General features: G+C 62.9%; 213 protein-coding genes, 1 tRNA gene and 4 pseudogenes (2 of these 218 cut by a window edge). 99 read left to right on the top strand and 119 right to left on the bottom strand.

Annotation, left to right across the window (positions count from 1 at the left end):
• A protein-coding gene (gene parC, locus NKJ75_RS04190; RefSeq protein WP_023834260.1) for a DNA topoisomerase IV subunit A crosses the window boundary here: on the bottom strand, positions 1-1,045 show its start. It extends 1,208 nt beyond the left edge of the window; only the first 1,045 of its 2,253 coding nucleotides appear in the window; it begins with the start codon at positions 1,043-1,045; the stop codon falls past the left edge of the window.
• 403 nt (positions 1,046-1,448) lie between these two features.
• Between parC and NKJ75_RS04185 the strand changes: the two genes are divergently transcribed.
• Positions 1,449-2,639 (top strand): aq_1923 C-terminal domain, encoded by a 1,191-nt coding sequence (locus tag NKJ75_RS04185; RefSeq protein WP_023734156.1) that lies wholly within the window; start codon positions 1,449-1,451, stop codon positions 2,637-2,639.
• Between the two features lie 230 nt (positions 2,640-2,869).
• On the opposite strand, the gene aspS is transcribed toward NKJ75_RS04185, so the two are convergent.
• The gene (gene aspS / locus NKJ75_RS04180) at positions 2,870-4,657 is read right to left on the bottom strand and encodes an aspartate--tRNA ligase (RefSeq protein ID WP_023682421.1); all 1,788 of its coding nucleotides are present in this window, start codon (positions 4,655-4,657) and stop codon (positions 2,870-2,872) included.
• Between the two features lie 223 nt (positions 4,658-4,880).
• Here aspS and NKJ75_RS04175 point away from each other — a divergent pair, with 223 nt between their 5' ends.
• Positions 4,881-5,300 carry a hypothetical protein gene (locus NKJ75_RS04175; protein ID WP_023734157.1) on the top strand — a complete coding sequence of 140 codons (420 nt, stop codon included), beginning with the start codon at positions 4,881-4,883 and terminating at the stop codon, positions 5,298-5,300.
• On the opposite strand, the gene NKJ75_RS04170 is transcribed toward NKJ75_RS04175, so the two are convergent.
• Complete coding sequence (locus tag NKJ75_RS04170; RefSeq protein WP_023734158.1) at positions 5,297-6,055, bottom strand: DeoR/GlpR family DNA-binding transcription regulator; 759 nt, start codon at positions 6,053-6,055, stop codon at positions 5,297-5,299. The genes NKJ75_RS04175 and NKJ75_RS04170 overlap by 4 nt on opposite strands.
• A 112-nt stretch (positions 6,056-6,167) precedes the next feature.
• Between NKJ75_RS04170 and NKJ75_RS04165 the strand changes: the two genes are divergently transcribed.
• The 3 genes from NKJ75_RS04165 (at position 6,168) to rnd (ending at position 9,949) form a co-directional block, all read left to right on the top strand.
• A complete protein-coding gene (locus NKJ75_RS04165; RefSeq protein ID WP_023734159.1) occupies positions 6,168-7,373 on the top strand; it encodes an MFS transporter in 1,206 nt (401 codons plus the stop codon).
• Between the two features lie 104 nt (positions 7,374-7,477).
• The gene (locus tag NKJ75_RS04160; protein WP_023750462.1) at positions 7,478-8,722 is read left to right on the top strand and encodes an MFS transporter; all 1,245 of its coding nucleotides are present in this window, start codon (positions 7,478-7,480) and stop codon (positions 8,720-8,722) included.
• A gap of 75 nt (positions 8,723-8,797) precedes the next feature.
• Positions 8,798-9,949, top strand: a complete 1,152-nt coding sequence (rnd, locus tag NKJ75_RS04155) for a ribonuclease D (RefSeq protein WP_023705815.1) — start codon at positions 8,798-8,800, stop codon at positions 9,947-9,949.
• A gap of 63 nt (positions 9,950-10,012) precedes the next feature.
• Here rnd and NKJ75_RS04150 read toward each other — a convergent pair whose 3' ends face one another.
• The 5 genes from NKJ75_RS04150 to NKJ75_RS04130 all read right to left on the bottom strand — a co-directional run bounded on the left by NKJ75_RS04150 (position 10,013) and on the right by NKJ75_RS04130 (position 13,386).
• Positions 10,013-10,432 carry an MAPEG family protein gene (locus tag NKJ75_RS04150; protein ID WP_023673032.1) on the bottom strand — a complete coding sequence of 140 codons (420 nt, stop codon included), beginning with the start codon at positions 10,430-10,432 and terminating at the stop codon, positions 10,013-10,015.
• Positions 10,433-10,454: 22 nt separating this feature from the next.
• Entirely contained in the window at positions 10,455-11,024 is a 570-nt protein-coding gene (locus tag NKJ75_RS04145; RefSeq protein ID WP_023749016.1) for a hypothetical protein, read from the bottom strand.
• A gap of 19 nt (positions 11,025-11,043) precedes the next feature.
• Complete coding sequence (gene guaB, locus NKJ75_RS04140) at positions 11,044-12,546, bottom strand: IMP dehydrogenase (protein WP_023834263.1); 1,503 nt, start codon at positions 12,544-12,546, stop codon at positions 11,044-11,046.
• A gap of 142 nt (positions 12,547-12,688) precedes the next feature.
• Complete coding sequence (locus tag NKJ75_RS04135; RefSeq protein WP_023673035.1) at positions 12,689-13,144, bottom strand: PIN domain-containing protein; 456 nt, start codon at positions 13,142-13,144, stop codon at positions 12,689-12,691.
• On the bottom strand, positions 13,141-13,386 hold the full coding sequence (locus NKJ75_RS04130) for a type II toxin-antitoxin system Phd/YefM family antitoxin (RefSeq protein ID WP_023673036.1): 246 nt from the start codon (positions 13,384-13,386) through the stop codon (positions 13,141-13,143). Before NKJ75_RS04130 ends, NKJ75_RS04135 begins: the two co-directional genes overlap by 4 nt.
• 243 nt (positions 13,387-13,629) lie before the next feature.
• Here NKJ75_RS04130 and NKJ75_RS04125 point away from each other — a divergent pair, with 243 nt between their 5' ends.
• A complete protein-coding gene (locus NKJ75_RS04125; RefSeq protein ID WP_023805084.1) occupies positions 13,630-15,051 on the top strand; it encodes an MFS transporter in 1,422 nt (473 codons plus the stop codon).
• A gap of 217 nt (positions 15,052-15,268) precedes the next feature.
• Here NKJ75_RS04125 and NKJ75_RS04120 read toward each other — a convergent pair whose 3' ends face one another.
• Complete coding sequence (locus NKJ75_RS04120; RefSeq protein WP_023694903.1) at positions 15,269-15,979, bottom strand: RlmE family RNA methyltransferase; 711 nt, start codon at positions 15,977-15,979, stop codon at positions 15,269-15,271.
• A gap of 247 nt (positions 15,980-16,226) precedes the next feature.
• Positions 16,227-17,570: a Ppx/GppA phosphatase family protein gene (locus NKJ75_RS04115; protein WP_023834264.1), complete on the bottom strand. Its 1,344-nt coding sequence runs from the start codon at positions 17,568-17,570 to the stop codon at positions 16,227-16,229.
• A gap of 350 nt (positions 17,571-17,920) precedes the next feature.
• Between NKJ75_RS04115 and NKJ75_RS04110 the strand changes: the two genes are divergently transcribed.
• The 8 genes and pseudogenes from NKJ75_RS04110 to NKJ75_RS04075 all read left to right on the top strand — a co-directional run bounded on the left by NKJ75_RS04110 (position 17,921) and on the right by NKJ75_RS04075 (position 27,819).
• Positions 17,921-18,868 (top strand): lysylphosphatidylglycerol synthase domain-containing protein, encoded by a 948-nt coding sequence (locus tag NKJ75_RS04110; protein WP_023834265.1) that lies wholly within the window; start codon positions 17,921-17,923, stop codon positions 18,866-18,868.
• Positions 18,869-19,015: 147 nt separating this feature from the next.
• A tRNA-Gln gene (locus NKJ75_RS04105) sits at positions 19,016-19,089 on the top strand.
• A gap of 9 nt (positions 19,090-19,098) precedes the next feature.
• Entirely contained in the window at positions 19,099-19,725 is a 627-nt protein-coding gene (locus tag NKJ75_RS04100; protein ID WP_031204235.1) for a hypothetical protein, read from the top strand.
• A 442-nt stretch (positions 19,726-20,167) separates the two neighbouring features.
• A complete protein-coding gene (locus tag NKJ75_RS04095; RefSeq protein WP_245274163.1) occupies positions 20,168-20,611 on the top strand; it encodes a hypothetical protein in 444 nt (147 codons plus the stop codon).
• A 291-nt stretch (positions 20,612-20,902) separates the two neighbouring features.
• Positions 20,903-24,243: pseudogene (locus NKJ75_RS04090) on the top strand (M10 family metallopeptidase C-terminal domain-containing protein).
• 74 nt (positions 24,244-24,317) lie between these two features.
• Positions 24,318-24,740 carry a hypothetical protein gene (locus NKJ75_RS04085; RefSeq protein ID WP_352499233.1) on the top strand — a complete coding sequence of 141 codons (423 nt, stop codon included), beginning with the start codon at positions 24,318-24,320 and terminating at the stop codon, positions 24,738-24,740.
• Between the two features lie 35 nt (positions 24,741-24,775).
• Entirely contained in the window at positions 24,776-26,512 is a 1,737-nt protein-coding gene (locus tag NKJ75_RS04080; protein WP_023698050.1) for a type I secretion system permease/ATPase, read from the top strand.
• On the top strand, positions 26,509-27,819 hold the full coding sequence (locus NKJ75_RS04075) for an HlyD family type I secretion periplasmic adaptor subunit (RefSeq protein WP_023700598.1): 1,311 nt from the start codon (positions 26,509-26,511) through the stop codon (positions 27,817-27,819). The genes NKJ75_RS04080 and NKJ75_RS04075 overlap by 4 nt, the downstream gene beginning before the upstream one ends.
• 63 nt (positions 27,820-27,882) lie before the next feature.
• Here the strand turns inward: NKJ75_RS04075 and NKJ75_RS04070 are convergent.
• From NKJ75_RS04070 to NKJ75_RS04060, 3 genes and pseudogenes are all read right to left on the bottom strand, one after another.
• A pseudogene (locus tag NKJ75_RS04070) lies at positions 27,883-29,317 on the bottom strand (aldehyde dehydrogenase family protein).
• A gap of 120 nt (positions 29,318-29,437) precedes the next feature.
• Positions 29,438-29,821, bottom strand: coding sequence for an ACT domain-containing protein (locus NKJ75_RS04065; RefSeq protein ID WP_023705798.1), 384 nt, complete (start codon positions 29,819-29,821; stop codon positions 29,438-29,440).
• Between the two features lie 13 nt (positions 29,822-29,834).
• A complete protein-coding gene (locus NKJ75_RS04060) occupies positions 29,835-30,305 on the bottom strand; it encodes a GNAT family N-acetyltransferase (RefSeq protein WP_023834269.1) in 471 nt (156 codons plus the stop codon).
• A gap of 394 nt (positions 30,306-30,699) precedes the next feature.
• Here NKJ75_RS04060 and NKJ75_RS04055 point away from each other — a divergent pair, with 394 nt between their 5' ends.
• Positions 30,700-31,734 (top strand): YeiH family protein, encoded by a 1,035-nt coding sequence (locus NKJ75_RS04055; protein WP_460221790.1) that lies wholly within the window; start codon positions 30,700-30,702, stop codon positions 31,732-31,734.
• Here the strand turns inward: NKJ75_RS04055 and msrC are convergent.
• Positions 31,731-32,228, bottom strand: coding sequence for a free L-methionine (R)-S-oxide reductase MsrC (gene msrC / locus NKJ75_RS04050; protein ID WP_023730524.1), 498 nt, complete (start codon positions 32,226-32,228; stop codon positions 31,731-31,733). The two genes, NKJ75_RS04055 and msrC, sit on opposite strands and share 4 nt — an antisense overlap.
• Before the next feature lie 183 nt (positions 32,229-32,411).
• On the opposite strand from msrC, the gene NKJ75_RS04045 reads away from it, so the two are divergent.
• The 5 genes from NKJ75_RS04045 (at position 32,412) to NKJ75_RS04025 (ending at position 39,012) form a co-directional block, all read left to right on the top strand.
• On the top strand, positions 32,412-33,308 hold the full coding sequence (locus NKJ75_RS04045; protein ID WP_352499267.1) for a GlxA family transcriptional regulator: 897 nt from the start codon (positions 32,412-32,414) through the stop codon (positions 33,306-33,308).
• Positions 33,309-33,633: 325 nt separating this feature from the next.
• A complete protein-coding gene (locus tag NKJ75_RS04040) occupies positions 33,634-34,938 on the top strand; it encodes a M24 family metallopeptidase (RefSeq protein WP_352499232.1) in 1,305 nt (434 codons plus the stop codon).
• Positions 34,939-35,275: 337 nt separating this feature from the next.
• Entirely contained in the window at positions 35,276-35,953 is a 678-nt protein-coding gene (locus tag NKJ75_RS04035) for an isochorismatase family protein (RefSeq protein WP_352499231.1), read from the top strand.
• A 3-nt stretch (positions 35,954-35,956) separates the two neighbouring features.
• A complete protein-coding gene (locus NKJ75_RS04030) occupies positions 35,957-36,943 on the top strand; it encodes an alpha/beta hydrolase (RefSeq protein ID WP_352499230.1) in 987 nt (328 codons plus the stop codon).
• Positions 36,944-37,371: 428 nt separating this feature from the next.
• A complete protein-coding gene (locus NKJ75_RS04025) occupies positions 37,372-39,012 on the top strand; it encodes an ABC transporter substrate-binding protein (RefSeq protein WP_352499229.1) in 1,641 nt (546 codons plus the stop codon).
• Positions 39,013-40,418: 1,406 nt separating this feature from the next.
• Here the strand turns inward: NKJ75_RS04025 and NKJ75_RS04020 are convergent.
• On the bottom strand, positions 40,419-40,871 hold the full coding sequence (locus NKJ75_RS04020; protein WP_352499228.1) for a macro domain-containing protein: 453 nt from the start codon (positions 40,869-40,871) through the stop codon (positions 40,419-40,421).
• Positions 40,872-41,080: 209 nt separating this feature from the next.
• Between NKJ75_RS04020 and NKJ75_RS04015 the strand changes: the two are divergent.
• Positions 41,081-41,841: pseudogene (locus NKJ75_RS04015) on the top strand (hypothetical protein); the annotation flags it as partial.
• A 196-nt stretch (positions 41,842-42,037) separates the two neighbouring features.
• Here NKJ75_RS04015 and NKJ75_RS04010 read toward each other — a convergent pair.
• From NKJ75_RS04010 to NKJ75_RS04000, 3 genes are all read right to left on the bottom strand, one after another.
• Positions 42,038-42,793, bottom strand: a complete 756-nt coding sequence (locus NKJ75_RS04010; RefSeq protein ID WP_023715256.1) for a hypothetical protein — start codon at positions 42,791-42,793, stop codon at positions 42,038-42,040.
• Between the two features lie 27 nt (positions 42,794-42,820).
• Positions 42,821-43,699, bottom strand: coding sequence for a hypothetical protein (locus NKJ75_RS04005; RefSeq protein WP_352499227.1), 879 nt, complete (start codon positions 43,697-43,699; stop codon positions 42,821-42,823).
• Positions 43,700-43,762: 63 nt separating this feature from the next.
• Positions 43,763-44,650 (bottom strand): hypothetical protein, encoded by an 888-nt coding sequence (locus NKJ75_RS04000; RefSeq protein ID WP_245261942.1) that lies wholly within the window; start codon positions 44,648-44,650, stop codon positions 43,763-43,765.
• Between the two features lie 45 nt (positions 44,651-44,695).
• On the opposite strand from NKJ75_RS04000, the gene NKJ75_RS03995 reads away from it, so the two are divergent.
• Genes NKJ75_RS03995 through NKJ75_RS03965 form a run of 7 tightly spaced genes read left to right on the top strand, consistent with a single transcriptional unit; the run spans position 44,696 to position 51,016 of the window.
• Positions 44,696-45,328, top strand: a complete 633-nt coding sequence (locus NKJ75_RS03995) for a DUF4129 domain-containing protein (protein ID WP_352499226.1) — start codon at positions 44,696-44,698, stop codon at positions 45,326-45,328.
• Positions 45,325-46,530: a DUF4350 domain-containing protein gene (locus NKJ75_RS03990; protein ID WP_352499225.1), complete on the top strand. Its 1,206-nt coding sequence runs from the start codon at positions 45,325-45,327 to the stop codon at positions 46,528-46,530. Before NKJ75_RS03995 ends, NKJ75_RS03990 begins: the two co-directional genes overlap by 4 nt.
• Positions 46,517-47,473, top strand: a complete 957-nt coding sequence (locus NKJ75_RS03985; protein ID WP_023739277.1) for an AAA family ATPase — start codon at positions 46,517-46,519, stop codon at positions 47,471-47,473. The genes NKJ75_RS03990 and NKJ75_RS03985 overlap by 14 nt, the downstream gene beginning before the upstream one ends.
• Entirely contained in the window at positions 47,470-48,780 is a 1,311-nt protein-coding gene (locus tag NKJ75_RS03980; protein ID WP_023739276.1) for a DUF58 domain-containing protein, read from the top strand. Before NKJ75_RS03985 ends, NKJ75_RS03980 begins: the two co-directional genes overlap by 4 nt.
• Entirely contained in the window at positions 48,777-49,796 is a 1,020-nt protein-coding gene (locus NKJ75_RS03975) for a stage II sporulation protein M (RefSeq protein WP_023739275.1), read from the top strand. Before NKJ75_RS03980 ends, NKJ75_RS03975 begins: the two co-directional genes overlap by 4 nt.
• On the top strand, positions 49,783-50,649 hold the full coding sequence (locus tag NKJ75_RS03970) for an RDD family protein (protein WP_023739274.1): 867 nt from the start codon (positions 49,783-49,785) through the stop codon (positions 50,647-50,649). The genes NKJ75_RS03975 and NKJ75_RS03970 overlap by 14 nt, the downstream gene beginning before the upstream one ends.
• A gap of 13 nt (positions 50,650-50,662) precedes the next feature.
• Positions 50,663-51,016 (top strand): hypothetical protein, encoded by a 354-nt coding sequence (locus NKJ75_RS03965; protein ID WP_023702292.1) that lies wholly within the window; start codon positions 50,663-50,665, stop codon positions 51,014-51,016.
• 7 nt (positions 51,017-51,023) lie between these two features.
• On the opposite strand, the gene NKJ75_RS03960 is transcribed toward NKJ75_RS03965, so the two are convergent.
• On the bottom strand, positions 51,024-51,710 hold the full coding sequence (locus NKJ75_RS03960) for a D-lyxose/D-mannose family sugar isomerase (RefSeq protein ID WP_023694398.1): 687 nt from the start codon (positions 51,708-51,710) through the stop codon (positions 51,024-51,026).
• Between the two features lie 150 nt (positions 51,711-51,860).
• Between NKJ75_RS03960 and NKJ75_RS03955 the strand changes: the two genes are divergently transcribed.
• The 3 genes from NKJ75_RS03955 (at position 51,861) to NKJ75_RS03945 (ending at position 53,582) form a co-directional block, all read left to right on the top strand.
• Positions 51,861-52,919 (top strand): D-TA family PLP-dependent enzyme, encoded by a 1,059-nt coding sequence (locus NKJ75_RS03955; RefSeq protein ID WP_352499224.1) that lies wholly within the window; start codon positions 51,861-51,863, stop codon positions 52,917-52,919.
• Between the two features lie 197 nt (positions 52,920-53,116).
• A complete protein-coding gene (locus NKJ75_RS32815; RefSeq protein WP_502903828.1) occupies positions 53,117-53,293 on the top strand; it encodes a type II toxin-antitoxin system RelE/ParE family toxin in 177 nt (58 codons plus the stop codon).
• Positions 53,286-53,582 (top strand): addiction module antidote protein, encoded by a 297-nt coding sequence (locus tag NKJ75_RS03945; protein WP_023672893.1) that lies wholly within the window; start codon positions 53,286-53,288, stop codon positions 53,580-53,582. The genes NKJ75_RS32815 and NKJ75_RS03945 overlap by 8 nt, the downstream gene beginning before the upstream one ends.
• Positions 53,583-53,629: 47 nt before the next feature.
• Here the strand turns inward: NKJ75_RS03945 and NKJ75_RS03940 are convergent, their stop codons facing one another.
• The 10 genes from NKJ75_RS03940 to hutI form a co-directional block, all read right to left on the bottom strand.
• Positions 53,630-55,261, bottom strand: a complete 1,632-nt coding sequence (locus NKJ75_RS03940; RefSeq protein WP_352499223.1) for a tetratricopeptide repeat-containing sulfotransferase family protein — start codon at positions 55,259-55,261, stop codon at positions 53,630-53,632.
• A gap of 35 nt (positions 55,262-55,296) precedes the next feature.
• Positions 55,297-55,968 carry an outer membrane protein gene (locus tag NKJ75_RS03935; protein WP_023689643.1) on the bottom strand — a complete coding sequence of 224 codons (672 nt, stop codon included), beginning with the start codon at positions 55,966-55,968 and terminating at the stop codon, positions 55,297-55,299.
• 192 nt (positions 55,969-56,160) lie between these two features.
• On the bottom strand, positions 56,161-56,922 hold the full coding sequence (locus NKJ75_RS03930; RefSeq protein WP_023715243.1) for a heme ABC transporter permease: 762 nt from the start codon (positions 56,920-56,922) through the stop codon (positions 56,161-56,163).
• Between the two features lie 173 nt (positions 56,923-57,095).
• Positions 57,096-58,868 carry a glucan ABC transporter ATP-binding protein/ permease gene (locus tag NKJ75_RS03925; RefSeq protein WP_023672897.1) on the bottom strand — a complete coding sequence of 591 codons (1,773 nt, stop codon included), beginning with the start codon at positions 58,866-58,868 and terminating at the stop codon, positions 57,096-57,098.
• 344 nt (positions 58,869-59,212) lie between these two features.
• Positions 59,213-67,792: a glycoside hydrolase family 94 protein gene (locus NKJ75_RS03920; RefSeq protein ID WP_352499222.1), complete on the bottom strand. Its 8,580-nt coding sequence runs from the start codon at positions 67,790-67,792 to the stop codon at positions 59,213-59,215.
• A 312-nt stretch (positions 67,793-68,104) separates the two neighbouring features.
• Positions 68,105-68,683: a HutD/Ves family protein gene (locus NKJ75_RS03915; RefSeq protein WP_023739269.1), complete on the bottom strand. Its 579-nt coding sequence runs from the start codon at positions 68,681-68,683 to the stop codon at positions 68,105-68,107.
• A gap of 12 nt (positions 68,684-68,695) precedes the next feature.
• Positions 68,696-70,366: a urocanate hydratase gene (gene hutU, locus NKJ75_RS03910; RefSeq protein WP_023739268.1), complete on the bottom strand. Its 1,671-nt coding sequence runs from the start codon at positions 70,364-70,366 to the stop codon at positions 68,696-68,698.
• A gap of 28 nt (positions 70,367-70,394) precedes the next feature.
• Positions 70,395-71,207 carry an N-formylglutamate deformylase gene (hutG, locus tag NKJ75_RS03905; RefSeq protein WP_023739267.1) on the bottom strand — a complete coding sequence of 271 codons (813 nt, stop codon included), beginning with the start codon at positions 71,205-71,207 and terminating at the stop codon, positions 70,395-70,397.
• A 1-nt stretch (position 71,208) separates the two neighbouring features.
• Entirely contained in the window at positions 71,209-72,747 is a 1,539-nt protein-coding gene (gene hutH / locus NKJ75_RS03900) for a histidine ammonia-lyase (protein WP_023739266.1), read from the bottom strand.
• Positions 72,744-73,979, bottom strand: coding sequence for an imidazolonepropionase (gene hutI / locus NKJ75_RS03895; protein WP_023834283.1), 1,236 nt, complete (start codon positions 73,977-73,979; stop codon positions 72,744-72,746). Before hutI ends, hutH begins: the two co-directional genes overlap by 4 nt.
• Positions 73,980-74,067: 88 nt before the next feature.
• On the opposite strand from hutI, the gene NKJ75_RS03890 reads away from it, so the two are divergent.
• Entirely contained in the window at positions 74,068-75,420 is a 1,353-nt protein-coding gene (locus NKJ75_RS03890; protein WP_023734214.1) for a formimidoylglutamate deiminase, read from the top strand.
• Positions 75,417-76,157 carry a histidine utilization transcriptional repressor HutC gene (gene hutC / locus NKJ75_RS03885; RefSeq protein ID WP_023743657.1) on the top strand — a complete coding sequence of 247 codons (741 nt, stop codon included), beginning with the start codon at positions 75,417-75,419 and terminating at the stop codon, positions 76,155-76,157. Before NKJ75_RS03890 ends, hutC begins: the two co-directional genes overlap by 4 nt.
• Before the next feature lie 122 nt (positions 76,158-76,279).
• On the opposite strand, the gene NKJ75_RS03880 is transcribed toward hutC, so the two are convergent.
• Positions 76,280-76,624 carry a RidA family protein gene (locus tag NKJ75_RS03880; protein WP_023672906.1) on the bottom strand — a complete coding sequence of 115 codons (345 nt, stop codon included), beginning with the start codon at positions 76,622-76,624 and terminating at the stop codon, positions 76,280-76,282.
• Between the two features lie 207 nt (positions 76,625-76,831).
• Here NKJ75_RS03880 and NKJ75_RS03875 point away from each other — a divergent pair, with 207 nt between their 5' ends.
• Positions 76,832-77,170, top strand: coding sequence for a protein tyrosine phosphatase family protein (locus tag NKJ75_RS03875; RefSeq protein WP_023672907.1), 339 nt, complete (start codon positions 76,832-76,834; stop codon positions 77,168-77,170).
• Positions 77,171-77,387: 217 nt separating this feature from the next.
• Here NKJ75_RS03875 and NKJ75_RS03870 read toward each other — a convergent pair whose 3' ends face one another.
• The gene (locus tag NKJ75_RS03870; RefSeq protein WP_023734215.1) at positions 77,388-77,855 is read right to left on the bottom strand and encodes an Lrp/AsnC family transcriptional regulator; all 468 of its coding nucleotides are present in this window, start codon (positions 77,853-77,855) and stop codon (positions 77,388-77,390) included.
• 139 nt (positions 77,856-77,994) lie between these two features.
• Between NKJ75_RS03870 and hppD the strand changes: the two genes are divergently transcribed.
• Complete coding sequence (hppD, locus tag NKJ75_RS03865) at positions 77,995-79,110, top strand: 4-hydroxyphenylpyruvate dioxygenase (RefSeq protein ID WP_023694412.1); 1,116 nt, start codon at positions 77,995-77,997, stop codon at positions 79,108-79,110.
• 3 nt (positions 79,111-79,113) lie between these two features.
• Positions 79,114-79,338, top strand: a complete 225-nt coding sequence (locus NKJ75_RS03860) for a type II toxin-antitoxin system Phd/YefM family antitoxin (protein ID WP_023743658.1) — start codon at positions 79,114-79,116, stop codon at positions 79,336-79,338.
• A 3-nt stretch (positions 79,339-79,341) separates the two neighbouring features.
• On the opposite strand, the gene NKJ75_RS03855 is transcribed toward NKJ75_RS03860, so the two are convergent.
• From NKJ75_RS03855 to hmgA, 6 genes are read right to left on the bottom strand one after another with little or no spacing between them, the layout of a single operon-like run.
• Positions 79,342-79,878, bottom strand: coding sequence for a DinB family protein (locus NKJ75_RS03855; RefSeq protein WP_023743659.1), 537 nt, complete (start codon positions 79,876-79,878; stop codon positions 79,342-79,344).
• A 1-nt stretch (position 79,879) separates the two neighbouring features.
• Positions 79,880-80,176 carry a hypothetical protein gene (locus NKJ75_RS03850; RefSeq protein ID WP_023743660.1) on the bottom strand — a complete coding sequence of 99 codons (297 nt, stop codon included), beginning with the start codon at positions 80,174-80,176 and terminating at the stop codon, positions 79,880-79,882.
• Between the two features lie 7 nt (positions 80,177-80,183).
• On the bottom strand, positions 80,184-80,480 hold the full coding sequence (locus tag NKJ75_RS03845) for a hypothetical protein (RefSeq protein WP_023743661.1): 297 nt from the start codon (positions 80,478-80,480) through the stop codon (positions 80,184-80,186).
• Positions 80,481-80,492: 12 nt separating this feature from the next.
• Complete coding sequence (locus NKJ75_RS03840; RefSeq protein ID WP_023743662.1) at positions 80,493-81,506, bottom strand: fumarylacetoacetate hydrolase family protein; 1,014 nt, start codon at positions 81,504-81,506, stop codon at positions 80,493-80,495.
• On the bottom strand, positions 81,503-82,390 hold the full coding sequence (locus NKJ75_RS03835) for an MBL fold metallo-hydrolase (protein ID WP_023743663.1): 888 nt from the start codon (positions 82,388-82,390) through the stop codon (positions 81,503-81,505). The genes NKJ75_RS03840 and NKJ75_RS03835 overlap by 4 nt, the downstream gene beginning before the upstream one ends.
• A gap of 10 nt (positions 82,391-82,400) precedes the next feature.
• Positions 82,401-83,714, bottom strand: a complete 1,314-nt coding sequence (gene hmgA, locus NKJ75_RS03830) for a homogentisate 1,2-dioxygenase (RefSeq protein WP_023730502.1) — start codon at positions 83,712-83,714, stop codon at positions 82,401-82,403.
• A gap of 124 nt (positions 83,715-83,838) precedes the next feature.
• Between hmgA and NKJ75_RS03825 the strand changes: the two genes are divergently transcribed.
• Positions 83,839-84,273: a MarR family winged helix-turn-helix transcriptional regulator gene (locus NKJ75_RS03825; protein WP_023834284.1), complete on the top strand. Its 435-nt coding sequence runs from the start codon at positions 83,839-83,841 to the stop codon at positions 84,271-84,273.
• 225 nt (positions 84,274-84,498) lie between these two features.
• On the opposite strand, the gene tdh is transcribed toward NKJ75_RS03825, so the two are convergent.
• Together tdh and NKJ75_RS03815 are read right to left on the bottom strand one after the other, a co-directional pair.
• Complete coding sequence (gene tdh / locus NKJ75_RS03820; RefSeq protein WP_023745500.1) at positions 84,499-85,533, bottom strand: L-threonine 3-dehydrogenase; 1,035 nt, start codon at positions 85,531-85,533, stop codon at positions 84,499-84,501.
• A gap of 45 nt (positions 85,534-85,578) precedes the next feature.
• The gene (locus NKJ75_RS03815; RefSeq protein ID WP_023835129.1) at positions 85,579-86,766 is read right to left on the bottom strand and encodes a glycine C-acetyltransferase; all 1,188 of its coding nucleotides are present in this window, start codon (positions 86,764-86,766) and stop codon (positions 85,579-85,581) included.
• A gap of 310 nt (positions 86,767-87,076) precedes the next feature.
• Here NKJ75_RS03815 and NKJ75_RS03810 point away from each other — a divergent pair, with 310 nt between their 5' ends.
• Positions 87,077-89,143, top strand: a complete 2,067-nt coding sequence (locus NKJ75_RS03810) for a putative bifunctional diguanylate cyclase/phosphodiesterase (RefSeq protein WP_023745498.1) — start codon at positions 87,077-87,079, stop codon at positions 89,141-89,143.
• Positions 89,144-89,164: 21 nt separating this feature from the next.
• On the opposite strand, the gene NKJ75_RS03805 is transcribed toward NKJ75_RS03810, so the two are convergent.
• Positions 89,165-89,569 (bottom strand): MarR family winged helix-turn-helix transcriptional regulator, encoded by a 405-nt coding sequence (locus NKJ75_RS03805; protein ID WP_023672921.1) that lies wholly within the window; start codon positions 89,567-89,569, stop codon positions 89,165-89,167.
• A gap of 192 nt (positions 89,570-89,761) precedes the next feature.
• Between NKJ75_RS03805 and NKJ75_RS03800 the strand changes: the two genes are divergently transcribed.
• Entirely contained in the window at positions 89,762-90,169 is a 408-nt protein-coding gene (locus NKJ75_RS03800) for a hypothetical protein (RefSeq protein WP_023745497.1), read from the top strand.
• A 220-nt stretch (positions 90,170-90,389) separates the two neighbouring features.
• Here the strand turns inward: NKJ75_RS03800 and NKJ75_RS03795 are convergent, their stop codons facing one another.
• The gene (locus tag NKJ75_RS03795; RefSeq protein WP_023835128.1) at positions 90,390-92,435 is read right to left on the bottom strand and encodes an oxidoreductase; all 2,046 of its coding nucleotides are present in this window, start codon (positions 92,433-92,435) and stop codon (positions 90,390-90,392) included.
• 140 nt (positions 92,436-92,575) lie between these two features.
• Here NKJ75_RS03795 and queF point away from each other — a divergent pair, with 140 nt between their 5' ends.
• Complete coding sequence (queF, locus tag NKJ75_RS03790) at positions 92,576-93,037, top strand: preQ(1) synthase (RefSeq protein ID WP_023682931.1); 462 nt, start codon at positions 92,576-92,578, stop codon at positions 93,035-93,037.
• Between the two features lie 219 nt (positions 93,038-93,256).
• Here queF and NKJ75_RS03785 read toward each other — a convergent pair whose 3' ends face one another.
• The 4 genes from NKJ75_RS03785 to NKJ75_RS03770 all read right to left on the bottom strand — a co-directional run bounded on the left by NKJ75_RS03785 (position 93,257) and on the right by NKJ75_RS03770 (position 97,707).
• Complete coding sequence (locus tag NKJ75_RS03785; protein ID WP_031204700.1) at positions 93,257-93,868, bottom strand: hypothetical protein; 612 nt, start codon at positions 93,866-93,868, stop codon at positions 93,257-93,259.
• A gap of 4 nt (positions 93,869-93,872) precedes the next feature.
• Entirely contained in the window at positions 93,873-94,352 is a 480-nt protein-coding gene (locus tag NKJ75_RS03780) for a DUF3828 domain-containing protein (RefSeq protein ID WP_023835126.1), read from the bottom strand.
• Between the two features lie 93 nt (positions 94,353-94,445).
• Positions 94,446-96,095 (bottom strand): ABC transporter substrate-binding protein, encoded by a 1,650-nt coding sequence (locus tag NKJ75_RS03775; RefSeq protein WP_023698003.1) that lies wholly within the window; start codon positions 96,093-96,095, stop codon positions 94,446-94,448.
• 61 nt (positions 96,096-96,156) lie between these two features.
• On the bottom strand, positions 96,157-97,707 hold the full coding sequence (locus NKJ75_RS03770; RefSeq protein WP_023694427.1) for a trimethylamine methyltransferase family protein: 1,551 nt from the start codon (positions 97,705-97,707) through the stop codon (positions 96,157-96,159).
• Positions 97,708-97,796: 89 nt separating this feature from the next.
• Here NKJ75_RS03770 and NKJ75_RS03765 point away from each other — a divergent pair, with 89 nt between their 5' ends.
• Together NKJ75_RS03765 and mutL are read left to right on the top strand one after the other, a co-directional pair.
• Positions 97,797-98,699: a LysR substrate-binding domain-containing protein gene (locus NKJ75_RS03765; RefSeq protein ID WP_023671586.1), complete on the top strand. Its 903-nt coding sequence runs from the start codon at positions 97,797-97,799 to the stop codon at positions 98,697-98,699.
• A gap of 274 nt (positions 98,700-98,973) precedes the next feature.
• A complete protein-coding gene (gene mutL / locus NKJ75_RS03760; protein ID WP_023745493.1) occupies positions 98,974-100,827 on the top strand; it encodes a DNA mismatch repair endonuclease MutL in 1,854 nt (617 codons plus the stop codon).
• Between the two features lie 25 nt (positions 100,828-100,852).
• On the opposite strand, the gene NKJ75_RS03755 is transcribed toward mutL, so the two are convergent.
• Positions 100,853-101,614, bottom strand: a complete 762-nt coding sequence (locus NKJ75_RS03755) for a hypothetical protein (protein WP_155923615.1) — start codon at positions 101,612-101,614, stop codon at positions 100,853-100,855.
• 109 nt (positions 101,615-101,723) lie between these two features.
• Positions 101,724-102,617, bottom strand: a complete 894-nt coding sequence (locus NKJ75_RS03750; RefSeq protein ID WP_352499221.1) for a DMT family transporter — start codon at positions 102,615-102,617, stop codon at positions 101,724-101,726.
• Positions 102,618-102,709: 92 nt separating this feature from the next.
• On the opposite strand from NKJ75_RS03750, the gene NKJ75_RS03745 reads away from it, so the two are divergent.
• Positions 102,710-103,636, top strand: a complete 927-nt coding sequence (locus tag NKJ75_RS03745; protein ID WP_023826123.1) for a LysR substrate-binding domain-containing protein — start codon at positions 102,710-102,712, stop codon at positions 103,634-103,636.
• Between the two features lie 17 nt (positions 103,637-103,653).
• Here NKJ75_RS03745 and NKJ75_RS03740 read toward each other — a convergent pair whose 3' ends face one another.
• Positions 103,654-104,259 carry a hypothetical protein gene (locus NKJ75_RS03740; protein WP_352499220.1) on the bottom strand — a complete coding sequence of 202 codons (606 nt, stop codon included), beginning with the start codon at positions 104,257-104,259 and terminating at the stop codon, positions 103,654-103,656.
• A 113-nt stretch (positions 104,260-104,372) separates the two neighbouring features.
• On the opposite strand from NKJ75_RS03740, the gene NKJ75_RS03735 reads away from it, so the two are divergent.
• Entirely contained in the window at positions 104,373-104,606 is a 234-nt protein-coding gene (locus NKJ75_RS03735; protein WP_023671580.1) for a DUF2093 domain-containing protein, read from the top strand.
• A gap of 60 nt (positions 104,607-104,666) precedes the next feature.
• Here NKJ75_RS03735 and NKJ75_RS03730 read toward each other — a convergent pair whose 3' ends face one another.
• From NKJ75_RS03730 to epmA, 8 genes are all read right to left on the bottom strand, one after another.
• Positions 104,667-105,149 (bottom strand): PM0630 family protein, encoded by a 483-nt coding sequence (locus NKJ75_RS03730; protein WP_155922435.1) that lies wholly within the window; start codon positions 105,147-105,149, stop codon positions 104,667-104,669.
• 89 nt (positions 105,150-105,238) lie between these two features.
• Positions 105,239-106,267, bottom strand: coding sequence for a tetraacyldisaccharide 4'-kinase (gene lpxK / locus NKJ75_RS03725; RefSeq protein ID WP_352499219.1), 1,029 nt, complete (start codon positions 106,265-106,267; stop codon positions 105,239-105,241).
• Complete coding sequence (gene waaA / locus NKJ75_RS03720; protein WP_352497297.1) at positions 106,268-107,584, bottom strand: lipid IV(A) 3-deoxy-D-manno-octulosonic acid transferase; 1,317 nt, start codon at positions 107,582-107,584, stop codon at positions 106,268-106,270. It lies immediately after the preceding gene.
• Positions 107,581-108,369: a lysophospholipid acyltransferase family protein gene (locus tag NKJ75_RS03715; protein WP_023682942.1), complete on the bottom strand. Its 789-nt coding sequence runs from the start codon at positions 108,367-108,369 to the stop codon at positions 107,581-107,583. The genes waaA and NKJ75_RS03715 overlap by 4 nt, the downstream gene beginning before the upstream one ends.
• Before the next feature lie 5 nt (positions 108,370-108,374).
• Positions 108,375-108,620: a DUF4170 domain-containing protein gene (locus NKJ75_RS03710; protein WP_023682943.1), complete on the bottom strand. Its 246-nt coding sequence runs from the start codon at positions 108,618-108,620 to the stop codon at positions 108,375-108,377.
• Positions 108,621-108,688: 68 nt separating this feature from the next.
• Complete coding sequence (locus NKJ75_RS03705; protein WP_023682944.1) at positions 108,689-109,495, bottom strand: 3'(2'),5'-bisphosphate nucleotidase CysQ; 807 nt, start codon at positions 109,493-109,495, stop codon at positions 108,689-108,691.
• A complete protein-coding gene (locus NKJ75_RS03700; protein WP_031194038.1) occupies positions 109,482-110,825 on the bottom strand; it encodes a TldD/PmbA family protein in 1,344 nt (447 codons plus the stop codon). Before NKJ75_RS03700 ends, NKJ75_RS03705 begins: the two co-directional genes overlap by 14 nt.
• Before the next feature lie 196 nt (positions 110,826-111,021).
• The gene (gene epmA, locus NKJ75_RS03695) at positions 111,022-112,068 is read right to left on the bottom strand and encodes an EF-P lysine aminoacylase EpmA (RefSeq protein ID WP_352499218.1); all 1,047 of its coding nucleotides are present in this window, start codon (positions 112,066-112,068) and stop codon (positions 111,022-111,024) included.
• A gap of 129 nt (positions 112,069-112,197) precedes the next feature.
• Here epmA and efp point away from each other — a divergent pair, with 129 nt between their 5' ends.
• From efp to NKJ75_RS03680, 3 genes are all read left to right on the top strand, one after another.
• The gene (gene efp / locus NKJ75_RS03690; RefSeq protein WP_023682947.1) at positions 112,198-112,767 is read left to right on the top strand and encodes an elongation factor P; all 570 of its coding nucleotides are present in this window, start codon (positions 112,198-112,200) and stop codon (positions 112,765-112,767) included.
• A gap of 71 nt (positions 112,768-112,838) precedes the next feature.
• Complete coding sequence (locus NKJ75_RS03685) at positions 112,839-114,299, top strand: phospholipase D-like domain-containing protein (protein WP_023752060.1); 1,461 nt, start codon at positions 112,839-112,841, stop codon at positions 114,297-114,299.
• Between the two features lie 81 nt (positions 114,300-114,380).
• Positions 114,381-115,181, top strand: a complete 801-nt coding sequence (locus NKJ75_RS03680) for an endonuclease/exonuclease/phosphatase family protein (RefSeq protein WP_023671569.1) — start codon at positions 114,381-114,383, stop codon at positions 115,179-115,181.
• A gap of 1 nt (position 115,182) precedes the next feature.
• On the opposite strand, the gene NKJ75_RS03675 is transcribed toward NKJ75_RS03680, so the two are convergent.
• The 5 genes from NKJ75_RS03675 to NKJ75_RS03655 form a co-directional block, all read right to left on the bottom strand.
• Positions 115,183-117,150 (bottom strand): glycoside hydrolase family 127 protein, encoded by a 1,968-nt coding sequence (locus NKJ75_RS03675; protein WP_352499217.1) that lies wholly within the window; start codon positions 117,148-117,150, stop codon positions 115,183-115,185.
• A gap of 38 nt (positions 117,151-117,188) precedes the next feature.
• Positions 117,189-118,046 (bottom strand): carbohydrate ABC transporter permease, encoded by an 858-nt coding sequence (locus tag NKJ75_RS03670; RefSeq protein WP_023734238.1) that lies wholly within the window; start codon positions 118,044-118,046, stop codon positions 117,189-117,191.
• A complete protein-coding gene (locus NKJ75_RS03665; RefSeq protein WP_352499216.1) occupies positions 118,046-118,963 on the bottom strand; it encodes a carbohydrate ABC transporter permease in 918 nt (305 codons plus the stop codon). The genes NKJ75_RS03670 and NKJ75_RS03665 overlap by 1 nt, the downstream gene beginning before the upstream one ends.
• 178 nt (positions 118,964-119,141) lie before the next feature.
• The gene (locus NKJ75_RS03660; RefSeq protein ID WP_023752063.1) at positions 119,142-120,383 is read right to left on the bottom strand and encodes an ABC transporter substrate-binding protein; all 1,242 of its coding nucleotides are present in this window, start codon (positions 120,381-120,383) and stop codon (positions 119,142-119,144) included.
• A gap of 69 nt (positions 120,384-120,452) precedes the next feature.
• Positions 120,453-121,511, bottom strand: a complete 1,059-nt coding sequence (locus tag NKJ75_RS03655) for a LacI family DNA-binding transcriptional regulator (RefSeq protein ID WP_352499215.1) — start codon at positions 121,509-121,511, stop codon at positions 120,453-120,455.
• A 240-nt stretch (positions 121,512-121,751) separates the two neighbouring features.
• Between NKJ75_RS03655 and NKJ75_RS03650 the strand changes: the two genes are divergently transcribed.
• A complete protein-coding gene (locus tag NKJ75_RS03650) occupies positions 121,752-125,990 on the top strand; it encodes a sacsin N-terminal ATP-binding-like domain-containing protein (RefSeq protein ID WP_352499214.1) in 4,239 nt (1,412 codons plus the stop codon).
• A 205-nt stretch (positions 125,991-126,195) separates the two neighbouring features.
• Positions 126,196-127,404 carry a phospholipase D family protein gene (locus NKJ75_RS03645; protein WP_352499213.1) on the top strand — a complete coding sequence of 403 codons (1,209 nt, stop codon included), beginning with the start codon at positions 126,196-126,198 and terminating at the stop codon, positions 127,402-127,404.
• A gap of 427 nt (positions 127,405-127,831) precedes the next feature.
• Here the strand turns inward: NKJ75_RS03645 and NKJ75_RS03640 are convergent, their stop codons facing one another.
• A complete protein-coding gene (locus NKJ75_RS03640) occupies positions 127,832-128,725 on the bottom strand; it encodes a LysR family transcriptional regulator (RefSeq protein ID WP_352499212.1) in 894 nt (297 codons plus the stop codon).
• A 148-nt stretch (positions 128,726-128,873) separates the two neighbouring features.
• Between NKJ75_RS03640 and NKJ75_RS03635 the strand changes: the two genes are divergently transcribed.
• From NKJ75_RS03635 to NKJ75_RS03590, 10 genes are all read left to right on the top strand, one after another.
• Positions 128,874-130,064, top strand: a complete 1,191-nt coding sequence (locus tag NKJ75_RS03635; protein WP_352499211.1) for an MFS transporter — start codon at positions 128,874-128,876, stop codon at positions 130,062-130,064.
• Between the two features lie 53 nt (positions 130,065-130,117).
• Positions 130,118-130,528 (top strand): cyclophilin-like fold protein, encoded by a 411-nt coding sequence (locus NKJ75_RS03630; protein WP_352499266.1) that lies wholly within the window; start codon positions 130,118-130,120, stop codon positions 130,526-130,528.
• A gap of 19 nt (positions 130,529-130,547) precedes the next feature.
• Positions 130,548-130,943 (top strand): (R)-mandelonitrile lyase, encoded by a 396-nt coding sequence (locus tag NKJ75_RS03625; protein WP_352499210.1) that lies wholly within the window; start codon positions 130,548-130,550, stop codon positions 130,941-130,943.
• Positions 130,944-130,968: 25 nt separating this feature from the next.
• Positions 130,969-131,985, top strand: a complete 1,017-nt coding sequence (locus tag NKJ75_RS03620; protein ID WP_352499209.1) for a zinc-dependent alcohol dehydrogenase family protein — start codon at positions 130,969-130,971, stop codon at positions 131,983-131,985.
• 55 nt (positions 131,986-132,040) lie between these two features.
• Positions 132,041-132,475, top strand: a complete 435-nt coding sequence (locus tag NKJ75_RS03615; protein ID WP_023805027.1) for a lipocalin-like domain-containing protein — start codon at positions 132,041-132,043, stop codon at positions 132,473-132,475.
• A gap of 29 nt (positions 132,476-132,504) precedes the next feature.
• On the top strand, positions 132,505-133,686 hold the full coding sequence (locus NKJ75_RS03610) for an arabinose transporter (protein ID WP_352499208.1): 1,182 nt from the start codon (positions 132,505-132,507) through the stop codon (positions 133,684-133,686).
• A 300-nt stretch (positions 133,687-133,986) separates the two neighbouring features.
• Entirely contained in the window at positions 133,987-138,069 is a 4,083-nt protein-coding gene (locus tag NKJ75_RS03605) for a Pls/PosA family non-ribosomal peptide synthetase (protein WP_352499207.1), read from the top strand.
• Entirely contained in the window at positions 138,069-138,527 is a 459-nt protein-coding gene (locus NKJ75_RS03600; protein ID WP_352499206.1) for a GNAT family N-acetyltransferase, read from the top strand. Before NKJ75_RS03605 ends, NKJ75_RS03600 begins: the two co-directional genes overlap by 1 nt.
• Positions 138,524-139,288 carry a 4'-phosphopantetheinyl transferase family protein gene (locus tag NKJ75_RS03595; RefSeq protein WP_023745470.1) on the top strand — a complete coding sequence of 255 codons (765 nt, stop codon included), beginning with the start codon at positions 138,524-138,526 and terminating at the stop codon, positions 139,286-139,288. Before NKJ75_RS03600 ends, NKJ75_RS03595 begins: the two co-directional genes overlap by 4 nt.
• A gap of 18 nt (positions 139,289-139,306) precedes the next feature.
• The gene (locus tag NKJ75_RS03590; protein ID WP_023697685.1) at positions 139,307-139,843 is read left to right on the top strand and encodes a dihydrofolate reductase family protein; all 537 of its coding nucleotides are present in this window, start codon (positions 139,307-139,309) and stop codon (positions 139,841-139,843) included.
• Positions 139,844-140,010: 167 nt separating this feature from the next.
• Here NKJ75_RS03590 and NKJ75_RS03585 read toward each other — a convergent pair whose 3' ends face one another.
• The 5 genes from NKJ75_RS03585 to NKJ75_RS03565 form a co-directional block, all read right to left on the bottom strand.
• Positions 140,011-140,871, bottom strand: a complete 861-nt coding sequence (locus tag NKJ75_RS03585; RefSeq protein ID WP_023694766.1) for a patatin-like phospholipase family protein — start codon at positions 140,869-140,871, stop codon at positions 140,011-140,013.
• Positions 140,868-142,244 carry a M16 family metallopeptidase gene (locus NKJ75_RS03580; RefSeq protein ID WP_031247162.1) on the bottom strand — a complete coding sequence of 459 codons (1,377 nt, stop codon included), beginning with the start codon at positions 142,242-142,244 and terminating at the stop codon, positions 140,868-140,870. The genes NKJ75_RS03585 and NKJ75_RS03580 overlap by 4 nt, the downstream gene beginning before the upstream one ends.
• A gap of 188 nt (positions 142,245-142,432) precedes the next feature.
• Positions 142,433-143,788, bottom strand: coding sequence for a M16 family metallopeptidase (locus NKJ75_RS03575; RefSeq protein ID WP_023824515.1), 1,356 nt, complete (start codon positions 143,786-143,788; stop codon positions 142,433-142,435).
• Between the two features lie 96 nt (positions 143,789-143,884).
• Positions 143,885-144,439, bottom strand: a complete 555-nt coding sequence (gene rsmD / locus NKJ75_RS03570; protein WP_023671544.1) for a 16S rRNA (guanine(966)-N(2))-methyltransferase RsmD — start codon at positions 144,437-144,439, stop codon at positions 143,885-143,887.
• 47 nt (positions 144,440-144,486) lie between these two features.
• On the bottom strand, positions 144,487-146,670 hold the full coding sequence (locus NKJ75_RS03565; protein WP_352499205.1) for a pseudouridine synthase: 2,184 nt from the start codon (positions 146,668-146,670) through the stop codon (positions 144,487-144,489).
• Positions 146,671-146,850: 180 nt separating this feature from the next.
• On the opposite strand from NKJ75_RS03565, the gene NKJ75_RS03560 reads away from it, so the two are divergent.
• A complete protein-coding gene (locus tag NKJ75_RS03560) occupies positions 146,851-147,303 on the top strand; it encodes a nucleoside deaminase (protein WP_023694762.1) in 453 nt (150 codons plus the stop codon).
• A 27-nt stretch (positions 147,304-147,330) separates the two neighbouring features.
• Here NKJ75_RS03560 and NKJ75_RS03555 read toward each other — a convergent pair whose 3' ends face one another.
• The 3 genes from NKJ75_RS03555 to NKJ75_RS03545 form a co-directional block, all read right to left on the bottom strand.
• Positions 147,331-148,014 (bottom strand): hypothetical protein, encoded by a 684-nt coding sequence (locus NKJ75_RS03555; protein ID WP_023682973.1) that lies wholly within the window; start codon positions 148,012-148,014, stop codon positions 147,331-147,333.
• 201 nt (positions 148,015-148,215) lie between these two features.
• Positions 148,216-151,197, bottom strand: coding sequence for an isoleucine--tRNA ligase (gene ileS, locus NKJ75_RS03550; RefSeq protein WP_352499204.1), 2,982 nt, complete (start codon positions 151,195-151,197; stop codon positions 148,216-148,218).
• 232 nt (positions 151,198-151,429) lie between these two features.
• Complete coding sequence (locus tag NKJ75_RS03545; RefSeq protein WP_352499265.1) at positions 151,430-152,233, bottom strand: MipA/OmpV family protein; 804 nt, start codon at positions 152,231-152,233, stop codon at positions 151,430-151,432.
• A gap of 211 nt (positions 152,234-152,444) precedes the next feature.
• Between NKJ75_RS03545 and NKJ75_RS03540 the strand changes: the two genes are divergently transcribed.
• The 4 genes from NKJ75_RS03540 (at position 152,445) to NKJ75_RS03525 (ending at position 154,341) form a co-directional block, all read left to right on the top strand.
• A complete protein-coding gene (locus NKJ75_RS03540) occupies positions 152,445-152,750 on the top strand; it encodes an ArsR/SmtB family transcription factor (RefSeq protein ID WP_023689559.1) in 306 nt (101 codons plus the stop codon).
• Positions 152,747-153,229 carry an SRPBCC family protein gene (locus NKJ75_RS03535; protein WP_352499203.1) on the top strand — a complete coding sequence of 161 codons (483 nt, stop codon included), beginning with the start codon at positions 152,747-152,749 and terminating at the stop codon, positions 153,227-153,229. Before NKJ75_RS03540 ends, NKJ75_RS03535 begins: the two co-directional genes overlap by 4 nt.
• 12 nt (positions 153,230-153,241) lie before the next feature.
• A complete protein-coding gene (locus NKJ75_RS03530) occupies positions 153,242-153,655 on the top strand; it encodes an MAPEG family protein (RefSeq protein ID WP_027049670.1) in 414 nt (137 codons plus the stop codon).
• A 128-nt stretch (positions 153,656-153,783) separates the two neighbouring features.
• Positions 153,784-154,341: an HdeD family acid-resistance protein gene (locus NKJ75_RS03525; protein ID WP_033000955.1), complete on the top strand. Its 558-nt coding sequence runs from the start codon at positions 153,784-153,786 to the stop codon at positions 154,339-154,341.
• A 29-nt stretch (positions 154,342-154,370) separates the two neighbouring features.
• Here the strand turns inward: NKJ75_RS03525 and NKJ75_RS03520 are convergent, their stop codons facing one another.
• Positions 154,371-155,354, bottom strand: a complete 984-nt coding sequence (locus NKJ75_RS03520) for a bifunctional riboflavin kinase/FAD synthetase (RefSeq protein ID WP_352499202.1) — start codon at positions 155,352-155,354, stop codon at positions 154,371-154,373.
• A 9-nt stretch (positions 155,355-155,363) separates the two neighbouring features.
• A complete protein-coding gene (locus NKJ75_RS03515) occupies positions 155,364-156,224 on the bottom strand; it encodes a TIGR01459 family HAD-type hydrolase (protein WP_023700634.1) in 861 nt (286 codons plus the stop codon).
• Positions 156,225-156,560: 336 nt separating this feature from the next.
• Here NKJ75_RS03515 and NKJ75_RS03510 point away from each other — a divergent pair, with 336 nt between their 5' ends.
• From NKJ75_RS03510 to NKJ75_RS03495, 4 genes are all read left to right on the top strand, one after another.
• Positions 156,561-158,450, top strand: a complete 1,890-nt coding sequence (locus tag NKJ75_RS03510) for a pilus assembly protein TadG-related protein (RefSeq protein WP_352499201.1) — start codon at positions 156,561-156,563, stop codon at positions 158,448-158,450.
• Positions 158,451-158,637: 187 nt separating this feature from the next.
• On the top strand, positions 158,638-160,611 hold the full coding sequence (locus NKJ75_RS03505) for a pilus assembly protein TadG-related protein (protein ID WP_352499200.1): 1,974 nt from the start codon (positions 158,638-158,640) through the stop codon (positions 160,609-160,611).
• Between the two features lie 156 nt (positions 160,612-160,767).
• Complete coding sequence (locus tag NKJ75_RS03500; RefSeq protein WP_023715207.1) at positions 160,768-161,400, top strand: LysE family translocator; 633 nt, start codon at positions 160,768-160,770, stop codon at positions 161,398-161,400.
• A 242-nt stretch (positions 161,401-161,642) separates the two neighbouring features.
• A complete protein-coding gene (locus NKJ75_RS03495; RefSeq protein ID WP_245265806.1) occupies positions 161,643-162,077 on the top strand; it encodes a CAP domain-containing protein in 435 nt (144 codons plus the stop codon).
• A gap of 29 nt (positions 162,078-162,106) precedes the next feature.
• Here NKJ75_RS03495 and NKJ75_RS03490 read toward each other — a convergent pair whose 3' ends face one another.
• From NKJ75_RS03490 to NKJ75_RS03470, 5 genes and pseudogenes are all read right to left on the bottom strand, one after another.
• The gene (locus NKJ75_RS03490; protein WP_031247157.1) at positions 162,107-164,785 is read right to left on the bottom strand and encodes an EAL domain-containing protein; all 2,679 of its coding nucleotides are present in this window, start codon (positions 164,783-164,785) and stop codon (positions 162,107-162,109) included.
• Between the two features lie 293 nt (positions 164,786-165,078).
• On the bottom strand, positions 165,079-166,614 hold the full coding sequence (locus NKJ75_RS03485; protein WP_023745453.1) for a DHA2 family efflux MFS transporter permease subunit: 1,536 nt from the start codon (positions 166,612-166,614) through the stop codon (positions 165,079-165,081).
• Positions 166,615-166,963: 349 nt separating this feature from the next.
• Positions 166,964-168,157, bottom strand: coding sequence for an HlyD family secretion protein (locus tag NKJ75_RS03480; protein ID WP_352499199.1), 1,194 nt, complete (start codon positions 168,155-168,157; stop codon positions 166,964-166,966).
• Positions 168,154-168,624 (bottom strand): MarR family winged helix-turn-helix transcriptional regulator, encoded by a 471-nt coding sequence (locus tag NKJ75_RS03475; RefSeq protein ID WP_023705728.1) that lies wholly within the window; start codon positions 168,622-168,624, stop codon positions 168,154-168,156. The genes NKJ75_RS03480 and NKJ75_RS03475 overlap by 4 nt, the downstream gene beginning before the upstream one ends.
• A 126-nt stretch (positions 168,625-168,750) precedes the next feature.
• A pseudogene (locus NKJ75_RS03470) lies at positions 168,751-168,959 on the bottom strand (iron chelate uptake ABC transporter family permease subunit); the annotation flags it as partial.
• A 129-nt stretch (positions 168,960-169,088) separates the two neighbouring features.
• Between NKJ75_RS03470 and NKJ75_RS03465 the strand changes: the two are divergent.
• The gene (locus tag NKJ75_RS03465) at positions 169,089-169,919 is read left to right on the top strand and encodes an AraC family transcriptional regulator (protein WP_352445829.1); all 831 of its coding nucleotides are present in this window, start codon (positions 169,089-169,091) and stop codon (positions 169,917-169,919) included.
• Between the two features lie 6 nt (positions 169,920-169,925).
• Here the strand turns inward: NKJ75_RS03465 and NKJ75_RS03460 are convergent, their stop codons facing one another.
• Both NKJ75_RS03460 and NKJ75_RS03455 read right to left on the bottom strand, forming a co-directional pair.
• Entirely contained in the window at positions 169,926-170,861 is a 936-nt protein-coding gene (locus NKJ75_RS03460; protein ID WP_352499198.1) for a bifunctional helix-turn-helix transcriptional regulator/GNAT family N-acetyltransferase, read from the bottom strand.
• A 79-nt stretch (positions 170,862-170,940) separates the two neighbouring features.
• The gene (locus tag NKJ75_RS03455) at positions 170,941-172,128 is read right to left on the bottom strand and encodes an MFS transporter (RefSeq protein WP_352499197.1); all 1,188 of its coding nucleotides are present in this window, start codon (positions 172,126-172,128) and stop codon (positions 170,941-170,943) included.
• Positions 172,129-172,298: 170 nt separating this feature from the next.
• Here NKJ75_RS03455 and NKJ75_RS03450 point away from each other — a divergent pair, with 170 nt between their 5' ends.
• Positions 172,299-172,925: a TetR/AcrR family transcriptional regulator gene (locus NKJ75_RS03450; RefSeq protein WP_023734263.1), complete on the top strand. Its 627-nt coding sequence runs from the start codon at positions 172,299-172,301 to the stop codon at positions 172,923-172,925.
• Here NKJ75_RS03450 and NKJ75_RS03445 read toward each other — a convergent pair.
• Positions 172,922-173,791, bottom strand: a complete 870-nt coding sequence (locus NKJ75_RS03445; RefSeq protein ID WP_023715203.1) for a hypothetical protein — start codon at positions 173,789-173,791, stop codon at positions 172,922-172,924. The two genes, NKJ75_RS03450 and NKJ75_RS03445, sit on opposite strands and share 4 nt — an antisense overlap.
• Positions 173,792-173,873: 82 nt before the next feature.
• Between NKJ75_RS03445 and NKJ75_RS03440 the strand changes: the two genes are divergently transcribed.
• From NKJ75_RS03440 to groL, 3 genes are all read left to right on the top strand, one after another.
• Positions 173,874-174,671, top strand: a complete 798-nt coding sequence (locus NKJ75_RS03440) for a class I SAM-dependent methyltransferase (RefSeq protein ID WP_352499196.1) — start codon at positions 173,874-173,876, stop codon at positions 174,669-174,671.
• Between the two features lie 184 nt (positions 174,672-174,855).
• Positions 174,856-175,152 (top strand): co-chaperone GroES, encoded by a 297-nt coding sequence (gene groES / locus NKJ75_RS03435; RefSeq protein ID WP_006203049.1) that lies wholly within the window; start codon positions 174,856-174,858, stop codon positions 175,150-175,152.
• 63 nt (positions 175,153-175,215) lie between these two features.
• Positions 175,216-176,871: a chaperonin GroEL gene (gene groL / locus NKJ75_RS03430; protein ID WP_023709705.1), complete on the top strand. Its 1,656-nt coding sequence runs from the start codon at positions 175,216-175,218 to the stop codon at positions 176,869-176,871.
• A 71-nt stretch (positions 176,872-176,942) separates the two neighbouring features.
• On the opposite strand, the gene NKJ75_RS03425 is transcribed toward groL, so the two are convergent.
• Positions 176,943-177,551 carry a TetR/AcrR family transcriptional regulator gene (locus NKJ75_RS03425; RefSeq protein WP_023697706.1) on the bottom strand — a complete coding sequence of 203 codons (609 nt, stop codon included), beginning with the start codon at positions 177,549-177,551 and terminating at the stop codon, positions 176,943-176,945.
• Between the two features lie 102 nt (positions 177,552-177,653).
• Here NKJ75_RS03425 and NKJ75_RS03420 point away from each other — a divergent pair, with 102 nt between their 5' ends.
• From NKJ75_RS03420 to NKJ75_RS03410, 3 genes are read left to right on the top strand one after another with little or no spacing between them, the layout of a single operon-like run.
• A complete protein-coding gene (locus NKJ75_RS03420) occupies positions 177,654-178,664 on the top strand; it encodes a zinc-dependent alcohol dehydrogenase family protein (protein WP_352499195.1) in 1,011 nt (336 codons plus the stop codon).
• 41 nt (positions 178,665-178,705) lie between these two features.
• Positions 178,706-179,152 carry an OsmC family peroxiredoxin gene (locus NKJ75_RS03415; protein ID WP_023689922.1) on the top strand — a complete coding sequence of 149 codons (447 nt, stop codon included), beginning with the start codon at positions 178,706-178,708 and terminating at the stop codon, positions 179,150-179,152.
• Positions 179,153-179,167: 15 nt separating this feature from the next.
• A complete protein-coding gene (locus NKJ75_RS03410) occupies positions 179,168-179,554 on the top strand; it encodes a nuclear transport factor 2 family protein (RefSeq protein WP_023828901.1) in 387 nt (128 codons plus the stop codon).
• A 71-nt stretch (positions 179,555-179,625) separates the two neighbouring features.
• Here NKJ75_RS03410 and NKJ75_RS03405 read toward each other — a convergent pair whose 3' ends face one another.
• Together NKJ75_RS03405 and NKJ75_RS03400 are read right to left on the bottom strand one after the other, a co-directional pair.
• Positions 179,626-180,141: an OsmC family protein gene (locus NKJ75_RS03405; RefSeq protein WP_023684308.1), complete on the bottom strand. Its 516-nt coding sequence runs from the start codon at positions 180,139-180,141 to the stop codon at positions 179,626-179,628.
• 57 nt (positions 180,142-180,198) lie between these two features.
• Positions 180,199-180,624, bottom strand: a complete 426-nt coding sequence (locus NKJ75_RS03400) for a GFA family protein (RefSeq protein ID WP_023715197.1) — start codon at positions 180,622-180,624, stop codon at positions 180,199-180,201.
• 182 nt (positions 180,625-180,806) lie between these two features.
• Between NKJ75_RS03400 and NKJ75_RS03395 the strand changes: the two genes are divergently transcribed.
• A complete protein-coding gene (locus tag NKJ75_RS03395; protein ID WP_023697711.1) occupies positions 180,807-181,799 on the top strand; it encodes an AraC family transcriptional regulator in 993 nt (330 codons plus the stop codon).
• A gap of 23 nt (positions 181,800-181,822) precedes the next feature.
• On the opposite strand, the gene NKJ75_RS03390 is transcribed toward NKJ75_RS03395, so the two are convergent.
• The 8 genes from NKJ75_RS03390 to NKJ75_RS03355 form a co-directional block, all read right to left on the bottom strand.
• Positions 181,823-182,434: a LysE family translocator gene (locus NKJ75_RS03390; RefSeq protein WP_023689918.1), complete on the bottom strand. Its 612-nt coding sequence runs from the start codon at positions 182,432-182,434 to the stop codon at positions 181,823-181,825.
• Between the two features lie 69 nt (positions 182,435-182,503).
• Entirely contained in the window at positions 182,504-182,836 is a 333-nt protein-coding gene (locus NKJ75_RS03385; protein ID WP_023671506.1) for a YkgJ family cysteine cluster protein, read from the bottom strand.
• 52 nt (positions 182,837-182,888) lie between these two features.
• Positions 182,889-183,053 (bottom strand): hypothetical protein, encoded by a 165-nt coding sequence (locus tag NKJ75_RS03380; protein ID WP_023671505.1) that lies wholly within the window; start codon positions 183,051-183,053, stop codon positions 182,889-182,891.
• 1 nt (position 183,054) lies between these two features.
• Positions 183,055-183,462 carry a hypothetical protein gene (locus NKJ75_RS03375; protein WP_023814785.1) on the bottom strand — a complete coding sequence of 136 codons (408 nt, stop codon included), beginning with the start codon at positions 183,460-183,462 and terminating at the stop codon, positions 183,055-183,057.
• Entirely contained in the window at positions 183,462-183,686 is a 225-nt protein-coding gene (locus tag NKJ75_RS03370; protein WP_023689917.1) for a hypothetical protein, read from the bottom strand. Before NKJ75_RS03370 ends, NKJ75_RS03375 begins: the two co-directional genes overlap by 1 nt.
• Positions 183,687-183,977: 291 nt before the next feature.
• Positions 183,978-184,187, bottom strand: coding sequence for a cold-shock protein (locus NKJ75_RS03365; RefSeq protein WP_023671502.1), 210 nt, complete (start codon positions 184,185-184,187; stop codon positions 183,978-183,980).
• A 467-nt stretch (positions 184,188-184,654) separates the two neighbouring features.
• Complete coding sequence (locus NKJ75_RS03360) at positions 184,655-184,984, bottom strand: YciI family protein (protein WP_023705709.1); 330 nt, start codon at positions 184,982-184,984, stop codon at positions 184,655-184,657.
• A gap of 29 nt (positions 184,985-185,013) precedes the next feature.
• Positions 185,014-185,667 (bottom strand): glutathione S-transferase family protein, encoded by a 654-nt coding sequence (locus NKJ75_RS03355; protein ID WP_023735852.1) that lies wholly within the window; start codon positions 185,665-185,667, stop codon positions 185,014-185,016.
• Between the two features lie 170 nt (positions 185,668-185,837).
• Here NKJ75_RS03355 and NKJ75_RS03350 point away from each other — a divergent pair, with 170 nt between their 5' ends.
• Positions 185,838-186,017 carry a CsbD family protein gene (locus NKJ75_RS03350; protein ID WP_023835135.1) on the top strand — a complete coding sequence of 60 codons (180 nt, stop codon included), beginning with the start codon at positions 185,838-185,840 and terminating at the stop codon, positions 186,015-186,017.
• Positions 186,018-186,067: 50 nt separating this feature from the next.
• On the opposite strand, the gene NKJ75_RS03345 is transcribed toward NKJ75_RS03350, so the two are convergent.
• Positions 186,068-187,192: a metallophosphoesterase gene (locus tag NKJ75_RS03345; protein WP_023835134.1), complete on the bottom strand. Its 1,125-nt coding sequence runs from the start codon at positions 187,190-187,192 to the stop codon at positions 186,068-186,070.
• Positions 187,193-187,323: 131 nt separating this feature from the next.
• Here NKJ75_RS03345 and NKJ75_RS03340 point away from each other — a divergent pair, with 131 nt between their 5' ends.
• Complete coding sequence (locus tag NKJ75_RS03340) at positions 187,324-187,917, top strand: hypothetical protein (protein ID WP_023671496.1); 594 nt, start codon at positions 187,324-187,326, stop codon at positions 187,915-187,917.
• An 18-nt stretch (positions 187,918-187,935) separates the two neighbouring features.
• On the opposite strand, the gene NKJ75_RS03335 is transcribed toward NKJ75_RS03340, so the two are convergent.
• Positions 187,936-188,622 carry a TetR/AcrR family transcriptional regulator gene (locus NKJ75_RS03335; RefSeq protein ID WP_023671495.1) on the bottom strand — a complete coding sequence of 229 codons (687 nt, stop codon included), beginning with the start codon at positions 188,620-188,622 and terminating at the stop codon, positions 187,936-187,938.
• Positions 188,623-188,707: 85 nt separating this feature from the next.
• On the opposite strand from NKJ75_RS03335, the gene NKJ75_RS03330 reads away from it, so the two are divergent.
• The 6 genes from NKJ75_RS03330 (at position 188,708) to NKJ75_RS03305 (ending at position 194,633) form a co-directional block, all read left to right on the top strand.
• Positions 188,708-189,469, top strand: coding sequence for an NIPSNAP family protein (locus tag NKJ75_RS03330; protein ID WP_023835132.1), 762 nt, complete (start codon positions 188,708-188,710; stop codon positions 189,467-189,469).
• Positions 189,470-189,597: 128 nt separating this feature from the next.
• Complete coding sequence (locus NKJ75_RS03325) at positions 189,598-190,359, top strand: SDR family NAD(P)-dependent oxidoreductase (RefSeq protein WP_023835131.1); 762 nt, start codon at positions 189,598-189,600, stop codon at positions 190,357-190,359.
• A 103-nt stretch (positions 190,360-190,462) separates the two neighbouring features.
• Positions 190,463-191,449: a glycosyltransferase family 10 domain-containing protein gene (locus tag NKJ75_RS03320; RefSeq protein ID WP_352499194.1), complete on the top strand. Its 987-nt coding sequence runs from the start codon at positions 190,463-190,465 to the stop codon at positions 191,447-191,449.
• A gap of 562 nt (positions 191,450-192,011) precedes the next feature.
• Positions 192,012-193,409 carry a class II fumarate hydratase gene (gene fumC / locus NKJ75_RS03315; protein WP_023697720.1) on the top strand — a complete coding sequence of 466 codons (1,398 nt, stop codon included), beginning with the start codon at positions 192,012-192,014 and terminating at the stop codon, positions 193,407-193,409.
• Positions 193,410-193,664: 255 nt separating this feature from the next.
• A complete protein-coding gene (locus tag NKJ75_RS03310; RefSeq protein ID WP_023697721.1) occupies positions 193,665-194,087 on the top strand; it encodes a DoxX family protein in 423 nt (140 codons plus the stop codon).
• Between the two features lie 138 nt (positions 194,088-194,225).
• On the top strand, positions 194,226-194,633 hold the full coding sequence (locus tag NKJ75_RS03305) for a DoxX family protein (protein ID WP_352499193.1): 408 nt from the start codon (positions 194,226-194,228) through the stop codon (positions 194,631-194,633).
• Between the two features lie 256 nt (positions 194,634-194,889).
• On the opposite strand, the gene ppx is transcribed toward NKJ75_RS03305, so the two are convergent.
• Both ppx and NKJ75_RS03295 read right to left on the bottom strand, forming a co-directional pair.
• Positions 194,890-196,422, bottom strand: coding sequence for an exopolyphosphatase (gene ppx / locus NKJ75_RS03300; protein ID WP_023697723.1), 1,533 nt, complete (start codon positions 196,420-196,422; stop codon positions 194,890-194,892).
• On the bottom strand, positions 196,422-198,614 hold the full coding sequence (locus tag NKJ75_RS03295) for an RNA degradosome polyphosphate kinase (RefSeq protein ID WP_023689905.1): 2,193 nt from the start codon (positions 198,612-198,614) through the stop codon (positions 196,422-196,424). The genes ppx and NKJ75_RS03295 overlap by 1 nt, the downstream gene beginning before the upstream one ends.
• Before the next feature lie 234 nt (positions 198,615-198,848).
• Here NKJ75_RS03295 and NKJ75_RS03290 point away from each other — a divergent pair, with 234 nt between their 5' ends.
• Both NKJ75_RS03290 and NKJ75_RS03285 read left to right on the top strand, forming a co-directional pair.
• On the top strand, positions 198,849-199,094 hold the full coding sequence (locus tag NKJ75_RS03290) for a zinc-finger domain-containing protein (RefSeq protein WP_023705697.1): 246 nt from the start codon (positions 198,849-198,851) through the stop codon (positions 199,092-199,094).
• A gap of 19 nt (positions 199,095-199,113) precedes the next feature.
• Positions 199,114-200,352 carry an FAD-dependent monooxygenase gene (locus NKJ75_RS03285; RefSeq protein ID WP_023743968.1) on the top strand — a complete coding sequence of 413 codons (1,239 nt, stop codon included), beginning with the start codon at positions 199,114-199,116 and terminating at the stop codon, positions 200,350-200,352.
• 224 nt (positions 200,353-200,576) lie between these two features.
• Here NKJ75_RS03285 and NKJ75_RS03280 read toward each other — a convergent pair whose 3' ends face one another.
• From NKJ75_RS03280 to NKJ75_RS03260, 5 genes are all read right to left on the bottom strand, one after another.
• Positions 200,577-201,242, bottom strand: coding sequence for a TIGR02117 family protein (locus tag NKJ75_RS03280; protein WP_023743967.1), 666 nt, complete (start codon positions 201,240-201,242; stop codon positions 200,577-200,579).
• A gap of 105 nt (positions 201,243-201,347) precedes the next feature.
• Positions 201,348-202,151, bottom strand: a complete 804-nt coding sequence (locus NKJ75_RS03275; RefSeq protein ID WP_023671483.1) for an amino acid ABC transporter ATP-binding protein — start codon at positions 202,149-202,151, stop codon at positions 201,348-201,350.
• An 84-nt stretch (positions 202,152-202,235) separates the two neighbouring features.
• Positions 202,236-203,393, bottom strand: coding sequence for an amino acid ABC transporter permease (locus NKJ75_RS03270; protein WP_023743966.1), 1,158 nt, complete (start codon positions 203,391-203,393; stop codon positions 202,236-202,238).
• A 4-nt stretch (positions 203,394-203,397) separates the two neighbouring features.
• The gene (locus NKJ75_RS03265) at positions 203,398-204,585 is read right to left on the bottom strand and encodes an amino acid ABC transporter permease (protein ID WP_023671481.1); all 1,188 of its coding nucleotides are present in this window, start codon (positions 204,583-204,585) and stop codon (positions 203,398-203,400) included.
• Positions 204,586-204,648: 63 nt separating this feature from the next.
• The gene (locus NKJ75_RS03260; protein ID WP_023671480.1) at positions 204,649-205,677 is read right to left on the bottom strand and encodes an amino acid ABC transporter substrate-binding protein; all 1,029 of its coding nucleotides are present in this window, start codon (positions 205,675-205,677) and stop codon (positions 204,649-204,651) included.
• Between the two features lie 458 nt (positions 205,678-206,135).
• On the opposite strand from NKJ75_RS03260, the gene NKJ75_RS03255 reads away from it, so the two are divergent.
• From NKJ75_RS03255 to NKJ75_RS03235, 5 genes are all read left to right on the top strand, one after another.
• Positions 206,136-207,305 (top strand): cystathionine beta-lyase, encoded by a 1,170-nt coding sequence (locus NKJ75_RS03255; RefSeq protein ID WP_023700668.1) that lies wholly within the window; start codon positions 206,136-206,138, stop codon positions 207,303-207,305.
• A 224-nt stretch (positions 207,306-207,529) separates the two neighbouring features.
• Positions 207,530-208,618, top strand: coding sequence for an HPP family protein (locus tag NKJ75_RS03250; protein WP_023700669.1), 1,089 nt, complete (start codon positions 207,530-207,532; stop codon positions 208,616-208,618).
• 101 nt (positions 208,619-208,719) lie between these two features.
• Positions 208,720-209,388 (top strand): RNA polymerase sigma factor, encoded by a 669-nt coding sequence (locus NKJ75_RS03245; protein WP_023743964.1) that lies wholly within the window; start codon positions 208,720-208,722, stop codon positions 209,386-209,388.
• 115 nt (positions 209,389-209,503) lie between these two features.
• A complete protein-coding gene (locus NKJ75_RS03240; protein ID WP_023743963.1) occupies positions 209,504-210,028 on the top strand; it encodes a DUF4142 domain-containing protein in 525 nt (174 codons plus the stop codon).
• Positions 210,029-210,038: 10 nt separating this feature from the next.
• Entirely contained in the window at positions 210,039-210,350 is a 312-nt protein-coding gene (locus NKJ75_RS03235) for a cupredoxin domain-containing protein (RefSeq protein WP_023689894.1), read from the top strand.
• On the opposite strand, the gene NKJ75_RS03230 is transcribed toward NKJ75_RS03235, so the two are convergent.
• Complete coding sequence (locus tag NKJ75_RS03230; protein ID WP_352499192.1) at positions 210,326-211,210, bottom strand: crotonase/enoyl-CoA hydratase family protein; 885 nt, start codon at positions 211,208-211,210, stop codon at positions 210,326-210,328. The genes NKJ75_RS03235 and NKJ75_RS03230 overlap by 25 nt on opposite strands.
• 81 nt (positions 211,211-211,291) lie before the next feature.
• Between NKJ75_RS03230 and NKJ75_RS03225 the strand changes: the two genes are divergently transcribed.
• The gene (locus tag NKJ75_RS03225; protein WP_352499191.1) at positions 211,292-211,882 is read left to right on the top strand and encodes a TetR/AcrR family transcriptional regulator; all 591 of its coding nucleotides are present in this window, start codon (positions 211,292-211,294) and stop codon (positions 211,880-211,882) included.
• Positions 211,883-211,975: 93 nt separating this feature from the next.
• Here NKJ75_RS03225 and NKJ75_RS03220 read toward each other — a convergent pair whose 3' ends face one another.
• Both NKJ75_RS03220 and NKJ75_RS03215 read right to left on the bottom strand, forming a co-directional pair.
• Positions 211,976-213,202, bottom strand: a complete 1,227-nt coding sequence (locus NKJ75_RS03220) for an anion transporter (protein WP_031204800.1) — start codon at positions 213,200-213,202, stop codon at positions 211,976-211,978.
• Positions 213,203-213,968: 766 nt separating this feature from the next.
• On the bottom strand, positions 213,969-214,205 hold the full coding sequence (locus NKJ75_RS03215) for a hypothetical protein (protein ID WP_023671471.1): 237 nt from the start codon (positions 214,203-214,205) through the stop codon (positions 213,969-213,971).
• Between the two features lie 273 nt (positions 214,206-214,478).
• On the opposite strand from NKJ75_RS03215, the gene NKJ75_RS03210 reads away from it, so the two are divergent.
• From NKJ75_RS03210 to NKJ75_RS03190, 5 genes are all read left to right on the top strand, one after another.
• On the top strand, positions 214,479-214,805 hold the full coding sequence (locus NKJ75_RS03210; protein WP_023727873.1) for a hypothetical protein: 327 nt from the start codon (positions 214,479-214,481) through the stop codon (positions 214,803-214,805).
• 772 nt (positions 214,806-215,577) lie between these two features.
• Entirely contained in the window at positions 215,578-215,745 is a 168-nt protein-coding gene (locus NKJ75_RS03205) for a Thivi_2564 family membrane protein (protein WP_023671469.1), read from the top strand.
• A 13-nt stretch (positions 215,746-215,758) separates the two neighbouring features.
• On the top strand, positions 215,759-216,052 hold the full coding sequence (locus NKJ75_RS03200; RefSeq protein WP_023835340.1) for a hypothetical protein: 294 nt from the start codon (positions 215,759-215,761) through the stop codon (positions 216,050-216,052).
• 161 nt (positions 216,053-216,213) lie between these two features.
• The gene (locus tag NKJ75_RS03195; RefSeq protein ID WP_023715175.1) at positions 216,214-216,684 is read left to right on the top strand and encodes a GFA family protein; all 471 of its coding nucleotides are present in this window, start codon (positions 216,214-216,216) and stop codon (positions 216,682-216,684) included.
• A 569-nt stretch (positions 216,685-217,253) separates the two neighbouring features.
• On the top strand, positions 217,254-217,448 hold the full coding sequence (locus NKJ75_RS03190) for a hypothetical protein (RefSeq protein WP_023835341.1): 195 nt from the start codon (positions 217,254-217,256) through the stop codon (positions 217,446-217,448).
• An 84-nt stretch (positions 217,449-217,532) separates the two neighbouring features.
• On the opposite strand, the gene waaF is transcribed toward NKJ75_RS03190, so the two are convergent.
• On the bottom strand, positions 217,533-218,555 hold the full coding sequence (waaF, locus tag NKJ75_RS03185) for a lipopolysaccharide heptosyltransferase II (RefSeq protein ID WP_023671465.1): 1,023 nt from the start codon (positions 218,553-218,555) through the stop codon (positions 217,533-217,535).
• Positions 218,552-219,493 (bottom strand): glycosyltransferase, encoded by a 942-nt coding sequence (locus tag NKJ75_RS03180; protein WP_023808296.1) that lies wholly within the window; start codon positions 219,491-219,493, stop codon positions 218,552-218,554. Before NKJ75_RS03180 ends, waaF begins: the two co-directional genes overlap by 4 nt.
• A gap of 483 nt (positions 219,494-219,976) precedes the next feature.
• Between NKJ75_RS03180 and NKJ75_RS03175 the strand changes: the two genes are divergently transcribed.
• A complete protein-coding gene (locus NKJ75_RS03175; protein WP_023835342.1) occupies positions 219,977-220,822 on the top strand; it encodes a glycosyltransferase family 25 protein in 846 nt (281 codons plus the stop codon).
• A 19-nt stretch (positions 220,823-220,841) separates the two neighbouring features.
• Here the strand turns inward: NKJ75_RS03175 and msrA are convergent, their stop codons facing one another.
• From msrA to NKJ75_RS03105, 14 genes are all read right to left on the bottom strand, one after another.
• Positions 220,842-221,360: a peptide-methionine (S)-S-oxide reductase MsrA gene (msrA, locus tag NKJ75_RS03170; protein ID WP_023835343.1), complete on the bottom strand. Its 519-nt coding sequence runs from the start codon at positions 221,358-221,360 to the stop codon at positions 220,842-220,844.
• 68 nt (positions 221,361-221,428) lie between these two features.
• Positions 221,429-221,752: a hypothetical protein gene (locus tag NKJ75_RS03165; RefSeq protein WP_023689880.1), complete on the bottom strand. Its 324-nt coding sequence runs from the start codon at positions 221,750-221,752 to the stop codon at positions 221,429-221,431.
• A 3-nt stretch (positions 221,753-221,755) separates the two neighbouring features.
• Positions 221,756-221,947 carry a hypothetical protein gene (locus tag NKJ75_RS03160; RefSeq protein WP_023804972.1) on the bottom strand — a complete coding sequence of 64 codons (192 nt, stop codon included), beginning with the start codon at positions 221,945-221,947 and terminating at the stop codon, positions 221,756-221,758.
• Positions 221,932-222,171: a hypothetical protein gene (locus NKJ75_RS03155; protein ID WP_023705680.1), complete on the bottom strand. Its 240-nt coding sequence runs from the start codon at positions 222,169-222,171 to the stop codon at positions 221,932-221,934. The genes NKJ75_RS03160 and NKJ75_RS03155 overlap by 16 nt, the downstream gene beginning before the upstream one ends.
• Before the next feature lie 96 nt (positions 222,172-222,267).
• Entirely contained in the window at positions 222,268-222,471 is a 204-nt protein-coding gene (locus tag NKJ75_RS03150) for a Pam3-gp28 family putative phage holin (protein WP_023705678.1), read from the bottom strand.
• On the bottom strand, positions 222,468-223,160 hold the full coding sequence (locus NKJ75_RS03145; protein ID WP_352499264.1) for a glycoside hydrolase family 108 protein: 693 nt from the start codon (positions 223,158-223,160) through the stop codon (positions 222,468-222,470). Before NKJ75_RS03145 ends, NKJ75_RS03150 begins: the two co-directional genes overlap by 4 nt.
• A 255-nt stretch (positions 223,161-223,415) precedes the next feature.
• Complete coding sequence (locus NKJ75_RS03140; RefSeq protein ID WP_352499190.1) at positions 223,416-223,724, bottom strand: hypothetical protein; 309 nt, start codon at positions 223,722-223,724, stop codon at positions 223,416-223,418.
• An 87-nt stretch (positions 223,725-223,811) separates the two neighbouring features.
• Positions 223,812-225,671: a pyocin knob domain-containing protein gene (locus NKJ75_RS03135; RefSeq protein ID WP_352499189.1), complete on the bottom strand. Its 1,860-nt coding sequence runs from the start codon at positions 225,669-225,671 to the stop codon at positions 223,812-223,814.
• Between the two features lie 245 nt (positions 225,672-225,916).
• A complete protein-coding gene (locus tag NKJ75_RS03130; protein ID WP_023694660.1) occupies positions 225,917-226,069 on the bottom strand; it encodes a hypothetical protein in 153 nt (50 codons plus the stop codon).
• Positions 226,060-226,350 carry a hypothetical protein gene (locus NKJ75_RS03125; protein WP_023694659.1) on the bottom strand — a complete coding sequence of 97 codons (291 nt, stop codon included), beginning with the start codon at positions 226,348-226,350 and terminating at the stop codon, positions 226,060-226,062. Before NKJ75_RS03125 ends, NKJ75_RS03130 begins: the two co-directional genes overlap by 10 nt.
• Before the next feature lie 383 nt (positions 226,351-226,733).
• A complete protein-coding gene (locus NKJ75_RS03120; RefSeq protein ID WP_156936355.1) occupies positions 226,734-226,991 on the bottom strand; it encodes a hypothetical protein in 258 nt (85 codons plus the stop codon).
• A 57-nt stretch (positions 226,992-227,048) separates the two neighbouring features.
• Positions 227,049-227,309, bottom strand: coding sequence for a hypothetical protein (locus NKJ75_RS03115; protein ID WP_023694658.1), 261 nt, complete (start codon positions 227,307-227,309; stop codon positions 227,049-227,051).
• 134 nt (positions 227,310-227,443) lie between these two features.
• Complete coding sequence (locus tag NKJ75_RS03110; RefSeq protein ID WP_023734799.1) at positions 227,444-227,650, bottom strand: hypothetical protein; 207 nt, start codon at positions 227,648-227,650, stop codon at positions 227,444-227,446.
• On the bottom strand, positions 227,647-227,772 hold the 3' portion of the coding sequence (locus tag NKJ75_RS03105; RefSeq protein ID WP_023743957.1) for an SMI1/KNR4 family protein. It continues 270 nt past the right edge of the window; only the last 126 of its 396 coding nucleotides appear in the window; its start codon lies off the right edge, out of view — the gene reads right to left on this strand; it ends in the stop codon at positions 227,647-227,649. The genes NKJ75_RS03110 and NKJ75_RS03105 overlap by 4 nt, the downstream gene beginning before the upstream one ends.

Here is a 227,772-nt window from a genome sequence, read left to right as displayed (position 1 = left end):
TGCCGCGCGACAAAACGTTCATGTTGAGGGGAAATCGGCTTTCGAGCTCGGTCAGCTTGAACAGCGATTCCATCAGAATGCCGGGATCGACCGAACGGCTCTTCGGTACGAGCACAATGCGGACGTCCTCGGCGCTTTCATCCCTGACATCCTCAAGCAGCGGCAATTTGCGCGCGATCAAAAGCTCGGCGATCTTCTCGATCAGCCTGGCCTTCTGGATGCCGTAGGGGATTTCGGTGACGACGATGCTCCAGGTGCCCCTGCCCTGATCCTCCTGGCCCCATTTGGCGCGCACGCGAAAACCGCCGCGGCCGGTCTCATAGGCCTCCAGGATGGATGCGCGGCTGTCGACGATGATGCCGCCGGTCGGGAAATCCGGCCCCTGGACGAACTCCATCAGCTTTGTCACCGGCGCGTCCGGCTGCTCGATCAACTGCAGCGCTGCGTTGCAAAGCTCGGCGGCATTGTGCGGCGGGATGGACGTGGCCATGCCGACCGCAATGCCGGAGGAACCGTTGGCGAGCAGATTCGGGAAGGCGCCGGGAAGCACTACGGGCTCCTCGTCCTCCTCATTGTAGGTTGGCCGGAAATCGACGGCGTCCTCGGTGATGCCGGCAATCAAATCGCTCGCCACCTCGGTCATGCGCGCCTCGGTATAGCGCATGGCGGCGGCGTTATCGCCGTCGATATTGCCGAAATTGCCCTGCCCGTCGACGAGGGGATAGCGCATGGAGAAATCCTGCGCCAGGCGCACCAGCGCGTCGTAGATCGACTGGTCGCCGTGCGGATGGAACTTGCCCATCACGTCGCCGACAATGCGGGCGCATTTGGCAAAGCCCTGGTCGGGGTTGAGCCTGAGCAGTCGCATGGCATGCATGATGCGACGATGCACAGGCTTCAGCCCGTCGCGCACGTCAGGCAGCGCCCGGTGCATGATGGTCGACAGCGCATAGGCGAGATAGCGCTCTTCCAGCGCCTTCTTCAGATCCACCGGTTCGATGTGGTCACCGCCGCCATTTTCAGGCGGCAAAATCCTTTTTCCCATGCGGCTGGACTAGCCGAGCGGGTGATTCGCGGCAAGGCGGGGCTGCGGAAATCCGCACTTTGCAGCCTTTGGCTTACGAGGGCGGCTCAAGGTCCGACGATGGATGTGACGAACTTCATGTTCCAGCTTGCCGTCCCTGTGCAACAGCACCGGTAGCAGCGCTGTTGCCAACCAACATCAATCTGTTACACGCCCTCTCTAAGGCAGGAGACGGTACGCAGGGGAGCCCGACCTTCATGACATATTCACCGCATCGAGCGAAGGCTCCCGCTCCGATTTGCCTTTCGCCGTGATTTTCGACAACTCTGCGGGAAAGCGCCTTTTTCCCGTCCAGTTCGTCACGGAATAGTGATGGCGTAGAATTGAGAAAACACTTTTTCAGGACTCTCTCAGGGAACTCGCGATGACAATCCAACGTTCGACACTCAAGAAACTTGCTTTTTCGACCTTTTTGCTGACGCTGCCGCTGAATGCCGCCTTTGCGCAAGACACGGCGGTTGCCGACCGACTGAAGGCCGCACTTGCCGTCCAGGGCGTCGATATCACCTGGACCGGCGTTACCGGCGACAATTCCAGCATGGTGCTGCAGGGCGTGTCGGTCAAACCGGCGGCCGAAAAGGAGGCGCTGCCGATCGGCGACGTCAAGCTCGAGGGCGTGACCGAAGCCAATGGCGGCTTCGATGTCGCCACCATCACGACTTCGGCCTTCGAGCACAGCAAGGACGGCGTCACGCTCAACCTCACCCCCTTCGTCATCCACGACGCCAACATCCCGGCCGAGGGCGCTACAGGCCCGCTCGGCTCGATGATGATCTACAAGTCGGCCGAACTCGAAAACCTGACGGTCAAGGTTGCCGACAAGACCGCCTTCTCGGTGGATGGGCTTGCTGTCCAGATCACGCCGCCGGCCGACGGCAAGGCGATGGAGTTTTCCGCCACCACGGAAAAGTTCAACGCCGACCTGACCCTGGTCGACGATGCGAAGTCCAAGGAAGCCATCGAGGCCCTCGGCTACCAGAACATAACGGGCAATATCGAGATCGGCGGCACCTGGCAGCCGAGCGACGGCAAGATGGACCTGTCGAAATACGATATCTCGGTCGAGAATGCCGGCACGCTCGGCATGACCTTCGGCCTCGGCGGCTACACGGTCGACTTCGTCAAGTCGCTGCAGGAGATGCAGAAAAAGATGGCGGCGCAGCCCGAAGGCGCCGACAATTCGGCGCAAGGCATGGCCCTGCTCGGCCTTTTGCAGCAGCTTTCCTTCAACAGCGCCTCGATCCGCTTCGACGACGATTCGCTGACCGGCAAGGTGCTTGAATATGTCGGCAAGCAGCAGGGCATGTCGGGCAAGGACATCGCCAACCAGGCCAAGGCGATCGTGCCGTTCGGCATGGCGCAGCTCAACAATCCCGAACTGACCGCCGAAGTGACGGCCGCGGTGAGCAAGTACCTCGACGATCCGAAGAGCCTCGAGATTTCGGCCGAGCCGCCGGCAGCGGTGCCGTTCGCGCTGATCATGGCCGGCGCCATGTCCAACCCGGCCGACCTGACCAAGACGCTGGGCGTCCACGTCAAGGCCAACGAAGACTGATCGAAGTTCGCTCCCTTCTCCCCGTCACTATACGGGGAGAAGGTGCCGGCAGGCAGATGAGGGGCGGCGCCAACGCGTGCAAATTGTAGTTCGATGCTGAACCGATTGTCAGAAGGCGCCAACTGCTAAGGCCGTTCGCCAATCGCCTGCATGCGTGCTGCCCCTCATTGTCCTGCCGGACATTTCTCCCCGTATAGAGACGGGGAGAAATGGCAGCTGCAACGCTGCCGTCAGTCCTTCTTCACTGCCGCGACACGCAGCGACAGATCACGCAACTGCTGCGGCGAGGCTTCCGAAGGCGCGTTCATCAACAAATCGTAGGCCTGCTGGTTCATCGGGAACATGGTGATCTCTCGCAGGTTCTTGGCGCCGACCAGCAGCATGACGACACGGTCGACGCCGGCCGCCATGCCGCCATGCGGCGGGGCGCCATACTGGAAGGCGCGGTAGAGGCCACCAAAGCGTTCTTCCACCGTGGCGCGGTCGAGGCCAACCGTCTCGAACGCCTTGACCATGGTTTCCGGCAAATGGTTGCGGATACCGCCAGAGGCGATCTCGAAGCCGTTGCAGACCATGTCGTACTGGAAGGCCTTGATGCCGAGCAGGTCGTCGCCGTTGAGCGCGTCGATACCGCCTTGCGGCATCGAGAACGGGTTGTGGGCGAAGTCGATCTTCTTCTCCTCCTCGCTCCATTCGAAGAACGGGAAGTCGACGATCCAGCACAATTCGAAGCGCTCGCGGTCGACAAGGTTCAGTTCTTCGCCGGCACGCGTACGCGCGGCACCGGCGAAGGTAACGAACTTCTTCGGATCGCCGGCGACGAAGAAGGCGGCGTCGCCATCGGCAAGGCCGAGCTGCTGGCGGATCGCCTCGGTGCGCTCCTCGCCGATGTTCTTGGCCAGCGGACCGGCGCCTTCAAGCTTGTCGCCTTCCTTGCGCCAGAAGATGTAACCCAGTCCCGGCTGGCCCTCGCCCTGCGCCCACGAGTTCATGCGGTCGCAGAAGGCGCGGCTGCCGCCGGTCTTGGCCGGAATGCCCCACACTTCGGCCTTCGGATCGTTGGCCAGGATGTTGGCGAAGACCTTGAAGCCGGAATCGCGAAAATGGTCGGAGACGGCCTGCATCTCGATCGGGTTGCGCAGGTCCGGCTTGTCGGAGCCATATTTGCGCATGGCGACATCGTAAGGAATGCGCTGGAATGTCTGCGTCACCGGCTTGCCGTTGGCGAAGGTCTCGAAGACGCCGCGCATCACCGGTTCCATGGTCGACAGCACGTCGTCCTGCTCGACGAAGCTCATTTCGAGGTCGAGCTGGTAGAATTCGCCGGGCAGACGGTCGGCGCGCGGGTCCTCGTCGCGGAAGCAGGGCGCGATCTGGAAATAGCGGTCGAAGCCCGAAACCATGATCAGTTGCTTGTACTGCTGCGGCGCCTGCGGCAGCGCGTAAAAGGTGCCGGGATGGATGCGCGACGGCACCAGGAAGTCGCGCGCGCCTTCCGGCGACGAGGCCGTCAGGATCGGCGTCGAGAATTCGGTGAAGCCGACATCGGTCATACGCTTGCGCATCTCGGCGATGATTTTCGTGCGCGCCACGATGTTCCTGTGCAGCGTCTCGCGGCGCAGGTCGAGAAAACGGTACTTCAGGCGGATGTCTTCGGGATAGTCGGGCTCGCCGAACACCGGCAGCGGCAATTCCTTGGCTGCCGACAGCACCTCGATCTCGCGGGCAAAGATCTCGATCTCGCCGGTCGGCAGGTTGGCGTTGGTGGTGTCCGGCAGGCGCGCCTTGACCTCGCCGTCGACGCGGATCACCCATTCGCCACGCAGCGTCTCGGCCACCTTGAAGGCGGGCGAATCCGGATCGGCGACGATCTGGGTCAGGCCGTAATGGTCGCGCAGATCGATGAACAGCAGGCCGCCATGGTCGCGCACGCGATGCACCCAGCCCGACAGGCGAACCGAAGAGCCGACATCGCTCTTTCTCAACTGGGCACAGGTGTGGCTGCGGTAACGATGCATTGTCATGTCAAAATTCCGGGGTGCTGGGTTGTGGGTCGAGCATCAAAGCCCGGTCCAAAATTTGCGCGAAAAGCGCATGGGAGGCCCGATTTGTCAAGGCAAGCCGGGTTTGGGTCGTCTCTCTATCCGCTAGTCAGTGTTGAAGTCTTTGCCAGGCTTGGCGCATTGCCGCCAGAAGTGTTTCTCGCGACAGTGCAGTCATCGAATGATCTGGAGATACTTCATGCCAGAACCCACAGTCCCGCCGGGTGTCGGGCCACATAATGGCCGCGAATTGGAGCTGATGCTTCAGGGCGACAAATCAATGGCCTTGTTCGCGGCGGAACCGGGTATGGACGCCGACGATATTGGCGATGCAGGTTTTGCACCGTTTGTCGACGAAGGTCGCATCCTGAAGTTCACCCAGATTGTTCCTAAAACCTCAGTGGAAGAGCGCTGCTACTGCCTGCCGACAGAAGAATGGCGCTGCAAACTGAGCTTGTTGATCTCCAGAATGTGCCGCAGCGGAGAGGCCTTTGACATCTTCACATCGAATGATCTGGCGAGGCTTGAAGGAGCCCTTCTCGGCTATTCAAAGGAAGATGTCGAAGTGTTCGTCGCCCATGCTGCGTCCCGGACTGCCCGCGCGCCGAGCTCCGTTTAAGCCAAATGGATTTCGGCGCCCTGGCGTTCGAAGTCGGCGAGGATTGCGGCCGGCGCGGTCTTTTCGACCACGAGGTGGCGGATCGCCTCTGGCCTGGCAACCCGGTAGGGTGCGGCTGTGGCCAGCTTGTCGTTGGTTACAGCGATGACGATGCCTGCGCTGTTCTTGGCCATGGCCCGCTTTACCTCGGCCTCAGCCGAATCGAAGGCCGTGACGCCGCGCGACGCATCGAGACCGCAGGAGCCGAGAACAAACAGGTCCGCGCCAAGTTGCGCGACAGCGGCAAGCGTGTCGGCGCCGACGCAGGCGCCGAGATGGCGGTCGAACCGCCCGCCCAGCACAATCAGTTCGACCAAAGCGTGGTCTGACAGGACGGAGGCAATTTCGAGCGAATTGGTGGCGACGGTCAGATCGATGTCGCGCGGGATGGCCCTGGCGATCGCGGCATTGGTCGAGCCGCTGTCGATGAACAGGGTCTGTCCGCGCGAAAGCAGTGCCACGGTCGCGCGGGCCAGCCGCGTCTTTTCTTCGACCGCATGGCCGGCGCGCAGGCCGACCGGCGTGGCCGCGAAGGGTGCGGCCGCGACCGCGCCGCCATAGACGCGGCGGCACTGCCCGGCCTTGGCCAACTCCCTGAGGTCGCGCCGAACCGTGTCTTCCGAAACGCCGAAGCGGCCTGCCAGCTCGCCGGCCAGCACCCTTCCCTCGACGGCCAGGCGATCGCGAATAATTTGATGCCGCTCATCGGTCAGCATTGCATGATCCTGTTTTTTTCCATGCACGTTCTTGCACGATTTGCATGTTTGTGCAAGATGTAGGCATATCAAACAGTGACAACCGTCGACTCTCTTCCCCGAAAGCATCGTCATGACCTTTGGCCTCCGCCTCGCTCCGCAACACCGGGTCTACGCCGGCTTTGCGATCTATTCGTTCGCCATGGGCCAAATCTTCCCGCGGCTGCCCGACATCAAGCACGCCATGGGCATCGGGGACGGCACGCTCGGGCTAAGCCTGATCGGGACGCCGATCGGCACCTTGACCGCGCTGACGCTGGCGGCGCCGATCCTGGAGCGCATCGGCTTCCGCCGCGCGCTGCTCGGGCTGGTGCCGCTTTTGTCGGTTGTCTTTGCCATTGCCGTGCATGCGCCTGGGCCGCTTGCGCTGTTCCTGATGCTGTTTCCGGTCGGCCTGATGATCGGCAGCGTCGAGATCATTCTCAATGTCGAGGCCGATAGAACCGAATTCCTGCTCAAGCGCCGGATCATGAACCGGGCGCATTCGTTCTGGAGCATCGGCTTTTTCGGCGCCGGCCTGTTCGGCGCCGCGCTTGCGCATCTCGGCATTTCGCCGCAACTGCACCTGGCGATTGTCGTACCGATGGTGGCGACAGGAATCGCGCTGTTTCTCGGCGGTTACGAACCGGCGCCGAGCCGCTTCGCCGGCAATGACGAGACGGCGCCAAGGCTGGCGCGGCCGACGCTGCCGATCCTCGTCCTCGTCGCGGTGACACTGTCGGCGATGCTGATGGAAGGCGCCAGCATCGACTGGTCGGCAATCTACATGCGCACCGTGTTCGATGCGGGCCCTTTCGTCGCCGGCTTCACCGTGGCGCTGTTTGCATTCTCGCAAGCGAGCACGCGCTTCTTTGCCGACTCCTTTGTCGACCGCCACTCGCCGAGCGTCGTGGCGCGGGTGCTGCTGGCGACGATGGCGGTGGGCGTGCTGCTCGTCTTCTTCTCGCCTGCCCCGCTCGTATCGATGCTGGGCTTTGCGCTACTTGGCATTGGCAGCAGCGTGCTCTTTCCGCTGGCGATCTCGGCGGCAGCCCAGCGGACGGACCGCTCCGCGACGATCAATGTCGCGGCGCTGTCGCAGATTTCCTTCGTCGCCTTCCTGCTCGGCCCGCCGCTGCTCGGTTTCGTCTCCGACCATTGGGGCATCCGCTCGGCCTTCGGTATCGGCATCCCGTTCATCATGCTCAGCCTGCTGACCGCCGGCTCGCTTGGCCGAAGGGCTGCCCGGGGCAAGCCTGCGCCGGCGAGCGAAGCTTTGGCGAGGGCCGACGGAGCTTGAACGGCCGCACTTGAAGCCACACACCTGTTGGCGGCGGGACAAGCCACTGGCATTGGCCACACCGATGGTTCAGAACTGTGGAGCCACCTAAGCAACGGTTCCGTATGTCCTCCATCCGCCCGCTGATCCCGCTCCTCATCGCCGCCGGCATCCTGCTTGGCGGCAACGGGCTGCAGGGCACGCTGATCGCGCTGCGCGGCGCGCAGGAAGGATTTTCGGCCTCCGACATCGGCCTGATGGGCACGTTCTATTTCGCCGGCTTCCTGTTGGGGTGCCTGGCCGTCACCCGTATCCTCAAGGCAGTCGGCCATGTCCGGACGTTTTCAGCACTGGCCGCCATCGCCGCGGCCAGTACGCTGCTCCTGGTGCTGGTGATCGATCCGGTGATGTGGTGCGCGGTGCGCTTTGCCGGCGGTTTCTGCTTTGCCGGCCTGTTCACCGTCATGGAAGCCTGGCTGAACTCCGGCGTCGAAAACAAGGATCGTGCGCGCGTGCTGGCCATCTACCGCATGGTCGATATCGGCTCGGTGACCGGCGCACAGTTCCTGATCCCGATCTTCGGCCCCGGCGGCTTTGCCATCTTCGCCATCATGTCGATGATGATCACGCTGTCGCTGGTTCCGGTGTCGCTCGGCGACCGCTCCAACCCGACGCCGCCGGAAGACGTCAAGCTCGATCTCGCCCGCGTCTGGCGGATTTCGCCGCTCGGCTGCTTCGGCTGCATCTGCGTCGGCGTCACCAACAGCGCGTTCCGCACGCTGTCGCCAGTCTATGCCGAACAGATCGGCATGTCGGTGGCCGATGTCGTCACCTTCGTCAGCGTCGGCATCTTCGGCGGCGCCCTCATCCAGTATCCGCTGGGCTACCTCTCCGACCGCTGGGATCGGCGCGCGGTGCTTTTGGCCACGACATGCGGCGCCATGTTCGCCGCGCTGGCGCTGGTCTTCGTCGCCGGCGCCGATCCGACCCTCAATTTGATCATCGTCTTCATCTTCGGCAGCTTCGCCATGCCGCTCTATTCGCTGTCGGCGGCGCATTCCAACGACCGCGCCGACAAGGGCGAGTTCGTGCTGATCAACGCCGCCTTGATGCTGTTCTATTCCTTCGGCGCCATTGGTGGCCCCTTCGCGGCGTCCGCAGTGATGCAACATTTCGGACCGGGCGCCCTGTTTGTCTTCAGCGCAGTCGTCTACGCCACCCTCATCGCCGTCATTCTCTACCGCATGCAGGTGCGCGGCAGCGTGCCGGCGGGCAAGCGCAGCCGCTTCACGGCGCTGCTGCGCACATCAACCGTCTTCGCGCGGCTGGCGCGCAGGAATGGCGATTCCGACGGATCGGCTGATACTTGACCGAAGGGCGGCTTGACGAAAGCGCCCATGGCTGAAATTGAAAGAGAACCTTACCCGTTACTAAAAAGCGATTTGATGCACGTCATCACCACCCAAAATGAGCTCGAGTCCGTTCTCGCCGCTTTTGAAAAGTCGGATTTCGTCACCGTCGACACCGAATTCATCCGCGAAACGACATTCTGGCCGATTCTGTGCCTGATCCAGATGGCGGCGCCAGGCGTCACCGCGCTGGTCGACCCGCTGGCGCCCGACATCAACCTCGCCCCATTCTTCCGGCTGATGGCCAATGAAGCGGTGGTCAAGGTTTTCCATGCCGCGCGCCAGGACATTGAAATCATCGTCCATCTCGGCGATCTGGTGCCGCATCCGGTGTTCGACACCCAGGTCGCGGCCATGGTCTGCGGCTTCGGCGACAGCGTCTCCTACGATCAGCTGGTGCAGCGCATCACCGGCGCACGGCTCGACAAATCCTCGCGTTTCACCGACTGGCGCCACCGGCCGCTGTCGGACAAGCAGCTCGACTATGCCTTGGCCGACGTCACCCATCTGATCGACGTCTACAAGCATCTCAGCGCCGAACTGGAGCGGGAAAACCGCGCCCATTGGCTAAACGAGGAAATGGAGGTGCTGACTTCGCGCGAGACCTACGATCCGCACCCCGAAGACGCCTGGAAGCGGCTGAAGATGCGGCTGCGCAAGCCGCAGGAGCTGGCGATCGTGCAGACGGTGGCGGCATGGCGCGAACGCGAGGCGCGCGAGCGTGACGTGCCGCGCGGCCGGGTGCTCAAGGACGACGCCATATACGAGGTCGCCCAGCAGGCGCCGCGCGATGCGGCAGCCCTTGGCAAGCTGCGCACCACGCCGAAAGGCTGGGAACGGTCATCGACGGCAACGGCGCTGCTCGGCGCGGTCAACACGGCGCTCGCTTTGCCCCGCGAAGAAATGCCGAAGCTGCCCAAGAGCTTTCAGCCGCCCGAGGGCTCCAATGCCGCCTCCGAGCTGTTGAAAGTGCTGTTGCGGATCGTCGCCGAGAAGGAAGGCGTCGCCTCGAAAGTGCTGGCGTCCAGCGACGACATCGACCGCATCGCCGCCGAGGGCGAGGATGCCGACGTGCCGGCCCTGCAGGGCTGGCGACGCGCCGTGTTCGGCGAAGCCGCACTGAAGCTGGTGCGCGGCGAAATCGGCATCAAGTTCGACAAGCGCAAGATCGCGGTGTTCGATTTGTAGACCCCCACCCCGCTCCGCTGCGCGGAGCGACCCTCCCCACAAGGGGGAGGGTAAACGACTGCCCTACACCGCTCCGAGCAGGTGTAGCGCGAACCAGATCCATGCCAACAAGAGAATGATCGCGCCGACGTAGAAGGCGCGGCTGCGAAACCGCAGATTGTTGCTGGTGAGGTGGACCCAGGCGTGGCCATAGCGGGAAATCACGAAAATCCACATCAACGCCAGGGTCAGATAATTGACGCCATTGGTCGCGTGCAGCGCCAGGCACAGCACATAGAACAGCACCGGCAGTTCGAACTGGTTGATGAGATTGTTGGCAACCGTGACGCTCGACCCGGGCTCGGTCGTGCGCACCTTGTATTGACCGACCTTGGCCTCGCCCGATTTGACCGCGCCGTAGCGGCGCCGGCCCATCACGACATAGACGATATAGACGAGCAACACCTGCGCCAGCATCGGCCAGAAAATCGCGGTCTGGCTCATGGCGTTGCCCCTGCTCTGTCGTTCATGCCTGTGGACGCCGCTGGGCGGCAAGGATCAAAAACGCGATGACGATGACGGGGATCGCCAGCAGCGCGAATTTGGTGACGATCAGCGACGAGGCGAAAGACAGAGAATCCGGGTTGGCCGACAGCGCATCGGACAGAAGCCGCGCCACCGCAATGTTCTGGGCGTAGTCGGCGCACGTGTAGGGCAGCACGATGACCAGCGCGAACAGCGCCTGAAGCTGCACCGGCATGGCACGAAAATTCTTCAGCCGCCGCCCGGTTGCCAGGATCAGGCTGACCATGGTCAGCGACAGCAGCGCCGGGAAGAGAAGGTCGAAAGTCAAATAGTGCCAGACCAGGATGATCTCGCTGCCGCGTCGGCCGAGTGCCGTCAGCCAGGCCATGCCCTCGTCGGGCGTGAACCCGCCAAGGCGCACGTCGAGCGACGGCAGGCCACCGCTCAGCCGGCGGAAATAGAAGAATTCCAGCAGCGTCATGATGATGAAAACCGCCGCGGCGGCAAAGCACAGCGCGCCGGCATGGCGCGCCAGCCGCAGCACGATCGTCGCCTGGTGGCGCCAGAGCATGTACCGCTCTGGCTGCCGGTCAGGCTCCGCCAGGATAGTTCGGGCTTTCGCGGGTAATCGTGACGTCATGGGCGTGGCTTTCACGAAGTCCGGCGTTGGATATGCGCACAAAGGTGGCGCGTTCGCGAAAATCGGCAAGGTCGCGGCCACCGACATAACCCATAGCGGCTTTTAGCCCGCCCGCAAGCTGGTGCAGCACGCCAGACACAGGTCCCTTGTAGGGCACCTGCCCTTCAATGCCTTCCGGGACCAGTTTCAGCGTGTCGCGAACCTCGGCCTGGAAGTAGCGATCGGCCGAGCCGCGCGCCATGGCGCCGACAGAGCCCATGCCGCGATAGGCCTTGAAGGAGCGGCCCTGATGCAGATAGACCTCGCCCGGGCTTTCGTCGGTGCCGGCCAGCAGCGAACCGATCATGGCCGCACTGGCGCCGGCGGCAAGCGCCTTGGCCAGATCGCCCGAATATTTGATGCCGCCGTCGGCGATGACCGACACGCCTGATCTATGCGCCGTCTCCACCGCCGACATGATCGCCGAAAGCTGCGGCACGCCGACACCGGCGACGATGCGCGTGGTGCAGATCGAGCCCGGGCCGATGCCGACCTTGACGGCATCGGCGCCGGCGTCGATCAGCGCCTGCGTGCCTTCGGCGGTGGCGACGTTGCCGGCCAGGATGCGGACGGAATTGGAAAGCTTCTTGGCCCGCGTCACCGCATCGAGCACGCGCTGCGAATGGCCATGCGCGGTGTCGATGACCAGGAGGTCGACACCGGCATCGATCAACCGCTCGGCGCGCTCGAAGCCGTCATCGCCGACGCTGGTGGCTGCCGCCGCCCGCAGGCGCCCCTGCGCATCCTTGGTGGCGTGCGGGTTGAGTTGCGACTTCTCGATGTCCTTGACGGTGATCAGGCCGACGCAATTGCCTTGCTTGTCCACGACGACGAGCTTTTCGATGCGGTGCTGGTGCAGCAGCCGCTTGGCCTCGTCCTGGTCGACATTCTCGTTGACCGTGATCAGGTTCTCACGGGTCATCAATTCGTAGACTTTCTGCCCCGGATCGGAGGCGAAGCGCACGTCGCGGTTGGTCAGGATACCAACCAGGCGGCCGATCTTCTGGCCGCCGGTGCCGCCATTCTCGACAACCGGAATGCCCGAGATGGAATAGGTGCGCATCAGCGCCAGCGCGTCGGCGAGCGTGGCGTCGGGGCCGATGGTGACCGGATTGATGACCATGCCCGATTCGAACTTCTTGACCTGGCGAACCTGCTCGGCCTGTTCGGCCGGCGAGAAATTGCGGTGGATGACGCCGATGCCGCCGGCCTGCGCCATGGCGATGGCGAGCCGCGCCTCGGTGACGGTGTCCATGGCGGCCGACAGGATCGGCACGTTGAGGTCGATGTCGGTGGCGATGCGGGTGCGGATGTCGGTCTCACCGGGCATGACCTCGGAATGACCGGGCTGCAACAGCACGTCGTCAAAGGTCAGCGCCAGCGCGCCGGTGGACGTTTCGATGATTTTTGCCATGGCCAGTCCTCGGATACGAAAAGCGCTGGGAGAATACAAAAAAGCGCTGGACCGAAATGGACAGCGCCGACTCGTTTCTTCCCTTTCAGGATTGGCGCTGGCTGGTAACACGTCGCGGCGCCGATGAAAAGCCGGTCGTGGCCTATTCGGCGGACTTGCCCAACAGGGCATCGAGCAAGACATGGCGCGGTGACGCGAAAGGATTGACGACCGTTACGCCGCCCCAGGTGAAGCCGTCCTGCAGATCTTCCGACAGCAGCAGCCGGCAACCGGTTTGCGAGGCAACAGACAGGATGGTCGCATCCCAGATGCCGAAATGGTGATCGGTCGCAAGATCAGCCGCGACCGTCATCACCTCCGGCGTCGTGCCGACAACCGGAAACGCGTCGCGCCAGCTCAACAGGGCGTCGCGCGCTTGTGCACGTGATCGTCCGGCCTTGCGTGTGAGAACGGTGAACAATTCGCCGAGCACTTGGACTGGAATGACGGCTGCCTCTTGCGCAATGTCGTGCAGCAGGCCGAAAACGATGTCGCGCTTCTCGGCTCCGTTGATCCCCTCGGCATAAACAAGGATGTTGGTATCGAGCGCGACCTTCACCGCTCGTCCTCGTAAAGCTCGTCGCGGCTCCAGCGCCCGGCTTCTACAACAGGCTGGCGTTCGAGGCGCGACAGCAGCGCTGTGCGCGAACGAGACGCCGCAGGGTCGGGCTGCCCTGCAGGCACGATCCGCGCCACGGGGCGCCCATGGCTGGTCACGACATAGCTCTGTCCTTCGCGGACACCGCGCAGGAGGAGCGAGAATTTGCGGTTGGCGTCGGCTGCGGAAACGGCTTCTTCCATGACATTGTCCAGATAGTAGTTATATTCACTACAGCATAGTGAACCCGGTCAATTTTCGCAAGTTCATTCAATGTGGCGAAACGCAGCGATGCCTCTTGTCCGCCCACGGTCGCACAAAAATGACAGCAAATTAATGCGACATCGCGCCTGAGGCGTGATAACCGCCCGTTTGTATCGGCTTGCCCGCCTTTTCATTGCCTGGATTGGCCGGCAGGCACATTTAGACCAGTTCGGACGCGTTCGTTGAACCGCATCATTCCGCTCATTCTGGCGGTCGCCTTGTTCATGGAAAACATGGATTCGACCGTCATTGCGACATCGCTGCCGGCGATCGCCGTCGACATCCACACCAGCCCGATCGCGCTCAAGCTGGCGCTGACCGCCTATCTGGTGTCGCTGGCCATCTTCATTCCGATCAGCGGCTGGATGGCCGACCGGTTCGGCGCCAAGACCATTTTTCGCGCCGCGATCGGCGTGTTCATCGTCGGCTCGGTCTGCTGCGCCGTCTCCAACTCGCTGCCGGCCTTTGTCGTCTCGCGCTTCCTGCAAGGCATAGGCGGCGCCATGATGACGCCGGTCGGCCGGCTGGTCCTGGTGCGCGCGACGCCGAAGAGCGAGCTGGTTGCCGCCATGTCGTGGCTGACGGTGCCGGCGCTGGTCGGACCGCTCGTCGGACCACCGATCGGCGGCTTCATCACCACTTATTTCACCTGGCACTGGATCTTTCTGATTAACGTGCCGATCGGCCTGATCGGCATCTGGCTGGCGACGCGCTTCCTGCCGCAAACCGACTCGATGGAGACGCCGCCGCTCGATTTCGTCGGTTTCGTGCTGAGCGGGCTGGCGGCCTCCGGCGTCGTCTTTGGCCTGTCGGTGGTCAGCCTGCCCTATCTGCCGCCGGCGACCGGCCTCATCACCGTGGCGGTCGGGCTGATTTCCGGCGTGCTCTATCTGCTGCATGCGCGGCGCGCCAAGAATCCCCTACTGGCGCTGGAACTGTTCCGCAACCAGGTGTTCCGCTCCTCGGTGCTCGGCGGCTCGCTGTTTCGCATCGGCATCGGCGCGGTGCCGTTCCTGTTGCCCCTGATGTTCCAGATCGGCTTCGGGCTGACGCCGTTCCAGTCGGGCATGATCACCTTCGTCTCGGCCATCGGCGCCATTGGCATGAAGTTCGTCACCGCGCTGATCTTCCGGCTCGCCGGCTTCCGCCGGGTGCTGATCTGGGGCTCGCTGATCGCCGCCGCATCGATCGCCATCTACGGCCTGTTCACGCCGGAGACGCCTTACGCGCTGATGCTGGCGATATTGCTGGTCGGCGGGTTTATCCGCTCGATGTTCTTCACCGGCGTCAACGCGCTCTCCTATGCCGAGGTGACGGCTGAAGACACCAGCAAGGCAACGCCGATCACGGCGGTGTTCCAGCAGTTGTCGATCGCGCTCGCCGTGGCGCTGGCCGGCGGCATCCTGGAAGTCTCGACCTCGATCCGTGGCGGACCGCTGGCGCTCGGCGATTTCCACATCGCCTTCTTCATCGTGGCGGCGGTGTCGGCGGCAGCGTCCGTGTCATTCATGCGGCTGGCGCCGGATGCCGGCAATGCCGTATCGGGACATGGCCGGCTGACGACGCCGAAGACGCTGGAGCCGGTGAGCACGGCTGGGAAGTAAGGGGCGGCGCGACGAAAATCGTCGACGTCGGCGATCCTTCACACCCCCCCTCTGGCCTGCCGGCCATCTCCCCCGCAAGGGGGGAGATCGGATATCACGCGGCTTTCGCCAATCTTGCAACTTTGAAGGAATGGCGAGGCGGTCGCAGCTGCCAATCTCCCCCCTTGCGGGCGAGATGTCCGGCAGGACAGAGGGACGGAGCGCTACGAAGCGTCTTTCACGCCGTGCCGTCTCTGCCCTTAAAATCCTTCGCCAGCAAATACAACTCCACCGACTCATCCCGCGACGCCGGCGGCTTCACGTGGTGCACCGAGCGGAAGTTCTTCTTGAGCATCGACAGCAGCTCGTTTTCGGCGCCGCCTTGAAACGTCTTGGCCAAAAAGTGCCCGCCCGGCTTCAGCACCGACAGCGCGAAATCGGCGGCCACCTCGCACAGATGCATGGTGCGGATGTGGTCGGTTCGCTTGTGGCCGGTGGTCGGCGCGGCCATGTCGGACAACACGATATCGGGGTCGCCGCCCAGCGCCTCGGCGAGCTTTTGCGGCGCTTCCGGGTCGAGGAAATCCATCAGCAGCACCGGCGCACCCGGCACCGCATCCATTTCGAGATAGTCGATGCCGATGACATGTGGATTATCAGCCGTCGATTTCGTCCTCGCGGCCGCCACCTGGCACCAGCCGCCGGGGGCCGCACCGAGATCGATGACCTTCATGCCGGGTTTCAGCAGATGATGCTTGTCATCGATCTCGATCAGCTTGTAGGCAGCGCGCGAGCGATAGCCGTCGGCCTTGGAGCGCTGGACATAGGGATCATTGATGTGGCGCTGCAGCCAGCGGCGCGACGATTCCTTCAGGCCGCTCTTCTTCTTGATCCGCGTTTTGAGGACACGAATGCTGGCGGAGCCCGGCTTTTCCGGCTTCTTGGTCATGACTTTTTTTCTTGTTTGAGTTTTTGCACTCGCCGAGTTGCCGCCGTTTTTCGGCGGCTTCGCGTTTCGCGAAGGGCTTCCCCCACTCCGTCGCCGCTTCGCGGCGCCACCTCTCCCCCCTCCGGAGGGAGAGGAAAGGCGCTGGTCTGCATAAGTTCGCGCCCTTCCTCTACCCCGTCGATCGGGGGAGAGGTGTAGAGCGAAGCACGACGGAGGGGGGGTGGTCCGTTCACCAAAGCAATGCGGATCATGCTCGGCCCCGCCCACTGTTGCGCCAGACGCCGTCATCGGCCATCAGCTCGCTCAAAATGCCTTCGCGTAAGCCCCGGTCGGCGACGCGCAGCCGCTCCGACGGCCACACCGCACGGATGGCTTCCAGGATAGCACAGCCGGCCAGCACAAGATCGGCACGGTCGGCGCCGATGCAAGGGTTGGCGCAGCGCTGCTGGAAGTCCCAGCCGACCAGTTTTTCGACCATGCGGTCGACGCTGTCGCGGTCCATCCACAGCCCATCGACGCGGCGGCGGTCGTAGCGTTCGAGATCGAGATGGACGCCGGCCAGCGTCGTCACCGTGCCGGATGTGCCCAGCAGATGGAATTTCGGACTGGCCAGCACATGGCTCAGCCGGTCGCGGCCGTCGAAGGCTTTCAGCCGCACCGCGACGTCGTCGACCATGGCGGCAAAGATCTCGCGCGTCACCGTGCGGCCGCCAAAGCGTTCGGCCAGAGAGACGACGCCGACCGGCAGCGAGGTCCACGACACGATGTGGTTGGCCAGCCGCGGCGAGCGCTGGCCGGTGAGGTCGATCAGCGCGATTTCGGACGAGCCACCGCCAATGTCGAACAGCACCACGCCTTGCGTGTCGCGCTCGATCAGCGAGCCGCAGCCGGATACAGCCAGACGCGCCTCGGTCTGGCGATCGATGATTTCCAGCTTCAACCCCGCCTCTCGTTCGACGCGCTGCAAAAATTCCACGCCATTGTCGGCGGTGCGGCAGGCCTCGGTGGCGATCAGCCGTGCCTTGCGGATCTTGCGGTTGCGCAATTTGTCGCCGCAGATCTTCAGCGCCTCGACGGCGCGGTCCATCGCCGCCTGGCTCAGGTGCCCATTCGCCGTCAGCCCCTCGCCCAGCCTGACGATGCGCGAGAAGGCGTCGATGACGCGGAACTGGCCATGGCGCTGCGGCACCGCGACCAAGAGCCGGCAATTGTTGGTGCCGAGATCGAGCGCGGCAAACACCGGCAGTTCCTGCATCGGCGGACGATGCATTGGCTGTTCCGGTCGGGATTGTGGCGCCGAGGGCAAAGGCACCGGCGCTGGAGCGGCCGGGCCGACGGAGGCCGGCGCACCAACCGCTGCGGCCGTTGCGAGAGGGCTGTCGTCGCGCGCAAAAACCTTGCGCCCACGCCGGCGCTTGCGCCGCTTTCTCGCCTTGCCTCGCTGATGCTGGGCTTCGCCGGCCTGTCCGTTGCCGGACTGAGGCCCCGCCTGGCGGGGCCACCCGGCGGATGGGCTTGGCCCGCCTGACGGCGGCGAAGCCCTGGACACGCCCACTTCCGGCGCGCCAGCGCCGGTGTCGTGGTCTTCCACTTCAGTTCCTTCCGGCGCCGCGCGAACCGGAAAACCGGACGCAGCAGGCGCTTAAAAATTTTAAGTTGCCGCCAGAGTAGCAGCGCCGGACCGGATCACCAAGAGCAAGGGGCCAAATTTTGCCGGCTGCGTCCTGCCACGTCCCCGCTGCTTTGCAGCGTCCCGGCGTTCGCTAGCCTTTTCATCTTGCCACTGGCACGACGAATTCGCCGTTGGCGAACCGGCTGCTCACCCTTGCCGGTTGAATAGCCGGCTTCAATGAGGCATTTCTGAAATGAGGGGGAATTGGTGAATCGCGGACGTTTTAACGCCCGCCTGGGCGATGGGCAGCAACACATGACGACAACTCCATGAATTGGGGGGGCACGAATTGGAAGCGCTATCTGTGGCCGGTCATCGGTGTCGCGGCGGTCATCGGGTCGCTGTTGTTGCTGTGGCATGAGTTGCGCGGCATCTCGATCGACGATGTCTGGGACGGCATATCAGCCATCCCGACGCGCGGCTGGGTGCTGGCGGCGCTGAGCTCGGTGGTCGCCTACGCCTCGCTTGCCGGCTACGACCACATTGCCCTTCTACATATCGGCAAGAAGGTGTCGTGGCTGTTCGTCACCTTCTGCTCCTTCACCACCTATGCGCTGTCGCACAACATTGGCGGCTCGGTGCTTTCGGGCGCGGTGATCCGCTACCGCGCTTATGGCACCAGGGGGCTCACCGGCCAGGATGTCGGCATATTGGTGGCGATCTGCTGGATCACTTTCGTGCTCTCCAGCCTGCTGGTCGGCGGCCTGGTGCTGGTGTTCGAGCCGCAGATCATCGGCCGCTTCTCCGGCGCGCCCCACCATGGGCTGGCGATCGCCGCCGGCATCGCTTTGCTCATTCTGGTCGGCGCCTATATCTTCGGCAGCTGGCTGCATCTGAAGCCGCTCAAGATCGCCGGTTTCCAGTTGCATTACCCGGCGCTGCCGATCGTGGCACGGCAATTGCTGATCGGCCCGATCGAGCTGCTGGCGGCAGCCGCGATCATCTTCTTTGCCCTGCCCGTGGCCGGCAATCCCGGCTATTTCGTTATCCTCGGCGTGTTCCTGGTGTCGTTCTCGGTTGCGCAGATCTCGCATGCGCCCGGCGGGCTTGGCGTGTTCGAGGTCGTGTTCCTCGCCGGCCTGTCGCAGATGGACCCGGTCGGCGTGCTGGCGGCACTTTTGGTGTTTCGCCTGTTCTACCTGATCATCCCGCTGCTGATCGCGCTCGGCGTGGTGCTGTTCTTCGAGCATTCGCAATACAGCCGGACGGAGAGCTGAGGATGATTGGGTGCGGCGCGCCACCCGGGCGTAATTGCCCCTATGAAACGCTGTGATTGAAACGCAGCTTAGGCTTGACTATTTTCCGGCGGCGGCTACAAGGCACGCGCGGCTGCTTCGGCGGCCCACCAGCGCGACAGCGCCTGCTGGGGAATAGGTTAACGGTAGACCCACGGACTCTGACTCCGTTAGTCCTGGTTCGAATCCAGGTTCCCCAGCCAAGGCACGTCATGCCCACTGACAGCCAGTACATCCTCGAACGCATCCGCCAGGGATGCGTGGAGTTGTCCGACGACGAGTTCGCCATCGACAGGCTGGCAAAATATGTCGGCAACGGGAGAATCCGCTGGCATGTCGAGTTCCGTGGGCATCGCATCGAGCTGACAACCGGCCAGATCAAGAAGCAGCCTACCTTTCGCAGGAAAATCCTCGAACAGGCTGGCGTTCTGCCGCCGCAGCGTGCCGGGGCCGATTACCGGCGATGGGCACTCGATCTCAGGCGGAATGCCATCGAGCTTCCCTGGCGCGACAGGCCGGTCGATGCCGGTTTTGCCATCGACAGGCTGACCAGCCACGGCGATGGGCGCTGGACGGTGGAATATCAGGGCAAGGCGATAAAATTCACGACGACGAAACTGCGCCGGCAACTCAGTTTCCGCAAACGCATGCTGGCCAAGGCCAAGGTGCTTCCGCCGGAATTGGCCCCGCCTGCCTATCGCAAGTGGATGGACTGGCTCATTCAAAACGCGACTGAGGCTGTGCCGCAGGCCGGCGAAGCCTCGATCACAGAGAAAAGCTGGCTTGACGACCTGCCGGAGCTGGCCGGCTGGGAAGATGAAGCGCCACCCGAGAATTGATTGGGTTCCAATGATCATGAAATCGAGCGATGCTTCTCCGGAACTGCGATTGGGCAGCGGACGTTCTGGGGATACAGACCGAGATCGGAAGCCTGCCAAAACTGCCCTGCAATAACCGCGTGCCAAGCCTGATATCCTCCGGCAGGAGTTTGCCGCCGAAGCCAGCGGCCGGCGCCGCTCATCAAGAGATTGCCTGAGGAGGCGCCGGCCAGGCGGGCATTGGGGTACCCGCCGACGCTACATTAGCATTCACGCATAGATTTGGTATGGCGCGAACGCGGAAGGCCGGCTGCCTTCACAGCAGCATTACCGCAATTTTTCCCAAGACCAGGAACCCGCAACGGTGCAAGGGTTGGAACGCCCAGCGTTTCGGCGCGGCTTGCCTGGAGACAATCATGGCGACGTTTCATCCGAAGGTCCGCCAGCCGACCGGGCGAAAGACATGGACCTGTATGGATGGTTGATCGGCAGTTGGGACTTGGAGACGCTCCACCACCGCAACGACGGCACAATTCAGAAATGGGATGGCGAGTGTCACTTTGGCTGGGTGCTCGAAGGCCGCGCCATTCAGGACATCTGGATCAGGCCCAGGCGCCCTGCCCCGTCCACCATGTATGGCACGACCTTGCGCGTCTTCGATCCCGGGATGGGTGGCTGGCACATCATCTGGAGCGATCCGCTCAACCAGGATTACTCGCGCCAGATCGGGCGGGCCGAAGGCAAGGACATCGTCCAGATGGGCGCCGACTCGCGCGGCCTGCAGGCTCGGTGGCGGTTCACCGAGATCACCGCCGGCAGCTTTCACTGGATCGGTGAGGAGAGACGAGCGGAGAGCGACCCCTGGCGCGTGACATATGAACATTTCGCGCGCCGGACGGGTTCCTGAAGCACGCTTGCGCATTCAGCCCCTCGTGCCTACGGGCGAGGTACGACCATAGATTAGCGATAGCTCAATTAACACCAAACCAGTATCTCAAAACCCGCCGGTACAAGCGCGCCCAAGAACCTTCATATGTACCGAGCGCGAACTGAGGCTAGACAAGTGAAGATTCCAATAGCATTGTTGGCACTGGGACGGGGCTCGACCGGCAAACGCAAACGATGCTTGTCGGTGGTTGGCAACTGCTAAACCGTACAGCCGTAATTGCCACGGCTGCGAGACCAAGGAGTCCCAAGGATGCCGAACTCAAGCCAAACCAGCGATCAATGGTGGGTCAACGACCAGACGCCGGACAACCCGTACGGCAAAAGCGAAGATTACGGGGCCTTCCTCACCTACCTTGGAGCGCTGGACCGGTCGATAACGCCGGCGATCGCGGCGGGAACGCTGAGGATAAATGTCTCCGAGCTCAATGACCATCCCGAATACAAGGCCGCCGCGATCGGCGCCTTGCAGATGTGGGCCAGTGTCACCCCGTTGAAGTTCGAAATCGTCGACAATGCACCATACAACAGCGCAACGGACTGGATGCAGGTTGTCAGCCCCGAACTGGGCGAAGAGGACGACGGCAGCGCCTATTCCAACGACCGCTATGTCAGCATCGGCCAGCGTTTCCACGACACCGAGGTCAACAAGACGGATATTGGCGGCTATGTCTTCGATTCCTTCATCCATGAATTCGGTCATGAGTTCGGGCTGAACCACCCCGGGCTCTACAATTACAGCGGCCCAGGCGGCGTACAGATCAATTTCTGAACAATGCGACCTGGACCTACGACCGTCAGCAATACAGCGTCATGTCCTATTTCGACGGGATCGATGTCGGTGAAACCAGCCGCTGGTCGGCGTCAACGCCGATGATGGCCGACATCGAGGCTGTCATCCGCCGCTTTTTCTCCACCGTCGACGAGAACGGCGTGCGCACCTATCAGCATATCGATCTCAACATGGGCGACAACGTCTACGGCTTCGGCAGTGCCGTGGACGGCTACCGGCTGACCTCCTCGGGCATGCAGCACGATATCGGTTTTGTCATCCATGACACCGGCGGAACCGACACGATCGACTTCTCCGGCTCGACGGCCGGCACGATCCTCGATCTGCGCGCCGGACAGTTCTCCAGCGTCAACGGCCACAGCAACAATGTGTCGATCTTTGCCGGGCACAACGCCGATGGCACCGACTATTACATCGAGAACGGCATCGGCAGCAGCTATGACGACGTCCTGATTGGCAATGACGGAGCCAACGTGCTGGATGGCCGCGGCGGCGGCGACCGCATGGCCGGCAATGGCGGCGACGACACCTACTTCGTCGATTCCCTCGACGACATCGTGCGCGAGGAAGCGAATGGCGGGAATGACACGGTCGTTCTGCTGAACCGGAACTTGAATATCCGGAAAATCGCCAACGTCGAACACATCATCTACGCCGACGAGTCGACACTCCAGCCTGGAGACGGCGGCACCGAAACCGCACCGACCATCGGCGACAACACGATGACCAGCGTCATCTTCGGCGACAATGGCAACAATACGCTCGACGGCGGCGCCGGCGACGACACGATCTTCGGCCAGGGCGGCGATGACCTCATCATCGGCGGCCGCGACTCGCTCGCCAGCCGCGACATCAACAACACCATCGATGTCGCCGACCTTCCAGACCAGACCGAGAGCGACGACGGCAATGACACGCTCTATGGCGGCCGCGGCAACGATACGATCCTCGGCGGCCAAGGCAACGACATCCTCGACGGCGGCGACGGCGACGATACGCTGAGCGGCCAGGATGGCGTCGATATATTCAGGGGCGGCGCCGGCGTCGACACGGTAGACTTCAGCAAGGAGAGCCCCTTCCAACTGCTCGTCAACCTCGAGACGAACGTTGCCAATGGCGGCACCGCCACCGGCGACACCTTCTACAGCATCGAAAACCTGATCGGCTCCGATGACCGCATCGACCGTTTCATCGGTACGTCGGCGGCAAATCATTTCTGGGGCCGGGGCGGCGGCGACTATTTCAACGGCGGCGGCGGCAACGACATACTGGATGGCGGCAATGACGGCGACATCCTGTACGGTGAAGCCGGCAACGACACGATCATCGGCGGCGCCGGCCAGGACTATCTGGATGGCGGCGCCGGCATTGATACGGTCGTCTACGAAGGCAGTTCCGCCGGCGTGACGATCGACCTCGCCAATGGCACGGCCAATGGCGGCGACGGCGATGGCCCGGTGCAGATCGTCGGGCGCGGCACCGTTATCCGGCACGACATCCTGGTCGGCTTCGAAAACGCCGTCGGGTCGTTCTTTGACGACCATCTCATCGGCAACGCCCAGGCCAACAAACTTTCCGGCGGCGCCGGCAACGACACGCTGACCGGCGGTGGCGGCGCCGATATATTGAATGGCGGCGCCGGCAGCGACACGGCGGACTACGCCGACGCGGCCAGCGGGCAAAACCTCAAACTGGGTGGCGGCAAATCCGGCGGCGACACCTATATCTCGATCGAAAATCTGGCTGGCTCGGGCTTCAACGATCACCTGACCGGCGATGGCGCGGCCAATGTGCTGACCGGCCAGGGCGGCGCCGACAAGATCGACGGCGGCGGCGGCGATGACACCCTGCTCGGCGATTTCGCCTATCAGGGCGATGCTCCGCCACGCCCGGGCATGGGCACCGGCTACGCCACGCTCGGACCGGACGCGACCAACAATTCGGTCTCGACCGCCTTCGACATCTCGAACAACTTCTCGCTGACCGCCGACCCCGACATCTTCGATTCGACGACCACCCTTCACACCACCGTCAATGCCACCGGAAACGGCTTGGGCGGATATTACAGCATCAACCTGGCGGCCGGCACGATCATCACCATCGACATCGATGGCATTGCCGACCCCAATGTCCATGACAGCATCGTCAGGGTGCTGGACAGCGATGGCAATATCGTCGCCCAGAACGACGATGGCGGCAACGACCCCGGCTCCAACAACGGCCGCGATTCGAGCACCAGCTTCATCGTTCAGGAAACCGGAACCTACTATATTGTGGAGGGCGAATGGTCGGACTCGGCTCCTGGCGATGGCTGGGTCGAATCCGTGCCGGAGGGCTCGACTTACAAGCTGAACGTGTCGGTCGAATTCCCGCCGGCACCAGCTCAGCCGGGCGTTGCGGGCGCCGATACGCTCAACGGCGGCGGCGGCAGCGACCTTTTGGATGGCGGGCTGGCTGCCGATACGCTGACCGGCGGCGCCGGCGACGACTATTTCCGCTTCTCGACAGAACTCGGGAACGGCAATATCGACTGGATCAAGGACTTCAAGGTCGCCGACGATACGATCCTGCTGGACAACCTCATCTTTGCCAGCGTTGGCGGCGACGGCGCCCTCGCTTTGGGCTCATTCTACAAGAGCGCAGCCGGTGCTGCTCATGATGCCGACGACCGCATCATCTACGACACCGACAGTGGAATATTGTCTTACGACGCCGATGGTTCCGGACAGGGAGCAGCCGTTCAGTTTGCACACCTGAACACAAATCTGGATCTTTCGGCTGCAGACTTCATTGTCATCTAACGCGTTGCCGGGGGAGGGGTGCCGTCAGGCTCCCCTCCCGCATACCCCAGCGCAGTGAAAAGGGAGAGGACGCGATGACCGACCGCCGCACAGTGTTAATGGCCGCCGGAGTTGCGGCAGTCGCCGCGGCCACCGGGGCAGCGGCAGCGCAATCGCCAGATATTCGCGCGCCAGATATTCGCGCAACAGATATTCGCGGCGCCGTCACCTTTGTGGGCGGCAAGGCTATCCCGGAAGGTCATCTTGATATCTATCTTGAGGATCCCGCCATTCAGGACAGTGGGCGACGCCGCGCCGCCAAAACCAGCCTCAAGAGCGAGGGCGGCTCAAAGACCATAGAATTTTCCTTGCCCCTGCCCGCAAGCTCGACCGCTTCACCAACGCTGCAGGTCGTTGCGCGCCTGGAGCGTGCGGACGGCTGGCTGGTGGCGCGGGGCAGCGCGCAGTTCCAGGCCGGCTTGCCCGTCCATGTCACACTCAAGGCAGTTATCTATTGAAGGGACGAGATGCCATATCCTGATTGCGAGCCTGCATGCAGCTGACGCCATCGACGCCGCTTACGCTGGTCGGAATCCTGGCGTCCTTTCGACGTGCGTTTTCGGGCATCGTCCTGATGAGCGGGGTCGTCAACGTGCTGACCCTGACCGGCTCGTTCTTCATGTTGCAAGTCTATGACCGCGTCGTTCCGGGTCGCAGCGTGCCGACGCTGGTCGGCCTGGCGGTGCTTGCGGGAACATTGTTCGTGTTTCAGGGAGTGCTGGAGCTGATCCGCTCTCGCCTCATGGTGCGGCTGGGACAGGGGTTGGACGCAAAGCTGAGCCCGTCGGTCTATTCGGCGCTGATGCGCCTGCCGCTGCGCGCCAAGCCTTCCGGCGACGGGCTGCAACCCCTACGGGATCTCGATCAGGTCCGCTCCTTTATCGGCAGTGCCGGACCGACCGCTTTGTTCGACCTGCCATGGATGCCGCTCTATATCGGCATCTGTTTCATTTTTCATTTCTGGATCGGCGTTACCGCGCTTGCCGGCGCCGTTGTCCTGTTTGCACTGACGCTTCTGGCCGAATTCCGGACCCGCGGCCCGACAAGGATCGCCGGACAGCACGCGGCCGTTCGCAGCACGTTGGCCGAGGCGACAAGGCGCAATGCCGAAGCCATGCAGGCCATGGGTTTTGGCGGGCGTATCGCCGAGCGGTGGTCTGCCGTCAATGCCGAGTACCTGAACGCCCATGCGGCGGCCAGCGATGTCGCGGGAACGCTTGGCACGATTTCCAAGATCCTGCGGTTGATGCTGCAATCGGCAATGCTGGCGATCGGCGCTTATCTGGTCATCCAGCAAGAGGCGACCGGCGGCATCATGATCGCAAGCTCGATCATGATGGGCAGGGCGCTGGCTCCGATCGAACTGGCGATAGCGCATTGGAAGGGCTTCATTTCAGCGCGGCAAAGCTGGGCACGCCTGAAGCAGCTTCTGTCCGCGCTGCCGGAAGGCGCAACCGGCGTGACCCTGCCCGCGCCTGTCAGCGCGCTGGCGGTCGAGAATGTCAGTGTCGCCCCGCCGGGCGAACGCACGCCGGTGGTGTGGGATGCAAGTTTTTCACTGGCCAGGGGAGCAGGCCTGGGGGTCATCGGCCCGAGTGCTTCCGGCAAATCATCGCTGGTGCGTACGCTTGCAGGTGTCTGGCTTCCGGCGCGCGGCGCCGTGCGGCTGGACGGCGCGACGCTTGACCAGTGGCCGGCCGACGAGCTGGGTAAACATATCGGCTATCTGCCGCAGGATGTGCAGTTGTTCGACGGCACGATTGCGCAGAACATCGCCCGCTTCGACCCGGATGCGTCGTCCGATATGGTGCTTGCGGCAGCCAAGGCCGCCGGCGTGCATGATCTCGTCGTGCATCTGGCCGACGGTTACGACACAAAGGTTGGCGAAGCCGGCGCCTCGCTGTCGGCGGGGCAACGCCAGCGTGTCGCCCTTGCCCGCTCTCTTTATGGCGATCCCTTCCTGGTCATCCTGGACGAGCCGAATTCCAATCTCGACTCGGAGGGTGAAGTGGCCTTGTCCGCCGCCATCCAGGGCATCAGGGACCGCGGCGGCATCGTTATCGTCGTTGCGCACCGATCCAGTGTGCTGGCCAATGTCGACACCGTGCTGGTGATGGCCAATGGCCATGTGCAGGCCTTCGGTCCGAAGGACGAGGTGCTGAACAAGGTCTTCCGATCGGCGGCACCGCTCAAGGTCGTTGCCGCCACGGAAAGAGGCGTTCCTGCATGAGCGAGGACAGAAGCGCTTTGCATCATCGGCAGGTCCGCCGCTATCTCGTGGCTGGCGTTGCTACCTGTCTGCTGCTTGTCGGAGGTGTTGGCGGTCTGGCGGCGGTGACCAAGATGTCGGGTGCGGTGATCGCAGCTGGCCGGCTGGTGGTCGATTCCAATGTAAAGAAGGTTCAGCATCCGACGGGCGGCGTGGTCGGCGAGATCAGGGTGCGTGAAGGCGACCGGGTCAAGGCGGGCGATATTCTGGTGCGGCTGGATGAAACGACAACACGCGCCAATCTGGCGATCGTCTCAAAAGGTCTGGATGAGTTTTATGCACGGTTGGCGCGCCTGGAGGCGGAGCGTGACGGCAAGGACACGATCAGCTTTCCGGACGTTTTGACATCGCGGCGCGACGAAGCCGGTGTCGCCGCATCGATGGCCGGAGAACAATCGCTGTTCGATTTCCGGCACCAGGCGCGGTCTGGCCAGCGATCGCAATTGCGCGAACGGATCGCGCAGTTGAAGCAGGAGAGTGCCGGCCTGACCGAGCAGCTGCAGGCGAAACGCCGCGAGATCGAGCTGATCCAGATCGAGCTGGAAGGTGTGCGGTCGCTCTGGCATCGCAAGCTGATAGGAATCGACCGCATGACGTCGCTGGAACGGGACGCGGTGCGGCTCGAAGGCGAGCATGGCCAGTTGACCGCGGGAATTGCCCAGGTGAAAGGCAAGGCGTCCGAGATCGAACTGCAGATCATCCAGATCGACCAGGATCTTCGCAGCGAGGTCGCGACCGATTTACGCGATACCCAGGGAAAGATCTCCGAGTTCGTCGAACGCAAGGTAGCGGCCGAGGACCAGTTGAAGCGCATCGATCTGCGCAGCCCGCAGGATGGCGTGGTGCTGCAGTTGGCGGTGCATACGATCGGCGGGGTCATCACCCCCGGCGAACAGGTGATGCAGATCGTACCGGTGACGGACGACCTGACCGTTGAAGCGCATATCGCACCGCAGGATATCGACCAGGTGACGATGGGCCAGAATGCGATTTTGCGCCTGTCGGCGTTCAATCGGCAAACCACGCCGGAGCTGACCGGGACGCTGTCGCGGATCTCGGCCGATCTCACCGTCGAAGAGCGCACCGGAGCAGCCTTCTATGTGGCGCGGGTGACGCTGCCGAAAACGGAGGTCGCCAAGCTGCGCGGGCTGGCGCTGGCGCCGGGCATGCCGGCCGAGGTGTTCTTCCCGACGGGCGACCGGACGATGCTTTCCTATCTGGTGAAGCCGCTGTCGGATCAGATCCAGAAAGCTTTCCGGGAAGAGTGAAGCCGCACGTTTGAGAGCTGAAGCCTCGGGACCGGCTGGTTGCCGGTCCCCAAGGGGTAGCCCCTACTCCGCCGCCTCGTAGCCGGCGATGCCCTTGATCTCGAGGAAATCCTCGAGGCCGTATTCGGCGTATTCGCGACCGTTGCCGGATTGCTTGTAGCCGCCGAAGGGCAGGCCGGCGTCCCATTGGGGATAGTTGATGTAGACGTTGCCGGTGCGCATGCGGGCGGCGACTTCGCGGGCCTTCTGAATGTCCTTGGCCTGAATGTAGGAGGCCAGGCCATAGACGGTGTCGTTGGCGGTGCCGATCGCCTCTTCCACTGTGTCGTAAGGCATGATCGCCAGCACCGGCCCGAAGATTTCCTCGCGCGCGATGCGCATGTCTGATGTGACGTCGGCGAACACGGTCGGGCGGACATAGTAGCCGCGGTTGAGTTCTGCCGGGCGGCCCGGTCCACCCGCGACCAGCGTGGCGCCTTCATCTATGCCGGCCTGGATCAGGTCCTGGATCTTGTCGAACTGGATCTGGCTGACCACCGGGCCGAGCTTGGTGCCGGCCGCATCGGCCGGGCCGACGGTCAATTTTTCGGCCGCCGTCTTGGCGTAGCCGGTCGCCTCGTCATGGCGGTCGCGCGGCACGAACATACGAGTCGGCGCATTGCAGGACTGGCCCGAGTTGCTGAAGCAGCCGGCGACGCCCTTGCTGACGGCCTTTTCGAGATCGACATCGGGAAACAGGATGTTGGCCGACTTGCCGCCAAGCTCCTGATGCACGCGCTTGACCGTGTCGGCGGCCGCCTTGGCGACCAGGATGCCGGCGCGGGTCGAACCGGTGAACGACATCATGTCGACATCGGGATGGCTGGATAGCGCCTGGCCGACGCCCGGGCCGTCGCCATTGACGAGGTTGAAGACGCCCTTGGGAACGCCGGCCTCGTCGATGATTTCGGCAAAGATGATGGCGTCGAGCGGCGCGATTTCCGAGGGCTTCAGCACCATGGTGCAGCCGGCGGCGAGCGCAGGACCGACCTTGCAGGTGATCTGGTTCAGCGGCCAGTTCCACGGCGTGATCAGGCCGACGACCCCGATCGGCTCCTTGACGATGAGCGACGAGCCCTTGACGTGGCGGAATTCGAACGACTTCAGCACCTCGGCCATCTTCTGCAGATGTGCCAGGCCAAATGCCGACCTGGCTGTCGAGTGCCATCTGGCGCGGCGCGCCCATCTCGCGCGATACGGCCAGCGCCAGATCGGCGCTGCGCTTCTTGTAGACCTCGATTATGCGGTTGAGGATATCGAGGCGCTCCTCGACCGAAGTGAAGCCGAATGTCTCGAAGGCGCGCTTGGCGGCCGCAACCGCCTTGTCGACATCGGCCTTTGAGCCGAGCGAAATCTGCGCGAAAGCATCTTCGTTTGACGGGTCGATGACGTCGAGTGTGCTGGGCACGACAGGATCGACCCACACGCCGTCGATATAGAACTGCAGATTGTGTGACACGGGCTTCTCCTCGGGGGATTCTGAATTGATGGGGGCGATCGCCAGATCGTCGTATCGGTTCAGGGATAACGATGGGGCAAGAGCGATGTCAAACGCAAGGGCGGGCGATTGAGCCTACGGCTACAGAAGCGTGTGCCCCGCCGCGACCAGAAGCCCCCTTGCCGCGGCTTCATCCTTGGCTTTGACGAGCAGATGGTCACCATCGAAGGTGGATACCAGAAAAATGCCGAGTTCGCTTTCCGACAATGGCTTTATCACCGACAGGACGATGCCGGTTTCGTCGAAGGCAAAGGGACCTTGGAGTTTCAGGGCGACCCAGTCCCTGTCATGCTTCACCCCGTCCGGCACCCGATCCTGCAGGCAGACGACCGAAAGCTCGTCCTCTGTCCTGGTGATGCTGACGAAGCCCGGCCCGTCCGCCCAGCCGGGAATGCTGTCTTTTGCTTCGAGGCGCGAAACCGCATACCGCCCCGTGAGCGGCTTCAACCGGACCCTGACTGCCATCCGATCCTCCCTGTTATCGGCCATCACCCAGTTTCTTGCTCATATAGACCGTCATGCCGTTCATGAACGGCTCCTCCCGGTCGATCGTATAGCCATGCCGTTTGTACAACAACACATTGGCCATGAAGGCGCCGTTGGTCAGCAGGCGCAGCTCGAAGCAGCTGGCCTCCAGCGCCTTCTGCTCCGCCCGTTCCAGCAACAGCCGGCCGATGCCCCTGCCCTGCGCCTGTGGCGCGACGCAGACATTCTCGATCCAGAGATGATCGTCGGCCAGGATGGTCTCGATCATGCCGACGATGCGGCCATTTTCGATGGCGAGATCGAACGGATGTTCGGCGACCGCCTTGTCATAGTCGGCGCGCATCGGCAGCGGCTCGCGGCCGATCAGAGGCACCCATTTGGCATAGGCGGCACGCACAATGTCCCTGATGGCGGCACCGTCCGCCGGTTGGGCCGGCCGAAACAGGATGGAAGAATTGGACATGGCAAAGGCTCCAGACATGAAAACCCCGCCGGCAGACGTCGCGGGCGGGGCTGGAACGAACGAACCGATTTAGTGTGCCGGTCTTTGTCGTCGCGCCTTGCCGCTCCGCACTGTGCAGAGGCGACGTCGCTGGGCGATGGCGAGCGAGAAAATGGACATGACGCCACGCTGGAGTGCAAGACGCAGAGCGTCAAGCTGCATAACCGAGCCAGTCATTACGTTTGCATGGCACAGGCAAGATTGAAGGCATTGCCGACTGTTCACAAAAATCGATCATTTCAACAAAAACAATTCGTTGGAAAGATCGATTCTGGAATGACATTCTCCTGAGGTACTTGCGTGGAGAATTGCATTGTCTTCCGCCGCCCAGCTAGCGAACGATATTCCGATCAGCATGATTTCCGCCGATCTGGCCGTGGGCCGGAAGCGGCTCGGTTCCGTGTGGAATGGCGTCATCCCCGGGATCGTGCTGGTGGCGATGATCACGGGGGTGGCCTTCTCGGCCCATAATGTCTCCGGCTTCGCGCTGTTCAGCCCGATGATCCTCGCCGTCGTCGCCGGCATGATCTATTCCAACGTGCTCGGCACGCCCGCCCACGCCAAGGCCGGCATTGCCTTCTCGCAGAAGCGCCTGCTGCGCTTTGCCATCGTGCTGCTCGGCTTTCAGCTGACGCTCGGCCAGGTCGTCTCCATCGGCGCCGGCGGCGTCGGCATCGTGGCGCTGACCCTTGGAGCGACCTTCGTCTTCACCATTACGCTTGGCCGGCTGATCGGCGTCGACGCCAAGCTGGCGCAGCTGATTGCCGCCGGCACCTCGATCTGCGGCGCTTCGGCGATCGTTGCCACCAACATCGTCACCGATGCGCGCGACGAGGACGTCACTTATGCCGTCGCCTCGATCACGCTGTTCGGCACCGTCGCCATGCTCGGCTTTCCGCTGCTGGCGCCGGTGCTCGGCCTCGACCAGCACGCATTCGGCCTGTGGGCCGGCGCCTCGATCCACGAGGTGGCACAGGTCATCGGCGCCGGCTTCCAGAACGGCGCCCAGTCCGGCGAGATCGCCACCGTCGCCAAGCTGACCCGCGTCGCCCTGCTGGCGCCGATGGTGATCGCGCTCGGCCTGATGACGCGCCGCAAGAGCAATGGCGATCGCCCAAGCAGCCAATCCGGTGCGCGGCCGCCGATACCGTGGTTCGTCGCCGCTTTCGTCGCCGTCGTGGCGCTGAACAGCCTGGTTGCCGTGCCGGCCGAAGTGAAGTCGGCCATGGCGTTCGCCACCACCATCATGCTGACCATGGGGCTCGCCGCCATGGGTCTGCAGGCCAACATTTCGCAGCTGCGCTCGCGCGGCCTTCGCCCGCTGGCGCTCGCCTCCTGCGCCTTCCTGTTCATCGGCTGCTTCAGCCTGATGCTGGTGAAGTTCGCTTAGTCCTCGAACGAACTCGCCGCGACATAGATCGCGGCAAGCGCCTCGATGCCGGCCTGGTCGTCCTTGTCGAAGCGGCCGGGCGTCGGGCTGTCGAGGTCGATCAGGCCGAAGACGCCGTCACTGTCCCTCAGCAGCACGACGAGTTCCGAGCGCGAGTCGGCGTCGCAGGCGATGTGGCCGGCAAACTCGTGCACATCCTTGACCAGCATCGACATTTCGAGATCGATCGCGGTGCCGCACACGCCCTTGCCGACGGCGATGCGCACGCAGGCCGGCTTGCCCTGGAACGGTCCAAGCACCAGCTCCTCGTCGGACGCCAGGAAATAGAAGCCGGCCCAGTTGAGATCGGGCACCATCTGGAAGATCAGCGCCGATGTGTTGGCGGCGTTGGCGACGGAGTCGCTCTCGCCTTCCAGCAGCGCCTTCAACTGGGTGGCCAGTTCGCGGTAGAAGGCCGGCTTGTCGGTGCTGTCGATGGTCTGGGCCGCAAACATGGCGTCGTCTCCATTGCCGGCGGGCCAAAAAGCCCGCTACATTTCCTGTCTGCCACCAATGACGCTCCCAGGAAATACACAATTGTGAATACCGACCGTGCCAGCCAAACACACGACCGGGCGCAACCCGCAGCGAGCGAAGGTCCCCTCACCTTCGCCGTGCTGGTCTTTCCCGGCTTTCCGATGATGGCGTTCAGTTCGGTGATCGAGCCATTGCGCGCCGCCAACGTGCTGGCCAAGCGCGATTGTTACCGCTGGGTGATCGTCGGCGCCGACCAGGGCACGGCCGAGGCGTCCAATGGGGTTGTCATACAACCGGGGTTCTCGGCCTCCGGCGCGCCGAAGGTCGACCGCATCGTCGTCTGCTCCGGCGGCAATGCGGACTTGCTTGTCGCGGACGATGCGGTTGCCTGGATCCGCAGGAGCCTGCGCGCCGGCGCCCATATCGGCGCGGTGGCCGACGCCGCCTTCTTCCTCGCCCGGGCCGGCCTGCTCGACGGCCATGCCTGCACCTTGCACTGGACCAGCCAGGCCGCCTTCACCGAGGCCTTCCCGGATATCGAGCTTCGGCGCGACCTCTATGTCATCGACCGCAAGCGCTTCACCTCGGCCGGCGGCGTCGGCAGCCTCGACATGATGCTGGAGATCATCACCAACGATTATGGCGGCGAGCTCGCGACGGGCGTTGCCGAATGGTTCGTGCACAGCCCCTTGCGCTCGAGCGTCGACCGCAAGCTGATGCCGCTCAGGCTGCGCACCGGCGTCCAGAACGAACTGGTGCTGTCGGCCATCGCCATCATGGAGGATGCGGTCGAGGAGCGGCTTGGCATGACGGAACTGGCGGCAAGGCTCGGCGTCTCCTCCGACAAGTTGGAGCGCAATTTCCGCGCCCAGCTCAGCATTTCGCCCAATGGATATTACCGGCGGCTCCGGCTGCGGCGCGCCGCCGACCTGTTGGCCCATTCGACGCTGATGGTGCGAGATGTGGCGCTGGCCTGCGGCTTCGCGTCCATGTCAAGTTTTGCCCGAGCGTTTCGCGAGGAGCATGGGCACGCGCCGAAGGCGATGCGGCGGCATTAGAGGGCGCTGCGCGCTAACGCGGTGAGATGCTGGCGGGACAGCGCCCCCCTCTGTCCTGCCGGACATCTCCCCCACACGGGGGGAGATCAGATGTCGCCTCGGCTTTCGCCAATCACCAACGTTGCAGGGCGAGCGGGACGCGAAAGCTGCTAATCTCCCTCCTTGTGGGGGAGATGTCCGGCAGGACAGAGGGGGGCGCGAAGGATCGCAACATTGCCCTTTGTATCCATGCCCTTCTTGCGGCATTTCGCACGACATCTGCGGATTCTCGCACAGACATTTTTCGGCGCATGGCTATGGTCTAGCCCTTCAGGAGGCGCACCCAATGAGCATCGTCGTTTTCGACCCCGACAGCACCGAGGATGTGGATTTCAAGGACCGCATGCGCCACCCGGTCGCGGCCGACTCCGCCGGCGGCATGTGGCTGTCGGATACCGAGCCGTCCTTCATCGATGCCGACGCCTTGCGCAAGGGCCGGCTGGCCAAGCTGCGCGGCTGGATGCGCGAGGCGGGCTATGGGGGCGTGGTTTTGTTCGACCCCTACAACCAGCGCTACGCCACCGGCTCGCGCAACATGTTCGGCTATTTCCTGCGCAACTCGACGCGCTATTTCTTCATCCCCACCGACGGGCCGATCGTGCTGTTCGAGTACCCGCAGAGCTACCATGTCTCGATGGTGCTCGACACGATCGACGAGGCGCGGCCGTCCAAGCTGGTATGGTCTTCGGTGTCGGGCCGCGACGACGAAACCGCCGGCCCCTTCGCCGACGAGATCGCCGAGCTTTTGACGAAGCACGGCGGCGGCTCGATGAAGCTCGGGCTCGACCGCTGCAGCCATCTGCAGGCGCTGGCACTGGAAAAGCGCGGCTGCGACGTCAGGGATTGCCAGGGCGAAATCCTGGCGGTGCGGGCGGTCAAGACGCCCGAGGAAGTCAAATGTCTGCAGGTGTCGATGGCGGGTGCGGAAGCCGCCGTCTACGCCGTGCGCGAGGCGATAAAACCCGGCGTCTCCGAAAATGAGCTGTTCGCCATCATGTATGGCGAGGTGATCCGCCAGGGCGGCGAGTTCATCGAGACGCGGCTCCTCACCTCGGGACAGCGCACCAATCCGTGGTTCAACGAGGCCAGCGGCCGCAAGATCCGGCCGGGCGAGCTTCTGGCGCTCGATACCGACACGATCGGCTGCTATGGCTATTATTCCGATTTTTCGCGCACCTTCCGCTGCGGGCCGGGCAAGCCGACCGACTATCAGAAATCGATTTACCGCATGGCGCACGACCAGGTTCAGCACAACATTTCGATCGTCAGGCCGGGCATGGCTTTTCGCGAGATCGCCGAAAGAGCGTGGAAAATCCCGGACCGTTTCGTCGACCAGCGCTATACCTCGGTGATGCACGGCGTCGGCATGCATGGCGAGACGCCGTTCATAGCGCACGCCATGGACTATGAAACCTACGGCCGCGACGGTGTTGTCGTGCCCGGCATGGTGGTGAGCGTGGAAAGCTATATCGGCGAGAAAGGCGGCCGCGAGGGCGTCAAGCTGGAAGACGAAATCCTGATCACCGACACCGGCACCGAGCTTCTGTCGCGCTTTCCCTACGAGGATGAGTTTCTGGAGAAGCAGGTTTGATCGCAGCGTCCCTCACTAACGTCAGCGCGGTATCGCAAACCTTCGGGAATAGTCGCGGCAGCTATGCCTTCGTCATCCTAGGGCGAAGCAAGGAGCGCAGCGACGCGGCGCAGACCCTAGGATCCATGCCGGGACTCATCCGCGCCGCAACGGTGCAAGTTTTGCTCGGCTGCATTCCTTGGCCAATGTCACGGCATGGATCCTCGGGTCTCCGCGACGGAGCTTCGCTCCTGCTTCGCCCGTGGATGACGAAGGTGGGGAGGCACCGGCCAATCACCACTGTTTGCGCCACTTCGCTGAACGGAATGGCGTCGGTCGCCAACCCAGGCCCGTCCACATGAAAAGCCCTATCTCGATCAAACGCGGCACGGTCGCCGCGGCGTTCGTCGACCTCCAGGAAGAGCATCGGCAGGACAAGCGCTATCTGGTCGAAGGTTTTGGCGAGGTGCTGGCCAACGTCCAGCGCCTGCAGGCGGCGGCGCGGCGCAACTTCGTGCCGCTCTATCACTGGGCCTATGTCGTCGATACCGCCAAAGCGCGTCCGTTCCATCCGCTCGACGCCGACGGCAAGTCCGCCTTTTCCGACAAGACCGATCCGCTGACCGAGATTTGCCATGAGGTGGCGCCTGCGGCCGGCGAGACGATGCTGGTCAAGACGCAGGCCAGCGCCTTCGGCGCCGGACCTGCCGCAACCGAACTCAAGGCGCGCGGCATCGAATGGCTGATCGTCGCCGGCGTCTGGACCGAGGCCTGCATCGACGCCACCGTGAAGGACGCGGTCGCATCCGGCTTTCGTGTGCTTCTGGTCAAGGATGCCTGCGGCAGCGGCAGTACCGCCATGCACCAGACCGCCATCCTCAACCTTGCCAACCGGCTCTATGGCGGCGCCGTCACCAACACGATAGACGCGTGCCGGCTGATGGCGGGCGATACCGTCGATGCATGGCGGGTCGAGGGCTCGGTGCCGCTGCGCTTCACCTTTGAAAACGCCGAACGGCTCTACGGCGAGCTCTGAGAGATGGGCACGATCCACAAGCTCAAGACCGCCAGGCGGGGGAAATACGCCACCCTGCTCGACCCGGCGCTGTGGGAGTATATCGACCTGGTCAATGACTGGTTCCCACCCGAAATCGCCGAACTTCCGATCGCCGAGCAAAGGTCGGTCTATGATGCGATGTGCCGCGCCTTCCATCAGGGTTATCCCAAGGGGGTTTCGGCCAGCGACGGCATCATCGCCGCCGATGAAGGACACGCCATCCCGATCCGCTACTACCGGATGGCGGGCAAGCCCGTGCGCGCCGTCATCGTCTACTATCATGGCGGCGGCTTTGTGCTTGGCGGGCTCGACAGCCATGACGACATCTGCGCCGAGATCTGCGCCGGCACCGGTTTCGACGTTGTCTCGGCCGACTACCGGTTGGCGCCGGAGCATCCGCACCCGGCCGCCTTCGACGACGCGCTGACCGTGTTCGAATGGGCGGCGGTGACAACGGACCTGCCGATCGTGCTTGTCGGCGAAAGCGCCGGCGGTAACCTTGCCGCCGCGGTCGCGCACGCCTCGCGCCGCCACCTGCGCCGGGCGGCCGGCCAGGTGCTGATTTATCCCGGCCTCGGCGGCGACGAGAGTGCCGGCTCCTATGTCGAACATGCCGACGCACCGCTGTTGACACTGCGCGACATCGCGTTCTACCGCACCATTCGCGCTGCCCCGGCACAGTCGCCCGACGACCCGACTTTTTCGCCGCTGAGCGACAATGACTTCTCCGGCCTGCCGCCGACTGTCATCATCACCGCCCAATGCGATCCGCTGTCGTCGGACGGCGAGACCTATCGCGACCGCATCGTTGCGGCAGGCGGCCGCGCCTGGTGGTATGAGGAGAACCGCCTCGTGCACAGTTTTCTGCGCGCCCGCAAAAATGTTCCGCGCGCCGGCGAGGCGTTCGTGTGCACGCTTGCAGCCATCGCCGCCGTCGCCGTGCTCGGCAAGAACGACTGGCCATATTGAGGCGGCGAAGCGCTGATCTCCCCCTCATGGGGGTTGAGGAGTGGTCCGCGTAGCGGATGGAAAGCCAATTGCTTGGCTTTCCGAACGACGAAAGCCGGCAGGCCAGAGGGGGGCGCGAAGGATCGCGGCCCTTCAATATCCTAAATCAACGCAACGACTATCTGCGATGATACTCCAGTCGCCAGACGGGATGGCGGGACAGCGCCCCCCTCTGTCCTGCCGGACATCTCCCCCACAACAAGGACACAACAAGGGGGGAGATTGGCCATCTACCACTGCGGAGCAGTGCACAAGAATTGCGGAAAAGCGAACATTTCCCGGTGTCCGCCCGCTTTATCATCACCTGCTCAGGCAACGGCGCCTCGGCGATAGCATCCGCCCCCAGCGGAAGCGGACCGTCGGGGCGCCCAACAAAAAAGGGAACGGCGATGAAATTCATGCTGACCGACCGTAATTTGCACCCGCAGGCGAAGCCCGTTGCCGATGATTTCAGGAAGGGCGGTGTCAACCGCCGCGAATATCTCGCCATCATGGCCGGCTTTGGCGTCAGTGCCGCCGGCGCGCTGGCGCTGGGCGGCCTTTCCCCTTCGCCTGCCCGGGCCGAAGAGCCGAAACGCGGCGGCACCTTGCGCGTCGCCATGAACGTCAAGGGCTTCAAGGATCCACGTACTTTCGACGGCGTCGAAATGTCCAATGTAGCGCGCCATTGCAACGAATATCTGGTGCGCTGGAACCGCGACTTCACCTTCGAGCCGTGGCTGCTCGAAAGCTGGGAAACCAGCGACGACGCCAAGACGCTGACGCTGCATGTGCGCAAGGGCATCGCCTGGTCGAATGGCGACGCCTTCAACGCCGATGACGTCATCCACAATCTCAACCGCTGGTGCGACGCTTCCGTCCCCGGCAATTCGGTCGCCGCGCGCATGGGCGCGCTGGTCAATGCCGACACCAAGAAGCCGGTCGATGGCGGCATCGAGAAGGTCGACGATTTCACCGTAACGCTCAATCTGCCGAAACCCGACATTTCGCTGATTGCAGGGATGGCCGACTATCCCGCGCTGATCATGCACCGCTCCTATGAGGGCGGCGACGATCCGATGAAGGCGCTCGCAATCACCACCGGCCCTTGCGAACTGGGCAGCTGGAATGCAGAGACCAGTGCGGAGGTGAAGCGCAAGGACAAGCCCTGGTGGAAGGGCGACTTCTACCTCGACGGCATCAAATGGGTCGATTACGGCTCCGACCCCAACGCGATGCTGTCGGCGTTCGAATCCGGCGAGATCGACACCGACCATGAGACCGCGTCCGACGCCGTGTCGCAGACCGAACAGATGGGCTTGTTGAATTCCGAGATCGCCACCGGCTCGACCATCGTTGCCCGCTTCAATGTCGGCAACGCGCCTTATGACGACGTCAAGGTGCGCCGCGCCGCCCAGCTTGCTGTCGACAATTCGGCCGTGCTGGCGCTCGGCCTCGGCGGCCGCGGCAAGCCTGCCGACAATCACCATGTCGGCCCGATGCACCCGGAATTTGCCGATATCGGCCCGGCCAAGCGCGACACGGAACAGGCCATGAAATTGCTCGCCGAGGCCGGCAAGACGGACCACGAATTCGAGCTCATCTCGGTCGACGTCGAATGGCAAAAAAGCACCGGCGATGCGATTGCCGCGCAAATGCGCGAAGCCGGCCTGAAGATCAAGCGCACCGTGCTGCCGGCCGCCACCTTCTGGAACGACTGGAGCAAATACCCCTTCTCCACCACCGAATGGCTCGGCCGCCCGCTCGGCGTCCAGGTGCTGGCGCTCGCCTATAAATCGGGCGCCGCCTGGAACGAAAGCGCTTACGCCAACAAAGAGTTCGACGAACTCCTCGACAAGGCGCTGGCAACGCCGGATGCTGCCCAGCGCAAGGAGATCATGGCCAAGATCGAACAGAATCTGCGCGATGCCGGCATCATCATCCAGCCCTACTGGCGCTCGGTCTACCGCACCTATCGCAAAGGCGTGCAAGGCTGCGAACAGCACCAGTCGCTGGAACAGCATTTTGAGAAGGTGTGGCTGGAGGGCTGATTCAATTGGTGTCGCCCGGTCGGGGTAGATAAGACAGAATTAGAGCTAGGCGACGACTGGCCCAGCAGCTGGAACTACTCCTTCGTATGCTGTGCACCCTTCTATCTCGATCTTCCAGATGGCATTGGGGTTCGGATTTACGATGGCCGGAATGCGCCATCTGCTTGGAGCTATCTCATATCGGAAATGCTGATCGCCGCAGGTCACCTTGACCTCATACTGGGGTTTCGATGCAGAAACAGGTGATCTGAACTCGAAATGCAATTCCCCGTTTTCGGTATACAATTCACTGATAAACATACCACGACGAAAAAAGACTGATCCGCCTTTCTCTACCGCGAAATTGTAATTCCATGCTCCCGGTCCAAGCAGCCGCTTCAGATAGCGCTCTTCATGGATCGTCCTGCACACAACGTAATTCAGGGTTGCGAGACTCAGTCTTTGGGGACGACAACCTCAGACATTCTCATATTGTGAATGTGTTGCATTTCGTCCTGAGAGACTGCTGAGTCATGATATATATGTTCAAATTTGAGTTGGTCAAATTGATTGTCTCCGTCTCTCGGTATCTGATTAGAATTAGCAAAGTTTCCGGCAACAAAACGGCTAGACGCTAGGGTGAGCACCGATTTTAGGTCAAACACTAACATCACCAGGAAATGCACATATGAGGATCCGCCCTATTGGGGTCACTCCGAGCCTTTATACCGTCGGTCTTTAAATGGAATCTGTTCTTGGGCCTGAAATATAACCGTACATAGTTATGAGCGGCTGGATTGTTGTTCAAAGCACCCTGATTGGCGACGTCACATAGCAAAGCGGGCACTCCATTGCGGCATATAATCTCGCCACCACGCAAGATTTCTGCGGCAACTTCGATTTGGCATGCGTGATAGAGAGACCGACCCCAACCCGTCCTTGATGCAAAACGATCAAGGCGAGGTCCCCAGGTCGCGATATGCTGATCGGCCCTCGCTATTGAAATAGCCATCCTTGCGTCGGTTTCGCCACAGTGTAGGGAGTGTATTGATCGCGATCTAAGAAAAGCGCTTCTGCCCGAGATGCGGTTGAAGCACCTGTTCGAGACTTCACCGAACAGATATAAGGAAGCTCGGACAGGATCGGAAAAAGGTAACTCTCTAGGCGCTGTGATTTTGCGTCTGAGAAACTATCTATTGAGAGTATCCTCTCTCGCAGCCTGACCCATGAGGCTTGGAGCAACTCCCCATCAATTCGCTCTTTCTTCCCCGACTGATGCTCCACAACAAGAGAGTTGTCTGTTTGCATCTGCACCGTGAATTGAGACTCTTTGGAAGTTGCGAACACGTGACCTTTGGCAAGCTTCCTAAGATCCTCAGAGAACTCCGCAAAATCTTCCGGGATTCTTACTCGCTCTTTGTGCTCTGCTACAAAATCCGAAGGAACCTGTATGTCGTGATGTAAACGGGGATACTTACTCGAGCCAGATAGCGTTCCATCAAAGGACGAACGTCTTCCCAATTCAAGTTGCCGTTGCCGCATCCCAGAGGCGGAAAAGAAACCGAGGTGATCCCTAAGTCCTTATAAGCCGCGACGAACTTCTGCAGACCGTGCTCGATGTACTCTATCTTCGATGGCAGTTTCCAAGTGGTTTTAGTTGGAAAATTCAACACCCACCGCGTGTCGGATCGCCACAGATGGAGATTGCCAATCCGAAGGGCGCGCGCCTCGCAAAGATCGCGATACTCCCGAAACATTCGCGGGTACCTGCTTTTGAACTCCCTGGCGATTCCCTTACCCATGACACCCACCGTGTTGACGGTGTTCACCAGCGTCTGCGCGGGAGATTCAAATACGCTGCTTTCAAGAAAAGTGATCATTCGCTTAGATGCCCCAAGGTCAGAACGAATGAGAACATATAGAGAACATTAAGCAAGGTTTCTAGCACGATTCTGCAGCGCTGTCGTTGGCGGCTCGGCATTCCGCCTGAGGTTATACACACTTCGACGTGTTGCACCTATCGGCGACTCGTCGGTGATATCCAGCATCAGCTAGTCCCATGGCACTTCAATGTGTGAGAAATGTACGCATGGATCATTTCGACCTCGGCACCTACCGCCGCCCCATCTCCACCTCTTCGGCTGAAACACAGCGCTGGTTCGATATCGGGCTGAACTGGTGCTACGGCTTCAACCATGAGGAAGGCATAAAGTGCTTCGAAAAGGCGCTGGAGACCGATCCTGATTGCGCCTTCGTGTATTGGGGCATCGCCTATGCCGCCGAGCCTTTTTACAACCTCACCTGGAAGGAGCACGGCAAGGACGAGGCTAACCGCGCCGCGCGACGCTGCTTTGATCATGTCCAGCTTGCGCGGGCTGGTTCTGCGGGCGCAAGCCCCGTCGAGCAGCGGCTGATCGAGGCGCTGGCCGCACGCTTCCAGCAGCCGCATGGCGTGACGCCGGCGGAATTCGAACAATGGGACAATGCTTACGCTGCCGCCGCGATGCGGTAGGTCTATTGTGACTTTCCCGACTACCATGACGTGATGGCTCTCACCGTCGAGGCGCTGATGATGCGCACCGTGCGGCGGCTGTGGGATTTGAAAACCGGCAAGCCGGCGCCGAACTAGATGTGCTGGAGGCGCTGGAGGTCTGCGAGCGATCGATCCGGCTGTCGGACGAAGCCGGCACTGCGCCGCATCCGGCGATCCTGCACCTGCATATCCATCTGCTCGAGATGTCGACGCAGCCGGAACGCGGCATGCGCTCGGCGGACCGGCTCGGCACCATGTGCCCCGATGCCGGCCACATGAACCATATGCCGGGCCATATCCATGTGCTGTGCGGCGAGTAACGGGTTGGTGGAATGTCTGAAGCGGCGCGGCGAGAGCGTGGAACTGCCGGGGGTGCAGGAGAAGCTCGACGTAGCACTGGCCAAGGCTAATGTGGCGATCACGTCGTCATGCCTGTGCCGGACGAGACCGCAGGCGGACCGTAGCTGCTGTCGTTGAGAGGGCAGCCAACCGACCGAAATCGGCGACGTTCGCTCACGAGAAAATCTCAGCCAGATCGTCGATGCTGGTGCCTTCCTTGAGCTGTCGCAACTCCACATACATGACGACGATGGCGATCGATACCACCAAGCCTTGGGCTGTATCGACCAGGGCGTTGAGCAAAAAGCCCAGTGTCAGACCAAATGAGAAAAAGAAGGCGTTCGCCCAAATATCCACGGTGATTGAAGGCACGAGCACGACAAGCCAGATGCACAGCAACGGCCAGCGGCTGCCTTTGGTCAGGTCGCGGCTGCGTTGCATGCTGGCGAACACGCCACGCCCTTCACCGACAATTACCGGCGTCGTGACCGACCAGCGCGCCAGCAGCAACAGTCCGGGAACGATGATGAGTACCAGGCCCAGCCAGAAGGCGAATGTGATCAGGATCGAGGCGGCGCTTGCCGGTAGCAGAAGCGCACAGGCTGTTCTGATGCAATCGCGTGCCGACGGCCGTTCGCCGCGCAGATCCATCAGGGCCGCTCGCGTCAATGCCGCCTGCATGAAAGCCCCCAGCACAAAAAAGCCCAACATGAAGATTGCCGTGATCGTCAACCGTCGCATCGAGTATTCGGGCTCTACCGACCCGACGGATACCCAGAACCAGTAGGAAAATCCAAACTCCGGCAAGGCGTATACGAACAACGCCACTCCCAAGCACAGCACCGGATTGCGCCGGATAATCGCGAACGTATCGCGGAGAACCCTGCCGATGCGAAATTTGCCTGGCTGCTCCGGCGTCATCGACGTCACGATTGCCCTACCCCGGTCGATGTGCCGTTACGAAAAAATCTGCGCCAGTTCGTCGACGCTGGTGCCTTCCTTGACCTGGCGCAGTTCGACATAGGTGACGGCAATGGTCACCGACAGCATCGTCGAAAAGATCGTCGACACCAGAGTGCTGCCAATCGCTCCGACCAGGACACCGACACCGGTGACGCCGCCGGCGGTGGCGAGCGCCAGTCCGAAAAACAACGAGAACACCGCCTGGATGAGCATCGCCGCCACGCCAATGATCAGCAGCAGCCAGAATATCGACCAGCGGCTGCCTTTGGTCAGGGCACGGCTGCGCGATATCGAGCCGAACACGCCAAGCCGCTCCTGAACCGCAATGGGCACGGAAACCGATACGGAAATCAGCCACATGAAAGCGGGAATAAACGCCAGGGCAAGCCCGATCAGCCACCCGATAGGGGGAATGACCCAGGCGATGAAAACCATCACAAAAACAGCCACCACCAGAGTGACAATGATCAGAATGCCTATGCCCAGCGTGGGCAAGAAGCTGCGCAATGCTATCTGGATGCAGTCGCCGATGACCGGCCGCTTGCCGTTCAAATCCTCGATTGCCGCCCTGACAAGCGCCGCTTGCACCAGCAAGGCCAGAACGAAAATGATCAAGGAAGCGACTATCGATAAGCCCGAGTAGTCTCCCATGGCCGACGTTTCGAAAGCGGCGGCGTTCCCGGCGCTGTCGACGTTCACCAATGTAGCGACCCGGGACAGGTTCCAGAGGTTGTACAGCAGTGCGGGCAGGGTTGAGAAAAGTCCGACGACCACAGCAAGGAAACCCAGATTGCGGCCGATGACCGCGAAGCTGTTGCTGAAAACCCTGCCGACGCGGAATTTTTCCGGTCGGTCCTGCGCCAGTGACGTCACGATGCCTCCTGCCCTGGCACCCGCCTTGACCTGACCGGGTCAAGGCGGTGCAAACCCGTCGGCTTACGAGAAGATCTCGGCCAGTTCGTCGACGCTGGTGCCTTCCTTGACCTGGCGCAGCTCGACATAGCTGACCGCGGCGGCGACCGACAGCAACATCGACATCACGCTCTGCACCAGTGCCGCCACGACAGTAGCGACAATGTCGTGAAACAGGTAGACAAACACGCCTACCGCGCCCTGGATGACCATGCCGATGATGATCAGGACAAGGAACAAGCCGAAGAGCGACCAGCGGCTGCCCTTGGTCAGGGCGCGGCTGCGCGACATCGAGCCGAACACGCCGAGCCGCTCCTGGATCTGAACCGGTATCGCAACCGACCAGCCCAGCCACAAGATGATGCCGGGCACCAGCAACGCAAGCGCGGCTAGGCCTGCGCCCAGGCCGACGAGCAGGCCGATCGCCAATGTCGGCAGAAAATATCGGATGGCTATCTGCAGGCAATCGCCCAAGGTCGGCCGCTTGCCGTTCAAATCCTCGATTGTGGCTCGCACGAGCGCCGACTGCAGCACCAGTACGAAAAGGGAGGCAATGAAACTGGCCGGGAGCGTCACCCAAATGTTGCTAAACACCAGGGCGGGGTCGGCCGCAGCGCCGGGATTGGCCGTCAGGAGCGCCTGCATGCGCGATTCGGTCCATAGCCGAAGAATAACTGCCGGCACCCCCGCAAACAGCACCGAAAGCCCCACGAAAAGTATGACGTTGCGGCCGATGACGGAGAAGCTGTTGTTGAAGACCCTGCCGATCTGAAATTTCTCAGGCCGTGCAAATGTTGCCGAAGTCATGATGCGCCCCCTGTTCCACCGCCGAATATTGTCCGGCAGCCGCAGTAGTAAATTTGCCAAGATTAACGACTGGCGTCTAGCCCACTTGCAAAAGTTACGCTGCATTGCCAGTGTCGGCCCGCGAACCGCAGGTTGCAGGGGGGCGAAAAGGTGACTGCTGCACAGCCGGACGCTGCGCAAGCCGAATGGCTGGCCAAACTGCACAAGCAGTTGCTGTCAGACGATTCGATCCAGTTCGACCTGCCGGCCTACAGACCACCCGAGACACCCGAGTGGCTGAGACCGCTGGGCGAGTTCCTGAAATCGCTCGGCCCGTACATGATCTACCTGTTCTGGGGCGCGGTGATCACAGGTGCCGCGATCATTCTGCTGCTGATTTTGCTTGAGGTGAAAGGCGTCGCCTGGCGCCTGCCTTGGTGGCGCAAAAAGAGCGAGACCGAGGCGGAAGCGACATGGCACCCCGACGTTGGCGCCGCGCAGGTCCTGCTGTCGGAAGCCGATGCGCTCGCCGCCCGGGGCAATTACGACGAGGCGGTGCATCTCCTGCTTCGCCGCAGCGTTGCCGACATTGCCGGCCGCCTGCCCGACTTCCTGCGCCCGTCGCTGACCGCGCGCGATATCGCGGGAGCGGCGTCGCTGCCAACGCGGGCGCGCAGCGCCTTTACCCAGATCGCGCGCATCGTCGAGGCCGCTCTGTTCGCGCGCCGGCCGGTCGGGCCGGAGGGCTGGCAGGAGGCGCGCAGCGCCTATGAGCGATTCGTCTTCAGGGATGCCTGGACGTGAGTGACGCGACAGCCGACATCGCCCAGCAGGAACCGTTCAGCCGCAGGACGCTGTTCTGGGGCATTTTCGCCAGCCTGCTCGCGGCCGCAGGCTTCTTCCTGTTGTCCACCTATGCGCCCGACTTTCGCCAGCCGAGCGTCGGTGGCGCAACGCCGCTGTCGAAGAGCGGCATCGGCTATGCCGGTCTGGCGCAATGGCTGGAGCTAACCGGCGAAGCGCCCGACATGGCGCGGTCCGACAGCGATCTCGAGACCGAAATGCTGCTGATCGTCACCATTTCACCCGACAGCGACCCGGATGCGCTTGCCAACATCATCAAGCTTCGCAAGGGCCTGGATACGCTGTTCGTTCTGCCCAAATGGGCGACCTTGCCGCTGTTCCAGCATGAGGGCTGGGAGATGAAGATCCAGCGGCTGCCGGATGTGATGGTCAACGACTGGCTCGGCCGCATCGCCAAGGCGACGCTCGGCGAAGGTGAGACCATGGCCAAGCAACTCGACGTCGCAGGGCAAATGGTCAGCGTTCCCGGCCAGCTGCAATGGGTGGCCGACGAACACCCGCTGATTGCCGCCGGCAACGGTAAGGCCGTGCTGACCGAGGTTGAAGACGAGCGGTTCTACATTCTGACGGACCCCGATCTCATCAATAACGCCGGCTTGAAAGATCCCGACAAGGCGGCGGCGGCGCTCAAGCTGATCGAGCTCCTGCAGCCCGAAGAGGGTGCCGTCATGTTCGACCTGACGCTGCATGGCGTCGGGCGAAAATACGATCTCGCCAAGCTTCTGGTCGAGCCGCCCTTCCTGGCGCTGACGCTGACCATCCTGGCGGCGGCGGCACTTGCCTTCCTGCATGGCCTTGGCCGGTTCGGGCCGCCGCGGGCCGATCAGCGCGCCATCGCCTTCGGCAAGCGCGCGCTGGTCGATACCACGGCGATGCTGTTGCGCCGCGCTGGCCGGCTGGAGGAACTGGGCGACCGCTATGGAGCACTGGCACGCGTGCGCGCCGGCGCGCTGCTCGGCGCGCCGCACGGTTTGCAGGGCGAAGCGCTCGACCGCTGGCTCGATTCCCGCGACAAGGACGAAGCCGGCGGTTTCACGACCCGCCTGCAAGCTGCGAACGCGGCAAAGACCCTGACACAAATGCATGATGCAGCCGAAAAGCTGCACGACTGGACGGCAAGGAGGCTCGGTGAACGTCGATGATGTGAAGGCCCTGGCGACACAGATCAGGGAAGAGGTGGCCAAGGCCATCACCGGGCAACACGATACGGTCGATCTGATGCTGACGGCATTGTTCGCCGGCGGGCATATATTGCTCGAAGGACCGCCGGGCACGGCCAAGACGATGACGGCGCGCTGCTTTGCCCAGGCGCTGGGGGTCGCCTATGGCCGTATCCAGTTCACGCCCGACCTGATGCCCGGCGATATCGTCGGTTCCAACATCTACAATTTCCAGACCGGGCAATTCACGCTGACGCGCGGCCCGATCTTCTGCGACCTTTTGCTCGCCGACGAAATCAACCGCACGCCGCCCAAGACCCAGGCCGCCCTTTTGGAGGCGATGCAGGAACATGCCGTCACCTTCGACGGCACCACCCATGCGCTCGGCCAGAATTTCATGGTGGTGGCGACGCAGAACCCGATCGAGCATCAGGGCGTCTATCCCCTGCCCGAGGCCCAGCTCGACCGTTTCCTGTTCAAGCACCGGGTGAGCTACCCCGGCCCGCAAGAGGAAAAGGCGATCATCATCCATCATGGCGGCGGCACCGCCTCGCACGATATCAAGCAATACGGCATCACCGCCCAGGCCGACCGCAAGACGCTGGAAAAGGCGTTGGCGACCGTCGGCGAGGTCACGATTGTCGACGACGTCGTGGACTATATCGCAAGGCTGGTGCGGGCCACGCGCGCCAGCCCCGATCTGGAAGTCGGTGCCAGCCCGCGTGCGGGCGCCATGCTGGCGAGAGCCGCACGCGCCCGGGCAGCGCTCGACGGGCGCGCCTATGTCATCCCCGACGACGTCAAGGCGCTTGCGGTGCCGGCGCTGCGCCATCGCGTGATCCTGTCGCCGGCGGCGCAGATCGACGGCCGCCTGGTCGAGCAGATCGTCACCGACTTGGTCGACCAGACGGAAGCGCCACGTTGATCTATCCGAGCGGCCGGGCAGTCTGGGCAGGTGCGGCAGGTGCAATACCGGCCTTCCTGATCGCGCTCGCGCTGCCGTCGCTGTGGTATCTCGGCCTGTTGTGGATCTGCGCGCTGCTTGCTTTCCTGGCCGTGGACGCCGCCGCCGGGCGCGGACGCGCTTCCCTGGATGCCAGCATCCATGCCCCGCCGCAAGTCAGCGTCGGCGGCCAGTTCACCGTCCATGTCACTGCCGGGCTCAGCAGACGGTCGCGCGCGGTGCAGGCGCGCCTCGGCCATGACGAGCGGCTGGCCCCGCTGGGCGGCACCGGCGGCGCGTTGACCGCCGAGGCCGGCAGCGCATCGCTCGATCTCAAATTTCAGGCGCTGCGGCGCGGCATTGCCAGGTTCGATCGCCTGTGGGTGCGCTGGCGCGGGCCGTTCGGGCTGGTCTGGAACCAGGTCGTGCTGCCGATGGACGGCAAGGTGGCGGTGCTGCCCAACGTCAGCAGCGCCCGCGACGAGGCGATCACGCTTCTGCAGCGCCAGGCGCTGCCCGATGGCCATGCGCAGCGCCGCGCCGGCCAGGGCCGCGAATTCGAGGCGCTCAAGGACTACCAGCCCGGCATGGGCCGGCGCATGATCGACTGGAAGCGCAGCGCCCGCCACGGCAGGCTTCTGGCGCGCGAATTCCGTATCGAGGAGAACAACAACATCGTGCTGGCCATCGATAGCGGCCGGCTGATGTGCGAGCCCGTCGACGGCGTGCCGAAGGTCGACCGCGCCGTCACCGCAGCCTTGCTGTCGGCGTTCATTGCGCTGAAGGGCGGCGACATGGTCTCCCTGTTCGGCTTCGACGCGCGGCCGCGCGTTTCCAGCGGCGCCGTGCGCGGCTCCGCCAGCTTCGCCATGATCCAGAAGCGGGCGGCGGAAATCGACTATTCCACCGAAGAGACCAATTTCACCCTTGCCCTGACGACCCTTGCAGCAAAGCTCGACCGACGCTCGCTGGTGATCATCTTCACCGACTTCGTCGATCCGATCAGCGCCGAACTGATGCTGCGCACAGTAGGCCGGCTCACCGAACGCCATCTGGTGCTGTTCATGATGATGAAGGATGTCGAGCTGGAGACCTTGGCCGACATGCCGCCGGACACACCAGAGGATGTGGCGCGCTCCGTCGTCGCCGGCGGGCTGCTGCGCGAAAGGCAGGTCGTCATCGGCAGGCTCAGGCTGCTCGGCGCGCATGTCATCGAAGCCGACCATCAGAGGCTCGGACCGGCGCTGGTCGAGCGCTATCTCGAGCTGAAGCGAGAGGATCTGTTGTGAACGCGCTGGTCGGCAAGGATGCGGTGCGCCAGTCGCTGGCGAGCTTCCGTTCGGAGCGCGAGGCCGACTGGAAGGCGTTCGAGGCGCTGCTTGCCCGGGTCGAGAAACGTGCGCCACGCACGCTGTCGGAAGACGAACTGCTGTCGCTGCCACTGCTCTACCGCTCGGCGCTGTCCTCGCTTTCGGTGGCGCGGGCGACGTCGCTCGACAATGCGCTGGTCAGCTATCTCGAAGCGCTTTGCCTGCGCGGCTACTTCTACCTCTATGGCGCACGTCGCGGCCTGCGGCAGCGCATCGGCGACTTCTTCCTGCATGACTGGCCACACGCCATTCGCGATTTGTGGCGCGAGACCTTGCTGTCGGTCGTCCTGACCTTTGTCGGCGCCGGCGCCGGCTACTGGCTGGTGGCCAAAGACAAGGGCTGGTTCGACGCCATCATTCCGCCGAGCCTGGCCGGCGGGCGCAACCCGGATGCCTCGGCCGAAGTGCTGCGGCAGGTGCTTTATGACGGCACCGAGAATAATTTCCTGTCGGGCTTCGCCGCCTATCTGTTCACGCACAATGTCCAGGTGGCGATCCTGGCCTTCGCGCTGGGCTTTGCCTTCGCGGTGCCGAGCGTGCTCTTGATCCTGATGAATGGCTGCCTGCTTGGCGCGATGTTCCAGATCTACGTCGCCAAGGAGCTCGGCCTGGAGTTGGGCGGATGGCTGTCCATCCATGGCACCACCGAGATCTTCGCGATCGCCTTGGCGGGCGCCGCCGGCATGCGCATCGGCACGCGCATCGCCTTCCCCGGCGAACTGACGCGGATGACGGCTGCTGCCGATGCCGGGCGCGTGGCCGCCACCACCATGGTCGGCGTGACGATCATGCTTTTGTTTGCCGGCCTGCTCGAAGGCATCGGTCGGCAGGTGATCACCAGCGACGTGACACGCTACGCCATTGGCGGCGGCATGCTGACGCTGTGGCTTTGCTATTTCTATGTGTTCAGGGTGGTGCGGCATGGCGACCGCTAGGCGTGCTGCCGTCTCGACGATACGGCCGCTGATCACGCCGGAAGGGGTCGGTCTCCGGATCAAGCTCGCCGATGCCGGCACTCGCGCCGCCGCCTTCCTGCTCGACTTTGTCATCATCATCGTCACGGCGATCGTGATCTCGATCATTGCACTGTTCGGGCTGGCCGGCCTCAAAGGCGAAGGCGCGCAGCCGCTGTTCATCGTCTGGATCATCCTGATCTTCTTCCTGCGCAACGCCTATTTCATCGTCTTCGAAGCCGGCCGCCGCGCCGCCACGCCCGGCAAACGGATGCTCGGCATCCGGGTGGCGTCGCGCAGCGGCGCCGGCCTGTCAGTCGATCAGGTCATTGCCCGCAATCTGATGCGCGAGATCGAGATATTCCTGCCGCTGTCGATCATCCTTGGCCGCAGCGAGATGGGGCTCGCCGACACGCTGTCGACGATCTTCGGAATGGTGTGGACGCTGTTGTTTGCGCTCTTCCCGCTGTTCAACCGCGACCGCATGCGCATCGGCGACCTGTTGGCCGGAACCTGGGTGGTCGAGGCGCCCAAACTGGCGCTGGTCGAAGACCTGTCGCAACGCCAGGACACCACTACCCGCGCCTTCCGCTTCACCCAGGCGCAGCTCGATGCCTATGGCATCGCCGAACTGCACAAGCTGGAAGAGGTGCTGCGCCGCGACGACTATTTCGCACTGAAAGCCGTGGCCGAGACGATCGGGCGCAAGATCGGCATGATGGTCGAGCCGGTCGATTCCAGGGCCTTCCTCACCGCCTATTATGGCGAGCTGCGGGCACAGCTTGAGCGCAAGCTTCTGCTGGGGACGCGTAAGGCGGATAAGTACCAGCGGTAGATCGGAGTTCGGGATGCCGGCTCAAGTTAGCGAAGCGGAAAAAGCCAGAATAGAACGCGCCATTCAGGCGGCAGTCTCCGGATCCTGGAAGGAATTTGCAGAACTCACCGACGAACCGTTTCCAAACGATGCATCGATGAGGGAGCAATTCGGAGATACTTCTTCCCGACTTCAGCAAGCCGACGGAAATTGGGAAATGACCTCAGGCATAGGTATCGTGCCTGACGGCAGCGCGCGCCTGATCACAGTCTTGATCAAGGCGCCGCCCACCGTGGATATTGTCCTGACGCTGCACAGCACGAGCGATCGGGATGACAGCACGATCAGCATCTGGACGTTCTTTCAGCAGGTGAATTGGGGCGATTAGGCCTCGCCTACCCCACCCACTTCTCATAGTCGGACACCAAAAGGTGCACCGGCGCGACATCCTCGTCGATGTTGGAGAAGCGGCCGATCGGCTCGCGGAAGACGTTGTCGGTGAGATCGTCATTGACGGTCGAGACCTCGCCGATCAGCACATCCTTGCCCTCGGCCCAGAAGGCGTGCCAGACGCCGGGCAGCAGCGTCACGCTCTGGCCCGGGTCGAGCTTCAGGAGCCCGCCTGCCGGCAGCCTGTGGATGGTGCCGTCGACCGGCACCGTCACTTCGGCCTTCGGATCGATGCCGCCGTCGCGATCGTGCATGAACAGTTCCAGCACGAGCTTACCGCCGCCGCGGTTGATGATGTCCTCGGCCTTGATGTTGTGGCGGTGCATCGGCGACAGCTGATCCTTGCGCGAGATCATGATCTTCTCGGCATAAAGCATGCCCATGCCCTTCTTCATGTCGGCATAGACGCCGTTGCGAACGGTGAACAGGAACAGGCCGAGTTCGTCGAATTTTTCCTGGCCGTAATCGGTGATGTCCCAACCGAGCCGCGAGGTGAAAATGGCGGCGGAGTCGGCCTTGCGCGCCTTCATCTCTTCCGGGCTCCAGTAGGCGAAGGGCGGCATGATGTAGCCGAACGAGCGGATGAAGGCGTCTGCATCGCGGATGATGTCGTTGACGGTGGAGCGTTTCATGATCGTGATCCCTTCGCGTCGCGTTCCCTGGAGTTATCTGAAGCGCATAGCCGAACAGCGCTGCGGTGTCGACGCAAACTGCGTGCTGGCCCCATGACATCCGTGCGGATCGGGGCCATAAGTCAGCCAGATTTCCCAAGGTGATATTTCATGCAAGGCATAGACGACCTCGACACGCCGGCGATCCTCATCGACGCGGCCCGCGCCGAAGCCAACATCGCACGAGCGCAGGCGCATGCCGACCGCCACGGGCTGAAACTCAGGCCGCACATCAAGACGCACAAGCTGCCTTATTGGGCGAAGAAGCAGATGGCGGCCGGCGCGGTCGGCATCACCTGCCAGAAGATCGGCGAGGCGGAAGTGATGGCCGATGCCGGGCTGACCGATATTTTTCTGCCCTACAACATCCTTGGCCGCGCCAAGCTGGAGCGCCTCAAGGCGCTGCATGGCCGTGTGACACTGTCAGTGACCGTGGACAGCCTCGAAACGCTGGATGGGCTCGCCGCCACCTTCACCGACACCGGGCACCCCCTGCCCGTCCTGGTCGAATGCGACACCGGCATGGGCCGTTGCGGCGTGCAGAGCGCCGCCGAGGCGCTGGCACTGGCGAAGTTGATCGACCAAGCCAAGGGGCTCACCTTCGGCGGGCTGATGACCTACCCCGCGGCCGGCCGCGCCGCCGAGGCTGAATCGTGGCTGGCCGGCGCCAAACAAACGCTCGCGGCCTCGGGTCTCGCCTGTGAACGCATCTCCAGCGGCGGCACGCCTGACATGTGGCGCTCGGGCGAGGACAGCGTGGTGACCGAATACCGCCCCGGCACCTACATCTACCTCGACCGCTACCAGGTCGCCAAAGGCGTCGGCACGCTCGACGATTGTGCGCTGACGGTGCTCGCCACCGTGGTCAGCCATCCGACGCCGGCCCGCGCCATCCTGGACAGCGGCAGCAAGGCGCTGTCCAGCGACACGCTGGGGCTCGCCGATTTTGGCGAGCTGCTCGGCATGCCCGGCGCCCGCGTCACCAGCTTGAGCGAGGAACATGGCACGGTCACGCTTGCGAATGGCGCGAGCCTGCGCATCGGCGAACGCGTTCGCGTGGTGCCTGATCATTGCTGCGTGGTGACCAACCTGTTCGACCAGGTGCATCTGATCGACGGTGACAAGGTGCTGGAAACGCTGAAGGTGGAAGCGCGTGGGCGGATGGGGTGAGGCTTTTCGGTTTGGAGGCTCGCCCTATTTCGACATTGACGATTTGTAATTTATAACTTACTAGTCCCCATGGCAATCCTGAAGCAGACAGCCACCTTTCGGAGGTGGCACCAAAAGCTGAAAGACGGAAGAGCCAAGGCGGCAATTGCCGTTCGGCTGCAACGTTTGATTGTAGGAAATCCGGCGACGTGGCCCCAGTGGGTGAAGGCATCAGTGAATTGCGCGTTCACTATGGGCCCGGCTATGGCGTTTATTTTCACAAGCGCGGTGAAACGGTCATCCTGCTCCTGTGCGGCGGGGATAAAAGTTCACAAGAAACCGACATACGGACAGCAAAGCGCCTGGCCGTAGAATGGAGTGACGACAATGGTTGAAAAAATCTATGACTTCGATCCCGCCGAAATGCTCGATTCCGATACGGCAATCGAGGCGTTTCTGGCAGAGGCAATGGAAACCGGAGACGCCAAATTCGTCGCGTCCGCCCTCGGTGTCGTTGCCCGCGCCAAGGGGATGAGCAACATTGCCAGAAAGACCGGCTTGGCTCGCGAGCATCTTTATACCTCGCTCAGCGAAAACGGTAATCCTACGCTGGAAACCACACTGGCGGTCATGAAAGCATTCGGCTTTCATTTGGCCCCAAAGCACGATGCAACTCAGGTCTAATCTACGCCAGCGCGCGTCGAGCGCGAGGTTGTTCGGGCCAACTGAAATCAGGACGGATAAACCGGACCCAGCGCCGCCTTCAGCGGATCCAGCGCGTCGCCATACAGCTTCCAGCGCTCGACCGAGGATGAATAGATCGGCTGGCGCACCTGCCAGCGGCTCGGCGTCCGCACGGTGCGCTCGGTCTCGTTGAAACGCAGGCAGGCATCGTCCCACTCGATGCCGAGGAATCCGATCAATCCGCGGGCGCGATTTTCGAAATCGGCGACCGTTTCTTCGTAGGGCATGTCGTGGATATCCAGCGGGATGACCTTGGCCCAATGGCGCATCAGGCGGTCATACTGCCGGTAATACTGCCCAAGCTTGGTCAGATCGGCATTATAGCCGTGCGCCTCGGAAAAATTATGCATGAAACAGGACGCGCAATTGTCCATCGGGTCACGCCGGCAATGGATGATGCGGGCATTCGGCAAGATCAGGCTGATGAAGGCCAGCAGCTCGAAATTGTGCGGCATCTTGTCGACGACAAGCCGCACCGTGTTGTTGCGCTTTTTGAGATCGTCGAGATATTTCGATCCAAGCTCCTTGGCCTTGGCTGCAGTGAGCGCCGCCATGGCCTTGGTGAAAATGGCTGGGTCGAGCTTGTCGAACCCAAGTTCGCCGGCAAGTGAACGAATGGTCGACAACTCCCCGGCGCCATGGATATCACGATGACTGGCGCATATCTGCTCGGTCAGCGTCGTTCCCGACCGTGGCATGCCGACGATGAAGACCGGGCGTCTGGATGGATTTCCCAAATTGGCTCGCGTCTTGAAGAAGCCAGCGTCGAAGGTGTCGATGAAGCTGTCGTAAAGCTGGGTGTGCCGGTCGATGTCGAAATCATTGCCGGAAATCGCCTTGGCCCTCGCGAAATGGCGGATGGCCAGGCCATACTCGCGCTGATCATTGAGCATCTTGCCGGCGGCGTGGTGCAGCACTACCCGCTCGCGATCGGTGGTTGTCGGCAATTCCAGGCGTTTCAGCACCAAAGGCAACGTCGGATCGTCCTTGACCGCCCGGCGCGCAAGCGCCATTCCAGCCAGCGCCTCGACATGGCCCGGGTCGATGGCAAGGGCCTTGCTGAAGCATTTTACCGCCTCGGCCGGCCGGCCAATGTCGGTGAGCAAATCGCCCATACCGGCAAGTGCCATCACCGACTGGCCGTCGATAGCCAGCGCCTGGCGATAGAACCCTTCGGCAATGTCGCCCTCGAGCTGGCCGCGGTAGGAGCGGCCGAGATTGCACAGCGCTTCGATGAGCCCTCCGTCGAGCTCGATCGCCTTTCTCAGATGTCTGCGCGCCTTGTCGACGTTGCCGGTGACATTGTAGGCGTTGCCGAGATTGTTGCGGAAGATGGCGTTGCCCGGTTCGAGCTTGACCGCCCTTTCCATATAGGCAATGGCGGCGTCATGATGCTCGGCCTCGATGGCGAGCGTGCCCATCAGGTTCAGCGCCATGGCATTTTTGGGCTGCGTGCGAAGCACCGTCTGGTAGCAGAACTCGGCCTCGCGAAAACGCTTGCGCCGTTGCAGGTCGATGCCGCGCTGCAATGTCTTTTCCGCCGGCTCACCGGCGGTCGGCAGCGAGGCTGGGATCATTGCCGGCAGGCCCAGGGGTTGCCGGCGTGGCAAGAGCGGCATCCGTCAAATCCCGGTCGCGGCCTGCGACGAACCAATCAGAACTTCAGGGTAACGCCAAGCTGGAGATTGTGGGAGTACAATTTGGCGTTCTCGTATGTGCCGCCGCCATCATTGTCGTCTAGATCCACGCTTGTCACGGCCTTAAAGCGGTAACCGAAATCGAGGTCGACATTCTGCGTTACCGCGTAGGTAACACCGGCGCCCACCTGGCCGGCGAAACCCCAGCCGCCAGGCCCGTATCCAAAGGCGTGGCCATCAAAGTGAGTATCGGCGGTAACATAGGCCGCGCCGAGACCGCCGCCGACATAGAGTTTGGCATCACCAAAATGCGCAACATCGGCCCAGACGTTGGCGAGAAGATAGGTGGCCGACAGATTGCCGGAAGCCGGATAGTTGCCGACGCCCGTGTAGCTGTATTCGCTTGCCTTGTAGCGCGCGTAGGACAGTTCGCCTTCGACACGAAACACATCGTTGATGCGCCGACCGACAGCGCCGCCGATTACGAACCCGGTATCAAGATCGACTGAATACCCAGTACCATTGTAGTCCGTTTTCACATGGTTCGGGAAACTGGCGCCGCCGAAGAGCGTGACGTACCAGAGATCCTCTGCCCTCGGAACGTCGACGATCGCGTCGGCGGCGTACGCCGAACTCCAGCCAAGCACCAATGCCGTTGTCGACACACCAGCCAGTAGAAGCAGTTTCATCGTCGATTCCCTCGTAGCCTTCCAGCTACTTGCTCGCCTGCGGTTGGAGCTGTCAATAAGCAGACGCAGTCAGGGCACTCTTTCAGGAACCCTCGTTGCTATACAGCAACATAGCAGCACATTCTAATTTAGACGGAGACAGGCAAAGGCTGCTGTTTCGTTTGTCATTCGAGTGCCGGAAAAGAGAACCGCCTAGTCGCGTTGCTCTGCCTGCCGCGCCGCGATGCGCCGCATGGCAATGACCCGCCGGCGGCGGATCTCGGTGCGCATCGCCGTCAAATGCAGCGCGAAGAACAGCACGGTGAAGCCGAGCGCCATCACCAGCAGTGGCCATAGCAGGCTGGGATCGATCGTCGGTCCGCCGAGCCGGAACACCGAGGCCGGCTGGTGCAGCGTGTTCCACCAGTCGACCGAGAATTTGATGATCGGGATGTTGATGAAGCCGACGAGCGTGATGATGGCGGCGGCCCAGGCGGCGCGGCTGGCGTCATCCAGCGCGCGCGTCAGCGCGATGATGCCGAGATACATAAGAAAGAGGATGAAGACCGAGGTCAGACGCGCGTCCCAGACCCACCAGGTGCCCCACATCGGCTTGCCCCAGATCGAGCCGGTGACCAGCGCAAGCGCGGTGAAGGTGGCGCCGATCGGGGCTGCCGACTTCAGCGCGACATCGGCCAAGGGATGGCGCCAGACCAGCGTGCCGAGCGCGGCGACGGCCATCACCGTGTAGCACATCATGGCGAGCCAGGCGAAAGGCACGTGGATATACATGATGCGCACCGTGATGCCCTGCTGGAAATCCTCAGGCGCGGCAAAGCTCATATAGAGACCGATGGCGAGCAGGATCGCGGCGATCGACGCCAGCCACGGCACCAGCCTATCGGCCAGCCCGACAAAGCGCGTGGGGTTGGCGAGGTCGGTCCAGCCGGCGAGGCGTGAGGAGGTATCGCTCATAAGGTCTAGATAGACCGGCGGCGCGTTCGGGGCAATCGAGGGAATGTCGCAGTCTTATTTACCCTCCCCCTCGTGGGGAGGGTCGCTGCGAAGCAGCGGGGTGGGGGTGGTGGGGCACTACCCCCACCCGGACCCTACGGGTCCGACCTCCCCACAAGGGGGAGGTAAAAAAGCTACGCCGCTTCGATATTCACGGTGCGGCTGAGGCGGCGGACTTCCTCGTCGTTGAGCAGGCCGCCGGCGCGCAGCAGGCTGGCGAAACGGCCATTGCGCAGCGACAGTTCGGCGAAGCCGCCCATCTCGACCACCTTGCCCTTGTCCATGAACACGACCAGGTCGGCGTCGCGGACGGTGGTCAGGCGGTGGGCGATGATGAAGGTGGTGCGGTTGCGCCTCAGTTCGTCGATGGCTTCCTTGACGCGGTCCTCGGTCTCGACATCGAGCGCGCTCGTTGCCTCGTCGAGCACCAGGATCGGTGCGTCCTTGAGCACGGCGCGGGCAATGGCGATGCGCTGACGCTCGCCGCCTGAAAGCTGGCCGCCGCGCTCGCCAACGACGGTGTCATAGCCGGCGCTCTTGGCAAGGATGAAATCCTGCGCGGCAGCCGCATTGGCGGCGGCGTGAACCTCGTCATAAGTCGCCTCGGCACGACCGACGCGGATGTTGTCCTCGATCGAGCGGTTGAGCAGGCCGGCATCCTGGAAGACGGTGGCGATCGAATGACGCAGCGACTTGCGGGTCACCGTGCGGGTGTCGATGCCGTCGATCAGGATACGGCCATGAGACGGCGAGAAGACGCGCTGCAAGAGGTTGATCAGCGTCGTCTTGCCGGCGCCGGTCGGGCCGACGATGGCAACCGTCTGCCCGGCCTGGACCTCGAAGGAGACGTCGTCGACGCCCTGCCTCGAATTGGCAAACTCGAAGCCGACATTCTCGAAGCGGACGTGGCCGGTGACGTTGGTGAGGTCGCGCAAGCCGTCCGGCTCGGCGGAGTCGGCGGCCGAATCCTCGAGGTGATAGAAGTCCTCGAGCTTGGCGCGGGCTTCCGAAATCTGGTTGGCGAAAGCCGACATCTGGTCGAGGCGGGCAATCAGCAGCGTGGCAAAGCCGGTGAAGGCGATGACGTCGCCGATCTTGAGCTGGCCATGGGTGACCAGATAGGCGCCGATCAAAAGCACAACCATCATCGATATGGTCGACGACAGGCGGTGCAACGCATTGGCCATCGCCCACCAGTCGAGCACCGGGTTCTGCGCGTCGAGCAGGTTCTTGACATAGCGGCGCAGCGTATCGGCCTCGTGGCCGAGACGGTTGTAGCTCTGCAGCACGGCGACATTGCTGACCGAGTCGGTCACATGCGCGAAGACCTGATGGTAGTGACGCTCGACCGCGGCCTGGCCCGCCTTGGTGCGCTTCATCACAAGCCGGCCGATGCCGACATAGAGAACGCCCAGCGCCATTAGCACCAGCGACATGCGAAGATCCATGCTTATCGCGGTCGGAATCAGCAGAGCCAGCGCAACCGCCGTCGACAGATGCTGGCGCATGAATTCAAGCCACAGGCTGAACAGCGTCTCGACGGCGCGCAGCAGCGTGTGCAGCGCGTTGGAGGTGCCGCGCTGGTGGTGCCAGGCGAGCGGCATGGTGATCACGCGCTCGAACGACTGGCACAGCACCTCGCTGCGCCGCTTGTGGGCAAAACGGTCGGCGCCGCGCGCCACCAGCACGAAGGCGACGATGTTAAAGGCGCCGAGACCGGCCCACAGCGCCAGCGTCGAAAACACCGAACCCTTATCGGAGATGGCGTCGATTACCCGGCCGAACATGATCGGCTCGAGGATGGCGATAATGGCGAGCGCGACATTCGCACCGCAGATAAACGCAACGCGCTTCCTGTCGGCTGCGAGATAACCCAGCGCTCTCCAGTAGATTTGCAGAAGTGACACTTCAGCTACTCCGCCCAAAACATTATTGTGCACCGCACCATTTCTTGACACGTACCGGTTAACGGGTCGCAAAACAATGCCCGTCTACCTCTTCCGTTCCCATTCTGCGAACAAAAGATGACGACGTTGCGAAATCTGCCGTGATCACCTAACGGTTTGAGATAAAAGGTGAAATGTCAGTCTTGCGGCAAAATCATGGCAGCATCTAGCGCTGCCACATTTTTAATCACTGCACGCCTGGACCGCCGGTATCCGGGAAGGCACGCCGTACTGCGCCAGGAGCATGCCCAAGTAGAAAACGCGCGCCTCGAAAGGCGCGCGTCAACATTCTGAAGCCCTTGATTTTACGCGGGTATCTTGACGACCACCTCGGTCTTGTCGCCGGCCTTCGGCTGAAAACCGGAAGACTTTGTCTTGGTTCCATTGACTTCGAGCGAGATGGATTTGGCCTTTTTGTCGCGGATGACGCGAACCTTGACCTCCGCCCCCAGTATCTTCAGCGTGGCAGAATAGCCGTCCCAATGGCTGGGCAGTTTCGGCCGGAACGTGATCTGCTTGCCCCGCCGCTCAATGCCCAGAATGCCTTCGACCGCAGCACGGTAGAGCCATCCCGCTGAGCCCGTATACCAGGTCCAGCCGCCGCGACCGCCCTTGTCCTCACCGGAATAGATGTCGGCGGCGACGACGTACGGCTCGACGCGATAATGCTCGGCCGATGCATTGTCGAGCGCATGGTTGACCGGGTTCAGCATCGAGAAGCAGCGATAGGCATCGTCGGTGCGGCCCATTTCGGCGAGCGCGATCACGAACCAGGTCGCCGCATGGGTGTACTGGCCGCCGTTCTCGCGCACGCCCGGCGGATAACTCTTGATGTAACCAGGGTCCTTTCTCGTGTTCTGGAAGGCCGGGGTAAACAGTTTGACGATCTTGAGCTTGTCGTCGACCAGCAGGTTCGTCGCCTGCTGCATCGCCGTGGTCGAGCGCGCGGGGTCGCCCTCGCCGGAGAGCACGCTCCACGACTGCGCGATGGAGTCGATCTTGCACTCGTCCGAATTGTGCGAGCCAAGCGGCGTGCCGTCGTCGTAGCTGCCGCGGCGATACCACTGGCCGTCCCAGGCGGTGCTTTCCAGCGCCCGCTTCAGCACATCGGCGTGTTTTGTCCAGGCCTGCGCCCGCTTGGTGTCGCCCTCCCCCTTGGCCACGGTGGTAAAGTCGCCCAGCGTCTTCAAAAGGAACCAGCCGAGCCAGACGCTCTCGCCTTTGCCGGCTTCGCCGACGCGGTTCATGCCGTCATTCCAGTCGCCGCCGAGGATCAGCGGCAGCCCGGCCGGGCTGCTGCGCTTGATCGCAAGGTCGAGCGCACGCGCGCAATGGTCGTAGAGCGACGCGTTCGTCTTGGAGATTTCCGGCGTGAAGAAGGCGTCGTGCTCGCCTTCGCCCAGCACCTGCCCGTCGATGAAAGGCAGCTGCTCCTTCAGGATCCCTGTATCGCCGGTCACCTCGATGTAGCGATTGGTGGCATGCGCCAGCCAGACCACATCGTCGGAGATCATGGTGCGCACGCCGGCGTCGGTGCGCGGCAACCACCAATGCTGGACATCGCCTTCGGGGAACTGCCGGCGCGCCGCATTGAGGATCTGGTCGCGCGCCAGTTTCGGATCGTGCGCAAGCAGGGCCAGCGTGTCCTGCAGCTGGTCGCGGAAGCCGAAGGCGCCGCTTGCCTGATAAAAGGCCGAGCGGGCGCGGATGCGGCAGGCCAGGCTCTGATAGGGCAGCCAGTGATTGACCATGGCGTCGAGCGCCTTGTCGGGCGTCTCGACCTGGATGGTGTCGAGGAAGCCGCGCCAGACGCGTTCATTGTCGGCCAGCCGCTGGTCGAAATCCTTGCCCGAATGGGTCTGCACCAACGCGCTCGCCTCGGCTGATGTGGCGGCGTCGCCAAGCAGCCAGACCAGCGTGACGTCGCCGCCGGCGGGGATGTCGACATCGCTGGCGACAGCTGCGCACGGATCGTCGCCGGCCTCGACGCGGCCCGACAGGCCGGCTCCGCTGACGACGGCGTGCGGGAAGGCGCTGGTGCCATGCCTGCCGATGAACTCGCCGCGATCGGATGTCACCGAATGCACCGGACCGGTGGCGGCCAGGAAGGCCACCCGGTCGCCGAAATCGAGACCGTAGGGGTTTTGCGCCAGAAGCGCGCCAGTCGCTGGATCCCTGGACGGGATGATGGTCGCAGCCGTGCTCGAGCGATGGCTGCCGAGGACCCATTCGGCATAGGCATAGACGCGCAGCCGCGCCGGCGCCGAGCCTGAGTTCTGGATGCGCAGCCGCGTGATCTTCACTGGATCGACGGGATCGACGACGTGCGTCAGATCCATCGACAGCGGGCCGCGTTTGGACCGGAAGGTGGAGAAGCCCTGGCCGTGCCATGTCTCATAGGTCATCGAGGGATCGCGGACCACGGCAGCCAGCGGCGAGAATGCCTTGCCGCTGGCCTGATCGTAGATGTAGATGCCCTCGCCCGGCCGGTTGGTGACCGGATCATTCGACCATGGCGTCAGCTGGTAATCGCGGCTGTTGCGGCTCCAGGTGAAGGCAGCGCCTTCGGCCGAGACATGGAATCCGAACGAGGCGTTCGAGACGACGTTGATCCAGGGCTGCGGCGTCGAGCGCCGCCCGGCAAGGCGGGTGACATAGTGGCGGCCGTCGCCCTCGAAACCGCCAAAGCCGTTCCATTGGCTGAGGCCGCTGCCGTCGGCGCTGCTGTCGGACGCGGCATGGTATGCAGGCGCCGCCGGCACCGGCAGAGACGGCTCGCGCAGCGACGCGGGGGCCACCGGCTGCAGGGCATCGCGTGCTTGCAAGGCTGCCGCCTCGGCGCGTTCGATCTGGTCGAAGATGGTGCCGTTGCGCGTGTGCAGAACCACGCGGGCAACCGCCAGCAGCGTCTTGTACGTCGCCTCGTCCATCAGGTCGCGGCGCACGGCGAAGATGTGCTGGCGCGGCCCGAGTTCCTTGCCGCGCAGGCGGCTGTTTTCGCACAGCGTTTCGACCGCGCGCTGCAGGTCCTGGACATAGGACGATGCCTGCTCGTTGACGACCACGAAGTCGATCATCATGCCGCGGGCGCGCATATACTCCTGGAAGCGCAGCGCCTGGGCGACAATTTCGAGGTCGGCCACGTCGCCGATGCGGACCAGGAAGATCGGGAAATCGCCCGAAATGCTGGTCGGCCACAGGCTGGACTGCTTGCCCAGCCCCGAAGCGATGGATTCGCCGGGCAGGCGCAGGAACGGATCGGGATAGATCAGGAAGCGCGCCAGCTTCTGCACGTTGGCGGCGTCGGTCAGGCTGAGACCAAGATGGCGGGTCTGCACCTGCGAACGCGTCCAGGCAAGCATCGCCTGGCGAGCAAAACTTTCGGGATGGTCGAGCCTGGCGATGGCCTCGTCCAGTTCGGCGCGGTTGGCGCCGACGGCGGTCCAGAAGGTCAGCGATATCTTCTTGTTGGCCGGCACCCGCACCTGGCGGCGCAGGGCCGCTACCGGATCGAGGGTGAAGCCGTGGTGACCGCCAAGCTTGGCGCCGGGATCGAAGGCCGCCGCTTCCGCGATGGTACGGCCACGGCCGATGAAGGCACGGCGGTCGGTTTCGGCCTCGGCATCGCGCGCCGACCCGGACGGATCGGTGACGAAATGCACCATGGTGACGTCAGGCTCGTTCTTGTCGCGCTTGCGCCTGGTGGCAAAGATGGCACCGTTGTTGGCAGCGATCTCGGTCTCTATAAACATTTTCGAGAACGCAGGATGGGCATTGTCGGAGGCTTCGTTGCCCAGCACCAGCTCGGCAAAGGAGGTCACCTCGATATGCCGGTCAGTGGCGCCGTCGTTGTAGAGCGTGACGCGCCGTCCCTCGCCATTGCCTTCCGAGATGACGATGCATTCGACCTCCGAACGCAGCGAGCCCACTGTTTTGACGAAGCTCGCCTTGTCGTCGGAAAACAGCGTCTGCACTCTCTCGCCGGTCGCCTGCTTCGGCTCCGCGGTGGCCGACCACCAGTCGCCGCTGCCGGCGTCGCGCAGGAAGATGTAGGAGCCGAGCCGGTCTTCGGTCGGGTCGGGCTGCCAACGGGTGACGGCGAGTTCGCCCCAGCGGCTGTAACCGGAACCGGTGGCCGAGACCATGACGGAGTAGCGGCCATTGGACATGACGCTGGTGGCGCGCAACGCCCTCAGCGGGTCGAGGACGATGCGCGAATCCGGGCTTTCGACCTCGGTCTCGTCCTTCGAGCGCTCGTCGGCTTCGGTCCTGACCGTGGCGGTCGGGATGTCGCGCGGCGCCCTCTCCTGAAGCAGGAGTTCGGCAGACTCGATCACCGGATCGCTGTGGAAGCGGTCGCGCAGCCTGCCCTCGAAGATGGCGTCGGCAACGGCGGCGATCGACATGCCGGAGTGATGCGCCATGTAGTTCAGGACAACGGCATGGTCGGTGCCTTCCGGCACGCGCTGCGGCGTGAAGTCGACGGCGTCATAAAAGCCATGCCGGCCGAGAGCGCCGATGGAGCGCAGCCTGGCCAGATTCTGGACGGATTCGCGCGGTGTGAACTGCGCCGCGAGGATCGTGGCGTAAGGCGCGATCACCGTGTTCTGGCCAAGGCCGCGCTTGAGACCAAGTCCGGGCACGCCGAAATTGGTATACTGGTAGGTCAGTTCGCGGTCGCGGGCATTGTAGGCCGCTTCCGAAATACCCCAGGGCACGTTCTTCGAACGCGCGTACTGGATCTGGCGCTTGATGATCAGCTTGCTGGTCTGGTTGAGGATCGATCCCTGCGGCTCCTTCATCACCAAAGGCGGCATCAGATACTCGAACATCGAGCCCGACCAGGACATCAGCGCACCCTGGAAGCCGATCTCGACGATCGGCCTTCCAAGCCGGAACCAATGCTCCGTCGGCAGGTCACCCTTGGCGATGGCGAACAGGCTGGTCAGCCGCGCCTCGGAGGCGAGCAGATCGTAGCAGCTCTCATCGAGCTGGTGCTCCTCGACCCGGTAGCCGATCGAGAGCAGTTTGCGCTCCTGACGCATCAGGAAAGAGAAATCCATCTCGAAGGCATAGCGGCGGCAGCGTTCGCGCAGCGCCAGCAGCTTGGCGCGCAAGGCTTCGACGGCGTTTTCGTCGCTGTGCGAGTCATGCACATGCGCCTCGCAGGTCGCTTCCAGCCGTGCCGCCCAGTCGGCGATAATGTCGCTGCGCTGCGATCCGGCCTCGGTGTGGATGGCGGTGGCGAGCTTGCGGATCTCGCCGGCAAGCACGGCCAGGTTAATGGTGCGGATCGAGGCCATCTCCGGCTGCGCCTGGATGGTCATGACGGCGCGCCGCATGCCATCGAGGCGATCGGCCAGACGCTGGCGCAACGGCCGCAGTTGCCGGCGGTCGTCAGGCAATTCCTCGAGGCTCTCGTCGAGGATACTCACCGTGTCGAGGACGCCTTCGAAATCGCCCTGCAGGTGAACGGACGGGGCTTCCGCCCACTCGGCACAGGCCGCCGCCACCGCGACCAGATGTCCGGCCAGATTGCCGCTGTCGACGGCCGAGATGTAGAGCGGATAGAGCGGCTTGAGCGTCGTGGTGTCGTACCAGTTGAAGAGGTGGCCGCGGTTGCGCGGCATGCTCTCGATGGTCGTCATCGTGGCGTCGATGCGAGTGATGGCGTCGGAGAGCGCAATCCAGCCGAAATCGCGTGCCGACACCACCGACAGCAGGTAGACGCCGATATTGGTCGGCGACGTCCGCGGCGCCACAACCGGCGCCGGGCTTTCCTGGAAATTGTCGGGCGGCAGATTGTGGTGCTCGGCCGTGACGAAGGTTTCGAAATAATGCCAGGTGCGGCGCGCCACGGTGCGCAGCGCGTGGATGTCGGCTTGCGATATGCGCAGGCGGTCCTCGGTCTCGGCCGAGCGGCTGATCCAGCAGGCAACCGCCGGCGAACCGATCCAGAACAGAGCGAAGAAGAAGGCGACGAAGGCACCGGTGGAATCGGCCAGCACGGGGATAGCGAGACCGACGACGCCGATGATCACGGCGCCATACATCATGCTGTAATAGGAGCCGATATCGTTGTCGCCGCCCTTGTGCGCCTGCGACGCGGTGCGCCATTCCAGCAGGTTCTGGCGGCTGACGAACAGGCGGTAGAGCGTGCGCACGATGGCGTCGCCCATCATCCAGGCATTGTGCGCCATCAACAGCACTTTCAGCGCCACAAGGGCCGTGCCGAAGACGGTGTCGTGCGCCAGTGCGGAGAAATGGCCGCGCGGCGTCTGGTCGCCGCTCTTGGGCAGGATGGCGTTGACGACATCGAAGGTCGGCGCCATGAACAGCGACAGGATCAGCAGCGCCTGCCACTGCGCGGCCTGCGTGAAGGGCAGCAGCGTCCAGCCGGCGATCGCCGCCATCACCCAGAAGATCGGGGTCAGCGAGCGGCGCAGATTGTCGACCATCTTCCAGCGCGACAGCGCCGGCACGCCGGAACGCGGCGAGAAGATGAAGCGCAGCAGCTGCCAGTCGCCGCGCGCCCAGCGGTGGTGGCGCGAGGCGTCGACCGAGTAGCGGGTAGGATAGTCCTCGACCAGTTCGACGTCGGTGACAAGTGCTGCGCGCGCTAGCGCACCTTCGAGCAGATCGTGGCTGAGGACGGTGTTTTCCTCGATGCGGCCCTGCAGCGCCGCCTCGAAAGCGTCGACGTGATAAAGGCCCTTGCCGGTGAAGGAGCCGTCGCTGAAGACGTCCTGGTAGAGATCCGAGACGGCAAAGACGTAAGGATCGAGACCGCTGTTGGACGAGAAGACGCGCTGGAAGAAAGAAGCGTCGTCGCCGCTGGTGAGCGAGGCTGTGATGCGCGGCTGCAGAATGGTGTAGCCGGCGGTAACGACGCGCTTTGTCGCGTCAAAATGCGGGCGGTTGAGCGGATGGGCGAGCTTGCCGACCAGTGACGACACGGCGTCGCGCGTGGTGCGCGTGTCGGCGTCGAGCGTCATGACATAGACGACCTTTTCCGGCAGCGGCACGTCGAGCGGCAGGAAGGTGGTGTCGCTGTCGCCGCGCAAGAGAAGGTTCAGCTCATGCAGCTTGCCGCGCTTGCGCTCCCAGCCCATCCAGGCGCCCTGCGCCTGGTTGTAGAGCCGGCGGCGATGCAGGATATAGAAACGCGGCGCGCCTTCCGAGGGATAACGGGCATTGAGCCTGGCGATCTCGTCGCGCGCATATTGCAGGATCTCGATGTCGGCGGCGTCGATCTCGGTCTTGGAATCCGGCCAGTCGGACAGCAGCGCGAAATGGATTTCTTCGGCCGTGTTGGCGAGGTGATGCACCTCGATGTTGCGGATGTTTTCCTCGACATCATCGCGCGAGCCGATCAGCGACGGCACCACGACCAAGGTGCGTGATGCCGCCGGAATGCCGTGCTTGTAGTCATAGCCGACGAGCCGCGTCGGCTTCAGGAACAGTGAAACAACGGTGTTGAAGAAGGCGAGCGCGCCTTCGCTGGCAGGCACCGCAAACAGCGCCAGCATCAGCGTGATGGATTCCACCGACAGGCCGAGATGGGCAAGCGCATTGCCGGAGACAACCAGCAGTAGCACCGTCAGCAGGAAGACCGGCACAACGATGCCGAGCCAGCCCGTGGCGGTGAAGGCGCGCTTGAAGGTCACATGGAAGGGCGGCCGATAGCCGATCGCCTTTTCCAGATCCGGCCGGCGCGGGCCGACCAGGAAGAAGCCGACATCGGTATGCATGGCCGGATCGGCTGATGCATCCGGCACGCCGGAGGCATCGGTGACCCCGGGAACATGGCTGGCCAGATCGATGGCCTTTTCGGCGACACGGAATTCGGACAGGTCGGAGCGGCGCGCCAGTTGCTCGATCGACGTGCGGTACTGGTCGCGCGAAAAGAAATCGAGCGCGGCGAAATCGGTGCGCTCGCGCAACAGCGTGTCGATGCGGCTGACGCCCTCGAACCACACCGTCCAGTCGACGTCGTTGATGAGGCGCAGGCCGCGGATGATGTTGCCGGTGGTGACATTGCCGCTGGACAGCGTGCGATGCTCGGAAATGATGATTTCCTCGGCGTCGGAGCCGGTTTTCTCGAGCTCGACCTCCAGCCATTCCAGCGCCCTGCCGGCATTCTGCGAGCCGTCGCGCAGGCGGTAGAGCAACTGGGTGGCGAAGGTGGTGTCCTGCGCATGCGCGCCGTAGCCCGACAGGATCTTCCGGCGGTCTGCATTGTCGTCGGTCGCCAGCACGCGGTCGGCGACCTCGTTGGCGATATGGCGCATCTGCCTGGTGCGGTCGACGCGCACGGCGATGCGGCGCAGATTCTCGATCAAAACGAAGCGCAGCAGCGACGGCAGCGCCCACAATTCGCCGATCTTGAGCGGCTCGACCGACTGAAAACCCTCGACGATGGATTTGAACATGGTCGCCGAAACCGAACTGTCGGAATGGGCGACATAGCTCCAGGCCAGGGCCAGCGCGCGCGGCACCGCGGCGCGGTTGGCCACTTCCAGGGTCGGCAACTGCCGGTAGAAACGGCGCGGCAGGTCGCGCTTCACCTGAAAAATGGTCTCCTCGACGAGATAATTGTTGTCGAGCAGCCATTGCGCGGCAGGCGTGATGGTTTCGCCCTTGGCCTGGGCGGCATTGGTCGAGCGGTAGACTTCGAGGATTTTCTTGGCGCTGTCGCGGATGCGGGCCTGGAAATCGAACGGCGTCAGGCCGAACAGGTCCTTGATGTCGCCGTTGGCGAGGCTTTCGCCCAGCGCGCGCAGCCGCTCTTCGGGCAGGAAATTGGAGCGTATCGGCTCTTCGGTGATGACCGGGAAGCCGGCGCTGGACTTTTCGATTTGGGCAGGATTTGTCTGGATATTCATTGAAAATTCCGCATGGGGGACGCGATGCGGCGCCACCGCCACGGCAATGTCCCTAAAACCGATTCAAATGCAATTGGTTGCATGATTACACTGGCCGAAAGTTTTGCTTCGCACCACGCCAGAGGCGTTATCCCTTCGACATTTTAAGCGGGGCTTTCGACAACTCAAGGACGAGCACCCCTGCCCTCCGTCCGCCTTGGAACGACGGAAGGATTCGGGCTTTTTCGTGATCCAGACAACAGCTTACGCCAGATTTCTCCGGCGTGCGATCATGTTTGGCAACAGGCGTTAATCGTTGTGCTGGCGGTGCGGCTAGCCCAGGCTGGCTATCCGGATGACGAACACGGTCGTCGGCCGCACCGGTTCAAGCCGCAGTTTCGCGGCCTGCGGTCCGAGCAACAGCGTGTCGCGAGGTCCAAGGCGCGACGATGTCGCGCCGGTCACGCCGACCTCACCGTCGAACGGCAGGATCAGGGTCATAGCGCTGGTCGGCCGGATATCGGTCGGAACCGAAACCATCAGACGCTGGACCGAGTGCGTTGCCCGCCCGCGGCGGGTCATGACGTTGAGGTCGGTGATCGCACCGGAGATCAGCGCGGCCGTGGTCGGCACATCGGCCGGGAAGGACAGCGGGGCGGAAGCCGCCGTCACTTCGGCCGGCGGACGGCCGGCAATATCAAGCACGATACCCTCGCCTTCCAGCACGGCAAGCGTGCGGTCGACGCCGGCAAAGCCCGAGAACGGGCCGCTGCCCTCGACTCGCGCCATCGAAACGCGCCAGTCGAAATCGTCCAGCCCGACGCCGTCCGGCGAGACGGCGATCTCGGTGGTCGTGCCGCCGCCATTCTTCCACGGCATGACGCGGTAGTCGGCGGCCCGTAGGATGCGCATCATTTAAGCCAATCAGCCTAAAATACCGGGCAGATTGAGCTGGTGCTCCTTCGCGCACTCGATGGCGATGTCGTAGCCAGCATCGGCGTGGCGCATGACGCCGGTCGCCGGATCGTTCCACAACACGCGCTGCAGGCGCCTTGCGGCGTCCGGCGTGCCGTCGGCGACGATGACCATGCCGGCATGCTGCGAGAAGCCCATGCCGACGCCACCGCCATGATGCAGCGACACCCAGGTTGCGCCCGACGCGGTGTTGAGCAACGCATTGAGCAGCGGCCAGTCGGAGACGGCGTCGGAGCCGTCCTTCATCGCTTCCGTCTCGCGGTTGGGCGAAGCCACCGAGCCGGAATCGAGGTGGTCGCGGCCGATGACGACGGGCGCCTTGAGTTCGCCCCTGGCCACCATCTCGTTGAAGGCGAGGCCCAGCCTGTGGCGGTCGCCGAGGCCGACCCAGCAGATGCGCGCCGGCAGGCCCTGGAAGGCGATGCGCTCACGTGCCATGTCCAGCCAGTTGTGCAGATGGGTGTTGCCGGGGGTGAGTTCGCGCACCTTGGCGTCCGTCTTGTAGATATCCTCGGGATCGCCCGAAAGAGCAGCCCAGCGGAACGGGCCGATGCCACGGCAGAACAGCGGCCTTATATAGGCCGGCACGAAACCCGGGAAAGCAAAGGCGTTCTCGAAGCCTTCGTCCTTGGCGACCTGGCGGATGTTGTTGCCATAGTCGAGCGTCGGCACGCCGGCATTCCAGAACGCGACCATCGCCTCGACATGCTCGCGCATTGAGGCGCGGGCGGCCTTCTCGACAGCCTTGGGATCGGAGACGCGCTTCTCGCGCCACTCAGCCATCGTCCAGCCCTTGGGCAGATAGCCGTTAATCGGGTCATGCGCCGAGGTCTGGTCGGTGACCATGTCGGGGCGGATGCCCCGCTTGAACATTTCCGGCACGATGTCGGCCGCATTGCCGAGCAGGCCGACCGACTTCGCCTCGCCGGCCTTGGTCCAGCGCCCGATCATTTCCATCGCTTCATCGAGCGTCTCGGCCTTCTCGTCGACATAGCGGGTGCGCAGCCGGAAATCGATCGAGTCCGGATTGCATTCGATGGCGAGGCAGCAGGCGCCGGCCATGACGGCGGCAAGCGGCTGGGCGCCGCCCATGCCGCCGAGGCCGCCGGTCAGGATCCATTTGCCCGTAAGGTTGCCATTGTAGTGCTGGCGGCCGGCTTCGACGAAGGTCTCGTAAGTGCCCTGCACGATGCCTTGCGTGCCGATATAGATCCAGGAGCCGGCCGTCATCTGGCCGTACATCATCAGGCCTTTTTTATCGAGCTCGTTGAATTTATCCCAGGTCGCCCAATGCGGCACGATGTTGGAGTTGGCGATCAGCACGCGCGGCGCATCGGTGTGCGTCCGGAAGACGCCGACCGGCTTGCCGGACTGGACCAGCAGCGTCTCGTCTTCATTGAGGGTCTTCAACGAGGCGACGATGCTGTCGAAATCGTTCCAGGTGCGCGCGGCCCGGCCGATGCCGCCATAGACAACGAGCTCATTGGGGTTTTCGGCGACATCGGGATCGAGGTTGTTCATCAGCATGCGCAGCGGCGCTTCGGTCGTCCAGTATTTGGCGTTGAGCTTGTCGCCGCGGGGCGCGCGCACTTCGCGGATGTTGTGGCGAGGATTGTTCATCATTGTCCCTTTGGAGTAAGGCGGCGTCTCAGCGCCCGGCCCAGTCAATGGCGGATTGGAGGATTTTCGTCAGTGTGGCGCGCATCGGCGCGGCGAACTCGGCATCATAAGGCACCGGCCAATTGTCCGGTTCGCCCTTGCCCTCGGGCTCGCGCAAATAGCCGCGATCGGCAAGTTCCATCTGCAGCGCATGGTAGCCGCCTTGCGGATTGCCGAAATAGCGGGTGATCCAGCCACCCTTGAAACGGCCGTTGATGACATTGCTTTCACCGCTCTCGGCCATGATCTGGCCAACCAGCGCCTGCAGCGTAGGATCCGCGGTCTGGCCGTCATTGGTGCCGAGATTGAACACCGGCAGCGTGCCGTAGAACAGGCGCGGCAGCACCGACCGGATCGAGTGGCAATCGTAAATGACGACCTTCTCATGCAGGCCGCGCAGCCTGACGGACTGAGCCGCCAGCATTTCATGGTAGGGCACGAAATACGCTATGCGGCGTTGATCGATCTCCGACGGCGTCGGTTCCGCGCCGGGCAAATACAGCGGATCGCCGTCGAAGGTCTCGGTCGGGCATAGCGTCGTTGTCGTCTGCCCGGGATAGAGCGAGGCGCCGGAAGGATCGCGGTTGACGTCGATGACGGTGCGCGAGATCGACGTGTGCACGACAGTCGCGCCAAGGCCGGCGGCAAAATCGTAGAGATTGTCGATCCACCAGTCGCAATCGCGGCGGCCGAGCCAGGGCGAGACCAGCCGATTGTCGATGCCGGCGAGATCGATACCCGTGTGCGGGATGGACACCAACAGGGGTGCCGTGCCTTCCGTCACTGTCAGCCAGTCGGCCATGTCAGACTCCCGAAATCGAAGGCAGTGTCACCGCGCCGGCAGCCTTGATGGCAGCGCCGCTGCGCACCATGGCGATGGCCTTTTCCATATCGGGATGGAAATGTCGGTCGTTGTCGAGATGCGGCACTTCTGCGCGGACCAGTTTGCGCACGGCTTCAAGGGCCGCGCTCGACGCCAGCGGTGCATGGAAATCGCAGCCCTGCGCGGCGGCCAAGAGTTCGATGCCGATGACGGCTGTCGCATTCTCGACCATGCCGATCAGCCGGCGCGCGCCATGTGCGGCCATCGAGACGTGGTCTTCCTGGTTGGCCGAGGTCGGGATGGAATCGACGCTCGCGGGATAGGCCTTCTGCTTGTTTTCGGAAACGAGTGCCGCCGCCGTCACCTGCGGGATCATGAAGCCGGAGTTCAGGCCGGGCTTCGGCGTCAGGAATGCCGGCATGCCGGACAGCGCCGGGTCCACCAGCATGGCGATGCGGCGTTCCGACAGCGAGCCGATCTCGCAGACGGCGAGCGCGATCATGTCGGCGGCGAAAGCCACCGGCTCGGCGTGGAAATTGCCGCCTGAAAGCGCAGTATCGTCCTCGGCGAAGATCAGCGGATTGTCGGTGACGCCATTGGCCTCGGTGCCGAGCGTATCGGCAGCCTGGCGCAGCACGCTGAGTGCAGCACCCATCACCTGCGGCTGGCAGCGCAGGCAGTACGGATCCTGCACGCGCTCATCGCCGACGCGGTGCGATTCACGGATGGCGCTGCCGGACATCAGATTGCGCAGCGCTGCCGCCGTCTCGATCTGGCCCGGGTGTTTTCTGAGGAGATGGATGCGCGGATCGAAGGGTGCATCCGAGCCCTTGGCGGCGTCGGTCGACAGCGCCCCGGCGACCAGCGCCGACTGGTAAAGCACTTCGGCCTCGAAGAGAGCGGCCAACGCATAGGCGGTGGAGAACTGCGTGCCGTTGAGCAGCGCCAGGCCTTCCTTGGCGCCAAGCGTCACCGGCTCCAGGCCGTGCGAGACGAAAGCGACCTTGGCCGGGAAGCGGCCATGCGGTGTAAAGCATTCGCCGACGCCGATCATCACCGCCGTCATGTGCGACAGCGGCGCGAGATCTCCGGAGGCGCCGACCGAGCCCTGCGCCGGCACGACGGGGATGACGTCGTTGACCAGCATCGCTTCCAGCAATTCGATGGTTTGCGGCCGCACGCCCGACGCGCCCTGCGCCAGGCTGGCCAGCTTCAGCGCCATCATCAACCGAACCACAGCGACCGGCATCGGCTCGCCGACGCCGGCGGCATGCGACAAAACGATGTTGCGTTGCAGGGTTTCCAAATCGGCGGCCGGAATGCGGACGCTGGCCAGTTTGCCGAAGCCGGTGTTGATGCCATAGACCGGCTCACCCTTGGCGACAATACGGGCGACAGCCTCGGCGCTGGCCTTGATCTTCGGACGGCAGGCAGCGTCGAGCTTCGGCACGGCGCCACGATAGATGGTGCGCCAGTCGGCCAGCGATGCATTGCCGGGCTTCAGGTTAAGTTCGGTCATTGTCCTCTCCAGATGCGGGCATGGAGCGGGTTGAAGCCCATGCGGTAGACGAGTTCGGCCGGACGCTCGATGTCCCAGATCGCCAGGTCGGCGGATTTCCCTGCTTCAAGCGTGCCGGTCTGGCCGAGCAATCCCAGCGCACGGGCAGCCTCGCGAGTGGTGCCGGCCAGGCACTCCTCGACGGTCAGGTCGAAAAGCGTCGCGGCCATGTTCATGGTCAGAAGCAGCGAGGTCAGCGGCGACGTCCCGGGATTGTTGTCGGTGGCGACCGCCATCTTGACGCCGTGCTGGCGAAACAGGCCGATCGGCGGCTTCCTGGTTTCGCGGATGAAATAGTAGGCGCCGGGTAGGATCGTCGCCACGGTGCCGGCCTTGGCCATGGCTGCGGCACCTGCTTCATCGGTGTATTCGAGATGGTCTGCCGACAGCGCACCATAACGGGCGGCGAGTTCGGCGCCATGCAAATTGGACAGCTGGTCGGCATGGAGTTTGACCGGCAGGCCAAGCGCCTTGGCCTTGTCGAAGACGCGGGCAATCTGTTCCGGCGAAAAGGCAATGCCCTCGCAAAAGCCGTCTACGGCGTCAGCCAGGCCCTCGGCGGCGATTGCGGGGAGGATGGTGTTGGCGACGAGATCGACAAAAGCGTCCTTGTCGCCTTTTGCTTCCGGCGGCAGCGCATGCGCGCCGAGGAAGGTGGTGCGGACCGTGACCCGGCGTTGCTTGTCCAGTTGCCGCGCGGCGCGAAGCGACTTCCGTTCATTTCCGAGATCGAGCCCGTAACCCGACTTTACCTCTACCGTGGTGACGCCCTCGGCCATCAGCGCGTCAAGGCGCGGGAGAGTCTGCGCAACCAGTTCGTCTTCGCTCGCGGCACGCAGGGATTTGACCGAGGAGACGATGCCGCCGCCGGCACGGGCGACTTCCTCATAGCTGGCGCCGGCCAGCCGCATCTCGAACTCGTTGGCACGGTTGCCGGCATGGATGAGATGGGTGTGGCAGTCGATCAGGCCGGGCGTAATCCAGCGGCCTTCGCAATCGGTAGTCTCGCCGCCCTGAGCCAACGCTGACGGCATCTCGGCTTCCGGACCGGCATAGACGATGACGCCGTCACGGGCGATGATCGCGCCCTTGTCGACAATGCCCAGTCCGGCAACGCCTTCGGCCATGGTCGCCAGGCGCGCATTACGCCAAAGCTGAAGGCCCCCTGCCCGGCTTTTGTCTTGTGCCGCCATCATCTTTTTCCGTTGCTTGGATGGCGATTATGTATATACATATTGAAACGCGCTGCAAGTGCATTGTTGATGGAATGCGGAGAAAAACGTGACGGCGATCTTTGCGGAACAGGTGCTGCTGGCCGATGGCTGGCATGACAAGGTGCGGATCTCGCTGAGCGGCGGTCAGATCGCGAAGGTGGAGCCAGGTTCTTCACCGCGGAGCGGTGACGAACGCCACGCCATTCTGGTGCCCGGCATGCCGAACCTGCACAGCCACGCCTTCCAGCGCGGCATGGCCGGGCTTGCCGAACTGCGCGGTCCCTCCGCCGACAGCTTCTGGAGCTGGCGCGAGGTGATGTACCGCTTCGCGCTGTCGATGACGCCGGACCAGGTCGAGGCGGTCGCCGCCCAGCTTTATGTCGAAATGCTGGAGGCGGGATTCTCGCGCGTCGGCGAATTTCATTATCTCCACCACGATCGCGACGGAAAACCCTATGCCAACCTTGCCGAGATGGCCGAACGTATTGCCGCGGCCGCCGGCGAAACCGGGATCGGCCTGACGCTGCTGCCGGTGTTTTATGCCCATTCGTCCTTCAGCGGCGCTGCGCCCAACGAAGGCCAGCGGCGATTCATCAATAATGTGAATCGGTTCGAACGCTTGCTTGAGAAAAGCCGCGAATCGGTTCGTGCGTTGAATCAGGCTGTCGTTGGCGTCGCCCCGCACAGCCTGCGCGCCGCGACGCCGGAGGAACTCAGCGCTGTTGCCGCCATTGCGCCGGACGGACCGATCCACATCCACGTCGCCGAGCAGGTGAAGGAGGTCGAGGATTGCCTGGCGTGGTCGGGTGCGCGACCGGTCGAATGGCTGCTCGCCAATGCCGGGATCGACAAGCGTTGGTGCCTGATCCACGCCACCCACATGACCGAGGATGAGACAACCGGCATGGCCAGAAGCGGCGCCATTGCCGGGCTTTGCCCGATCACCGAGGCCAATCTCGGCGACGGCACCTTTTCAGCACCTCTGTTCATCGAACATGGCGGCCGCTTCGGCGTCGGCTCGGATTCCAACGTGCTGATCGGCCTGCCGGATGAATTGCGCCAGCTCGAATATTCGCAGCGCCTCGCACACCGCGCCCGCAATGTGCTGGCGGTGGCCGGCGGCTCGACCGGGCGGGCTCTGTTCGACGCGGCCCGCGATGGCGGCAGCACTGCACTCGGCGCCGGCCCGTCGCGGATCGCCGCCGGTGCCGCAGCCGATTTCGTCTCACTCGACGAAAACCATCCTTCGCTGGCCGGAAAAAGTGGCGATGCGATCCTCGACGCCTGGATCTTTGCCAATGGCGGCAAGGTCGATTGCGTCTGGGTGCACGGAAAAAAACAAGTCAGCGGCGGCCGGCATGCAGCGCGTGAGACGATCGCCGAGCGCTTTCGCCATGTGATGACGGCGCTTTCGGCATGAGCATATCAGAGACAGCGGCGGTGGAAGGCGGCGGTTCGCTGCACCAGCGCATCCTGTCCGACATCAGCGAGAAAATAATGTCCGGCGCCTGGGCGCCGGGTCACCGCATCCCGTTCGAGCACGAGTTGACGGCCGAATACAATTGCTCGCGCATGACAGTGAACAAGGCGCTGTCGCAACTGGCCAAGGCCGGGCTGATAGAGCGCCGCCGCCGTTCGGGCAGCTTTGTCCGCCAGCCGCAGTCGCAGGCCGCGGTGCTGGAAATCCACGACATCAGGATCGAGGTTGAGTCGCTTGGCCTAGCTTATCGTTACGAGCGCTTGGCGCGGCAGAAAAGGCGCAGCAGCGCCGAGGATCGCGCCTTGCTGGAACTGGACGCAGCCGGACAGGTGCTGGCGCTTGAATGCCGGCATTTCGCCGGCAAGCGGCCATTCGCGCACGAACAGCGGCTGATCAATCTCGCCGCCGTCGCGGAAGCCGCCGAGGAGGAGTTTCTCGACATCGCCCCCGGCCCTTGGCTGATCGGCCGCGTGCCATGGAGCGAGGCAGAGCACCGTATCCGCGCGGTCGCGGCCGACAGACATATTGCCGAAGCGCTCGACATCGCAACCGGCGCGCCCTGCCTGGTGGTCGAGCGCCGAACCTGGAGCGCCGAGCACCCGGTGACGCAGGTGAGGTTCACCTACGCCGCGGAGAGCCACACGTTGGTGGCGAGGTTCAAGCCTTCGCAGGGGTAGCTCCTTTACCCTCCCCCTTGTGGGGAGGGTCGCTGCGAAGCAGCGGGGTGGGGGTCGGCGCCAGCCCCCCGCCCGGACCTTCGGTCCGACCTCCCCACAAGGGGGAGGTAGAAGGCTGCACTTTAAATCGCCGCCGTAACGATAATCTCGACGGTGTATTCCGGCCCTGCAAGCTTGGCCTCACCCGTGGCGCGGGCGGGCGTGTTGCCTTGCGGGACCCACTTGTCCCATTCCTTGTTCATCTCGGCGAAGGTGCCCATATCGGCCAGCCAGATGATCGCCTGCAGGATCTTGGTCTTGTCGGTGCCGGCCTTGGCCAGCAGTTCGTCGATAGATGCGAGGATCGACCTGGTCTGTTCGCCAACGCTGGCGCCGGGCGTTCCGACCTGGCCGGCGAGATAGACGGTGTTGCCGTGGATGACGATCTGGCTCATGCGCGGGCCAACATCGATGCGACGAATGCTCATTGGATGGTTCCTTCGTTTGTCGGTGCGCCTGTTTAGAGTCGCTGCCGCCTCCGGGCAAGGTCAACAGCGCGAAACCTCTTGAGCCTGGGTTGGATCTTGGGCCGCAAATGTCTATCTGCGCCGAGGGATTTCTTTCCGGCGCGGATTGCCGACCTCGTGTGAGAGTGGCAAGACTTCGCGCCAAACCAGATTGCGAGGATGAGAGCCATGGAATATCGCGAAATCAGCGAGGACTATTCGGTCTCGGGCCAGATCCAGCCCGAAGATGCCGCCGCCATCAAGGAAGCCGGTTTCAAGAGCGTGATCTGCAACCGGCCGGATGACGAGCAGCCCGACCAGCCTTCGGCCGACAGCGTCAAGGCGGCGGTCGAAGCCGCGGGGCTGGCCTTCCGCTACATCCCGGTAATCAGCGGCCAGATCACAGCCGAGAACGTCGAAGATCAGGCCGAAGCGCTCGACGCGCTCGAAGGCCCGGTATTTGCTTATTGCCGCTCCGGCGCGCGCTGCACCAATCTCTACGGGCTGATTCAGCAGTCCAAGGGGTGAGCATCCTGAGGCGCTGGCGATCCCTCACACCCCCCTCTGTCCTGCCGGACATCTCCCCCGGGGGGAGATCGGATGTCGCCTTCGCTCTTCGCCAATCGCCGACGTTGCAGGATGAGCGCTATCGACAAAGCTGCTGATCTCCTCCTTGCGGGGGAGATGGCCGGCAGGCCAGAGAGGGGTGCTGTCCCGCAGACGTATCAACTGAAACTCTCTCAAACTAGATCGGCAGCGCGCCGGTCTCCTTCAGCGTCTCCAACACGATCGCCGTCTTCACATGCTGCACGGATTCGTGCGGCAGGAGCACACCGTTGACGAATTCCGACAATGATTTCAGATCGGGCGTCACCACCTTCAAGATATAATCCATCTCGCCGGTCAGCGCGTGCGCCTCCTGCACCTCCGGCAGCCGCGCCAGCAGCTCGCCGAAGCGCCTGGCATTGTCGCGGTTATGGGTGGCGAGCGTCACCGAGATGACGTTGACCAGCGAGAAGCCGAGCTTGTCGCGGTCGAGCACGGCGCGATAGCCCTTGATGTAGCCGTCTTCCTCCAGCCGCTGGCGGCGGCGTGAGCATTGCGATGCCGACAGGTTCACGCGCTCCGAGAGATCGTTGTTGGTGAGCCGCGCGTCGCCCTGCAAGAGAGCCATTATCTTGCGGTCAAATTGATCGATGCGCGCTTCATTCATCGATTCATCTCCAATCATGCATGAATTACGCACGAGATGATCATTTCAAGCGTTTGAATGCAAGCACCGTGCGGTCACTTCGCACTATCATGCGTCATCTCGTGGTCCGATGCGGCCACCATCCGTTTGGAGGAATGCCATGGGTCCCTTCCCGCACGACGCCCCGCCCGCAAAGATCAGCAAGGAAAACCCCGCCGGCACCGACGGTTTCGAGTTCGTCGAGTTCGCGCATGCGGAGCCGCAGAAGCTAGCAGAACTGTTCACCCGCATGGGCTATGTCGCGGTGGCCAAGCACCGCACGAAGGACATCACCGTCTGGCGCCAGGGCGATATCAACTATGTCGTCAATGCCGAACCGGGCTCGCATGCGATGAAGTTCGTCGACAAACACGGCCCTTGCGCCGCCTCGATGGCCTGGCGTGTTGTCGATGCCAAGCACGCATTCGAGCATGCGGTATCGAAAGGCGCCACGCCCTACGACGGCAACGACAAGGCGCTCGACGTGCCGGCCATTGTCGGCATTGGCGGCTCGCTGCTCTATTTCATCGAAGCCTATGGCAAGAAGGGCTCGGCCTATGATGCCGAGTTCGAGTGGCTGGGCGAACGCGACCCGCGGCCGCAAGGCGTCGGCTTCTATTTCCTCGACCACCTCACCCACAATGTCTATCGCGGCCAGATGGACAAATGGTGGGACTTTTATCGCGAGCTGTTCGGCTTCAAGCAGATCCATTTCTTCGACATCGACGGCAAGATCACCGGCCTGGTCAGCCGCGCCATCACCTCGCCCTGCGGCAAGATCCGCATTCCGCTAAATGAATCCAAGGACGACACCAGCCAGATCGCCGAATACCTGAAGAAGTACAATGGCGAAGGCATCCAGCATATCGCCGTCGGCACCGACGACATCTACGCCGCCACCGACAAGCTTGCCGACAACGGGCTGAAGTTCATGCCCGGTCCGCCGGAGACCTACTACGACATGTCGTACAACAGGGTGAACGGGCATGACGAGCCGATCGAGCGGATGAAGAAGCACGGCATCCTGATCGACGGCGAAGGCGTGGTCGACGGCGGCATGACCAAGATCCTGCTGCAGATATTCTCCAAAACCGTGATCGGCCCGATCTTCTTCGAATTCATCCAGAGGAAGGGCGACGAAGGTTTTGGCGAAGGCAATTTCCGCGCGCTGTTCGAGTCGATCGAGCAGGACCAGATCAAGCGCGGCGTGATCAAGGTCGATGGCAAGGCGGCGTGAACCGTGAACGTCTCCATAACCGAAGCAAAGGCCAAACTAACGGAACTCGTCGGCCGCGCGGAGGCCGGCGAGGAGATAGTCATCACTCATCACGGCAAGATCGCGGCGCGGCTCGTGCCACCAGTTCGAGAAGACTTGTTGTCGCGCATAGGTGCCCTGAAGGGCAAGATTTGGATTTCTGACGATTTCGACAAACTCGGCCCTGAATGGAACGAGTACACCAGATAAAGGTCAGAGGCCCAGCCGCACGACCTCTTCCCTCCTCACCTTCAAATCATAATCGAGCAAGAACTCGTCCAGTTGCGGCGGCGCGACCGAGCTGCCCGAGAGCATCGCGTGAACCTGGCCGCGATGGTGGATGTCGTGCAGGAAGACATGGGCGAGAATGTCGCCGATTTTTTCGCGGATCATGCCATCCTCGCGCCGGTCGGTGATGACCTGACGGTCGAGATCCGCCTCCGACAGCTTCTCGCAAAAGGCGATCAGGCGTCGATCTGCTGCGACCTGGGCGGCAAACAGCGCCTGCGGCACATCGAACGGCACGTAGTCGTCATAGGCGGCCGCACCGACGCCGCCTTCTTCGAGAAAATCGAGATAGAGATGATCGACCGCAAGGATGTGGTTGAGCGTTGCCTTGATCGACGGGAAGAAGCTGGTGCGTTCGGCTTCGAATTCGCCGGGCTTCAGCGCAAGCACAGCGCGGTAGAGCCGGTCATTCGACCAGAGATTGTTGCCGGCCATGCGGCTGAAGTGGGTGAGAATATCCATGTTATGCGCTTGGCCAACCGACCAAGTCCACCAACTTCAGAATGACGAGTATGGCAGCTATCCCCAGAAGACGAGCGTTCATACCGCGGCGCAGTTCTTGCGTTCCTGCATCGCTTGCGACTTCCCGGTTCAAAGCGACGTACACAAGCCTCGGCAGGCGCGCCTCGCTGCTGAAATTACGCAGCCTTTCAGACCGATCCTCGACCTGCCGGCAGAGCCGAATTGCGGAAATCAAAAGCCAGCCGGTTGCGACGCTGCAAAGCCCAAGAAACCAAAGATAAGAAGCGGTATAGGCCATCTGCCATTCACGCTCCCGTCGATCGCATCAGATACAAGCCTGCCGCCATCACCGCGAAGCCCGCGACAACGATCAGCAACAGGCGGTTCATGCGCCGCCGCATCGCCTGCGTCTCCTCGTCCCGCGCCACATTGGTGTTGGTGATGGTGTGGAACATCATCGCCTTGCGCGGGTAGCCACTGCGGTTGGTCAGATCGGGCGAGCGCGCCTCGATGCGGTAGCTCAGCCGGATCGCCTGGATGAAGACCACCAGAATGGCCAGCGCCCAGACGCCGGCCAGCAGGTAGAACGCCTCTCCCGTCACTATTGCCCCCTCTTATGCCTGGGACTTCTCGACCTTCTGCTCGATGGCGCCGAAGATCGAGTTTCCGCTTTTATTCTTCATCTCGATACGCACCGTATCGCCAAAGCGCAGGAACGGCGTCTTGGGCTCGCCAGACTCAATGGTCTCGATCATGCGCAGTTCAGCGATGCAGGAATAGCCGGCGCCGCCGGCCGCCACCGGTTTGCCCGGCCCGCCATCCAGCTTGTTGGAGACGGTGCCGGAACCGATGATGGTGCCGGCAACCAGCGGCCGTGTCTTTGCGGCATGGGCAATCAGCGCCGGGAAGTCGAAGGTCATGTCGACGCCGGCATTGGCACGGCCGAACGGCTTGCCGTTGACGTCGGCGAGCAGAGGCAGGTTGACCTTGCCGCCATCCCAGGCGTCGCCGAGTTCGTCCGGCGTCACCGCCACCGGCGAAAAAGCCGAGGACGGCTTCGACTGGAAGAAGCCAAACCCCTTGGCGAGCTCGGGTCCGGTGAGCGCGCGCAGCGTCACATCATTGACCAGCATGACCAGCCGGATGGCGGCGCGCGCCTGGTCGATACTGGCGCCCATCGGCACGTCGTCGACAATGACGGCGACCTCTGCCTCCATGTCGATGCCATAGGCTTCCCCGGCCATGCGGATCGGCTCACGCGGCGCGATGAAGGAATCCGAGCCGCCCTGATAGATCAGCGGATCGGTCCAGAAACTTGCCGGCATATCGGCCCCGCGCGCTTTGCGCACCAGTTCGACATGGTTCACATAGGCCGAACCGTCGGCCCATTGATAGGCGCGCGGCAGCGGCGAATGGGCGTCATGCTCATGGAAGCGCGCCGACGGCACCGCATTGTTTTCCAGCGATTCCGCGATGGTTGCCAGATGCGGCGAAACCCGCTGCCAGTCGTCGAGCGCGGCCTGCAGCGTTCGCGCCAGGAACGAGGCGTCGGTGAAGCGCGTCAGGTCGCGCGAGACGACGACAAGCTTTCCGTCGCGCGTCCCGTCCCTCAATGTGGCAAGCTTCATGCGGTTTCCTCTCCTGATGCGGCTTTGGCGCCGTCTAAGTTCACAACAAGGCCGTCGCGGGCAATCGTCAAGTCACCCGCCCACGATTTCCTGACGGCGGCCTCCCAGTCGGCCTCGCCGATCTCGGCATCGTCGGCCGGAATGAGGTGGTTGAGCACCAGCCTCTTCACCCCGGCATCGCTGGCGATGCGACCTGCCTGCTCGGCAAATGAGTGGCTGGCAAGCAGATGCTCTTTCAGCCGCGCGCCATTGCCGGTCCTGGCGACCAGCCCCTCGATGCCTTCTTGTAGCATGGCCTCATGGACGAGAATGTCGGCATTTCGGGCAAAGCCTGCGAGCGGCGGAAAGAAGGCTGTGTCGGCCGAGAACACGACGCTATTCGCACCATGCTCGAAGCGCAGCGCGAAACAGTCGGTCACCGGCGGATGGTCGACGCGCAGTGCCGAGACCTTCAGGCCGCCCTTCGAGAGAATCTCGCCCTCGCCGAATTCGACGATCGAAACCAGATCGCGAATGTCCGGCCTGCCCTCATCGACGATGCGAATTTCGATGTCGAACTCCATCGCCTGGCAGAAACGGCGCCAGTATTGGTCGGTGCCGGGCGGTCCGAACAGCGTCACCGGGCTGGCGAGCCCGGCGGTCCAGGCGGTGTGGAGCAACGGGCCCAGTTCCAGCACATGGTCGGAATGCAGATGGGTGATGAAGACCAGGTCGAGCGCCTTCAGGCTGACGGCGGAATCGACCAGACCGCGCGTGACGCCGAGCCCGCAATCGACGACAATGGTTCGCCCGCCCAGTTCCAGCAGCGACGAACTCGGCCACGGCCCGCCCGGCCGCAATGCCGGGCCGCCTTTCGAGCCGAGAAGCAGCAGCCGGTCGCTCATCGGGCTGATCTCAAGACCAGTCGCCCTCCACAGTGCCGTTGAAGCGCTTCTTCAGATCGGACCAGCAGTCGATGTAATTGTCCTGCCTTGTTTCAAGCTCGGCGCCGTAGCGGGTCAGCATTTGCGGGAATCGGGTCTCGAACATGAACGCCATCGTATTGTCGAGCTTGACCGGTTTCAGCTCGGAGCGCGAGGCCTTTTCGAAGCCAGGCGCGTCGGGGCCGTGGGCCAGCATCAGATTGTGCAGGCTGATGCCGCCCGGGACAAAACCTTCCTCCTTGGCGTCGTACTGGCCTTGGATCAGGCCCATGAACTCGCTCATGATGTTGCGGTGGTACCAGGGCGGCCGGAACGTATCTTCCGCCACCAGCCAGCGCGGCGGGAAGATGACGAAGTCGATGTTGGCGGTGCCTTCCTCGCCGCTCGGCGCCGTCAGCACGGTGAAGATCGACGGATCGGGATGGTCGAACAGGATGGCGCCGACCGGCGAAAACGTCGCCAGATCATATTTGTAGGGCGCATAGTTGCCGTGCCAGGCGACGACGTCGAGCGGCGAATGGCCGATCTCGGTGACGTTGAAATTGCCGCACCATTTCACCGTCAGCCGGCACGGCGTCTCCTTCTCCTCGAACCAGGCGCTGGGCGTCTTGAAGTCGCGTGGGTTGGCCAGGCAGTTGGCGCCAATCGGGCCGCGGTCGGGCAGCGTCAGCTTGGCGCCGTAATTCTCGCAGACATAGCCGCGCACTTCCTTGTCGGCGAGCTCGACCTTGAACACCAGACCGCGCGGCAGCACGGCGATCTCGCCGGGCCGAAGCTCGATGACGCCCATCTCGGTGACAAAGCGCAAGGCACCGACCTGGGGGACAATCAGTAACTCGCCGTCGGCGTTGAAGAAATGGTCGTCGACCATCGAGCGGTTGGCGACATAGACATGCGCCGCCATGCCGCTTTGGCCCAGCACGTCGCCGGCGGTGGTGATGGTGCGCATCCCTTGAATGAAATCGGTCGGCTCCTTCGGCATCGGCACCGGGTTCCAGCGGTACTGGCCGAGCGCCAGCTCGTGGTCGCCGACATTGGGAGCGGTCTTCCACAGGGGATAGCTCGCCGCCTTGAAGCGGCCGGTGTGTTTGACGCTCGGCCGGATGCGGTAGAGCCAGGAGCGCTCATTGGTGCCGCGCGGGGCGGTGAAGGGCGAGCCCGAGAGCTGCTCGGCATAAAGTCCGTAAGCCGGCCGCTGCGGGGAATTGCGCCCTTGCGGCAGCGAGCCGGGCAGCGTTTCAGTCTCAAAATCATTGCCGAAGCCCGGCATGTAGGAAAATTCCATCCGATCCTCCCTGATCCCGACCGCCGCGAAGCGCGGCCTGCCGGCGATGTTGACCAAACTGGTTTCATTTGTAACCATCGAAAATGTAACTATCAACGGCTGATGCCGCATCCACGGTGCGCATATGGAAACCCTCGAACTCGAAAATTTCCTGCCCTATCGGCTCTACCGGCTGGCCGACGCCGTCAGCCGCGAATTTTCAAAAATCTACCGCGACCGCCACGGCCTGACGCGGCCGGAATGGCGCACGCTGTCAGGGCTCGGACAGCGCGGCACCATGACGGCGACAGCGCTTGGCGAGCAGTCGGCCATGCACAAGACAAAGGTGTCGCGCGCGGTGGGGGAACTGGAGCGAAGGCGCTGGCTGGTACGCACAACTGACGAGAATGATCGGCGCGTGGAGCATCTGGCGCTGACAAAGGCGGGGCTGGCGGCCTATGGCGAAATGGTGCCGCTGGCGAAGGCGTTTGAACGGGAGTTGCTGGAGAGGCTGAGCACAGAGGAGCGGACAGCGATTGTGAGCGGCGTGGCGGCGCTGGAGGGAGCGTTGGGTGAATAAAGAATCTGCTCCGCCGTGATCCTTCACACCCCCCTCTGTCCTGCCGGACATCTCCCCCGCAAGGGGGGAGATCAGATGTCGCGAAGGCTTTCGCCAATCTCCAATGTTGCAGAGGTTGGCGAGGCGTCAAAGCTGCCAATCTCCCTCCTTGCGGGGGAGATGGCCGGCAGGCCAGAGGGGGGTGCTGTCCCGCCGGCTTCTCCAGCTAGAACGTGCCTCTGCGCCTCACCAATCCATCACCACCTTGCCCGAACTGCCGCTCCGCATCGCGTCAAACCCCGTCTGGAAATCGTCGATCCCAATGCGGTGCGTAATCAGACCCGACACATCCAGCGGCCCCTGCACCAGCGCAATCATCTTGTACCAGGTCTCGAACATCTCGCGGCCGTAGATGCCCTTGAGATGAAGCATCTTGAAGATGACCTTGTTCCAATCGATTTCGAAGCCGGTCGGCGCGATGCCGAGAATGGCGATCTTGCCGCCATTGTTCATCGTGTCGATCATGTCGCGGAAGGCGGGCGCGGCGCCCGACATTTCGAGGCCGACGTCAAAACCCTCGGTCATGCCGAGCGCCGGCATGACGTCGCGCAGCTTTTCCTTGGACGCATCGACGACATGCTGGACGCCGAGTTTTTTGGCCAGCGCCAGCCGCACCGGGATGATGTCGGTGATGACGACTTTTCGCGCACCCACGCATTGGGCAACGAGCGCGCCCATGATGCCGATCGGTCCGGCTCCGGTGACCAGCACGTCTTCGCCGACGAGATCGAAGGACAGGGCGGTGTGGACGGCATTGCCGAGCGGATCGAAGATCGCCGCGATCTCGTCGGGCACATCGTCGGGGATAGAGACGACATTGTGCTGCGGGATCGCCAGATACTCGCCGAAGGCGCCGGGACGGTTGACGCCGACGCCGAGCGTGTTGCGGCAGAGATGGCCCCTGCCCGCGCGGCAGTTACGGCAATGGCCGCAAACGATGTGGCCTTCGCCGGAGACGCGCTGGCCGACCTTGTATTCGGTGACCGCCGAGCCGAAATCGGCAACGGTGCCGACGAATTCATGGCCGGTCACCATCGGCACCGGCACGGTCTTTTGTGCCCACTGATCCCAATTGTAGATATGCACGTCGGTGCCGCAGATCGCGGTCTTCTTGACCTTGATCAGCACGTCGTTGGGGCCGATCTCCGGCACCGGCACCTCTTCCATCCAGATACCCGGCTCGGCCTTGGCCTTCACCAGCGCCTTCATCATGTTCGACATGCTTTTGTCCCTTGAATCCTTTGATCCGGAATCGCTTTTGGCGGCTCAGGAGATGACGCCCAGTTCCTTGCCGACTGCGGCGAATGCCGCCACGGCGCGGTCGATGTCGGCGGCGGAATGCGCCGCCGACATCTGCGTGCGGATGCGCGCCTGGCCTTTCGGCACCACCGGGAAGGAAAAGCCGATGACATAAATGCCGCGCTTCAGCATGCGCGCCGCCATTTCCTGCGCCAGGCTGGCATCGCCCAGCATCACCGGGATGATCGGGTGATCGGCGCCGGCCAATGTGAAGCCGAGCTTGCCCATCTCGGACCTGAACCGCGCCGCATTGGCATAGAGGCGCTCGCGTAGCGCATCGCCATTTCGGATCAGCTCGAAAACCTTGATCGAGGCGCCGGCGATCGCCGGCATCAGCGTGTTGGAGAAGAGATAAGGCCGCGAACGCTGGCGCAGCCAGTCGACGACCTGGCTTTTGCTGGAGGTGTAGCCGCCGGAGGCGCCGCCGAGCGCCTTGCCGAGCGTGCCGGTGATGATGTCCACCCTGCCCTCGACGCCGCAATGCTCGGCCGAGCCGCGGCCGTTTTTGCCGACGAAGCCGACGGCATGGCTGTCGTCGACCATCACCATGGCGCCGTACTTTTCCGCGAGGTCGCAGACGCCTTTCAGATTGGCGATGATGCCGTCCATGGAGAACACGCCGTCGGTGGCGATCAGGCGGAAGCGGCAGTCTTTCGCCTCTTTCAGCCGCGCTTCGAGGTCGGCCATGTCGTTGTTGGCATAGCGGAAACGCTTGGCCTTCGACAGCCGCACGCCGTCGATGATCGAGGCATGGTTCAGCGCATCGGAGATGATCGCATCCTCCTCGCCGAGCAGCGTTTCGAACAGGCCGCCATTGGCGTCGAAGCAGGAGCCGTAGAGGATGGTGTCGTCCATGCCGAGGAATGATGAAATCGTTGATTCAAGCTGCTTGTGCTCTTCCTGCGTGCCGCAGATGAAGCGCACCGAGGCCATGCCGTAACCGTAGCGGTCCAGCGCGCCTTTGGCTGCATCGCGCAATTCTGAGCTGTCGGCGAGGCCGAGATAGTTGTTGGCGCAGAAATTCAGCACCTTGTCGCCGCCGACTTCGATCTCAGCCGACTGGGTCGAGGTGATCACCCGCTCGGATTTGTAGAGCCCGGCGGATTTCAGCCCTTGCAGTTCGTTGTCGATATGGGAGAGGAATGCCGCGCTCATGGATCAGGTCCTGTTGAGATTGGCGCGACTGTCGCGCTACGCGCACTAAAAATCCATCGCAAAAGCGACCGTTTCGGTGGCACGGCGGGCTCAACCCTGGCGCGACCCGATCGCATGGCCCGCGTGCTGGAGTAGCAGGCACGCGAATACGGCTATGCCGCGAAAGAACATGATAACCATCTCGGCAGCTTTCGTTTACTGCCGAAGCAACAGTTCCGCCGGCTTCCAGACCTGTTAACCCTTTCAAGGCAATGGTCTTCTCGCCACGAATCGGTGGCAGAATCAGTTCGACCGAGGGGTCACCTAGAATATGTCGCAGCAGCCGGCGCAAACCGTCTCGGGCAAACTCATCCTGCTGATCAAGAGCGGCTATTGGCTGGCGCTGCTGATCATCGCCGCCATGGTGATGGCCTCCTTCATCCTGCTGCAGCAGATGATGGCGGCGCAACAGCACAACCATACTCTGCTCGACATCGTCAGCACCCAGAAGGCGCTGTCGCAGCGCATCGTCTTTTTGACCAGCGCAACCGGCTCCGCCGCGCGTGACAAGCAGCCGGCCCTGGTTGCCGCGCTGAAACAGGCGACCGCCGAGTTCGAGACGAACTACGACCTGCTCCTCAAACAGACGGGAGCCGACCCGCTGTCGCCGGCATTGTCCGACCCAAGGTCGATCGAGAGCGTGCTCTACGGCAAGCCGTTCCACCTCGACTATTTCTCGGTCGGGCTGGTCGCCAATGGCGAAAGGCTGATCTCGTCCTTCGAATCCCAGCTCTCCGGCAATGCCGCCTACAAGGGCGGCGGCGAGCGCGTCAATCTCGATGCTTCCGTCGCCAATGCGACGCTGTCGGGTTATGCCGCGCTCGGCCAACGCATCGCCGCATTCGCCGACGAGCGGTCGGAAAAGCTCCTCGATCTCCACCGCACCTTGTTCTACGCCACCATCGGCGTCATCGTGCTGGTGGCGCTTTTCATCTTCCGGCCGATGTCGAAGGCGATCCTGCGCAAGACCCATGAGCTTGTCGATGCCCGCAACTCGATGGCCTTCATCGCCGTACATGACGGGCTGACCGGCCTGCACAACCGCACCTTCCTGACCGATCACTTCGAGACGCTGATCAAGGGCGCGCATCGCCGGCGTGAGAGGCTGGCGGTGATCCAGCTCGACCTCGACCGGTTCAAGCAGATCAACGACACACTCGGCCACGCCGCCGGCGACTATGTTCTGGTCGTCACCGCGCAGCGCATGCGCGATTCCTGCCGCGCGTCGGATCTGTGCGCGCGCCTTGGCGGCGACGAATTCGTGATGATCCTCAATGGCGCCGGCGGCCCCGAGGACATCAACATGCTGGCCCGGCGCATCCTGGAGGAGATCAACGAGCCGATTACCTTCCAGGGCACGACCATCCTTCCAGGGGCCAGCGCCGGCGTTGCCGTCTATCCCATCGACGCCGACAATGCCGAGGATCTGCTCGTCCACGCCGACCTCGCGCTCTATTCCGCCAAAAAGCTCGGCGGCGGCAGCTTCTCGTTCTTCTCCGAGGAACTCAGGCGCGAGCTAGACTACCGCAAGCAGCTCGAGCACGACATCAAGGTCGCGATTTCGGAGAACGCCTTCCAAGTCTATTTCCAGCCGCAGGTGTCGCTGAGCAACGGCGCCATCAGCGGCATCGAGGCGCTGGTGCGCTGGAAGCATGCCGAGCGCGGCATGATTGCGCCGGGCGAGTTCATTCCGGTCGCCGAAAAATGCGGCTTCATGCCCGAGATCGGCCGCATCGTCTTTACCAAGGCGATCGAGCAAGCAGCCGAATGGGATCGCGCCGGCATTGCCTTCGGCCGGCTCGCCGTGAACGTGTCCGGCACCGAGCTGCGCGAACCCGACTTCGACCGCTTCCTGTTCGCGACGCTGGAAAAGGCCGGCCTTGCTCCGCAGAAACTGTCGCTGGAAATCGTCGAATCCGTCATTCTCGACGACGAGAAGACGGGCATCGCGGCGAAGCTGCGCCACATCCGCGCTGCCGGCGTCCATCTTGAGCTCGACGATTTCGGCACCGGCTATGCCTCGCTCAGCCACGTCAATCCCAACGAGATCGACCGGCTGAAGATCGACCGCCGCTTCGTCCAGAACATCAACGAGAATGGCGACAACACCAAGATCGTGCGCGCCATCACCGAGCTGGCGCGCGGTCTCGGCATTTCGATCGTCGCCGAGGGCGCGGAAACCGAAGCCGAGCTCGATTCGCTGATGGCAATCGGCTGCGACCAGGTGCAGGGCTATTCCATCGCCTTCCCGATGCCGCAGGACAAAGCGCGCGAATGGCTGCTGGCGCGCAGCCCGAAGAAAGCCAAGCTGAAGGTGCTTCAGGGCAATTTAGCCTAGACTATTGCCCACCGGTGCCGGTCATTTGGCCGGCGCGACATTCGCCCGCAATGCCGCCAGCACCTCGGCGAACTCCGCCAGCCTGTCGTCCGGCAATCCCGCGCGCAGCCGCTTGTCGAAGATGAGAGCCGCCGCCCGCAGCTTCAGGAACATCGTTTCGCCCGCCTGCGTCAGCTCGACCAGATGAACCCGGCGGTTGTCCGGATCGCGGCGGCGCGTCAGCAAGCCTTGCGCCTCCATGGCGTTGAGATGGTGGGTGAGCGTGGCGCCCTGGATGCCGATCATGCCGGCAAGTTCGCGCTGGTTGGCAAGCTCGCTCGACTTGACCGAAAGCAAGGTCAGCCACACCGGCAGCGTGCCGCCGGCCTCGACCAAAGCGGCGTCAAAGGCCTGCGCCACCAGCTTGGAGGTGCGCGCGAGATTCATGCCGATTGGCGGACGGTCAAAGGGAGTCATGCGCCGACAGTAGAACAAGGCGCCGAGCGATGGAACGCGGCATTATACATTGACATCGAACCATTTGATACCTAACTATCATGCGTGTCGATCTACCGAGTTCGTATTATCCCGCATTCGACAGGGATCCGAGGACGGGCGGCGGGCAAGGAGGAAGCGGTCATGCAATATGTCTACATCGTCGTTATCGGCCTTCACGTCATGGCCGGTGTGTTCTGGGCCGGCACCACCATCACGCTTGCCCGCGACCCCGAGATCAGGGCGGAGCGCTTTATTGGACCGCAAATGGGCTCGGCCGGTATGGTGTTCGTGACCGGCGCCCTGCTCTGGTATTTCTTCCACGGCGCCTATTTCGGCTCGATGGAAATGGTGCTGGCGCTGGGCATCCTGGCCGCCTTCGCCGCTGCCGGCGTTCTCAGCGTCGTCGTCCGCAAGACCAGCCGGCAGCTTGCCGGCGCGGACGCCGCAACGGAAGCGGCGCTGCGCACCAAAATGGCCCGCGGCGAGCGCATCGCCGCCTGGCTTCTGGTACTCACCGTACTTTGCATGGCGACGGCCAGGATGATTTGAGCCCTGCCGCGCGTTGCCTCCCGGTTGAAAAGCATTCCGCATGGTGCGTCGCCTGGCTCTCGGCTGGTGGCGTACGCGGCGCGCAGTTCGGACGGATGTGCAAGGTGGCTCTCCGCACAGAGGTTTGGCTGCGCGCCACCCATCACTTTGATCGATCGAGTTGCGCCCGCCGGAAGGGTGAGATCGAGCTTTGGAACAAGCCGTAGGCCGGCTTGTAGGCTCAAACCCGCAAGCCGAACCTGATGCCGTCATAGATGGCGGCATGGATGTTGCGCGAGGCGACTGCATCGCCGATGCGCAACAGCACGAAGCCGCCTTCGGGATTGCGTGAAGGAAAAATATCGCCGCCGCCGACCAGCCGCTCATAGTCGACCGCGCCACCATTCTTCGACAGCGGTTTCAGCTGGAGATAGAGATCGTCGAGCGGCGCCGTGCCGTGCTCGACCACCACCTGGTCGACCCGCCTCTCGCCGCGCCAGCCGTCGGCAAAGTCGGAGGCGAGTTCGGCGACCAGCTGGTTGCCCTCGCGCCGTACCGAGCGCAGCCTGGTGTTGATGGTGATGGTGACGCCCTTCTCCTGGAAGGCGCGCATATAGGGCACGTGGTTCATGCCGCCCATTTCGGGGGCGAAGAAGCGCTCCGGCGAAACCAGCTCCAGCTTCGAACCGGCATTGGCGATCAGCTCCGCCGCGCCCATGCCCTGATGGCCGCCATTGTCGTCGAAGAGCAGCACGTTCTCCGCCGGCTTGACGCTGCCGGCCATGATGTCCCAGCTCGACGTGACGAGATTGTCGCCTGATGTCAGCGGCGGGTTCTGCGGCAGGCCGCCGGTGGCGATCACCACCACATCGGGCGACAGCGCCAGCACATCGTCCTGCTCGGCCCATGTATCGTAGCGGATCCCGACGCCGAGCCGGTCGAGTTCGGCCAGCCGCCAGTCGATGATGCCGATCAGTTCCTTGCGGCGCGGGTTCTGCGTCGCCAGCCGGACCTGGCCGCCGGCCTGACCGGAGGCTTCAAGCACCGTGACATGATGGCCACGTTCGGCCATGACGCGAGCTGCCTCGAGCCCGCCAGCGCCAGCGCCAACGACGACGACGTTCCGCCTGGGCCCTTCGGTCTTCAGGATGATATGCGGAATCTCGGCCTCGCGGCCGGTCGCGGCATTGTGGACGCACAGCGCCTCGCCGCCTTCATAGATACGATCGAGGCAATAGGTGGCGCCGACGCAAGGCCGGATCTCGTGCTCGCGGCCTTCCATGACCTTCTTGATGATGTGCGGGTCGGCGATATGGGCGCGGGTCATGCCGACCATGTCGAGCTTGCCGGTCGCGATGGCGTGGCGCGCCGTGGCGACATCGGAAATCCGCGCCGCATGGAAGGTCGGAAATTTCGTTGCCGCCCTCACCTCGCCGGCGAAATCGAGATGCGGGGAAGAGCGCATGCCGGTCACCGGGATAACCTTGGTGAGCGCCGCGTCGCTTTCGATCGAGCCGCGGATGATGTTCAGGAAATCGACCTTGCCGGAATTCGCGAGCCGTCTGGCGATCTCGACGCCCTCGGCCTTCGACAGGCCTTTGTCAAAATCCTCATCGGCGACCATACGGATGCCGACGATGAACTTTTCACCGACGGCAGCCCGCACGGCATCCAGCACCATGTCGGTGAAGCGCAGCCGGTTGTCGAGCGAACCCCCGAACTCGTCGTCGCGATGGTTTGTGGCCGGCGACCAGAAGCCGTCCATCAGATGGCCGTAGGATTCGAACTCGATGCCGTCGAGGCCGGCCGCCTGGCAGCGCTGCGCAGCGGACGCATAGTCGGCGACGATGCGCTCGATGTCCCAGTCCTCGATAGTTTTCGGGAACGCGCGGTGCGCCGGCTCACGCACCGGCGAGGCCGACAGCACCGGCAGCCAGTCTGCCTTGTTCCAGCCGGTGCGGCGACCAAGATGGGTGATCTGGATCATCACCTTGCAGTCATGCTCGTGGCAGGCGTCCGCCAGTTCGGCCAGCCACGGCACGATGCGGTCGTCATAGACATGCAGATTGCCAAAGGCGGCCGGGCTGTCGCGCGAGACGATCGCCGAGCCCGCCGTCATGGTCAGCGCCATGCCGCCCTTGGCCTTTTCGGCATGGTAGAGCCGGTAGCGCTGTTTCGGCATGCCGTCCTCTGAATAGGCCGGCTCGTGGCTGGTCGACATCACCCTGTTCTTCAGCGTCAGGTGTTTGAGCTGGTAAGGCTGGAGAAGCGGGTCGTTGCTGGTCATCATCTTCCTGCCATTCCAGTTTGTGTCGGAGCAGCGCGCGCTGCTCCAGTTCTTGTCTTGAGCATCGAATTTATCCGAAAATCGCTGCACACTTTTTGATCCGATGCTAATGAGCGCGGAAAATCCCCAGGAAAACCACGATGATCGATACCAAAACCCTCACCCAGCTCGGCGCCCACGTCGAGACGCCACAGAGCCCGGAGACCGCGGTCCTGGAGACCGTGCCGTTCCAGCGCGGCGACGGACCGCCGGCGATCGTGCGCTTCACCTGCCCGGAATTCACCTCGCTCTGCCCGGTAACCGGACAGCCGGATTTCGCTCATATCGTCATCGACTACGCACCCGATGCCACGCTCGTGGAATCGAAGTCGCTCAAACTGTTCATGACCTCGTTTCGCAACCATGGCGCTTTCCATGAAGACTGCACGGTGATGATCGGCCGCCGCATTGTGGCGGCAACGAAGCCGCTGTGGTTGCGCATAGGCGGCTATTGGTATCCGCGCGGCGGCATTCCGATCGATGTCTTCTGGCAGACCGGCGCTCCGCCCGAAGGCGCCTGGTTGCCCGACACCGGCGTTGCCCCCTATCGCGGAAGGGGCTGAAGCTATTTTGCGGACCTTTAGCGGGACAGCGCCCCCCTCTGTCCTGCCGGACATCTCCCGCACACGGGGGGAGATTGGCCGCCACATAGGCTTTCGCTAATCTCAAATCTTGCGAAGCGGGCGAGACGCTGGAACTGCTGATCTCCCCACCCGTGGGGGAGATGTCCGGCAGGACAGAGGGGGGCGCGAAGGATCGCAGGCGCTGACCCTCAATCAACATTATTCGCACTGATACTGGCTGAGCGCCCATTCACCGGTCACCGAAAGCAGATCGGATATCTTCCAGTCGCCGTCGACTTTCCTGAATTTCCATTCAAGGCGATGCGGGTTGCCGGCGACGACGAAGGCGACAATGACCTTGGCCTGGTCGCCATTGATCGCTTCGAGCGTCTTCAGGCTCTTATCGATCTCGGCCTTGTCATAGGCGGCATTGTCGAGCGCCATGTTGGGGTCGAGGCATTCGCCCTGCCCGGATTTGCGCAACGCGTCGCTCTTGTCGAGTACGGTCTTGGCCGGGTCGACGAAGTTTTTGCGCTGGGTCGGATCGAGCTCCAGTCCCACCTGATCGTAAAATGGCCGCACCACCGCCGTCGGGGATCCCGGCAGAATGGGTGCGGCCCGTGCGGCGTCGGCCGGCGGCCACCCAACCGGCGGTGTCGCCGGTTCCACCGCTGTCCCGGGTGGATTTGCGGGCGGTGCTGCGCCGGCCGGTGCCGCCACGGCCGGCGCATTGGCTGGCGGCGGGCCCAACAGGCCTTGTGCTGCGGCTGCGCTCATACCCACCGCCAGCACGCACATGGGCGACAGCACCAGGGCAAGACGCCGGAGCACGGGATCACTCCGGCGCTTTGTCGGGCATGCATTCCAGCGCGCTTAGCGTCCAGTTGCTGGTCTTGGAGGTGATGTCGGCGACCTTCCATTTGCCGTCGATTTGCTTCAGCGACCACAGCATTTCGCGTTTAGAATCATCGCCTTCCGCAAAAAGGCTGAAGGTGGCGGTGACTTCGGCCGTATCGCCATTGACGGTCTCGGCCAGCTTCAATGTCTTGGCAATCGACTTCTGGTCGAAATCCTGGGCGTCGAGGCCGGGATCGAAGTCGAGGCAGGCGACTTCGTCGGGCTTGTTCTTCGTTGCCTGGTCGTTGAGATCGAACAGCTTGGTCACCGGCTCGGTGAAGCGGTCGCGGTACTTTGCATCTCCCTCGAATTTCACCTCGGGCACATAAAAGAACTTCACGGCGTTGGAAGCCGGCCCGGCCAGCACCGTCGCTGGCAAGGCAATCGAAAAGACAGCGGCAAGCACTATCGGTTTCATGCAGGATCTCCGGAAGTTTGGCGGCAAGGCGGCAATACCAGACATCCTGCATATCGGCTTTTTTGCGGCTCATGAAGCCCCGGCTGCACCGTCTCAGCCATCCAGCCAGACGTTCTGCAGGTCCATCTCGAAGGTCTGGTGGACGCCGTAGTTTTTCACCTTCTTGTTCATGTGGCTGTAGAGCTTCTGCCAGAAGGGTTGAATGATGACGCCGGAATCCTGCAGGATCTGCTCGACATCCTTCATCACCTCACGCCGCTTCTCCACGTCGATCAGCGACAGCGCCTGCTTCAGCTTGGCGTCGAAGTCCGGGTTGGAATAGGCCGATTCATTCCAGGCCTCGCCGGTGCGATAACCAAGCGCCAGGACCTGGACGCCAAGCGGGCGCATGTACCAGATGGTCATCGAATAGGGATATTTCGTCCAGTCGTTCCAGAAGGTCGAGCCCGGCAGCACCGTGCGCTTGACCTTGATGCCGGCGTCGCGCAGTTGGCCGGCAATCGCGTCGCCGGTGTTCTTCTGCCAATCGTCCTCGACGGTGATCAGCTCGTGCTCGAAATCGGCCTGCCCAGCGTCGGCCATCAGTTTCTTGGCGCCGGCCGCGTCGCGCGTCTTCTTGGGCAGCGCGAAATATTCAGGATGGATAGGGCTGACATGGTGGTTTTCACCGACCGTCCCTCGCCCGGCATAGCCGAGTTCCAGCACCGCATTGTTGTCGACCGCCATCTGCAGCGCGTTGCGCACCCGCTGGTCGTCGTAGGGCTTGTGGGTAACGTTCGTGCGGGCAACCAGCGTGGTTGCCGTCGCAACCTCGGACTTCTCCAGCCCCATCTTATCCAGGATGTCGATGAAGTCGGCCGGCGTCTCGAAATTGAGGTCTATCTCGCCGGATTCGAAGGCGTTGATCGAAGCGTTGAAGTCGGTGCCGTAGTCGATGAACTCGACGCTGTCGAGCGGCGCTTCACCACCCCACCACTTGCCGTTTTCACGACGCTTGACCACCGCCTTCTGGCCGACATCGTAGGAGACCAGTTCGAACGGGCCCGTGCCGATCGGCTTCTTGACCGGGTCGGCGCCTTCGGCGTCGAAATTGCGGTGGACGACGAGCGCGGGATAATCGGTGAGGTTCGGGATCAGCGAAATGTCGGGCGCGCTGAGCGTCAGCTTGACCGTATTGTCGTCGACCTTGGCGATCGCGCCTTCCCTGGCCTTGCCCGACTTTTCGTCGATCAGCCCGCCGACGCGAGCGGCCATGGAGTTGCCGGCGACCTTCTTCTCGCACCAGCGGGTAACATTGAAGACCACGTCATCGGCGTTGAAAGCATCGCCATTGTTCCAGGTGATGCCCTTGCGCACATGCAACGTGTATTCCGTGGCGTCGTCATTGATGTCCCAGCTTTCGAGCAGCACTGGCTCGAAGGTGAATTCCCTGGTGTAGCGGACCAGCGGCTCCAGCCAGCAGCGCGAGATGTTGGCGAGTTCCACCCAGTCATAGGTGCGCGGATCTTTTTGGGCCTTGACCGACATCGATATGTGCAGCGTGCCGCCCTTCTTCGGCTCCTCGGCAAAAGCCTGTCCCGGCGCGGCAAGGCCGATCATGCCGTAGGCCAGCGCCGTCGATGCGCCGAACGCACTTGCCAATGCAAGAAACTCGCGCCGGTCCATACGGCCAGCACGCGTCTCTTGCGCCATCGCCTCGATGGCCGTTGGCACGCGATCGCCATTGCTTTTGAAAACTGTCATGTCTCTCTCCCTTGCGGTTCCCATCGGGTCTTCGCCCGTTATCAACTCATTCGTCGTTCTCTTAGCTAACGCTGTCGGGCAGCCTCTCTTCGCGCTGCGCGATAAAGTCCCTGAGGCCCTCGGCAATGCCCTCATCGAGTTTCGGCTCTTCATAGTCGGCCAGCATGTTGCGGGCTTTCTCGCGGCCGCGCGTGTCGTGGTCCTTCGCCCCTCCAGCCTTCCATTGTTCGTAGGAGTTGAAATCCATGATGGTGGGCATGAAGAATGCCGACTCGTAATGATCGAGCGTGTGCTGGGTGCCGAGGAAATGGCCCTGCGGCCCGACTTCGCGGATCGCCGCCATGGCCTCCTTGAAATCGTCGAACGGCAGGCCGCCGGCATATTTATACCAGCCGACAAGCTGCTCGCAGTCGGTGGCGAATTTCGAATAGCCGCAGGTCAGCCCGGCCTCCAACCAGCCGGCGGAGTGCCAGATATAATTGGCGCCGGCGAGGATGGCGGCATGCATCAGCATGTTGGATTCATAGCCGGCCTGGGCGTCGTTGAGCTTGGAGCCGACATGGAAGCCGGAGGTTCGCCAGGGCAGTTTGTATTTCCGCGCCAGCGCGCCCATCAGATACATCATCTGGGCGGCTTCCGGCGTGCCGCCCATCGGCGCGCCGGTCTTCATGTCGACCGTCACCATGAACTGGCCGTAGATTTGCGGCGAACCCGGGCGCAGCAGTTGGGTGAAAGCGACGCCGGCCAGTGCTTCGGCATTGACCTGCGCCACCGCGCCGACGGCCGAGGCCGAAGTCGATGCGCCGCACAGCGCAAAGGGAGCCAGGATCAGCGGCTGATTGCTGCGCGCATAGACCTTCATCGCGTCCAGCATGGTGGCGTCCCACACCAGCGGCGAGTTGCAGTTGGTAATCGACACCAGCACCGGGTTGTCGCGAACGAAATCTTCGCCAAAGACGATGCCCGCCATCGCCATCGTGTCTTCGGCGCGGTCTTTGGAAGTAACGATGCCCATGAACGGCTTGTCGGAATGCTTCAGCGCCGAATGGATGATGTGGAGATGCCGTTTCGGCACCGCGATCTCCATCGGCTCGCAGATGATCGAACTCGACGAATGCAGCGCCGGGGCCATGTAGGCGAGCTTGTGGAAATTGTTGAGGTCTTCAAGCGTGCCATAACGCCGGTTGTTGTCGAGGTCGCGCACGTAAGGCGCGCCATACATCGGCGCGAAGATGGAGTTCTTGCCGCCGACGCGCACGGTGCGCTCGGGATTACGCGCATTGAGGGTGAATTCGGACGGAACCTTCGCGACCAGTTCCATCAGCAGGCCGCGGTCGATGCGGACGCGTGTCTCGGACACGTCGGCGCCCGCCGCCTTCCACATGGCGATCGCCTCGTCGTCGCGGAACTCGCAACCGACCTCTTCGAGGATGGCGAGTGACTCCTGGTGGATCAGTTCCACCGCCTCGTCCGGGACCATCTGGTAGGTGGGGATCTCGCGGACCAGCGTCGGGAACGAGGTGACGGGGGCGCTCCTCAGCGCCTTGCGTCCGAGGCGACCGCCGCCGCGGCGGTGGGTTTGCTCGGTCAGTTCAGTGGCCGGTGCGTTCATGGAGCCTCCTCATTCCGTCCAACCAAGTTAGCGAGAGGAAATATGGATGTGATGCTGGAAAATCCTGATCTCTTGTATAAGCTCAGCTTATGCGTAGCCTGCGCCACCTCCTGCCCTCGGCCGGCAGCCTGATCGTCTTCGAGGCGGCGGGCCGGCTGTCGAGCTTCACCGCTGCCGGGCGCGAGCTCGGCATGACGCAGGCCGCCGTCTCTTATGCGGTGCGCGGGTTGGAGGAACAGCTTAGCGCGCAGCTGTTCCAGCGCCGCCACCGCCAGGTCGTCCTGACAGAAGCGGGCGAACGCTTCCATGCCGACGTCTCGCTCGGTCTGTCGCATATCCGCAAATCGGCCGAGGATCTGCGCCTGCAGGCGAGCGGCGGCCATGTCACGCTGGCGGCGTCGACCGCCTTCGGCTCGTTCTGGATGATGCCGCGCCTGCAGCAGTTCCGCGATGAACTGCCGGGCATCGACTTGCGCATCCAGACCGCCGACCGTGATCTCGACATCATCGCCGAGGGCATCCCGCTCGCCGTTCGCGGCGGCGAACCGCGCGACTGGGCCGATTATCATTCGCTGCCGCTGGCCGACGAGGAGATTTTTCCGGTGGTTGGCGCCAGCTATCTCGCGAAATTCGGCATGCCAAGGAGCGTCGCGGAGCTGGCGACGCATCGCCTGATCCACCTCGAGGAGCCCTACCGCGAGGCGGCTAGCTGGGACGAATGGTTCCAGTCTGCGGGCGGCAGGCTCGACAACACCGCGCGCGGCCTGCGCATCAACGATTACGGCCTCGTGATCCAGGGCGTCATGGAGGGCCAGGGCATCGCGCTCGGCTGGCGGCATCTGGCCGAACGGCTCCTGGCGTCGGGGCTGCTGGTGCCGGTGACCGACCATGTGCTGAGAACCGGCAAGGCGTTCTATGTGGTTTGGCCGAAGAACCGGGAGTTGAGCGAGAATGCGCGGAAAGTCAGGGACTGGCTGGCGGCGCAGGCTTGAAATCGGTTGCAGCGTAGTCACTATCGCGGAGTTCCTTCACACCCCCCTCTGTCCTGCCGGACATCTCCCCCGCAAGGGGGGAGATTGGCAGTTCATATGTCGCGTCACCCTTCAAGCATTGGAGATTGGCGAAAGCCGTCGTGACATCTGATCTCCCTCCTTGCGGGGGAGATGGCCGGCAGGCCAGAGGGGGGTGCTGTCCCGCTGGCGTCTCCAATGTCCGGCATTCATTGAAGCCTTCCGCACACCCTTCGAATCCGCCTATAATACCCCCATGCCCATTCGCCAGCTTTCCGAAACGATGATCAACCAGATCGCCGCCGGCGAAGTCATCGAGCGTCCGGCGAGCGTGGTGAAGGAACTGGTCGAAAACGCGCTCGACGCCGGCGCCTCCCGCGTCGAGGTCGTCACTGCCGGCGGCGGGCTGAACCTGATCCGCGTCACCGATGACGGCTCCGGTATCCCCGAACAGGAACTGGCGCTGGCCATTGCGCGCCACTGCACCTCGAAACTTGCCGACAACATTCATGATATCCGCTCGCTCGGCTTCCGTGGCGAGGCGCTGCCGTCGATCGGTTCGGTGGCGCGGCTGTCGATCCGTTCGCGCACGACCGCAGGCGACGCTGCCGCCGAGATCGCCATCGAAGGCGGCCGCGTTTCGGCGGTCAAACCGGCGGCGGCCAATCGCGGCACAACGGTCGAGGTGCGCGACCTGTTCTTTGCCACGCCGGCGCGGCTCAAATTCATGAAGGGCGAGCGGGCCGAAAGCTCGGCCACCAGCGACGTGGTCAAGCGCATCGCCATCGCCTTCCCCGCCGTGCGCTTCACGCTGGCCGGCTCGGACCGCTCGACGCTGGAATTGCCGGCGACCGATGACAGTACCGAGGGCAGCCTGCGCCGCGTCGCCCAGGTGATGGGCGCCGAGTTTCCCGACAATTCCATCGCTATCGACGCCAGCCGGGACGGCGTGCACCTGACCGGCCACGTCTCGATCCCGTCCTTCACCCGCGCCAACGCGCTGCAGCAATATGCCTATGTCAACGGCCGTCCGGTGCGCGACAAGCTGATTGCCGGCGCCATTCGCGGCGCTTTCGCCGATGTGCTGCCGCGCGACCGGCACGCGGTGACCGTGCTGTTCCTGACGCTCGATCCGGCGACCGTCGACGTCAACGTCCACCCGGCCAAGGCCGATGTGCGCTTTCGCGACCCCGGCCTGGTGCGCGGGCTGATCGTCGGCGCCATTCGCGAGGCGCTGGCCAATGCCGGCATCCGCGCCGCCACCAGCGGGGCCGCCGGGATGGTGGCGGCGTTCCGGCCGGGAGCCGCCTCCTACGCCCATGCGGGTCCTGCCAACGGTCATCGCAGTTATGACGCGGCCTACCGGGCCTCGGGCTTTTCGGGCTTTGACCGCTCGCCACAGCGGCCGCTGGATATGGGATTTGACGGCGCCGGCTTCCGCGAAAACGACCAGGCTGCATTCGACGCCGGTCCGCTCGCCAGCGCCGATGCGCGTGCCGGCTTAGCCGAGCCGGCCGAGACGCTGCTCGGCACCGCGCTGGGCGCCGCCCGCGCGCAGGTCCACGAGAACTACATCGTCGCCCAGACCAGGGATTCGCTTGTCATCGTCGACCAGCACGCGGCGCATGAGCGGCTGGTCTACGAGGCGCTGAAGAATGCCCTGCACTCGCGCGCGGTGCCCTCGCAGATGCTGCTTCTGCCGGAGATCGTCGACCTGCCGGAGGAGGACGCCGAGCGGCTGGCCATGCATTCCGAAACGCTGGCCCGGTTCGGCCTCGGCATCGAGCGTTTCGGCCCCGGTGCGGTGGCGGTGCGTGAGACGCCGTCCATGCTCGGCGAAACCAATGTCCAGCAATTGGTGCGCGACCTTGCCGATGAGATCGCCGACAACGATACCGTCGAGACGCTGAAAGAGCGGCTGGACAAGATCGCCGCCACCATGGCCTGCCATGGCTCGGTGCGCTCCGGCCGGCTGCTCAAACCCGAGGAGATGAACGCACTGCTGCGACAGATGGAGGCGACTCCCGGCTCCGGCACCTGCAACCACGGCCGCCCGACCTATATCGAACTCAAGCTCGCCGATATCGAGCGGTTGTTCGGAAGGCGGTGAGCACAAGCCAGGTCAGGCCACACGCTCAATTCACCAACAGGCGATAATCCTTGAACCTATGAGAGAAAACGTAATCCCTTGAGTAACCGGCGCCACCGCCGCGAAAATTCACGGAGATTATCTCGAAGCTTCTCCCAACCTGTTTTTGAACATTCATGTAGATGGGAGTCATCAGCATGCCGGCATCACAATCGTCGTCATCGAAAGCGATCTCCTGAACGACCTTCTTTTTCTTCTTATCGATGACCCGCAGCTTATTCATGCAGACGAGAAAGCCCGCTTTCTCGTAGACCCCGGCAAATCTGTGGGTGGCTGTCTGCGCCCAGAAGGGAATCTCGACGGTGCCGTCAACCTTCGCCTCACCGGTATCGTCGAGGCTTGCGACCTTCTTCAGCGTGATCGGGAACTTGTCCGAGCCCTTGCTCCAAGTCCCTGTTGCGCCGCTTTCGCCAAGGTCGAGAGAAAACGGACATCCGGCGGTGCCAACGGGCGTTTTCGATCCCATGACCAGCACCCGGTCGAACTCCCTGTCGTCCGCAATCTCGCAAAGGAAGACGCTGGTGCCACTGATCTTGCCGTACACCGCTATCGGGCTTTGCTTCGCGTCGTGGAAATAGCTCCCCTCGACCGTAATCCCGCTGCCGAAACTGTCATATCTCTGCAGCGATAGGTGGACGGGGTTAGGTCCGATGGAGCCTTCGTAGTTTTCGACCTGATACCAGCCCGCGGCGGCTTTCCCGGTCAGCAGCAAAACGCAAAACATTGCCGATATGAACAGTCTTCCCATTCCGTCCCCCAGTGAAGGCAGCGTACCATAGCTGTCCTTCCTCTGGGTGTCTGCGTTCTGATGGAAGCGGTTCCCGGTTTGAGTCCGAAAACAGCTCCAATCATTTGTTTTAACGCATCAAATTCACGACGATGACGCCGCCGAGCGCCAGCGCACCGCCGATTATGCCGAGCAGCGTCGGCACTTCGCCCAGCCAGAAGAAGCCGATCAGGGCTGACATGGGCGAGACCAGATAGAGGAAGTTCGAGGCGCGCGCTGCCGGAAGACGCGACAGAGCGGTTGCCCATGCGGCATAGGCGATCAGGCTGGGCACGATGCCAAGAAAGATCACGGCACCGATACCGGCCGTGTTGGCGACCGCGGCCTGCGCAAAGCCGCTCGGCAGAAAGGGTGCCAGGCAAAGCGCGCCAAGGATCATGTTGGAGGCCGAAATGGTCAGCGGGTGATGGCGGGCAAAGAGCGGCTTCTGCACGATCGTATTGACGGCCGAGCACAGCGCGGAGCCAAGAACCAGCAGCGCGCCGGTGTCGAAACTCAAGCCATTCTCGTCGGCCACGGCGATGATGCCGATGCCGGCGATAGAAATCGCCGTGCCGAACCAGGCCCAGCTTGAGAAGCGCTCGCCGAGCAATGCCATTGCCATGATGGCGGTGAAGATCGGGCTGACATTGATGATGAAACCGGCGGCACCCGCCGAAAGCGTCAATTCGCCGAAATTGAGCATGACAGTGTAGAGCGCGACGAAGATGGCGCCGCCAAAGACCAGGCGCCACACTTCGTCGAGCCTCGGCAGCGCCGGGCGCTTGACGGCAAGAAAGATCGCCGCCGGCACCGCGGCAATGGCAAAGCGCAACGCACCGAGTTCCAGCGGCCCGAAAGCGGCGAGGCCGGCACGGATCGCGGGAAAGGCCGAGGCCCAGCCAACCACCGTCAACGCCACGGCGATGGCCGCCGTGGTGTCCATCCGCTGTGTCGGATTCGACGTGCTGGTCGTTGCGCTCATCTGCCTGTCCTCGGGTTCCCAGAGTGTTGAAAGGCAGAAAGCGCCTTTTCGGCGCCGTTGACAAACGATCAAATCGAGGATCACCTGTGACTATGGATCACAGCTCAGACACAATGGTGCCGCTCGAGACCCTGCGCGCCTTCGATGCGGCGGCGAGAACGGGGAGCTTTTCGGCCGCGGCCGAGAAGCTCAACATCACCCACGGCGCCGTCAGCCGGCAGATCGCCAAGCTGGAAGACTGGCTGGGCCTGAAAGTGTTCGACCGCGGCGCGCGCGGCGTCTCGCTGACCATCGAGGGCAACCGCCTGCATCTGCGCACGGCGGAAGCCTTTGCGCTGATCTCCAGCCATTCCGACCGCTGGGTCGAGCCGCGCGGCACCGCCGTGGTGCGGCTGACCTCGATACCCTCCGTCAGCGGGCTGTGGCTGATGCCACGCATGGCGGCGCTGGAGAACAATCCCACCAAGCTGCGCATCGTGCTCGACGTCGACATCCGCCAGGCCGACCTTGCCGATGAAGGCATCGACCTGTCGGTCCGCTGCGGGCGCGGCGGCATTCCGGGCCGGATCTCGGTGAAGCTGTTCGAGGAACATGTCTTTCCCGTCGCCGCGCCTGGCCTTGCCCGCGAGATCGGTCGCGGCGACCCGGCCCGGCTGCTCAAATTTCCACTGATCAACGATTCCGACGCCTCCGGATGGCGTGCCTGGTTTGCCGCGCAAGGCATGGACTACCGCCCGCGCCCGCAGGACCGCCGCTTCGAGGACTATAATCTGGTGCTCGACGCTGCCGCCTATGGGCTCGGCATCGCGCTGGCGCGGCCGCCATTGACCCGACATCAGCTGGAGTCGGGCCGCATCGTTGCCGTCGATGAGCGCACGGCGCTGAACCCGGTGTCGTACTGGCTCGACCGGCCGCTGGGGCGGCCGCGCACGGCTGCCGCCGAGCTTTCGCGCCGCATCGCAATTGAGGCTGGGCTGGCGATGGAAAAGATGGAAGCGTTCCTCGAAGCCGAGCGATAGCGGCGATTGTTCGGTGCTCAGCCAAGCACCAGCAAGGCGAGCCCGACAATGGCGACGGCCAGAAACCCGGCTGCCAGCGCCATCAGGCCGACACGCATCTGCTGCCGGCCTTCGGGCTGGACCGTGTCATTCGACCCAGACATCGCCTGCCCCCGCTTCGCCGCCGCGTCGGTGGCGGAGGCGCGGCGCGGCGGCGAAACCTCCGGTGCGAGAAGCGCAAACCAGGGCAGTCCTGCCGGCTTTGCGGCAGCGCCATCATCGGCCCTGGCCGGCGGCACCGGCAGACCGCGCTGTGCTTCGTCGTTGGCTGGCGTCGCCTTGCCTGTCGCAGCCGTTGTCGGCCCGAAATCGTCGGGCGCCGCGTCACCCGGTTCGGCAAGCGCCAGATAGGCCTGCAGGATCTCGGCTGAACCCGTCTGCTGCCCCTTTGCGACGGCTGCGGACAACAGCGCCTGCAGCGCCGGCGCCGCTGCCGGCTGCAAAGGCGCACCGGATGGCGTCGGCGGCTGCACCAGCGCCTTTATAAGTGCTGCTTTCGCCGGATCGGCCTTCGCCGACGGCACCGCTGCCAATATCATGGCCTCGCGCAGCAGCGCAGTCAGGCGGGCGGATGAAATGTCCATGCCGGTCCCATAAGAATGGTTTGGAGCCGACAATAGCGCCTCAGCATTGCGTCAAGCTTGACCTTGCCGGCAATTTATGGCGATGAAATCAGCATGAACTCTGGCACCACCCCATGATGAACCGCTTCGAAGGCCCTGGCGGCAAGGAAGCCCGGATCCGCTATCTCGACGGCGACTTCCAGGTCACCAGCCCCGGCGCATTCGTGCGCTGCGCTGTGACCGGTGAGAGCATTCCGCTGGACGAGCTCAAATATTGGAGCGTCGCCAGGCAGGAGCCCTATGTCAGCGCCGCCGCCTCGCTGCGCCGCGAGATCGAAACGCATCCGGACCTGCGCAGCCGGGGCTAGATCGGCACACCGGAAAGCAAGGCTCACCGTCGATCTGATTTTCCTGGAACGCCTGCGGGACTATGGCTTTGAGGATGCCGGCGCGTTTTCGACCGAAAAGTCGAATTTATGAACAAGCCGATCTCCGACAAGCACTTTGATGGAATACGGCCCGATCGGATCACCCTCGGCCATGCACCACCCATGCGAGATCCATCCGTCCTGCGGTTTGTAGAACATGGTGGTCTCGGAGACCCTTCGATCGCCCGATAGCTTGCTCAAGCTGTATTCGTTTCCGTCGATACCACCCCACTGCCTGGGCTCCGCGGGAAGCGCGAACACCTCGGTGACCGATACCAGTCTGTCGCCTTGCGCCAGACGTACGCGCCATTCAAAGCAGGCGCTATCGGGGATAAGCGGTACAATGTTTGAGGGCCGAACGTGGGTAGCACCGTCCGCTTCGGTGACCGAGACCAGAAATTCGCTGTCGGTCGCGGTGGGTGCCTGCGCCGAAGATGGGTTCGCCATCGCCACAAGAACAAAGCCCACAAAGAGTGCCCGCAACCTAACCATTCCACCCCCCGCGCTGAAGCCGGTCTGACTTATAATTGTGATAAGCGGCGAGAAATATCCTGTGTCAACGCGGGAGCGCCCTACCCTCGCAGCCGGCGCTGTCTCCAGGCATCCAGCGTCTCATCGATGATCCGCTCCGGCACATTGTCGAGCTCGAACGTGGCGTCTATCTCCAGCACGTCGAGTTGACCAAGGAATTCAGCCGAGGCTGCGCCATGGCGCAGCCGGGCTGCGTCCTTGGCGGTGGTCACGAGGCCCAGTCCCTCACGGCGCGCGGTTGCCGCCAGTTCGGCGAGTTCGTCGGGGGCATAAAAATGATGGTCCGGAAACGACCGGCTCAGCGCCACTTCCGCGCCCGTGCCGCGCAGCGTCTCGAAGAATTTTTCGGGATGGCCGATGCCGGCAAAGGCGAGGAACCGCCGGCCGGCGAACCGCTCCTTGCCGCCCGGTTCAGCATGCGCCTCGAAGATCGGCCGGCCGGCGCGCGCCGCCTGGCGCACGACCTGGTCGGCGGCGGTGCCCTCGCCCATCTTCAACAGCCCATCGGTGAACACCAGTTGGTCGACGACGTTGGCGCGCAGCGGCCCACCCGGAATGACGCGGCCATTGCCGATGCCGTAGCGGGCGTCGACGACGACCAGCGCATAATCAATATGGATGCGCGCGCTCTGAAAACCGTCATCCATGATCAGGAAATCGCAGCCATGGGCTTCCATGAGCAGCTTGGCGCCGGCGGCGCGGTTCGGGCTTACCGCAACCGGCGCATGCTCGGCCAGAAGCAGCGGCTCGTCGCCGACATGCTTGGCGGCGTCGTGACTGGCATCGACAACATGCGGCTGCGCAAACGAGCCGCCATGGCCGCGCGACAGGAATCCGGGATTGAGCTGCATGCGCATGGCCTGCTTGGCCAGCGCGATGGCGACCGGCGTCTTGCCGCTGCCGCCGACGGTGAAGTTGCCGACGCAAAGCACTGGTGCGTCGATCTTTTCACGTACCGCCCGGTGCATACGGCGGCCGGCGACCATGCCATAAATCGCTGATAGCGGCGACAGCGCAAAGACCCGCCAGTCCGGCGCTTCCCACCAGAAAGGTGGTGCTTCGGACGCCACCTATCGCCCGTCGGCGCCCTTCAGGCGCGACTTGACGATCAATGGCTGGATATAAGGCTCAAGCGATTTCAGCGTGTGCGCCAGCGCACCGCGCATCTGGTCGACGGTGGCGGCACCGGCCGCCATCATCTCATGGCGCGCGACTTCATTGCTCAGCAGGAAATTGACGGCGCCGGCCAGCATGTCGCGGTCACGCACCAGCTTGGCGCCGCCGCTGTCGAGCAGACGCTGATAGGCTTCACGGAAATTCTGGACGTTGCGGCCGGCAAGCACGGCGGTGTCGAGCATGGCCGGCTCCAGCGGGTTCTGGCCGCCTTCCGAGGTCAGCGAGCGGCCGACAAAGGCGATTTCCGTCAGCCGGAGATAAAGCCCCATCTCGCCGATCGTATCGCCGAGCAGGATATCGGTGTCGGCGGTGATCCGCTCGCCCTTGCTGCGCCGCGCCAGCTTCAGCCCCATTCCGGAAATCTGCGCGGCAAGGGCTTCGGCGCGGTCGGGATGGCGCGGGACGATGATCGTCAGCAGGCCATGGTGGCGCTTGTAGAGCGTGGCGTGAACTTCCGCCGCGACCACCTCCTCGCCGTCATGGGTCGAAATTGCCGCCCAGGTCGGGCGGCCGGCGATCTGTCGCTTCAGCGTCGCCAGCGCCCGTTCGTCGACGGGCGGCGGCAAGGTGTCGACCTTGAGGTTGCCGGACACGGTGACCGGCCGGGCGCCAAGCGCGCGAAACCGTTCGCCGTCGACATCCGACTGGGCAACGACATGTGCAAGGTTCTCGAACAGCGCCTCGGCGATGTTGGCGCGCTTCTTCCAGGATTTGAACGAACGGTCGGAGAGCCGGCCGTTGACCAGCACCTGCGGCACGTGGCGGGCGCCGAGCTCGAGGATCGTCATCGGCCATATCTCGGATTCGGCGATGATAGCCAGGTCCGGCCGCCAGTGATCGAGAAAGCGGCTGACGGCCGGCTTGAGGTCGAGCGGAACATATTGGTGGATGATGCGGTCGCCCAGCCGTTCGTCGGCAACCTGCGCCGAAGTGACTGTGCCCGTCGTCAGCACGATGTTGACACCGTAGTCGAGGATGCTTTGCACCAGCGGCACGACCGCAAGGGTCTCGCCGACGCTTGCCGCATGGATCCAGATCACCGGCCCTTCGGGGCGCGGCCGCCCGGCAACGCCGTAGCGCTCACGGCTGCGGCTGCGGTCTTCCTTGCCCTGCGATGTGCGCCAGGCGACATAGGGACCCATCAGCGGATAGGCGGCTGCACCGGCAAGGCGGTAGGCCGCCAGGAAGGCGCGCGCCCAGCCGACGCTCATGGCCTGCCGTCCACGAGCCGATAGGCCTCGGCGGTTGCGGCATTGAGCGCGGCCGTGACTTCCTGGCGCTTGCGCTCCATTTCGGCCTCGTCGGCATTGGCCGGCACGAAAACCGGCGTTCCGATGACGATCGAGGAGCGGCCGAACGGCAGGTTGATGGTGGTCTTGTCCCAGCTCCTTTCCAGCACCTTGCGGCGGCTGGTGGCGATGGCGGCAGGCATGATCGGCCGGCCGGAAAGGCGTGCCAGCAGAACGATACCAAGCCCCGCGTCGCGCGGCGTGCCGTGGGGAATGTCGGCGATCATGGCGACGTTCTTGCCGGCCACGAGTGACTTTTTCAGGGCGATGAGCGCCTTGGCGCCGCCCTTGTCGAGATGCTTCGTGCTTTCACGCCCGCCGGAGCCGCGCACCGCCTCGATGCCGAATTTTTCGATCATCAGCGCGTTGAGTTCGGCGTCCGCGCTGCGCGAGACCATGGCGACCAGCGGCCGTCCCTTGGGATAATAGGCTGGGGTCAGCAGATGCTGGCCATGCCAGAGCGCGATGATGCCGGGTTCGAATTCGGCGTAGTCGCCGCCTGAAAATTTAGCCGAGCCTTCGACCACGCGGTTGGTCAGGCGCACCAGGCGGACGAACTGGGCGAGCAGGCTGACGATCATGCTCTTGACGATTCGCGACTGCGCCAACGGCTCGCGGATCTTGCGCCAGAATGTCTTCGAACTGCCGCCGCGTCTTCTTCGGACCGCGGCGCCGGTGGGCTGCCCTTTCACCGCTTCATGCTCCATCGCTGTCAACCGGCGGCCTTGCTTTCAGGGTCGAGCAGCCGGTGCAGATGGACGACGAAATAGCGCATATGGGCATTGTCCACGCTGGCTTGCGCCTTTGCCTTCCACGCGGTGTGCGCGGTTTGATAGTCCGGATAAACGCCAACGATGTCGAGCGCGTCGAGATCGCGGAACTCGGTGCCTCCCAGCTTCTTCAGCTCGCCGCCGAACACCAGGTGCAAAAGCTGTTTCTTTCCGTCTTCCGCGGCCATTTCGGTCCTTCACATATTGTGAGTTTGCGACAGGTCTAGCCCAAAGCTGCCGACTTTGGAACCTTCGATCACGCTTCCGTATCGGCAATGACGCCGGCAAGCACGGTCAGCAACTGCCCGCTGCCGGCGACCAGCGCGCCGTGACGGATGATCTCCCCGGCATAAAGCGGCGCGCGGCCATGGCCGTCGAGCACGGCGCCGCCAGCCTCGCGCAAGATGAGATCGGCGGCGGCGATATCCCAGTCATGCGCGTTGGGCTTGACGAAGGTTGCGTCGAGCGTGCCGTTGGCGACCATCGCCAGCCGGTAGGCGAGAGAGGGAATGTGCGCCGCCCGCCGCACCCGGCCCTGCCATTGCGCCGGCATCAGGTCGATCAACTGCTTCAGCCCGCCGATCTCGACCGTCTTACCCAGGCCGCGCACGGCAATCGGCTTGCCGTTGCGGAAAGCTCCATGGCCAGGCAGCGCCCAATAGGTTTCGCCCTTGGCCGGACATTCGAGCACACCGGTGAGCGTGCGGCCATTCTCGACCACCGCGACGCTGACGCACCACGAGCGCAGACCTTCGAGGAAGCCGCGGGTGCCGTCTATGGGGTCGACGACAAAGGTGCGCCGCGCCAGAAGCCGCGCCGGATCGTCAGTCGTTTCCTCTGATAGCCAGCCATAGTCCGGCCGCGCCGCAAGCAGGGTCTCGCGCAGATAGGCGTCCGCCGCGTGGTCGGCTTCGCTGACCGGCGAGGTGCCGCCCTTCATCCACACTTGCGGGTTCTTGCCGAAATAGCGCATGGCGATCGCGCCCGCCTCGCGGGCGGCGTCGCGCAGCAGATCGAGGTCTTCCGAGGCCCCGGCCGATATGACCGGGTCACGCTCCGGCAAGGGTCATTCCTTCGATCAGCAGCGTCGGTGCGGCAGTGCCGAAATCGCGGTCAAGATCGCTCGCCGGAACCATATTGAGGAACATCGTCTTCAAATTCGAGGCGATGGTCACCTCGGCCACCGGATAGGCAAGCTCACCATTGTCGATCCAGAAGCCGGATGCGCCACGGCTGTATTCGCCGGTCACCATGTCGACGCCCTGGCCGAACACTTCAGTGACATAAAAGCCGGATTTTAGCGACCTGATCAGGTCTTCCGGCGTCCTGTCGCCCGGCTCGATGGCGAGATTGGTCGAAGACGGCGATACCGACGAGCCGCTGCGCGCGCCGCGTCCGTTGGTGGTCAGCCCCAATTCCCGCGCGGCGGACGTCGACAGGAACCAGTGCTTCAGCACGCCGTTCTCGACCATCAACAGCTTTTCGCCCTCGACGCCTTCGCCGTCGAACGGGCGCGAGGCCTGGCCGCGACGCCGTAGCGGCTCGTCGGTGACGGTGATGGCAGCCGACGCAACCTGCTTGCCCATCATCTCGCGCAAAAAACTGGTCTTGCGCGCCACCGAAGCGCCGTTGATGGCGCCGGCGAGATGACCGGCAATGCCGCGCGCGACGCGCGGATCGAACACCACGTTGACCGGACCGGTCGCCGCCTTGCGGGCGCCGAGGCGGCGCACGGCGCGCTCGCCGGCCTTGCGGCCGATCAATTCCGGTGCGTCCAGATCGGAAAAATGCTGGTTCGAAGAGTATTCGTAGTCGCGCTCCATGCCGGTGCCTTCACCCGCAATCACGCTGGCCGAACGCGAAAAGCGCGACGCGACATAGTGGCCGACGAAGCCGTTCGACGTGGCAAGCACCAGCCCGCCGAGGCCTGCGCTGGCGCCGCTGCCGGCCGAATTGGTGACACCCTTGACTGCAAGGGCCGCTTCCTCGGCGGCAAGGGCCGCTTCCTTCAACTGATCGGCCGAAACCTCGGTGGCGTCGAACAGATCGAGGTCGCGCACCTTGCCAACCAGCAAAGCCGGATCGGCGAGACCCTGATAGGGGTCCTCGGGCGAGACTTTGGCCATGGCCACGGCGCGCTCAGCCAGCGCCTTGGGGTCCGATGCCGCCGTCGCCGAGACGCTCGCCACCCGGTTGCCGACGAAGACGCGCAGCGAGACATCGTCGCCCTCGGACGCTTCGGTGTGCTCGACCTTTCCCAGCCGCACCGACACGCCGATCGAACGGCCGCGCACGGCAACCGCGTCGGCGGCGTCGGCGCCGGCCCGCTTGGCAGCCTCGACCAGTGCCGCGACGCGGTCGGTCAATTTCGCTGCCTCTGATGTATCGGTCATGCGCGTGGTCCTGGCTGAAGCCGCGCCGGGCGGTAGCGGCTGCTGCACCATCTATTGTCCCAATGCGGCTTGTGCAATGGCGCACGGGCAATTGTCCCGCTGCGGCATAGCGCCCAAGCGGCCCGCAAAGCCATCCGCGGCGGCGCCACAGACGCGCGGCTTGACCGGTTTGTGAGTTTAACCGAGGCCGATTCCGTCAAGGAGTGGCGACCGGCGTCCAGATCACGTCATCGATCCTCGTCGCGCCCGTTGCCAGCATCACCAGCCGGTCGAAGCCAAGCGCCGAGCCGCTGGCTTGCGGCATGATGGCGAGGGCGGCGAGAAAATCCTCATCCAGCGGATAGCGCTCGCCATAGACGCGCTCCTTCTCGTCCATCTCGGCGGCAAAGCGCCGGCGCTGCTCGGCCGGATCGGTCAGTTCGCCAAAAGCATTGGCGAGCTCGACGCCGCAGCAATAGAGCTCGAAGCGCTCGGCCACGCGCTGGTCCTCCGCGCTCGGCCGGGCCAAGGCGGCCTCGGAGATCGGATAGCCATAGAGGATTGTGGCCCGCCCCTGCCCCAGCATCGGTTCGACCTTTTCCACCATCACGCGGCTGAACAAATCGGCCCAGTTGTCATCGTCGGCCGTGCGCAGGCCGGCCTTGACCAGAGCATCATGAAGTGCGGCGCGGTCTGTGCCGCCATCGGCAGAAACGGTGGCAAGAAGATCGATGCCGGCGTAACGCCCAAAAGCTTCCGCCACGCTCACGCGTTCCGGCTCGGCAAACGGATCGGCCTCGCGGCCGCGAAAGCGGAAGGTTTTGGCGCCGGCCCGCTCAGCCGCGAGCTTCAGCAGTTCGGCGCAATCAGCCATCAGGCTCTCATAGGTTTCGCCGACTCGGTACCATTCGAGCATGGTGAACTCCGGGTGATGCAAAGGACCGCGCTCGCGGTTGCGCCAGACGGCGCCCAGGCTGAAGATGCGCCGTTCGCCGGCGGCAAGCAGCTTCTTGCAGGCGAATTCCGGTGAGGTGTGGAGGTAAAGCGGCCGGCGCGCACCGTCGGCGCCGATAGCCTCGGTGGCAAAGGCGGAGAGATGCGCCTCATTGCCCGGTGATATCTGCAGCGCCGCCGTCTCGACCTCGATGAAGTCGCGCTCGCCAAACCAGCTGCGCATTGCGGCAGCTATGGCGTTACGCGCCATCAGCCGCGGCCGGCGGTCGGCGTGAACATCCGGCGTCCACCAGGGCGAAGCGCCAGTCATGGGTTTGCCGGGCAACGGAATTGCTGACAGGGCTGGCGGTTCGGGCCAAGATGCGCTACGGCGACGGCTCTCGCAGCCGATTTGCGCCGAACGATCGTTTCAGGCCAACGAAGTCTAGGATTGAAAACCGTGGTGAAGGTCATCGCCAGTTCGCTCCGTAAAGGCAATGTCGTCGACAAGGACGGCAAGCTTTACGTGATCCTCTTTGCCGAAAACATCCACCCTGGCAAGGGTACGCCGGTCACCCAGCTCGACATGCGCCGCATCTCCGACGGGGTGAAGGTTTCGGAGCGCTACCGCACCACCGAGCAGGTCGAGCGCGCCTATGTCGAGGAGCGCGAGCACACCTTCCTCTACGCCGACGCCGAGGGGTATCACTTCATGAACCCGGAAAGCTACGACCAGGTCGCGGTGCCGGAAAGCGTGGTCGGCGACATGGCGCCCTACCTGCTCGAAGGCATGGCGGTGCAGATTTCGCAGTTCAACGGCATCGCCATAGCCCTGGTGCTGCCGCAGCGCGCTACTTTCGAAGTGGTCGAGACGGAGCCGACGACCAAAGGCCAGACGGCGTCCTCGTCATACAAGCCGGCCGTGCTTTCCAACGGCGTGCGCACGCTGGTGCCGCCGCACATCGCGCCGGGTACCCGCGTGGTGGTGATGACGGCCGATGGCGCTTATGTGGAGCGGGCGAAGGACTGAGGCGCGAGCGCCTCCGTCCTGGTTGATCCGTTGCATTGCCTTCTGCGGCCGCTGGCTCGATAGTCCTGCCGATGTGGCAGACCTTTGTGACCTACTGGCCTCTGATCCTTGTGATCATTCCGATGCTGATGGCCGCCATCGGCATCGTCCACGCAATCATGACCAAGGAAGACGTGCGCGCCGCCACCGGCTGGGTCGGCGTGATGATCTTGTCGCCGTTCCTTGGCGCGATCATCTATGCCATTGCCGGCATCAACCGCATCCGCCGCGCCACGATCAGCGCCATGCGGCCCGTCGCCGGTGAAGCCGAGACAGCCAAACACGACCACGACATTGCGCTCGAAACACTCATCTCAGCCGAATTCGGCCAGCGCTTTGCCGGCCTGAAGACGCTAGGCGACAGGGTGGCGCGGCGCGGCCTGCTTTCGGGAAATGCAATCACCATCCTGAGGACCGGCGACGAAGCCTACGCGGCAATGTGCGGGGCGATCGACGGCGCACGGCGCAGCATCCTGCTCGAGACCTACATCTTCGACAATGACGAGATCGGACGACGTTTTGTCGGATCGCTGGCCGGAGCGGTCCGGCGCGGTGTGACGGTTCGCGTGCTGATCGATGCGGTGGGCGTGCGCTATTCCGTGCCCAGCATTCTTGGGACACTCCGGGAAGCCGGCGTCACCGTCGATCTGTTCAACGGCAACATCGTCATGGGCCTGAGACTTCCCTATGCGAATTTGAGGACGCACAGGAAAATCCTGATCGTCGACGGCGCGGTGGCATTCACCGGAGGCATGAACATCCGCAAGGGGTTCTCGGCTGAATTCGCTGGCACTGCCAGCTCGGCGGATACGCATTTCCAGGTCACGGGGCCGGTCGTGGCCGACCTGTTCGCGGTTGCCGCCGAGGACTGGCGTTTTGCCGGCAACGAGGCCCTCAAGGACGAGGTCTGGCACGTGGCAAAGCCCTCGCCGCCTCCCGGTCAGCCGATCCTGGTGCGGGCGGTGGCGTCGGGGCCGGACGCCAGCATCGAAACCAACCACAAATTGCTGACGGGGGCATTTTCCGTCGCCCGCAAATCGATCCGCATCATGTCGCCCTATTTCCTGCCGGACCGGGAATTTGTCAGCGCGCTGGTCACGGCTGCCCGGCGCGGCGTCGAGATCGACATCGTCGTGCCCGCGGTCAACAATCTCTTCCTGGTCGGCCGCGCCATGACGGCGCAGTACGACCAGGTGCTGAAGCACTATTGCCGCGTCTGGCGTCATGAAGGGTCATTCGACCATTCGAAGCTGTTGTCGGTCGATGGCGTCTGGGCCTATGTCGGCTCTTCCAACCTCGACGCCCGGTCGCTGCGGCTGAATTTCGAAATCGACCTGGAGGTGCTGGATACCGGCTTTGCCGCCGAGATCGAAGGGCGCATCGGAGCGGCAATCGCTTCCGCCAAACCCGTCACACTCGCAACCTTGAAAGCGCGGCCATTTCTCATCCGGGTTTTTGACCGGTTGTTATGGCTGGGATCGCCCTATCTCTAATGCATACCGCCTCGAAGTGGTCCCGGTTGTGAGAGAACGATATGCATAGAACAAAGAATCAGGACATCGAATAGCAGGCCTATGGACATAAACGGACGCAGCCTTCCTGAAACAGTGCTCCTGTCGATCCGCGGCAGGAAAGCGCGCAAGGCGAACGCGACGCCGCGCAAGCACATTGAAGGCGCCCAGATGGTGGTCGCCTCCTACAACGTCCACAAATGCATCGGCACCGACCGCAGGTTCGACCCCGAACGCACCGCCCGCGTCATCCGCGAGATCGGCCCCGACGTCATCGCGCTGCAGGAGGCCGACAACCGCTTCGGCGATCGCGCCGGGCTGCTCGACCTTGCCCGGATCGAACACGAAACAGGGCTTGTGCCGGTGCCGGTTTCCGGAAGCGGCAAGGGCCATGGCTGGCGCGGCAACGTGCTTTTGTTCAAGCGCGGCACGGTGCGCGACGTCCATCAGATCAAGCTTCCGGGACTGGAGCCCCGCGGCGCGCTGGTTGCCGAGATCGACCTCGACGAAACGCGCACTCTGCGCGTCATCGCCGCGCATCTCGGCCTGTTGCGCCGCTCGCGTTCGGAGCAGGCCCGCGTCGTGCTCGACATCATGAGCAACCAGGATGAAAGGCCGACCTTGCTGCTCGGCGACCTCAACGAATGGCGGCTGGGCAACCGCTCGGCGCTCAAGACGCTGCACGCCACCTTTGGTTTCACGCCGGCGGCGGTGCCGACTTTTCCCTCAGGCCTGCCGGTGCTGGCGCTCGACCGGATCATGGCCAACCGGCACGGCATGGTCTCGTCGGTGGAAGCTCATGATACGCCGCTGTCGCGGGTTGCGTCGGATCATTTGCCGCTGACGGCGTTCGTCAGCCTGTAACTCATCCGTCCCGCAGCCAGACCAGCATCTCACCGGGTTCACGGTTGTCCCAGGCAAAGTACGGGACGGCGGTGATTTTCGTTTCGCTCACCGTCGGCGGATCGGTGCGATAGAGCCCGGTTTCCCAGTTTTCCTGGGCTTCCTTGCTGGCAAGTGCCGAAAGCGTGACGATGCCGCCGAGCAGGTTCGGCTCGGCATGCGCCTCGATTTTTGCCGTTCGCGGCAGAGCGATCCGATGCAACTGGCCGGCATTGTCGGTCTCCTCGACGCAATAGATCAGCGGACCGCGCGCAAGTGCGACGCGGCCGATGTCCTGACGCACCTCCGGATTGGCGAACAGACGGGCGATCGACATTTCGAGATCGAGTTCGACCCGGTCGCCCTGGCGCCACTCGCGCCGGATCGCGGCATAGCCGTCGCTGGTGATGCCGTCCAGATCGACGGCGGCGCCGTTGATCTTGAGCGCCGCCTTGCCGCACCAGGACGGGACGCGCAGGTGCAAGGTGAATGCCACCGGAGCGTCGGCTTCGATCCGGATCGAGACCGCGCCATCCCAGGGATAATTGCTGGTCTGAATCAGACTGACCGCCCGGTTCGATATGTCGAAGCGCGCGGTGCTGTCGCCGTAGAGATGAACGGCCAGCGCGTCGTCCGACAGGCTGTAGAAATAGCTGCCGATGGAGGCGACCATGCGGCCGATATTCGGCGGGCAACAGGGGCAGCGATGCCATTTCCAGCGATTGTGCCTGCCCCGGCTCTCCAGCGGGTTCTCGTAGAAGAACAGCGAGCCGTCGAGCGACAGGCCGGAGATCGAGCCGTTGTAGAGTGCCCGCTCCATCATGTCGGCGTAGCGGGCGTTGGGACCCATGCCGAGCATGCGACTGGCCCAGAACACGAGGCCGACCGAGGCACAGGTCTCGGCATAGGCGGTTTCGTTGGGCAGGTCGTAGTCGCTGGTAAAGCCCTCATTGTGCGCCGATGGCCCGAGGCCGCCGGTGACATAGAGGTTCTTGGTGGTGAGATCGTTCCACAGACGGTCGAGCGCTACCCTGAGCGTGTCGTCGCCATATTCGGTGGCGATGTCGGCCATGCCGGAATAGAGGTACATCGCCCTGACCGCATGGCCGACGACCTTGTCCTGCTCGCGCACCGGCTTGTGCGACTGGTTGTACTCATAAGTCTTGAAATGATAGGCCTTCGGGTCGGCGCCGCGCGCACGCGCCTCCTCGTCGAAATAATGCGGCTGTTGCCCGCGCTGGTCGATGAAATACCTGGCCAGGTCCATGTATTTCTGCTCGCCGGTCGCCCGCGCCAGCTTGACCAGCGCCAGCTCGATCTCCTCATGGCCGCAATAGCCCTTCTTCTTGCCCGGCTCCGGACCGAAGGTGTCGGCGATATGGTCGACATAGCGGCACATGATATCCAGCAGCTTGCGCTTGCCGGTGGCCTGGTAGTAGGCGACCGCGCCTTCGATCAGATGGCCGGCGCAATAGAGCTCGTGGCAATCGCGCAGATTGGTCCAGCGCTTGCCGGGCTGGATACGCTGGTACCAGCTGGAGAGATAACCGTCTTCCTGCTGCAGTCTGCCGTAGAGGTCGATGACGGCATCGATCTTCTTCTCGAGCGCCGCGTTCTTGCGCCGGTAGAGCGAATAGGCCGCGGTCTCGATGGTCTTGCCCCAATCGGAGTCCCAGAACATCTGCGTCGTCACCGTCGAGCCGGTGAAGCCGGGGCTGGCAGCCTCGTCGGGCGACGGCGAATGGAACGGAATGACGACGCCCGGCGAGGGCCGGTCCGGGTCGATCTGCTCCAGCATGCGCGCCTCGACGCAGCGCTCGTAGAGGATGTCGGCGGTGCGCGACGCCACGGCATCGACACGGTCGCCCCAGAAGCCGCGGACATCGACCTGCGGCACCGGCAGTGGGCGGAAGGCGAGTTTGCCGGGCTTGGCGGATGGTTGAACGGTCATCGTGTCACTCCGTTGGATATTGGTCATTTCACGGCGGGTCATTTCACCGCGCCGGCCATCAGGCCGCGGATGTAGAAGCGCTGCAGCAACAGGAAGAGCACCAGGCACGGCACCATCATCACGGTGACGCCCGCCTGCACCGCGCCCCAGTCGATGGCGCCGAAGCGACCGGACTGAAGTGCGGTCATCATGATCGGCAGCGTGAATTTGGACTGGTCGGTCATCAGCACGAGTGCTGCCAGGAACTCGTTCCAGGCGCCGAGGAAGGCGAACAGCGCGATGGTGACGATGCCCGGCCAGACCAGCGGCAACATCACCTTCAACAGCATGGTGACGTTGTTGGCGCCGTCCATGCGCGCGGCTTCCTCGATCTCGCGCGGCACCGCGTCGAAGGCGTTGCGCATCATGAAGATCGAGAACGGCAGCTGCAGCGTGGTGTAGACCAGGACCAGCCCGGTCAGCGTGTTGTGCAGGCCGACCTTGGTCAGCACCAGGAAGATCGGCGTCAGGATCGACTGGAACGGGATCATGATCGTCGACAGGATGACGATGAACAGCGTGTCCTTCATGGGAAAGCGGAAGCGCGAAAAGCCGTAGCCGGCGAGCACGCTGACGATGACCGACAGGATCACCGTCATCGACGCGACATAGAGGCTGTTTTGCGCCGGCAGCCAGAGGCCGTCGCCAAAGGTGTTGAGCGTGCGGTAGTTCTCGACCGAAAACCCTGTCGTCGGCCATGGCGGCAGCGGCGGCTGGCGCGCCTCCTGCGCCGGCTTGAAGGTCGACAGCACGGCCCAGACGATCGGCGCGATGAACAGCGCGGACGCGATCATGCCGGTCGAATGCTCGGCGATCCTGAGCCAGAGGCGGCTGCTGCGGCTTCTTGCCTGCGCCATCAGTCGATGCCCTCCGGCTTGCGCAGTAGCCACAGCTGAACCAGGCTGAGCGCCACCAGTATGGCCAGCAGGATCATCGACAAAGCTGCGCCATAGCCGAGCTTGAACGAGACGAAAGACTGGTTGAAGATCCAGTAGACGGCGGTCAGCGTCTGGTTGCGCGGGCCGCCGCGCAGGATGATGTAGAACTGGTCGAAGGCGAGGATCGAACCGGCGATCGACAGGATCAGCGCCAGCGCCAGCGTGCGGCGCATCAGCGGCAGGGTGATGGCGCGAAAGCGCGCGAACGGCCCTGCCCCGTCGATCATCGCGGCTTCCTGCAGGTCGGTCGGGATCGACTGCAGGCCGGTCATCAGGATGATCATGGTGAAGCCCGCCACCTTCCAGACGACCATGGCGATGATCGACCAGAAGGCCGGCTGGAAGGTCGCCAGCAGGTTGAACTTTTTCGCCGTCAGGCCGAGGTCGTAGGCGGCAGGGCTGAACAGGCCGGAATCGACATTGAGCAGCCACGACCACAGCAGGCTGGCCGAGGCGAAGCCGACGACCGCCGGCATGAAGAAGGATGTCCGGTAAAAGCCGGTCAGCCGCCTGGGCTTTTCGATGAACAGCGCCAGCGGAAAGGCGACGGCGAAGATCACGATGGTGACGATCACGGTGTAGTAGGCGGTGAAGCTCAGCGCGTTCCAAAAACGGTTGTCGCGCAGGATCGCCCGGTAATTGTCGAAGCCGATGTAAAAATGCTCGCCCATCAGCGGCCAGTTGTGCAGCGACATCCAGGCGGTCATGCCGAGCGGAATGATGAAGAACACGACGACCAGCGCCACGGCCGGCGCGACATAGAGCAGGCCGATCCACTGCCGGCGGCCGGCGCCGACCAGTTTTCTGGCGCGTGGCGGGGTGGTGGTGGTGGTCATACGTGGGCTCCGGGTGCGGTGATCCCCCTCCCCCTCGAGGGGAGGGTCCGGCCGCAGGCCGGGGGTGGGGTCCTCCGCGCAGTGCGCCGACGAAAAAGAACGTCGAGCACTGCCGGAACGACCCCACCCGGACCTGCGGTCCGACCTCCCCTCGAGGGGGAGGTAGGGGCGGCGCCGCTTACTTTTGCGGCGCCTGGTCGATGATCGACTGCATGGTCTCTTGTGCATTGGCGATGGCGCCGTCGACGTCGTCGCCGAAGACGACCTCGTTGATCATCTGCGTCCACGGACCGTTGGCCGAGTTGATCAGGTCGTTGAACACCACGGAATAGGGCGTGCGGCCCTTGGCCATGGCTTCGGCGGCGATCTGGTAGCGCGGATCGAGATCCTTCAGCGCCTCCTTGGCGATGTCGCCGCGCACCGGCAGGCTGCCGTATTTGGCCAGGATGGTCTGGCCTTCGAGCGAATAGGCGAAGTCGAGAAACTCCTTCACCACGGCGAGCTTCTTGGTGCCCTTGGTGACGACAAAATTGTCGCCGCCGGCAAACGAAGACCAGCCGCTGTCCTTGCCCGGCAGGAAAGTGACGCCATAGTCGATATCCGGATACTGCGTGTTGAGCGCGCCGATGGCGAAGGCGCCGGACGGCGAAATGCCGATATTGCCGGTGGCGAAGGCGGCAAAGAAATTGGCGCCGGTGTCGGTCTGCGCGCCGGCCGGCACCAGATCCTTCTTGACCATCGAGCGGTAGAGGTCGATGGCGCCGCGCAGCTGCGGGCTGTCCAGCGTCGCCTTCGAGCCGTCCTCGGAGAGGATGTCGCCGCCCGAGGCCCACACCAGCGGCGTGAAGGTGAAGATATTGCAGCCGCCGCAATTGCCGGAGAAATAAAAGCCCTTGATGTCGCCGCCAAGCGCATTGACCTTCTCGGCATCGGCCTCGATCTCGGCCCAGTTGGCCGGCCCCTTGTCGGGATCGAGACCCGCCTGCTTGAACAATTTCTTGTTCCAGATCAGCACCGAGGCATCGGCCGAGAACGGCAGCCCGTAAATGTGGTCCTTGTAGGTGCCGGTCTTGACATGCGCCGGCGACAGGCTGGCGAAATAAGGCAGCGATTTCGCCCAATCGGTGATGTCCTCGAGCTGGCCGGCGGCGGCAAAGGACGGCGTGTAGATCAAGTCGAGCGACAGCGCGTCGGGCGCCGTGCCGCCGGCGGCGGCGGCGCCATATTTCGGGATGATCTCGGCATTGGGAATGATGTCGAGCTTAACCTGGTTCTCATGGCCCTTGTTGAAGGCATCGACGATGCGCGGCATGAAGTTCGAGCCGTCGGCGCGAACCCAGATGTTGGCGGTGTCGGCGGCCATTGCAGGCAAGGCAATGATGCTCGCGGCGAGCGCGAACCCGGTAATCACGGTCTTCATGGTTTTCCTCCTCATGGTTCTGTTCTCCTCCCTGTTGCGGCGCGCTCTTGGATCGCGCCGCGCGTTCTCCTAGCCGTCCGGCGGACGGCCGCATGACTGACGCACCACCAGCCGGCACGGCAGTTTTCGAATGCCCGGCGCGGCGGGTTGGCCGCCGACGAGCGAAAGCAGAGTGAGGCCGGCCTCGCGGCCGAGCGCTGCCAGGTTCATGTCGACCGAGGTCAGCGGCGGGCGGGTTGCCTCGGCCACGATCTCCCAATTGTCGAAGCCGATGACGCCGACATCGCCAGGCACGCCTAAGCCGCGCTCGCGCAGCGCATCGATGACGCCGCGCGCGATCTGGTCGTTGCCGCAGAACACGGCGTCGGGTTTCTCCCCCTTCTTGTTGAAGAGCGTTGGGCCGTCGAACAGCTTTCCGACGGCTTCATGCCCCCAGGCTTCCGACCACGAGCCGAGCAAGGGCTCGGTGACCGGCAGGCCGTGCGCGGCCAGCACATCGCGAAAAGCCTGTGCCCGCTCATTCACCACGGCAAAACTTTCGGGACCGCTGACATGGGCGATGCGCCGCCGCCCGAGCCGGCAAAAATGCTCGACCGCCAGCCGCGCGCCGCCGGCATCGTCGGAGACGAAGGCGATGGCATCGGGATCGGGCTGGCTGAAGGCGTAGATGACGGGCACGCCGAGATTGGCGAGGTCGACCGGCAAATGGCGGTCGATGCGCTTGCCGCTGGCGATGATGCCATCGATGCGCTTGTCCAGCATCGCCTCGACATGCAGCTGCGCCAGCCGCGGATCGTCCTCGACATTGCACAGGAACACCGAGACGCCGGCATCGACCAGCGCATCCGAAATGCCCGACATGACCGGCAGCGAAAAGCGGCCGTAGGTATCGTTGGTCAACAGGCCGACGGTAAAAGAGCGCCGCCGAAGCAGGCTCTGCGCCAGGCTGTTGGGGCGAAAGCCGAGCCGCTGCGCCGTCTCGCGAATGCGCTGGCGCGTCTCGGCAGTCATCCGCCCCTGTCCGTTCAGCGCCTTGGAGGCCGTGGCCACACTGACACCAGCCATCGCCGCGACTTCACGCAGGGTGACTGGTTGTTTGGCGGGTGCTGGCGAGACGTCGGAGGGCATATTTCGGGTGTCGGTCCTCGGTTTGGGAAAAGGTTTTCTCTTACTGGTCTGTAGAGTGGCGATATAGATGGGCGGCGGATGCTGCGGGATTTGGGAAAACGTTTTCTCAGAGAGAGACTAGGATGAGAATCTGAGTATGGCAAGAGGGATGGTGGGGTACGGACAACTGACCCGAATATTTCCGAGTGACCAGCTCACGGTCGCTTGCAAGTTCCCACCCGGCTCATCAGTATCCGGAGTATGACAATACAACCGATCCACACGCCAGATTCGTTCAACGAGGAGTCTAGCCCGGAGGATTCTAATGCCTGGGATACGTGGATAGCCGCGTGCTTGTCGGAGACCATGCAGGGCTATCGGGCTAAACCGGAATGGCTCAAGCGCGATGCCAATGGAGAGCGTTCGATCGCGCGCGATTATGCGAAGCGCGAGTTGCTCGAACTCGTCCAGAATGCCGCTGACGCGGCCGCCGAGCAAGGGGGCCATGGGCGTATCCGGATCGAGATCGCTCGGGAGGGCCTGTTCGTCGCTAATACGGGCATGCCTTTCCGTGCAGGCGGGGTTCGGTCGCTGATGACCGCGCACACGAGCGACAAGCCCGAGCGGCAGGCGACACTGATTGGCGCGAAGGGCCTCGGGTTCCGCGCCCTTCTTAACTGGTCGTCAGAGCCATTTGTCACCAGTGGCGCGCTCGAAATAGGCTTCTCTCGTAGCCATGCCGCTGGCCAAGTCGAGGCGCTCTCGCGGTCGGACGCACGCATCGCCGCTCTTGTGGCGCGCAGTAGCAAGCCGCTCGTTCCTATCCTTGCCTTTCCGGTGGCGGGGCCGGCGCTCGCGGCGATCGATGATCCGAAGCTCTCGCGGCTGATGGAACGTGCACGTGCGCTCCGCGCTGACGGCTATGACACGGTGGTCGCCGCACCGTTCGAAGATGAGAAGGCGCGCCAGCGCGCCCTCGACCAACTAGCCGAATTTCACCCGGACTTCCTACTGTTCGTCGAGGCGCTCGAGCAGATCGTAGTGTATGTCGATGATGACAGCCCACGGCGCTGGACTAAGTATCTCGACGCGTCCGGCCGGTACGTGCTCGAACTCGCCGAAGGCGATACAATCACGATTCAAGAATGGACCTGCGGCCGAAAGCGTGGGGCATTACCAGACCCGGAGTATCCCGGCAGCTTACGCGCGTATGAGCTCGCCATCGCGGTCCGCCACGACGCACCGAACGCGGCTGGGCGGCTGCACTGCTATTTTCCAAGCGAGGTCGCAGTCCCCTTCCCGGCGCTCTTCCATGCGACGCTCGAACTGGATTCCAGCCGCAAAACGCTCAACACAGACTCCGAGCTCAATGCAGGCGTCCTTTCGGCGCTCGCAGACTTTTTTGCCGATTTCCTGTTAGCGCTGCGGGATGATCCCGAAGCACCTGACCCCCTTTCACTTTTGGCTCGCCAGGCTGCCTTCCCAGACGCGCTGCAGGTGTTCGAAGCGCTAGTTTACAAGGCGGCCAGGGCGCGTCCTCTGGTCCCGACCAACGGTGGGGGTTATGCGAGTGCCGATGAAACCAAGGTCGAGCCCGCCGCCTTTGCCGGATATCTTCCGGCGCGCCTCTTCCCAAAGCTTGCCCTCGGTCGGACTGAGGCCGACCGTGCTGTTATCACAAGGCTGCAGGTCGGCGTGCTGAAGGACGCCGAGATCGTCCAGGTTCTCCGACAGGCGCCGATGACTCTCGACGAGCGGGCGACGGCGATCGTCGGCATTGCCAAAACACTGCCCGCCGATTTGCATGATCGAACGCTCCTGCTTGACACTGAGGAGCGTCCGCTTACCCGCAACAATACGTCCTTCCCTCCACCTACCAGCGGTCGTCCGCCCGCGCTCCCCCGTTGGGCAAGGGCAAGATTCCTGCATCCCGAGCTCTGGCAGAAGGTCAGCACAGGGCTCGGCGGAGCCATGCGAGATCGGTTCGACAAGCTAAGCACCTTTGGCATTAATGAATTCAGCGCCACCGGAGTCATCACATCGCTACGCCGCCAAGCCAGCGAAGTGCTCAGGCGAGCCAAGGTCGATCCCGTCCGGGTACGCCGCGAATTGCTGCAAGCCCTATTCGGCCTGCGGCAGACCGTAGCGCGAGACTCCTATTACCCTACAGGCCTAACGGAAGTGCCCTGCGCCAACGGCGCCTGGCAAGACGCCTCCAAGACCCATCTCTCGGCGGCCTATGGCGACACCGGTATTATCCTCTCGGCGCTCTATGCCTCGGACTCTGGTCGATTACTCGCCGCCCCTGAGACGCTTGGCATAATCGCGAGGACCGACGAGCTCGCTGCTTTCTTCCGTTGGATCGGCGTCCATTCCTGGCCCATGGCGGTTTCACAGCCCGTGCCGATAGCGTACAGGCCATTAGTCATTGACGCGCTGCCGGCGCAGTTTGAGGTATCGCAGGACAATACCAAGCGCAACATCGAGCGAGCGGAACTGAGCTGGGCCTGGACCTGCACCGCGGAGACTGACTGGATCGCGGGCCTCGACAGTATTCTTGATACCGCGCCCAGCGTGGCGATCTTGGCATGGCTGGCCCAGGACGAGCGGTTCGATGTCATCCGCGCCAAGCCGTTCCTGACGCGCTTTAGGGCAAAGTCGGGCCGAGCCGAATACAAGCCATACCACGGCCCACTGCCCGATCTGGTACGGCACGCCCTCGCTACGCGGCCTTGGCTTGCTGTAGCCGGCGGCGAGAGAGTCGCACCACGCGATGCGATGATTTCGCCTGGCCCGCTCGCCGCGCTGTTCAAGACACCTCTGCGCCCGACACCTGCGGAAGAATCGCAGTTTGGTGTGTCACGGGCCGTCTGGCAGCGTGGCCTTGCCCATGCCCAGGTTCCAGATAGGCTGTCTGACCTTAACGAAGCCCAGATCTACCGATTGCTTGAGGGACTGGAGCAGCGCGATCCCGGCCCGGAGGTAGTCCGACGACTATATGGCCAGGTGCTGCAGATCGAGGACTTCGATCCCGCCCGAGCAATCGATGCCGCCTCGCGATTCCGGACTAGCGGCAAAGTTCAGATTCGCAAGAACGGTATGATCGGCTGGACGCCAGCCGAGGCCGCGCTCTATCTCGACCGAGACAATTTCCCTGCGGCAGCGCGCGAACATCTCGCCATGCTCGACCTGCCAGCGCGCCGCAGCGCAATCGAGATCGAAGCGCGCTTCGGCGTCGCTCCGCTGAGCAAGCAGAGTTTCAGCCTGATGGTCACTCGGCTGGTGGAGGATGAGGGGATGGACGCCGCGCATCTCCGGAGCCGCTTTCAGGACAGCCTTCCGTTCATCAAAGCGTTTCGCCTCGCCAACTCGTTCGAGACCGCACGCCTGCGGCGACTTGAGACGCTTGAGCTCAAGATCGTGCTCGAGGCGGATGTTGCTTTCAGCCTAGGGCCCAACCTATTTGACGGGCATCTCGAACCCGGCAAATATCTGCTCGACGGCGACGCACTGCTGATCTGCATCGATCCGAGCGAGGGGAGCGAAGAGACCGAGCTGCGCGCGATGACCGCGATGAGCGACGGATTGGCGGAACTCTTCGAACTGCAAAGCGGAGACGACTTCGAGAAGCTGCTGCTGGCTGGCAGCAATGCACTGCGGATGCTCCAGCTCCGGCGACTGCTCGATAATCAGACGCCAGACGAGATCGAGAAGCTAATCGCCGCCATCGAGACGGAGATCGCCATTCCGGAAGAGCCCTATGGAATTGATGCCGCGACGCTAGCACTGGCAATCGCTCCTAGTCCTGCAAGCGCGGTACCGCCACCTGCCGCCAGCGTGCTGACGGGGCCGGGCGTGGCGCCGATAATCCAGCCGATCCGAGCACCGACACCGCCGCTTGCACCACCGATACCGCCGCCGGCATTTCCGGTCATGCTGCCAAAGGCTTCTGCGGTCGTTTCAACGCGGCTTGAGTCTGACACCACCGGTGGCCATGGGGGGGGCGGTGGTTGGACCGTGGCTGTTCGAGTGGGCGGAATACCGAGTGCACCGCAGCGTCGTGCGGATGTTCAGGCACCTAACGATGCCGAGGAGTGGGCAATGCTGTTCGAGGAAAGTGAAGGTCGTTTTCCGCTGCGGGTATCGCGCCTTCAGGGCTACGCCGCCTATGGCTGTGATTGCCTGAGCTTCACCACGCAAGAGCATCGCCAAGCGTTCATCGACGATCCCAGGCAGCATGCGGGCCGGATAGTTCGGTTCATCGAAGTCAAGTCCGGGACGGTCCGTCTGACGCTAAATGAGCTGGCCTCGGCCCGGCGCAATCGCAGCCGCTACTACATCTACCAGATCGCGTTCGACGCCCAGGGACGCGCTTCGGCATACCTCACGATCGTTGTCGACCCGGTACGGTATAGGGCTGCGCTATCCCGCGAATGCGAGGTGCGGATCGACCAGATACCCGACCGCGACCGCATCAAACTCAACGCAATCGCCAACTGAAGCCTGACGGAGATACGCTCGCCCTCCTGGCGAAGCATCTCGATGCCGCGACCGGTCGACTGTAAACGTGTTGCTGTCGATCGGGCCACTCGCAATCGGCTCACGGCCCAACAGGGATATAGCTTGACCTCTCTGTACTATCCTTAGCCTTATGCTTCCGCGACCGGCCAGATTCTGGCGTCGGCCGACAGATAAAGGGGGAGACGTGGAGGTATCGTTTCTAGACAGCGCGGCGGCCAGCCGGGCCATATCGCGACTGATCTCTAGCTATGACGAACTACACTGGTCTGTCGCGTGGGGTTCGTACACTCCGCTGGCCGAGCAACTGATCAAGAACGCCGGCAAATTCCGCAATGTCACTTTTGGGATCGCTTTCAGTCAGACAGATCCTGACCTCGTTGACGGCCTCATAGGCCTCGACAACTGCTATGTCGCAACCAAATTCGCCGATGGAACCTATCATCCTAAGGTCTATTGTTTTCGTTCAGACGAACGTGTCGCCGCGATCGTTGGAAGCGCAAACTTTACCCGCGGCGGGATGGGGAAAAACCTCGAGGCGGTCGTGGAACTTACCGGATCGATCCACGACCCCGCACTCATGAACCTACTCAAATTCACCAATCGTAGCGCAACGTACGGCGAACCTGTGACACAGCGGCTGGCGGAAACGTATAGATTGAGCTGCAAGCGAGTAGCCCGCTTGCCCAAGGCGCCGCGCGACCCGCTCTCTAGCACGACCAGGCTCTCGTCTAACGGCGTCTCCTCTCGCTTGATCGCGATGGGCTGGAACCACTATTCTCAAGCAATTTACACGGCACAATACCACAACGTCGATCATAGCCTGGAGCTCCTAAGGATCGCCCAGACATGGCTTGCGTCTGTCCGGTCATTCAAGAACCTCGGGTTGGAGCAACGCAAGGCGCTCGCTGGCGTCATCGGCAAGAATCAAAAGACCAGTCCGGAACTGGATCGCGACTGGGGCTGGTTCGGATCAATGAGCGGGATGGGCGACTTCGCGAACCGGATCAAAGAAAACGACGCCTACCTCGCCCGAGCCGTCGATAGCATCCCGCAGAAAGGCGAGGTGACGAAAGATCACTTCGATCGGTTCGCAACACTGTTCGTGCAGGCGTTCAGGAGCTCCCATCGGGTCGGCGGGGTGCCGACGGCGTCCAGGCTGCTGGCAATGAAGCGGCCTGACGTCTTCCTCTGCATATCCGAGCCAAATCTAGAACTGGCTGCCAAGGAAATGGGGTTTTCGAAGTCGACGCTTCGTCTGGAAAACTATTGGGACCGCGTCGTCGAGGTGATCCGCTCGGCCGACTGGTATAATGTGGACAAGCCGGACGGTGCAGACGGCGAGCTCTGGGAAGGGCGAGCCGCAATGCTCGATGCTATGCTGTACCGACCTTGACCTCCGGGGGCCTTACCAATGACGCCGCTCGCCCCAGAGCTTCCACGCGCCCTTCCCGTCCATTCACGGCATGGCCGCATCGCCGCTGAAAACGTAGGTCAGCGCCATCGGCGCGAAAGCGTCGGTCCTTCATCAACAATCGGCAACGCCGATCAGCCAGACTGGCCTGGCCTCCATCGATACACCGGCAAGGATCCCTCGCGGCCCGGCGCTGGGCTGACGGCCGCGGCACGCCCGTTTTCGAATCCACCCCGTGATGGACACTGCTGCGATCTAAACAGACCGGTAGTTTTCAGGAACATGCCAAGGCCACCTGGACGATAGCAACCAGGCGCAAAGCAGCCTTCCGCAGCGTAGAAGTCAAAGAGGCCTGGGGGTAGAACCTGCCATTTGCCAATGTCAGCTTCAATCCAAACAGTCCCTGCGGTCAGATGCGATGGCGGAGCGCGTCGATGATCACCGCCATCGCAGGGGAGAGCTGTCGCCTGCTCGGATAGTACAGGTGATAGCCGGCAAATGGCGGGCTCCAGTCGTCAAGCACGAGCCTGAGGCGTCCCTCGGCGATGTGGTGGCTGACGAGGTTTTCCGGGACGTAGGCGACCCCGAAACCGCTTGTCGCAGCCTCGATCATGGGAATGGACGAATTGAAGGTGAGTTGGCCTTCCACCCGCACACGTAGGTCGCGGCCATCCCTGGCGAATTCCCAGGCATACAATCCGCCGAACGTCGCCTGCCGCATATTGATGCAGTCATGATCGACCAGGTCCTGGGGCGCGGTCGGAACCGGATGGCGGGAAAAGTAGTCCGGCGAAGCCACGGCCACGAGCCTCCAATCCGGCCCGATGCGCACTGCGATCATATCCCGGTCGATGCTCTCACCAAGCCGCACGCCTGCATCGAAGCGCTCCTCCACGATGTTCTTCATGCCGTTGTCGCTGTAGAGCTCGACGCGCACGTCTGGATTGTCGTTGAGCAAGGGCTGGAGCTTCGGCCAGACGGTCGTCTGGAGCGCATGGTCGGACAAGGTGATGCGGACCGTTCCGGAGGGCTTGTCGCGAAACGCCACCAGGCTTGCGAGGTCGGATTCGATTTCCTCGAAGCGGGGAACGAGAGATTGGAAAAGTCGCTCGCCGGCCTCGGTCGGAGAGACGCTCCGCGTCGTACGCGTCAGCAGGCGGACGCCAAGACGAGCTTCAAGCTCCTTGATTGTCGAACTCAGGGTCGACTGCGAGGTGCCGAGCTTGGCCGCCGCCCTGGTGAAACTGCGCTCCCGGGCGACCGCCACGAACCAGAGCAGATCCTTCATGCCATCGCGCTGCATAGGGCACCTCCCGTCGGACATTCATATCATGAGCAGATAAGTCCATGCGGATTGCTTAGTCTACTTAAATGGGTTCCCCTGCAATATCTTCTGGCAGCGACGGGAATTTGCGGCCGATCCGTCCGGTCGCTTTGCCAGGATGCCAATCATGGAAACCACGTACGACACAAGGCTGGTCGAAAACCGCGCCGCATGGGGCGCGGTGTTGTCGATGGCGCTGTGTGTTTTCGTGCTCATCGCGTCGGAATTCATGCCGGTCAGCCTGCTGTCGCCGCTAGCGGCCGATCTCGGCATCACCGAGGGCCGGGCGGGACAGGCGATCTCGATTTCGGGCGCTTTCGCCGTCGTGACCAGCCTGCTGGTCGCCGGCCTCACGCGCCACATCGACCGCCGACTGGTCGTGACCGGCTTCACCCTCCTCCTCATCGTGTCCGGTCTGGCTGTCACCTTCGCGCCGAACTACGCGTTGCTCATGGTCGGCCGGGCGCTGCTCGGCATCGCGATCGGCGGGTTCTGGTCGATGTCGACCGCGATCGTCATGCGCCTCGTGCCGCAAGACATGGTTCCGAAGGGTCTCGCCATGCTGAACGCCGGCAATGCCATTGCGGCCACCATCGCCGCGCCGCTGGGCAGTTTTCTCGGCGCCTATGTCGGCTGGCGCGGCGCTTTCTTCCTCGTCGTGCCGTTTGGCCTCCTGGCACTGGCCTGGCAATGGACAAGCCTGCCGGCGCTGCCGCCGCGCCGGCGGAAGCGTGCCGGCAATCCGCTGACGCTGCTCGGCCGTCTTCCTGTCGCCACCGGCATGGCTTCGATCATGATGCTGTTCATGGGCCAGTTCGCGCTCTTCACCTATCTGCGGCCCTTCCTCGAGAACGTCACGCGGCTCGACATCGCCGCCCTCTCGGCGGTCCTGCTGGCGATGGGGCTGGCCGGGGTGCTCGGCACATGGTGCGTCGGCCGGCTTTTGCGCACGCGTCTGTTCAGCATCCTCACCGTCATCCCGCTGGTCATGGCTGCGCTGGCCGCCGCGCTCATCGCCTTCGGTGCACTCCCAGGTCCCACAGCGCTGCTGCTCGTTGCCTGGGGCTTCTTCGGCATGGCCGCGCCGGTCGGTTGGGGCACGTGGCTCAGCCGAACATTGCCGAACGACGCGGAGGCCGGCGGCGGGTTGCAGGTAGCCGTCATCCAGCTCGCCATCACCGGCGGCGCCGCGATCGGCGGCACGCTGTTCGATACGGTCGGCTGGTGGGGACCGTTCACTCTGGGCGCGGTGCTGCTCTGCGGATCGGCGCTCGCCGCCCTTGCCGCAGCGCATATGGCCCGGAGGTCTTTGCCGTGACGATCGAACATGCGCCGCTCAGCCGCCGGACATTGCTCGGCGTGGCGCTCGCGATGACCCTGCCTCGCACAGCCGCCAGCCAGGAAGACCAATCTCCCGTCAGCCAGGAGCCCACCGACATGAAGATCAGGATGGTTTTCAACGGCCGCACCATGACCGCCACGCTCTACGACAATCCCTCGGCGCGCGACTTCTTCTCCATGCTGCCGCTCGACCTCGAGATCGAGGACTACGCCCATAACGAGAAGATCGCCTATCTGCCGCGCAAGCTGACCGAGGAGGGAAGCGGTCCGTTCGCCGACGAGCAGCCCTACGACCTGTGCTATTTCATGCCCTGGGGCAACCTGGCCATGTTCTACGCCGACTACCGCCATCCCGGGCTGATCAGGCTTGGCCGCTTCGACGAGGGCGAGCAGGCCCTGCACATTCGCGGCAAATCCCCGCTTCGCATCGAACGCATTTGAGGACGCAAAGGAGATCACCATGGACATTCTTCGCGCCGGCACCAGGCCTTCCGGCAAGGGACCGCCTGACTGGTTCACCGGAACGGTGCGGATCGATCCGCTCTTCAATCCCTACGACGCCGAGCGGGTTCAAGGCGCACAGGTGACCTTCGAGCCCGGCGCCCGCACCGCCTGGCACACGCATCCGCTCGGCCAGACGCTGATCGTCGTCTCCGGCCTCGGCCGAGTTCAGCGCGAAGGTGGCCCGGTCGAGGAAATCCGTCCGGGCGACGTCGTCTGGTTCGCGCCCGGCGAAAAGCACTGGCACGGCGCGTCGCCTCGGACCGCCATGACCCACATTGCCCTCCAGGAGGTCAAGGACGGCAAGGTCGTGGACTGGCTGGAACATGTCAGCGACGCCGACTACGGCGCCTGATCTTCTCCTCTCGAAAGGAACCAACATGCTTGCAACCGTTCTTCACAAACCGGGCGACATACGCTGCGAGGAAATCGCCGATCCGAAAATCATGCGGCCGACGGACGCCATCATCAAGCTGTCGGCAAGCTGCATCTGCGGCTCGGACCTGTGGCCCTATCGCGGGCTGCAGCCGGTCGCCGGGCCTATGCATATGGGCCACGAATATTGCGGCATCGTCGTCGAGGTCGGCACAGAGGTGCGCACGGTCCGCCCCGGCCAGTTCGTCGTCGGCTCGTTCTGCCTCTCGGACAACACCTGCCCGCATTGCCGCTTCGGCTTCCAGTCGTCTTGCGTGCAGCGCGAGTTCATGTCGGGCGCGCAGGCGCCTTACGCCCGCGTACCGCTGGCCGATGGCACACTGGTCGCCACCGCCGAGGTACCGCCGGCCGACCTCATCCCTGACCTGCTGGCTGTGTCCGATGTGCTCGGCACCGGCTGGTATGCGGCCGACGCAGCCGAGGTCCGCGAAGGATCGACGGTGGTGGTGGTCGGCGACGGTGCGGTCGGCCTGATGGGCGTGCTTGCGGCCAAGGAGATGGGCGCCGAGCGCATCATCGCCATGAGCCGGCACGCCAGCCGCCAAAAACTCGCCCGCGAGTTCGGCGCCACCGACATCGTCGCTGAGCGCGGCGAGGAAGGCGTGGCCCGCATCAAGGAACTCACCAAGGGCGTCGGCGCGGACTCCGTGCTGGAATGCGTCGGCACGGGAGAATCCTTCGACCAGGCGCTGGCCTGCTCCCGCCCCGGCGGCACCATCGGCTATGTCGGCGTGCCGCATGGCGTGAACTTCGACGGCCAAAAACTATTCTTCGGCCAGAAACGAATGCTGGGCGGCCCGGCGCCGGTGCGCCGTTTCCTGCCCGACCTGATGGACCGTGTGCTGCAAGGTCGGATCAAGCCCGGCAAGGTCTTCGACCTCAAGCTGCCGCTGGCCGAGGTCGCTGAAGGCTACCGCGCCATGGACGAGCGTCGCGCCATCAAGGTCATGCTTTCGGTGTGAGCAAAGATCGGGCGGACGGCCTGTGCGCACCCACAACTCAGAAAAGGGACAACATATGACGATGAGATTGAAGATTGCCGCCCTTGCGCTTGCGCTTTCGGTCGCCACGCCAGCTTTCTCGCAAGAGCCTCCGATCATCGGCGCATGGCGCATGACGTCGCTGGAGGCCGGCGCCGAGGGAAACCTGAAGCCCGTGCCCTATTCCGGCCAGGTCATCTTCACCGAGGCCGGCACCCTCTCGGTGCAGGCGCAGAACCCCGACCCCAAGGCGCCGGACACGCCTTACACGGCGAATGGCTACGAAGCCTATTACGGGCCGGTCGCCATCAACGACCAGGACAAGACTTTCGTCATCACGATCGAGTCCTCCCTGGTCCGCAACCTTGTCGGGAAGAGCATGAAACGCAAATTCGAGGTCTCGGACAACAAACTGGTCCTCACGCCGGACAACCCGGCCGAAGGCTGGCGCGTAACCTACGAACGCTACTGATCCGAACAGTTGAGTTACCGATGGCCAAAATGGCGCGGATGTCAGACCGAAATGGCGTCATCGCGGAACTGGTGCCAATCATGGCGGCTGTCTTCGCCGGCTTCCTGCTGATCGGACTGGCGCTACCCGTCCTGCCGCTGCATCTTCACCAGCAGCTCGGCTTCGGCCCCTTCGCAGTCGGGCTGGTGACGGGCAGCCAGTTCGTCGCCTCGATGCTGTCGCGCATCGGGGCTGGAAACTATGCCGATGGACGCGGCGGCAAGCGCGCCGTCGTCGTCGGCCTCATTGCCGCTGCCCTTGCCGGGTTATTTTACCTCGGCTCGCTGGCATTGCTCGACCGGCCGGTAGCGTCCGCATCGGCGCTGTTCGCCGGACGGGCGGTGCTGGGCGCGTCCGAGAGCTTCATCATAACCGGCGGCGTCGCCTGGGGCCTCTCCGTTGCGGGCGGACAGAACTCCGGAAAAGTCATAGCCTGGGTGGGCACGGCGATGTTTGCGGCGCTCGCGCTGGGGGCGCCGGTCGGATCTGCGCTTTATGTAGCGAGCGGTTTCACCGCGATCGCGCTCGCGACGATCCTCCTGCCGCTGGCGACGCTGCTTGCCATCCTGCCGATGCGCGGCACCGGCGCCGCCGCGGGCAGCGTGCCGCAGTCATGGAGGAGCGTGGCGAAAGCGGTCTGGCTTCCTGGCGTCGGAGCTGCTTTCAGCAGCCTCGGCTATGGTGCTATTCTGGGCTTCGGCGCCCTGCTCTTCGCCGAGCGGGGCTGGCAGCCGGTATGGCTTCCGTTCACGGCCTATGCCGCGTCGCTGATCGTGGCAAGGCTGTGCTTCGGCCACCTGCCCGACAGGCTTGGGGGCGCACGCGTCGCTGTGATCTTCGTTGTGGTCGAGGCGGCAGGGCTGATGCTGATCTGGCTTGCGACCGGGCCTGTTGTCGCCGCGATCGGAGCGGGCCTGACTGGCCTCGGCTACTCGCTGGTCTATCCCGGCCTCGGCGCCGAGGCCGTAAGCCGTCTTCCGTCGCGCAGCCGCGGCCTGGCCATGGGACTCTACACCGTCTTCCTCGACGTGGCGCTCGGCTTCGGCAGTCCGGCGCTCGGCCTGGTCGCTGCGTCGACCGGGCTGCAATTCGTCTTCTTCGCCGTCGCGGCGGCGACGCTTCCGGCGTTGGGCATCGCTCTGCTGCTGGGTCGCCGTAGCGCTCCATTATAGACAGCTCGCCGGCGCCGTCCGCATGAGGTTCGCTCATAGTCTCTTTCCGGGTCGCCACTGAGGCTGAACCCCTGCCCCGCAAGGGTCAACGAGGCCCGGCAAATCCCCGCCCAGACACACTCCAGAAACAAAATTCAACAGTTCGGAAAAACCGGCGAAAAGATCGGGTGGCATAAGCTTCCCGGATTCCGGGTTCTTCCTTTTTGGAAGCCCTCCACCAACAAAATCGCAGCGGCGGCGCAGTGCCTCCTCCAGCGGCGGCATGAACAGCCGGGCAATGCCCGGCGAGGACGAGAAAGTATGGACATGGACTACGATATCGCCGAACTGGACAGCGACGCGGCAACGGCGATCGGCAGCCTGGCAAGCATCGATGCGCTGGCAAGGATCGCTCGCGGCCCGGCAAGGGACGGCCAGGTCCTGACGGGCGCCGACTTTGCCCGGCAGCCGGGTAAGCGGCTCGATGCGGTCTTCGAGCAGCTCGCCGTCACCTTCGCCGCGTTGCCGGCGGTGATCTCCGACGGGCGCGTCTGGACGTATCAGGAGCTGAACAGCCGTGCCAACCAGTGCGCCCGCATGCTGATCAAGCACGGCGTGCGGCCGGGCCACCGGGTCGGGCTCATTCTCGACCGGTCGGCGGAGACCTATGTGGCGTTGCTGGCGGTGATGAAGGCGGGGGCTGCCTTCGTGCCGCTAGCCACCGCGTTTCCGCAGGAGCGGATGGCGCTGATCATCGAAGACGCCGCCGTCAGCATGATCGTCACCATCGCCGCCTATGCGTCGCGCGCCGGTCAACTGCCCGTTCCCCATGTGCTGATCGACAGCGCCGCCGCCGAAATCTCCGCACAGTCGCCCGCGCCGCTGAAGCAGCAGGCGACCGACGACATTTGCTACATCCTCTATACCTCGGGCACCACCGGCAAGCCCAAGGGCGTGGTCATCACGCACCAGAGCTTCGTCAATTTCATACACGTCGCCGCCGCGTCCTACGGCTACCGGCCGGGCGACCGGGTCTATCAGGGCATGACCATTGCCTTCGATTTTTCCTCCGAAGAGATCTGGGTGCCGTTCGTCGCCGGCGCGACGGTGGTGCCGGCACCTGGCCAGATGCCGCTGGTGGGCGAGGAACTGGCGGATTTCCTGCGCCTCCATGACATCACCTGCATGGCCTGCAGCCCGACATTGTTGTCATCGATGACATCGGATGTGCCCAGCCTGCGCACGCTTTTGGTGGGCGGCGAGGCCTGCCCGCACAATCTGGTGGTGCGCTGGTCGAAGCCGGGCCGGCAGATCCTCAACACCTACGGGCCGACCGAGGCGACCGTCACCGCGACGATGAGGGCGCTGACGCCGGACAGTCCCGTCACGATCGGCGCGCCGTTGCCGACCTACTCCATCGTCATTCTCGACGCTTCGCTGCCGCAACTTGCCGAGCCCGGTGAACTGGGCGAGATCGGCATTGCCGGCATCGGGCTCGCCGTCGGTTATCTGAACCGGCCGGACCTGACCGACCAGAAATTCATCGCCGATTTCGTCGGCCTGCCGAACAACCCGTCGCAGCGCATCTACCGCACCGGCGATCTTGGCCGGATCAACGATAGCGGCGAGATCGAGTATGCCGGGCGCATCGACACGCAGGTGAAGATTCGCGGATATCGCATCGAGCTCGGCGAGATCGAGGCGGTGCTGCTCGACCAGCCCGAGATCGCGCAGGCCGCCGTCACCACCTGGGAGATCGAGCCCGGCCGCGTCGAACTGGTTGCCTATTACGCGCTTAAAACCGGCGTAGCGGCGATTTCCCGAGGGGATCTCGCCCAGACGATGAAGCGGCGGCTGCCGGACTATATGGTGCCCGCCTATCTGGAGGAGCTGCCCGCCATCCCGATGACCGTCTCCAACAAGGTGGATTTGCGCCAGCTGCCCAAGCCGACGAGCATCCGGCTTTCGGCCGATCGCACGATGGTGCCGCCCGCCAATGAGGACGAGCGTTTCCTGGCGGAAGCGCTGGCAACGGTGCTGAAATTCGACGCGGTGTCGGTCGAGGACCACTTCTTCGACGATCTCGGAGCCAATTCCTTGCTGATGGCGCATTTCTGCGCGCGCGTGCGCACCAGGAAGGAATGGGCGACGACGTCGATGCGCGACATCTATCTCTATCCTACAGTGGCGCGCCTGGCGCTGCATCTGGGCGTGGAGATGACGACGGCCACCAACGAGCCGGTCCTCACCCGCCGGGCCTCGAATTTCGCCTACTGGACCTGCGGCGCGGCGCAGCTTTCGTTCTACGGCCTCTACAGCTACGTGGCGCTCTGGGCGATCAATGACGGCCTCAACTGGATGTATGACGCGCTCGACGATCCGCTGCAGCTCTATATCCGGTGCGTGGCGCTTTCGGCGGCCGTGTTCTTCGGCATGTCGGGCTTTGCCGTCATTGCGAAATGGGTGCTCATCGGCCGCTGGAAGGCCGAGGCGTTTCCGATCTGGGGCGTGCGCTACTTCCGCTTCTGGGTGGTCAAGACGTTGATCCGCACCGCACCCGTCGTGCTGTTCCGCGGTAGCCCGCTCTACAGCCTCTATCTGCAGCTGCTCGGCACCAAGCTGGGCAAAAACGCCGTCATCGAATCGAAGTCCGTGCCCGTCTGCACGGATCTTATTTCCATCGGCGCCAACACCATCCTGCGCAAGGAATCGATGATCCTCGGCTTCAGGGCCCAGTCCGGTTATATCCACACCGGGCCGCTGACCATCGGCCGCGATGCCTTCGTTGGCGTCGGCTCCACGCTCGACATCGACACCAGGATCGGCAACGGCGCCCAGCTCGGCCATTCGTCCTCGCTGCATCGCGGGCAAAGCATTCCCGACGGCGAGCACTGGCATGGATCGCCGGCGGTGCCGACCACGGCGGACTATTGCAAGGTGCGCAATGTCAATCCTTACCAGGTCCGGCGCTTCCTCTATGAAGCGCTGCAGCTGATCGGCCTGTTTGGCCTCGTCACCCCGCTGCCGCTCCTGTTCCACAGCTACTGGGAATATGTCGGCGACGACTATCAGGAGACGATCGGCCTTGTCGCAATCGGCACCACGGTCACGCTTTTCGGCTATATCGCGGCGGCTTTCCTGGCAGCGACGCTGGTGCCGCGCCTGACCAGCCTCATCTTGAAGCCGGGCCGCACCTACACGCTTTACGGTTTCCGCTACTGGCTGCAGACCATCGCCGAATTCGCCAGCAATTCCCGCGTGCTCGGGCTCCTGGCCGGCGACAGCTCGGCCGTCGTGCACTACATGCGCGCCATCGGCTGGAACCTCAACAGAGTGGTGCAGACCGGCTCCAATTTCGGCTCCAACCAGCAGCACGAAAATCCGCTTCTGTGCGAGATCGGCACCGAGACCATGGTCTCGGACGGGCTGTTCATGATCAACATGCACAAGTCCGCCTCGGCCTTCAGGCTCGAGCCGACGCGCATCGGCGAACGCAACTATCTCGGCAACAACATCTATTATCCCCCGGACGGCCGCACCGGCGACAACGTGCTGCTCGGCACCAAGGTGATGATCCCCATCGATGGGCCGGTGCGCGAGAATGTCGGCCTTCTCGGTTCGCCTGCGTTTGAAATCCCGCGCATGGTGAACCGCGACAAGGAGCTTATCGCCGGCGTCGACGAGGCCGACCGGCGCCGGCGCATCCCGCACAAGAACCGCCACAACCTGGTGACCATTCTTCTGTTCCTGGCAACGCAATGGGTCATGCTGTTCGTCACGCTGGCGATCTGGGACCGGGCGCTGAACTACTATACGGAATGGGCGGAGGTCGCCCTGTTCGCCGCCGTGCTTTTGACCTCGGCGATCACCATTCCGTTCTACATTCTGGTCGAGCGGGCAAGCCTTGGCTTTGGCCGGTTAAAGCCGCAGATGACGACGATCTACGACGTCGCCTTCTGGCGCCACGAACGCCACTGGAAGCTGGCGGATTCGCCGATCGTGCGCCTGTTCGCCGGCACGCCGTTCCGGCCGATGATCCTGCGCCTGCTCGGCGTCAAGGTCGGCAGCCGGGTCTATGATGGCGGCAGCAACCTGACCGAGCGCTCGCTGGTCGAGATCGGCGACGACGTCACGCTCAACGAGGGCTGCGTCATTCAGGCCCACTCGCTGGAAGAAGGCGCGTTCAAGTCCGATTTCATCCGCATCGGCGATGGTTGCACGCTCGGACCTTCCGCCTTTGTCCACTACGGCGTGGTGATGGGCAAAGGCTCGATGGTCGACGCGGACTCCTTCGTGATGAAGGGCGAAGAGCTGGAACCCAACTCGATCTGGCGGGGCAACCCGGCCAAGCTGCATCGCTTCGTCGAGCCGCTGCCGGAGGATAGCGTCAAGGCAACGGCTTGATGGGCGCAGACGTCCGTCTCGTTTCGGTGACTGCGGCCAACCGGGCCCTGGTCGCGGCTCTGGAACTGGCTGCGGATCAGATGGATTTCGTCGCCAGCAATGCGGAGTCGCTGGACGAAGCCGAAAGCGACGGGGACGCTCGGCCGCGCGTCGTCATGGCAGGGGATCGCGTCGTCGGTTTCCTGATGTACGAGGCGCCGCAGGACGACGACGAGGCGCGGATCTACCGCTTCATGATCGATCGCGTCCATCAGGGCCAAGGCTACGGCAAGGCCGCTTTGCGCGAAGTGCTGGATGAAATCATGCGGCTCGGCCACATCAGCCACGTTTCGATCTGCTACGAACCTGGGAATGAAGCGGCACGCCGCCTCTATCGCGCTGCCGGTTTCGTCGAAGAAGGGCCCGACGAGGACGGGGAAATGATCGCCGACCTCGCTCTGCGGGGCGAACAGCCATGACGCGCCGGCTCGATGCCGGTGCCAGCCTGTCGGCGCAGTTGCTGGCGGCGATGGCCGCCATGGCACCGGCCGGCGTTCGGATCGGATGCCGCACGATCCGCGAAGGCGATGAGAACCATTTGCTGCCGCAGGAAGCACGCTCCATCCCGTCACGCCTGCCGCTGATGCGGCGGGCGAGTGGCGCGGCGCGGTGGATCGCGCACGAGCTGCTGGCGGATATGGGCTTGAACGACGTCGCTATCCTCCGCGGCTCCTCCGGCGCACCGGTATGGCCTCATGGAGTAACGGGGTCGCTGGCTCACGACGACGAGATAGCCGTGGCGGCCGTCGCGCCGCTCTCCCACGTCGCCTCGCTCGGCATCGATATCGAGCCCGCTTTGCCCCTGCCCGACGACATCTTCGCGCTGGTTGCAGTCCCCGCTGACCGGATCGACGCAACCGACTTGTGTCTTGCCGGTCGCATCCTTTTTGCCGCGAAGGAAGCTGTCTACAAGGCCGCCTACCCGCTTGATGGCGAAGTGCTGGGCTATGAGGACATCACCGTCGATCTCGACGCAAGCGACGCTGTGACGAAGACGGGCCGCAGAGCGAGACTGGTTTACTGCGTTGCTCCGTGTGTGGTCGTTCTGGCGTTTGTCGATGGTGTCCGAAGCGCCCCCCCTTTAAGCGCGATGGGCCAGCGCCCGACAGCAACGCCTGCTCAACAAAGCGCTTTTTTTTCGCAGAGCGGTCGCAAAAGGCTCACACGGTTCGTCCTTTGACAGAAGAAGGAGCGCGCCATGAGAAACCTTATTATCACCGAGTTCATCAGCATCGATGGCATCGCCGAGGTCGAGAAGCTGCCCAGCGTGACCTGGAACGATGAGATGCAAAGGTTCAAGGAGGACGAGCTTGCCGACAGCGGGGCCATGCTTCTGGGGCGCACGACCTACGAGATTTTTGCCGGCTCTTGGCCCAAGGAAACCGGAGACTTCGCCGACCGGTTCAATGCGCTGCCGAAATATGTCGCGTCGACAAGCCCGAAGGCACTCGACTGGAAACCGGCCGAGTTGCTGAAGGGTGTGTTGCCGGAAGCGGTTCGGGCGCTGAAGCAAGGCAGCGGCGGCAACATCTATGTGCATGGCAGCCTGAGCGTCGCGCGGGAATTGCTGCGCCATGGTCTGGTCGATCGCGTCAGGCTGCTGAGCTACCCTGGCTCCGTCGGGGAGGGCAAGAAGCTGTTCCCGCCCGATATGCCGGTGGCGTTGGAGCCGATCTCGACCGTACAGTTCAGCAATGGCGTGGTGGCGCTGGAATATGCGGCTGGGAGGGTGTGAGACGCTGGTGGGTAATCTCCCCTTGAGGGGAGATGTCGCCGAAGGCGACAGAGGCGGTCGGTCCGTCCTGACGCAACCTCCTATCGACCGTAGGAGGTCGAGCTTCACGCGAGACGACCCCCTCTGGTCCGCCGGCCATCTCCCCCTCGAGGGGGGAGATCGGCAGCTCACCCTGCTTTCTTCCCCCGCTTGCCCTTGGCATGCGCCTCGACCACTCTTTCCACCTCGCGCTTCAGTTCGTCCTTGACCTCCTGCGTCTCGGCAAGCAGCGTGTCGATCTTCATGAAATCGAGCACGCGGTATTTTGACACTGGCGGGCGGATCAGTATGTCGGGGGGGCGCTGGTTCAGCTTGTGGGCGATGATCGACTGCATCATCAATTGCGTGGCGCCGTACATCAGATCGACGGTGGTCGGGTGCTTGCGCTCGGCCTCGCTCGGCGCACCGACGACGTCGATCGCGATGATGATGTCGGCGGCGTCTTCGATGAGGTCGAACGGCACCGGATTGTAGATGCCGCCGTCGATCAGCACGCGGTCGTCGCGCGTCACCGGGCGGAACACGGCGGGAATGGCAGCCGAGGCGGCGAGCGCCGAATGCAGGTCGCCCTCGTCGAAGACGGCCAGCTTGTGACCGAAATAGTCCGTCGCCGTCACCTTGAGCGGGATCATCAGCTCGGCGAAGGTTTCCGGGATGGCTTCCGGCAGGAACGCCTTCAAGATGCGCTCTATGTTGAACTGGCTGACGCGGATGCCGCCCTGCATCGCCTCGGCGATGGTGCCGGGACGCGAGCGCCACATGCGCGCCGCCACCTCGGCGCGGCGGCCGAGGATCGAGCGGGCGTAGTCCTCGATGTCCTTTCCGCTCATGCCCGAGGCCATGCCGGCGCCCATGATGGCGCCGATCGAGGAGCCGGCGATGGCCACGGGCTTGATGCCGAGCTCGTCCAGCGCCTCGACGATGTGGATATGGGCGAGGCCGCGCGCGCCGCCGCCGCCAAAGGCGATACCGAAAGTCGGACCTGTCATTTGGCCTCCAGCTTCGGCCCGATGCTCATGATCGCGGGCGCCGGCGTCAGCAGCTTCTTCGCCGCTGCCTTGACCTGATCGAGCGTCACGCCGTTGATGAGCGCCGCGCGGCGCTGCACGTAGTCGATGCCGAGATTGTCGAGCTGCAATTCCACCAGGGTCGCGGCAATGGCGCTGGAAGAATCCAGATTGCTGATAGCATAGGAGCCGACCATGTATTTCTTGGTCGCGTCCAGCTCGGCCTCGGTCGGCCCCTCCTGCGCCATCTTCTTGACCACCTCCTTGACGATGGCGAGCGTCTCGGCGGCGCGGTCGGAACGCGTCGCCGTGGTGATGATCAGCGCATTGGAATGCTGGTGGTCGACCAGGTTGGAATCGACGGAGTAGGCCAAGCCGCGCTTTTCCCGCACCTCGTCATAGAGGCGCGAGGTGAAGGTGCCGCCGCCGAGAATCTGGTTCATCAGCACCGCGGGGAAGAAATCCGGCGCATCGCGCTTCACACCGGGGTAGGCAAACTGCAGCGAGGTCTGCGGCAGGTCGTAGTCGACCTCGAGCTGCTGGCCGAGCTTCAGCTCGGTATCGGCAACCGGTTGCAGCACCTGCTTTTCCGGCAGATCGCCGAAGACCTCATCGAGCTTCCGTTTCAGCGTCGCGGCATCTATGTCGCCGACCACTGCAACATGCAGGCCGCTGCGGGCGAAATTGGCCTTGTGGAAGGCAGCCAGATCCGCTGCCGTGATGGTGGCGATGCTGTCCTTGGTGCCCTGGTCGGGCCTGGAATACGGATGGTCGCCATAGATGGCGCGCAGCCATTTGGTTTGCGCGACGGTGTTGGGGTCACGCTCATTGGCGATGATGCCGGACAGGATCTGGGCGCGGATACGGTCGATCGGCGCCTGGTCGAAGCGCGGGCTGGTGACCGCCAGCCTGAGCAGGTCGAAGGCCGCATCCTTCTGCTCGGCCAGCATCCGCATCGCGCCATAGGTGCCGTCGCGCGCCGCTTCGAAGCCCATTTCGGCGCCGGCATCGTCAAGCTTGATCTGGAAGGCCTCGCTGTCGAGGTCGCCGGCGCCCTCGTCGAATAGGCCGGTCATCAGATTGACCAGCCCTTCCCGCCCCGCCGGATCCTGCGTCGAGCCGCCATCGAAGACGAAGCGGATGGCGACGATCGGAATGGAGTGGTCCTCGACCAGCCAGGCGTTGACGCCTTTCGATGAGGTCACCGGCTGAATGTCCATCGCGTGCGCGGCAAGCGCCGGCAGGATGAGGAAGAAGATGCCGAGGAACAGTGTGGCGAAGACGTGGAGAACCGCGATGCGCCTATGAGTAATCCCATCAGGCCATTGATCGCCAAGGTCAGCTCCGCCCCTCATCGCGCTGCCGGGCACTTCTCCCCGTATAGTGACGGGGAGAAGGGGTCTCGCCGCGACGCTGGCGCTCTTCTTACGACGCTGATGGTTGGCGAAATCGACGATGACAGCGCCCCTCTCCCCGTCACTATAGGGGGAGAGGATGCCGGCAGGCAGGTGAGGGGCAGCGCTAACGCTCAATCTCGTCATCATCAATTCCCCGCCTGTTGCTGCGGCAAGAGATAGCCGGTCGTCGTACGATCGAGCAGCAGATAGCGTGCGGCGACCGCCTTTATCTCATCGGCGGTGACCTTGCGAATGCGTTCCGGCCATTCCTCGATATCCCTGACGTTGCCGCCGGTGGCGAGCTCGGCGCCGTAGAGATTGGCCATCTCGTCCTGCTTGTCGCGGGCGAAGATCATGGCCCTGATATAGCGGGCCTTGGCCTTCTCCAGCTCATCGGCGGTGACGCCGTCCTTGACGATGCGGGCGATCTCGGCGTCGACGGCCGCCTCGACGTCGCTCAGCTTGGCGTCGCCGCGCGGCGCGCCATAGACGGTGAAATTGGTGGCGTCGAGCATCGTACCCTGGAAGAACGCGCCGGTCGCCGATGCGATGCCTTGCTTGACCACGAGTTGCTGGTAGAGCCTGCTGCGGCTGCCGCCGCCAAGGATCTCTCCCAGCAGGTCGAGCGCCTCGGCCTCGCCGGGTTTTGCCGTGTGGTAGGACGGAACCACCCATTGCGTCGAAAAGCTCGGCACCGAAACGCGCCCATCGGTGAGCGTCACCGTGCGCTTGGTGTTCTGCTCCGGCTCGACCGGGCGGATGCGCGGGGGCAGGTCGGGACCGCGCGCGACCTTGCCATAGGTTTTTTCGGCCAGCGCCTTCACGACCTCCGGCTCGACATCGCCGGCCACGATCAGCACCGCATTGTTGGGGCGGTAGTATTTGTCATAGAAGGCAACCGCATCGGTGCGGTTCAACTGCTCCATCTCCTGCATCCAGCCGATCACCGGAATGCGGTAGGGCTGGTTCTGCCAGAGCGTCGCGTCGACCTCTTCGTCGAGCACCGCCTGCGGATTGCTGTCGATGCGCGCGCGGCGCTCTTCCAGGATCACGTCGCGCTCGGTCTTGATGACCTCGTCGGTCAAGATGAGGTTGCGCATGCGATCGGCCTCGAAGCTCATCATCTCACCGAGTGCCGAGGGCGCCACCGTCTCGTGGAAGGCAGTGTAGTCATAGGAGGTGAAGGCGTTGTTGGAGCCGCCGATGGCCGATATGGCGCGGTCGAACTCGCCCGCGGCGTGGTTGGTCGTGGCCTTGAACATCAGGTGTTCGAAGAAGTGCGCTATGCCGGACTTGCCTGGCGGCTCGTCGGCGCTGCCGATCTTGTACCACACCATATGGGTGACGATGGGGGCGCGGTGATCGGGAATGACCACCACCTCCATGCCATTGTCGAGCAGGAAGTTGGCCACCTTGCCATCGTCCGCGGCCAGGGCCGGGCCGGCCATGGTCAGCGCGGTGGCGAGCAAGGCTCTCCGCAGCCATTCAGTATGAAATGTCATTGATGGCTCCGGTTGTTATCGCGCGACGATAGGCAAGGTTAGCCGCGGAGGCAAAGTGAATTGTGCGTCATTTTGAAGGCGCCGGTCGCTCCACCCTTACGCAAGCTCGATGAACCGGACCACCGTCTCGCCGTAGTTTCGTTCATCAACCACCGAGAATTCCGGCCCAATCTCGAAGGGCGCCGAGGCGGCTTCCTCGACCACGCAGAGCGCGCCGGGCAGCAACCAGCCGCCATCCCTGGCCGAGCGCAGGGCGCGCTCGCCAAGGCCCTTGCCATAGGGCGGATCGGCGAAGACCAGGCCGAATGCCGCAAGCGTACCGGCCTCACCCAGGGCGGTCGCGTCGCGGCGGAAGATCTTGGTGCGGCCGGTAAGGCCAAAAGCTTCGACATTGGTGCGGATCAGGCCGCGTCCTTCGGCCGATTCTTCGATAAAGACGCCATAGGAAGCGCCGCGCGACAGCGCTTCGAGGCCGAGAGCGCCGGTGCCGGCGAAAAGGTCGAGCACACGCGCGCCGTCGAGCTTGTCGGCAAAGCGGTGCGCCAGCACGTTGAAGACGGCCTCGCGGGCGCGGTCGGTCGTCGGGCGGATGGCATGGTCGCGCGGCGTCGCCAGCGGACGCCCGCGAAATTGGCCGCCGACGATTCTCATTTATGCCCGGGTCTCATTTAAGGCCGGATCTCATTTAAGTCCCGGCATCATCTGGTCCTCGGGCCCTTGGGACCGTTGCGTGGCCGCTCGCCGCCCCGACCGCCATCCGGACGCTCGCCACCCGGCTTGCCGAACGGCTTGGCTCCGCCCGGCTTGCCATAGGCCGGCTTGCCATAGGACGGCTTGAATGACGCCTTGCGCGCCTTGGCCTCGGCCGCCTTGGCGGCATCGGCTTCCGCCCTGCCCTTGCCGATCGGACGCGCGCCCGGCGCCATCCAGACATTAGCCTTGCGCTGGCCCGGCGGATCGATCGGCCGCTGCTCGCGCTCGGGCTTCTTGCCGCCGCGCGGTTTGTCACCAAAGGCGCCGCGCGGCTTGTCGCCGAAGCCTCCACGGGGCTTGTCGCCAAAATCGCCGCGCGGCTTTTCGCGAAACTCGCTGCGCGGCTTGTCCGAAAACTCGCTGCGCTCGGGTCTCGGGCCGCGTTCGCCAAAGCTCTTTTCCGGCCTCGCGCCCCTTTCGGGACTGGTCGACAGCTTGCCGAGCGCTTCGTCGCGGCTGCCTTCGCGGCGCTTGCGGTTCTTGATCAGACCGCCCTCGCCGATCGGCCGATGGTCACCCTCGCGGGTGACTTTCGGCCGTTCCGGCTCCGCGTCACGCTCTCGCCGCACCGGCTGGTTGGAAAACGGCTTGATGATCTCGGCGTCGAAATTGGCGCCGGATTCCTCGACCAGTCGCTCGCCGAGCTGGTCGCGCAAGACGCGGCCCTTGATCTCCAGCACATGGCCTTCGGCGAGATCGTCGAGCTGGAACGGTCCGTAGGAGATACGGATCAGCCGCGTCACGTCGAGGCCGAGCGATCCAAGGATGTTCTTCACTTCGCGGTTCTTGCCTTCGCGCAGGCCGATCGTCAGCCAGGCGTTGGTGCCTTGCTCACGGTCGAGCGTCGCTTCGATGGCGCCGTAGAAGACGCCGTCGACGGCAATGCCTTCACGCAGGCCTGCGAGCATGCTTTCCTCGACCTTGCCATGGACGCGCACGCGGTAACGGCGCAGCCAGCCAGTGGCAGGCAGTTCGAGCACGCGCGACAGACCGCCATCATTGGTGAGCAGCAGCAGGCCTTCGGTGTTGATGTCGAGGCGGCCGATGGTCATCAGCCGCGGCAATTCGGCCGGCAGCACGTCGAACACGGTCTTGCGGCCCTCGGGGTCGCGGTTGGTGGTAACGACGCCGGCCGGCTTGTGAAACAGGAACAGGCGGGTGCGCTCGATCGGCGGGATCTCCATGCCGTCGAGATGGATGATGTCGCCCGGCATGACGTTGAAGGCCGGCGAGGTCAAAGCCCGGTTGTTGACCTTGACACGGCCCGCCGCGATCAGGTCTTCGGCGTCGCGGCGCGACGCCAGGCCGGCGCGGGCCAGCCGCTTGGCGATACGCTCGCCGGCTTCTTCCGCATCTGCCGGACGCGGGCGCGGCTTGAAGGCGCCGCCAGATGCTTGCGGCCGGTCACCACCGAAATCGCGCTTGGGGCGATCGCTGAAGTCACGCTTGGGACGATCTCCGGCGTCGCGCTGCGGGCGATCGCCAAAATCGCGCTTTGGCCGGTCAAAACGCTTTTCGCCCTCGGCGGAAGCAGGCCGATCGCCACGCGGTGCGTAGGGCTTGCGCGGCCCTTCACGCTTTTCGAAAGGCTTGCCTTCGGGACGCGGCCCCTTGCTGAATGGCCGATCGCCGCCCTTGAAATCGCGCTTTGGCCGCTCGCCATCGGCCGCAACCGGCCGATCGCCGCGCGGTGCATAAGGCTTGCGCGGCCCCTCGCGCTTTTCATACGGCTTGCGTTCACCCTCGGCCGGCATAGGGCGATCCCCACGCGGCGCATAGGGTTTGCGCGGCCCTTCGCGCTTTTCATACGGCTTGCGCTCGCCTTCGGCTGCCATCGGCCGGTCACCGCGTGGTGCATATGGCTTGCGCGGTCCCTCGCGCTTTTCGAAGGGCTTGCCTTCGGAACGCGGACCTTTGCTGAATGGCCGGTCGCCACTTTTGAAATCGCGCTTGGGCCGCTCGCCCTCAGCCGCTGCGGGCCGGGCGCCTCGCGGTGAATAGGGTTTCTTGGCCCCGAAGGAGGGTTTGCCGCTTTTGCCGGCGGCGCCATCGCGGCGCGGCCCCGCGGCTCCAGGGCCGCTTTTGCCCGGGCCTTTGTGGCGCGGAGATTTCTTGTCGTTGTCGTCCATGTGGCCTTTGCCTTGTTGCGCTGCTACAGCGTGGCGCATCCTTTCGGACGCGCAAAGGACGCTATAGCACTTTGATTTGGCGCATGATCATTTCCGAAAATCTGTTCCGATATTCGGGTTGACGCGCTCCATAACAGGATCACCGCCAAGTGGCGAGGAGATAATCGGAATGGAAACCGCGTGAAGCGGCCGGATTTCATGGCGCTGGCGCTGAAAGAGGCGCAAGCCGCCGCCTTGCGCGGAGAAGTTCCGGTTGGCGCCGTCATCGCCAGCGGCGACACGGTGGTGGCATCCGCCGGTAACCGCACCCGCGAACTTGCCGATCCGACGGCGCATGCCGAAATGCTGGCCATCCGCGCGGCCTGCCAAACGCTCTCCAGCGAGCGGCTGACCGGCCACGACCTCTATGTGACGCTGGAACCCTGCGCCATGTGCGCCGGCGCCATTTCCTTCGCCAGGCTGCGCCGGCTCTATTTCGGCGCGGCCGACGAGAAGGGCGGCGCGGTGGTCAACGGCGTGCGCTTCTTCGCTTCGCCGACCTGCCACCATACGCCCGACATCTATCCGGGCATGGCCGAGGCCGATGCGGCGCTGCTGCTCAGGGAATTCTTTCGGGAAAGACGCGAAACGTAGAGCCTTCAGCTACCGAAGGCGGCGTTCCTACCAGGAGGGCAGCCAGTCGAAGAGCCCGCCGCTCTTGCCTTTGGCGGCCGCTTCCTTCTTGAGGCGGCGTTCCTTCTTGTATTCATCCTCGCCGAGTTCGCCCTGCGGCGCCGTGTCGGAGGCAGCTCGGTAGGCCAGAGGCGGCTCGCTCAGATATCTGCGAGTGTTGGGATCGCCCTGCTTTTGCTCTGCGGTGCGGCGCTGGATCTCCGCGGCGCGGCCCTTGTCTGAATCCTTCGGCGACCAGGCCGGCGGGTGGCTGGAGCCCGAATCCGCCAGCGCCTTCTTCACGGAAGCCGGATCGGTCTGCACGTCATCGACGATCCCCGATTGATAGGACGGGTCGTCCTGGTGGGCAGTGGCGTCGGCACGCAGACGGGCGCGGCGCTGCTCGGGCGATTCGGGCCAATCGGTGCTCGCCGTCTCGATGCTTTCCTGAGGCGGCGGCAGCACTTCCTTCTGCCCCGGCGCCGGCTTTACCAGCTCCGGACGCGGCCTGTAGTCGATCTGTTCCTTGTGCTTGGGCGTGATCGCGAAGGCGCCGGAAAGGTCTCCGGCAAGCTGCTCGCCAGCCGTCTTGTCGGTGCCGTAGGTCGGCGAGCCCATGCAGCCGGACAGAGCGAGGCCGGACGCGACAAGCGGCGCCAGCAGCGCAACGCGCACGGAAGTTCTGTCGATCATGCCAAAAAGTCCCACTCTAGACAGCCTCTCGATCGTCACCGGCCAAAGGCCCGGTCCCCATCGTCCACGCTCTTGCGACGGAATTCCGGCGACAATTTGTCTTCCGGAGTTTCGCGTGTTTATCTCAACCACTCGTTAAGGGCAACGCGCGGGCGGTTTTCGCCCACGCGGCATGGCATTTGTGCACCGGCTTATGAGCAGTCACAAACGTCCCAGAGCCTTGAGTTCATGCAGGACGGCGGCATCGCGGGCAGACACGTCGGGGAATTCCACGTCCTGCCCGACATCGGCGGTATAGCGCCATGAGCGCGCGCATTTGACCAAGCCGCGGTCCTCGGCCTTTTCGACCACCACCGCGACACCCTTGACGTCGTCGAGCGCAAAGGCGCCTTCCGGCGCCTTGCCGTGGGCGATGACGAGATCGCTGGTGATCGCCATTTCGGCCATGTCGACATCGGCGATCGCGGCTTCAAGCGTGGCATTGTCGAGGCTCACGACCGGCACGGCTTCCAGCGAGGCACCGATGACCTTCTGAGCGCGTGCGATCTCGAGCGCGCCGGTGACGACACGGCGGACCTGCCGCACCTTGCGCCATTTTTCCGCCAGTGCCTCGTTCTTCCAGTCGGCCGGAATCTCGGGGAACTGGTCGAGATGCAGCGAGACAGCATCCGGATGACGGTCGAGCCAGGCTTCTTCCGTGGTGAAGGGCAGCATCGGGGCCAGCCATTTCACCAGGCAGTCGAAGAGGTGGCGCACCACTTGCACCGAGGCCTTGCGCTTCACGCTGGCGGGTCCCTCGCAATAGAGCGCGTCCTTCCTGATGTCGAAATAGAAGGCCGACAGCTCGACCACCATGAAGTCGAGCAAAGTGCGGGTGATGCGTTTGAACTCGAACGCGTCGTAGCCCGAGCGCACGACCTCATCGAGCTCGGCCAGCCGATGCAGCATCAGCCGCTCCAGTTCCGGCATCTTGTCCAGCGGCACCTCCTCGCCATCGTCATGGGCGAGCGTGCCCAGCATCCAGCGGATGGTGTTGCGGAGCTTGCGGTAGGCGTCGATGTTGGTCTGCAGCACGTTCTTGCCGAGACGCTGGTCTTCCCAATAATCCGTCGTCACCACCCATAACCGCAGAATGTCGGCGCCGGACTGCTTGATGACGTCTTGCGGCACCACGGTGTTGCCGAGCGATTTCGACATCTTTCGCCCCTCCTCATCCATGGTGAAGCCATGGGTGACGACGGTGTCGTAAGGTGCCCTGCCCCTGGTGCCGCAGCTTTCGAGCAGCGAGGAGTGGAACCAGCCGCGATGCTGGTCGGAGCCTTCGAGATAGACGTCGGCCGGCCATTTCAGGTCCGGACGGTCTTCCAGCGTGAAGACATGCGTCGAGCCCGAATCGAACCAGACGTCGAGGATGTCCATCACCTGCTTCCATTTGGAGGCCTCGTGATTGCCGAGGAAACGCTCCTTGGCGCCGGCAGCGAACCAGGCGTCGGCGCCTTCCTGTTCGAAAGCATCCATGATGCGCTGGTTGACGGCTTCGTCCTTCAGCACGTTGCCATCCTCATCGGCAAAGACGGCGATCGGCACGCCCCAGGCGCGCTGGCGTGACAAGACCCAATCCGGGCGTTCCTCGATCATGGCGCGGATACGGTTCTGGCCGGCCGCCGGCACGAAGCGTGTGTCGTCGATCGCCTTCAGCGCACGGCTGCGCAACGTCGTGCCGTCGCCGAGGTCCTTGTCCATATAGACGAACCATTGCGGCGTGTTGCGGAAGATGATCGGCTTCTTCGACCGCCAGGAATGCGGGTAGGAATGCTTCAGCCGGCCGCGCGCGAACAGCGCGTTGCGCTTGATCAGTTCGTCGATGACCGCCTGATTGGCATTGCCCTTCTTGCCGTTATCGTCGATGACACGCGCGGCGCCACCTTCGCGATCCGGGCCAAAACCCGGCGCGTCCCTGGTGAAGAAGCCGGCATCATCTACAGTGAAGGGGATGGCAGGGTCGATGCCACGTGCGCGCAAATCCGATGCCGCATCCATCCAGGCATCAAAGTCCTCGCGGCCATGGCCCGGCGCGGTGTGGACGAAGCCGGTGCCGGCGTCGTCGGTGACATGATCGCCGGCCAGCATCGGCACGGCGAATTCGTAGCCGCCGCCGAGACCTTTGAAGGGATGTGAAAGTGTAAGGCTTCCAAGCTCTTCGACCGAAACGCTGCGAAGCCGATTCAAGGTGACCTTGGCCTTGGCCGAGGAGTCTTCGGCAAGCGCATCTGCAAAGATCAGCTTTTCACCGGGCTGTGGACCGAACGAATTTTCGGCTGCGGTAACTTCATAAAGGCCGTAGCCGATCCGTGACGAATAATTGACGGCACGGTTGCCGGGGATCGTCCACGGCGTTGTCGTCCAGATGACGACGTGGGCGTTGTCCAAAAGTGCAACGCTTTCCGGAACGCGCATGGACGGTGCAGCGTCTGATACAAAGTGCTCAACGCTCCAAAATCCTGACACAACTGGAAACTTCACCCAGATCGTGTCGGACTCATAGTCCTGGTATTCGATCTCGGCCTCGGCCAGTGCGGTGCGCTCGACGACGCTCCACATTACCGGCTTGGAGCCGCGATAGAGCTGGCCCGACATGGCGAACTTCAACAACTCCCCGGCAATGCGCGACTCCGAGTGGAAAGCCATTGTCGTATAGGGGTTCTTGAAATCGCCAACGACGCCGAGCCGCTGGAACTCGCCGCCCTGCACCGTGATCCAGTTCGCGGCGAAGTCGCGGCATTCCTTGCGGAACTCGTTGACCGGCACCTCGTCCTTGTTCTTGCCCTTGGCGCGGTACTGTTCCTCGATCTTCCATTCGATCGGCAGGCCGTGGCAGTCCCAGCCGGGCACGTAATTGGAGTCATAGCCGCGCATCTGGAACGAGCGGGTGATGACGTCCTTGAGGATCTTGTTCAGCGCGTGGCCGATATGGATGTTGCCGTTGGCGTAAGGCGGGCCGTCATGCAGCACGTATTTCTCGCGGCCTGCGGCCTCTTCGCGCAGCTTGCGGTAGAGATCCATGTCCTGCCAGCGCTTGACCAGCAGCGGTTCTTTTTCAGGCAAGCCGGCGCGCATCGGGAAATCCGTCTGCGGCAGATAAAGCGTCTTGGAATAGTCGATCGTTTCAACAGTGTCGGTCATTGGTCTGCCATATGCATTGCCCGGCGGGCGTAAAAGCTCGGGCGTGAACTATCATGATTGGAAAAGCGCGAGGGGGCGCGCAAAACTCCCGGCGGCTCCGGCGGCGCTCAGGCCGCCCGGAACACCGGGCCTGTAATTCGTATCGTCAGCGCGCGAACGCGTGAAAAGCTCGTCATTCCCGGGCTTTTAGCGGAGAAAGCCGTAGGAATAAAGCGTCTCTTGTTCGATTCACTTACATCGCGAAGTCGAAGCGATAGGTGGTCGAGACGCCGACCGTGAACTGGTTACGGTCGCCGCGCTCCTTGACCAGGCTGGAATCGGCGGCCGGGCCTATCAGGCGCGCATATTCGCCGAACAGGCTGGCGGTCATCGGGTCGGTGACCTTCCAGGTGATGGCGCCGCCGAGTCCGGTCGATTTCAGGCCGCCGCCAGGATGGTATTCGCTCAGGCCCGAGGCCACAGCCTCCTTGGCGTTGACGCCATAATAGGAGTCGAAATAGCTCGATGAGGCAAAGGACACGCGCGGGCCTCCCGAAATCCTGACCGTCGGCGTGATATCGTAGAAGGCATCGGCGGCAATGTCGGCGACAAAGCCATTATGGGCACGAATGCCGTGGCGCAATTCGGCGCGGGCGCGCAACCAATCCGTCGGGTAGAATTCGAAGAAGCCGCCGACCTCACCGCCCCAGCGCACCGGGCCGAGGCCCTTGAGTTCATCCTTGCTGTCGCGTGAAAACAGGAACTTTCCGGTCAGGCCGGCGCGGACGCCGCCATCGTCGACCAGCGCCAGCGAGATGTTGTCGTTGCGCGAGGTAAAGCGCGCGGCCGGGCCGGCCTTGCCCAGCGAGATGATCGGCGATGCGCTGAGCAGATAGCTGTTGGAGCCCTCGAATTTCGGCGCGACCATGCCGGTGGCGCCAAGCGTCAGGTACCAGTCGCCGGACATCCAGCCGAAGGCACCCTCGCCCGCATTGGCGGTGGACAAAGTGAGCAGCGCCGAGGCGAGAAACAGCGGAATCGTCCAGACAATACGCATCATCACCCCATACGCGAAACAAAACGGAGAGAACACCCGGCAGCCAAAGCCATGGCGCCGGTTCGGTAAAATTTGACTTAAAATCTACAGCAGTGGCGGCAACTGCGACCCTGTTTTTGCGCTGTGGCCCATTTGAACAGGGCGCCGCCGGGCCTGTCACGAGTTGACAGAAATAGCGAGGTTGCCTAAATTCGCGTTAGTGCAGACTAACATGAACAGATGGACAGCGCTTGGCGACCCGACTAGGCGGACGATCTTCGAACTGCTGGTCGAACAACCCTGTTCGGTCGGGGAATTGGCTCGTGCGCTTCCTGTCACCCGGCCGGCGGTCTCGCAGCACCTGAAGGTGCTCAAGGACGCCGGCCTCGTGGCCAACACACGGCTAGGCAAGCAACGCATCTACCGGGTCGAACCGGAAGGCTTGGCCAGCCTGCGCGCCGAACTCGACCGGTTCTGGAGCAAGACCTTGGCGGCCTACAAAGTGGTCGTCGAACAGCCCTTGAAGGAGCAGGAATGAGCACACATCAACCGCCCGTGAGGCACTCCATCCTTGTCGAGGCTCCGATCGCACATGCCTTCAAGGTCTTCACCGAGCACTTCGGCAGTTTCAAACCCAAAGAGCATAACCTGCTTGCGGTGCCGATCGCGGAGACGATCCTCGAACCCCGCGTTGGCGGTCACGTCTACGACCGCGGTGTGGATGGCAGCGAGTGCCGCTGGGCACGGGTGCTGGCCTACGAGCCGCCGAACCGACTGCTTCTGAGTTGGGATATCAGCCCTCAATGGCAGATCGAGACCAATCCGGACAGGACCAGCGAGTGGGAAGTCCGGTTTACGGCGGAGGCGGATAGCCGGACCCGCGTCGAGATCGAGCATCGCAATCTCGAACGTCATGGCGAAGGCTGGGAAGGCGTGCGCTTTGGGGTCGACGGCGATCAAGGCTGGCCGCTGTATCTCAGGCGATTCCAAGATCTTTTTGCCGGCAAAGTGACCTGAAGGAGCACAATTATGGAACCCTATTGGCTAAGCATCCTCGGTGTACTGATCCTCTGTCTTTTGTCAGTCGCACTGGCGGTTTACTCGGGTTCGTCCAAGGGATTTGCCGGAGCGCTTTCCGGTCCGGTGATCCCGGCCGACGACGCCAATCTCCTCTACAGGATCGACCGCGTGCATATGAACTCGGTCGAGGCGCTGGCGCCTTTTGTCGTCCCGGCGGTGCTGGCCATGATGGTTGGCGTTGGGTCGGCCACGTTGGCGACCATTGTCTGGGTTCATGTGGCGATACGCCTGCTTCACCTGGGGGTTTACCTACGCGGCGGCAAAGCCGCCAAGGGTGGCAGTGTCAGAACGATCGTCTACGTCTCTGGAGCGATCGTCACGCTTGTCCTCGTCCTTGTGACTGGGTGGGCTGCCATAAATTGACACGTACGCGCGAACCTCAAGCCACCGACGCTTTGTTTGTTTGCTAGCCGTCGCCATCGGCTGGACGTCCGCTACAGCCGGGGCTAACCTCCCGGCAAGGTGCCAGGCGATTTCGAGGAGATGCAGCCATGACGTTGCACGGTGATACCCTGAAAGATGCGATCGGCCGGACACGGGACAAATGGGGGTGGTTCGTCGCGCTCGGCGTGCTGCTGCTCATCTTCGGCGGCATTGCCTTCGGCAATCTGTTCATCGCCACCGTCGCCTCGGTCTATGTCGTGGGCTGGCTGATGCTGATGGCCGGCATCATCGAGATCGTGCATGCCTTCGGCGTGAAGACCTGGAGTCGCTTCTTCTATTGGCTGCTCAGCGGCCTACTTTATGCCGTTGCCGGTTTCTTTGCCTTCGACAATCCGCTTCTGGCCTCGACGGTGCTGACCTTGCTGCTGGCGGTGGCGCTGGTCGCTTCAGGCGCGCTCAGGGCCTGGGTCGGCTATAGCCACCGACCGGAAAAGGGCTGGGGCTGGTGGGTCGTCGCGGCGGGCCTGATCAGCGTGCTGGCGGGGCTGACCATCGCCATGGGCTGGCCGGTCAACAGCCTGTGGGTGCTCGGCCTTTTCCTGGCCATCGACCTGATCTTCCAGGGCTGGAGCTTCATCGCTCTCGGACTGGCGTTGAAGAAGTAGGGGCTTGAAGAGGTAAGCGGCCGGAAGGCTCAAAAAGCGATGGCGCCGTCCAGATCCGAAAGCGGCCTGACGCCGGCCAGCAGCGCGCGCGCCTCCGCCTCGTCGCGCTTCATTTGTGCCACCAGCCCATCGAGCCCATCGAACTTCACCTCGGGACGCAAAAAGCCGAAGAGCGATACGTCGCAGATCTCGCCATAGAGATCGCCGGCAAAGTCGAAGACGAAGGTTTCGAGCAGCGGCGCGCCATTGTCGTCGACAGTCGGGCGACGCCCGAAGCTGGCGACACCATCATAGAGCGTGCCGTCGGCGCGGCGAAAGCGGACGGCATAAATCCCTTCCTTCAGAGTCGTTTCCGGCGAAAGCCTCATGTTGGCTGTCGGGAAGCCGAGCGTGCGGCCGAGCTGCTGGCCGCCGATCACTTCGCTTTGGACGGTGAAGCGGTAGCCGAGCAGGCCTGCGGCCTCGGCGACCTCTCCCTCGCAGAGCAGCTTGCGGATACGGCTCGACGACACCACCTCGGCGCCCTCGTCGCGAAAGGCGTCGACCAGGGTGACGCCGAAACCATGGCGCTCGCCTGCCGCCATCAGAAACGCAGGACCGCCCTGCCGGTCCTTGCCGAAGTGAAAATCGAAGCCGGTGACGGCATGGGTGATGCCGAGGTTCGTCTCCAGCACATCGGTCACGAAAGCCTCGGCCGACAGGCCGGCAAAGGCGCGCGTGAACGGCTGTTCGACGAGTGCGGCAAAGCCCAGATGCGACAGCAGCCGCGCCTTCATCGGCGGCGGCGTCAATACGAACAGCGGCATATCGGGCCTGAACACCTTGCGCGGATGCGGGTCGAAGGTCAGCACTAGCGCCGGCACGCCGCGCCGCCCGGCTTCGGCAAGCGCGCGATCGAGCACCGCCTGGTGGCCGCGATGGACGCCGTCGAAATTGCCGATCGCCACCACGCCGCCGCGCAAATGCGGCGGCAGCGGCGCGGTTGCTGAAATGTGTTCGAAAGCTGCGCTCATGCAGCAACCCTACCGCAGTCTCGGAATGACGGCGACCGGCCGGTAGCCGTGCTTTTGCAGAAAGGCTGCAAGCCTGGCGGGGTCCGGCTGCATGGGATCGCCATAGTCGCGCGCGTGAATGCCGCCCGAGACGTAAAGCACGTCGATGCCGTTGTCGGCGGCGCCCTTGACGTCGGTCATCATGCCGTCGCCGATGGCCAGCACCTCGGTGCGCGCGACGTCTCGGCCGAGAAGCACGGCGACCTCCCGCAGCGCTACGTCATAGACCGGCGCATAAGGTTTTCCGGCGATCAGCGTGCGGCCGCCAAGCTGGGCATAGTCGCGCGCCAAGGCGCCGGCGCACCAGATCATGCGCTCGCCGCGTTCGACCACGATGTCGGGATTGGCGCAGATGAAAGGCAGGTTCCTGGCGCGCAGCCGGCGCAGCAGATCGGCGTAATCCTCAGGCGTTTCCACCTCGTCGTCGAACAGCCCGGTGCAGACCGCGCCGGAGGCCTCGAACTCCTCGACGAGCTCGACGTCCAGACCGTCATAGAGGGTGAAATCGCGGTCGGCGCCGATATGGAAGATTTTTCGTGGGCCTTCGGCGATAAGGTCGCGGGTCACATCGCCTGAGGTCACGACGCGGTCGTAGGCGACGGCGGGAACGCCGATCGCATTCATCTGCGCCACCACATCGGCATTGCGGCGCGGCGAGTTGGTGATCAGGACGACCGGGACCTTCGCCGCACGCGCGGCGGCAAGCGCTTCGGCAGCCGCCGGAAAATGCCATTCGCCATTGTGGATCACGCCCCAGACATCGCACAGGATGGCCGAGTAGGCGCCCGACAAATCCGCGAGCGAGCCGATGATATCAGGCGAATCCGCCATGCCGTTTACCTGCTGTGACGATCATTGCGAGAGCTGCAGCCGACGGTCCGCCGCAACCGGCCCCGCATTAACCGAAGCGTTTCATCCTGTCACCAGCTTTTCGGCACTTGCCAGGCTGTTGCGCAACGGGCTGATCGAAGGTTGCACAGGCAGGAACCACCCTTCTCCGAGCTTCGGTCTATCGAAACAATGTCGCACCGCTGATCACCAGGGCCGAGTGGTTAACGAGCCTTGAAAAGATGGGCCTATGTTGAACGCATTTCAGCAACCTGAAATTTAACGATTTTGTGGGCATCTTCGGACCGATATTGGGGTCCTGGCAGGGGTGCTGAAGGCATGATCCGCAGATTTCTGAACGACAGACGCGGCAACTATGCCTTGATGACAGTGATCACCATGGTGCCCTTGATGGGCGCGCTGGCGCTTGCCATCGACTACACCGATCTCTTGCGCCAAAAGCAGAACATGCTGAACGCGCTGGATGCCGCCGGGATTGCCACGGCACAGCAGATCGTCACCGGGGCGACCGACACGGCAGTCAAGGCCTATGCGAAGGATTTCTTCGAAGCCAATCTCGGCCGCGTCAAAGCAGCCAATACGGCCCTGACGGTGACGCTTCCCAACAACAACGCAGGTGGTGGCACGCTGAAGCTGTGCGCCGAATTGACGTACCACCCCTATTTCCTGCCGGCAGCGGCCATGATGATCGGAAGAACCGCCGCCGACGTCACAACATCGGCATGCTCGGAGATCCGCCTCAAAAACACGCTGGAAGTGTCTCTCGTGCTCGACAATTCCGGCTCTATGAGCATCAACGGCTCCGGCACCGGCCAGCCGCGAATAGATTTGCTCAAGAAGGCCGCGACCGAGCTTGTCAATACAATGGCGCTCCAGGCCGCACAAATGAAGCAGGTGACCAAGCCGGTGCAGTTCTCGCTGGTCCCGTTTTCTGCGTCGGTCAATGTCGGAGCTCCGATCCCCCCGGCTCCATTGCCGACGTGGCTGGACACGACCGGCATTTCCCCGATCCATCATCAGAACTTCGATTGGTCGACGATGACAGCGGCGGCAAATGCCACCAAATGGATCGAAAAAGTAGGCAGCGTTTACTACCAGCGCGGCACGGGCTGGGGCACAGACAAAGACAAGGAGATGACGCGTTTCACCCTCTATCAGGACATGATGGCAACGACCTGTACGAAGAAAAACTCGAACGGCACTTGCAAGACCTCCGTCGTCGCCAAATACGAAGCCTGGAAGGGCTGCGTGGAGGCGAGGCCGTATCCCTATAATGACGACGACACGTCGCCGACCACTGGGACGCCCGCCACCATGTTCGTGCCGATGTTCGCGCCGGACGAAGCTGGCAATTTCTGGACCGACACAACTCGCACCAGCACATCGACGTGGGGTTACGCCAACAATTGGTGGATCGATTATTCCGACACGCTGACTGTCCCCAAACGCCAGGCGGATATGCGCAAGTATTTTCTGACAAAGCCCTGGGACGCAGCAGCCGCTGCGGCCGATGATGGACCCAATTCGGCATGCACGACCGCCGCGATCACGCCGTTGCAGGACATAACCACCACCGATGGCAAGAAAATCCTGACGGATGCCATCAATGCCATGGCCCCGACGGGCAACACCAACGTGCCGGAAGGGCTGGCCTGGGGCTGGCGGACGGTGTCGAGCAACGAGCCTTTTACGCAAGGCCGGCCGAACACCGAAAGAGGCAACGACAAAGTGGTCATCGTCCTGACCGACGGCGCAAACACCTATAGCATCGGCCCCAGCAACGACATGACCAGCAACTACGCCAAGAATGGATCGACCTACGCCGCCTATGGCTACACCGGCCCTAATTTTCCGAAGCCAGTGGAGCCTGCGACCCGCCTGTTCGTCAACACGACCGTCGCCAAGACAACCTATACGGCGACCAACTACACGGCCGCGCTTGACGAGCAGATGCAAACCCTTTGCGCCAATGCGAAGAATTCGAACATTCTCTTGATGACCGTCTCGCTCGACCTTGTTAGTTCCAAGCCGGCGGAAAAGACTGCCATAGATTCGCTCAAGAAATGCTCCTCGGATTCGCGCTTCCGCAAGGATCCGACCGACCCGAGCAAACCGGCGAAGCTGTACTGGAACGCGACCGGCGCCACCTTGTCGCAAAGTTTCAAGGAAATCGCCGACGAACTGTCGAACCTGCGCATCGTCAGCTGATCGGCGCGATCTTTCGAACAAGGCGCTCCGCCTCGGCGGGGCGTTTTGCGTTCGGCAGCTGGCGCATTTGGTTAGCGCCTGGTGAAGCGCTATCCGCGCAATCGAGCAGTTTCCCAAACCCGTCCTTCAACGTTTTGTGAAACTGTGGCGGCATTGAAGAATCCGCAGGCGGGGCCGCTTACATCACATGCGTGAACTCTGGCGCACATTCCGGCGTGACTTCTGGCGTGACCGCCGCGGCAATTACGCTCTGATGACCGTTGTGGCGATGGTGCCACTGATGGGCGGCGTGGCCATGGCCGTCGACTACACCGGCGTGGTCAGCGAGAAGCAGAGGGTGGTCAACGCGCTCGACGCCGCCAACTTCGCCACCGCGCGCCGGCTGGTGGAAGGCGCCACCGACGACCAGTTGCGGGCCTATGCGCTCGACTTCTTCAAGGCAAACCTCAACGACGTCGATCCCGCCGACACGACGCTCAGCGTTACGCTGCCCAGCAGCACGACCGGCGGCGGCATCGTCAAGCTGTGCGCCAGCCTGGTCTACAAGCCCTATTTCCTGCCGGCAGCGGCGATGCTGATCGGCAGGACGTCGGAAAACGTCACCTACTCCGTGTGTTCGCAAGTCCGGCTGAAGAACACGCTGGAAGTGGCCATGGTGCTCGACAATTCGGGGTCGATGTCGAACACGGGCACGGGTGCCGGACAAAAGCGCATCGACCTTCTCAAGCAAGCCGCCAAGCAGCTCGTCGACACGCTTGCCTTGCAGGCCGCGATGATCAAGCAGATCGACAAGCCGGTCCAGTTCAGCCTTGTGCCGTTCGCCGCCTCGGTCAATGTCGGCGCCAGCAACGACAACGCGTCGTGGATCGACGCCTACGGGCTGTCGCCCATCCACAATGAGAATTTCGCCTGGTCCACGCTTAACGCAGCCGACAAATATGCCCAGAAGATCGGCGGCATCTGGTACAAGAAAGGCACTGGCTGGGGTGAGCAGGAGGGGCAGATGCTGACCCGCTTCTCGCTCTACCGCGACATGAAGGTGGTCACCAGCCACGAGCGCATCGTCGGCAGCAAACGCGTGGTCTGCGACAAATATCGCGCCAATCATACATGCTCGGACAGCCACAACGAATACGACTACAACGACACATACGGACCGTTCGCCAGCTGGCAGGGCTGCGTCGAAGTGCGGCCCTATCCCTATAATGTCAACGACGCGCCGGCCTCCGGCGGACCAAACAACACCGGCACCGGCGTCGGCGATCCCGCGACCATGTTCGTGCCGATGTTTGCGCCGGATGAGCCCGGCAATCATTGGTACATAACGCAGGACCCCGACGAGGTGGCCCCCAAGACCTATGGCGCAGCCAACAGCTGGTGGAACGACGATCCGGCGAGCACCACCGGCAAGACCAGGCAGTCCAACATGGCCAAGTATTTCCAGCCACGGCCGATCAATGCTCCGGTGCTGGGGACGGGTGCAGGTCCGAATTACAGCTGCACCACCACGCCGATCACACCGCTGACCGACGTCGCCAACGCCGCCGGGCTGACCAAGATCAAGGCAGCAATCGACCTGATGGCGCCCAACGGCAACACCAATGTGCCGGAAGGCATGGCCTGGGGCTGGCGCACCGTCTCCAGCACGGAGCCTTTCACAGGAGGACGTCCTGAGACGGAACGCGGCAACGACAAGGTGGTCATCGTGCTCACCGACGGCGAGAACACCTATTCGACGGTGAGTTCCGACCCCGCCGGCAACAAGTCGACCTATGCCGGCTATGGCTATACCGGCGTCGGCTACAACGGCACTGCGGTCACCCGCCTGTTCGGCGGCACATCGAGCGCCATCGGCCAGCTCAACTATTCGTCGAGCAACTACACCGCCGCGCTCAACGAGCAGATGGCGACGCTGTGCAACAACGCCAAGGCGGCCAACATCATGGTAATGACGGTGGCGCTCGATATGTCGACGACCGACGCCGGCGACAAGAGCGCGATGGAGGCACTGAAGACGTGCTCGTCGGACTCGCGCTTCCGCAAGGATCCGACCAACCCGAGCAAGCCTGCAAAACTGTTCTGGAACGCGACCGGCGCCACGCTGTCCGACAATTTCAAGGAAATCGCCAACGAGCTCTCGAACCTGCGCGTGGTGAGCTGAGGGTTGAAGCTGCTGATCTTCCCCACCTTGCGGGGGAAATTGGCGGCTTCGCCGCTTTCGTCATTTTCGACGCTGGCGCAAAGGCTCCGGCCATCATGCTCTTGCGGTGAGTCAAAACGCGTGATGGGTATCGTCACCGCTTCCCGGAGATCGCTCGTGCCCGAAACCGCCAACCATCTCGCCTTCGCGCTGGTCTGCCTCGGCATGGTGCTGACGCCCGGGCCGAACATGATCTACCTGATCTCGCGCTCGCTGTCGCAAGGCCCCAAGGCCGGGCTGATCTCGCTCGGCGGCGTGGCGGTCGGCTTTCTGTTCTATGTCGTATCGGCTGCACTGGGCATCACCGCGCTGCTGCTTGCCGTGCCGTTTGCCTACGACGCACTGCGCATTGCCGGCGCGCTCTATCTGCTATGGCTCGCCTGGCAAGCGGTGCGGCCCGGCGGGCGCTCACCATTCCAGGTGCGCGAACTGCCGAAGGACAGGCCGCGCAAGCTGTTCGCCATGGGTCTAATGACCAATCTCCTCAATCCCAAGGTGGCGGTGCTTTATCTGTCGCTGCTGCCGCAGTTCATCTCGCTGGGCAACGGCCATGTGCTGTCGCAGCTTCTGGTGCTCGGCGCCACGCAGATCTCGATCAGCCTGACCGTCAATGCCATCATCGCGGTAACGGCCGGTTCGATCGCCACCTTTCTTGCCGGACGGCCGCTATGGATGGTCATCCAGCGCTGGATGATGGGCACGGTGCTTGCCGCGCTGGCGCTTAAAATGGCGACCGACGCGCAACGCTGATCGGACGCAGCGCGCCGAGACTACATCGGCCGCCGACCTTCCCATTCGAATCGGCCGGCCGAACCTGCACGGAGGCCAGCGATTGAGATTTTCGCAGCCCTGCCCGGCAAAAGCCATGATCGCCGCTAAGTCAGGCAGGCATGACAATGATCTGCACCACCAATCATCCGCTCGCGCAAACCCGCTCTGGCGAAGCAAGTCCAAAATCAAACAGGCGCCTACTGCTGATCGGCCTTGCAGCCATGGCTGGCCTCGCTGCTTGCAGCACGGTCTCGGTGCCGACCGGCGAAGGCGCCGGTGTGTCGTCCTCGGCCACCGCGGCGCTGGCCGGCATCCGAGCTTCGGCCGGACTGCCGGCGCTGGTGCCGGACGCCCAGCTCGAGCAGGCCGCTCTGCAGCAGGCCGGCTATATGGCCTCGCGCGAACGCATGAGCCACACGACCGGCTGGGGCAAGGATTTCGCGTCGCGGATGAAAGACAATGGCGTGCGGGGCGCTGCTGCCGAGAACATCGCCGAGGGCCGCTTCGACCAGCAGAAGCTGTTCGACATCTGGATGCATTCGGCCGGCCACCGCCGCAACATGCTCGATCCGGATTTCAGCCGCTTCGGCCTCGCCTATGTACGCGACGGGCGCGACAGCGCCATCCGCTACTGGAGCCTGGTGCTCGGAAAATAGCAGCCAGCGGTCACGGCGCGACCCAGCCGTCAGCCTTTCGCGATCAGCTCGCCGATATCCCCAGGCGACAGGGGTTTGCTGAAATAATTGCCCTGCACCTCGTCACAATTGTTCTTGCGCAGGAAGGCGACCTGGTCTTCCGTTTCGACACCTTCGGCCAGCACCCGAAGGTTCAACTTCTGCCCCAGGGAAATCACGGCGCCAGTGACCGCCTGATCGTTCTCGTCGGTCGCGAGATCGTTGATGAAGGACTTGTCGATCTTCAGCCGCGCCACCGGAAACGTCTTGAGGGCGCTGAGACTGGAATAGCCTGTTCCGAAATCGTCGATCGATATCTGCACGCCGAGCTTTTGCAGTCCGTTCATCGTTGCGACCGCCAGCTCGAAATCCTGCATGATCAGGCTTTCCGTCACTTCGAGCTCGAGATACCTCGCCTCCAGGCCGCTTTCCTTCAACGCGTTGACGACGCGGTCGATCAGGTTCTTCTCCCGGAACTGCCGCGCCGACACGTTGACGCAGACGGTTACGGGCGACAGACCGGCGCGCTGCCAGGCTTTGTTCTGCCGGCAGGCTTCGTGCAGGATCCAGTCGCCGAGCGGCACGATCAGCCCGGTCTCCTCGGCGGTCGGGATGAACATCGCCGGCGAAACCAGGCCTCGCGTCGGGTGGTTCCAGCGCACCAGCGCTTCGACGGCGAAAACCTGCCCCGATCGCAGATCCACCTGTGGCTGATAGTGCAGAGCGAATTCCGACCGGGCGAGCGCGTTTCGCAATTCCTCCTGAAGCAGGAATTTTTCATGTGCAGTTGAGTTGAACTCCGGGGCATAGAACTGGAAATTGTCGCGGCCGAATTCCTTGGCGCGATACATGGCGGCGTCGGCATTGGCCAACAGCGTATCCGGGCTGGTCCCGTCCTTCGGGTAATTTGCGATGCCGATGCTGGCCGTCGTTCTCAGCCGATGCTCTCCGACAAGAACCGGTTCCGCGATCGCATCCCTGATCGTCTGCAGGGTTTCCGAGACCACATCGACATTGGTGGTTTGGTCGAACAGGACGATGACAAATTCGTCGCCGCCAAGCCGCACGACGGTGTCGGTGGCCTTCACGCATCCAACCAAACGGCTGGCGACGGTCTTGAGGAGTTCGTCGCCGGCATTGTGGCCAAACGTATCGTTCACCAGTTTGAAATTGTCGAGATCGATGAACACCACCGTCATCCAGCGATTGTATCGCTGCGCGTAGAGGACCGCCTGGGAAAGCCGATCCTCCAGCAAAGCGCGATTGGGCAGGCCGGTCAGCGCATCATGGTTGGCCATGAAGTGGATCTGGTCTTCCGCCAATTTGCGCTCGATCGCGATGCCGGCAATGTGTGTGGTGAATTCGATCAGGCGGGTCTCGGCATGGGTGGGTTCGCGCACGGTCATCGAATACATGGCAAAGGCGCCCAACACGACGCCCCGATGCGACAGGATCGGGGTTGACCAGCACGAACGATAGCCATGGGGTGCCGCCAGTTCGCGGTAATCGTCCCAAAGCGGATCCTGCAGAATATCGGTAACAATGACCGGTTCCCGCCGGTAGATGGCGGTTCCGCAGGATCCCACCTTGGGACCGATGGCCGCCCCATCGATGGCGCTCGTATAGGCTTTCGCCAGGCCCGGCGCCGCACCGTGACGCAAATGAATGCCGTCCTTGTCGAGCAGCAGGACGGAACCGAATATCCCCTCCAACTGAGCCTCGACGAAGCGCATGAGGCGGTCGAGCACGTCCTCCAGCGGCGCGCTCGTGGCAATCATTTCGAGGATCTGCGCCTGCCCGCTGCGAAGGACATCCGCCTGTTTGCGGGCGGTGATGTCGTGGGCGATGCCAACCAGGCCGAAGATTTCATTTTGGCGATTGCGCAACGGCACCTTCGTCGACGAAAGCCATTTGTCGTTCCCCGACGCATCGACGACGAACTCTTCCGCATCGATCATCGGTTGTCCGCTCTTGAGCAGGCGCTGCTCGACCAGGCGAAATTTCCGCGCAACTTCCGGGGGGTGGAGATCAAAATCGGTCAAACCGATCATGTCGCTGGTCTTGTTGCGCCCACTATCGGTCGCAAGGGCGCTGTTGACCACGACGAAACGGCTTTGCGTATCCTTGACCCAGAGATAATCGGGCACCCAGTCGATCAGCGCCTGCAGCGAAATGCGCTCGTCGACGATCTGCCGATTGGCGAGGAGTTCAGTGATGTCCTCATGCGTGGCGATCCAACTGCCATCGGGCATCGGCTGGTTACGGATCTGGATTGTGCGACCATCGACAAGTTTGGCGGTCCAGAGCCGCGAAGCCTTGCCCGAATTGATCGAGCGAGCCGTCGCGAGATAGGTGTCGGCGGCCGTCGCCGCCGTGCCGGCGGCGACGCGGCGCTCGACGATTTCGCTCAGTGTCACGCCAGGCCGCAATTCCTCGGGCGCTATGCGGTAGATTTCCGCATAGCGCCGGTTGCTCAGGATCAACCGTTCATCCGCATCGAAAAGGCAGATGCCTTGCGAAATATTCTCGATCGCAGTCTCGAAGCGCAGGGTCTGCCCTTCGAGAGCCGCAATGGTCGTGCGAAGTTCTCCCTCGAGCGTGTCGTAGGAGACGTCAGCCAGTCTTGCCAACGCGGCTAGGCCCACCGGCGCGCGCGTCGCGGCGGATCTTCTGGATGACTTCGTGACCAAACAGACCTCCTCCGGCTTGGCGCCTGAAACTAGAAAGGGCCTCTCTCCTGCGAACTGAAAGTCGACTGACAATGTTACAGATGTGCTAATTCAAGATGAACTGTAACGGAATTGGAGGCGTCAGCAACCGGATACCGAAGGCGGAAATCTCATTTCAAATCAACTTCCAAGGGGCCATTATCGATATTCTCTTGCGCATAAGGGTTTTGACGATAATCTGAGCAGCGGCCACGTTCTTGCACCCCAGATCATTAGGGCTAAACCGACTTGCTGCCAGCGCTACAGTGCCCGCCTCAATCCATATGCGCGGCAGGCGTGGCGGCGCCGGCCGGAGCGGTCTTCGGCTTGCGCAGCAGGAAGACAAACGGAATGGCAACCAGCGTCATCACCATCAGTAGTTTGAAGTCGTTGACATAGGAGATCATCATCGCCTGGATGTTGACCATGCGGTCCACCTGCGAAAGTGCCGTCGGATCGCCGCCTGCTGCCGCCGGCGAGAGCGCCCACAAATTGGAGTTGAATGGGTTGATGAAGGCCGACAATTCGGTGTGATTGACCTGCGTGTTGCGCACCATGAGAACCGTCACCACCGACACGCCGATCGACGAACCGAGATTTCGAACCAGGCTGAACAGGGCCGTGGCGTCGGTGCGGAAGCGCACGTCCAGCGTGGCGAAGGCCACCGTGGACAGCGGCACGAACACCATGCCCATGCCCAGGCCCTGGATGACGCCGGAGCTGAGGATCAGCCAATTGTCCATCTGCGGCGTGAAGGAGGACATGGTGTAGAGCGACTGCGCGGTGAGCAGAAACCCGATGACGACGAGGATGCGGGCGTCGATCCTGCTCATGAGCCGTCCAACGACAAGCATCGAAATCATCGTGCCGACACCGCGCGGCCCCAGGACGACGCCGATGGTGACGGTCGGATAGCCGAAGATGGTCGACAGCATCGGCGGCAGCAGCGACATCGAGGCCAGGATCAGCACGCCCATGACGAAGATGAAAGCCAGACCGGTGACGAAATTGCGGTCGAGGAAGATCTTGGGGTCGATGAAAGGACGTTCCGCCGTCAGTGTATGGATGATGAAAACCCAGAAGCCGGTGATCGAAAGAGCAAGCTCGATCCAGATTTCGACCGAGGAAAACCAGTCGACCTCGCCGCCGCGGTCGAGCAGCAGCTGCAGCGCGCCGACGCCGAGCGAAATCATGGCGAAACCGAAGAAATCGAAGCTGCGGATCCGCCGGGCAACGACCGGCAAATAGGCTGCCATGCCGAGGAAGGCGATGATGCCGACCGGCAAATTGATGAAGAACACCCAGCGCCAGTTGAAATTCTCGGTCAGCCAACCGCCCAGCGTCGGACCCAGGATCGGCCCCAGCATGATGCCGGCGCCCCAGATGGCCATCGCCTGGCCGTGGCGTTCCCTGGGGTTGATGTCGAGCAGGAAGGTCTGCGACAGCGGCACGATGGCTGCGCCGAACACGCCCTGCATCAGCCGGAAGAACACAATGCTCTCCAGGCTCCAGGCAATGCCGCACAGCATCGAGAACACGGTGAAGCCGACAACCGCCGCCAGGAACAGTTCCTTGCGGCCGAAGCGGTCGGCCAGCCAGCCGGTCACCGGCGTCATGATCGCGGCGGCAACGATGTAGGAGGTCAACACCCAGTTGATGTTGTCGGGCGACGCGCCGAGGTCGCCGGTCATGGTCGGCAGCGCGACATTGGCGATCGTGGTGTCGAGCGCCTGCATGACCGTCGCCAGCATCAGCGCCACGGTGATCAGGCCGCGATGCGGCACTTCCTTGAAAGGTTCTGGTGTGGTCATGATGCGGAACTTCCGACAGGTAACAAAAACGTGTACATTAGGTTTCCGGGCGGCGAGGCCTTCTCTGGTGAAGAGACCCTCATCGCGGTGGGACGCGATCTATCGATGTGGGGGTTACATCGATCGAAGGTCTCGACACATCAGGCGCTTGCCGCCCGGAAATCCAAGGTCCGAAGGATGGGCGCCGAGATGGTCCAGGTTCTGGGCAGGCCGCGATGCGGCCCGGTCCAATCCACCCCTCGTTCAACCTGCCGTCGGGCCGATCCTGTCATCTCAACTTCACCTCGCCTGCGGCGGGCGTTCTGCCGGGCCGTGATCCTGCTTTTCGAGATCACGGTCCATTCACAGTCTATTGCGCTTCGCCTGCGGTGGCGTGGCCGAAGATAGCGGGGAACCCGCGAGCAACGCCGGTATCCACCGTAACCGAGGCGCTCATGCCGGTGCGCAGCGCCATTTTGGCGTCGGCATCGGTCAGCTCCAGGCGCACCGGAATGCGCTGCGTGACCTTGACCCAGTTGCCGGTGGCGTTTTGAGCAGGCAACAGCGAAAACTCCGCGCCGGTGCCGGCGCCGATCGCCTTGACGGTGGCCTCGAAAGTTCTGCCCGGATAGGTGTCGACGACGATCTCGGCCTTCTGGCCAGGCTTCATGTGGGTAAGCTGGGTTTCCTTGAAATTGGCATCGATCCAGGTGTCGCCGGTCTCGACCAACGCAAACAGCGGCGTGCCGGAACCGACATACTGGCCGATCTTGAACGAGGAGGCCTGGCTGATGACGCCGTCGGCCGGCGCCTTGACCGTGGTCTGCGCCAGATCGTAGGCGGCCTTGTCGCGCGCGGCGAGTGCGGCCATCACCGTCGGATGCTTGTCGGTCTCGATATCGGGATTGCCGGCGAGAGCCGCCTTGGCGCTGATGATGCCTTGCTCGGCAACGGCCAGTTGCTGCCTGGCTTTGTCGAGATCGTTCTTGGCCTCGTCCAGCGACGATTTGGCGTTGATGCCCTTCTGGGCAAGGTCGGCGGCGCGGTCATACTGCGACTGCGCGTAGTCGACCTGGCTGGCATCGGACTTTTCCTGCGCCAGCGCCTGGCTGTAGGCGGCGCGCAGCTGTTCGATACCGACGCGTGCGACTGCGACCGCCGCGTCGGCCTGGGCTAACGCGATCCGGTAGGGCTCGGGGTCGACGGCAAACAGCACATCGCCCTGCTTGACCTGCTGATTGTCCGAGATGCCGACCTGAACGATGCGGCCGGCGGTGTCCGAGGCGATCGACACCTTGGCCTGCTGCAAATTGGCGTTCTCGGTTTCCTGATAGCGGCCGCCGGTCACCCAGACATAACCGCCACCAATGGCCAGCGCGGCCGGCAGGGCGACCATCAGCAGCAAGCGGCCGAGGCGGCGCTTCTTGACCGGAGCCGGAGCGGGTTGAACCGGGGGAGCCACCGCGACAGGTGCCGCGGCCGGCTGTGCAGGCGCTTCGGCGGCCGGCTTTGCCGGCGTCTCGATCTTGGTTACATTCTCGTCCAGCTTGGCTGCCACGTTCATGCTGCTGCCCCTTCCGTACTCTTCAAGGACGACGTCTCGCCGTCCGCCAGGTTTTGCACGATGGTGTCCAGCGCCCGGATAAGGACGCGGCGGTCGTCCGGCGAAACGCCGACCAGCGATTCCTCATAAACTTCGCCAGCAAGGCTTTTGACCTCGGCATAGGCCGCGTTCGCCTTGGCTGTCGGGAAGATCATACGCACGCGCCGGTCAGTTGCGTCGGAGCGCCGCTCGATCCAGCCGCCCTCCTCCATCCGGTCGACGAGGCGTGAAACGCTGATCGGCTCGATTTCGAGAAGTTCGGCGAGGCGAGCCTGGGCGACGCCCGCCTCCTTGGCAACGCGAACCAGAAGCCGCCATTGTGCCGAGGAAAGGCCAAGTCCGCTGGCGCGCGCCTCGAAGCGCTTGCGCATAAGGCGCTGCACGTCGTGGATCAAAAAGCCCAATCTATCTATGCCGTCGGAAACCATGAGCGGTATATATTATAAGCGTGCTTACCATTCAAGGCGCCGCATTGCACCAGAGCCGAAAAAGAGGGATGGCAGCCATGCAGATGCGGTCATGGCACAGTCAATGACGGTTGCGGATGACCTCCCGACCGTGACGTGAATTGCCGTCGAGAACGCCGCGAGGAGAAAGGTCGTCTTGCGCGTCCTCGCCACCGGCACACCTAGGCTTTCGGCGGCATTTTCGCCGGCGGGGAAGGCATCGAGCCGGCGGTGGTTCCACAGGGCATAGGCAAGGATGGTGCCCGCACCCAGCGCGCCCGGATATTGTCCCAGCGAGCCAGGCCGAGGCCGCCCAGCAGCGGCTTTCCACGATGGTGACCTGCCACAGTCGACCAGCGCCCTTCGATTTTACGACAGGCGCAATTTCGATCAAACTGGCCTCGCAAAAAGCCGGCAGCATGGAGTGGCCAAATGAGAGGAGACTCATGAACCCGACCGAGAAAGCGCTGTGGTTTGTCGAGAGCCATTTGCCGGAAGCGATCTCGCTTGAGGATGTCGCGCAAAGCAGCGGCGTCTCGCGCTTTCATGTGACGCGCGCCTTTGGCGCCGCCACCGGCCGTTCGGTGATGGGCTATATGCGCGCGCGCCGGCTGACCGAAGCGGCGCGCAAGCTGGCCTCCGGCGCGCCCGACATCCTCGCTGTCGCGCTCGATGCCGGCTACGCCTCGCACGAAGCCTTCACCCGCGCCTTCCGCGATCAGTTCGGCACGACGCCGGAACTGGTGCGCGCGCAGGGCAGCCTCAGCAATCTCGACCTTGTGGAGCCGATCATGATGGACCAGTCCTTCCTCGCCTCACTGCCGCCGCCGCGCTTCGAGACCGGCCGTCCCTTCCTCATTGCCGGCCTCGGCGAGCGCTACAGCTGCGAAACCAGTGCGGCCATTCCGATGCAGTGGCAACGCTTTGGGCCCTATATCGGCAACATTCCGGGCGAGACCGGTGACGTCGCCTATGGCGTCTGCGTCAATGGCGACGATGCCGGCAATTTCGACTATATCGCCGGGGTCGAAGTTTCGGATTTCTCGGACCTGCCGAAGGAGCTTTCGCGGGTGCGGGTGCCGGCGCAGAAATACGCCGTGTTCACCCATGCCGAGCACATCTCCACCATCCGCCGCACCGTCAACACGATCTGGAACAAATGGCTGCCGGCCTCGGGGCACGATATAGCCGACGGCCCCGAATTCGAGCGCTACGGCCCGGAGTTCGATCCGCGCAGCGGCAATGGCGGACTGGAGATATGGGTCCCGGTGGCCTGAACGCCGCTACAGCTCCAGGCTCCAGTTCTGGCCGACCAGATCCTTGCCGAAGGCGTGATGGCGCTCTTCGTCCACCAGCCTGAAGCCGGCACTCTCGTAGATGTGGCGGGCGGCGGTCAGGATGTCGTTGGTCCATAGGGTCAGCGTCTTGTAGCCCTTGGCACGAGCAAAGCCGATGCACTCCTGAACCAGCCGCTTGCCGATGCCGAGGCCGCGCGCCGATGGTTCGACATAGAGCAGGCGCAGCTTCGCCACCGCGTCGGATTTGCGCACGACGAAGACCGAGCCGACCACCTCCCCTTGCCGTTCGGCAATCCAGCTGCGTTCCCATTCTGGATCGAAGGATTTTACGAAGGCGCCGAGGATTTCGGCGACCAGCGCCTCGTAGGTTTCGTCCCAGCCATAGTCCTGTGCGTAGATCTGTCCTTGGCGGCGCACCACCCAGCCGATGTCGCCGACCTGCAAGGGGCGCAGCATATACGGCACTTTGGTCTCCGGGCTGTCGCCCAGGAGTTGCTGCACCGTCTGCATGGCCTTGACCAGCCGGTGCTGTTCGGCAGCAGGAAGCCGCTCCAGCAAGGCCGCGACCTGGTCGTGCGAAGCCCGGTTCAGCGGCGCGAAGGCCTGCCGCCCCACCGGCGTCAGCGTGATCGACGACTGCCGCGCATCCGACGCCAGCGGCGCGCGCGCTATCAACTGCAGGTGCTCGAACTTCTTCAGGAGCCGGCTGACATAACCGGCGTCGAGGCCGAGATCGCGGATGAGATCGCTGGCGGTCAGGCCATCGCGATGCGCCAGTTCGTAGAGCACCCGCGCCTCGGTCAGCGAGAAGGCGCTTTTCAGCAGGCCTTCGTCGAGCAGACCTATCTGGCGGGTGTAGAAGCGGTTGAAAGCCCGCACCGCGTCGATGCGTTCCTTGCCGGGTTGATGATGGATCGTCATGGGAAGCCTCCTGCCCATCAACGATCGGTCATTTATTTGACTTAGTCAAGTATCGAGGAGATGCTCCCCCGGTCGTGTCTCAGGCGATGGCGCGGCGGCGCCGTGCGATCAGGACGAACAGGCCGAGCAGCACGACGCTGGCCGCAGCACTGGCGGCGGCAAATTCCGGCACCGGCCGAAAATCCTTGCCGTCGATCAGCAGCGATGCCGCGACCGGGCCGATCGCCAGACCGAAAAGCTGGGCCGCCGGCACCAGAAGCACGGCCGTGCGCGTCTCGTCGGCGGTGATCGCCAGCCGGATCTGATAGGGCACGATGAACAGAAGGATGAAGCCCATGATCAAGGCCGCGACCCAGAAAACCGTCAGGCCGGGGCTGCCGGCGAGCACCACGGAACTGGCGACGGCGACCACGCCGATCGCCACGATGACGAAGCGGTAGTCGATACGCGCCTCGAAGACGGTAGCCGTCATTGCGCCCAGCACCTGCAATGCGAGGCTGGCCGAGACGATCAGGCCGACGCTGCGGCCATCGATGCCGTATTGTGCGCCAAGCGGCTCGAGAAACGCCCAGACCGAGCCGAAGAACATAAAGTAGCAGAAGACGCACAGCAAAGCGGCAAGCGAAGGAACGGTCAGCACATTGCTGAACTGTTCCTCCTTGGGCAGGTCGGCATAGCTATCGGGGACGATGAAGGCGACCGCCACCGAAGCGATGCAGACGACGGCAAGGACGATGAAGCCGCCTGCCGATCCGGCGGCCGGGATGACGTAAAGCGCCAGCAGCAGGGCAAGGGCGCATTGCGCCAGGGTCTGAAGGGTGACGAAGAAGCCGCCGATGCGCTCGGCCCGGCGCGAACGGGCGATCAGTTCCGTGGCGGCCGCCACCAGCCCACCCTCGGCGAGGCCCGCCACCGCGCGGGCGGCAATCAGCGAGGTCGAGGTCAGCGCATAGGCGGTCGCGCAGTTAGCCAGCGCCAGCAAGAGCAAAAGGCAGGCACTTTTCGAGCGCATATTGTGGGCGGACAGCATCATGGCGATGACCGCCGATCCGATGCCGATGGCGATCATCTCCGCCGTGGCGACCAGCGCGAGTTCGTCACCGCTGACATGCCCTTCGGTGTAGAGCGCGCCAAGAAGCACCGGCTGCAGCCCGAGAATCAGCAGGCCGACCGAGCCGATCCACAATGCCGAGGCGAGCTGCGCCCCAGTCGGGTTGCCGACCAGCCAGTCGCCGTTCCCGGCATCGGCGTTACCAGCAGAAGTCACGGTCGCCTCCCAACGTCCTTGCCTGTCGGCAAAAAAACTGACAGTCTGTCAGCATTTAGAAACTGATACTCGATCATATTCGTTTGTCAATCATCAGCGGGACTTGGCATCAACAAGGCTGGGGATGGTCTTGGCGATCGAATGGTCTGGGCGATCGAGAGGATGGCGGCATGAACGAAGCAGTGCAGATGACGACCGAACCGAGGCGCAGGCCCAAACAGGAGCGCAGCCGCGAGCGCATCGACGCCATCCTGTCGACGACCATGCGGCTGATCGGCGAGAAAGGCATCGACGCCGTCACCATGAAGGAAGTCGGCGCACAGGCCGGCGGGCCGATCGCCACCGTCTATCATTATTTTCCCAACAAGTCGGCGATCCTGGCGATGCTCTACGAGCGGTTCTCCGAAGTGAGCCGCTCTCGGCTTGCCGCGATCGTCGCCGACATTGGCGGGCTGGGCGACGTCATCGCGGCGGCCGACCGGCTGCTCGACGACTACTATGAGCGCGTCGCCGGCGACCCCGCCATTCAGGACCTGCAAAACGCCATCCAGGCTGACAAGGCGCTGAAGAATCTCGACATCGCCGAAACCCGGCGCCAGGCGACGATGTTCTGCGACCATGTCGGCCCCTTTCTCGCGCCAGAGCGACGCAATGAGTTCGGCCGTATGGTTTTCCTGATCTTCCAGCTGGCCGGCGGCGTCGTGCGCATGGCGCTGACCCAGAACCAGGAGGAAAGCCGCCACACCATCGAGGACTACCGGTCGATCATCCATACGCAGTTGGGACTGTTTCTCTAGCGCCCGATTCGACCCCGTCCGGTCTGGTGGATGAGGTTTTCGAAGCCGTCGGCCAGGTTGGCTGTGCCGGCGGCAACAATCTTCGACAGGTTCCTGGCGCGACCTGGGGTCTTGTTGGCATCGAGCAGCACGGCCCTGCCCTCATGCACGACAAAGTCGAATTTGCCATAGTCGAAGCCCAGCTTCCGACGCAAGGCGCGCAGTTCGTCGGGAACCGCAACCGGCTGCCGGCGGACGGTGTCGTCGCCCTTGACCAGGCGCTGCGGCGAGACATAGCGGGTGCAGCGCTCCCGATCGCCGCAGAATATCCAGAACCGCGCCGCAAACCCGTCGGGCTCGATTTCGGGAATGAATTTTTCCACGATCAGGTCGGCACGCCTGAAAATCTCCGGCGCCACATCGGCCAGCGAGGCATGCACCTGATAACGATCGAAGGTCTGCGCGCCCGGGAAAGGCACTGCCTTGCCGGCGCGAACGGATTTTCGGTTGAGCTGCTCCTCGGGCGTCCCCCAATGATTGAGGTTGCTCTTGACGATGACCTGGCCGCTCCAGTTGGCACCCTCCTCGAGGATCGCACCGCTGATGCGGCGCTTGGAAATGTCGGTTGCACCAAGATTGAGACAAATCGGAAATCCGCGCGCGTAGTCGACATAGTCCGATGGCGTCACTGTCGCGTCGACATGCAGGACGGCAATATCGGCGTTATGACTTGCCGAAGGTCCACGCATGATCTGCACGGAGTGACCGCGCCGTTTCAGCTCCGCCAGGACGTCGAACAGCATGTAGGGGCTGTCCTGGCGCAGCAGGAGGCCCCGCCGGCTCTGGAAGCGGTCAAATTCATGCGTTATGACGGCAATGCGGGCCATGGCCTTTCCTGCATGAGGTAACTCGCAAGGCAACCAACAGCCTGGAAGGAAATATGTCCAGCCTTTCCCCAAACCGTTCCGCATGACTGAGCATTGGGACGCAATTCGCCGTCATTGGCGGCTTCTCGGGTCGCCGCTGTGTCCGCCCCCGGAAGCTGTCGCCGCCTATGAGCGCGAACTTAGCCTGCAATCAGTCGATGTGGTGCTGCTCGGGGTCACGCCGGAGCTTGCCGGCCTCGGAAGGACCATGCTCGCGATCGACGAGTCCACTGCCATGATATCGGGCATCTGGCCGGGCGATACCGCCTCACGCAAGGCGGTGATCGGCAACTGGCTGGAGTGGCCGCTGGGCGACGAAAGCGCCGGGGCGGTGATCGGCGACGGCTGTCTGTCGGCGCTGGACTCCTCGGTTGCACGGCAGGCGCTGCTTGCCGAGATCGCGCGTGTGCTGAAGTCCGATGGGCGGGCTGCATTGCGCGCCTATGCAAGCCCTCAGGTGCCGGACGATCTGCAGGAGGTCCGGGCGCTGACGCTGTCCGGTGGTGTCGCGACCTTCCACGAACTCAAATGGCGCATTGCCATGGCTTGTGCCGGCGGCGATCCCGACCGCGCCATTCCGGTGCGGGCGATCCTCGACGCCTTCGATGCGCTGTTTGCCGACCGGGAGGCCCTTGCCGCGACGACCGGATGGGAGATGCCGGTCATCGGCACCATCGATGTCTATGCGAATTCGCAGACTGTCTACAGTTTCGCCCCGGCGGCGACGCTGGTCGAAGAGGCGAGCCGGTTTTTTGACAGTGTCCGCCTCGCGCCGACAGGGACCTATGGGCTGGCTGAACGCTGTCCGCTTCTGGTGCTTAAATCGCCGCGGCGCCGGTAGGGTCTGCCGTCGGATCGCGGCACGGCTCCAATTGGCACAATTGTGCTCACCGTTCGCCTTGACTCTCGAAAGCCACGCGCTTATTTCAGCGCACGTTAGCACTCTCCCCAGGTGAGTGCTAACGCACATCCGGCACCGCCGGATCGAGGAACAGCTCTCACCGTTCTCATTCGAGGAAGAAAAAATGGCAAAGTCGAAGTTCCGCCCGCTTCATGACCGCGTGGTCGTACGCCGGGTCGAATCCGAATCCAAGACCGCCGGCGGGATCATCATCCCGGATACGGCAAAGGAAAAGCCGCAGGAAGGCGAGATCATCGCCGTCGGCTCCGGCGCTCGCGACGAAGCCGGCAAGCTGGTCCCGCTGGACGTCAAGGCCGGCGACCGCATCCTGTTCGGCAAGTGGTCGGGCACCGAAGTCAAGCTCAATGGCGAAGACCTTCTGATCATGAAGGAATCCGACATTATGGGCATCATCGGCTGATCATCGGCCTCACCGTCAACTAAATTCGGGCTTGATCGCAAGCCCCCTGCCAGGAGCTAAAAAATGGCTGCTAAAGACGTAAAATTCTCCCGCGACGCCCGCGAGCGCATGCTGCGCGGCGTCAACATCCTCGCCGACGCAGTGAAGGTCACGCTCGGCCCCAAAGGCCGCAACGTCGTCATCGACAAGTCGTTCGGCGCACCGCGCATCACCAAGGACGGCGTCACCGTCGCCAAGGAAATCGAGCTTGAAGACAAGTTCGAAAACATGGGTGCGCAGATGGTCCGCGAAGTTGCTTCGAAGACCAACGACATCGCCGGCGACGGCACCACGACCGCGACCGTTCTGGCGCAGTCGATCGTCCAGGAAGGCCACAAGGCCGTTGCCGCCGGCATGAACCCGATGGATCTGAAGCGCGGCATCGATCTGGCCGTCACCGAAGTCGTTGCGGCTCTCGGCAAGGCTGCCAAGAAGATCAAGACCTCCGAGGAAGTTGCCCAGGTCGGCACGATCTCGGCCAATGGCGACGAGTCGGTCGGCGCCATGATCGCCGAAGCGATGCAGAAGGTCGGCAATGAAGGCGTCATCACGGTTGAGGAAGCCAAGACCGCCGAGACCGAGCTGGAAGTCGTCGAAGGCATGCAGTTCGACCGCGGCTATCTCTCGCCCTACTTCGTCACCAACGCCGACAAGATGGTTGCCGAGCTCGAGGACGTCTACATCCTCCTGCACGAGAAGAAGCTGTCCAACCTCCAGGCCATGCTGCCGGTTCTCGAAGCCGTCGTGCAGACCTCCAAGCCGCTTCTTATCATCTCGGAAGACGTCGAAGGCGAGGCTCTGGCCACGCTGGTCGTCAACAAGCTGCGCGGCGGCCTGAAGATCGCCGCCGTCAAGGCGCCGGGCTTCGGTGATCGCCGCAAGGCCATGCTGGAAGACATCGCCATCCTGACCGGTGGCCAGGTCATCTCGGAAGACCTCGGCATCAAGCTCGAGAATGTCGGCCTCAACATGCTCGGCCGCGCCAAGAAGGTGTCGATCTCCAAGGAGAACACCACCATCGTCGACGGCGCCGGCAAGAAGGCCGAGATCCAGGGCCGCGTTGCCCAGATCAAGCAGCAGATCGAAGAGACCACGTCGGACTACGACAAGGAGAAGCTGCAGGAACGTCTGGCGAAGCTCGCCGGCGGCGTTGCGGTGATCCGTGTCGGCGGCGCGACGGAAGTCGAAGTCAAGGAAAAGAAGGACCGCGTCGATGACGCCCTCAACGCGACCCGTGCGGCCGTGGAAGAAGGCATCGTTGCAGGCGGCGGCGTCGCTCTCCTGCGCGCTTCGGCCAACATCAAGGTCACCGGCGTCAATGCCGACCAGGCTGCCGGCATCAACATCGTTCGTCGTGCACTGCAGGCTCCGGCCCGTCAGATCGCTTCGAACGCAGGTGCTGAAGCTTCGATCGTTGCCGGCAAGATCCTCGACAACAAGGGCGCGACCTACGGCTACAACGCCCAGACCGGCGAGTATGGCGACATGATCGCCATGGGCATCGTCGACCCGGTCAAGGTCGTTCGTACCGCTCTCCAGGACGCGGCTTCGGTCGCCGGCCTGCTCGTCACCACCGAAGCCATGATCGCGGAGGCTCCCAAGAAGGAGTCTGCTGGCGGCGGCATGCCTGGCGGCATGGGCGGCGGCGGCATGGGCGGCATGGGCGGCATGGATTTCTAATCCAAGCTATCCGGCTTATGCATACGGAAAGGGCGCCGAGAGGCGCCCTTTTTGTTTTGGAAAGCGGATGGTTAGGCGGCGCTGTCCGCCTGCCGCGCAACCTTGCCTGCAAGCACCGCCTGCTCGACAAGCGCCGCCACCTCGTCGGCCACCACCAGCACCGGGCCACGATCGCGGGTGGCCCTCGCAATCACCATCAGCCCTTCCAGCGAGGATTCGACCAGCAGTGCCAGGGCATGCGCCCGGCGTTCGGGCACTCCTGCCCTGACAAAGGCCTGTCGCAGCAAGCCGATCCATTGCTCGAAAGCCGATCGGCAGAGTTCCGCCAGTTCCGGCACATCGGTGGGTGAATCCAGCACCACCGGCGCGATGGGGCAACCCAGCGAAAAATCATTGTCCTCCAGCATGCGCCCGACCGACTGGTAGATGTGATGGACGGCCACTGCAGGATCGCTCTCGGCTGCCAGTGCTTCGCCCAGCCTTTTCGTGACGTCGGCAACGCTGTTGCGCGTCACCTCGATGACCAGTTGGTCCTTGCCGCCTGGGAAATGAAAATAGAGCGAGCCGCGCGGCGCCCCGCTGGCGCCCAGAATGTCGTTGAGCGAGGTGCCGTGATAGCCGCGCTGCCTGAGCAACAGGCCTGTGGTCTCGAGTATGCGGGTGCGGGTGTCGTTGGCCATGTCAACCTCTGTCAGCAGTGACGCATTATAGGCCTTGCCAAGAATATGACAATCGGTCTATATAATATGTGGATCAGTCTATATACTATTAAGGAGAGTGACATGCGCAGCTACCGTCTCGAAGGGTTTGGTGGAACCGAATCCCTGGCGATGCGCGACGAGGCGCGGACGGAACCGAAACCGCATGAGATCGTGGTGCGAGTCCGCGCCGCCTCGCTCAATCGGCGCGACACGATGATCCTTGGCGGCACCTATCCCTTGCCGGCGCGGCAAGGCATCGTGCCGCTGAGCGACGGAGCCGGTGACGTCGTCGCAATCGGCGATGCCGTCACCCGTTTTGCCGTCGGCGACCGCGTCACCGGCAGCTACTTCGCCCGCTGGATCGATGGCCGCATCAATGCCGGTCTGATCGACCAGCTCGGCTGTACGCTTGACGGCATGCTGACTGAGTTTGCCGTGCTCGACGAACAATGGGCGGCGCGACTGCCCGATCATCTGAGCTGGCACGAAGCGGCGACGCTGACCTGCGCCGGCGTGACGGCCTGGAACGCGGTGACCGGGACCCGGATTCCGAAGCCTGGTCAATGGGTTCTCACCATCGGTTCGGGTGGCGTTTCGCTGTTTGCTCTGCAGTTCGCCAAGTTGCTCGGCTGCCGGGTTGTCGCCATCACATCGCGCGCGGAGAAGGCCGAGAGGCTGCGGGCGCTGGGCGCCGACCTCGTTGTCTCCAGCACCGACATACCGGAATGGGGCGGCTGGGCGCGCGAGCAGACAGGCGGCATCGACCTCGTCGTCGAAACCGGCGGCCCGGCCACCTTCGCGCAGTCGCTGATTGCCAGCACGCTTTATGGACACATCGTGCTGCTGACGCTGCAGGACGCCAGTGGCAGATCGATCGAGATGCCGGCAGCGCTTTATCAGCGCAGCCTCGCCACCATCAGCCGCCTGTTCGTCGGCAGCCGCAGCAATCTCGAGGCCATGCTGCGCGCCGTGTCGCAGCATCGCCTCAAGCCCGTTGTCGACAGGGTCTTCCCCTTTGCCGAAGCCCCCGAAGCGTACCGCCACTTCCAGCAGGGCGACGTGTTCGGGAAGGTTGTCATCGACTGCGCCTGACCCAATTGCCCGCTTTTCAACCCCGAACCAGGAGAACGACCATGACCATCCGTGAAGCTTCCGCAGAATGGCAAGGCACGCTGAAGGAAGGCGGCGGCCGTCTGCGGCTTGGCAGCGGCGTCTTCGAAGGCGCCTATTCCTTTCCGTCGCGGTTCGAGAACGGTCCGGGCACCAATCCCGAAGAGCTGATCGGGGCAGCACATGCCGGCTGCTTCTCGATGGCGCTGACCTTCATCCTCGGCCAGGAAGGCCACGTCGCCCGCACCATCCGCACCGTCGCCAAGGTGCATCTCGGCGCGACCGCCGCCGGGCCGACGATCACCCGCATCGAGCTCGAAACGGAGGCGGAGGTCACGGATCTCGCCGAAGACGAGTTCGAACGCCTGGCGCAGTCGGCCAAGGCGACTTGCCTCGTCTCGCGCGCCTTGGCCGGCGTGCCTCAGATCACCCTAAAGGCCGTGCTGGTCAAAGCCGTCAAAGATCAATGAAACCGGGAGAATATGATGAAACAGGAGCTTATCATGGACGCAGCCGGGAATGATTTGTCCCGGCAGACGGCCGAGATCATGCATCGCTTCAACGATGTGTTCCAGCTGCACGATCCGTCCGCGCTTGCCGAGTTGGTGGCGCAGGATTGCGTTATCGAAAACACCGTGCCGGCGCCGGACGGCGCCCGCCATGCCGGCAAAGAGGCGTGCATTGACCTATGGTCGGCGATCGCCACCCAGCCCGGCACGCGCTTCGACCTCGAGGAAACCTTCGTCGCCGGTGAACGGGCGACGATCCGCTGGCGCTACTTCATGGCCGACGGCAACTCCATCCGCGGCGTCAACCTGATGCGTGTCGCGGACGAGCTGATCGTCGAGGCGATGGGTTACGTCAAAGGATAGAAGCGTTGCCCGGCACTCCCGTTCCCAGCCCGGAATCTCGCTCAAGTCGAGTTTCCGGGCCGGTTTTCTGGTCACTGGATGACGCGGTGCAGCTTCACCGTGGTGCTGGGACTGTTCTGGATGGTCTGGAAGATCACGCAATAGCGATCCGTGAGTTCGAGCAGTTGGTCGAGCTGACTTTGGGGAGCGTCGGTGTCGATGTCGAACCGCAAGCGGATTTCCTTGAAGCCGACTGGAACACCCGCAGTCACGCCGAGCGTGCCGCGAAGATCGACGTCACCTTCCGCGGAAACTTCGGCGGACCTGATCGGAATTTCGAGCACGGCCGCCGCCGCGCGCATCGAGACACCGGCGCATGCGATCAGCGCCTCCAGCAGCATGTCGCCGGAGCACAGTTCCTGGCCGCTGCCCCCGGCCATCGGATGGATGCCGGCAAGCGCCAGCCCGCGTCCGGTCTCGACCTGGCAGGTGACGGTGGACGCGTCGGCGACGCCTTTGGCCTTCAAGGTGAGGAACGCGGCCTTCGCATCCCTGCGATAGAGATCCTTGATCGGCTCCTGCGTGGCGCGAAATGTTGCGATTTCCATGAACAATCTCCTGTCTTGAATTGTCGTTGTCAAAAATGGCGAGCAGTGGCCGGGCCCTTATTCCGGCACCGCGATGCCGGAGCCGCCGAGCTCAGCCGGAAAGTCCCTGAGCTTGGGCAGCCCGTCCTTCATCGGCAGCACGGTCTCAGCGTAGTTGACGTGAACCCCAGGCGTGAATTTCACGCCTGGTATCGTTGCCGCATAGACATCGACCAGGCCGAGCGGCGGATGAACGGTCATCAGATGACCACCGCATTTCGTGCAGAACTGGCGATCGCTCATTTCGGTCTTCTCGAACCCGGACAGGAACTCCGCGCCCCCGGTGACCTTGACGTTCTGAGGCTTCCACAGCGTGAATGCGTTCACGGGAGACGCCGACCACGATCGACAAGAACCGCAATGGCAATAGCCCATTGCCTCGGCGGCTCCGTGCACTTCGATTTCCACGGCGCCGCAAAAACACCCGCCCTTATGTACCGTCATGACTTTTGTCCCTGGTTGGTTTCGACAGCACTCAGCGCCCACTCTCGGCAGCGCTTGAGCACCGGTGCAGGTTTAGGAGTTCTGGCCGCGAACTGAATGATATGGCGTCCGCCTCGCTTGACAGCGCGTCCGGAACTCGAAAGGGATGGCTCACCGGCTAGCCGGGTGCGGGACGAAACGGAATGGCCGGGGATGCTCTGTCTGACCTGTTGAGGACGGTACGCCTTACCGGCGCGACGTTTTTTGACATTGAGGGCCACGAGCCGTGGGCCGTCTGCTCGCCGGCGCCATCGTCCATCCTGCCGAAGATCCTGCCCGGTGCGGACCATCTGATCTCCTACCATGTGGTAACGGCCGGTCGCTGCTTCGCGCGCATCGTCGGCCAGGAAGCGATCGCGCTGGAGGCCGGCGAAGTCGTCGTCTTCACCAGGAGCGACCCGCATATTATGTCCAGCAATCCGGCGCTGCGCGCCGATCCGCCGACAGCCGACGTTCTCGACATCGCAACAGCCGGCCGGATGCCGTTTTACATCAACTGCGCCGGCGACGGCGCGACCTCGGCCAGGCTGGTTTGCGGCTATCTCGCCTGTGATGCACAGCCTTTCAATCCACTGCTCGAGGCTTTGCCGCCGGTGATCAAGGCCGGAGCTGCCAAAGGCGATGGCGGCTGGCTCAGCCAGTTCATCAACCTGGCTGTCACGGAGGTGGCGCAAAAGCGCGCAGGCAGTGAAACGGTGCTCACCAAACTGAGCGAACTGATGTTTGTCGACGTGTTGCGCCGTTACTTGGAATCGCTGCCGCCACAAACCACGGGATGGCTGGCTGGCCTGCGCGATCCGCACCTGGCGAGGGCACTGGCGCTGATCCACGACCGGCCGGCGCATAACTGGACGGTGGAGGCGCTGGCGAAGGACTCCGCGCTGTCGCGCAGCGTGCTCGCCGAACGCTTCACCAGGCTGGTCGGCATGCCGCCAATGCATTATCTCGCCAAATGGCGCATGCAGATCGCCTCGGAGCTGCTCAGCGCCGGCTCCAGCAACATGGCCAGCATCGCCGCTGAAATCGGATACGAATCCGAGGCAGCGTTCAGCCGCGCCTTCAAGAAGATGATCGGCCTTCCGCCCTCCGCCTGGCGTCTAGGCATCCGGACCGGATCCGGAACCGACGAAGAGTAGGCCGATGCCTGCCAGATCCTGTTCTATCGATCAGCAAGCGCCAGCTTGGCCCCAAGCATGACAAAGGCGCCGGCGAAGGTGCGGCGCATCCAGGTCAGCACCATCGGCCGCGACACGACATGGCTGCGGATCGAGGCGGCAAAGATGCCGTAAGCGACGAAGACGACGAAGGTCAGCAGCATGAAGACGCTCGAGAGCTCCAGCATCTTGGCAAATGCGTTCGGTTCGGTCGTGCTGACGAATTGCGGCAGGAAGGCAAAGAAGAAGATCGACAGCTTCGGGTTCAGGATGTTGATCAGGATGCCGGAGGTGATGACCTTGGCTGCCGAGCGGGGTGCCGCGTTTTCATCGACGCTCAGGCCGCCCTTCTCCTTCAGCGTGTTCCAGGCCATGTAGAGGAGATAGGCGACGCCGAGATATTTCAGCGTCTCGAAGGCGACAGCACTTGTGTGCAGCAGCGCCGCCAGGCCGGTGATGGCGGCGGCCATATGCGGGATGATGCCAAGCGTGCAGCCGAATGCAGCAGTGATCGAGGCGCGCGCGCCTCGCGAAAGCCCGGCGCTCAGCGTGTAGAGAACGCCGGTGCCGGGCGAAGCCACGACGATCAGCGACGTCAACAGGAATTCGATGCTCATGGTTCCTCCAACGCCCTGCCCGTAGTGGAAGCTATCGGGGGATGTGGGATCAGGCAAGGTGGGCGTCGGCTAGATCGTTGGCATCCCGTGCGCCTTGCGCGCCATCAGGCAATCGTCGCCGCCAGGCATGCAGGCGTGGCAGACGTCCGGGCGGATCTCGTAGATGCCGCAGGCCGTGTGCTTGCCGATCTCGCCCGTAAGCGCCGAACAGCGCACGCCCTCGCAGCGCATCCCGGACAGGTCGGCGGACACGAACTTTTCCGGAATCCGGTCAAGTTGCGCATCGTCCTCGGTCGAGAAGCGCGGCCATTCGGCCGAGTAGGAACAGCAGGCGCCGCAGCTCTGGCAATCGAAAACCGGCTGGTCGTCCTGTTTTGACGACCGGATATCCCTGGCGGCCAACGCGACCAGCCCAGGTGCTGCGAGATTGCGATCGGCTTGGTGCGGCAAGGCGCTATTTCTTCTTGCCTGCCTTGCCCTTGGGCGTGGCGGCTGGCGCCTCGAACAGATCGGTTGCCGACGGTTCGGCGGCCTTCGGCGCGGCAGCGGGCTTGGCCTGCTTTGCAGTGGCAGCAGCCGGCGCTGCCGGCTGGTCCTTGGTGGAAAACTTTATGGCCATGTCAGTCCTCGTCGGAAAAGCGGGATGATGGTGCGCGCGGATTGCGCAAGCGGCCGATCAGCGCCGAGACCGCTGTGATGTTCATTTCCTCGGGCGACCAGTTCCTCGCCTCGGCAATGTGGTGCGCCGCCAGTTCGCGATGCGTGCTGCCGCTATAGGCGGCATCCTGGTAGGTCACGCGCTCCTGGGTCCTTTTGTCCTCGCGGACATATTCGACCAGATAGTTCGGGGCTTCGGCACGGCCGCGCACGCCGACGCGCACCTGGGCATCGCCATGCGCGCGCTTGCAGCGCTCGAGCTTTTCCAGCACACGGCGGACATATTCGACCGGCTTGTCCAGGCCCGGGACCATGGACGCTATGGTCGCATCGGCATCGATCGGCGTCGGCGGTACGCGCTTGGTGGCCATCAGCGTTTGCCTGCCCGCTTCGGCAGCGCCGCAAGGACTGCGGCCGCTGCCATGTCGTCGGCTTCCTTTTCCTTGCGCAGTTCGCGCAAGCGCGCGGTCTTGGCTTCGCGAGCCTCGCTGACGGCATCACGCTCGGACAGGATGCGGTTGAGTGACATCGACTGGGTTTGCGTCTTGCTGAACAGCGAGCCGGCCTGGTCGGCGGTCTTGGATTGCGTGGTCAAAACTTTCTCCTGTCGGGAGCCTGGTGCCGATAGAGCGAGAGCGGTCTTCGATTAGGACCAAAGCAATACGGCAGCGGGGCAGTATGGGCGGTTCAGATTGCTGGAGCGTCCCTTAGCACGTTCCGGCCGGCGTGCGGCGCACTTTTAGCGGCATGACGCACAAATGAAAAAGGCCAGGCACCGCCTGACCTTCCATGAAAGCGCCGCGCATCCAGTTGGATGCGCAAGGCGCTCCTTTCAGCCTTTCATCGGTGCCAGTACATCCGTGGTCACCGGAAGGCCGAATCCTTATCAGGCCGCCTTCAACTGGTCGGCGGACATCTTGCCCGACTTGTTGTCGCGGGTCATCTCGTAGCCGAGCTTCTGACCCTCGACGATGTCACGCATGCCGGCGCGCTCTACGGCCGAGATGTGGACAAAAACGTCGGCGGAGCCGTCGTCAGGCTGAATAAAACCAAAACCTTTGGTGGCGTTGAACCATTTCACTGTGCCGGTGGCCATGAAGAACCCTTTCCCTGGCAAATATTCGTTCACCATCGTGCGACTGCACAACAGCGTTTTGTCTCGATTTTTGATGGGGAAGTTCGTCAAAGGCGCGCATGCATGCGCGGATAACAAAAGTCGGTCAAACAAATATCGACATGTTTCTTATAGACTTCTTTTAGCGCCGAGTCAATTTCTGGTTTGCCCGCAGCCAAAATTCAACCTGAGGATGCCTGAGGCATAAGCCTCAACTGACGAGGTGGCGGAGCGCAAGGCGTTCCCAAAAAATATTCCACGCCCCCGGAACCAATCGCAAGCCGGCGCATTTCCGTGGTGTCAGCAATTCAGAGAGCAATCTCAGTAATGCTGGCAAAAGGACGCCTCCCGCACATTAAACGGTGCGAGAGGCGTTCTTGTATGTGCCGTTGTCTGACACAATTTCCAAGGGAAAACCGTTTCACACTTTTCCTTAAACTTACGCTCGCCTACAGGATCGCGCTGATCAGCGGCAGGATTTCGTAGCGGAAACCACGGCCGGAGTTCGACACCGGATCGCCGTCGGTGACCGCTCTTGCCTCGGCTTCGCTGCCGACACGTAGGATCAGCAGACCCCAAGGGCCGGCCGGGTCGGCGACCGGCCCGGCCAGGATCATGGTGCCCTCGGCAAGCTTGCCGCGCAGATAGTCGGCATGCCGGCCCATCAACTCCCTCTCCTCCTCCGTCAGGGTGAAGGCGAAGTCCGGCCGAGGCGGGATTAGCCGGCAGTGGAAGATTGTTGGCGCGGTAGTCTCACGCGGTCCATCATTGCCGGCCATCGGTCACTCACCGTGATGTCACTAGTGTCCTATTCGTCCGGGCCGGGTTCCGGCCAGGTCTCCTTCGCTGCTTCCGCATACCAGTGCCGCATCGCCGGCGTTGCCAACACGGCGTCGACATAGGCGCGCGTGTCGGGCGCGAGCTTGCCGCCATAGGTGTCGAAGCGGGTGACGACAGGTGCATACATGGCATCGGCCGCGGTGAAATGACCGAACAGGAAGGGGCCGCCCTTGCTGTATTGTTCCCGGCACTGGCGCCAGATCGTTTCGATGCGCGCGCGCTGCATGTCGCCTTCGGCGTCGAGCGGCTTGTGGGCCTTCGGCCGGCGCAAATTCATCGGCCAGCCATAGCGCACCTCGCGAAAGCCGGAATGCATCTCGGTCGCCACCGAGCGAGCCAAGGCGCGGGCGCCGATATCCTGCGGCCAAAGTTTTTTCTCAGGAAACAGGTCGGCCAGATATTCAAGGATGGCAAGGGTTTCCCAGACGATCCTGCCATTGTGATTCAACACTGGCACCAGGCCGGTGGGCGAGACTTTCGCCAGATTGGCAAAAGTCTCGGGCGTGCGCAGGCGCACGAAACCTTCCTCGAACGGGATCTCCAGATGCTTCATCGCCACCCATGGCCTCAGCGACCAGGACGAAAAGCACTTGTTGGCGATGATGAGCGTAAATTCAGCCAAGGCGGTCTCCCCAAAATTTCGTCACACTAGTCACATGATACGACGCGGCAAAGCGTTTCGGCGACCTATAAGCGACCAGATGCGACGATGATCGCCGCCCAGGGAACCTAAGCCAAGCCGGCCCGTTTGCCTCCTGCGAATGAATCCCCGGAATCCCAGGAGATGCAAAGATGGTGAACAAGGATCAGGTTGCCGGCGTGGCCAAGCAGGTCAAGGGCTCGGTCAAGGAGGCCGGCGGCAAGGCGGCCGGCAACAGGCAGACCCAGGCCGAAGGCACGGCCGACAAGACCGCCGGCAAGGTGCAGAAGGTCTATGGCGACGTGAAGGACAAGATCAAAAAGGCGCTCTGATTCGATCTTGCAGGCAATGAGGAAGGCGGCTCAAGGCCGCCTTTTTCTTGTCAGAGGCTGAGGCTCTTGCTGAAGGCGCTGGTGAACTTGACCCCGCCCCGGTCGCCCGCCGCCTCGCCCAGCACCACGTCCATGCCGTCCCCGGTTACCCTCACCAGCGCGAAGCCACCCATATAGGCAGCCTTCGGCTTGAACAGGTCGAGGCCATCGCTTTTGTAGATCATCGGCACTTCGTGCTGATGGCCATGGAAGATGGCGATGACATTGTAGCCCTTCAGCGCCGCCAGCATCGCCTGGCGGTCGGCCTCGCTCCACCAGTGCGGCGCGCCTGCGCCGTCATCGTCATAGGTGCGCTTGGCCGGGTCCCAGCGCTCGACCGAGAAAGTGTCCCAGCCATAGTGCTGGAACAGGATGACGGGACGGCCATCCGCCGCGTAGGTCGCCAGATCCTGCTTCAGCCACGGCAGGCTGCTCACCGCGCCATGGCCGGTGTCGCCGGCAAAGCGGTGGGTCTGGACGAGATGCAGGCCGCCCCAGTCCCAGGAATAGCAGTCGGTGTCGACATCGTATTCGGTGGCCGGCACCGGCGGCTTGAAGAACACGCCGGGGCGGTGGTTGACCTCGACATAGTCGCGCAATTCACGCCGATACCAGTCGACATGGGGCGGCGAGCCATTCTGGTCGAGATCGTGATTGCCGAGGCCGACATAGACCGGCATGTGCACGCGATCGGGACCGACGCCCTGTTGATAGCGCTGGCTGAACTGCAACAGTTGCGTGCCTTCGCTGGGCTCGGTGATCTGGCCGCCGCCATCGTCGGTGATGTCGCCGCCGACAACGAGGCCGAGCGGCGCATCGATGCGGCCGCCGGCCGAACGCAGGCGGGTTGCAACGCCATCGATCTCGACTGGCCATTGCCGGCCGACCAAGCCATTGAGGACAGCGACATTGCGCAACAGCGCGGCATCGGTCTTGCCTTCCTCCAGGCAGTTGGGGCTGAGGCCGCTCGACATGCGGCAGGCATGGACATCGGCGATGAACAGAAAGGTGGCGTCGATGGGCTGGATGCGCTTGCCGGTCTGGCCAAGCGCGGCGCGCGGCAGCATGCCAGCCATGGCAAGGCCGGCTGCCTGTGCGAGGAAATTGCGACGGGAGAGGACGAGCTTGCGATTCATGACCTGAAATTCAGCACAGCCGGCGCCCCACCGTCCAGTTGCCAGGAATGGCAGGTCGACACGGCACTGAGGCTCTGGCATTTCTTGGGTCATGCTGGCGCGCAGCAAATACAAGCAGAGGGGAGGATTTCATGAGAGCCGTTTCGATAGGCGTGGTGCTGGCTGGGTTGCTGCCGGCGGCTGCGGTGCATGCCGCCGATTGTGTCGACGCAAAATCGGCCAAGGCCGGCTTCGTTCTGGAAATGCCCGGCGTCCGCAGCGAGTTTCGGCCGGTGGCCGGCGGCATGGTCTCCGTTGCCAACACCTACGAATCGCAATCGCCGCAGACACAGTTCCTGTTTGCCGGCCTGGTCGAAGTGTTTCGCGACAGCGATACCGGACGGGTGGCGACGATCCCGTTTTCCGATCTGCGAAAACTGTTTCCGCTGAAGACGGGAGCCAAGAGCACGATCGAATTCGTCGAGCTGTCGCCGAACAAGCAGCCGAAGAGCACCAAGACGCTGAGCCTGGTCGTCAAGGGCAAGGAGACGTTCAGTGTCGGCGGCTGCAAATACAACGTGCTGGCGGTCACGGAGACCTTCAAGAACGGCGCCGGCGAAACGCTGGACACATTTACCGCGCTTTATGCGCCTGATCTGCAAGCGTCCCTCGCCCGGCGCTACGACGAAGGGACCAGCGCGGAATCGGTGAACGGTTACGAGACGATCAAGCCGCTTTCCAACTAGAACAGCGCAGTTCCGGCCTCAAGGTTTTCCCGGCCGCAGCAGGATCCTGCTACGCCGCTTCGCTCTGCTCAGGAATGGCGGCGTTGAGCTACCCTGAAGTTCGGCCAGGCAATCGCGCAGCACGCTGGCATCCTGTGCCGCCTTGGCCATCGACATGGCGCCGGAATAGGCGGCGATGGCGAGTGCCGCAAAGCGCTCGGGGTCGGTGCCCTGCTCCCTCCCCGACTGCTGGTCGGCTCGCACCTTGTCGGCAACCGCCTGACGCCATCCGGCAAAGATATCGTCCAGAGCGGCGCGGAAATCCGGGTCAGCGAGCGACAGTTCATGCGCCAGATTGTTGAGCGGACAGCCGCGCACGAAGCCTTGCTGCTCAAGCTCGGTCGCCACCGCCTCGAACACCGCGCGCACGCCTTCGCGCGCCGAGCCTGCCGCCCGTACAGGGTTGATCCAGGTTTCATCGAGGGCCGCTGCCACGCGCTCCTCGATCACCGCCAGAGCGAGCGCCTTCTTCGTCGGGAAATGATGATGCAGCGCGCCGCCGCTGACGCCTGCGGTCGTCATCAGCTCGCCAAGGGCGGATGCATGATAGCCACGCGCCTGGAACGACGCTTCGGCGATATCGAGCACCTTGTTGCGCAGCCCTTCGGGATCGTTGGTGCGTTTTCGCGGCGGCCCTTTCGGAGCCCGAGCAATCTCTGCTGACATTTGCCAACGATAGCAGATTGACAAAACAGGACAACCGGTCTGTTTTATAAACCGGATGATCATCCTGTTTTTTGGAGACGACACAATGACCGTACCCCTGAATGCGCCTGCGGCGGCAAAACTGCTCGCTTCGCCTGTCGTCGAGTTGCGGCAGTACACGCTGAAGCCGGGCCGGCGCGAGACGCTGATCGACATCTTCGACAGTCGGTTCATCGAAGGCCAGGAACACGCCGGCATGACCATCATCGGACAGTTCCGCGACCTCGACCGCCCCGACATGTTCGTCTGGCTGCGCGGCTTCGATGGCATGGAAGCGCGGAAGCAGGCGCTCACCGCCTTCTATGACGGGCCGGTGTGGACGGCGCACCGCGACGCCGCCAATGCGACGATGATCGATTCCGACGATGTACTGCTCTTGAAGCCGGCATGGCCAGGCGCCGGCTTCGATCTGTCAGGCGCGCAGCGAGGCGCCATGCCGCCGGATGGAAAGCTGAGCGCAGACAACCGCTTGACCGCTATCGTTGCCATCCAGATTCATCATCTGCGGTCTGGCGCCGAAGCCGATTTCGCCGGCAATTTCGAAACGGATGCCGTTCCGGTCCTTATCGGCGTCGGCGGACGGTTGCTTGGCGCCTTCATCACCGAGCACGCCGAAAACAGCTTTCCCCGCCTGCCGGTGCGCTTGAGCGAAAACGTCTTTATCGCGGTGACGGGTTTCAACAGTCCCGAGGCGCATGCCAATTACGAAGCCGCAGTTGCCGCTTCGCCCCAATGGCAAGCGGCCGATGTGACCTGGCGGACCGAAACCTTGCGCCTGACGCCGACGTCGCAGTCGCTGCTGCGGTAACCGGATCGGCACGCGGCCAACCGAAGTTCATACTGAGCGATAGGCCGGCGGCTTGACCGCCCTCGCCGATCGGCATTGCCTTCGTGACGCGGGCAACAGCGAGAGCATTCGATGCGACTTGGCCTTCAATGAGACTTTCTGGCAAGCGAGCACTGGTGACCGGCGGCTCGGACGGCATCGGCCTGGCGATATCGGAAGCTTTCTTGCGCGAGGGCGCCGACGTGCTGATCGTCGGTCGCGACACCAGCAAGCTCGAGACCGCCCGCGAGACACTTGCGGCGGCGGGCAACGTCGGCACCCAGTCGGCCGATCTCTCGACCTCTTCCGGCATCGATGCCGTGGTCGATCGCGCGAAAGCAACCGGCCCACTCGACATCCTCGTCAACAATGCCGGCGTCGCTTATCTGGTGCCTTTCGAGACCGTCACCGAGCACCAATTCCAGCAATCCTTCGCGCTCAATGTGACGGCGGCGTTCTTCCTTACCCAGCGGCTGCTGCCGCATCTCGGCGCCAACGCCTCCGTCATCAACATCTCGTCCTACTTCGCCGACAAAATGATCCCGAAGCGGCCGTCGAGCCTGTATTCCTTGTCCAAGGGCGCGCTGAATTCGCTGACCAAGTCGCTGGCCTTCGAGCTTGGTCCGGGCGGCATCAGGGTCAATGCGATTGCGCCCGGCACGGTCGACACCGCCATGCGGCGCAAGTCGATCGACAACCTGCCGGCGGCAGCGCAGGCCGAGCTGAAAACCTATGTCGAGCGCAGCTACCCGCTCGGCCGCATCGGCCAGACCAGCGATCTTGCCGGCATCGCCGTCTATCTCGCCAGCGACGAGGCGGCGTGGACCAGCGGCGGCATTTTCGCGATCGATGGCGGGTATACGGCGGGGTGACCGTTTGGACGGCCCTCTGCCTCGAACAAGCGGAGCACTTGACCAAACTTCCGATACCGCGTCTGTCTGCAGATTGAGCAATGCTTCAGACATTCGTGGTGCCATGCTGTCTATCGATCCACTGATCCTCTTCTACACAACGTTCTTCAGCAAACCCGTCGATATCGCGTCGATACAGTGCGAACTGCCCGGGCGGTGGACACTGGACAAACGACGGATTTCCGAGGCCGCGGCAGTCGTCTTCCATATTCCGAACTTTCGCGAAGTTGGCGATGCCTACAAATACCCTGGTCAATATTGGGTCGCCTGGTCGATGGAATGCGGCCAAAACTACAAGCGACTTGCCGACCCCAAAATCATGCGGCACTTCGATATCATCATGACGCATGAATCCCGGTCTGATGTCTGGGTACCCTACCTTCCGCGTGCGGTGTGGTGGAAAGATGCGCTGGCCAGACCAATCGTACCGAAAACGGAAGAAGCGCCGGTCGCACTCTTCCAGTCGGCCGGCCTGAATTATAGCGGCCGTGTCGATTTGGCGAACGAACTGGCGCGCCACATCAAGATCGATTCTTATGGCCGATATCGCAACAACCGATCGGTCTCTGGCCCCGATCTGGGCTCGAAGACCAAGATCGAAACCATTGCGCGGCACAAATTCTGCCTGGCCATGGAGAACTCGACCGAGGCCGACTATGTCACCGAGAAAATCTATGACGCGTTCATGGCGGGCACGGTGCCGATCTACCTTGGCGCTCCCAATGTGGACGAGTTCGTTCCGGAGCACTCCTTTATTGACGCCAGTGCCTTCGCCAGCGCCAGCGATCTTGCAGCCTATCTCCAGCACCTGATCGCAACGCCGAAAGACTACGAGGCTTATTTCGACTGGCGCTCAAAGCCATTGCCCGACAATCTCGTCAAACGGGTGCAATCATTGGAAACACCCGCGTTCTGCAGACTGATGAGCGTCGTGCGCCAGCGTCTGGAGGCGCGGACAAGCACGCCTTCCGGACGGCGAACACTTCCGTTCGGCTATAGATCCTATCTCAGGACAAAGCTGCGCCGTTGGAGGAAAAAGGTTCCGAGCTGACGGTCCGCGATCAGGCGCGCTTTCAGCAAAATACGGAGGACAAAGAGCGTCTCTTGCGACGTCGAGACGGCTTCGGCCTTGCCGCCATGCATCTTGGAAATCTCCGAGGCTATGTGGAGGCGCTCCCAGGGTGGACTTGAAATTCTCGGCTTCGCGATCCGAAGCTCGATCCGGATGCGATGCCGGATTTTGGTCGGGAAACTGAACAGAAGGACAAGTGCATAAGCTACCTCATCGCTGCTGTTGCCAGTGAGACGCTTGTGTGGCATCGTCGCTCGTATGTAGACGAGAATTGCGCATTGCTGATCCTGGGGGAAGTTTGCGTAGAGCAATCCGCCAGCTCGACATGATCTTATCGAGCTAAATCCGCAAGTTTCCGTCCACTTTATGGGATCAAGCCGCACTGAGGAGCAATTTCCTTCACACGAAAGTGGAGGGTGCAGGATCCCGAAGGGCGGCGCTACCGCTTCAACCGATTTACTGCCTGCCGGCCGCAATCTCTGCTTGAAGGCCATTGTGCAACGCGATACGCCGTTGCCGAATTCGATCGTCGGAGAGACAAGTGACCGCTGCCAGGACCAGAACCGAAACCGACACGTTCGGCCCCATCGAGGTTGCCGCCGACCGTTATTGGGGCGCGCAGGCGCAGCGTTCCCTCGGCAATTTCAGGATAGGCTGGGAAAAGCAGCCGGCCTCGATCGTGCGTGCGCTCGGCATCGTCAAGCGAGCGGCGGCGGAAGCCAATATGGAGTTGAAGCGGCTCGATCCGGCAGTCGGCAAGGCGATCATCGAGGCGGCGCAAGAGGTGATCGACGGCAAGCTGAACGATCATTTCCCGCTGGTCGTCTGGCAGACCGGCTCGGGCACGCAGTCCAACATGAACGCCAACGAGGTGATCTCCAACCGGGCGATCGAACTTCTGGGCGGCGTCATGGGCTCGAAGAAGCCGGTGCACCCTAACGACCACGTCAATATGAGCCAGTCGTCGAACGACACCTACCCGACAGCCATGCACATCGCGTGCGCCGAGCGCATCGTGCACGATCTGCTGCCGGCGCTGAAGCATCTGCACGCTGCGCTCGAGGTCAAGACGAAGGCCTTCGCCCACATCATCAAGATCGGCCGCACCCATACGCAGGACGCGACACCCCTCACGCTGGGCCAGGAATTTTCCGGCTACGCCGCGCAGGTGGCCTCTTCGATCAAGCGCATCGAGATGACGCTGCCCGGCCTGCAGGAACTGGCGCAGGGCGGCACCGCCGTCGGCACCGGCCTCAACGCGCCGGTGGGCTTTGCCGAAACGGTGGCGGCGCGCATCGCCGAAATCACCGGCATCGCCTTCGTCACCGCGCCGAACAAGTTCGAGGCGCTCGCCGCGCATGATTCCATGGTGTTCTCGCATGGCGCCATCAACGCGGCGGCCGCCGCCCTCTTCAAGATCGCCAACGACATCCGCTTCCTCGGCTCCGGCCCGCGCTCGGGCCTCGGCGAACTGTCGCTGCCGGAAAACGAGCCGGGTTCCTCGATCATGCCGGGCAAGGTCAACCCGACCCAATGCGAGGCTCTGACGCAGGTCTGCGTGCAGGTGTTCGGCAACAACGCCTCGCTGACCTTCGCCGGCAGCCAGGGCCATTTCGAGCTCAACGTCTACAACCCGCTGATGGCCTACAACTTCCTGCAGTCGGTGCAGTTGTTGGCCGACGCCTCGATCTCCTTCACCGACAATTGCGTCGTCGGCATCGAGGCTCGCGAAGACAACATCAAAGCCGCGCTCGACCGCTCGCTGATGCTGGTGACCGCGCTGGCGCCGACGATCGGGTACGACAATGCCGCCAAGATCGCCAAGACCGCGCACAAGAAGGGCACCACCTTGCGCGAGGAAGCACTGGCCACTGGGCTGGTCAGCGAGGCAGACTACGACCGGCTGGTGCGGCCGGAGGACATGACGCATCCGGGTTAAGCGATTCCAGGGAAAGTGCCTTGCGTTTCCTCGGGAAGCGCGCAGCCCTCTTCTTGGGGATTGCGTCAACTAGAAATCCGAATTTTGTGGCGGGACAATTTGCTCCCGCCGCTGCTGGCCGCGACAAGAATTTTGCGTCGGTCGAACGATCCCGAAATGTACGTCCTGTGAACAATGTGTCGCCGGACTGGCGGCTTTGGTGAACAGTCGGCTTGGTCTATCTGACGGGACATCAACCCTTTTCGGAGAGCCACCATGTCCATCAACACTTCCGCTGCCGGCGCCGGCATCGCGTCCAACAGCTCCACCACCATCCTGCTCGGCCGCATCCTGCTCGCCGCCATCTTCCTGCTTTCCGGCTTCGGCAAGCTCACCGCCATTTCCGGCACCGCCGGCTATTTCGGCGCCATGGGCCTGCCGGTGCCGACCGTAACGGCCATTGTCGTCGGCCTGATCGAATTGCTCGGCGGCCTTGCCGTGCTCGTTGGCTTTCAGACCCGCATCGCCGCCTGGGTGCTCGCGGTCTTCACCATCGCCTCGGCCTTTGTCGCCCATACCGGCTGGGCCGACCAGAACCAGATGATCCATTTCCTGAAGAACGTCGCCATCACCGGCGGCTTCCTGCTGCTGGCTTCCTCAGGCCCTGGCACCTACTCGATCGACGCCAAGCGCGGCTGAGCTTTCCCTTCCCAAGCCTGAAATAAGCGGCGTGGAATTTTCCACGCCGCTTTTTCGTTGTCTGCCCAAGCGCACGCTCGACCCATCCCTGCTAGGATCGGTCTCGAAACAGCCGGCGGACAGACATCGGAGATGACCATGCCCCGCGATGCATTGCTTCTGATTTCCCGGCTGCTGCTCGCCGTCCTGCTCGTTCCCTCCGGCTACCACGCGCTCGCCGACGTTGCCGGGACGACCGGCTATTTCGCCGGCCTCGGCATGCCATTGCCGACGCTTGCCGCCTGGGGCACCGGGCTGTTCGAGTTGATTGCCGGTCTCTTGATACTGGTCGGCTTTCAGACGCCGGTCGTTGCGATACTTCTTGCCGCTTTCTGCATCGTTGCAGGCTCCATCGGCCACTACGGCCAGGGCGGCGATGACCCGATGCTCACCTTCCTGCACCAGCAGATGCTGATGAAGGATATTGCCATCGCCGGTGGATTCCTGGCGCTAGCCATGGCCGGCGCCGGGGCCTGGTCGATCGACGGGCGCCGCGCCGCGGTCTGATATCGTCAAATATCGTCCCGGTTGAACCATCCGTGCCAGGTCGACCCCCACTCCGTCTCGGCTTCGTCGAGCCACCTCTCCCCCGATCGACGGGGTAGAGGAAGTGCGCGAGCCTATTGCCGCCAACGCTTTCCAACGAGGCTCCCTTCCTTTCCCTCCGGAGGGGGAAGGTGGCGGTGCGAAGCAGCGACGGATTGAGGAAGCCGGTCCTCGAACGCGAGGCCGACGACGACATGGTTTTGCTGTCAGGCCGCGCCTACTTCACCGACACGCTCTGCCCACCCTCGACCGCCAGCACCAGCCGGCGGTTGGTGATCCGCGCCAGTTGCGCCAGCCGTCCGGCCGGGCGTTCGCCGTAAAGATCGGAAAGTGAGGCCGGCAGCACCAGCGCCAACGTGCCATTGCCGCGGTTTTCCCATTTCAGCCGCGGCATGACGCCGGGCATGGCCGCAGTCAGCAGATAGACGACGCGCAGCACCGCCGCCAGGATGCGGGCGCGCTCGAGATAGCGCGGCGTCGCCAGGCCGCGGATTTCCGGCGCCGCATCGTTGAACACGCCTTCGTGGCGGAACAGGCCGACCAGCGCCAGGAAGGCACGGCCGGGGTGATCGACGCCAATGAAGGACGCGTGGGCAATGATGTTGAGCGACTGCTTGCCGCGATATTCCGGGTGTGCGCGCCAGCCTATATCGGCCAGCAGACAGGCAGCGTGGCGATAGCGCGCCTCATCCTCCGTCTCGTCGATGCCGAAGGCGGCAAAGGTCTTGTCCGTCCATTCGACAAGCTCATGCGCATGGGTGACCGAGCGCGACCGCAGCCGCGCCAGTTCCTCCGAAGCGGAGACCAGCGGATCGGCCTTCTGCTCGGCAGGGTCGAGCAGCGAATAGAGAAACCCTTCGCGCACGCCCAACGCCGAGACGATGATCTTCGACGGCTGCATCGCCGCCATGATCTCCTGCAGCACGACCGCGCCATAGGGCAGCAGCGAACGGCGGTTCTTCGACACACCTTCGATGCCCTTGACCTTCTCGATCTCGCCTTTCGCCACCTGCTTCAGGAAATTGGCGGCGCTTTCGACACCGATCTCATAGTGGTGCATGACGCCAAGCGGGTAGTTGGTCATTTCCATGTGCAGCCGGGCAAGGTTTCGCCAGGTGCCGCCAACGGCGTAAAAGGGCCGTCCCAGCCCGCCCTTCAACAATTTGGCGCGCGCCAGTTCGTCGCGGGTGATCTTTGCCGCCTGGGCGAGCGAATTCCTGGCCATGTCCTGCAGCCGCAGGCCACCCAGCGGCAGCGTGATGCCGTCGCCGATCGCCTCGCCATTGATGTCGATAAGCTCCAGGCTGCCGCCGCCAAGATCGCCGGCAATGCCATTGGCGGGGTGGAAGCCCGAAATGACGCCAAGCGCCGAATAATGCGCCTCCTGCCGGCCAGTGAGCACGCGGATCTCGGTCTTGAGCACATCCTGGGCGCGGTGGATGAAGTCGGGGCCGTTGATCGCTTCGCGGGCCGCGGCCGTTGCCAGCACAAACATGTGCTCCGCACCCGCCTGGTCGGAGAGCGCGCGGAAACGGCGGAACTCCTCCATCGAGCGCGTCACCGCCTCGGGGTCGAGCTTGCCGGTCGAAACGATGCCGCGGCCGAGGCCGGCCAGCATCTTTTCGTTGAACAGCAAGGTCGGCGAGCGCGCCAACCCTTCATAGACGACAAGGCGGATCGAGTTCGAGCCGATGTCGATGATGGACAGCGGCCGGCGATCCTGCAGCCGGCCTTGGGACGTTGAAATCATCAGCCGGTGTTCTTCTTGCGACGCTTGAACTGCGCGATGCGCTTGGGCGCATGCGACTTCAGCGCGTCACCCCGTCCCGACAGGCTCGGATTGGTCATGAAATATTCCTGCGCGTTGAACGGTTCCTCACCCTCCTCCAGCACGACGCGCCGGGAGGTTCCGTCAGCCAATACGTCGAAACTTTGCTGGTTGTCCATGATGTTGCCCAGCATGATCTGGCCAAGGATCTGTTCATGCACCGTTGGATTGGTGATCGGCACCATGGTCTCGACGCGGCGGTCGAGATTGCGTGGCATCAAGTCGGCCGAGGCGATGTAGACGATCGCCTCGTCCGACGGCAGGCCATGGCCGTTGCCGAAGCAGTAGATGCGGCTGTGTTCGAGGAAGCGGCCGACGATCGACTTGACCCTGATGTTTTCCGACAGGCCGGGCACCTGCGGCCGCAGGCAGCAGATGCCGCGCACGACGAGATCGATCTCGACGCCGGCACGGCTGGCGTCATAGAGCGCGTCTATGATGTTGGGATCGACGAGCGCGTTCATCTTCATCCATATGCGCGCCGGACGGCCAGCCAGCGCGTGGGCGACCTCGTCGGCAATGTGCTTGAGGATGCGGCTGCGCAGCGTAAATGGCGAGATGGCGATCCGCATCTCATCGGTCGGCTCGGCATAGCCGGTGATGAAGTTGAACAGCTGGGCGACATCGCGCGCGATCGTCGGATCGGTGGTGAAGAAGGACAGGTCGGTGTAGATGCGCGCGGTCACCGGATGGTAGTTGCCGGTGCCGAGATGGACATAGTTGCGCAGCTTGCCGTCCTCGCGCCGCACCACAAGCGACATTTTCGCATGGGTCTTCAGTTCGAGGAAGCCGAACACGACTTGGACGCCGGCGCGTTCGAGGTCGCGCGCCCAGCGGATGTTGGCCTCCTCGTCGAAGCGCGCCTTGAGCTCGACCAGGGCGGTCACCGACTTGCCTGCCTCGGCCGCGTCGACCAAGGCGCGCACGATCGGGCTGTCGTTGGAGGTGCGGTAGAGCGTCTGCTTGATCGCCACCACCTCCGGGTCGGCCATCGCCTGGCGCAGGAACTGGACCACCACGTCGAAGGATTCATAGGGGTGGTGGACGACGATGTCCTTCTCGCGGATGGCCGCGAAACAATCGCCGCCATGCTCGCGGATGCGCTCGGGAAAGCGCGGATTGTAAGGGGTGAATTTCAGGTCGTCGCGCGGCACGGCAACGATCTCGGAAATCTGGCTGAGCGCCAACGGGCCGGTCAGAACGCTGATGCGGCTCGAAGAGACGCCAAGCTCGCCGGCGACGAACTCGCGCAATTCGCCGGGCATCGACTTGTCGAATTCGATGCGGATGACCGAACCGCGGCGGCGCCGCTTCAGCGCCGTCTCGAACAGGCGCACGAGATCTTCCGACTCTTCCTCGACCTCGATATCGCTGTCCCGGATGATGCGGAAGGTGCCGGAACCCTTGACCTCATAGCCGGGGAACAGCTTGCCGATATAGAGGCCGACAGCCTCCTCCAACGGAATGAAGCGAACGTGCTGCTTGCGGTCGGGCAGACGGATGAAGCGCTTCAGCGCCACCGGCAGGCGCAGAAGCGCGCTCATCTCCTCGCCATTCTTGCGATGGCGCAATTGCAGCGCCATCGAGAAGCCGAGATTGGGAATGAACGGAAACGGATGCGCCGGGTCGATCGACAGTGGAGTCAGGACCGGGAAGACCTGGTCCTGGAAATGGTCTTCCAGCCAGACTTTCTCATCCTTGGTCAGTGCATCGCGGGTGATGCTCTCAATGCCTTCCTTGTTGAGCAGCAGCATCAGCGCCGAAAGGCTGTTCTGCTGGTCCTCCTGCAGCCGCTCGACCTCGCGCAGCAATTGTTCCAGCTGCTGCTCCGGCGTGCGGCCGTCGGGGCTCTTGAGCGCAATGCCTTCGCGCACCTGGCCGGCAAGGCCGGCGACGCGGACCATGAAGAATTCGTCGAGATTGGCGGCTGAAATCGACAGGAAACGGACGCGTTCGAGCAGCGGATGGTGCTGGTTCTGGGATTCCTCGAGCACACGCCGGTTGAACTGCAGCCAGGAGAACTCACGGTTGACGAACCGATCGGGGTTGCCGCCCTCGGGGCTCGCCACCTCGACATTGATGAATTCGCTCTGCACCGGCTTCAGTTCGTTCATGGTTCCTGCTCTTCCCCCGCCAACCGTCCCTTGGAGCGCCGCTGGACGTGCCATGCCTCTAACACGCTTTTGTGGCGCATGACCCTTCGGCGAAAACCGTTCCGATTTCAGGGACATGCACTTAACCGGCTCAACGTATCCTCTGACAGGCTTTTGCGACAGTTTCATTTCATCGATCTTGCAAACAGGCCTGTTATGTTCCAGATGCTTTTCGACGAGATCAAGGAGACGACGATGGCAGGCGGTTCCATTCCCCATTTCCAGAACGATGCGGGCCATCCGGCAATCGACATCGGCGTCAAGGAATTCATGTGCACCGGCGCCAACCCGCCATTCGACCACCCGCATGTGTTCCTCGACATGGGCGACGACAATGAAAAGGTCTGTCCCTACTGCTCGACGCTCTACCGCTATTCGGCGAAGCTGAGGGCGACGGAAACGCTGCCGGCTGGTTGCCTTTATATCGACCAGGCCGCCTGATCCTTCCGCGACAAGCCCGATGGAAGACATCAGGTCCCGGCAGGTCATAATCGCCGGGGCCGGCATCGCCGGGCTGACCGCTGCCCTTGCCTTCGCCGGACGGGGTTATCCGGTAAAGCTTATCGAACAGGCACAGCACCTCGAAGCGGCCGGCGCCGGCATCCAGCTTTCGCCCAACGCAACACGCATTCTTGGAAAACTCGGCGTGCTCGACCGACTGCTGCCCGCAGCGTTGCGGCCGGAAGCGGTCGTGCTCAAGGACGCCGGGACGCTGCGCGAACTGGCGCGGGTACCGCTCGGGCACGCCGCCGAAGCGCGCTGGCAGTCGCCCTATCTTGTCGCCCATCGCGCAGATCTGCAGGCAGCGCTGCTGGGGCAAATGGCTGAACGGTCGCAGATTGAGCTCATCACCGGCGCCCGCGTGACCGGCATCGTCAAAGACGCGCAATATGTCGCCGTGACCGCCGAAGTGGACGGCCGCGAGATCGAGGCACGCGGCAAACTGCTGGTCGGCGCCGACGGCGTCTGGTCGGCGGTCAGGGCGCAACTCGCAGGCGAGGACTTCGTCAAAAGCCGTTTTTCGGGCGAACTCGCCTGGCGGGCTACAATCGCGGCCGACGGTGCGGCCGGAGAAGCCTTTGTCGCGATCGGCGCCGCCGACTGCGTCACCACGTTCCTGCATCCTGGCTTCCACATGGTCGCCTACCCCGTCAGCAAAGGCCGGGCCTTCAATCTCGCCGCCTTCACCAAGGGTGAGCGCATGGCCGAAGGTTGGTCGGGCCATGCCGATCCCGCGATCCTCACGGCTGCCCTGCGCGGCACCGCGCCGGGCCTGACGAAGCTTGTGGCACTGGCCGGCCCATGGACGGCCTTTCCGATCCACACCGTCGAACAGAAGCGGTGGACGAGCCCGCAGGGCATCGCGCTGATCGGCGACGCTGCGCATGCGATGACGCCGTTTGCCGCACAGGGCGCGGCAATGGCGATCGAAGATGCCATCACGCTTGCCGACGCTATCGCCGATTTCCCTGGCGATCTGCCCAGAAGTTTTCAAATCTGGGAAAATCTTCGGCGGCCGCGTGTCGCCAAGGCCGCGCGTCGTGGGGCCGTAAACCGCCTCGCCTGGCATGCTGCCGGCCCGGTGGCGATCGCCCGCAATCTGTTCCTGGCCATGCGCTCGCCCGACAAGCTCGCCGCCGACCTCGACTGGCTCTATGGATGGCGAGCGGACACTCGGCAGTCTAGATCGTCGACGTAGCGATCCTTCCCACCCCCCTCTGTCCTGCCGGACATCTCCCCCGCAAGGGGGGAGATTGGATGTCGCCGTCGCCTTCGCCAAAATCGCCGGCGTTGCAGCAGGAGCGCCGCGGGCAAAACGGCTGATCTCCCCCCTTGCGGGGGAGATGGCCGGCTGGCCAGAGGGGGGTGCTGTCCCGCTGACTTCAAAAGATCCAACACTGTCGGGGTGCGGCGTAGGAGCTGCTAATTATACAGCCGCATTGAAAATCGCAGCGAGGCCGGCAGCGGGTTCCACCAGCCGGTGCGCAGGCCGGCGGTGCGCAGGCCGGCGGCTGTCCAGGTGTTACAGCCGACAAGCGCGTTGAATTGGCCGTTCGCCTCGAAGAAGCGGTCGAAGCTGGAATAGGCGGCGTTCTCGATGACGACCGGACCATGCGGCCCTTGCTGGAAACTCGCGTCGATATAGTTGAGCAGCGCTGCAAAACGTTCCTCATCGATGTCGAAACCGGTGACAGCAGGGTGCGGCTCGGCGATGGTCCCGGCGATATCGACATGCATGACCGAGGCGTCCAGTGTCAGCGCCTTGAGGACGGGCACTGCTTTCAGCTGCGACCAGCTCGGCGTCTCCAGATAGAAGGCCCGGCCGCCCCAGCCAAAGACGATGTAGCGCACTTCCGGGGCGTCGACAGGGATGCCGGCAGCGACCAGGAAATGGAAGCGCCGGCGCACCTCGTCATCGACGGGAATGGCGATGTCGGTGTGGATCGGATTCTCCAGCACCAGAATATGGCGCGTGCCCTCACCCGCCGCTGACGCCGGCCACAGCGGACGCGGCACCAGCGTGCCGAGCGTGGCAGCGAGCGCGACCACGATAATCAGCATGGCCACGAAACGCAGGGCTTTTCTCATGCGGCGCCGGCTTTGTGTTTCAATGGAGAAGATCAACCCCGACCCCAGATAGCAAAAGAGCCCGGCCGCATTACGGCCGGGCTCTTTTGGTTCGCATGAAAATGCTCAGTGCAGGATCTGCGACAGAAACAGCTTGGTGCGCTCGTGGCGCGGATGGTCGAAGAACTCGGCCGGCGTGTTCTGTTCGACGATCTGGCCCTGATCCATGAAGATCACCCGGTTGGCGACCTTTCGGGCAAAGCCCATTTCGTGGGTGACGCACAGCATGGTCATGCCTTCCTCGGCCAGGCCCACCATCGTCTCCAGCACTTCCTTGATCATTTCTGGATCGAGCGCCGAGGTCGGCTCATCGAACAGCATGATGCGCGGGTTCATGCACAGCGAACGCGCGATCGCCACGCGCTGCTGCTGGCCGCCCGACAGCTGGCCCGGATATTTGTTGGCCTGTTCGGGGATCTTGACGCGCTTGAGGAAGTGCATGGCGATTTCCTCGGCCTGCTTCTTCGGCGTCTTGCGCACCCAGATCGGTGCCAATGTGCAGTTCTCCAGGATGGTCAGATGCGGGAACAGGTTGAAGTGCTGGAACACCATGCCGACCTCGCGGCGCACCTCGTCGATCTTCTTGAGATCGTTGGTGAGTTCCTTGCCGTCGACGATGATCTTGCCCTTCTGGTGCTCTTCCAGCCGGTTGATGCAGCGGATCATGGTCGATTTGCCCGAGCCCGAAGGACCGCAGATGACGATGCGCTCGCCGCGCATCACCTTGAGGTTGATGTCCTTCAGCACATGGAACTCGCCATACCATTTGTGCATGCCGATGATGTCGATTGCGACATCGGTGGTCGAGATGTGCATCTTCTTGGCATCGACCTTGATCTCTTCGGCGCTGACGGCGTTTTCTATGACCATGGCAGGTTCCCCTTTTTGTTCTGTCTTTTAGCTATGATGCATGTCGTTGTCCCAAAACCGCTAAACACTTTTGGGCGACATGCATCAACGTTTGTGGCCGGTGTCGAGCCGGCGTTCCGTGTACATCGAATAGCGCGACATGCCGAAGCAGAACAGCCAGAAGACGAAGGCTGCAAAGATGAGGCCGGATCTCGCGGTCTGTGGCGTCGCCCAATTGGCGTCCGAGAAGTTCTGCTTGACGACGCCAAGCAGGTCAAACATCGAGATGATGATGACGAGGCTTGTGTCCTTGAACATACCGATGAAGGTATTGACGATGCCGGGGATGACCAGCTTCAGTGCCTGCGGCAGCACGATCAGCACCATCTTCTGCCAGTAGCCCAGGCCAAGCGAATCCGCCCCCTCATACTGGCCCTTGGGGATCGCCTGCAGGCCGCCGCGCACCACTTCCGCCATATAGGCGGCGGCAAACAGCGAGACGCCGATCAGCGCCCTGAGATATTTGTCGAACGAAACACCGGCGGGCAGAAACAGCGGCAGCATGACGCTGGCAAAGAACAGAACGGTGATCAGCGGGATGCCGCGAACGAACTCGATGAAGACCACGCACAGTGTCTTGACGATCGGCATCTTGGAGCGCCGGCCGAGCGCCAGCACGATGCCCATCGGCAGCGACACGGCAATGCCGACAAAGGACAGGCTCAGTGTCACCAGCAGCCCGCCCCATAGCTGGGTCTCCACTTGCGGCAGGCCGAAGATGCCGCCGACCAGGAGCACGAACGCGATGATCGGCAGTGCCAGGAATAGAAGAATGGCGTTCAACCCCTTCCGCGGCACACGTGGCATCAGCAACGGCACCAGCAGCGCCACGAACAGGACGGCGACCAGGATCGGCCGCCAGCGCTCTTCCAGGGGATAGCGGCCAAGCATCAACTGGCCGAACTTCGCGTTGACGAAGGCCCAGCAGGCGCCTGACCAGCCGTCCGGCTGGATGCCGCCTTGCGCCACCGTGGCGCATACAGTCCGGTCCGGCCCCGTCCACTGGGCGTTGATGAAGGCCCAGTTGACGACGGGCGGCACGATCATCACCACCAGCGCAATAGCCACTACAGTCAGGATGACGTCGCCCACCGAACCGATCAGGTTCTTGCGAACCCAGGCCAAAGGCCCCCGCACGCCGGCCGGGGCTTGTTGAGCGAGTGCCATTTCGGTCCGCACCCAGGAGGTATCATGTTCCTGCATGGTCTTACCTCTCCACCAGCGCCATCCTGGCGTTGACCACATTCATCACCGCCGACGTCACCAGGCTGATGATGAGATAGACGACCATCATGATCAGCACACCCTCGACCGCTTGACCGGTCTGATTCAGCACTGTGCCGGCGATCGCCGTCAGGTCGGGGTAACCGATGGCAATGGCCAGCGACGAGTTCTTTGTCAGGTTGAGATACTGGCTGGTCAGCGGCGGGATGACGATCCGCATGGCTTGGGGAACGACGACAAGCCGCAGGATAGATCCCGGCCGCAGCCCCAGGGCGCCAGCCGCTTCGGTCTGACCCTTGCTGACGCCGAGAATGCCGGCGCGCACGATCTCGGCGATGAAGGAGGCCGTGTAACAGGACAGCGCCAAATAGAGAGACAGGAACTCCGGCCCGATCTGAAAGCCTCCGGTCAGGTTGAAGGTCGATTGCTTTGGAAAGTCGAAGCTCAAGGGAAAGCCGCTCAGCGCATAGGCCAGGAGCGGAAGGCCGACGATCAGCGCCGCCGAAGTCCAGAATACGGGAAACTGCTGGCCGGTTGCCATTTGCCGCTGGCGTGCCGTGCGCGCGACAAAAAAAGCCATGGCGATGCCGACAAGCAAGGCGACAAACATCAGCCAGGAGCCGTCGCCCCAGATAGCGCGCGGAAAATAGAATCCGCGTTGGTTGAGGAAAGAGCCGAACGGCAAATTGAAACTGTCGCGAGGCGCCGGCAGTACCGCGAGCACGCCTGAATACCAGAAGAAGATCACCAGCAGGGGCGGAATGTTGCGGAACACCTCGACATAGACCGTGCAAATCTTGCGAACCAGCCAGTTGCGCGATAACCGGCCGACGCCGACAATGAAGCCAATGATGGTCGCGGTGATAATGCCGGCAACGGCGACGATAATGGTGTTGATAAGCCCGACGACAATGGCCTGGCCATAGGTCGAATCAGAATCATAAGCGATGGGCCTGACTGGAATGTCAAAGCCTGCTCGGTTGTTCAGGAAGCCAAAACCGGAAGTAATATGCAGGCGCTGCAGGTTGACGATGACGTTGTGGACGATCCACCAGACGCCCGCCACCAGCAAGATGACAACCACCGCCTGGAAGAAAAACCCGCGGACTTTCGGATCGTTGATGAAGGAACCGCGGCTCGGCTCCTCGCGAAGAACTTCCTGCGATGCCATTGCTTCATCCCCTGGAAAGAGAAACCGGAAGGCAGATGATCTGCCTTCCGGATCACATTTCGATCAGCGGATCGGCGGTGCGTATTGCAGGCCGCCCTTGGTCCACAGCGCATTGATGCCGCGCGCGATCTTCAGCGGGCTGCCGGTGCCGACATTGCGCTCGAACATCTCACCGTAATTGCCGACTGCCTTGACGATGTTGACGACCCAGTCATTGCTCACGCCAAGGTCGGTTCCGATCTTGGTTTCGGCTTCCTGACCGAGCACGCGCTTGATCTCCGGATTATCCGAGGTCTTCATCTCTTCGACATTGGCCTGGGTGATGCCCAGTTCCTCTGCCTGCAACAGGGCGAAGTAGGTCCACTTGACGATGTGGTACCACTGGTCGTCCCCCTGGCGTACGGCGGGGCCGAGCGGCTCTTTGGAGATGATCTCGGGCAGCACGACATGGTCGGCCGGCGCACTCAGCGTCAGGCGGATGCCATAGAGGCCGGATTGGTCGGTGGTGTAGACGTCGCAGCGGCCGGCGTCATAGGCAGCGTTGACCTCTTCCAGCTTTTCGAAGACGACCGGGTTGTACTCCATCTTGTTCGCCTTGAAGTAATCGGCGAGGTTGAGCTCGGTGGTGGTGCCGCTCTGCACGCAGACTGCCGCACCTGAAAGCTGCAGCGCCGAATTGACGCCAGGCAATTTCTTGGCGTTGATCATGAAACCCTGGCCGTCATAATAGGTGACGCCGATGAAGTTCAGGCCAAGCGCGGTATCGCGATTGATGGTCCATGTGGTGTTGCGCGACAGGAGATCGATCTCGCCCGACTGCAACGCGGTGAAGCGCTCCTTGGCGCTGAGCGGCGTGAACTTGACCTTGGAGGCATCGCCGAAGACTGCGCCAGCGACAGCGCGGCAGAAATCCGCGTCGATGCCTTTCCAATCGCCTTTGTCGTCAGGCGCCGAGAAGCCGGCCAGGCCCGTCGAGACACCGCACTGGATGAAGCCCTTCGCCTTGACGGTATCGAGCGTTGTCGCCGACGCGGCCGAAGCCATCCATCCAAGCGCAGCGGCACCGAGAATGCCAATTGCAATATGTTTCATAACCCACAGACCCTTTTCTGTTTTCAGGTAAACCCTGATCCTCAGGCAAATCCTGATCTTTTCCCGCGTGAACCCGGCTCCCATCCGGCTCATTCCGGAACCTCGCGTCGTAACCGACGCCCGGCCCCTCCCATTCACGAACTGCATCGAAGGCGATTATCTCTGTGAGGTCAAGGGAAATGACCGTTTCACGACAGCTTTGAAAACCAATTGCCGCAAATGCCTGAATTGCAGACAACAGCATCAGGAAAGCAGCAAGCCCCGCAAATAAAACCGGCAAAGTCCGTCGACGCTAATCCACATCCACTCATGAAATCCGCGGCTCTGGATCGCCACGCTTTCCAGACTATTCATGGGGGAATTGGCCTATGCAAAGGGCACCGCCTGGCGGGCGCCCGCTGTTGCACGGCCAATGCCGCCGCTCTATGGCTAGCGCTTTCACCACAAGGCGAAGAGCAATGGCGACTGACGGCAACGAAATGGGTATCAACACGCGGCTTGCCCATTCGGGCAACAATCCGCACGACTATTTCGGCTTCGTCAATCCGCCGATCGTGCATGCCTCGACCGTGCTCTATCCCAATGCGTCGGTGATGGCGGCGCGCAGCCAGAAATACACCTATGGCACACGCGGCACGCCGACCACCGATGCGTTGGCGCATGCGATCGACGCGCTGGAAGGCTCCGCCGGCACAATAATCGTGCCGTCGGGCCTGGCGGCGGTGACCGTTCCGTTGCTGGCGTTTCTCTCGGCAGGCGATCACATCCTGATTGTCGATTCCGTCTACCATCCGACCCGCAATTTCGCCGACACGATGCTGAAGCGGCTGGGTGTCGAGGTCGAGTATTACGATCCGCATGCCGGCGCCGGCATCGCCAGCTTGATCAAGCCGAACACCAAAGTCGTGTTTACGGAATCACCGGCCTCCAACACCTTCGAGGTGCAGGACGTTCCGGCGATCGCCAAGGCGGCGCATGAAACGGGCGCCATCGTCATGATGGACAACACCTGGGCAACGCCGCTCTATTTCCGTCCGCTCGACCACGGCGTCGATATCTCGATCCATGCGGCGACGAAATATCCGGCCGGGCATTCGGACGTGCTGCTGGGCACAGTGTCTGCCAATGCCAACTGCTGGAAGCAGCTTTGCGAGACGTTCTACACGATGGGCTGCTGCGCCGGCCCCGACGACGTCTACCAAGTCCTGCGCGGCCTGCGCACGATGGGCGTTCGGCTGGATCACCATCAAAAGAGCGCGCTTTCGATTGCCACCTGGCTTGAAGGCCAGCCCGGCGTGGCCCGCGTGCTGCACCCGGCGCTTCCCAGCCACCCCGACCACGCGGTGTGGAAGCGTGATTTTTCCGGCTCGAGCGGCATCTTTTCCATCGTGCTCAAAGGCGGCGGCCAGAGACAGCAGCATGCCTTCCTCGATGCGTTGAAAATCTTCGGTCTCGGCTATTCCTGGGGCGGCTATGAGAGCCTTGCCGTGCCGGTCTTCCTCGGCGACCGTACCGTCGCCAAGGGCCCCTATGACGGCCCGCTGATCCGGCTGCAGATCGGGCTCGAGGATGTCGAGGACCTCAAGGCCGATATCCTGCGCGGGCTGGAAGCGGCCGCTGCGGCATGACACCAGCAAACTTGCGAAGCTGATTCCGCTGGTCGCCCAACCCGTTGAAAGGGTTGGCGAGCGACTTTCGCAGGCGATCGACGTCGCAAAGCCGCTCATGGGTCGACCAAGCGCAATGTTATTTCCCCAATGCGCGCTTTTTCGGATCGGTTTGACTTTCAAAATCGTCGGTCCAACGCCATTGCAGGCGCTGCGCGCACAATTCCAGCCTGACTGAGCTTGCCATGGCCTTTCGTCTCTTTGTCCCCATTCTCGCCGGCGCGACGCTGCGCGAGCGCCTCATCGCCTGCATCGGGGCGATGATCGGCATTGCGCTGACCGGCGCGATCGGCGCGCTGGTGCTTGGCAATGGCCCGCATGTGCCGCTGCTGGTGGCGCCGATGGGGGCGTCGGCGGTGCTGCTGTTTGCGGTGCCTGCAAGCCCGCTGGCGCAGCCATGGTCGATCATCGGCGGCAATACAATATCGGCGCTGGTCGGCGTGATCGTGGCCCATTTCGTCCATCAGCCCGTTCTCGCCACGGGCATTGCCGTGGCGATGGCGATCGCCGCCATGTCGTTCTCGCGCTGCCTGCATCCGCCGGGCGGAGCCGCCGCACTGACCGCCGTGCTCGGCGGGCCGGCCGTGATCGGTGCGGGCTTCCTGTTTCCGTTCGTGCCGGTGGCGCTGAACTCCATGATGCTGGTCGCGCTCGGCTATGCTTTCCACAGGCTGTCGCGACGCAGCTACCCGCATGTGCCGGCCCCTGCCCCGAAAAGCACGCACGGAACCATCGATCCGCCGGCTCAGGAGCGCATCGGCTTCCGGGCCGAGGACATCGATGCCGCGCTGGCTGCGCTCGACGAGACCTTCGACATCGACCGCAACGATCTCGAACAGCTGCTGCGACAGGTCGAACTGCAAGCGGCGATGCGCGCACACCGAACCATGTTGTGCGAGGACATCATGTCCCGCGACGTGATTTCGGTCGATGAACACGCGTCCGCTGATCGGGCGCGTCATCTGCTGCTCGACCACAATATCCGCACGCTGCCGGTTGTCGACAAGGACGCCAGGCTGGTCGGCACCGTTGGATTAAGGGAATTGGCGCGAGCCGACGAAGCCGTCGGAAGCGTTACCTCGACAGCGTCGACCGCCGCCGCCGGTACGCCCGCCATGGCGCTGCTACCGGTGCTCACCGACGGCCGCACCCATGCAGTCATCATCTTGGACGGGGACAGCCGCATCCTTGGCCTGATCACGCAGACCGACCTGCTTGCGGCCACGGCGCGAGTGCAGGCTGCTGACAAGCCGCTGGCGGAAGCAGTATTCTAGGCGCCGTCGGAGCCGGGCGAAAATGGCCGGGAACCTTTTGCCGGCGATGTCATCCAATGTCTATCGAGGTTTCGGACGGGGATTGGATCGAGGAACTGGCCATGCCTGCTATGTCTGTACCAATGCCCACGGCTGCTTCAAGCGAGATGCTTCTCGTGCGCCGCGCGCTGGCACGCGAAGGCAACGCCTTCCGCATCATCATGAAGACCCATAATCAGCGGCTCTATCGCATCGCTCGCGGGGTGGTGCGCAACGATGCCGAAGCCGAAGACATCGTCCAGGAGGCCTATGTCAGAGCCTTTGCCCATCTCGATGCCTTTCGCGGGGAGTCCTCATTGGCCACCTGGCTGTCGCGCATCGTCATCAACGAGGCGCTCGGCCGTCTGCGCAAAAGGCGGCGGACGGTGGCGAAAAACCCGCAAGCCGAAATCATCCAGTTCCCCCTCAATCCCAGCGACGATCCGGAGCGGACGATGGCGCAGCGGCAGATCCTCGAGTTGGTGGAACGGGCGACCGACAGCCTACCCGATGTTTATCGGACGGTGTTCGTGGCGCGGGTTATCGAGGGGCTCAGTATCGAGGAGACCGCCGAGCTGCTTGGCGTGCGGCCGGAAACCGTCAAGACAAGGCTACACCGCGCCCGCGCCCTGGTACGCAAGGCACTCGACGACCAGATCGGGCCGGTGCTGCTCGACGCCTTCCCGTTTGCCGGCCGGCGCTGCGACAGGCTGACCAGCGCCGTCATGCAGCGGCTCGGCCTGGAGAGCTGATCATCGGCTGATTTGGCCGATTTCCCCGGGAACGTTTGCCGCCGCTGCGCATCCAATGACCGTCAACTCAAAAACATGGCCCGGCGCGATCCCGCGTCCGGGCGAAGGAGATGCCATGCTTACCCGACACACCGCCGCCCTCGCTGCCTTGCTGCTGCTTGGCGCTGCCCCGCTCGCGCAAGCCGCCGACAAGCCGACGGACCCGCAGATCGCCCACATCGCCTACACGGCAGGCGTCATCGATGTGGAAGCCGCCAAGCAGGCGATCAAGAAATCGAAGACCAAGGAGGTCGTGGATTTCGCCAACGACATGGTGCGTGACCACGAAGCGGTCAACGCGCAGGCACTGGAACTGGTAAAGAAGCTGAAGGTGACGCCGGAAGACAACGCAACCAGCCAGGCGCTAACCAAGGCTGCGGCCGAGGAGCGGGCGAAGCTCGCCAAACTCGACGGCGCAGCCTTTGACAAAGCCTATGTCGACAACGAGATCGCCTACCACAAACAGGTCGACGGCGCGCTTGAAACCCTTTTGATCCCATCGGCCAGTAATACCGAGTTGAAGAGCCTGCTGGAGACCGGCCTGAAGATTTTCCAGGGCCATGAACAGCACGCCGAGCATGTTGCAGGTATGCTGAAGTAAGGACCAGGCTATGTCGAAACGGCAGCTGTGGATTGCACTGGCGCTGGTCTTCGGGACCTCACCCGTGCAGGCCGAAACCATCCAGGTCACCATCGACAAACTTGTCTTTTCGCCGGCCACCGTCGACGCGAAGGTCGGCGACACGATCAAGTGGGTGAACAAGGACGTGTTCGCACATACGGCTACCGTCAAGGGTGGCTGGGAAGTGATGATCCCGCCGAAGACAACAGCGAGCCTGACCCTGCGGAAGGCGGAAGCGGTCGAATATTTCTGCCGCTTCCACCCCAACATGAAAGGTCATGTGGCCGTGACGGCGCCTTGATCCCGGTCCGCAAGCCCGTCCTGCTGCGTTGAGGCTCGCCTGGCTTCATCCGGACGGGTGATGTGTGTCCACGAGCCGTCACAGCCCGGCTGGCGCCGTGCGATCCAGGCATCCAGCCCTTCGCGCAGATCAGCGGTCGGAGCCATGCGGGCGAACTGCTCGGCCTCGACAGCCAAGCCTTCCGCGATGCTCTGGTTCAGGCCCCGCGCCACTGCTGTGAGGATTGAGGCAATTGCTGCAGGAGAATGTCTGGTCATGCGCCGGGCAAGATCAATTGCGGTGGACATCAGCTCCTCATGCGGCACCACCTGGTTGACGAGGCCGAGTTCGACGGCGCGCGGCGGCGGGAACCAATCGCCGGTCAACAGCAGCTCGAGCGCCCTCTTGCGCCCTGCCAGTCTCGGAAGCCGCTGCGTGCCGCCGAAAGTAGGCGGCATTGCAAGGTTGATCTCAGGCTTGGCGAACAAGGCGCGGTCGCTGGCGATAGCGAGCGGCACGGCTTCGGTGATCTCGCAGCCGCCGCCGAAGGCGATGCCGTTGACGGCGGCGATGACGGGCTTGCGGAATGCCTCCAGCCTTGCCGTCAGCCGCTGTCCGCGCATGACGAAGTCGCGCAGGGCAACGTCGACGCCGATGGCCACGCTGCCTGAGAATTCATGGATGTCGCCGCCGGCGGAGAAGGCGCGCTCTCCTGCTCCAGTGAGGATGACGGCGCGGATGGCGTCGTCGGTCTCGGCGGCATCGAGGAGCGCAAGCAGGCGATCAATCAGCGCATAGTTCAAGGCGTTGAGCTTTTCCGGCCGATTAAGTGTGAGGATGGCGATCCCGTTGCGGGCCTCGGTGAGCACAAGCTCGGTCATGTCTTTTCCTTCCCTGTGTTTGTCGACGGAGAGGATCAGGCTTTCGGTTGTATGTATATTCACTAGTCGGTATACTTGCGTATGAGCGAAGCACCGAGCCCTACCCGCAAACGCATTGTCGATGCCGCAACGAAGCTGTTCTATGCCGAGGGGATCGGCCGCGTCAGCGTCGATGCAGTGGCGGAAAAAGCCGGGCTGACCAAGCGCACGCTCTACTATCATTTCAAGAGCAAGGACGATTTGATCGCGGCCTATCTCGACGGTCGCGACCAGCCGAACCTCAAGCAGATGGCCGGCTGGTTCGAGATGACCGAAGGCGATGTCGAGCGCAAGGTCGAGGCGATTTTCACCAATCTGGCGCGCGTGGCGAAGCACCCGAAATGGAGAGGCTGCGGCTTTCTGCGCACGGCAGCCGAACTCGCTTCCATGCCCGGACACCCGGCCGTTAAAGCGGGGGCGCGGCATAAGCAGAATTTCGAGACCTGGCTGGCCGGCGAACTCACAGGCCACGGCGTCGACGAGCCGCAGACCCTGGCGCGCGAAATCGTGCTTTTGATGGACGGCGCGTTCTCGATCATGCTGATCCACCGCAACCCCGACTATGTCGAGGCGGCCGGACATGCCGCTGCAACGCTGGTTCGGGCAAGGTCAGGATCGGCGACTATCCGCTAGAGCGTTCACCGTTTAATGAAGACGGCGAAACACGCTATTTCTTTGACGCAATTCCGGACGGAGAACCGCTTCACACTTTTTCCTGGAATTGCTCTAGAATCCAGCCGCCAGCCATGCCGTCCCGACGGCAAGGGTCAGCAGCGTCAGTGGCAGGCCGACCTTGAAGAAGGCTGAGAAGGACAGCTGCGTGCCGGCCGCCCGCGCCTGTTCGGCGACGATCAGGTTGGCGACTGAGCCGAGCAAGGTGAAGTTGCCCGCCAGCGTCGAGCTCATCGCCACCACCAGCCAGGCACGCCCGGGGTTTTCAAGGCCGGGTATGAATGGCCGCAGCGCCAGCACGGCCGGAACATTGCTCATGATGTTGGAGAGCACCGCGGTGAAGCCCGATAGACGCCAGACGTCGTCCAGCCCGAGGTTCTTGGCCGAGGCGATGATGTCGGGCGTCAGCAGCGTCGTTTCGGCGCCGGCGACAACGATGAACAGGCCGGCGAACATGAACAGCAGCGGGCCGTCGATCTCGCGGTAAATGCGTGCCGGCTTGATGGCGCGGGTGAGCAGCAGGATGGCGCCGCCGATGAGCGCTGCCTTGGCAACCGGAACGCCGGCGAAGAAGGCGATGGCCAGGCCAATGCAGACAACCACCGCCTTCAGCACCTGTCCCGGCAGCATGCGGCCGCGATAGACTTCCGGGTTGAGATCGGCGGTGCGGGCGAATTCGGCGCGGTAGACGATGCGCACGATGACGACGACCGCGACGAGGCCGAAGAGGGCAACCGGCGCCAGGGCGGCCGAAAAGGCTGGATAGGAAATTCCCGACAGCGCGCCGATGACCATGTTCTGCGGGTTGCCGGTGATGGTGGCGACGCTGCCGCAGTTGGACGCGGTGGCGGTGGCGATCAGATAGGGAATGGGATTGCGATTGATGACACGGGTGACGTGGACGACGATCGGCGCCATGACCAGGCAGATGGCGTCGTTGACCAGGAACGCCGACAACACGCCGGTCAACAGCGTCACCATCACCAGCAGCACGAAAGGCGCGTGCGCATGCTCGATAGCGTAGGCGCCAAGCGCCCGGAAGGCGCCGGACACCTTCAGATGCGCCACCACGATCATCATGCCGAGCAGCAGCGTAATGGTGTCGAAATTGATGGCGCGATAGGCATCTTCCATACTGAGTGCGCCGATGGCGATCATCGCCGCACCCCCCAGCAAGGCGATCCCTGCCCGGTCGAGACGGAGGCCTGGAATACGCCCGATTGCGACGCCGACATAAGTCAGGACCAGGATCAAAAGTGCCGCTGCGCCCATCAATGTCATTGGCAGACATCCTTGTCCGAACGAACCGACGCAGGAACGGACTGTTCCCGCTCGGGCATTTGCTGGGCAGCTTTAACGCCGCTCCAGCAAAGCGAAAGCCTATAACGATCCGAATGCGAAAATCGGTGGGCAAAATCGCGGGTCGACCGATGCCGGGAGCAACCGGAGCTTGATCTTGAGACGGCCGAGATTGGGAATGAGACACGCGCGGCGGACTGCGGCGGACTGAGATCGCCATCCGCGAAACTTCCCCCTCGGGAGGCTCGTGGCTTATGTGATTAAATTCTAATTTAGGCTTTCCGGGTATGGATAGCTTAGCTATATTTCGGCCTTGGGGTTTCAGATGGTCCAGGTTCTTGAGAGGGAATGCCGTGTCTCGGAGAACGAGGCTCTGCTGGCGCGTCCGATAGAATGTCCACAATGCCACGGAACCCGCAAGGTGTTTGTCTGTGCCCGGTGGGCGAGCTCGAACGGCCATTGCTGCCCCGGAGGAACACACCGGCTCAGTTGCCCCGGTCACAGCGTCGCGTGCATGGAGTGCGAAGAGAACCTTGAGCCTATCTGAAAGCGAGCGCGACTATTTCCTGTCGGGAAAACGCAAAAAGCCCGCTCCGGCGAACCGGAGCGGGCTTTGCAACCATACGCCAAGTGTACCCTGCTGAGACCAGTACCCTGCCGAGAGCCGACCCGCTTTGCGTTTCCGCCACCGCAATAAATTGGTAGCGGCACTTCCAGAAAAAGCGATTGTTGGCTAACCGCCGTCGAATTACTCGCCCGACTGGCCGTCGCCAGTCACACTGCTGCCCAGAATTCCAAAGTCCTGAGACTTAGTTCCTTGTCCCGCAGTCAGGAATCCATCCGCATCCAGGCCGCGCCGCAGCAGTTCCCGCACTGCCGCGGACCGGCTTGGCATGCGCTTTTCGAAGCGCCAGTTTTCCAAGGCAGCCAATTCCTCGGCTGTCAGCATGATCTGCAGTCGCTCGGGTCGTTCCAGCTCGGCCATTCGCGCCTCCAACCGTCAAGACCAAAAATATGGTGAGTTAGTATGTGTCTCAATTGCAGTATAGCTAGGGGTCCCCGTGCAGCGCGTCAAGAGAGGCTGATGGGTGACTCACATACAAGACCAACGATGAGGAAGACACGCCGATAGCACAACCCTCGCAGTCTGCTAACTACTTGATTTACTTGAGAATATTTTATATTCTTCTTGCCATCTGAAGGTCGTTGGCGCATCTTGATCACGACGGGACAACCGGCTCCTGAAAGGAAGGTTTCCATGCGCTACGGATATTCGGCTCGGCTACGGGAGGATCTCAATTCACGGGTCCTGGGCGCGCTGCGCTCGCGCGGAATGGTCAATATTGCGGTGGTTGCCGAGGACATACGATTGCGTAACCTGGACGAGAACGTCGCCCTTGAAGACGTCGAGCGGCTTGTGATGCAGACGGCCCAACTCTACGGCGCGGTGATGGAATTGGACGGACTGACCTCCGTCGAGGCGGGGAGATTGACTTCGCTTGCCGACGATAAGCACGAACTGTCTGGCATCGGCAATTCCGACACCACAGGCGGCCAAACCGCTCCCCTGCTGGGATTGTCCTAAGCGCGACCCTCTCTTTCAATCGACAAAATCCGCGAGAGAGATTTGGACCGAACTCGGCGGCGCTTTGAGCGTCCAGACGACGCCTTGTCCCCAAATTCCAGTTGTCCGGTGCCGCTAAGCGCTTGTGGCGCAACCCGCTGGAGCACGACGGAGCCAAAACCGCGGCGCGTCGTCCCACTCAAGTTCGGCGGCCTCGTTGTAGAACGTGATGCGGCCCCGTGTGTCGATGGTGTAGGCTGCAACGGGCAACGCTCCCAACAAACTGGCGGGCCCGACACCTGGGATTCCAATCCCCGCATGTTGGATGACGTATTTCCCTACCCCAAATTCCCCACCTGCTCGATTTGCCCGTTCCGCGGTACCTGAGATGCACGTGCGAGGTTTCGGTTCCCGTCGTCCCCTTGGGACGGCAATTGTTCTCCTGCGAAAAGGCGATCACCCGCCGGGCGGCGCCGGATCTCAGGGCTCGCGCAAATGTCGACAACGAAGCGCAACTCAGGCCGTCTTTGTCGGAAGCTCGTCAACCCGAGGCGGTTCTCCCGTTAGCCCCGCCTGACGCCAGCAACAAGTTGCCTGGGACTGTGTCGCCGATGGCAAACGACAACCATTGCGGCAAACAGGCCCTGATCGGCATCCAGCTTCAAAGGCTGCGGAACGTTGTTTCGCGGCCTTTACGCTGCGCCGATGGCTTCGCATCGACAGGAACCAATCAAGGGCCAGAGCGTTTGCCGCTGCGTACTCTTCTCAGACGTAGCCAGACGGAGTGAGGGACATGGCTTCATCGGTACTTATCGGCATTCTGATCACTTTCCTGGTGATCATCCTGGTGCTCTATCTCATCCAGCGTCTGCCGCTCGATGGCCGCACGAGGCAGATCGCGCAGATCGTTGTCATCATTATCGGCATCATTTCGCTGTTGAAATACCTGGCCGTATTTTAGGATAAGGATCGCCATGACATCCCAAACAATCGCATGGATCATTGGAACGGCGTTGTTTGCAGCAACAAGCACGGCCTACGCCCGACCCGACACGCGTTCGATGACCTGCGAGGAGACGCAGCGCCTGATCCAGAGCCATCACTCGGCGGTGTTGACGACCGGCCGGAATACTTACGATCGCTATGTCCGCCAATACGGCAACGAGTGCGACTGGCCGGAGGTGCCGGTCGGTGCCTCCGTTCCGACACGTGATGGCCAGTGCCGTGTCTATTGGTGCCGGGAACCGGTGTTCGATTTCCCGAACTGACATATCCAGCAGCCTTGCGGCGGTCGTTGCCATGGCGCTCCCGGGTTCAGACGATGCATTGCGCGAGGCGACATGGAACCCTTGCGCCGCGCGTGAATTGATTGTGCGCATGGCGCTGCAAGATGTAGCGGTGTGATGCCCAACCAGATGGAGGAGCGGTCATGCCCAATGATACAAGGCGGAGCGGCAGCTGCCTGTGCGGCGGCATCCAGTTTTCGGTGACGGGAGATCCCTTTCGGATTGGCCTTTGCCATTGCAAGGACTGCCGCAAGGCTAGCGGGTCGGCTTTTTCGGCGTTTGCAGTGTGGCCGCTCGAGGCGTTCGAAACGACGGGTATCGTCAACAGCTACGGCGACAGAAGTTTTTGTCCCACCTGCGGCGGCCGGGTGCCTTTGGTTCGTGAGAATGAGGTGGAAGTGACGATTGGCAGCCTCGATGAGGTGCCCACCGAAGGGCTGGAGCCCAGCTATGAACTCTGGGTCAATCGCCGTGAGCACTGGTTGCAACCCTTGCCTGCTGCCCGGCAATTCGAGCACGACCGGGTCGATGACGAGCCGACAAACCGGACAGCCGAACCGATTTCTGACGGTGTCGAAACGCCGTCTAGCTTGCCGCAACGCAAGTCGGCCTAGCGCGAGCGGCGCAGACAGCCGGCAGGCAGGAAATCATTCTCGACACCGCCCGATGCCGACAGGACCGGGTCCGACAACATTTCACCCGGTAGAAGCCAAACGCAAAAAGCCCGCCTTGGCGTCAAGCCAAGGCGGGCGGTAGATCATCCGGCCTGCGCTGCCGTGGAACGATGGGTTGGCCAAAGCCCTGGGCTGAGACACGGTGCCGTTTGTAACCGGCGATTGACTACGGAGCGGCCCCGGTTAGCTGGAATTCGTCTTGTGGTTGCAACGATGCTAGATTTTGTTTGGAAACGAGAGCTTAAGACCACGCAATATCGTTACGTCAACTATGCTGTCCAAGTATCTCGTGGTGTGAACTGAAGGAATCTTGCTGTCTTGTACAAAAGAACGCTTTGTTTATTTTCTTTCCGTCACATAGTGTAGCGAATCTTGAAGCCGGATGGGGCGATTTTCGTGCAGCCAGCGCCTTCGCAGGATCGCGGTCCGCACGTGCAATATCCACTTCACGGCAATCTTCATGCAGCATAGCCAGCGCAAAGTTCATACGCAGACGTTGGGGGGCACCAATGGACCAGCCGAGCAAAATGGAGAACCTGCAGTTCGCGCAAGGGATACTGCGGGAGCTTCGGCAGAAAGCCGAAGCCGACGGCCAGAAGCTTCTGACCTACCTCATCGACATGGCCTACCTTGAAGCCAGCGACCGCATCCGTGCACATTGGGTCGGCAATCACGAGCCCGAAAACCGCAGGGCCAAGGGGTAGGTGTCAAGGGGTAAACCCGAAACGGGGCGATGGTTGCCCCCACGGAGCGTTTGATCAGACGCTTGGGGCCGGCGAGGCCACCGGTCAGTTGGCAATACCGGCTGAGAGGTCAGCCAGAACCTCCCTCACCCGAGTTTCGCTGACGCCGCGCGTGTCCTTGACCCAGCTGGGCGTCGAAAGCGGCGGTTCGATAAAGCGAACATGGTTGTTTACGGGCCCATGCACATAGGGGCGATTCAGCCCGTAGATGAGCGCGCATGGGACGTTCAGGGCAGCGGCGGCGTGGGAAATCCCGCCATCAACCCCGAGGAACATGGTCGACGCAGCGATTTGGCACATCGCGTCAGCAATCGACGGGGTCGAGGTGAAGTCGATTGCCTCAGGAATGGCGGCGCGGATTTTTGCGGCACCGGCGTGCTCGCGCGGTCCGCCTACAATCCAGATTGCCCAGCCGCGATCATGATGGTCTCTGGCGATCGAAATGAAGCGCTCGACGGGCCATGAGCGGAAATTCTCAATGTCGGCAGTATAGAGCGCCAGTGCCGGTCGGTCGGCATCGATCTTCTTGTGCTGGCGCCATTCGTCCAGTTCGGCCGGATCGACCACAAGCCGGGGCGCCGGCCACTCTGCGCCCGCAGCCGGCTTTTCGCCAAGCGAGGCAATCGAGCAGACTTCCTCGAACAGCCGCGTCTTGCGGGGTCCGAAGGCCCATAGATGGGCCAACCAGCCGGCGGGGAAGCGATTGAGGAGGCCGAATTGCAACTCCTGCGGATAGCCGATGCGCTCCTCTATTCCGGCCATGAACGCCATCAGCGCCGCCTTGGTGCTGCTGGTCATCAGATAGGCCGTACGGTAATTTTCCTTGCGCAACTCGCCAACCAGGCGGCTGCGCTCGCCAAACCCGGGGCGCTGATGACGCTTGGCAAGCGCCCAGCCCTTCCTGACATGCGGCATCAGGCGCGCCAGCGGCGCTGCAACGGGCGAGGTGACGACATCTATGGGGCGATCAGGAAATCGCGCGGCAATGATCTGGATGGCGGAATGGCAACGGACGAAGTCGCCGACCGCGGGGAAGCCGACGAAGAGGATTGGATCGCCGGTCGTCAAGGAAGCGCTTCGCCGTCAAGGATGCGGGCATAGAGATCCAGATAGCCGCGCGCCGCTTTTTGGATGGGAAATCTCGTCGCGGCCGATTCGCGGCATTGCTGAGGCGTAAGGTCGGCGACGGCCTCGAAAGCGGCCGCAAATTCTTCATCGGTCTCAAAGAAGCGCCCGCTGTCGGCATCGACCGTCTCGGGCAATGCGCCTCGCGTCGTCGTCAGCACCGGAGTGCCGCACAACATGGCTTCGACCGGTGCGTTGCCGAACGGCTCCTCCCAGGCGATGGGGTTGAGGAAGGCTCGCGCTTCGCCGAGAAGGCGAAGCTTCGGCTCGCCGTCAACGATTCCGTGGAAACGGTATCGCCTGCCAAGGCTCTTGAAAAACAACCCTTCGCGGCGGGTCTGACTTCGGCCCAGCAGTTTCCAACGCGAGCCACCGGCGATATCGAGACCGAAATCGAATTTTTTGGCGAGATCGACGGCGCGGTTGAGGCCTTTGCTTGATCGTGCAATGCCGGCGAGAAATAGCAGGCGGTCGCCCTTTGCAGCCGACAAACGATAGGCGTCCACCGGAAAGCCATTGTAGACGAATGTCTCGCGCCCATGCTGGCGGGCATGATTGGCGCTGATAAAGCTCCAGTTCGCAACTGGCATGGGCTGGTCCGGCATAAAGCCGCGCTGCGTATTCAGCGTTGGAAATGGCACCTCGACGGGCCAACTATGGGTGTGGACGATTTGCGTGTCCCGCGGAATGGCTGCCCGGCATTCGGCATCGGTCGAAGCGTGCCGGACTTCGAAGAGCGGGTGGCTGGAGCCAGGGCCAGCGATCACCACGACTTCGTGTCCGAGACGAACCATCTCCGTGGCCAGCCATTCGACCTGACGCTGAATCCCACCGTAACCTCGGCAGGGTATTACGCCCTTCAAAACGAGCGTCACCCGCATTGACCTTGCCTCACAATGCTCTCAAAGACGGCCCAGGTGCGTCACGGGCTGGGCATTGTCAAGGTCGCGCCAGAAACGCAAAAAGCCGCGGCGGCCTCGATCGGGTTACGGAATCGTTAATCAGCGCTTGCTACTATACCGGATGACCAAGAATCTCGGCAATGCACCCAGGACCATCTCCAGGCAACAGCCAAAGACCTCCGCTCTTGGTGGGCTGACGCCCGCCCTGTTTCCCCTTGTGGTCGTCGCGCTCGGATACATGATCGGTCGGCAATTCTTCGGCTTCTAGGGCGACTCGTCTAGGCGCGCACGGTAAAGGCTCGCGCCACGCGGGGGACGCCGTCAATGTCCACCCAACCTCCAAAACCAACCGGCGGCACCGTACGCCGCTACCCACTGCCCCGCACGTAAGCAAATTTTGTGCAATCACGGGAACGTGATATTCACTGATCACCGGACAAGGGGGCGCTGATGAGGTGTCTGGTGATCAATCTTGATCGTTCTCGCGATCGGCTGGCGCATGTCGCGTCCGAGTTCGGCCGGATCGGAGTACCATTTGAGCGTGTCTCCGCCATCGATTGCCCCGATTGCTGCTCTGTCGCCAAAAGCCCGCTAAGCGCTGCTGAGGTTTGCTGTTTCCTGAGCCACCGCTCGTGTTGGGAGATCGTTGCGAACGGCGCGGATCAATATGGCGCGGTTTTCGAGGACGACGTCGTTTTCGGCGCGGGCGCCGGCTCGCTGCTTGCTTCCGATCGATGGGTGCCGCGCGATGCCGATGTGATCAAGCTGGAAACGCATTTTGCCAAAGTGAGGGTCGGACGCAAGGAAGTCGCTCTCGATGATGGGTTTTCGCTTGCCAGACTTTATGGCCTGCACGCGGGCGCCGCAGGCTATGTCCTCTCCAGATCGGCAGCGCAAAGATTGCTGCGCGGGACCATGCATCTGAGAGGAGAGGTCGACTTCGTTCTTTTTCACCCAGGATTCATGACCTGCTCGCTCAACCGAATCTATCAGATCATGCCGGCGCTTTGCGCACAGCACCATTTTGTTTCGGGACGAGAGCGCTTTCCAAGCCTAGTGCGACGGCCCGGGAGGCGGGCAAAACCGTTTCTCGATCGAATTGTTGGAGAAGCGGTGCGAACCTTCGCCTATCTTCGAAACCAGAGCCTGACCGGAACAAAGAAGATCGAGGCCGTCGCGTTCTCAGGCTCTGAGGTCGACGGCAAACCCGTCCACGGCGCGTTCGTCTATGGGCAGCCCGAGCACGGCCACCTCTACGAGGCGGCCGGCATACCGATCGCGCGGAAGAATAGTTCGACCGCCAGATAAGCAGACGATAGCGGCTGCGTTACGAAACAGCCTTTTCGCGGACCGGAAGCTTCCAGCCCGGCCTGACAAAGTGGCAGGTATAGCCGTTGGGGCATTTCTCGAGATAGTCCTGATGCTCTGGCTCCGCCTCCCAGAAATCGCCCGCCGGCGCAAGCTCGGTGACGACCTTGCCCGGCCACAGTCCAGAGGCATCGACATCGGCGATGGTGTCTTCGGCGACGCGCTTCTGCTCGTCGCTGGTGTAGAAGATCGCAGAGCGATAGCTCATTCCGACATCGTTGCCCTGGCGGTTCCTGGTGGTCGGATCGTGGATCTGGAAAAAGGATTCGAGCAATGTGCGAAAGCTAATCCTGGCCGGATCGAAAACGATCTCGATGGCTTCGGCATGGCTGCCGTGGTTGCGATACGTGGCGTTGGGCACATCGCCACCGCTATAGCCGACGCGGGTAGAGATCACGCCGGGATAGCGCCGGATCAAATCCTGCATGCCCCAGAAACAGCCGCCGGCAAGGACTGCACGTTCGGTGGACGTCGCCATATCATACCTCCATTGGATTGCTCCTTAGGTAGGCATTGTCGCTGGCTTTTTCCAGCATCTCAAGTGCATCACTCGTTGCCGGCCGAGCCGAACCGCCGCACGATGACCTCGAAGACGATGTCGGAAATCCACATGGCCGAGACGCCGATCAAAAAGGCGGCGGCGAGCGTGGTGGTGTCGTCGGCCGGATCGGGGATAGGCATGCCGGTTGCCCTGAACCAGGCGACGGCAGGCAGCGTCAGATACGCAGCCGCCAGCGCCCCGCAGATCGGCGAGGCAATCATCTCGCGCAGCTTGTAGCGATGGCGCGACAGTGCTCGCAGCACGCCGCCAGCTAGCCCGGCGGCGACGACCGGCCCCTTGATGCCGAGCATGTCGAAGAGGTCGTGCATCGGCTAAGGCCTCCATCCGCAGAGCTTTTGTCCCTTGCGGTTGTGCGCCAAGAGCGCTCTCGCCTCGGCGTCCGACAGGACGTCGACGGCTTCGGCCGACAGGCGCAGCGGGCTCGAAATCGCGCAGAAGCCGCCCGAAGTAGTTGTGCACCCGGCAAGCGCCACAAGCAGCGCAAGCATCAGTCCCTTGCCCATGATTTCAGCTCCTTTCGAACAGCGTCCGCCGGCAGTGCGCCGACGTCGTTCTGCACCTGCTCAGCGACCGCGCGCGCCGCGGCCTCAGCGGCCGCCAGTTTGCCGCGCTCGGCCCAGGCGCCGGCCAGCCGCTGGTGAGCGCCCCAGCAAAGGGCGGCGATGGCCGATGCCAGGAAGCCCAGCAGCACTTTGTTGCCAAGCAGGACGGCGAGGAGCGCGCTCACAGCAGCCACCCGGCGACAAGCCCGGCGGCAAAGCCGATAGCATAGGGTTGCGCGGCTTCGAGATAGGCGATGATCAGTTGTTGAAACCCTTCCATGTCAGTGCTCCCAGCCGGATTTGCGGGCCAGCCAGTGCCAGGTCTCGGTGACCGAGGCGATGGCGAGACCGGCGGCGATCTCCAGACCAGCTTGAGTGTCGGGGTCGGAAGAAAATGCCGCCGCGTCGTCGGCGCCGAGCAGGCCACGCGCGACCAGAACACCGGCGCCGTAACGCAAGCCGATGCGGATGAAGACGGCGATCATGTCGAACTCCTTGCGAAAATCGATTTCAGGATTTGAAGCAGCGCACGCCAGAACGGCAGGCGTTCGACGGGGCTGACGCGCCCGCCGGTAGACACCGGCGGCATCGCACTGCCGGGCTTCGGCGAGAGCGCTGATGGCTGGGTCGGGGAGCCCGGCAAAGGTGCCGGAGCGGGCTGTAGTGCCGACATCAACAGCGCCTGGGAACGGACCGACCTGATGCGATCGCTCCAACCCTTGCCGAAAACCGGCCAGGTCGGCAGCCGCCGCAGGAATGCCAGGCGGGCATCGCAAAGATCGTCGATGACTGCGCCCGGTGGCCTGGCGCCCACAGCTTTGAGCGTGGCCGTGCCGATCCTGCCGTCCTGTGCGGTGCCAACTGCAGCCTGCAGATATTTAGTCGCCCTGCCCGGCCCACTGTTCACGGCGAAGTCGAAGACGGCATAGTCGACACCGCCGGGAAGCTCGACGCCGGCAACGGCATCCCAATAGAAGCGGCGATAGACCTTCGCCACCTGAGCATCGGTGATATGGCGCAGATCGTCCTTCGTCGCATCCGCCTTCACGTAGCGGCGGAAATTGGCCAGCGTCACGCCCTTCATGGTAGCGCCGCCGGGATCGGCCGGATTGTCGGACCAGCCGCCTTCCGATTTGAGGACGAGCGCAAGCGCCCGCGCGAAGTTGCGGTTCATTTTGTGCCTCTTTTGGGGTTGTGGGCTAGGGGCGAGGATTACCGCCGGATCGAGCCCGAGCGCTCGGACCAAGTTCACAGCATCAGGATCGTCGCTGTAGAGAGAGGGATCGTCCGGAGCGAACCAGCGGGCGAAATAGATCGGGTTGCCGGTGAGCATGCCATAGGCCTGCGGCATCTTGCCGCCGCCGATGATGCGGGCTTGCACTATGGATTTCAGCACAATGTGGCGGACTGCCGGGGCAGCACTCCAAGCCTAGCCATCCCATATTTGACGCGCATCTTCCGGGGCTTCAGGCACTTCGATGCCATTTTCAGGAAGCTCGAGGTCTTCACCATCAAAGCCGCCGAGATAGGCGCCATTGCCGTCAACGAGTATTTTGTCATGGTGTCGCCTCAAAATTGGAAAGGGCTTTTTAGATGTGGCTTCTGTACCGGTATCAGTCCCTGCAAATTGGACTGGTGGCACTTGTCGCTCTTGGCGCCTATGTTGCGGTGCCGGATGGCTGCTATCGACAGGCGGCTTCTTTTTGGCTGTTTTGCCTGTATCGGTAAGCGTAGACATATACATTTCCCGGTATACGGGGTCGCCCTACGAGAAATACTGCGCTCAGCAGGATCTGCTGCAGGCCAGGAGAGAAGCCGCTAATAATTAGGCCCACGCTCGCACGACGAGCCTCCAGCTACTATTGGTAATTGTGGTGCCTGCGCCGGTGCCTTTGGCAGTGATATCAACAGCGGTGGACGAAAACCGCACATTGATGTTGGTGGCGTCCGGGACCAGCGATAGACCTTTGTTGCCTGTACCGCCGCCCGGATTAGCCAGTACTTCGTCTCCAATGGAATACCCGGCATCTGCCGTAGTGCATTGCAGCACGGCAAAGTAGTTTTTTGGCTTGACGCCGAGTCCATGAGCCAACGTCAGCGACCCGCCGGATGTGATGGTCTGTTGCGGGCTTTCATAAAACTTCTGAAGCAACGCCGTGGACGACTGGACATAGCGTGCATCCTGTTCGGCCTGCGACCATTGCAGCTTGATCCATCCTCCCCAGGCACCGCCAGCCTGCCTGCGCCGCCATAGCTTTTGGTCTGCCGCCGTAGTGTCGTTGACGAAATCATGCACCGTCTGCGTCCGGTAGCCAGTGCTTCCGTGCGCTTCCACAAACCCCAGGAACCAATTTACGCCGTCTGGCGCATTAGCCGCCGCCGAGGCCATATACCAGCCATTGTCCAGGGCGTTGTTCCAATCGGTGATCGTCTGCGCGACGACACCAAGGTTGGGTCGGCTATCAAGTTTCAGATCAAACCCAGCCTTGACGAACCCCGTTGTAGCCAATTGCGTGGTATTCGTTCCAGGCGCTGCGGTCGGCCCCGTTGGCGTCCCGGTAAATGTCGGGCTGGCCTTCGGCGCCAGGCTGGACACCGCGATCCCACTATCCTTCCCCACCTTGCCCGTCGTGCCCGCGAAAGTGACAATATTGTCGGTTGCCGAAGACGCAGGCCCCAAAAAATCTCCTACTCCCGTCCCGTCGGCGCCTCTGTCGCCGGCCCGGTCGAACATCAGCCAGATGCCGTTGGCCGTCGTCGGCAAAGTGCCGGCGCCACTGACATAGGCGAGCGTCAGTTTGCGGTAGCCGCTACCATCCACAACTGCGCCACTGACATTATAGACAGAGTAGATAGCGGTGGAGGCTTTCGAGCGCAGGGTCAACTGGCCCTTGATGGGGTTCGTGCTGTCGTCAAAGCCATCGAGGATGCCACTCACCGTGGAGCCGCCGGCGTCGAGATTGTCGATATAGGCCGCGGTCACCAAGGCAGCGCTCGCATTGTTCAGCCGCAAGGTGCCATTGCCCGGATCGGCGTCGGCTGTGGTCGTGGAAAAGGTGTAGCCGAGCGCCGCCACCGAGGTTAATGCCGCCGCAGCGCTGGCCGCCGCATTGGAAGCGGAGGTCGCGGCATTGGTGGCTGAGGTGGAAGCCGCGGTTGCCGAGCCCGAGGCAGCGCTCGCCGAACCGGCTGCAGCTGTAGCCGAGTTGCCTGCGTTGGTGGCGCTGGTCGCCGCGCCCGATGCCGAGCCGGAAGCCGCCGTTGCCGAATTGCCTGCATTGGTGGCGCTGGTCGCGGCTGTTGTGGCGGAGCCGGCGGCGGCCGTGGCCGAACCCGCGGCGGCGCCGGCCGAGGTGCCGGCATTGGTGGCGCTGGTGGCGGCAGCGTTCTTGGAGGTGAGCGCCGCAGCGGCGCTGGCGGCGGCGGCGCTGGCAGCAGCCACCGCATCGCCCAGCGTGTCCTCCGACAGGTAAAAGGCGATCGTGACCGCGTCGGTGCCGATCACCGGATCGAGCGTTTCGAAAACATAGACGAAGTCGGCCGAGACCGCGCCCTGCTGAACATGCACCGTCGTGCCCTTCTGCATGGTGCGGCTGGTGCGGGCATCGGCGGCGCGGAACCATTGGCCTTCGCTGGCGGTATAAATGCCGTTGTCGCGGGCATCGGCCTGGTTCTTGACCAGCACACGGTCGCCGACCTCGGCCGGCACGCCGTCGGTGGTCTGCAGGCCATAAAGGGTGATGTTGCCCGTCGTCGCCAGGCGCACGGGTTCGCGTTCGCCGGTCAACAGACGAACGGCGGCAGTTGCAGGTCGGGCCATAAGGCTTGCTCCATTAAAAAAGCCCCGCGAAAGCGAGGCTTGAAAGAAGTTCCAATTTGGTGCGCGACGATCAGCGCTGTGATGAAGACCGAAGAGTTAGACGCGGCGCATCACCCGTCCTCAGGGTGCTTGCGCAGGTAGCGCAGCCGCTTGCGCTGCGCAGGCGTCACATAGCCATCCCCGGCCTCGGCCAGAATACGCTCTTCTTCGGTCGGCACTTTCTCCGGTTCAGCCGGCAGCCCAAGCTCGATCCTCAGCGCCATTGCCTCGGCGTCGCCCTCTGCATGACTGTGCGACCGATGTCATCAACGTCCAGCAAGGGGCAAAAGCTGCGGTGTTCCCAACCCTTGGCATTCCGCTTTTTCTCTTCATGGAGTTGATTCCATTCTTCGTATTTGGCCAGTAGCTCTGGCCTTTCCGAAGGATCACATGTCCCCAGCCGCCACAACCAGGCTATGGTCGGGTGTTGCCGCCGCGTGTTCAGTTCGATGTCGTCGTCATAGGAAACGGTTCCACCGAGAAGTATCTTCCTGCCCATGTTCATTGCGGCGAGCCAAGGCCGCCGTCCCATGCGCTTTTCAAAGTGACCGCTGGCCAGCCCTTCAGATGTAAGTGGGCGCCAGCGCAGCGAATCTAATAGACATTGCTGTTCTTCTCAACGGGTCCGTCCATACTGGAGCCACTTTGTCCGCTGGACAAGTATAATCCGGCAGTTCCTCCAACGCCCACGATCAGGCTGTCCAGCTGAATTATGCGTCTCAATGCTTCGGAATTACGGTGACAGTGCACTCTTTTCAATTTGTCAGCTTTAGAGCTTTCGCTCTACCTCGCACTGGTGCGGACCTCTAGAAATACGCTGTCACCGTAATCCATCATTCTCGAAATTTTCATCTACGAACATCTCGGCAAATTTCTGAGGCGAAAGCGTTACGTCGTTGTCGCGAGCGATTTCGAGGTTCCTCGCCCATAGACCCCGGATTTCCGCCGGTATTCCTCGGAAAAATGAACAGATGCGGCAATTGCGCCCTGCCACTGTCCATCGCCGCCATAGAGAGTGTGCAGTTTGGGAGCTATCGCCTTCAAGGATTTATCCACCTCTTCGGGCAGCTCACCAATTACCCACAAAACATAAAATTCCAATAGTTTAAGCAGCGGCTTTCCGTCATAGCGCGGGTTATGTTCCACTCTATCTCTCCTATGCGTCATTGATGGCGTATTCGATAAGCCTTTGACAAACCCCCGCTAGGCTAGGTTTTTCTTTATTGAGGCAAGCCAACCCTCGATGACTTCTCGACAGATATGTATCTCAAGAAAATATTCCAAACCGGCTTCGACGGCCTCCGGTGGCGATCTTCCCGTGTCCAGCCCGGTAGCAACCATCGCAACGGAATCCTCGGTCCAAGGCTCCGACGCATAAATCGTGTCGTACTCGTCAAACTCCGACAGCCTTTCGACTATCTCTATCAGCCTACCTACTTTCCCCAAAGAGAAACCCTCCGCCACGATTCGGATGCAAAACCTCTGGAAGATGGTACCATTATTATGTTGGGATCTAGGGACGAGTTGCTTACGCCGGCGGTTCGGTGGATTTGCAAAATGATCGTCCGACGCTGGTCATGGCTCGTGCTCCTTGCACTCTATTCCCCGTTTCGTCCCGCCTTTTCCAGCGCCGCCTTACGCTGAACTTCGATAGTTCGATTCCAAAAGCGCACCACTTGAAAATGCTCTTGCCTGGTCAACCAGATCTTGTTTTCCATGCTAACTGGATCGCCGCCAACCGCTACCGGTTTGATCTCGAACAATTCCATGCCTTTGGAACGCGAATCTGTACCTTGGACGCTCATTTCAAGTCCTCCAACGCAGCAAACAGACCGGCGAGGTCACGCGCTATCGTCTCGGCGGATTGCCGTTCCATAAATATGAATGGGATGCGCACGATCGGCATTTCCACGTCGTGGGTGTCGAA

It is taken from the genome of Mesorhizobium sp. M0058, assembly GCF_040323095.1.
GTDB lineage: Bacteria > Pseudomonadota > Alphaproteobacteria > Rhizobiales > Rhizobiaceae > Mesorhizobium.
This window is presented reverse-complemented; position numbering and strand designations above follow the sequence as displayed.

Excerpts from the sequence above, each read along its gene's own strand:
- NKJ75_RS04185 (WP_023734156.1), top strand. The coding sequence starts at position 1,449 with ATGACAATCCAACGTTCGACACTCAAGAAACTTGCTTTTTCGACCTTT.
- aspS (WP_023682421.1), bottom strand. The coding sequence starts at position 4,657 with ATGCATCGTTACCGCAGCCACACCTGTGCCCAGTTGAGAAAGAGCGAT.
- NKJ75_RS04175 (WP_023734157.1), top strand. The coding sequence starts at position 4,881 with ATGCCAGAACCCACAGTCCCGCCGGGTGTCGGGCCACATAATGGCCGC.
- NKJ75_RS04170 (WP_023734158.1), bottom strand. The coding sequence starts at position 6,055 with ATGCTGACCGATGAGCGGCATCAAATTATTCGCGATCGCCTGGCCGTC.
- NKJ75_RS04165 (WP_023734159.1), top strand. The coding sequence starts at position 6,168 with ATGACCTTTGGCCTCCGCCTCGCTCCGCAACACCGGGTCTACGCCGGC.
- NKJ75_RS04160 (WP_023750462.1), top strand. The coding sequence starts at position 7,478 with ATGTCCTCCATCCGCCCGCTGATCCCGCTCCTCATCGCCGCCGGCATC.
- rnd (WP_023705815.1), top strand. The coding sequence starts at position 8,798 with ATGCACGTCATCACCACCCAAAATGAGCTCGAGTCCGTTCTCGCCGCT.
- NKJ75_RS04150 (WP_023673032.1), bottom strand. The coding sequence starts at position 10,432 with ATGAGCCAGACCGCGATTTTCTGGCCGATGCTGGCGCAGGTGTTGCTC.
- NKJ75_RS04145 (WP_023749016.1), bottom strand. The coding sequence starts at position 11,024 with ATGCTCTGGCGCCACCAGGCGACGATCGTGCTGCGGCTGGCGCGCCAT.
- guaB (WP_023834263.1), bottom strand. The coding sequence starts at position 12,546 with ATGGCAAAAATCATCGAAACGTCCACCGGCGCGCTGGCGCTGACCTTT.
- NKJ75_RS04130 (WP_023673036.1), bottom strand. The coding sequence starts at position 13,386 with ATGGAAGAAGCCGTTTCCGCAGCCGACGCCAACCGCAAATTCTCGCTC.
- NKJ75_RS04120 (WP_023694903.1), bottom strand. The coding sequence starts at position 15,979 with ATGACCAAGAAGCCGGAAAAGCCGGGCTCCGCCAGCATTCGTGTCCTC.
- NKJ75_RS04110 (WP_023834265.1), top strand. The coding sequence starts at position 17,921 with ATGAATTGGGGGGGCACGAATTGGAAGCGCTATCTGTGGCCGGTCATC.
- NKJ75_RS04100 (WP_031204235.1), top strand. The coding sequence starts at position 19,099 with ATGCCCACTGACAGCCAGTACATCCTCGAACGCATCCGCCAGGGATGC.
- NKJ75_RS04095 (WP_245274163.1), top strand. The coding sequence starts at position 20,168 with ATGGACCTGTATGGATGGTTGATCGGCAGTTGGGACTTGGAGACGCTC.
- NKJ75_RS04085 (WP_352499233.1), top strand. The coding sequence starts at position 24,318 with ATGACCGACCGCCGCACAGTGTTAATGGCCGCCGGAGTTGCGGCAGTC.
- NKJ75_RS04080 (WP_023698050.1), top strand. The coding sequence starts at position 24,776 with ATGCAGCTGACGCCATCGACGCCGCTTACGCTGGTCGGAATCCTGGCG.
- NKJ75_RS04075 (WP_023700598.1), top strand. The coding sequence starts at position 26,509 with ATGAGCGAGGACAGAAGCGCTTTGCATCATCGGCAGGTCCGCCGCTAT.
- NKJ75_RS04065 (WP_023705798.1), bottom strand. The coding sequence starts at position 29,821 with ATGGCAGTCAGGGTCCGGTTGAAGCCGCTCACGGGGCGGTATGCGGTT.
- NKJ75_RS04060 (WP_023834269.1), bottom strand. The coding sequence starts at position 30,305 with ATGTCCAATTCTTCCATCCTGTTTCGGCCGGCCCAACCGGCGGACGGT.
- NKJ75_RS04055 (WP_460221790.1), top strand. The coding sequence starts at position 30,700 with ATGATTTCCGCCGATCTGGCCGTGGGCCGGAAGCGGCTCGGTTCCGTG.
- msrC (WP_023730524.1), bottom strand. The coding sequence starts at position 32,228 with ATGTTTGCGGCCCAGACCATCGACAGCACCGACAAGCCGGCCTTCTAC.
- NKJ75_RS04045 (WP_352499267.1), top strand. The coding sequence starts at position 32,412 with ATGATGGCGTTCAGTTCGGTGATCGAGCCATTGCGCGCCGCCAACGTG.
- NKJ75_RS04040 (WP_352499232.1), top strand. The coding sequence starts at position 33,634 with ATGAGCATCGTCGTTTTCGACCCCGACAGCACCGAGGATGTGGATTTC.
- NKJ75_RS04035 (WP_352499231.1), top strand. The coding sequence starts at position 35,276 with ATGAAAAGCCCTATCTCGATCAAACGCGGCACGGTCGCCGCGGCGTTC.
- NKJ75_RS04030 (WP_352499230.1), top strand. The coding sequence starts at position 35,957 with ATGGGCACGATCCACAAGCTCAAGACCGCCAGGCGGGGGAAATACGCC.
- NKJ75_RS04025 (WP_352499229.1), top strand. The coding sequence starts at position 37,372 with ATGAAATTCATGCTGACCGACCGTAATTTGCACCCGCAGGCGAAGCCC.
- NKJ75_RS04020 (WP_352499228.1), bottom strand. The coding sequence starts at position 40,871 with ATGATCACTTTTCTTGAAAGCAGCGTATTTGAATCTCCCGCGCAGACG.
- NKJ75_RS04000 (WP_245261942.1), bottom strand. The coding sequence starts at position 44,650 with ATGCAGCGTAACTTTTGCAAGTGGGCTAGACGCCAGTCGTTAATCTTG.
- NKJ75_RS03970 (WP_023739274.1), top strand. The coding sequence starts at position 49,783 with ATGGCGACCGCTAGGCGTGCTGCCGTCTCGACGATACGGCCGCTGATC.
- NKJ75_RS03965 (WP_023702292.1), top strand. The coding sequence starts at position 50,663 with ATGCCGGCTCAAGTTAGCGAAGCGGAAAAAGCCAGAATAGAACGCGCC.
- NKJ75_RS03960 (WP_023694398.1), bottom strand. The coding sequence starts at position 51,710 with ATGAAACGCTCCACCGTCAACGACATCATCCGCGATGCAGACGCCTTC.
- NKJ75_RS03955 (WP_352499224.1), top strand. The coding sequence starts at position 51,861 with ATGCAAGGCATAGACGACCTCGACACGCCGGCGATCCTCATCGACGCG.
- NKJ75_RS03945 (WP_023672893.1), top strand. The coding sequence starts at position 53,286 with ATGGTTGAAAAAATCTATGACTTCGATCCCGCCGAAATGCTCGATTCC.
- NKJ75_RS03940 (WP_352499223.1), bottom strand. The coding sequence starts at position 55,261 with ATGCCGCTCTTGCCACGCCGGCAACCCCTGGGCCTGCCGGCAATGATC.
- NKJ75_RS03935 (WP_023689643.1), bottom strand. The coding sequence starts at position 55,968 with ATGAAACTGCTTCTACTGGCTGGTGTGTCGACAACGGCATTGGTGCTT.
- NKJ75_RS03930 (WP_023715243.1), bottom strand. The coding sequence starts at position 56,922 with ATGAGCGATACCTCCTCACGCCTCGCCGGCTGGACCGACCTCGCCAAC.
- NKJ75_RS03920 (WP_352499222.1), bottom strand. The coding sequence starts at position 67,792 with ATGAATATCCAGACAAATCCTGCCCAAATCGAAAAGTCCAGCGCCGGC.
- NKJ75_RS03915 (WP_023739269.1), bottom strand. The coding sequence starts at position 68,683 with ATGCGCATCCTACGGGCCGCCGACTACCGCGTCATGCCGTGGAAGAAT.
- hutU (WP_023739268.1), bottom strand. The coding sequence starts at position 70,366 with ATGAACAATCCTCGCCACAACATCCGCGAAGTGCGCGCGCCCCGCGGC.
- hutG (WP_023739267.1), bottom strand. The coding sequence starts at position 71,207 with ATGGCCGACTGGCTGACAGTGACGGAAGGCACGGCACCCCTGTTGGTG.
- hutH (WP_023739266.1), bottom strand. The coding sequence starts at position 72,747 with ATGACCGAACTTAACCTGAAGCCCGGCAATGCATCGCTGGCCGACTGG.
- hutI (WP_023834283.1), bottom strand. The coding sequence starts at position 73,979 with ATGGCGGCACAAGACAAAAGCCGGGCAGGGGGCCTTCAGCTTTGGCGT.
- hutC (WP_023743657.1), top strand. The coding sequence starts at position 75,417 with ATGAGCATATCAGAGACAGCGGCGGTGGAAGGCGGCGGTTCGCTGCAC.
- NKJ75_RS03880 (WP_023672906.1), bottom strand. The coding sequence starts at position 76,624 with ATGAGCATTCGTCGCATCGATGTTGGCCCGCGCATGAGCCAGATCGTC.
- NKJ75_RS03875 (WP_023672907.1), top strand. The coding sequence starts at position 76,832 with ATGGAATATCGCGAAATCAGCGAGGACTATTCGGTCTCGGGCCAGATC.
- NKJ75_RS03870 (WP_023734215.1), bottom strand. The coding sequence starts at position 77,855 with ATGAATGAAGCGCGCATCGATCAATTTGACCGCAAGATAATGGCTCTC.
- hppD (WP_023694412.1), top strand. The coding sequence starts at position 77,995 with ATGGGTCCCTTCCCGCACGACGCCCCGCCCGCAAAGATCAGCAAGGAA.
- NKJ75_RS03855 (WP_023743659.1), bottom strand. The coding sequence starts at position 79,878 with ATGGATATTCTCACCCACTTCAGCCGCATGGCCGGCAACAATCTCTGG.
- NKJ75_RS03850 (WP_023743660.1), bottom strand. The coding sequence starts at position 80,176 with ATGGCCTATACCGCTTCTTATCTTTGGTTTCTTGGGCTTTGCAGCGTC.
- NKJ75_RS03840 (WP_023743662.1), bottom strand. The coding sequence starts at position 81,506 with ATGAAGCTTGCCACATTGAGGGACGGGACGCGCGACGGAAAGCTTGTC.
- NKJ75_RS03835 (WP_023743663.1), bottom strand. The coding sequence starts at position 82,390 with ATGAGCGACCGGCTGCTGCTTCTCGGCTCGAAAGGCGGCCCGGCATTG.
- hmgA (WP_023730502.1), bottom strand. The coding sequence starts at position 83,714 with ATGGAATTTTCCTACATGCCGGGCTTCGGCAATGATTTTGAGACTGAA.
- NKJ75_RS03825 (WP_023834284.1), top strand. The coding sequence starts at position 83,839 with ATGGAAACCCTCGAACTCGAAAATTTCCTGCCCTATCGGCTCTACCGG.
- tdh (WP_023745500.1), bottom strand. The coding sequence starts at position 85,533 with ATGTCGAACATGATGAAGGCGCTGGTGAAGGCCAAGGCCGAGCCGGGT.
- NKJ75_RS03815 (WP_023835129.1), bottom strand. The coding sequence starts at position 86,766 with ATGAGCGCGGCATTCCTCTCCCATATCGACAACGAACTGCAAGGGCTG.
- NKJ75_RS03810 (WP_023745498.1), top strand. The coding sequence starts at position 87,077 with ATGTCGCAGCAGCCGGCGCAAACCGTCTCGGGCAAACTCATCCTGCTG.
- NKJ75_RS03805 (WP_023672921.1), bottom strand. The coding sequence starts at position 89,569 with ATGAATCTCGCGCGCACCTCCAAGCTGGTGGCGCAGGCCTTTGACGCC.
- NKJ75_RS03800 (WP_023745497.1), top strand. The coding sequence starts at position 89,762 with ATGCAATATGTCTACATCGTCGTTATCGGCCTTCACGTCATGGCCGGT.
- NKJ75_RS03795 (WP_023835128.1), bottom strand. The coding sequence starts at position 92,435 with ATGACCAGCAACGACCCGCTTCTCCAGCCTTACCAGCTCAAACACCTG.
- queF (WP_023682931.1), top strand. The coding sequence starts at position 92,576 with ATGATCGATACCAAAACCCTCACCCAGCTCGGCGCCCACGTCGAGACG.
- NKJ75_RS03780 (WP_023835126.1), bottom strand. The coding sequence starts at position 94,352 with ATGAAACCGATAGTGCTTGCCGCTGTCTTTTCGATTGCCTTGCCAGCG.
- NKJ75_RS03775 (WP_023698003.1), bottom strand. The coding sequence starts at position 96,095 with ATGACAGTTTTCAAAAGCAATGGCGATCGCGTGCCAACGGCCATCGAG.
- NKJ75_RS03770 (WP_023694427.1), bottom strand. The coding sequence starts at position 97,707 with ATGAACGCACCGGCCACTGAACTGACCGAGCAAACCCACCGCCGCGGC.
- NKJ75_RS03765 (WP_023671586.1), top strand. The coding sequence starts at position 97,797 with ATGCGTAGCCTGCGCCACCTCCTGCCCTCGGCCGGCAGCCTGATCGTC.
- mutL (WP_023745493.1), top strand. The coding sequence starts at position 98,974 with ATGCCCATTCGCCAGCTTTCCGAAACGATGATCAACCAGATCGCCGCC.
- NKJ75_RS03755 (WP_155923615.1), bottom strand. The coding sequence starts at position 101,614 with ATGGGAAGACTGTTCATATCGGCAATGTTTTGCGTTTTGCTGCTGACC.
- NKJ75_RS03750 (WP_352499221.1), bottom strand. The coding sequence starts at position 102,617 with ATGAGCGCAACGACCAGCACGTCGAATCCGACACAGCGGATGGACACC.
- NKJ75_RS03745 (WP_023826123.1), top strand. The coding sequence starts at position 102,710 with ATGGATCACAGCTCAGACACAATGGTGCCGCTCGAGACCCTGCGCGCC.
- NKJ75_RS03740 (WP_352499220.1), bottom strand. The coding sequence starts at position 104,259 with ATGGACATTTCATCCGCCCGCCTGACTGCGCTGCTGCGCGAGGCCATG.
- NKJ75_RS03735 (WP_023671580.1), top strand. The coding sequence starts at position 104,373 with ATGATGAACCGCTTCGAAGGCCCTGGCGGCAAGGAAGCCCGGATCCGC.
- waaA (WP_352497297.1), bottom strand. The coding sequence starts at position 107,584 with ATGAGCGTCGGCTGGGCGCGCGCCTTCCTGGCGGCCTACCGCCTTGCC.
- NKJ75_RS03715 (WP_023682942.1), bottom strand. The coding sequence starts at position 108,369 with ATGGAGCATGAAGCGGTGAAAGGGCAGCCCACCGGCGCCGCGGTCCGA.
- NKJ75_RS03710 (WP_023682943.1), bottom strand. The coding sequence starts at position 108,620 with ATGGCCGCGGAAGACGGAAAGAAACAGCTTTTGCACCTGGTGTTCGGC.
- NKJ75_RS03700 (WP_031194038.1), bottom strand. The coding sequence starts at position 110,825 with ATGACCGATACATCAGAGGCAGCGAAATTGACCGACCGCGTCGCGGCA.
- epmA (WP_352499218.1), bottom strand. The coding sequence starts at position 112,068 with ATGACTGGCGCTTCGCCCTGGTGGACGCCGGATGTTCACGCCGACCGC.
- NKJ75_RS03685 (WP_023752060.1), top strand. The coding sequence starts at position 112,839 with ATGTGGCAGACCTTTGTGACCTACTGGCCTCTGATCCTTGTGATCATT.
- NKJ75_RS03680 (WP_023671569.1), top strand. The coding sequence starts at position 114,381 with ATGGACATAAACGGACGCAGCCTTCCTGAAACAGTGCTCCTGTCGATC.
- NKJ75_RS03675 (WP_352499217.1), bottom strand. The coding sequence starts at position 117,150 with ATGACCGTTCAACCATCCGCCAAGCCCGGCAAACTCGCCTTCCGCCCA.
- NKJ75_RS03670 (WP_023734238.1), bottom strand. The coding sequence starts at position 118,046 with ATGGCGCAGGCAAGAAGCCGCAGCAGCCGCCTCTGGCTCAGGATCGCC.
- NKJ75_RS03665 (WP_352499216.1), bottom strand. The coding sequence starts at position 118,963 with ATGACCACCACCACCACCCCGCCACGCGCCAGAAAACTGGTCGGCGCC.
- NKJ75_RS03660 (WP_023752063.1), bottom strand. The coding sequence starts at position 120,383 with ATGAAGACCGTGATTACCGGGTTCGCGCTCGCCGCGAGCATCATTGCC.
- NKJ75_RS03655 (WP_352499215.1), bottom strand. The coding sequence starts at position 121,511 with ATGCCCTCCGACGTCTCGCCAGCACCCGCCAAACAACCAGTCACCCTG.
- NKJ75_RS03650 (WP_352499214.1), top strand. The coding sequence starts at position 121,752 with ATGACAATACAACCGATCCACACGCCAGATTCGTTCAACGAGGAGTCT.
- NKJ75_RS03640 (WP_352499212.1), bottom strand. The coding sequence starts at position 128,725 with ATGCAGCGCGATGGCATGAAGGATCTGCTCTGGTTCGTGGCGGTCGCC.
- NKJ75_RS03635 (WP_352499211.1), top strand. The coding sequence starts at position 128,874 with ATGGAAACCACGTACGACACAAGGCTGGTCGAAAACCGCGCCGCATGG.
- NKJ75_RS03630 (WP_352499266.1), top strand. The coding sequence starts at position 130,118 with ATGACCCTGCCTCGCACAGCCGCCAGCCAGGAAGACCAATCTCCCGTC.
- NKJ75_RS03625 (WP_352499210.1), top strand. The coding sequence starts at position 130,548 with ATGGACATTCTTCGCGCCGGCACCAGGCCTTCCGGCAAGGGACCGCCT.
- NKJ75_RS03620 (WP_352499209.1), top strand. The coding sequence starts at position 130,969 with ATGCTTGCAACCGTTCTTCACAAACCGGGCGACATACGCTGCGAGGAA.
- NKJ75_RS03615 (WP_023805027.1), top strand. The coding sequence starts at position 132,041 with ATGACGATGAGATTGAAGATTGCCGCCCTTGCGCTTGCGCTTTCGGTC.
- NKJ75_RS03610 (WP_352499208.1), top strand. The coding sequence starts at position 132,505 with ATGGCGCGGATGTCAGACCGAAATGGCGTCATCGCGGAACTGGTGCCA.
- NKJ75_RS03605 (WP_352499207.1), top strand. The coding sequence starts at position 133,987 with ATGGACATGGACTACGATATCGCCGAACTGGACAGCGACGCGGCAACG.
- NKJ75_RS03600 (WP_352499206.1), top strand. The coding sequence starts at position 138,069 with ATGGGCGCAGACGTCCGTCTCGTTTCGGTGACTGCGGCCAACCGGGCC.
- NKJ75_RS03595 (WP_023745470.1), top strand. The coding sequence starts at position 138,524 with ATGACGCGCCGGCTCGATGCCGGTGCCAGCCTGTCGGCGCAGTTGCTG.
- NKJ75_RS03590 (WP_023697685.1), top strand. The coding sequence starts at position 139,307 with ATGAGAAACCTTATTATCACCGAGTTCATCAGCATCGATGGCATCGCC.
- NKJ75_RS03585 (WP_023694766.1), bottom strand. The coding sequence starts at position 140,871 with ATGACAGGTCCGACTTTCGGTATCGCCTTTGGCGGCGGCGGCGCGCGC.
- NKJ75_RS03580 (WP_031247162.1), bottom strand. The coding sequence starts at position 142,244 with ATGAGGGGCGGAGCTGACCTTGGCGATCAATGGCCTGATGGGATTACT.
- NKJ75_RS03575 (WP_023824515.1), bottom strand. The coding sequence starts at position 143,788 with ATGACATTTCATACTGAATGGCTGCGGAGAGCCTTGCTCGCCACCGCG.
- rsmD (WP_023671544.1), bottom strand. The coding sequence starts at position 144,439 with ATGAGAATCGTCGGCGGCCAATTTCGCGGGCGTCCGCTGGCGACGCCG.
- NKJ75_RS03565 (WP_352499205.1), bottom strand. The coding sequence starts at position 146,670 with ATGGACGACAACGACAAGAAATCTCCGCGCCACAAAGGCCCGGGCAAA.
- NKJ75_RS03555 (WP_023682973.1), bottom strand. The coding sequence starts at position 148,014 with ATGATCGACAGAACTTCCGTGCGCGTTGCGCTGCTGGCGCCGCTTGTC.
- ileS (WP_352499204.1), bottom strand. The coding sequence starts at position 151,197 with ATGACCGACACTGTTGAAACGATCGACTATTCCAAGACGCTTTATCTG.
- NKJ75_RS03545 (WP_352499265.1), bottom strand. The coding sequence starts at position 152,233 with ATGCGTATTGTCTGGACGATTCCGCTGTTTCTCGCCTCGGCGCTGCTC.
- NKJ75_RS03540 (WP_023689559.1), top strand. The coding sequence starts at position 152,445 with ATGAACAGATGGACAGCGCTTGGCGACCCGACTAGGCGGACGATCTTC.
- NKJ75_RS03535 (WP_352499203.1), top strand. The coding sequence starts at position 152,747 with ATGAGCACACATCAACCGCCCGTGAGGCACTCCATCCTTGTCGAGGCT.
- NKJ75_RS03530 (WP_027049670.1), top strand. The coding sequence starts at position 153,242 with ATGGAACCCTATTGGCTAAGCATCCTCGGTGTACTGATCCTCTGTCTT.
- NKJ75_RS03525 (WP_033000955.1), top strand. The coding sequence starts at position 153,784 with ATGACGTTGCACGGTGATACCCTGAAAGATGCGATCGGCCGGACACGG.
- NKJ75_RS03520 (WP_352499202.1), bottom strand. The coding sequence starts at position 155,354 with ATGAGCGCAGCTTTCGAACACATTTCAGCAACCGCGCCGCTGCCGCCG.
- NKJ75_RS03515 (WP_023700634.1), bottom strand. The coding sequence starts at position 156,224 with ATGGCGGATTCGCCTGATATCATCGGCTCGCTCGCGGATTTGTCGGGC.
- NKJ75_RS03510 (WP_352499201.1), top strand. The coding sequence starts at position 156,561 with ATGATCCGCAGATTTCTGAACGACAGACGCGGCAACTATGCCTTGATG.
- NKJ75_RS03505 (WP_352499200.1), top strand. The coding sequence starts at position 158,638 with ATGCGTGAACTCTGGCGCACATTCCGGCGTGACTTCTGGCGTGACCGC.
- NKJ75_RS03495 (WP_245265806.1), top strand. The coding sequence starts at position 161,643 with ATGGCTGGCCTCGCTGCTTGCAGCACGGTCTCGGTGCCGACCGGCGAA.
- NKJ75_RS03485 (WP_023745453.1), bottom strand. The coding sequence starts at position 166,614 with ATGACCACACCAGAACCTTTCAAGGAAGTGCCGCATCGCGGCCTGATC.
- NKJ75_RS03480 (WP_352499199.1), bottom strand. The coding sequence starts at position 168,157 with ATGAACGTGGCAGCCAAGCTGGACGAGAATGTAACCAAGATCGAGACG.
- NKJ75_RS03475 (WP_023705728.1), bottom strand. The coding sequence starts at position 168,624 with ATGGTTTCCGACGGCATAGATAGATTGGGCTTTTTGATCCACGACGTG.
- NKJ75_RS03465 (WP_352445829.1), top strand. The coding sequence starts at position 169,089 with ATGAACCCGACCGAGAAAGCGCTGTGGTTTGTCGAGAGCCATTTGCCG.
- NKJ75_RS03460 (WP_352499198.1), bottom strand. The coding sequence starts at position 170,861 with ATGACGATCCATCATCAACCCGGCAAGGAACGCATCGACGCGGTGCGG.
- NKJ75_RS03450 (WP_023734263.1), top strand. The coding sequence starts at position 172,299 with ATGAACGAAGCAGTGCAGATGACGACCGAACCGAGGCGCAGGCCCAAA.
- NKJ75_RS03445 (WP_023715203.1), bottom strand. The coding sequence starts at position 173,791 with ATGGCCCGCATTGCCGTCATAACGCATGAATTTGACCGCTTCCAGAGC.
- NKJ75_RS03440 (WP_352499196.1), top strand. The coding sequence starts at position 173,874 with ATGACTGAGCATTGGGACGCAATTCGCCGTCATTGGCGGCTTCTCGGG.
- groES (WP_006203049.1), top strand. The coding sequence starts at position 174,856 with ATGGCAAAGTCGAAGTTCCGCCCGCTTCATGACCGCGTGGTCGTACGC.
- groL (WP_023709705.1), top strand. The coding sequence starts at position 175,216 with ATGGCTGCTAAAGACGTAAAATTCTCCCGCGACGCCCGCGAGCGCATG.
- NKJ75_RS03425 (WP_023697706.1), bottom strand. The coding sequence starts at position 177,551 with ATGGCCAACGACACCCGCACCCGCATACTCGAGACCACAGGCCTGTTG.
- NKJ75_RS03420 (WP_352499195.1), top strand. The coding sequence starts at position 177,654 with ATGCGCAGCTACCGTCTCGAAGGGTTTGGTGGAACCGAATCCCTGGCG.
- NKJ75_RS03415 (WP_023689922.1), top strand. The coding sequence starts at position 178,706 with ATGACCATCCGTGAAGCTTCCGCAGAATGGCAAGGCACGCTGAAGGAA.
- NKJ75_RS03410 (WP_023828901.1), top strand. The coding sequence starts at position 179,168 with ATGAAACAGGAGCTTATCATGGACGCAGCCGGGAATGATTTGTCCCGG.
- NKJ75_RS03405 (WP_023684308.1), bottom strand. The coding sequence starts at position 180,141 with ATGGAAATCGCAACATTTCGCGCCACGCAGGAGCCGATCAAGGATCTC.
- NKJ75_RS03400 (WP_023715197.1), bottom strand. The coding sequence starts at position 180,624 with ATGACGGTACATAAGGGCGGGTGTTTTTGCGGCGCCGTGGAAATCGAA.
- NKJ75_RS03395 (WP_023697711.1), top strand. The coding sequence starts at position 180,807 with ATGGCCGGGGATGCTCTGTCTGACCTGTTGAGGACGGTACGCCTTACC.
- NKJ75_RS03390 (WP_023689918.1), bottom strand. The coding sequence starts at position 182,434 with ATGAGCATCGAATTCCTGTTGACGTCGCTGATCGTCGTGGCTTCGCCC.
- NKJ75_RS03380 (WP_023671505.1), bottom strand. The coding sequence starts at position 183,053 with ATGGCCATAAAGTTTTCCACCAAGGACCAGCCGGCAGCGCCGGCTGCT.
- NKJ75_RS03375 (WP_023814785.1), bottom strand. The coding sequence starts at position 183,462 with ATGGCCACCAAGCGCGTACCGCCGACGCCGATCGATGCCGATGCGACC.
- NKJ75_RS03365 (WP_023671502.1), bottom strand. The coding sequence starts at position 184,187 with ATGGCCACCGGCACAGTGAAATGGTTCAACGCCACCAAAGGTTTTGGT.
- NKJ75_RS03360 (WP_023705709.1), bottom strand. The coding sequence starts at position 184,984 with ATGGCCGGCAATGATGGACCGCGTGAGACTACCGCGCCAACAATCTTC.
- NKJ75_RS03350 (WP_023835135.1), top strand. The coding sequence starts at position 185,838 with ATGGTGAACAAGGATCAGGTTGCCGGCGTGGCCAAGCAGGTCAAGGGC.
- NKJ75_RS03345 (WP_023835134.1), bottom strand. The coding sequence starts at position 187,192 with ATGAATCGCAAGCTCGTCCTCTCCCGTCGCAATTTCCTCGCACAGGCA.
- NKJ75_RS03340 (WP_023671496.1), top strand. The coding sequence starts at position 187,324 with ATGAGAGCCGTTTCGATAGGCGTGGTGCTGGCTGGGTTGCTGCCGGCG.
- NKJ75_RS03335 (WP_023671495.1), bottom strand. The coding sequence starts at position 188,622 with ATGTCAGCAGAGATTGCTCGGGCTCCGAAAGGGCCGCCGCGAAAACGC.
- NKJ75_RS03330 (WP_023835132.1), top strand. The coding sequence starts at position 188,708 with ATGACCGTACCCCTGAATGCGCCTGCGGCGGCAAAACTGCTCGCTTCG.
- NKJ75_RS03325 (WP_023835131.1), top strand. The coding sequence starts at position 189,598 with ATGAGACTTTCTGGCAAGCGAGCACTGGTGACCGGCGGCTCGGACGGC.
- NKJ75_RS03320 (WP_352499194.1), top strand. The coding sequence starts at position 190,463 with ATGCTGTCTATCGATCCACTGATCCTCTTCTACACAACGTTCTTCAGC.
- NKJ75_RS03310 (WP_023697721.1), top strand. The coding sequence starts at position 193,665 with ATGTCCATCAACACTTCCGCTGCCGGCGCCGGCATCGCGTCCAACAGC.
- NKJ75_RS03305 (WP_352499193.1), top strand. The coding sequence starts at position 194,226 with ATGCCCCGCGATGCATTGCTTCTGATTTCCCGGCTGCTGCTCGCCGTC.
- ppx (WP_023697723.1), bottom strand. The coding sequence starts at position 196,422 with ATGATTTCAACGTCCCAAGGCCGGCTGCAGGATCGCCGGCCGCTGTCC.
- NKJ75_RS03295 (WP_023689905.1), bottom strand. The coding sequence starts at position 198,614 with ATGAACGAACTGAAGCCGGTGCAGAGCGAATTCATCAATGTCGAGGTG.
- NKJ75_RS03290 (WP_023705697.1), top strand. The coding sequence starts at position 198,849 with ATGGCAGGCGGTTCCATTCCCCATTTCCAGAACGATGCGGGCCATCCG.
- NKJ75_RS03285 (WP_023743968.1), top strand. The coding sequence starts at position 199,114 with ATGGAAGACATCAGGTCCCGGCAGGTCATAATCGCCGGGGCCGGCATC.
- NKJ75_RS03280 (WP_023743967.1), bottom strand. The coding sequence starts at position 201,242 with ATGAGAAAAGCCCTGCGTTTCGTGGCCATGCTGATTATCGTGGTCGCG.
- NKJ75_RS03275 (WP_023671483.1), bottom strand. The coding sequence starts at position 202,151 with ATGGTCATAGAAAACGCCGTCAGCGCCGAAGAGATCAAGGTCGATGCC.
- NKJ75_RS03270 (WP_023743966.1), bottom strand. The coding sequence starts at position 203,393 with ATGCAGGAACATGATACCTCCTGGGTGCGGACCGAAATGGCACTCGCT.
- NKJ75_RS03265 (WP_023671481.1), bottom strand. The coding sequence starts at position 204,585 with ATGGCATCGCAGGAAGTTCTTCGCGAGGAGCCGAGCCGCGGTTCCTTC.
- NKJ75_RS03260 (WP_023671480.1), bottom strand. The coding sequence starts at position 205,677 with ATGAAACATATTGCAATTGGCATTCTCGGTGCCGCTGCGCTTGGATGG.
- NKJ75_RS03255 (WP_023700668.1), top strand. The coding sequence starts at position 206,136 with ATGGCGACTGACGGCAACGAAATGGGTATCAACACGCGGCTTGCCCAT.
- NKJ75_RS03250 (WP_023700669.1), top strand. The coding sequence starts at position 207,530 with ATGGCCTTTCGTCTCTTTGTCCCCATTCTCGCCGGCGCGACGCTGCGC.
- NKJ75_RS03245 (WP_023743964.1), top strand. The coding sequence starts at position 208,720 with ATGCCTGCTATGTCTGTACCAATGCCCACGGCTGCTTCAAGCGAGATG.
- NKJ75_RS03240 (WP_023743963.1), top strand. The coding sequence starts at position 209,504 with ATGCTTACCCGACACACCGCCGCCCTCGCTGCCTTGCTGCTGCTTGGC.
- NKJ75_RS03235 (WP_023689894.1), top strand. The coding sequence starts at position 210,039 with ATGTCGAAACGGCAGCTGTGGATTGCACTGGCGCTGGTCTTCGGGACC.
- NKJ75_RS03230 (WP_352499192.1), bottom strand. The coding sequence starts at position 211,210 with ATGACCGAGCTTGTGCTCACCGAGGCCCGCAACGGGATCGCCATCCTC.
- NKJ75_RS03225 (WP_352499191.1), top strand. The coding sequence starts at position 211,292 with ATGAGCGAAGCACCGAGCCCTACCCGCAAACGCATTGTCGATGCCGCA.
- NKJ75_RS03220 (WP_031204800.1), bottom strand. The coding sequence starts at position 213,202 with ATGACATTGATGGGCGCAGCGGCACTTTTGATCCTGGTCCTGACTTAT.
- NKJ75_RS03215 (WP_023671471.1), bottom strand. The coding sequence starts at position 214,205 with ATGGCCGAGCTGGAACGACCCGAGCGACTGCAGATCATGCTGACAGCC.
- NKJ75_RS03210 (WP_023727873.1), top strand. The coding sequence starts at position 214,479 with ATGCGCTACGGATATTCGGCTCGGCTACGGGAGGATCTCAATTCACGG.
- NKJ75_RS03205 (WP_023671469.1), top strand. The coding sequence starts at position 215,578 with ATGGCTTCATCGGTACTTATCGGCATTCTGATCACTTTCCTGGTGATC.
- NKJ75_RS03200 (WP_023835340.1), top strand. The coding sequence starts at position 215,759 with ATGACATCCCAAACAATCGCATGGATCATTGGAACGGCGTTGTTTGCA.
- NKJ75_RS03195 (WP_023715175.1), top strand. The coding sequence starts at position 216,214 with ATGCCCAATGATACAAGGCGGAGCGGCAGCTGCCTGTGCGGCGGCATC.
- NKJ75_RS03190 (WP_023835341.1), top strand. The coding sequence starts at position 217,254 with ATGGACCAGCCGAGCAAAATGGAGAACCTGCAGTTCGCGCAAGGGATA.
- NKJ75_RS03180 (WP_023808296.1), bottom strand. The coding sequence starts at position 219,493 with ATGCGGGTGACGCTCGTTTTGAAGGGCGTAATACCCTGCCGAGGTTAC.
- msrA (WP_023835343.1), bottom strand. The coding sequence starts at position 221,360 with ATGGCGACGTCCACCGAACGTGCAGTCCTTGCCGGCGGCTGTTTCTGG.
- NKJ75_RS03165 (WP_023689880.1), bottom strand. The coding sequence starts at position 221,752 with ATGCACGACCTCTTCGACATGCTCGGCATCAAGGGGCCGGTCGTCGCC.
- NKJ75_RS03160 (WP_023804972.1), bottom strand. The coding sequence starts at position 221,947 with ATGGGCAAGGGACTGATGCTTGCGCTGCTTGTGGCGCTTGCCGGGTGC.
- NKJ75_RS03150 (WP_023705678.1), bottom strand. The coding sequence starts at position 222,471 with ATGATCGCCGTCTTCATCCGCATCGGCTTGCGTTACGGCGCCGGTGTT.
- NKJ75_RS03145 (WP_352499264.1), bottom strand. The coding sequence starts at position 223,160 with ATGAACCGCAACTTCGCGCGGGCGCTTGCGCTCGTCCTCAAATCGGAA.
- NKJ75_RS03140 (WP_352499190.1), bottom strand. The coding sequence starts at position 223,724 with ATGTCTACGCTTACCGATACAGGCAAAACAGCCAAAAAGAAGCCGCCT.
- NKJ75_RS03130 (WP_023694660.1), bottom strand. The coding sequence starts at position 226,069 with ATGGCGCTGAGGATCGAGCTTGGGCTGCCGGCTGAACCGGAGAAAGTG.
- NKJ75_RS03125 (WP_023694659.1), bottom strand. The coding sequence starts at position 226,350 with ATGAACATGGGCAGGAAGATACTTCTCGGTGGAACCGTTTCCTATGAC.
- NKJ75_RS03110 (WP_023734799.1), bottom strand. The coding sequence starts at position 227,650 with ATGAGCGTCCAAGGTACAGATTCGCGTTCCAAAGGCATGGAATTGTTC.